Genomic DNA, 214,484 nt, shown 5'->3' with positions numbered 1-214,484 from the left:
CTGCTCTCCTCGCACAGCCGCCTGCACGGCTCGGACTCCTACCGGGTGCCGTGGGCGTTCGACGAGGAAGCCGTCGACGTCACCCGGCTGTTCACCCGCCTCAAGCTCTCGCTCATGCCCTACCTTGCGCGGCTGGGCCAGGACGCCCACGCCTCCGGGGTCCCCGTGATGCGGCCGATGGTGCTGGAGTTCCCCGACGACCCTGGCGCGGCGACGGTCGACACCCAGTACATGCTCGGCGAGACCCTGCTCGTCGCCCCGGTGTTCACGGCCGAGGGCGACGTCGACGTCTACCTCCCCGAAGGCACCTGGACGTCGCTGCTCACCGGCGACCGGGTGACCGGACCGCGCTGGGTCCGCGAGCGGCACGGCTACCTGTCGCTGCCGCTGTACGTCCGTCCGGACAGCGTGCTGCCCGTCGGCGCGCGCTCGGACCGGCCGGACTACGACTGGGCCGACGGTGTCACGCTGCACCTGGTGGAGCTCGCCGACGGGCACCGGTCGGTCACCACCGTGCCGGGCGCGGCCGGGGGCGAGCCCAGCGTGTTCGTGGTGCGGCGTGACGGGGCTGCGGTCCGCGTCGAGGCGCGCGGTGCGACCGGGCCGTGGCGCGTGCAGGTGGGCGTCGGTGGGACGGTCGTCGAGGCCGCCGCGCGCGACGAGGTCGTCGAGCTCACGCTCTGAGCGCAGTGCTTCCGCTGCCCACCGCGGGGTGGCGGGAGCGATCTCACGCCGTGTATCGTATCGATTCGATTCCCGCACGTCGGGTCTGACCGACCCGGCACAGCTGCCGACCCATGGTCACGGCCCGCCCGCCTGCACCCGCCGTCCCACCCCGTCCGTCCGACCGAAGGACCTGCACATGACGACCTCGCGCCCCTCCGGACGCCAGTTCCCCTCCGACTTCCTCTGGGGCTCGGCCACCGCCTCGTACCAGATCGAGGGGGCGTTCGACGAGGACGGCCGCGGTCCGTCCATCTGGGACACGTTCGCCCGCACGCCCGGCAAGGTGCTCGACGGCGATACCGGTGACGTCGCGGCGGACCACTACCACCGGGTGCCGCAGGACGTCGCCATCATGAAGGACCTCGGCCTGCAGGCCTACCGGTTCTCGATCGCGTGGCCCCGCGTCCAGCCGACCGGCTCGGGCGAGTTCAACCAGGCCGGTCTCGACTTCTACGTCGACCTCGCGGACCGCCTCATCTCCGCCGGCATCAAGCCCGTCGCGACGCTCTACCACTGGGACCTCCCGCAGCCGCTCGAGGACGAGGGCGGCTGGGCCAACCGCCAGACGGCCCTGCGGTTCGGTGAGTACGCGCGCAAGCTGGCCGAGGTCCTGGGCGACCGGATCCACGTCTGGACCACGCTCAACGAGCCGTGGTGCTCCGCGTTCCTCGGCTACGCGTCCGGCGTGCACGCCCCCGGGGTGACCGACGACTCCACCGCGCTCGCCGCGGTCCACCACCTGAACCTCGCGCACGGCCTCGCCGGCCGGGCGATCAAGGACGTGCTCGGCGAGGACACCCCGATCTCGGTGACCCTCAACCTGCACGTCACGCGCGCCGCGTCCGACGCCCCGCGGGACCTCGAGGCCAAGCGCCGCATCGACACCATCGCCAACGAGGTGTTCCTGGGCCCGATGCTGGACGGCGAGTACCCGAAGGAGGTCTTCGCGGACACCGAGCACATCACCGACTGGTCCTTCGTGCAGGAGGGAGACCTCGACGTCATCAAGGTCCCGCTCTCCCTGCTGGGCATCAACTACTACTCCACCGGCCGGGTCCAGCACGGCACGCCCGCCGGTGGCGACGGCACCCCCGGCCCCGACGGCCACCGGTCCTCGGAGAACAGCCCCTGGGTCGGCGCGACCACCGTCGAGTGGCTCCCGCAGCCCGGCCCGCACACCGCGATGGGCTGGAACATCGAGCCGCAGGGTCTCGTGGACCTGCTCCTCGAGATCCGCGACCGCTACCCGAGCCTGCCCATGGCCATCACGGAGAACGGTGCCGCCTTCTACGACGAGGTCAGCGCCGACGGCCGCGTGCACGACGCCGACCGCGTCGCGTACCTGCACGACCACATCGACGCCGTCGGCGAGGCGATCGAGCGCGGTGCCGACGTGCGCGGCTACTTCGTCTGGTCGCTCATGGACAACTTCGAGTGGTCCTACGGCTACGACCGCCGCTTCGGCGTGGTCCGCGTCGACTACGACACCCTCGAGCGCACGGTGAAGGACTCGGGCCTCTGGTACCGCGAGCTCCTGCGCACCAACACGATCCCGACGCCGGAGTCCGCGGCACTCTGACCCACCCACGACGTCCGAGGAACTGGGCCGCCCTGGCGCTCGTGTCCTCGGACGTCGTGGTGTCCCCGGCGGTGTGGGGGAGGATGAGGGAGTGGGACGACGATCGACCAAGCGGCCGTACGGGGCCGAGCACGTCGAGCTCGACGTCGACCGTGCGACCGGCGGCCGGCGCTCGGAGTCGGGTGCCGACGGCGAGTGGACTGTCCAGCAGGTCCGCGGCTCCGACCGCGAGTACCGGTGCCCCGGATGTGACCAGCTCGTGAGCGCCGGGACGGCCCACGTCGTCGCGTGGCGCACCGACGGACTGTTCGGCGAGGCGCTCGACGACCGCCGCCACTGGCACACCTCGTGCTGGCAGGCGCGCGCCCGCCGGGGACCGACGCGCCGATGACCAGCGCACCGACCCGCGCCCCGCGCCTCGTCGCCACGGACCTCGACGGCACGCTGCTCCGCCCCGACGGAACGGTGTCTTCCCGCACGGCCGACGCGCTCGTGCGCGCCGCGGAGGCCGGGATCGAGGTCGTGTTCGTGACCGCCCGGCCCCCGCGCTGGCTGCGCGAGCTCCGCTCCCACGTGGCCGGCCACGGCGTCGCCATCTGCGCGAACGGTGCGGCGGTGCTCGAGGTGGGCTCGGGTCGGGTCCTCGCCGAGCGAGGGATGCCCCCGGACCTGGTCGGCGGCATCGCGGACCGGATCCGGGACGCATGGGGCCTGGAGCATGTGCACCTGGCGGCGGAGAGCGCCGACGGCTTCGCGCACGAGACCGACTTCCGCTCCCTCCATCCGGTGCCCCCCGGAAGCCCGACGGCTGACCGCATCGAGGACGTCCTCGGCGCGTCGACGTTCAAGCTGCTGGTCCGGACCACGCGGCCGCCGAGCGACGCCTACGCGGACGAGCTGGCCGCTGTCGTCGGCGACCTGGCGATCGTGTCCGACTCGGGAGCGGAAGGCCTGGGGGAGATCTCCGGTCCGGGGATCACGAAGGCCTCGACGCTCGCGGACTGGGCGGCGGCGCGCGGCATCGACCCGGCGGACGTCTGGGCCGTCGGCGACGCCCGGAACGACCTGTCGATGCTCGGCTGGGCGGGCACGTCGTTCGCCGTCGCCAACGCGCACGCCACCGTCCTCGCAGCCGCGACCCGCCGGTGCGCCTCGAACGCCGACGACGGCGTCGCCGACGTGCTGGACCTCGCGCGTGCGCTGGCTGACGGCGTCCTAGGCTCGTCCCGATGACTACGCACACCTCCGACCCCAGCCTCATCCGGTCGCTCACCGTCCTGCCGGCGGTGCGCCAGGACGTGGAGCTGCACACCGCGGACGGGCTGACGCTCGTGGGCGAGCTGGCGCGACCTGCCGAGGCGGCGCCGGCGGCGACGCTCGTGACGCTGCACCCGCTGCCGACGCACGGCGGGTACATGGACTCGCACGTCTACCGGAAGGCGGCGTGGCGGTTGCCTGCGCTCGCGGACCTGGCGGTGCTCCGCTTCAACACGCGTGGCACGGCCAGTCCCCGGGGGACCAGCGGCGGAGCGTTCGACGGGGGTGCCGCCGAGCGGTTCGACGTGCACGCCGCGATCGAGTTCGCCGAGTTCCACGACCTGCCGAACCGCTGGCTGGTGGGCTGGTCGTTCGGCACGGAGCTGGTGCTCATGCACGGCCGTGACCCGTCGATCGAGGGCGCGATCCTGCTGTCGCCGCCCCTGCACCGGGCCACGGACGCGGATCTCGACGCGTGGGCGGCGTTCGGCAAGCCGCTCGTGGTGCTGGTCCCGGAGCTCGACGACTACCTGAGCCCGGACGAGGCGCGCCGGCGGTTCGCGCGGGTGCCGCAGGCCGAGGTCATCGGCGTCGACGGAGCGAAGCACCTGTGGGTCGGCGAGTCCGCCGTCCGGCGCGTGCTCGACGAGATCGTCGCCCACGTGCTGCCGGACCACCCGGTCCCGCTGCCCACCCACTGGTCCGGCCCGAGCACGACGGCGGAGGACGACGCATGAGCCTGCACACCTATACCGAAGGCGCAGCCGACGACGGGCTGCCGCTCGTCCTGCTGCACGGTTTCCCCCTGGACCACCGCATGTGGGACGAGGTCGCCCGGCTGTTCCCCGCCGGCCGCGCGGTGCACGCCGTCGACCTGCCCGGGACGCCCGGGCACGCCACCGACCTGCCCGAACCGGCGCTGGAGGCGTCGGCGGACGTGGTCGCGGAGGCGCTGCGTGGCGCGGGGGTCGAGCGGGCCGTCGTCGCGGGCCTCTCGATGGGCGGCTACGTCGCGCTCGCGCTCGTCGAACGTCACCCGGAGCTCGTCGCCGCCCTCGCGCTGGTGGACACCAAGTCGACCGCCGACGCCCCCGAGGCGCGCGCCAACCGGCTGCGCATCGCGGCGGAGGCGGAGCGAAGCGGCTCCGTCGACCCCGTCCGGCCCATGGCCTCGTCGCTGCTGGGGGAGTCGACCGTGTCGTCCCAGCCCGAGGTCGCCGACCAGGTCGCTGCGTGGATCGACCAGCAGGAGCCCGCCGGGATCGCCTGGTCGCAGCGTGCCATGGCCGCTCGGCCGGACCGGTCGGAGGTGCTGCGCGCGTTCGACGGGCCCGTCGTCGTCGTGGTCGGCGACGAGGACACCGTCACCCCCGTCGAGGCCGCGGAGCACCTGGTGGCGACGTCGGTCCAGGCGCGGCTCGTCGTCGTCCAGCGGGCCGGGCACCTGTCGTCGGTGGAGCAGCCCGCAGCCGTCGCGGCCGCCCTCGCCGACCTGGCGCAGGCAGCCGACGCGACCAGCCAGGACGGCTAGCCTCCGAGCACGCGCGCGAGTGCCTGCGACATGTCGATGGACTCGCCGTCCTTGCCGCCCGCACCGATCACGAGCGGGGGAGCGGATGGCTCCGGGGTCACGCCCCGGAACCGTGCCGCGAGGCTCGACGGCACCGTGAGGACGTAGAACTTCCCGTCGGTGTCGATCGCGACCGTCTCGTCACGCCGGAGGTACCAGCCGACCAGCGGCGTCTTGTAGCGCGCCCGGCCGTCGTAGCTGCGCGCCGCGAGGGGCTCGGGGCTCGGCCCGGACGTCAGCGCCCGGCGCAGGAACGCGTCGATCTGCTCCTGCGCCTGCGCGGACTCGGCCCGCTGCCGGCTGGCCAGCAGCTCGCCGTGCGCGGCGGCGGCCTCCCGCCGTTCCTCGCGCCAGCGAGCAGCCTTCTCGTCGGTCACGTGTGCCTCGGTGCCTGTGCCGGGAGCCTGTCAGCGGGTCGGCGCGGCGACGTCGGCAGCCTGGGGTGCGTCGTCGACCGGCTCGGGTGCGGAAGGGGCGTCGCCCGCCGACTCGTCCGAGGGCGTCTCGTCGACGGGAGCCTCCGCGACGACGGGGCTGGCGGCCGAGACCGGAGCCGGTCGCGACTTCGTGGGCCGCGCGGCCGGTCGCGCGGGCTTCCCGGCGGGCGCGACGAGGGCCTTGTCGCCCTTGGTGTCCTGCGCAGCTTCCCCTGCCGCCTGCGGAGCTGACTTCGAGGCCTCGTCGGATGCAGCCTTCGGCGAGCGTGCCGCCGGGGCCGACTTCTGCTCCTTCTCGAACGCGGCCTCCGCCCGGGTCGCGCGCTCGAGCGTCGCCCGGTCAGGGTTGTGCCCGAGGAGGTTGCGCAGCTCGTCGAGGTAGGACGTGATCGACTCCCGCTGGCGGTTGAGGTCCTCGACCTGACGCGTGGCGGTCGTCCGCTCACGCTCCGACTCGATCATCGAGTCGGAGATCTGCTTCTCGGCGTGCTCGCGGGCCTCGGCGACGACCCGGTCGGCGTTCCTGCGCGCGTTGGAGAGGAGCTCCTTGGCGTGCTGCTCGGCGTCGGTCCGCACCTTGTCGGCCTGCGCGAGCGCCTTGGCCACCCGCTGCTCGGCCTCAGAGGCGTGCGCCTCGGCGTCGCGCACGAGGCGTTCGGTCTCCGCCCGCGCGGTCTCGTGCCGGTCCGCGTCCTCGCGCTCGGCGGCCTCGCGGCGCGACGCGATGCTCAGCTCGGCGTCGGCCAGCTGCTGCTCGGCGTCTCGGATCAGCTCGTCGGCACGGGCCTTCGCGGAGGAGGTCACCTCGGCCGCCGCCCGGCGGGCCTCGGTGATCGCCCGCTCGACCTCGAGCCGTGCACGCTCGCGCAGCTCGGCGGTCTCCCGGTCGGCCGCGGCCCGCAGCTCGGTGGTCTCTCGCTCGGTGACCTCCTGCAGCTCCGCCGCCGCGCGCGTCGTGACGTCGCGCAGGTGGGACGTCTCCTGACCGGCACGCTCGCGCAGCTCGGCGGTCTCGCGGTCTGCCTGTGCGCGCAGGTCGGCGGCGTACCGCTCCGCCTCGCCGCGCATGGCGAGGATGGTCTGCTCGGCGTCGGCCCGCTGCGCGGAAAGCTCGTCTGCCGTCGTCGAGCGCAGCTCGCCGGTCTCGCGGTCGGCCTGTGCCCGGACGAACGCCGCGTACTGCTCGGCCTCCACCCGGAGCGCGGCGACCTCGGACGCGACCCGCTGCTGGAGCGCAGCGGCGTCCCGCTCGGCGGCGGCGCGCAGGCCGTCCGCGTACTCCTGGGTCTGCACCCGCAGAGAGGTGACGTCGTCGGCGGCCTGCTGGCGGAAGGCGGCGACCTCGGCCGCCGCGTCGCTGCGCTGCTGGGCCACGTACCGGTCGACCTCGACCCGCGCCGCAGCGAGCTCGCCCTCGACCCGCTGGCGCAGCTCGGTGGTGTCCGCGTCGGCGCTCTGGCGCAGATCCTGCGCGTACCGCTCGGCCTCCTCGCGCTGGGCGGTCGTCTCGGTCTCGGAGCGTGACCGGAGCTCGCTCGCGGTGCGTTCCGTCGCGATGCGCAGCTGCGTGGCCTCGTGCTCGACGCTCGCGCGCAGCGTGCCCAGCTCGCGCTCGAGCGAGCTCCGGCGCTCGCTCTCCTCGGTCGTGATCGCGCTCTGGATGCGTGCGGCCTCGCGCTCGGCGGAGCCGACCAGCTCCTCCGCGCGACGCTGCGCGGCGAGGAGCGTGCTCTCGGCCTCCGCGGTGGCCGTCGTCCTGACCTCGTCCGCCTCCCGACGTGCGGTGGCGACGACCTCGGCGACCTCGTTCTCCGCGCGAGCGCGCAGCTGCCCCGAGGCGAGCTTGGCGCGAGCCAGGGCGTCCGCCGCCTGGGCGTTGGCCTGGGAGACGACGTCCGACGACTGCTCCTCGGCGGACCGCAGGAGCTGCTCGATGCGCGAGCCCAGACCGGAGTAGGTGGGCCGTTCGGCCTCCCGCAGCTGGCGGTGCGCCTCGGACAGCTCGCCGGCGACCTGCATGGCCCGTCCGTCGAGGGACTCGACCTGGGCGCGGGCATCATCGAGAGCCTTCTCCAGCCCGGCGATTCGGGCGTCGACAGCCTCGCGTTCGTAGCCGCGGAAGTTGACGACGGGGAAGGGGGGCCGGGCGTCGGGCACGAGCAGTCCTCCTGGGCACTGGGGCTCCGCGGAGCGGCCTCGGACGAGGCGCTCATCGACTTCCGGAGCCCGCCGGTCAGGATACGCGCGTTCACGGTGCGGCGGACGTGTGCGGGCCCAGGACTGCACGCCGAGGAGGATCTGTCCATTCGATCCCGGTTCGGCTGTGACGAGCGTGTCTGCCTATCCTGAGGTCCCCGCCCTTGGAGGATCCTGCGTGCTCAAGCGACTGACCACCGCCGCCGTCGGCGTCGTCGGACTGGTCGTCATCGGTCTCGGCATCGCGTCCGCGACGGTCTGGCGAGCCGATGACGTGCTCGTCGCCACGACGTCCGGCGGTGCGCACACCCTTGTGACCGATCCGGGCGTCCTGGAGCTCGGTGGCGACCCCGTGACCGTCAAGGTGAGCGTCCCGGACGGCGGCACCGTCGTCCTTGCGGTCGGTCGGGACACGGACGTGGCGGGCTGGGTGGGCAGCGACGCGCACGCGAAGGTCACAGGTCTGTCGTCCTGGCACGCGCTGGCCGTCGACGACGTCGCAGCCCCGGCGCCCACGCCGACGCCCACGGACGCGGCAGCCGCGGAGCCTGCGCCGGCGGACGCGGCGAGCCCGACGCCGACCGCGGCGGCCACCGACGAGCCCGTGCCCGCGGCAGACCCCACCGGGTCGGACCTCTGGGTCGCCGAGGAGACCGGGACCGGCTCGGCCGAGCTGGTCTGGCCGGCACAGGAGGGCCGGTGGAGCCTGCTCGCCGTCAGCACGGGGGAGTCCGCCCCCACCTTGTCGCTGGCGTGGCCGCGTGTGGTGACGACGCCCTGGCTCTGGCCGTGCGTCGCCGTCGGGACGCTGCTGGTGCTCCTCGCGGTCTGGCTGCTGGTGCGCGACGTCCGTCGTCGACGTGCGGGGCTGGACGCGCCGAAGTGGCACCCGGTGACCACGGGTGCGACGCCCGCTGTGGTCGTCAGCGACGACATCGACGCCATCCCCGTGCTCACGCGGCGTCAGATCCGTGAGGCCGCGCAGTCGCACCCGACGAAGCCGCGGACCGGCGCCGTCCCGCAGGTCCCCGCAGCCGCACCCGAACCGGCGTCCTCCGATCCCGCGCCGCTCCCGGCGCCGACACCGGCGTCGGCGACCGTGCCGGCCGGGGCGGAGGCAAGTCGACGGGGGCTGCGCCCGCCCACGGGGGCGATCCCGGTGACACCGGCGAGCCCCGAGCCCGAGCAGAAGAACTCCGCGGGGGCATGGACCCCGACACCCCCGCCGAACGCGGTGCGCACCCCGGACGCAGGCACCCCGTCGCCGGCACCGGGCCGCCCGAGCGGTGCGACCGCTGGACCGAGCGCTGCGACCGCTGGACCTGGCGGTGCGACCGCTGGACCGGGCGGCTCGACCGCTGGGCCGGGCGGCTCGACCGCTGGGCCGGGCGGCTCGACCGCTGGACCGAGCGGACCTGCTGGTGCGCCGGTCGGCGCAGCCGCTGGTCCGACGCGTCCGACGGACCCGGCGACACCGCACGGCCGACCGTCCTGGGTCCGAGGGACAGCAGGACCGTCGCCGTCCGCGACCTCGACGACGGGCGAAGGACCCGCACCCGTCACGGAACCGGAGGGCAGCGGACCTGCCGGCTGGTCGGCGGTCCCGCCGCCTCCCGGCGATCGCGTGCAGCCCGGCTCGACGTCCGGACCCGACTCGTCGGTGCACGCCGGCCGTCCCACGTGGATGCGGCCCGCCGCCGACGAGGCACCGTCGACGGACGAGCCGGCGACCGCGGGCTCCCGGGCAGACGCCTGGCGCCGCGCATGGGGGCTGCCGCCGACCGAGGGCACCCCGGACGACTCGCAGAGCGACACGGACACGGGAGGGGAGCAGCGATGACGCGCACGCCACGGTCCCGCCGGCTGCTCGCGGCCACCGGTTGCGCGCTCGTGCTCGGGCTGTCCGCCTGCGCCGCGCCCCTCCCGCAGCCCGAGCCCGAGCCGGTACCGGCCGTCGCTCCGGCGGCGACGACGGTGTTCCAGTCCCAGGACGTGCTCACCGACGTCGGTGAGGTCCTCACCACCGCCGACGCGACGCTGGACGCGGCGCTGCTGCCGCCCCGGGTCGAAGGACCCGCGCTCGCGGTGCGGACGGCGGAGTACGCCCGGGCCACCGCGACGGCCGGCGCGAAGCCGCCGACCGCGCTCCCGACGGACGAGCAGGCGCTGATCGTGCCGCAGACCGACGCCTGGCCCCGCACGCAGCTCGTGGTCACCAAGCAGCCCGACGACCTGCAGGCGCCGCGCATCCTCGTGATGCAGCAGACCGCACCCCGGGACCCGTACAGGTTGTGGGGCTGGGGACGGATGGGCGCGGGTGTGCAGATGCCGGCGACGGCTGCCCCGGAGACCGGCAGCCCCGTGCTGGCGCCCGACGCGACCGGACTCCTGGTGACCCCGGCGGAGGCGCTGCAGCAGTACGCGGACGTCTTGGCGAACGGCACCGCGTCGGCGTACGCCGCGACGTTCCAGGAGGACACGTTCCGCACGAGCATCGAGGCCGCTCGAGCGGCAACCGTGGCGGGGGTCCAGGCAGCCGGTTCGGCGACGGAGACCTACACGCCCGAGGCCGCCCCGGTGGTCACGCTCCAGACGGTCGACGGCGGCGCCATCGTCGTCGGCCAGCTCACCACCGTGTCCACGGTGACGCTGACGGTGGCGGGTGGCACGATCCCGATCTCCGACCCGTTCTACGCCGCGCTCACCGGCAAGCAGAGCGCGGGCAGCAACTTCGTCCGCACGTTCACCGACGTGCTCGTCCTGTACGTGCCCCCCGCCGGCAGTGCTGCTCTCGTGCAGCTGCTCGCCGCGGAGCACGCCGTCACCTCGGCGACCGCCGAGTGAGTGCATCACTGACAGCACAGCAGACCCGCCGACCCTGACACAGGCCACGAAGGAAGAACGCCGCATGTCGCAGCCCACCGGACCCCGTCCCCCCCTCGACGTGCGGGGGGCGGTCGACCTGTCCACGCTGAATCGTCCTGCGACGCCCGCCCCGGGCACGCCGGGCGGGTTGCCCGCGCCCGGCGCGTACGTCGTGGACATCGACCAGACGACGTTCCCCGACCTGGTGCAGAGCTCGACGCAGCACCCGGTGGTCGTCGTCCTGTGGTCGCCCCGGAGCGAAGCCAGCGCCACGGTCGCTGCCGACCTGGCGTCCCTCGCGGACGAGGACGCCGGCCGATGGCTCCTGGCGCGTATCGACGCCGAGGCGAACCCGCAGATCGCTCAGGCGTTCCAGGCCCAGAGCGTGCCGACGGTCGTCGCGGTGCTCGCGGGCCAGCCGCTGCCCCTGTTCCAGGGGGCGTATCCCCGGGACCAGGTCCGCGCAGTCCTCGACCAGGTGCTCGCAGCCGCCGAGGCCAACGGGATCACCGGCCGCGCCGCACCGAACAACACTGACGCCCCGGACGAGCCTGAGCCCGAACCGGAGCTCCCGCCCTTGCACCAGGCGGCCTACGACGCGATCGAGCGCGACGACCTCACGGCGGCGACCGCCGCGTACGAGCAGGCGCTCAAGGAAAACCCGCGCGACGCTCTCGCACGCGCCGGGCTGGCGCAGGTCGGACTGCTCGACCGGACGCGTGACCTCGATCTGCAGGCGGCCCGCGCGGCGGCTGCGGCAAACCCGGCAGATGTCGACGCCCAGCTCGTGGTCGCGGACCTGGACATCCTCGGCGGCAAGGTCGACGACGCGTTCAGCCGGCTCGTCGACGTCCTGCGCACGACCTTCGGCCCGGACCGCGAGCGGGTGCGGGTGCGCCTGGTCGACCTGTTCGAGGTCATCGGCGGGGAGGACCCCCGCGTGATCGCGGCCCGCCGCGCGATGGCCAGCGCGCTGTACTGAGGAACGCGTATCTGCGCAGGTCGTGGCTCTGCCGAGGACGTGACCCGCGTCACCGGGCGCGGATTTGCCCTTCCGGCCCGGGCCTGCGTAATCTTCTCGATGTCGCCCGGCAGGGAGGAACGGACACCGCGGATCGAACCGCAGTGGCTGGTCCCCCGGAGCGACATCCTCGGACTCTTCGACCGGCGGCCAGATCGTCGGTCATCACGAGTGTCCGGACGCGGAACTGAGGTTCCTCTCCAGCTGAACCACCTCTGACCAGGCGGTTTGACGGGGAAGGGCAGCTCCGCTAAGTTAGAACGGTTGCCTCCGGACAGGTTGAAAGGCCTGGAGGGATGCGCGTCTGTTCCTTGAGAACTCAACAGTGTGCCAAATAGTCGATGCCATATGGCTCGTCATCTGGTGGTGTCTTGTCCCGTTTCGGGGTGGGGNGATGCGCGTCTGTTCCTTGAGAACTCAACAGTGTGCCAAATAGTCGATGCCATATGGCTCGTCATCTGGTGGTGTCTTGTCCCGTTTCGGGGTGGGGTGTTGCGGGGTGGTGGGTCTTGGTTGAGATGGGTGTCGTGTCTTCCACCTCCGTGGGGGTGCGGCATCAAAATTCAGCCGAATCTGAACGGTCCTTATCGGGACCATTTCGTTWGTCGGTTGCTCTGCTGCTTTGGTGGTGGGGTGCCATGTAGACATTAACGGAGAGTTTGATTCTGGCTCAGGACGAACGCTGGCGGCGTGCTTAACACATGCAAGTCGAACGGTGATGGCCAGCTTGCTGGTCTGATCAGTGGCGAACGGGTGAGTAACACGTGAGCAACCTACCCCAGACTCTGGAATAACCATGGGAAACGATGGCTAATACCGGATACGAGACACACGCGCATGTGTGGTGTCTGGAAAGATTTATCGGTCTGGGATGGGCTCGCGGCCTATCAGCTTGTTGGTGGGGTAGTGGCCTACCAAGGCGACGACGGGTAGCCGGCCTGAGAGGGCGACCGGCCACACTGGGACTGAGATACGGCCCAGACTCCTACGGGAGGCAGCAGTGGGGAATATTGCACAATGGGCGCAAGCCTGATGCAGCGACGCCGCGTGAGGGATGACGGCCTTCGGGTTGTAAACCTCTTTCAGCAGGGAAGAAGCGCAAGTGACGGTACCTGCAGAAGAAGCGCCGGCTAACTACGTGCCAGCAGCCGCGGTAATACGTAGGGCGCAAGCGTTGTCCGGAATTATTGGGCGTAAAGAGCTCGTAGGCGGTTTGTCGCGTCTGCTGTGAAAACCTAAGGCTCAACCTTGGGCTTGCAGTGGGTACGGGCAGACTAGAGTGCGGTAGGGGTGACTGGAATTCCTGGTGTAGCGGTGGAATGCGCAGATATCAGGAGGAACACCGATGGCGAAGGCAGGTCACTGGGCCGCAACTGACGCTGAGGAGCGAAAGCATGGGGAGCGAACAGGATTAGATACCCTGGTAGTCCATGCCGTAAACGTTGGGCACTAGGTGTGGGGCTCATTCCACGAGTTCCGTGCCGCAGCAAACGCATTAAGTGCCCCGCCTGGGGAGTACGGCCGCAAGGCTAAAACTCAAAGAAATTGACGGGGGCCCGCACAAGCGGCGGAGCATGCGGATTAATTCGATGCAACGCGAAGAACCTTACCAAGGCTTGACATACACCGGAAACTTCCAGAGATGGTTGCCCCGCAAGGTCGGTGTACAGGTGGTGCATGGTTGTCGTCAGCTCGTGTCGTGAGATGTTGGGTTAAGTCCCGCAACGAGCGCAACCCTCGTCCCATGTTGCCAGCGGGTTATGCCGGGGACTCATGGGAGACTGCCGGGGTCAACTCGGAGGAAGGTGGGGATGACGTCAAATCATCATGCCCCTTATGTCTTGGGCTTCACGCATGCTACAATGGCCGGTACAAAGGGCTGCGATACCGCGAGGTGGAGCGAATCCCAAAAAGCCGGTCTCAGTTCGGATTGGGGTCTGCAACTCGACCCCATGAAGTCGGAGTCGCTAGTAATCGCAGATCAGCAACGCTGCGGTGAATACGTTCCCGGGCCTTGTACACACCGCCCGTCAAGTCACGAAAGTCGGTAACACCCGAAGCCAGTGGCCCAACTCGTAAGAGGGGGAGCTGTCGAAGGTGGGACTGGCGATTGGGACTAAGTCGTAACAAGGTAGCCGTACCGGAAGGTGCGGCTGGATCACCTCCTTTCTAAGGAGCATCTGGCAGCCACATTCGCCTGTCATGGGTGGTGGAGGGTGTCCAGGCCCGTTGTCCCTGCCGAACGAGTGGGGGACGGTGCTCGAGGGTGGAACATCGACTGTGGCCGGCTTTCGAGCTGGTGGCGACCTAGTACGCCAGGCCYTCGGGTTCTGGGTGGGAACGGTTCGTTGCTGGGGAGGGGTCGGCTGGGCACGCTGTTGGGTCCTGAGGGAACAGCCGGAAGGTTGTTCGTTCAGGGTCGCTGCGCACGCGGTCTCACCTGTGGGTGGGGGTCGGGTGCGGGTGGCTGCGGGCTGGTACCGCTCAGACGAACCACCCATCGCACGGTCCCGTAAGGGGTTGGTGTGGTGGGTAGGCGCTGGGGTGAGGGTGCTKGTCCCGGTCGTAGCTTGAGAACTGCACAGTGGACGCGAGCATCTTTTTGAATGATCTTTGTGGTCAAGTTTATAAGGGCACAGGGTGGATGCCTTGGCACTAGGAGCCGAAGAAGGACGTTGTAGCCTGCGATAAGCCTCGGGGAGTTGGCAAACGAACCGTGATCCGAGGATGTCCGAATGGGGAAACCCCGCACGAGTCATGTCGTGTGACCCGCACCTGAATATATAGGGTGTGTGGAGGGAACGGCGGGAAGTGAAACATCTCAGTACCGCCAGGAAGAGATATTCCGTGAGTAGTGGCGAGCGAAAGCGGATCAGGCCAAACCGTGTACGTGTTCAAGCCGGCAGGCGTTGCGTGCACGGGGTTGTGGGACCTTTCAGCTGGTTCTGCCGAATCAGCAGGGAGTCAGAAAGTCGCGTCATAGTCGAAGGGCATTGAAAGGCCCGGCACAGAGGGTGTGACCCCCGTAGACGAAATGGCGTGGCCTCCCGAAGGGGATCCCAAGTAGCTCCGGGCCCGAGAAACCTGGAGTGAATCTGCACAGACCACTGTGTAAGCCTAAATACTACCTAGTGACCGATAGCGGACAAGTACCGTGAGGGAAAGGTGAAAAGTACCCCGGGAGGGGAGTGAAATAGTACCTGAAACCGTGTGCCTACAATCCGTTGGAGCCTCCCTAGCAGGGGTGACAGCGTGCCTTTTGAAGAATGAGCCTGCGAGTTAGTGGTACGTGGCGAGGTTAACCCGTGTGGGGAAGCCGTAGCGAAAGCGAGTCCGAATAGGGCGATTCAGTCGCGTGCTCTAGACCCGAAGCGGAGTGATCTAGCCATGGGCAGGTTGAAGCGCGGGTAAGACCGCGTGGAGGACCGAACCCACCAGGGTTGAAAACCTGGGGGATGACCTGTGGTTAGGGGTGAAAGGCCAATCAAACTCCGTGATAGCTGGTTCTCCCCGAAATGCATTTAGGTGCAGCGTCACGTGTTTCTTGCCGGAGGTAGAGCTACTGGATAGCCGATGGGCCCCACCAGGTTACTGACGTTAGCCAAACTCCGAATGCCGGTAAGCCAGAGCGTGGCAGTGAGACTGCGGGGGATAAGCTCCGTAGTCGAGAGGGAAACAGCCCAGACCACCAGCTAAGGCCCCTAAGCGTATGCTAAGTGGGAAAGGATGTGGAGTTGCACAGACAACCAGGAGGTTGGCTTAGAAGCAGCCACCCTTGAAAGAGTGCGTAATAGCTCACTGGTCAAGTGATTCCGCGCCGACAATGTAGCGGGGCTCAAGTATACCGCCGAAGCTGTGGCATTCACATATCAGCTCAGCGCACCTTCGGGTGTGTTCAGGCGTGTGGATGGGTAGGGGAGCGTCGTGTGGCGAGTGAAGTCGCGGGGGAACCCAGCGGTGGACGCCACACGAGTGAGAATGCAGGCATGAGTAGCGAATGACGGGTGAGAAACCCGTCCGCCGAATGATCAAGGGTTCCAGGGCCAGGCTAATCCGCCCTGGGTAAGTCGGGACCTAAGGCGAGGCCGACAGGCGTAGTCGATGGACAACGGGTTGATATTCCCGTACCGGCGAAGAACCGCCCATACCGAGCCCGGTGATGCTAAACGCCCGAGACGTCACATCGTCCCTTCGGGGACACCGTGGCGTGGAGCGCGTGACCCGAACCGGTAGTAGGTAAGCGTATTAACAGGGGTGACGCAGGAAGGTAGCCAAGCGTGGCGATGGTAGTCCACGTCCAAGGTCGTAGGGCGAGGTGTAGGCAAATCCGCACCTCACATAGCCTGAGAGCTGACGGTGACCGCGAATGCGGGAATCTGGTGATCCTATGCTGCCAAGAAAAGCCTCGACGCGAGGTTCTAGCCGCCCGTACCCCAAACCGACTCAGGTGATCAGGTAGAGAATACCAAGGCGATCGAGAGAATCGTGGTTAAGGAACTCGGCAAAATGCCCCCGTAACTTCGGGAGAAGGGGGGCCTGAAGCGTGAACCGACTTGCTCGGGGAGCGTGAAGGGCCGCAGAGACCAGGGAGAAGCGACTGTTTACTAAAAACACAGGTCCGTGCGAAGTCGCAAGACGATGTATACGGACTGACGCCTGCCCGGTGCTGGAAGGTTAAGAGGACGGGTCAGCCGCAAGGCGAAGCTCAGAATTTAAGCCCCAGTAAACGGCGGTGGTAACTATAACCATCCTAAGGTAGCGAAATTCCTTGTCGGGTAAGTTCCGACCTGCACGAATGGCGTAACGACTTCTCCGCTGTCTCAACCGCGAACTCGGCGAAATTGCACTACGAGTAAAGATGCTCGTTACGCGCAGCAGGACGGAAAGACCCCGGGACCTTTACTATAGTTTGGTATTGGTGTTCGGTGCGGCTTGTGTAGGATAGGTGGGAGACTGTGAAGCCGGCACGCCAGTGTCGGTGGAGTCAACGTTGAAATACCACTCTGGTCGCTCTGGATATCTAACCTCGGTCCGTGATCCGGATCAGGGACAGTGCCTGATGGGTAGTTTAACTGGGGCGGTTGCCTCCTAAAATGTAACGGAGGCGCTCAAAGGTTCCCTCAGCCTGGTTGGCAATCAGGTGGCGAGTGCAAGTGCACAAGGGAGCTTGACTGTGAGACTGACAGGTCGAGCAGGGACGAAAGTCGGAACTAGTGATCCGGCGGTGGCTTGTGGAAGCGCCGTCGCTCAACGGATAAAAGGTACCCCGGGGATAACAGGCTGATCTTGCCCAAGAGTCCATATCGACGGCATGGTTTGGCACCTCGATGTCGGCTCGTCGCATCCTGGGGCTGGAGTAGGTCCCAAGGGTTGGGCTGTTCGCCCATTAAAGCGGTACGCGAGCTGGGTTTAGAACGTCGTGAGACAGTTCGGTCCCTATCCGCTGCGCGCGCAGGAAACTTGAGAAGGGCTGTCCCTAGTACGAGAGGACCGGGACGGACGAACCTCTGGTGTGCCAGTTGTTCCGCCAGGAGCACGGCTGGTTAGCTACGTTCGGAAGGGATAACCGCTGAAAGCATCTAAGCGGGAAGCCTGCTTCAAGATGAGGTTTCCATGCCCCCTCGAGGGGTGAGAGGCTCCCAGCTAGACCACTGGGTAGATAGGCCGGATGTGGAAGAGGGGACTCAAGACCCTTGCAGCTGACCGGTACTAATAAGCCGACAACTTCACCACACCATTCAATGCGTGTACGCGTCCACTGTGCGGTTCCCGAGTAACGAACGGGAACCCGTTTGACAACTCGACAGCGTTACGGCGGTCATAGCGAAGGGGAAACGCCCGGTCCCATTCCGAACCCGGAAGCTAAGCCCTTCAGCGCCGATGGTACTGCACTCGCCAGGGTGTGGGAGAGTAGGACGCCGCCGGACATCATTCAGRAAGAGCCACCCCTACGGGGGTGGCTCTTTCTGTTTCCTGGACTATTCCTGGCTGTCGTCAGAGGGGTTTCATTCATCCGAGGATGAGTTCTTCGACGGCGTCCGCGAGCTCGGAGACTGGTCGTCGACCGTCCAGCTCGACCGTCGCGCTTCGGCGCAGGAGTGGCTCCACCGTGGCCAGGTAGCCGGCGATCTCCGCTCGATCCGCTGGAGACGACCCGTAGGGGTTGCCCGTGCGGTTCTGGACGCGTTGCAGGAGGACGCTGAGGGGCGCGCTGAGCAGGACTACGTGGTCGAAGCGGTCGTGGAACCGACCCTGGTTCTCGACCGTCCCGGAGACCACGACATGGGTGTTCTCGGCGAGCAGCCGGGACATGCGCGGCTCGTCCCAGGTCCCGTCGGGCAGCTCCCAGTGGCCGTAGTCGGTGTCGACGGCGTGATGTCCCCGGTCCCGCAGCGCGGCGAGGAGCGTGGACTTGCCGACGCCCGACATCCCGGTCACCAGCACGCGCGCCATGTGTCCGACCGTAGACGGAAAGGAGCCCGCACCGAGTGGTGCGGGCTCCTTGCGTCTTGCCGTCGTGTCCGAGGTCAGCCGGCCTCGAAGACGACGATGCCCAGCGGAGGGACGCGGATCGAGGCGGAGTACGGGCGGCCGTAGTGCGGCTCGGGGAGTGCCTCGATCTCGCCGAGGTTGCCGACGCCGGAGCCGCCGTACGCCTCGGAGTCGGAGTTGAAGACCTCGTGCCATCGACCACCGCGGGGGAGAGCGAGGCGGTAGCCCTCGTGCGGGATGCCGGCGAAGTTGACGACGACCGCGACGGGTGGGGCGTCGTAACCCTTCCGGAGGTACGCGAGGGTGTTGCGGAAGGCATCGTCGGAGTCGATCCACTCGAACCCGTCGGGGGAGTGGTCCAGCTGCCAGAGGGCGGGGGTGTCCTTGTAGACGCGGTTGAGGTCCGCCACGGAGCGCATGACGCCCTGGTGGGCGGGGTCGTCGAGCGCGTGCCAGTCGAGGGAGCGCGACTCGGCCCACTCGGTCTGCTGGGCGAACTCGGTGCCCATGAAGAGCAGCTGCTTGCCGGGATGGGTCCACTGATACCCGACCAGGAGGCGGACGCCCGCGAGCTTCTGCCAGTGGTCGCCGGGCATGCGCTCGTAGAGGGAGCCCTTGCCGTGCACGACCTCGTCGTGGCTGATGGGGAGCACGAAGCGCTCGGAGTAGGCGTAGACCATCGAGAAGGTGATCTCGTTGTGGTGGTAACGCCGGTGGACGGGTTCCTCGGCCAGGTAGCGCAGGGTGTCGTTCATCCAGCCCATGTTCCACTTCAGGCCGAACCCGAGGCCGTTGCCGTCGGTGGGGGCGGTCACGCCGGGCCACGCGGTGGACTCCTCGGCGATCATCATGATCCCCGGGGTGCGCCGGTAGGCCGTGGCGTTGGCCTCCTGGAGGAACGAGATGGCATCCAGGTTCTCGCGGCCGCCGTACTGGTTCGGCCGCCACTGGCCGGGCTTGCGGGAGTAGTCGAGGTACAGCATCGACGCGACGGCGTCGACGCGCAGGCCGTCGATGTGGAACTCCTCGAGCCAGTAGGTGGCGTTGGCGACGAGGAAGTTGCGGACCTCGGAGCGGCCGAAGTTGAAGACGTACGTGCCCCAGTCGGGGTGCTCACCGAGCAGCGGGTCCGGGTGCTCGTAGAGCGCGGTGCCGTCGAACTGGGCGAGGGACCACTCGTCCTTGGGGAAGTGGGCGGGGACCCAGTCGACGATGACGCCGACGCCGGCCTTGTGCAGCGTGTCGACGAGGTAGCGGAAGTCGTCAGGGTGCCCGAAGCGTGAGGTCGGGGCGAAGTAGGACGACACCTGGTAGCCCCAGGACCCACCGAAGGGGTGCTCGGCGACGGGCATCAGCTCGACGTGCGTGAAGCCGAGCGAGACGACGTGCTCGGTCAGCTGCTGGGCCAGCTCGCGGTAGGACAGCCCGATCCGCCACGAGCCGAGGTGGACCTCGTAGACGCTCATGGGTGCCGTGTGGGGGTCGCGGGCGGCGCGGGCGGTCAGCCATGCGTCGTCGGTCCACTGGTAGCGGGACTCGACCACCACGGAGGCCGTCGCGGGCGGCACCTCGGTGCCCTGCGCGAGCGGGTCGGCCTTCTGGCGCCACGAGCCGTCGTTGCCGAGGATCTCGAACTTGTAGCGGGCACCGGCGCCGATCCCGGGGGCGAAGACCTCCCAGATGCCGCTGTCGCCCAGCGAACGCATCGCGTGGGAGGCGCCCTGCCAGTAGTTGAAGTCGCCGACGACGCGCACGGCACGGGCGTTGGGCGCCCAGACGGCGAACGACGTGCCGCTGACCTCGCCCAGCTCCCCGCCGTAGCTGCGCACGTTGGCGCCCAGGACGGTCCACAGCTGTTCGTGCCGACCCTCGCGCACCAGGTGGCGGTCCAGCTCCTGCACCGTGGGCAGGAAGCGGTAGGGGTCGTCGACGGTGGTGGTGTACCCGTCGTACGTCACCTCGAGGCGGTAGTCGGGGACGTCAGCGCCCGGGAGGACCGCGACCCAGATCCCGTCCTGCTCGTGGCGCGCAGCGACACGTGACGAGGACGTCACGACCACCACCGACTCGGCGAGCGGGCGCAGGGTGCGGACGGTGACACCGCCACCCCCTACGTGGGGGCCGAGGACGTCGTGCGGTGCGTAGTACGCCCCGTGGGCGACGGTACGGAGGGTGTCGTTGTCGACGGGAACCGGAGAGGGGGCGGCCGGGCTCATGCCCCTACCCAACCACCCGCGGGGGTTCTGCGCAGGATTGTCCCTGTGGTGACCTGCACCTCAGGCGTCGGCGACGGGCGCGGTGGTCGTCGTTCCCCGCGCCACCAGCCGTGGCAGGGGCGCGGTGTAGGAGCGGACGGTGCCGGAGGCGAGCAGGTTGAGCACGCAGTCGGCCACCTGGACGCCCATCGCGTGCACGTCGAGGCTCATGGCCGACAGGGCGGGGTGGGACAGCCGGCAGAGCGCCGAGTCGTCCCAGGCGAGCAGGGACAGGCGCTCGGGCACGGCGACGTCCATCTCGTGCGCGACGCCGAGGCCTGCGACGGCCATGACGTCGTTGTCGTAGATGATCGCCGACGGCGGGTCGCCCCGGCCGAGGAGTGCGCGGGTGGTGCGGGTGCCGGACTCCTCGCCGTAGTCACCCTCGACGACCGCACCGTGCGCGCCGAGGCGAGCGCACTCACCCGTGAACGCGTCGGTCCGTGCCTGGGTGTGGGCCAGGTGGCGAGGACCGCTGACGCGGGCCAGGCGCCGGTGGCCGAGGCCGACGAGGTGGGTCACCGCGGTCCGCATGGCCTCGGCGTTGTCGATCCAGACGTTGGCGAACGGCAGGTCGGGGCGCGGGCCGCCGACGACGACGGTGGGGATGCCGAGCTCGCCCAGCACGTCCAGCCGCGAGTCCTCGAGCGCGATGTTGACCACCACGACGGCGTCGACGAGCTTGCCCTCGCCCCAGCGACGGTACGTGCGGATCTCCGCGTCGTGGTCAGGGACGACGTGCAGGAGCAGCGAGCGCCCCTCGGCAGCCAGGGACTCCTCGATGCCGCCGATGAGCTCCATGAAGAACGGCTCGAAGCCGAGCATGCGGGCGGGCCGAGCCAGAACCAGTCCCACCGCGTCGAGCCCATGTGCCATGGACGCGAGCGTACCTGCGGCAGGACGTGGTTCAGACGGGCGACTGGGTGAGGTCACGTGCGCCGGCCCGGGGGAGCACCACGTCGTTGGCGGAGCGCAGCACCGGGGTGCGCGTGAGGTCGGCGGGGTCGAACGCCCCTCGGGTGCGTACGTGGAACGAGGCGGTGGCACCCGCCGGGATGTCGACGAGGGCGGTGTCGACGACGGCGTCGGGGTCGAGCCGGTCGACGAGGAGCGTGACGTCGCGGGCGAACGAGGTCGCCTTCACGTCCACGCGGTAGCCGTCCTGGACGGGGGTCACCGAGGCGTTCAGGGCGTCCGGGACGAGGGCCAGGTCGACGTCCTCGACCCAGGTGTGGACCGTCTGGAGGTCGCCGAGGCGCGCGACGAGGACCTCCTGCGACGCGTCGGCGGGGGTCGCGACGGTGCCCGGGAGGGCGAACTGGCCGACGGACCAGGCCCCGACGGCGAGCGCGAGGTCCTCCTCGGCGAGAACGGAGCCGTCCAGGCGCTGGCGGGAGAGGCGGACGATCCCCTGCCAGAGGACGGGGGTCTCGTTCACGACCGCGAGCACCTCGCGACCCTCACGCGGCTGCACGGTGAGCAGGCGCGTCGCGTACGCGGACCTCAGCGCGTACCAGAGAGGCTTGGGACGCTCGTCGCCGTCGATCGCCGCCCACGACGTCACGGGCCAGCAGTCGTTGAGCTGCCAGACGATCGAGCCGGCGGTGCGCGGCCACCAGGAGCGGTAGTGCTCGATGGCGAACCGGACGGCCCGCGCCTGGTTCAGCTGGGCCGCCCAGTGCCAGTCCGCGAAGTCGTCAGGCACGCCGAGGTGCGGCTCCATACCGCGGTCGAGCTTGCCGTTGCCGTCCTCGGCCTTCTGGTGCAGGAGGAACACCGGGTCATCCTTGGTCAGCGGGCCGCCGTCGGCCGCGTGGACCGCGCGCGTGAGGGTGGCCCACGTCGGCGGGGCCTGGAAGCCGAACTCGGAGCAGAAGCGGGGGACGTCGTCGCCGTACACGCGGTAGTCGACGCGGTTCCACACCTCCCACTGGTGGAACGTGCCGTGGTCGGGGTCGTTGGGGTGCACCTCGGTGAGCGCGGCCCCGGGGGAGTACGGGCTCCCGTCGGAGTACGGGCGGGTGGGGTCGAGCTCGGCCACGATGCCCTTGAGCAGCTCCGTGGCGTAGCGGAAGCCCCAGGTGCGGCCCTGGAGGTCTTCCTGCCAGCCCCAGTCCATGAAGCCCCAGAGGTTCTCGTTGCCGCCGTTCCAGAGCACCAGGGACGGGTGGGGGGCCAGCCGGGCGACGTTCTCGCGGGCCTCGGCCTCGAGCTCGTCCCAGAGCGGCTGCTCCTCGGGGTACGCGGCGCAGGCCAGCAGGAAGTCCTGCCAGACCAGCAGACCGCGCTCGTCGCAGAGGTCGTAGAAGTCCTCCGACTCGTAGATCCCGCCACCCCAGATGCGCACCAGGTTCAGGTTGGCGTCCACGGCCTGGTCCAGCCGGTGCGCGAGCCGCTCGCGGGTGATGCGGGTGAGCAGGTGGTCGTCGGGGATCCAGTTGGCACCCTTGACGAAGATCGGGCGGCCGTTGATCCGGAACGTGAAGGTGGTCCCGTGGTCGTCGGCGCTGGTGTCCAGCTCGACGGTGCGGAAGCCGATCCGGCGCGTCCACGTGTCGAGGGGCTCCTCCGGGTCCGCCCCGACGAGGGCGACCGTGAGCTCCGACAGCGGCTGGGCGCCGTGGCCGACTGGCCACCACAGCGGGGCATGCGGAACCTCGAGGACGAGGACGGCCGAGCTCGCGTCCGCCGGCACCGTCACGGTGACGTCGGCGCCGGCGACCCGGGCGTGCACCGTGAGCGGGACGTCCCCGCCCGGCAGGCCAGAACGCTCGATCGTCGCGTGCACCTCGACGCGGCCGGTGCCGGCGGTGTCGACCGTGACGAGCGGTCGGACCCCGGCGAGGCGGGCCACCGTCCAGCGCTCCACCGTCACGGGGCGCCACAGGCCGGCGGTCTGCAGGTCCGGTCCCCAGTCCCAGCCGAACGAGCAGGCCATCTTGCGGACCATGTTGAACGGCTGCTGGTACGCCAGCGGACGCGGTCCGAGGCGGACGGCCTCGGCCTCGGCGTGGACCAGGGCCGAGTGCAGCAGGACGCGCAGGCGCTGCGTCGTCGGACGGAGCAGGTCGCGGACGTCGAAGCGGTAGGAGCGGTGCTGGTTGGCCGTCCGGCCGATCTCCTGCCCGTCGAACGTGAGCGTCGCGACGGTGTCGATGCCGTCGAAGACGAGGTCGACGCGCTCGTCAGGCGCGGCGGGCGCGAGGTCCAGGTCGCGCTCGTACGCCCAGTCGGTGCGTCGCATCCACGCCAGGACCTCTTCGTTGCGGTCGAGGTACGGGTCCGGGATGAGGCCCGCCTCGAGGAGAGCCGTGTGGCTGGTGCCGGGTACGCGGGCACGGACGCGACGGCCGTCGAGGTCGGTCGGGACGGGGCCGGCGACAGCGGTCAGCGACCAGCCGTCGTACAGGTCCTGGGTGTTCATCGTCGAGCTCCTGGGTCCGGGGGTCCGGCGTGCGTGCGCCGCATCCTCGCGACGAACATCGTCGGCTCCCGGGGAGGGGCCGATCATCTGGCAAGTACCCTGGAGCCATTCTTAGACAACTGAATAAAGTAAGTCAATGACGCGGGGACGTAGCGTTGCACCGATCCGTCCCGCCCGACCTGGAGACACCTCTCGTGACCGCTGACGCCACCGTTGCCGAGCTCGTGCACCTGCGCGCCGCGGGGGTGAGTCTCGTCGTCGACCTGAGCGGCGGGACCCTCCCGCGGATCCTGCACTGGGGCGGTGATCTGGGCCCCCTCGACGGCGCGGCGCTCGCCGCCGCGCGCCGCGCCTGGGACGTCGTCCCGCACGGGTTCCCGGTCGACGGCCAGGTCGAGGTCGCGGTGCTCCCGCAGGAGTCGGCGGGCTTCCTCGGCACGCCGGGGCTGGTCGGCAGCCGCGCCGGGCAGGACTTCTCGACGCTGTTCGCCGTCCGCTCCCACGAGGTCGTCACCACGGACGACGGGACGCAGCGACTGACCGTGGACGCGGCCGACGACGACGCTCGGCTCGCGCTGACCCTCGAGCTCGAGCTGACCGCGCAGGGGCTCGTCCGCCAGCGTGCAGTCCTCACCAACGAGGCGGACGACGTCTTCAGCCTCGACGCGCTGCTCCTCACGCTCCCCGTCCCCGCGGTGGCCACCGAGCTGCTCGACTTCACCGGGCGCTGGGCGCGGGAACGCAGCCCGCAGCGCACGGCCTTCACGCACGGCACGCGGCTGCGCGAGAACCGGCGCGGACGCACGGGCTACGACGCGGCGTTCGTCCTCGTCGCAGGGACGACGGGGTTCGCCAACCGCACCGGCGAGGTCTGGGGCGTCCACACGGCATGGTCCGGCAACCACCGCTCGCTCGCCGAGCGCAGCCACTACCACCCCGGGCTCCTCGGTGGTGGTGAGCTGCTCGGGTCTGGCGAGGTGCGGCTGGGCCGCGGGGAGTCCTACACCAGCCCGTGGGTCTACGGGTCGTGGGGAGTGGGGCTCGACGCTCTCGCGGGCCGGTTCCACGCCTGGATGCGTGCGCGGCCGCAGCACCCGCGCACACCTCGTCCCGTCACGCTCAACACGTGGGAGGCCGTCTACTTCCAGCACGACCTCGGACGGCTGACCGCGCTCGCAGACGCCGCGGCGGCTGTCGGGGCCGAGCGGTTCGTGCTCGACGACGGGTGGTTCGGCGACCGTCGCGACGACAGCCGGGCGCTGGGGGACTGGTACGTGTCGGCGGACGTGTGGCCCGACGGCCTGCACCCGCTGGTGGACCACGTCACCGCGCTCGGCCTGCAGTTCGGGCTCTGGGTGGAGCCCGAGATGGTGAACATCGACTCCGACCTGGCCCGGGCGCACCCCGACTGGATCCTGCGCGTGCCGTCCCGGCTGCCGCGGGAGGCCCGGCACCAGCAGGTGCTCGACCTCGCCGTGCCCGAGGCATATTCGTACATCCTCGAGCGCCTCGACGCCCTGCTCACCGAGTACCCGATCGGGTACCTCAAGTGGGACCACAACCGCGACCTCGTCGACGCCGGCCACGGGGGCGCCCCGGGTGTGCACGGGCAGACGCTCGCCGTCTACCGGCTGCTCGACGAGCTGCGGGAACGGCACCCCGTGGTCGAGATCGAGTCCTGCTCCTCGGGCGGGGCGCGCATCGACCTGGAGATCCTGCAGCGCACCGACCGGGTGTGGGCCAGCGACTGCATCGACGCGTACGAGCGGCAGCAGATCCAGCGGTGGACCAACCTGCTGATCCCGCTGGAGCTGATCGGCGCGCACATCGGCTCCGGCACGGCGCACAGCACCGGTCGACGGCACGCCCTGCCCTTCCGGGCGGCGACGGCCCTGTTCGGGCACCTGGGGATCGAGTGGGACCTCCAGGAGGCCGACGAGGCGCAGCTGGCCGACCTGACCGCCTGGATCGCGCTGTACAAGGACGTGCGCGCCTTGCTGCACTCGGGGACGGCCGTGCACGCGGACGTCGTCGACCCCGCCGTCGCCGTGCACGGCGTGGTCGCGCAGGACCGCGGCGACGCGCTGTTCGCGATCACGATGACGGACCGGTCGACGGCCACCGTCCTGCCGCGTGTCACGCTGCCGGGTCTGGACCCGGACGCGGTCTACCACGTCCGCCCGCAGGCACCGGGGGACGACGTGGACCACGCGCCGGCCTGGTGGACCCCCGAGGGTGTCCGGCTGCCCGGTCGGCTGCTGTCGGGCGCGGGCCTCGAGGCGCCCCTGCAGCTGCCCGAGCGCATCGCGCTGGTCCGGGCGACCCGGGTCTGAACGACGACGGGGGACGGCCGGCCGGCCGCCCCCCGTCCACAGACTCCGCCGGGCTACTTCGTCGCGCCCGAGGTGAAGCCGTTGTAGATGTACCGCTGGAGGAACAGGAACAGCACCAGGATCGGGATGATCGTGATCATCACGCCGGCCGAGATGACCTCCCACTGCGACCCGTACGGTCCCTTGAACGCGAACAGCGCGGTGGAGATCGGCTGCGTCGACGGGTCGTTGAGGTAGAGGAACGGCAGGAAGAACTCGTTGTAGATGCCGATGCCCTTGATGATGACGACGGTCGCGATCGCGGGCTTGAGGTTGGGCAGGATGATCTGGAAGAAGATCCGCAGGTGCCCTGCGCCCTCGATCGTCGCGGCCTCGTCCAACGACTTCGGGATGCTGCGCATGAACTGCACGAAGATGTAGATCGAGACGATGTCCGTGCCCATGAACAGCAGGATTAGCGCCCAGCGCGAGCCGTAGAGCCCGAGGGCGTTGATGATCTGGAACGTCGCGACCTGCGTCGTGACACCCGGTACGAGCGTCGCCAGCAGGAAGAGCCCCACCACGGCGGCGCGTCCCACGAACCTGAAGCGGTCCAGCGCGTACGCCGTGGCCGCACCGATGAAGATGGTGCCGATGATGGCCGCCCCGAAGATGAGCACGGTGTTGAAGAACGCCAGGCCCATCCCGCCGCGGGTGAAGGCGGTCGCGTAGTTCTCGAAGTTGAACCAGTCCTGCGGAGGCGTGAGCGGTCCCGTCGAGAGGAACTCCTGGTTCGTCTTGAACGAGCCGAACACGATGAGCCCGAGCGGCAGGAGCGTGCAGATCGAGGCGATGACGAGCGTGAGGTACTTCGCCGTGCTGGTGGCGGTCTTCACGTGAGGTCCACCTCCTCCTCGGGGACGAGCCTGCGCTGGAGCCAGGTGACGAGCAGGACGAAGATCAGCAGCACGACGGCCATCGCGGACGCGAGCCCGACCATGTTGCGCTCGAAGGCCATCCAGACGGTGCGGATGACGAACGTCTCCGTGCCGTTGGCACCGTTGGTCATCACGAACGGGATCTCGAAGACGGACAGCGAGCCGGAGATGCCGAGGATGAAGGCCAGACCGACGATGGGTCGGATCGACGGCAGGATGATGTGCCAGAACTCGTCCCAGCGGTTCGCGCCGTCGAGGGCGGCAGCTTCGTAGATCTCCGAGTTGATGGACTGGATCGCGCCGAGGAACATCACGAACGTCAGCCCGGTGTACCGCCAGACGGAGACGGCCGCGAGCGAGTAGTTGGCGATGTCCGGGTCACCCGTCCACTGGTGGATGAGGCTCTCGAGCCCCGTGTTCATCAGGACGGTGTCGAGCCCTCCGCCGGGCTTGAGGAAGTTGAGGAAGATGAGCCCGATCGCGACGCCGTTGATCAGGTAGGGGAAGAACAGGATGCCCTTCCACATGTTCTTGAACCGGATCTTGGCCGACAGGATGGTCGCGAAGTAGAGCGCGAGAGCCATCTGCACGAACGAGCCCACGACGTAGAACAGCGAGACGTAGAAGACCCGCAGGTTCTCCGGGTCGGTGAACACCTCGACGTAGTTCTCGGCGCCGATGAAGTTCTTGGTCTTGTCGAGCCCGTCCCAGTCGGTGACCGAGTACCAGAACATGTTGACGACGGGCGTGTACGTCAGGAGCAGCAGCAGCCCGACGGGGATGAGCAGGAACAGGTAGGGCGTGAGCCGGCGGTACCGCGCGGAGCCACGGCCCACCCCACCGGGGGTCTTCCCGGTGGGGTGGGCCAGGTCGGGCTCTGACGCGGCAGCGGCGGCCTGGCCGGTGAAGCTCGAGGCTGCAGTCGTCATGGTGGGTCTCAGGCGCCGGCGTCGGCGCGTCCCTCTGCCCACTTGGAGTTCAGGTCGTCGAAGATCTGCTCCTTCGTGCGGGCACCGGATCGGGCGTCGTCGATGAGCGACAAGCGGTACTTCGGGTCCGTCGTGACGATGCCCGACGCGGTGTCGATGTCCGCGAAGAGCGACTCCTTGCCCTCGGGGGCCGGGTTCATCGTGATGAGCTCGACCTCGGACATGAAGCCCTCGAGCGCGGCGGGCACCGGGCCGTCGATGAGCGGCGACAGGCCGACCTGCGCCTCGGAGAAGCCGGACTCGTGGTTGAACCAGTCGATCCACGCACGCGCGGTCGCCTTGTTCTTCGAGTTCACGTTGATGCCGAGGTTGTAGTCGCCACCGGCCACCGTGTGGAACTTGCCGTCGACCTGCGACGGGGTCGGCATGTACGCGATGTCCGACGGGTCGGCGCCCGCGGCCTCACCGGCCGCAGCCATCTGCGGGATGGCCCACGAGCCGAGCACCATCGTCGCGACCTCGCCGACGCCGATCATGCGCTTGCTGCCCTCCCAGTCGGTCGTGGTCGGGTCGGCCTCGGTGAGGCCCTGCGCGACGGCGTCGTAGATCGTGCCGTCGATGACGCCGGAGTCCGACTCCTCGGTCCACGGGGTGTCCGTCTGCGTCATCTCGTTGACGTAGTCCGGGTTCGCCGTGACGGCCCCGCGCCAGCCCTCCCACTGCGAGAGCGCCCAGGAGTCCTTGTAGTTGGTGTAGAGCGGCGCGACCGAGGCGGCTCCGCTGTCCTTGATGGCCTGCAGGTCGTCGAGGAACTCCTGCGGGTTGGTCGGGAACTCGGTGACCCCGGCCTCCTCCCAGATGCGCTTGTTGTAGAGGATGCCCTGGACGTTGCCGACGACGGGGATGCCGTAGGACTTGCCCTCGAAGGACTTGTCGTTGAGCCAGCGGTACTCCTTCTCCATCTCGGCCTGGTCGCCGAGCGGCTCGAAGAAGTCGGGCAGCTGGTCGGGGGTGACCGAGCCGGGGATCGCGAGGACGTCGCCGTAGTCGTCGGTGTTCATGCGGGTCTTGACCGTGCCCTCGTAGTCGGTCACGCCCTCGACGTTGACCTCGGTGACCTCGGGGTACTTGGCCTTGAACGTCTCGACGTACTCGTCGAACGTGCCGTCCTCCACGAGGTCGGTGCGCCAGGTCAGGACGGTGAGCTCCCCCGAGGGGGTGCCGTCGTCGTTGCCTTCGTCGTCACCGGCGCCGCCCGAGCACGCGGCGGTGAGGGCGAGGAGCGAGCTGGCGGCCGCGAACGCCATGAGGCGGGTGCGTCGCTTCTGAGGGAACATCGTTGATCCTCTCTTCGGGCCGGCACCTCCGCGTGCCGACCAGGGTCTGATGGGGCACCGCGGCTCGGGGGTCGAGTTCACTGTGCTTCGCGTGGCATTCTTAGGCAAGTGAACAAAGTTAGTCAACGGGCGTGTCCTAGAAGACTCACGACGTACCCAGATCGTTATGGTGTGCCACAAGGGGACGACCCCACGGAGGAGGACTGGTGAGCGGCTCCCAGCCGGGCCTCGGCGCCGCGCACGCGAGCAGCCGATCGGCGATCCTGGATCTCATCCGGGCCGCCGGGACGATCAGCCGCGTCGAGTTGACGCGCGCGACGGGACTCACCGCGGCGACCATCTCCACGGTCGTGCGGCGGCTCATCGACGACGGTCTCGTGCTCGAGGTCGGGCGCGCGGAGTCGACCGGCGGCAAGCCGCGCATGCTCCTGCAGCTCGACCCGTCCGCGCGCTACGCGGTCGGCGTCCACCTCGACCACGCCGGCATCACCTACGTCATCGCCAACCTCGGCGGCGCGATCGTCGCCCGCTGGCGGCGGCCTGGAGCCGGGTCCGACGACCCTGCCACCGTCGTCGCCCGCATCGCCGCGGAGGTCCGCACGACCATCACACGGGTCGGCGTCGACCCCGCGCGCATCCTCGGGCTGGGCGTCGTCTCGCCGGGACCGATCTCCGCGTCGACGGGGATGACGCTCACCCCGCCCGTCATGCAGCGCTGGGCCGAGTTCCCGCTCGGCGCCGCCCTCGAGGACGCCGTCGGGCTGTCCGTCCTGCTCGACAACGACGCGACCGCCGCCGCCATCGGCGAGTACTGGTCCGGCGGGATCGCCACCGGCTCGGCGTTCGCCGCGCTCTACATGGGCACCGGCATCGGCGCCGGGATCATCGTCGACGGCACCGTCTACCGCGGGTCCAGCTCGAACGCCGGCGAGGTCGGGCACATCTGCGTCGACCTCGACGGTCCCGTCTGCTGGTGCGGGAACGTCGGGTGCGTCGAGGTGCTCGCGGGACCGGCGGCGGTCGTCGCGGCCGCCCGTGACGCGGGCCTCGACCTGCCCGGCCGCAACGTCGCGGAGAACTTCGGCGCGCTCGCCCGCGCGGCCAGCCGGGGTGAGGACCTGCCGCTGCAGCTGCTCGAGCGGTCCTCGCGGTACCTCGGCGTCGCGGCGCAGACCCTGGCCAACGTGCTCGACCTCGAGCTCGTCATCCTCACCGGGCCGGCCTTCGCGCTCGCGGGGTCGCTGTACCTGCCCGAGATCGAGCGCCGGCTCGGCCAGTCGTTCTTCGCCCGGGGCAGCCACCCCGTGCGGGTGACCATCTCCTCGAACGCCCCTGAGGCGGCCGCGGTGGGTGCGGCGGCGCTGGTGCTCCAGAGCGAGCTGGCGCCGCGCCAGGCGGGCCTGCGGATGCCGCTGGAGCTGCCTCTCGAGGTCACCGCCGGCGCCTGAGCGCCCGTCCGGTCAGCCCGTCAGCCGCTCCAGTCCGGCGATCGGGATCGGCAGCCACGACGGGCGGTTGCGGGACTCGTACACGGCCTCGTAGAGCGTCTTGTCCAGCTCGAGGGCGCGCAGCAAGATCTGGTCCCCTCCTCCGTACCCGCGCAGCAGCCCGGCGCGGGCGTCAGCGGTCCAGGCTGCTGCGTCGGTACCCGTGAGCCCGCCGACGGCGGCGGCGTAGTCCACCGAGCGCAGCAGGCCGGCGAGGTCGCGCAGGGCGAGGTCGGGACGCGTGCGCTGCTCGAGGGGGGCAAGGGGCTCGCCCTCGAAGTCCATGATGAACCACGTGTCGTGCGACCGGAGCACCTGCCCGAGGTGCAGGTCGCCGTGCACACGCTGCCGCGGCGGTGCCGTCGCCAGGGTGCGGACCTCCTCCACGACCGCGGCGACACCGTCGGAGAAGCGCGCCAGGGCGGGCACGGCGGACAGCGCCCACGAGAAGCGGGCCGCGACCGCGCGGGCGACCTCCTGCGGCCCCTGGTCGATGACCTCCACGCCGTAGGCGGTCACGAGGGCGTCGTGCATCGTTGCCGTGACCGTGCCGAGGTCGGCGGCGAGAGAGGCGAAGGACTCGCCCCGGGCCGCGTACGCGCACGCCAGCTCGAACCCGTCCTCGGCAGCGTCGACGAACGACGCGAGCACGCCGAGATAACCGGTGACGAGCCCACCGTCGGGGCCGGGCCACTGTCCCTGGAGCCATGCGAGCGGTGCCGGGACGTACTTCCAGCCCACGGAGACCAGGTGGCGCGGGACGTCGACGTCGGGGTTCTCACCCGGCGCGACGGCGCGCAGCACCTTGAGGATGCCCGGTCGGGCGCCCGGCAGGATCACGGAGGTGTTGGACTGCTCGCCGGAGACCACGCGCGCCGACGACACGTCGACGTCGGCACCGGGTCCGTCCGCGACCGAGAGCCACGCGTGCAGGAACTCCGGACGGCCGGCCCCGTCCAGGACCGCCCGTCCGTCGAGCACGCCGATCGCGTCGTCGTGGACCCCGTCCGACAGCACGAGAGGCACCTGCAGGACGGCGTCGATGGACCCCGCGCGCGCCCGGACGAGCAGCACGGTCACGTCGGGCGCCAGCGGGAACGACCCGACGGCGGACAGCTCGACGGACTGCCCCTTGGCGGGGAACCAGCGGCGTGTCGGCAGCCAGTCCCGCAGGACGTCGAGCAGCCGCGCGTCGTCGGGGGAGGTGCGGGCGATCAGGCTCACGGGGCGGTCAGCTCCAGCCAGTAGAAGTCGCGGGAGCCGAGGGTGAACGACGCGGTCCCGTCGGCGCCGACCGCCGGGAACGGCGCGCCGCCGAACACGTCGTGCACCGACCAGCCCGCCCGGTTCCGCAGCGTCAGCGTCGCCGCGCGCGCCGTGGACGCCAGGTTGGCGACGACGAGGATGGTCTCGCCGGCCGTGTGCCGGCAGAACGCCAGCACCGAGTCGTTGTCGCAGGGCAGCACCTCGAAGGTGCCGGCGCCCAGAGCGGGGTGCTGCCGGCGCACGGTCAGCATGCCGCGGACCCAGTGCAGCAAGGACGTGGGCTGCGCCAGCTGTGCCTCGACGTTGGTGTGGCTGAAGTGGTGCACCAGCGACTGGACCAGCGGCAGGTAGAGCTTGCCCGGGTCGGCGGTGGAGAAGCCGGCGTTGCGGTCCGGAGTCCACTGCATCGGCGTGCGGACCGCGTCGCGGTCGGGCAGCCAGATGTTGTCACCCATGCCGATCTCGTCGCCGTAGTACAGGCACGGGCTGCCCGGCAGGGACAGCAGCAGGGCGTGCGCGAGCTCGATCTCCTTGCGGGAGTTGTCCAGCAGCGGGGCCAGCCGGCGGCGGATCCCGACGTTCGCGCGCATGCGGGAGTCGGGCGCGTACCACCCGTACATCGACGCGCGCTCCTCGGTGGAGACCATCTCGAGCGTGAGCTCGTCGTGGTTGCGCAGGAACGTGCTCCACTGGGCGCCGTTGTCCGGGATGGGCGGGGTGTCGGCCAGGATCTCCACGATGCTCGTGGCCTTCTGGTCCCGGATCGAGTAGTAGATCCGCGGCATCACCGGGAAGTGGAAGCACATGTGGCACTCGGGCTCGTGCTCGGTGCCGAAGTAGTGCACGACGTCCTCGGGCCACTGGTTCGCCTCGGCCAGCATGATCCGGCCCGGGAACTCCTCGTCGATCATCGCCCGGACCTTGCGCAGGAACGCGTGCGTCTCCGGGAGGTTCTCGCAGTTGGTGCCCTCGGCCTCGAACAGGTAGGGCACCGCGTCCAGCCGGAAGCCGTCCACGCCGAGGCCCAGCCAGAACCGGCCGACGTCCATCATGGCCTCGACCACGCGCGGGTTCTCGAAGTTCAGGTCCGGCTGGTGCCCGAAGAACCGGTGCCAGAAGAACTGCCGCCGCACGGGGTCGAAGGTCCAGTTGGACGTCTCGGTGTCGACGAAGATGATGCGCGCGTCCTGGTACCGCGTGTTGTCGTCGCTCCACACGTAGAAGTCCCCGTAGGGCCCCTCGGGGTCGGAGCGGGACGCCTGGAACCACGGGTGCTGGTCGCTGGTGTGGTTCATCACGAGGTCGACGACGATGCGCATCCCGCGGGAGTGCACCTGCTCGACGAGCTCGGTGAAGTCGGCCATGGTGCCGTACTGGCCGGCGATCGCGGTGTAGTCGGCGACGTCGTAGCCACCGTCGCGCAGGGGGCTCGGGTAGAACGGCGGCAGCCACAGGCAGTCGATGCCGAGCCACTGCAGGTAGTCGAGCCGGTCGATGAGGCCGCGCAGGTCGCCGCTGCCCGCTCCCGCGGAGTCGGAGAACGTGCGGAGCATGACCTCGTAGAAGACCGCGGTCCGGTACCACTCGCGGTCCTCCGCCACCTCTCCCGGTGGTTCGACGGGGTGCGGCATCGTGGGCTGGCGGCGCCCGGGCAGCATGATCTGCGCGGTCGTCGGTGCGGGCTCGCGCGCGTGCCGCCCGGTCCCGGGTGTCTCGGTCACGGCGCCACCAGGTTGACGACGTGCGCCGCCCGGATCATCGGGTCGAGCCGGACGAACACCGACGGGCCCCACTCGTACATCTCGTTGGACAGCACGTCGTGCGCGACGACGGGACGGCCCGGGTCCAGCCCGAACGCGTGCAGGTCCAGCGTGACGGTGCCGCTGCGCGCGTTCCACGGGTCGAGGTTCACGACGACGACGATCGTGTCGGCCCGGCCCGTCGGGGAGTGCTCGGCGTCGAGGTGCTTGGCGAAGGCCACCAGCGCGTCGTCCGACGTCGGGAGCACCCGCAGGTTGCGCAGCTGCTGCAGGGCCGGGTGCGCGTGCCGCAGCTCGTTGAGCCGACCGAGCAGGAGGTTCATGCCGATGGCGTCGGCCTTCGACCAGTCGCGGGGCTTGAACTCGTACTTCTCGTTGTCGATCTGCTCGTCGACACCCGGTCGCGGCACGTCCTCGACCAGCTCGTAGCCGGAGTAGATGCCCCACGTCGGTGCGCCGAGCGCGGCCAGCACGGCCCTGACCGCGAAGCCGCGCACGCCCGTGGCCTGCAGGTACGGGGGAAGGATGTCGTGCGTCGTCGGCCAGAAGCTGGGCCGCATCCACGCACCCTGCTCACCCGAGACCTCCTCGAGGTACTCGGTGATCTCGTCCTTCGTGTTCCGCCACGTGAAGTACGTGTACGACTGGTGGAACCCGATCTTGGCGAGCGTCGCCATCATGGCCGGCCGCGTGAACGCCTCGGACAGGAAGATGACCTCGGGGTGGTCGGCGCGCACCGACTCCAGGATCCGCGCCCAGAAGTTCAGCGGCTTGGTGTGGGGGTTGTCGACGCGGAACAACGTCACCCCGTGGTCGATCCACACCTGCAGGACCCGTCGGATCTCGGTGTAGATGCCCTCGGGGTCGTTGTCGAAATTCAGTGGGTAGATGTCCTGGTACTTCTTCGGAGGGTTCTCCGCGTACGCGATCGTGCCGTCGGCCCGCGTGGTGAACCACTCGGGGTGCTCGGTGACCCACGGATGGTCGGGGGAGCACTGCAGCGCGATGTCGAGCGCCACCTCCATCCCCAGGTCCCGCGCGGTCGTGACGAAGTCGTCGAAGTCCTCGAACGTGCCCAGGGTCGGCTCGATGGCGTCGTGCCCACCCGCGGGGGAGCCGATGGCGTACGGGGAGCCCGGGTCGCCGAGACCCGCGAAGAGCGAGTTGTTGGGGCCCTTGCGGTAGGTCTCGCCGATCGGGTGCACAGGCGTCAGGTAGACGACGTCGAACCCCATGCCGGCGATCCGGGGCAGGTCGAGGGCGGCGGTCCGCAGCGTCCCCGACTTCCACTTCCCGGCGGCCGGGTCGTACTGCGCGCCCTGCGAGCGCGGGAACAGCTCGTACCAGGAGCCCGCGAGCGCGAGCGGACGGTCGACGGTCAACGGGTAGGACGGTGAGCGGGTCACGCAGTCGCGCAGCGGGTGGGCCGACAGGGCGGCGTGCACCTTCCCCGAGAGCCCGGCCGACAGTCGCGCGTGCGGGCTGTCGCGGACGTCGCGCAGGCCCATGACCGCGTCCACCAGGACCCGGGCCGCGTCGCGCGGCATCGCGTCGGCACCCGTGCGCGCCGCCGCCCGCTCGAGCAGCAGGGCACCCTCGGCGAGCATCAGCTCCACGTCGATCCCGGCCTCGACCTTGATCGTGGCGTCGTGCACCCAGGTGCCGTACGGGTCCGACCAGCCCTCGACGCGGAACGTCCAGTCGCCGGTGCTGGTCGGCACCACGCGGCCCTCGAACCGGTCCAGCCCGGGGGCGATGTCGACCATCCGGTCACTCGCCCGGTCGACGCCGGTGGGGTCCGTCAGCACGACCGTGGCGGCCACCGCATCGTGCCCTTCGCGGAACACGGTCGCCTGGACAGGAACCGCCTCACCGACCACGGCCTTGGCGGGGAACCGTCCCGCCTCAGCGACGGGGGAGACATCGACGACGGGGATACGTCCGACAGAGGTGCCGAGGGGCACGGGGTGAAGCGTCACGCTCCCGAACCTATCCGTAGGTCCAGGCAGGGAGCATCCCGGAGCGCCGTCCGCGACGCTGTCACTCCCGTCACGCGCCCAGCGCGCGCCCCACGACCCGGCCCGTGAACAGGCAGCCGCCCAGGAACGTGCCCTCGAGCGCGCGGTGGCCGTGCACGCCGCCGCCGCCGAACCCGGAGGCCTCGCCGGCGGCCCACAGGCCTGGCAGCACCTCGCCGTCGGGTCGCAGCACGCGGCCCTCGAGGTCGGTGTGCAGGCCGCCGAGCGTCTTGCGGGTGAGCACGGAGAGGCGGACGGCGAGCAGGGGACCGTGCTCCGGGTCGAGGAGCCGGTGCGGCTTGGCCACGCGGATGAGCTTGTCGACGACGTAACGCCGCGCCATCGCCGTCGCGACGACCTGCGGGTCCTTGCCCAGACCGGTCTCCACCTGCCGGTCGCGCGCCACGATCGTGCGCTCCAGGGCGTCGGCGTCGATCCGCTCCGACCCGGAGAGCGCGTTCATCTTGGCGGCCAGCTCCGCCGGCGTGTCGGCCCAGAGGAACTCGTCGGACTTCTCCGCGAACGCCTCGACCGGCCCGACCGCGCCGGGCTTCACGCGCTCCAGCAGCAGCAACATGTCCTTGCCGGTCAGGTCCGGGTTCTGCTCCGAGCCGGACAGCGCGAACTCCGACCCGAGGATCGTCTTGTCGAGCACGAACCACGAGTGGTCGTCGCCACGCTCGGTGATGTGCCGCAGCGAGCCGAGGGAGTCGAAGCCGGGGAAGAGCGGGGGCGGCAGGCGGTGCCCGTCGGCGTCCAGCCACAGGCTGCTCGGTCCGGCCAGGATCCGGATGCCGTGCCGCGACCAGACCGGCGAGTGGTTGGTGATGCCCTCGGGGTAGTGCCACATCCGGTCCTCGTGGACCACCGCGGCGCCCGACTCCTTCGCGACGACGATGCCGGACCCGTCGACGTGGTCGGGCACGCCGGAGAGCATGCGGGCGGGGAGCAGGCCCGCGGAGGCCGGCCACGTCGAGCGGACCAGGTCGTGGTTGGCGCCGATCCCGCCGGTCGCGATGACGACGGCGCTCGCGGACAGCTCGAACGGTGCGACCACCTCGCGCGAGCTGGGCACGGCTCGTGCCGACCGGTCCGCCGCGAGGACGTCACCCCGGACGCCGGTCACGCGCCCGTCGGTGGTCACCAGGCCGGTCACGCGGTGCCGGAACCGCACGTCGACCAGGCCCCCGCGCCGGGCGTCGAGCAGGGCGCGGACGAACGGTTCGAGGATGCCGGGCCCCGTCCCCCACGTGACGTGGAACCGGGGCACGGAGTTGCCGTGGCCGTCGGCCAGGTAGCCGCCGCGCTCCGCCCACTGCACCAGCGGGAACCAGCGCACCCCCTGGGCGTACAGCCACGAGCGCAGGTCCCCGGCGGCGAACTCGACGAAACCCTCCGCCCACGCGCGCCCCCAGCGGTCGGAGCCGTCGTCCGCGAAGTCGGCGGACCCGAACCAGTCGGCGAGCGCCAGCTCCGCGGAGTCCTTGACCCCGAGGCGGCGTTGCTCGGGGGAGTCGACGAGGAACAGCCCGCCGAACGACCAGAAGGCCTGACCGCCCAGGCTCGCCGCGGGCTCCGCGTCGAGCAGGGTGACCCGGCGACCGGCGGCGACCAGCTCGGCGGTGGCGACGAGCCCGGCGAGGCCCGCGCCGACGACCACGACATCGGAGTGCGTCATGGTCCGCAACTCTACGATCCGTGCGGCCAGGTCAGTCGAGCACGTAGACCCGCATGCTCAGCGCCTCGACGACCGTCGCCTCACCCGGCTCGGCGTGCAGGCTGCCCTCGATCGCGGCGGCCCGCTCCTCGGCCGGGTTCTCCCAGACCGAGTCCCACGCGAGGCGCCACCGGCCGCCGTGGTCGTCGGCGAGGATCAGGTGCACCGCGTCGAGAGACCCGTTGATGACCAGCAGCACGGCGTCCTGCTCGGGCAGCGGCGCCGTCCGCACCATCTGGATCGTGCGGATCGACGGGTCGTGCCACCGGTCGTGGTCGAACGCGACGCCGAGCGCGTCGAACCAGGCGAGGTCCGGCCGTCTGCCCGGCACGGACGGGCGACCGGTGTAGAACCGCTCCGAGCGCAGCGCGGGGTGCTCCCGACGCAGCAGCAGGAGCCAGCGGGCGGTCGCGAGCAGGTCCGCGCGCCACGACGTCACGTCCCACCGGACCCAGGAGATCTCGTTGTCCTGGCAGTACGCGTTGTTGTTGCCCTGCTGGGTGCGGCCCATCTCGTCGCCGGCCGTGATCATCGGCGTGCCCGCGGCGAGCACCAGGGTGGCGAACAGGTTGCGGATAGAGCGCCGTCGCAGGGGCACGATGTCGACCGCGGGGGAGTCCGGCCCGACGTGGCCCTCGATCCCGTGGTTCCACGACCGGTTGTCGTCGCTCCCGTCGCGGTTCTGCTCGCCGTTGGCCGCGTTGTGCTTGTGGTCGTAGGCGACCAGGTCGGCCAGCGTGAAGCCGTCGTGCGCGGTGACGTAGTTGACCGACGCGCCCGGGCCCCGGACCAGCGGCGGGTCGCTGTGCCCGAAGAGGTCGACGGACCCCGCCAGCCGGGTGGCAAGGTCGCGGACGCGGTGGCCGGGCAGACCGTGCGCGGCGCGGCCGGGGTCGGCGAGCCAGAACGAGCGGGACGCGTTGCGGAAGCGGTCGTTCCACTCGCCGAACGGCACAGGGAACTGCCCGGTGCGCCATCCGCCGGGGCCGACGTCCCACGGTTCCGCGACGAGCTTGAGCCCGTGCAGCGACGGGTCGAGCGCCATCGCGACGAGCGCCGGGTGGTCGGGCGAGAATCCGCCCGGGTCGCGGCCGAGCGTCACGGCCAGGTCGAAGCGGAACCCGTCGACACCCACGACGTCCGCCCAGTACCGCAGCGAGTCGAGCGTCATCCGGACCACCTCGGCCCGGCGGAAGTCGAGCGTGTTCCCCGTGCCGGTGACGTCCGCGAGCGCGGCGGGCGCACCGCCGTCGTGCGCGTAGTACGTGGCGTTGTCGAGGCCGCGCCAGGACAGGTGCTGGCCGGGCAGCCCACCTTCGCAGGTGTGGTTGTAGACGACGTCGAGCAGCACCTCGAGGCCGGCCTCGTGCAGCGCGTGGACCGCGCCGCGCAGCTCGGCGAGAACCGCTGCCGGGCCCGCCGCCCGCGCGGCGGCGGTCGCGAAGGCCGCGTGGGGGGCGAAGAAGCCGAGCGTGCTGTAGCCCCAGTAGTTGGTGAGGCCCTTCTCGACGAGGTGCGGCTCTGACGAGAACGCGTGCACCGGGAGCAGCTCGACCGCGGTGACGCCCAGCCCCAGCAGGTGGTCGACCACGGCGGGGTGCGCCAGGCCCGCGTAGGTGCCGCGCAGCGTCTTCGGCATCCGGTCGTTCAGGGCGGTCAGGCCGCGGACGTGGGCCTCGTAGACGACCGTGCGGGACCACGGCGTCCACGGGCGGTTGGTGGTCGGGTCCGGCCCCGGCAGGTCGCGGGTGTCCACGACGACCGAGTACGGGACGTGACCCGCGGAGTCGCGAGGGTCTGCGGGGCCGTACGGGTCGCCCGCCAGGTCGGGGCCGACGAGGTGGCCGTACGTCTCGGGCGTGTGCGCGACGTCGCCGTCGAGCCCGCGGGCGTAGGGGTCGACCAGCAGCTTGGCGGGGTTGTACCGGTGACCGGCCGCGGGCTCCCACGGTCCGTGCGCGCGGAACCCGTACCGTTGGCCCGCCCTGACACCGGCGACGGAGGCGCTGAAGACCCCGTGCCCGCCGGCCGCGAGGGGAATCCGGGTCTCGCTGGGCTGGTCCGTCCCGTCGAACAGGCAGAGCTCGACGCCCGTGGCGTGCGAGGCGTAGACGGCGACGTCCACGCCCGCGTCGGTGACGTGCACTCCGAGGCGTGGCGTGCGCCGGTGGGGGGAAGGCGGGGTCACCGGGACATTGTGGGGGAACGAAGCCCACACGTGTCAGTCGTCTCCGCCCCTGGACCAGGTACTCGTGCGGTCCGGGGCGGGAGGTAACGTTCCGCGGGTGAGGATCGTCGTCTGCGTGAAGCATGTCCCTGACATCCAGTCCGAGCGGGCTCTGGGCCCCGACGGTCGCGTGGTTCGCGACGGCGGGGACGGCACCCTGAACGAGCTGGACGAGAACGCCCTCGAGGCGGCGCTGGCACTCGTGGAGGCTGCTGGGGGGTCGGTGGTGGCCCTGACCGTGGGCCCCGACGACGCCGTGGACGCGGTCCGCCGCGGCCTCCAGATGGGTGCCGAGGACGCGGTCCACGTGGTCGACGACGCGGTCGCCGGCTCGGACGTCGTCGGAACGGCCCGGGTGCTCGCCGCCGCGATCCGCCACCTGGACGCCCAGGAGCACGTCGACCTGGTCGTCCTGGGCATGGCCGGACTGGACGGTCTGACGTCGCTGCTGCCGACCGCGCTGGCGGAGCTGCTGGACCTGCCGGCGCTGCCGCTCGCCGCCGAGCTGACGGTCGACGGGTCCACGGTGCGGGTGCGTCGCAACCTCGACCACGCCTCGGAGGTGCTCGAGGCCACGCTGCCGGCCCTGGTGTCCGTGACGGACCAGGCGAACGAGCCGCGCTACCCCAACTTCAAGGGCATCATGGCGGCTCGCAAGAAGCCCGTCGCCACCCTGACGCTGGCGGACCTGGAGGTCGACGCCTCGCGCGTCGGGCTGCTCGGGGCCCGCACCGAGGTGCTCGAGGCCGCCGCCCGACCGCCTCGCGAGAACCGCGTGCTCGTGCAGGACACGGGCGACGCCGGGGTCCGCCTCGCCGCGTACCTCGTCGACAACCAGCTCGTCTGACGTCCCGAACCGAAGGATCGCCGCTGTGACCGCACCCGTGCTCGTGCTCGTCGACCACACCGTGGACGGAGCCGTCCGCGCCCCTGTCCGGGAGCTCCTCACGCTCAGTCGCGAGCTGTCGGGCGGTGCCGGTGTGCACGCCGCGTGGACCGTCGACGGTGTCGAGCCGTCGCCCGAGGTCGTCGCCGAGCTCGCCTCGCTCGGCGCCACCCACGTCCACCGCGTCGTCGTCGACGCGGACCCGCACCTGTCGGCCGTGCTCGCCGAGGCGCTCGCGTCGCTGCTGGACGCCACCGGTGCCGGGCTCCTGCTCGTGGTCTCCTCGTTCGAGAACAAGGAGGCCGCCGCGCGCCTCGCGATCAGCACCGGGGCCGGCGTCGTCACCGACGCGGACGGCCTCGCCCTCGTCGACGGCAGGTATGTCGCGGCGAAGACCGTGTTCGCCGGCACCTGGAACACCACCTGCGCGGTCACGGCCCCGCTGGCGATCGTCGCGCTCAAGCCGAACTCGGTGCAGCCGTCGGTGGTCGAGGGAGCTCCGCAGGCACAGATCGGCGAGCACGTCGTCGCCGTGAGCGACAAGGCGCGACGCGTCACGCTGGTCGAGCGCACGGAGCGGCCCGCGAGCGGTCGGCCCGACCTCGGGAGCGCGAGCGTCGTCGTCGCCGGCGGTCGTGGCACCGAGGGGGACTTCTCGGTGGTCGAGGAGCTGGCCGACGTGCTCGGCGCGGCCGTGGGCGCCACGCGTGTGGCCACCGACGAGGGCTGGATCGGGCACGACGCGCAGATCGGCCAGACGGGCGTCACCATCGCGCCGCGGCTGTACGTCGGCGTCGGTGTGTCCGGTGCCGTGCACCACCGTGGCGGCATGCAGGCCTCCGGCACGATCGTCGCGATCAACTCCGACCCCGACGCCCCGATCTTCGAGATCGCGGACTTCGGCGTCGTCGGCGACCTGTTCACCGTCGTGCCGCAGGCCGCCGCGGAGATCCGCCGCCTGAAGGGCTGATCGGCGGCGCAGGCTCTGGGGTGCGCGGGCTCGCGGGCGGATAATCCGGCCATGGGGCGTCGCGTGGGGATGGAGCCGGTCGAGCTCGTCGAGCGCGACGACCTGCCCCGGCGCCTCGGCGAACCCGGCGGACCCGGCGGACCCGGCGGACCCGGCGAGCCTGAGCCGGCTCAGCGGCGCAGGTCGCGACGGTGGCTGCTCGTCCCGGTGCTCGCCGTGACCGTCGCACTCGTCGGCGCGCAGGCCGTCGTGGAGCTGCGCGACCGCGCTGCCGTCGCGGCGCTCGCCCAGGTGCCCGGCGTCGTCCGACCCGTCGACGAGGACCTGCGGATCCGCTGGACGCTGGACGCCAGGACCGAGTGGGTGCCCTGGGCGGAGCTGACCGGCAGCATCCTGGTCGGCCTGCGGCGCGAGAGCGACGGGTCGCAGGCGCTCGTCGCGGTCGAGGAGCTGACCGGCGAGCGCCGCTGGACCACGCCCCTGGCCGACGCGCACGTCGTCGAGCGCACGGACGAGGGGTTCGACCACGTGGGTGGATGTGTCCTCGAGCCGGGGGAGGCCCGACGGGTCGTGTGCCTGGTCACGGACGCCTACCTCGGTTTCCGGCAGACGGAGACCGTGCTCGTCCCGTCCGCGCTGAGCCGGCTCGTGGTCGCGGACGTCGCGGACGGCTCCGTCGTGGCCGAGCGGGAGGTGCCCGGGGCAGTGGCGTTCACCGTGCTCCCGGGTGCCGTCGCAGTCGGGGTCCCCCGCTCCGACGGCGCGCTCGTCGTGACCGCGACCGACCTGCTGACCGACCGGCAGCAGTGGCAGTCGGTCGTGCCGTCCGCCGGCGACGAACCCGACGACGGTGGCTTCCTCGATCGGTCCACGGAGCTGATCCGGACGGCGGACGGGCTCGCTGTCGTGACGGCCGGTCGCCGGATCACCGTGCTCGATGGCGGGCCGGCACGCACCGTGATGCAGGCGAGCAACGGCTACACGGCGGACTCGCGCCTCGGCATCGTGGCCGCGTTCGGGCAGGACGACGAGGGTCGTGAGACGACGACGATCAGCGGCAGTGGTCCGGAGCTCGTGCTCCCGGGACGGCTGGTGCGCGTCTCGGCCGACGACGGCAGCCTCTCCGACCTCGTGCTCACGGTCGGCTCGAGGACCCGCGCGTACGACCGCTCCATCGGACGCGAACTGTGGGACGTCGGGCACGGTGTGTCGGGCGCGGCGGTCGTGGCGCGAGGGCGGGTGTACCTGAGCACCCCGGACGGGGTGGTGGCGATCGACGGCTCCACCGGTGCGGAGCTCTGGCAGGCCCCCGTTCTCGAGGGACGCACGATGGGCGACCTCGTGACCGACGGGCACCACGTCCTGAGCGGCCAGCAGCGGCCCGAGGAGCCGGGCGCCGCCACGGCTCTGAACGACTGGCCGGGTGTCGGGGAGCTCGTCGCGTACCGGTTCGAGGACGGCAGCGAGGACTGGCGCGTCGACCTGCCCGGAACCCTGCTCGGCGTGGCATCCGAGGGGCACACGCTCATCGGCTGGGGGAACAGCGCGGCTGTCCTCGGCTGACGCCCGCCGACCTCGTCAGGACAGCTCGCGCAGCCAGCGGACCGTCGCCACACCCTGTGCGGCCTGGAACCGTCGCAGGTTCGGGATGCCGAGGGGTGCGGGCTGGCGCGAGCTCCACGCGAAGTACCCGGACAGCCCGGCCAGGCCGGCCCGCAGGTCGTCGTCGTGCACCCCGTCCGAGACGGGGTGGTTCCGGAAGTTGGTCGCCGGGTCGCCGCCACCCTGCAGCGCCACGCTGGGCAGCATGAACGCCAGGTCGAGCCAGGGAGCACCGACGCTCGCGTGCGGCCAGTCGATGATCCAGACCTGGTGCTGGTGGTCGGGGTCGATCATGACGTTGTCGGCGCGCAGGTCACCGTGCACGAGGGAGTCGCCGGCGCACACGCGCAGCGACTCCTGCTCCCAGCGGACCAGCTGCTCCACGTTGGCCAGCGCCCAGCGGCCGATGTCACCGGCGAGGTCCGCGTACTCGCGCTTGGTCTCGTCGTCGAGCGCGTGCAGCTTGCGCCAGCCGGTGAAGTCCTCGGCCAGCTGGTCGTCGGTGCGCGGCAGGGTGTGCCCGGGCAGCGGCTCGGCGTCTGCGAGCGCTCCCACGGCGTCGGCCACGGCGCGCAGGTCCTCGGGCTTCCAGGGCAGCTCGGGGGAGCGGCCGTGCACCACGTCGAACCCGAGGATCACCCAGTCGCCGTCGTCGGAGGACCACAGGAGGTTCGGTGCGGGGACCTGCGGGGGCAGCGCGCGGGACACCCGGATCTCGGCGCGGGCGAGGTCGGGGGAGACGGGGTTCTGCTCGCCCGAGACGGCCTTCACGAACACGCCGCGGCCGTCCGCGAGCTCGAGCACGGCGGCGAACCCGGGGCTGAACCCGCTGGTGGCGCTGATCTCTGCCGTGACCTGAGCGCCCGCCAGCTCGGCGATCCGCGTCCGCACGTGCCGGGGGAGATCGCGCCAGTCCAGCCGCTGGCCGCTGAAGGCGCGCGGGAGGGCAATGACGTCGTCGGCACTCACGCCGCACATCCTGCCAGGTCGCGCGGTGTGCCCGGTGGGTGGTCCCACGGACTGTCGGGGCGGGCTGCGGTCGGAGAGATACCCGTCCCTTCGTAGACTGGAGCCGATGAGCGTGTATCTCGACCATGCGGCGACCACGCCCATGCTCCCGGAGGCCGCGCGGGTGCTCGCTGAGCAGCTCGTGCGCACCGGCAACCCCTCCTCCCTGCACGGGTCCGGTCGTGCGGCCCGTCGGGTGGTCGAGGAGGCCCGGGAGCGGCTCGCCGCGGCGCTCGGTGCGCGGCCGAGCGAGGTGGTCTGGACCTCGGGCGGCACGGAGGCGGACAACCTCGCGATCAAGGGGATGTTCTGGTCCCGACGGAACCAGGACGGCCGGCGTCGGCGGTTGCTGGTGTCCGCGGTGGAGCACCACGCCGTGCTGGACCCCGCGTTCTGGATGGCCGAGCACGCCGGGGCCGAGCTCGTGCTCCTGCCGGTCGACGGCGACGGGATGGTCGACGTCGACGCGCTGCGCGAGGAGCTGGAGCGCAGCGGCGACCAGGTTGCGCTGGTCTCCGTGATGTGGGCGAACAACGAGGTCGGCACGATCCAGCCGCTCGACGACGTGGTCGCGCTCGCGCGCCGGTACGGCGTGCCCGTGCACGCGGACGCGGTGCAGGCCGTCGGCCAGGTGCCGGTCGACTTCGCTGCGTCGGGGCTCGACGCCATGACCGTGAGCGGGCACAAGGTGGGCGGTCCCGGCGGCGCCGGTGCGCTCCTGGCGCGACGCGGCCTCGACCTGACTCCCGTGCTGCACGGGGGTGGGCAGGAGCGTGGCGTGCGGTCGGGCACCCTCGACGCCGCCCTGCTCTCGTCGTTCGGGCTGGCCGTCGAGCAGGCGGTCGGGAGCCGCGCGGAGTTCGCCGCCCGCGTGGGGACGCTCCGCGACACCCTGGTCGAAGGTGTCGAGGCCCTGGTCCCCGAGGCGGTGCTGCGCGGACCGCGGGACCCGTCGCGGCGGCTGCCCGCCAACGCCCACTTCACGTTCCCCGGCTGCGAGGGTGACTCGCTGCTCTACCTGCTCGACTCCGCAGGGATCGAGGCGTCGACCGGGTCCGCCTGCCAGGCCGGGGTGCCTCGGCCCAGCCACGTGCTGCTCGCGATGGGGGTCGACGAGGTGGCCGCGCGCGGGGCGCTGCGGTTCAGCCTGGGCCACCCGTCGACCGCGGCCGACGTCGACGCGCTGCTCGCGGCCCTGCCGGGCGTCGTCGACCGCGCCCGCGCCGCCGGTCTCGCGACCGTCGGGACGGTGACCTGATGCGCGTCCTGGCAGCCTTGTCCGGTGGTGTCGACTCCGCGGTCGCCGCGGCCCGCGCCGTCGACGCCGGGCACGACGTCGTCGGCGTGCACATGGCCCTGTCCCGCAGCCGCGACCAGTTCCGCACCGGCTCGCGCGGGTGCTGCTCGATCGAGGACGCCGGGGACGCCCGCCGTGCGGCCGACGTTCTGGGCATCCCGTACTACGTGTGGGACCTGTCCGAGCGGTTCGAGGAGACCGTCGTCGCGGACTTCGTCGCCGAGTACGAGGCCGGTCGCACCCCGAACCCGTGCGTGCGGTGCAACGAGCACATCAAGTTCGCCACGCTGCTGGACAAGGCCGTCGCCCTCGGGTTCGACGCCGTCTGCACCGGGCACTACGCGCGCATCGAGACCGGTCCCGACGGCACCCGCGAGCTGCACCGCGCGCGGGACCTGGCCAAGGACCAGTCCTACGTGCTGGCGGTGATGGGCCCCGAGCGCCTCGCGCGCTCGATGTTCCCGCTGGGGGACGTCGCCTCCAAGGAGGAGACCCGGGCCGAGGCGGCCGCGCGCGGGCTGTCCGTGTCCGCCAAGCCGGACTCCTACGACATCTGCTTCGTCGCCGACGGGGACACCCAGGGCTTCCTGCGCTCGCGGCTCGGGTCGCAGCCGGGCGAGATCGTCGACGGCTCCGGTGCGGTGCTCGGGCAGCACGACGGCGCGTACGCGTTCACCGTCGGGCAGCGCAAGGGCCTGTCGATCGGCCGCCCCGCCCCCGACGGCAAGCCGCGGTACGTGCTCTCCGTCGAGCCGGTGCACAACCGGGTGGTCGTCGGCTCCGTCGACGAGCTGGCGGTGCAGGCCGTCGAGGCGGACCGCGCGGTCTGGTTCGCCGACGCGGACGACGGCACGTTCGCGTGCGCGGTGCAGGTCCGCGCGCACGGAGACGCGGTGCCGGCCCGGGCCAGCGTGCGGGACGGCGCCGTCCAGATCGCGCTCGATATCCCCGGCGCCCTCCGCGGCGTCGCCCCGGGGCAGTCGGCCGTGCTGTACGACGACACCCGCGTGCTCGGCCAGGCCACCGTGACCGCCGCCCTCCGCTCACCGGGCGCCACCTCGGGTCTCGTCAGGTGAGCGGCGGACGGCCGGGCGTCACGGGCACCGGGCCGTGGCCGGGCCTGGACGTGCTGGAGGCGCAGACCGTCGTCGTGGGCGACCTCGTCGACACCCCGTCCGAGATCCTCGGCCTCCCGTTCACCGTGACCCTCGCCGAGCGTGGACCGTGGGGCGACCGGGTCGGCCGCGCTGCCGCGCTGCTCGCGGAGCTGCCCACCGAGCTCGGGCCGCACGGCTGGAAGCTCGCCGACCGGCCCAGCCGTGACCTGGCCCTCGCGCAGGCCTACCTGCGCGAGGACGTCGACGCGCTCGCGGTCGCCGGGCACGGATGGGCCGGACCGCTCGTCGTTCCGGTGCTGGGTCCGATGACGCTCGCCGCGTCCCTCTACCTCGCCCGCGGGGACCGGGTGGTGTCCGATGCCGGCGCCGTCCGTGAGCTCGCCGCGTCCCTGGCCGCCGGCCTGGCCGAGCACCTCGCCGCGATCCGCCGCTCGGTACCCGGCGCGGAGCCGACCGTGCTGCTCCACGAGCCCCTGCTCGCGCAGGTCATGGCCGGGGTGCTGCCGTCGTTCTCCGGCTACTCCGCGCTGCGCTCGGTCCCCGGTCCCGTGGCGGCCGAGCGGATCGGCGAGGTGGCGCGCGCCCAGGAGGATGCCCGCGTGATCGTGCACGGCGGCACCGCGTGGACCTCCCTCGGGGCGATCCGCGCGGCCGCCGTCGACGGGTTCGCGCTCGCCGTCCCGGCGCTCGACGAGCGCAGCTGGGAGAAGGTCGCCGAGGTGGTCGAGGGCGGGCTCGCGTTCTGGCCCGAGCTGGCGCCGCAGGCCTCCTCGCAGTGCGCCGGTCCCGACGTGGCCGGCCAGGCCGATACGCTCACCCGGCCGTGGCGGTCCGTGGGGCTGCCGATGGCGGGACTGCGCGACGTCGTGCTCCTCGCGGGCGACATCACCGGCACGGGCAGCCCGGACGACGCCCGGGCGGTGCTGGCCGGACTGGTCCGGGCCGCGCGGATCGTGGCCGAACGAGCGGAGGCATGACGGTGGCTGCACAGCCGAGCGTGAGGCGCGCGCTGGCGCTGCTCGTCGGGTCCGGGGCGGCGATCGTCGGGATGGTGCTGCTGGTCATCTGCTACACCGGCATCGGCGTGACCACCCTGACCGCCACGAAGGACGACCCCGACCCGTGCGTCGAGGCCTACGCCGCCGGGACCGACTCCGCCACCGTGCGCTACACCGTCGTCCCGCCGAAGGCCATCTGCACGTGGGACGTCGACGGCGAGCCGACGGAGGTCGTCGTGGCTGCCGCGTCGGTCCCGCTGTTCGCCACCGGGGCGGTGCTCGCCGTCGGTGGCGTCCTGGTGTGCGGGGTGCTGGTGGTCGGGCCGTGGCTCCAACGCCGGCGATCGCCCTCGCCCACCGCCTGAGCTCGTCGAGGGCCCGGCGGCGTGGACGGCGCGGGTGTGGGCGGTGCGCGAGAGGATGTGCGGGTGAGCGACGAAGCACCCGCGCCCGTGAGCGCGTCCGCCGAGACCGAGATCCCCACGCCGGCCCGCCATCGCTGGGCCGAGCTCGCCGCCCTGATCGAGGCGGACCAGTTCGCGTACTACATCCGGGACGCGCCGGTGTCGTCGGACAAGGAGTACGACGAGCGGCTGCGCGAGCTCCAGGCGCTGGAGGACGAGCACCCGGGGCTGCGGACGCCGGACTCGCCGACGCAGCGGGTGGGCGGCACGTTCTCGACGGAGTTCGCGTCGGTCCAGCACGTCGAGCGGATGCTCTCGCTGGACAACGCGTTCTCCGACGAGGACATCACTACCTGGGCGGGTCGGCTGCACCGGGACCTCGAGTCGGACGCGTCCATCCATTACCTGTGCGAGCTCAAGATCGACGGGCTGGCCATCGCGCTGCTGTACGAGAAGGGCCGGCTGGTCCGGGCGGCGACGCGAGGGGACGGGCGCACCGGCGAGGACGTGACCCTGAACGTCCGGACCATCTCGACGATCCCGGACGTGCTCGGAGGGGACCCCGCGACGCACCCGGAGCGCATCGAGATCCGCGGCGAGGTGTTCCTGCCCGTCGAGGCCTTCAAGGACCTCAACGCCGCCCAGGTCGAGGCGGGCAAGAGCCCGTTCGCCAACCCGCGCAACGCCGCGGCCGGCTCGCTGCGGCAGAAGGATCCCCGGGTCACCGCGTCGCGGGACCTGCGGATGTACGCGCACGGCATCGGTGCGCTGGTCTGGGGCGCCGGGCAGGGGACCGGGATCGAGCGGCAGTCGCAGGTCTACGACCTGCTCGCGGGCTGGGGCGTGCCGGTCTCGGGGCACACGCGCATCGTCGACGGGCTCGACGGGGTGCGGGAGATGATCGCGCACTACGGCGAGCACCGGCACGACGTCGAGCACGAGATCGACGGCATCGTGATGAAGGTCGACGAGATCGCGCTGCAACGCAGGCTGGGGTCCACCAGCCGGGCGCCCCGGTGGGCGATCGCGTACAAGTACCCGCCCGAAGAGGTGAACACCACGCTGCTCGACATCCGCGTCAACGTGGGGCGCACCGGGCGCGTGACGCCGTACGGCGTGATGGAGCCGGTGTTCGTGTCGGGGTCGACGGTCGAGATGGCGACCCTGCACAACGCGAGCGAGGTGGCGCGCAAGGGCGTGCTCATCGGCGACACCGTGGTGCTCCGCAAGGCCGGTGACGTGATCCCGGAGATCGTCGGCCCGGTGGTGGACCTGCGGGACGGGACCGAGCGCGCGTTCGTCATGCCGACGGAGTGCCCGTCGTGCGGCACGCCGCTTGCGCCCGCGAAGGAGGGCGACGTCGACATCCGCTGCCCCAACCAGCGGTCCTGCCCGTCGCAGCTGCGCGAGCGGCTGTTCCACGTCGCGTCGCGCGGGGCGTTCGACATCGAGGCGCTCGGCTGGGAGGCCGCCAGCGCGCTGCTGACCGCGGGGGTCGTCGCCGACGAGGGCGACCTGTTCGCGCTCGATGCTGATGCCCTGCGCAAGGTGCCGCTGTTCACGCTGTCGGCCCGGTCCAAGGTGGCCGGCGCCGTCCGCGAGGCGGGCGACCTCAACGCGACGGGTGCGGCGCTGCTGGGCAACCTGGAGAAGGCCAAGCAGGCCGCGCTGTGGCGGGTGATCGTGGCGCTGTCCATCCGGCACGTCGGACCGACCGCCGCGCGGGCGCTCGCGCAGCACTTCGCGTCGGTGCCGGCGATCGCGACCGCCTCCGAGGAGGAGATCGCCGCGGCCGAGGGCGTCGGGCCGACGATCGCGGCGGCCGTCGTGTCGTGGTTCGAGCAGCCCGGTGAGGACGACAAGTGGCACGCGGCGATCGTCGAGAAGTGGGCCGCCGCGGGCGTGCGGATGCAGGAGGAGCGGGACTCCTCGGCGCCGCGCACGCTCGAGGGGCTGACCGTCGTGGTCACGGGTGGGCTGGAGCGGTTCAGCCGCGACGGTGCCAAGGAGGCGATCCTCGCGCGCGGCGGCAAGTCGGCGGGCAGCGTCTCCAAGAAGACGGACTACGTGGTGGTCGGTGAGAACGCGGGATCGAAGGAGGCCAAGGCCCGCGAGCTCGGGCTGCCGATCCTGGACGAGGCGGGCTTCGAACGGCTGCTGGCGCAGGGGCCGTCAGGCGTCGGGGACAGCACGGGAGGCCTGGCGTGAGCGGTGCTGTGGTCCGGGTCGCCGCCGGTCCGCAGGTGGCCGACGCCGGGGCGCTGACCGCCGAGGCGTACCTCGCGGACCGACTGGTCGACGCAGGCGACTCCTACGCCGACGAGCTGCGGGACGCCGAACGGCGGGCACGGGAGGCGACGCTCCTCGTCGCGCTGGTCCCTCCGGGAGAGGGTGACGGCGCGAACGACCGCGACGACGACCTGGTGGTCGTCGGCACCGTGACGCTCGCCCCCTACGGCACGTCCTACGCCGAGGTCGCGGAGCCGGGGGAGCTCGAGGTCCGGATGCTCGCGGTCGCGCCCGAGGCCAGGCGTCGTGGCATCGCGGAGCTGCTGGTGTCCGCCGCGCTGCGCGAGGCGGTCGCCCGCGGGGCGACCCGGGTGGTGCTGTCGACGCTCGACTCGATGCAGGCCGCGCAGCGCCTGTACCAGCGGCTCGGTTTTCTGGCCGTCCCGGAGCGCGACTGGGGGCACGTCGAGGTGCACCTGCGGGTGCACACGTGGACCCCGCCGGACGCCCCCGGTGCGCTGGTCGAGTCGGCGACGTGGCCGCCGGCCCGGGTGGTCGACGTGGACGGCTGGAGGGTGGGGTTGTCGGGCGGGCTGACTCGCCGCGCCAACAGCGTCTTGCCGCTCGGCACCCCGCCCGACGTCACGGAGACGCTCGACCGGGTGGAGAAGCTCTACGCGCAGGAGGGGCAGCCCTCGATCGTGCGCGTCTGCCGGGCGGCACCTCGAGGCCTGGACGACCTGCTCGCGCTGCGCGACTACGAGGTGATGTCCCGGGCCGACGTGCTGGTGCGCGAGCTCGACGGGTTCGAGCCTCGCCACGGTGCCGTCCGCACGGCCGCCGGCCCGGTGCGGGTGTCGGTCGCCGACAAGCCGAGCGACGAGTGGCTCGCGGCGTGGTCCGGTTCCAAGGCTCGACTGCATGCCACCGGCGCCGCGGCGGAGACTGACGACACGAGCCTGCGACTGGCCCGCACCGTGCTCGGCGGGGCACCTGCCATCTATCTCACGGCGACGGACGCGACGGGACTCGTGGGCGTGATCCGTGCGGCGTTCGCCGAGGACTGGGTCGCGCTGTCCTGCCTCGTGGTGGCGCACGGCGCCCGTCGCCGCGGACTCGGGCGGTTCCTGACCCAGCGCGCGCTGGACGAGGGTGCGCAGCGGGGTGCAGGCCGGGCGTTCCTGCAGGTCGAGGCCGAGAACACTGCCGCCGGAGCGCTCTACACGGCGCTCGGTTTCCAGCCGGCCGAGCGGTACGTGTACCGCGAGCGGCGCTAGACCGGCGCGAAGTACGTGGCGAAGCGGTTCGCCGCATCCTCGTCGCCGTCGACGCTCGCCTCGCCGGTCGCGACCACGTCGCTCAGCGTGCGGTCGCCGGACACGATCGCGTCGAGCTGCCGGGGTGTGGTCGTGATGACGGCCTCCGGCCGCTCGGCGGAGCCGCGCGAGACGTCGACGCTCCCGTCGTGCAGCCGGACCGCGAACTGGTAGGCGCCGAGTCGCAGCTCGTAGGTGGCGGGCGGCTCGGTGTGGGTGAGCTGTGCCGCCAGCGACAGGATCACCGAGTCCACGCCGAGGTGGGCGTCGCGGGGCAGGGTGGGGGAGCGGATGCCCCAGGACCCGAGGGCGAGGACCACGGGTTCGAGCTCGGCCCCGCGGGGCCTCAGCGCGTACACGGCCACGCCGGCGGGAGGTGGCAGCGTGGTGCGTGCGACGATCCCGCCGGCCTCGAGCTCCCGCAGCCGCTGGCTCAGGATGTTCGCGCTGACCCCCGGCAGGCCCGCGCGCAGGTCGGTGAAGCGCTTGGGCCCGAGGAGCAGCTCCCGGACGACCAGCAGGGCCCAGCGTTCCCCGACGAGGTCGAGCGCGTGGGCGATCCCGCAGCCGTCGTCGTACGTGCGCGTCATGCAGACATACTAAGGGGTTGTTATTACTAACTATCCAGTCCTACTGTGCAACATGAATAGGCACTGGATCCTCGCGGTTCTCGGCACGGCGTTCTTCGTCGTCGTCCTCGACAGCACGATCGTCTACGTGGCGCTCCCGTCGATCGCCGACGAGCTCGCGTTCGCGCCCGGCGACGTGCAGTGGGTGCTCAGCGGCTACCTCGTGACGTTCGGTGGGCTCCTCCTGTTCGGCGGACGGGTCGCCGATCTGCTCGGCCGCCGCCGGGTGTTCCTGGCTGGCATCGCGATCTTCACGGTCGCGTCGGTCGTCTGCGGGTCGACGACCGACCCGGCGGTGCTGGTCGGCGCTCGCGTCCTGCAGGGTGCGGGTGCGGCGGTCATGGCCCCGACGGCGTTGTCGCTGGTGCTGACGACGTTCGAACCCGGACCCGAGCGCAACCGCGCGCTCGGCATCTGGGGCGGGATCGGTGGGGTCGGTGGCACGGCCGGGCTGCTGCTCGGTGCGCCGATCACGCAGCTGTGGGGGTGGCAGTGGATCTTCCTGGTGAACCTGCCGGTCGGAGTCGTGCTGCTCGCGGCGTCGGCGCGGTTGCTGCCCGACGGTCGCGCGATGAACCTGCCCCGCGCCTTCGACGTGGCCGGCGCGCTCACCGTGACCGGTTCACTCGTGCTCCTCGTCCTGGGGATCACCGAGGCGTCATGGTCCGCGCTGCTCGCCGCGGCGCTGCTCATGGCGACCTTCGTCCTCGTCGAGCGGCGCGCGGTCGCCCCGCTGGTCCCGTGGCGAGTCGTGCGGTCGCGGCGGCTGGTCGCCGGCAACCTCCTGCTGCTGGTGGCCGGGATGTGCGTAGATGGCGTCCTGCTGGTGCTGACGCTCGCCGCGCAGGAGTCCCAGGGCATCTCCCCGGTCCAGTTCGGACTGACGACCGCCGCCATGACCGGTGCATCGGTGGTCGGGTCCTTCGCCGGTCAGGCGGTCGTCACCCGGACCGGGGTGCGGGCCGTGGCCCGGGCCGGCATGGCGCTGCTCGCGGTCGGCAGCCTCGCGCTGACGACGCTGCCCCTCGTGGTCGGCCTGGTGGTGTTCGGTGCGGGCCTCGGTGCCGCCTTCGTGAGTGCCCAGATCGCTGCCGTGTCCGGGGTGGCGGCGGACGACTCGGGTCTGGCGGCCGGGATCGCGGACACCTCATTCGCGGTGGGCGGTGCGCTCGGCGTCGCCGTCCTGTCGACGATCGGGGGGACGCGCAACGCCCTGGTCGTGGCGGCTGTCGTCGCCGTGGTCGGCCTCGTCGGGGCGGCGGCCCTGCGCGCCGAGCGCACGACCGCCGCCGTCTGACGTCACGTCGACCCGTCGGACCTCCCCTGCGGGTCGAGCGCCCCGAGCAGCTCCCGGCGTGCCTCGTCCAGCCCGTCCCGCGGGACGGGCAGGTCGAGGACCACGCGCCCCGGTCGGTCCGAGAGCACGACCACCCGGTCCGCTAGCAGCAGCGCCTCGTCGACGTCGTGCGTCACGAGCACCACCGCGCGCCCGGCGCCGCCCTGACGGCCGTGGCCCGCCAGGTCGAGGCCCGCCAGCCAGCCATTCATGCGACGCCGGGTGATCGCGTCGAGCGCGCCGAACGGTTCGTCGAGGAGTAGCACCGGCCTCCCCGGCAGGCAGGTCCGCAGCAGTGCGAGGCGCTGGCGCATCCCGCCCGACAGCTCGTGCGGCCACGCTCGCTCGAACCCCGCCAGGCCGAACGCGTCGAACAACGCTCGAGCCCTCGCTTCCGCAACCACCCGGTCCTGGCCGGCGATCCGGGCCCCGACCAGCGCGTTCGGCAGCGCCCGCCGCCACGGGAGCAGCCCGTCGCGCTGGGGCATCCACGCCGTGTCTCGGCCGCGCGCCGGGTCCACGGGACGGCCCGTGACGGTCGCGCCACTCGGCGTCAGGCCCGCGAGGACGCGCAGCAGCGTCGACTTGCCGCAGCCGGACGGGCCGACGACCGCGACGAACTCCTCGACCTCGACCCGAAGGGCGACGTCGTGCAGCGCGACGACGTCGCCCACGCCGCGCGGGCCCGCGCCGGGGAACGTCACCGTCAGTCCGGCGACCTCGAGCGCCGGGGCGGAGGTCGTCGGCGCCTCAGTCGACAGGGAGGTAGTCATTTGTCCACGCGGCGCCCGTGTCGAACGCCGCGTCGGCGAGGTCGTGGTCCTGCAGGAACCCGACGAAGTCGTCCCAGACCTTCGCCTCCTGGACGCCCCAGTGCTGCGGGTCCTCGGTGTAGCGGGGTCCGAGCCACTGCGCGCTCAGCGCGAGCAGCGCCTCGTCGATCTCGGGTGCCGCCTCGTGGATCGCGTCGGCGGCGGCCTGCGGCTCGGCGATCGCGTCCTCGTAGCCGTGCGTGAGGGCCGCGAGGAAGTCGCGGACCAGCTCGGGGTCGTCGTCGAGGTGCTCCTGCGAGGTCGCGACCAGCGGCGTGTACCAGTCGGGGATGCAGTCGGTGTGGTCCATGAACGGGATCGTCGACACGTCCAGCCCGTCGATCTGGCCGAGGCGGATGGTGTCCCACGCGTCGAACACCCAGGCGGTGTCGAACTGGTGCTCCGTCAGACCGATCCGGAAGTCGTCGCTCGAGAGCGGCGTCAGCTCGACGGCGTCCGGGTCGCCGCCGTCGCACTCGACGAGCGTGCGGATGAGTGCCTCCTCGAGCTCGGAGCCGTACGACCCGTAGGAGTGGCCGGCCAGGTCGCGGGGCCGCGTCACGCCGGACTCGGTCAGGGAGATCAGGCTCGACGTGTTGTGCTGGATGACGGTCGCCACCGAGACGACCTCGGCTCCCTGCTCACGGGCAGGGACGAGCCCTTCGGCGACGGAGAAGGCGAAGTCGACCTTGCCGGCGGCGAGCAGCTGCAGGCCCGAGGTGTCACCGGGCTCGACGATCGTCAGGTCGATGCCGGCATCGGCGAAGTAGCCGCGCGACTGCGCGAGGTAGAGGCCCGAGTGGTTCGTGTTCGGCGTCCAGTCGAGGATGACCGAGACGGGTCGCGGCGCGGGGCCCGAGATCACGTCGTCGGTCGCGGAAGCGGAGCAGGCGGTCAGCAGGCAGAGGCCGGCTGCGGCGGCAGCGAGGAGGCGGGTACGGGAGGCGGTCATGCGGGGGTCCTTCCGGGACGGGAGGTGAGCGAGAGTGACGACGGCCGCTGCCACGGGGTGGCGAGCCGCGCGAGGCCGTCGACGAGCAGGAACAGCAGGCCGGTGAGCACGGCCACGAGGGCGACGGCGACGAGGATCTGGTCGACCTCGTAGCCCTTGCGCGAGCGTTGGACGAACACGCCCAGGCCGCTCTGACCGGCGAGGTACTCGGCGACGACGGCCGCGCCGATCGCGTACGTCGCGGCCACGCGCAGGCCGCCGAGCGCGCCCGGCACGGACGCCGGGAGCTGGACGAGCCAGAACTGGTGACGGCGGGTGCCGCCCAGCCCGGCGACCATCTCGGCGTGCTCCGCGTCCACGGCGGCCATCGCGGTCACGGCCGCGACGAGCACCGGGAAGAACGCCGTGAGGGCGACGAGCACCACCTTGGGCAGCAGCCCGAACCCGGCCCACAGGATGAGCAGGGGCGCGAGCACCACGGTCGGCACGGTCTGCGTGAGCGTGACCAGCGGGTAGACGGTGTCCGACACCCAGGGGAAGGCCGCGATGAGGACGGCGAGCAGCAGCCCGACCAGAGCACCGACGAGCAGCCCGAGGGCCGCCTCCGTCAGGGTGGTGACGACGTCGGTCCCGAGCAGGGGCGCCACCTCGACCGCGGTGACGGCGACCTGCGACGGCGGGGGCAGCACGAAGGCCGGGAGGTCCGACAGGCGCACCCCGACCTCCCAGCCGACGAGCAGCACCAGACCGGCCACCGTCGGCGCGACGAGTCGACGCCAGCGATGCCTGACGAGCATCGCGTCAGGCCCGGAACTTGCCCACGAGGTCCTGGATCGTGGGCCCGGCGTCGTTCTTGCCCTGCCCGACCTTGATGACGCTGGAGACGGCCGACGCGCCAGCCTGCACGGTCGCCTCGTGCACGGCGCGCAGCAGCGGCCAGATCTGGTCGGGCGTGCCCTGGATGGTGGTGCCCATGGCGCCGACCTCGTGAACGAGGCCGGACTCCTGGATGACGGCGATGGCAGCGTCGACGTAGGCGTATCGGTCGTCCTCGGTCCCGCTCGGGCGGGGAGAGACCTGGATCTGTGCGAGCACGGTGTTCCTCCGGTGGGTCGGACCGGGCATGCAGCACCCGAGGTCCGCCCGTACGGGGACGACGACGACGGAGGCCCGGCGACGGCCGGGTGACCGCCCACGCCGCGCTCGATGGCGCATCCCTCCGCTGGCATTACCCAGTTCAGGTTCTCGGGTCGACGTCCGCTGACACCCTGCGGTGTCGTGGAACGTCCTCTCAGCCCGACTGTCTCGAGCTCCCCGGCGTTGGCAGGACGAACCTACCCGGACCGGACGGGACGGACCGTCGCCTTCTCACGGACCGGACGGCTCAGCGTGCCGCCCAGAGCAGGCCGCGCTCGATGATCGTCCGCACCGCCGGCACCTCGAGATCGGCCAGCAGGTGTCCGGGCGCGCAGACGAACACGCGACCAGCGCCCCAGCGGCGCGTCCAGACGGCCGGTGACGTGACGGGCTCGTGCCACGGGTCGTCGGGGCCGGGCGTGATCGTGGTCGTCGCCAGCACGTCGTTGAGCGGGTCCGTGAGCAGCCAGTACTGCTCGGAGCGCAGCGTGAAGTCGTGCACGCCGTCGACGATCGGGTGGTCGCCGGTGACGGAGATCGTGTGCTCGACCAGAGCGCCTCCGGGGTGGGCGGCGAACTGCGCGCCGACGAGCTGGAGGTAGTCCGTCGCGATCCGGAACGAGTCGACGATCCCCCCGTGCCAGCCCGCGAGACCGGTGCCGGCGGCGACGGCGGTGCGCAGGCCGCGCAGCTCGTCGGCCAGGATGTCGCCCATCGTCCAGCACTGGACGACGAGGTCGGTGGCGGCCATGAGGTCGGCGTCCGCGTAGGCCTCGAGCGAGCCCTCGACGACGACCTCGAAGTCGTGCTCGCGCAGGAACGGCACGAACAGCTCGGCGGCCTCCTCGGGCGCATGCCCGTCCCACCCGCCCCGGACGACGAGAGCACGGCGTTGCTCGGTCACGCGAACCTCCGGTGGGTCAGCTGATCAGGGCGTCGATCGCGGCGGCGGACAGCACGTGCTCGGAGGCCATCGCCGACGCTCCGAGCACGCCGGCGCGTCCCTTGGTGCGGGACGCGACGATGCGCAGGTGCTGGGTGGCCAGCGGCAGCGAGCGGCGGTACACGACCTCGCGGATGCCCGCGAGCAGGTGCTCCCCGGCCTCGGCCACGACGCCGCCGATGACGATGACGGACGGGTTCAGCATGCTCACGCACGCGGCGAGGACTTCGCCGATGTGCCGCCCGGCGGCCCGCACCTCGCGGCTGGCGTCGACGTCCCCGGACCGCACGAGCGCCACGACGTCGTCGCTGGTCGTGGCGTTGGCCAGCGCGCTCGCGATGGCCGGCCCGCTGGCGACCGCCTCGAGGCAGCCCGTGTTGCCGCAGCGGCAGGGCCGGTCGAGCCCGCCCGGGACGGCGATGTGGCCGAGGTCGCCGGCGGCACCCTGGGCGCCACGGCGGATCTGGCCGTCGGAGATGATCCCGGCGCCGATGCCGGTCGCCACCTTGACGAACAGCAGGTGGTCGACCTCCGGCCACTGCGACGTGTGCTCGCCGAGGGCCATGACGTTGACGTCGTTGTCCACCAGCACCGGGACGCGCAGCTTGCGCGCGAGGAGGCCCGGCACGTCGGCGTCGTCCCAGCCCGGCATGATCGGCGGGTTGATGGGCCGCCCGGTCGAGTGCTCGACCGGTCCGGGCAGGCCCACACCGACGCTGACCAGGTCGCTGACCGGGCGCCCGGCGGTGCTGAGCAGGTCGAGGCCGAGCTCGACGACGCGGTCCAGCACGGGGCCGGGGCCCTCCGCGATCGCGATGGGCTCGTGGTGCTCGGCCAGGACCGTGCCCACCAGGTCCGTCAGGGCGAGGCGGGAGTGGGTGGCGCCGAGATCGACGGCCAGCACGACGCGCGCGGCGGGGTTGAAAGCGAAGGTGGCGGGCGGGCGGCCACCGGTCGAGCTGGCCTCGCCGGCAGGCGCGACGAACCCGGAGGAGAGCAGGAGGTCCACCCGCGCGGCGATCGTGGAACGCGCTTGCCCGGTGAGTGTGGCCAGGTCGGACCGGGTCCGGGGCTGGCGGTCACGGAGGAGCTGGAACATGTCCCCGGCGCCCGTCGGCCGGGGAGCGAACTTCACTAGCTCGTCCATGCGCACAGTGAACCATTCCGCCTTCTGTAGGTCACGTTCGTGTAACTGTGCCACACGAGTGGCGACTTTTGCTTGACCGGCGACAGAAGTGGGTCCTACGTTCCTGCCATGGTCAACGAAGACCCGCCGCTGTTGCAGATGCGCGGAATCGTGAAGCAGTTCCCGGGAGCCCGGGCGCTGGACGGAGTCGACCTGGAGATCCGGGCGGGCGAGGTCCACTGCCTGCTGGGCCAGAACGGTGCCGGCAAGTCCACGCTCATCAAGGTGCTCGCCGGCGCCCACCAGCCGACCGAGGGCGAGATCCTCCTGGACGGTCAGCCGGTCACCATCACCCACCCGGTCGCGGGCCTCAAGCTCGGCATCGCGACCATGTACCAGGAGCTCGACGTCGTCGACGGCCTGTCCGTCGCGGAGAACATCTACCTCGGTCACGAGCTGGCGACCGCGGGCTTCTCGCAGCGCCGCGCCGCCACCGCCAACACCCGGGCCCTGCTCAAGCGCCTCGGCCACGGCGACCTGTCCCCGCACCGCGAGGTCGGCCGGCTCTCGGCCGCCGGCAAGCAGATCGTCAGCATGGCGCGCGCCCTGTCGCACGACGCCCGCGTGATCGTCATGGACGAGCCGTCGGCCGTCCTCGACGCGGAGGAGGTCACCAACCTGTTCCGCGTGGTCCGCGAGCTCACCGCGTCGGGCGTGGCGGTCGTCTACATCTCGCACCGCCTCGACGAGATCCGGCAGATCGGCGACCGGATCACGGTGCTCAAGGACGGCCGGACGGTCGCGACGGGCCTGCCCGTGGCGGACACGCCCACCGCCGAGCTCATCAAGCTCATGACCGGCCGCAACGTCGAGTACGCCATCCCGGCGCGCGACACGATCGCGCCCGACGCCGCGACCGTGCTCACGGTCGACGGGCTCGCGCTGCGCGGGGCGTTCTCCGACGTCTCGTTCGAGGTGCGCGCCGGCGAGGTCGTCGGACTGGCGGGGCTGGTCGGCTCGGGCCGCACCGAGATCCTCGAGACCGTCTTCGGGGCGCGCAAGGCGACCGCCGGCACCGTGCAGGTCGGGGACCGCCGGCTGCGCGCGGGCTCGGTCACCGACGCGGTCACCGCCGGCATCGGCCTGTGCCCCGAGGAGCGCAAGAGCCAGGGCCTGATCCTCGACGAGCCGGTCTACCGCAACATCACGCTCTCGACCTTCGCGCGCAACGCCAACGCGTCGTTCCTCGACGAGGGTGCCGAGCGCAAGGTGGCGCGCGAGCAGATCGACGCGCTCGACGTCCGACCGTCGGACCCCGACCGCAGCGCCCGCACGCTGTCCGGCGGCAACCAGCAGAAGGTCCTGCTCGCGCGCTGGCTCGTGCACGGCTGCCGGGTGCTGCTGCTCGACGAGCCCACCCGCGGCGTCGACGTCGGCGCCCGCGCCGAGATCTACGGCCTGATCGCCGACCTGGCCGCGCAGGGTGCCGCGGTGGTGGTCGTCTCCAGCGACATCCCCGAGGTGATCGGCCTGGCCGATCGCGTCCTGGTCATCTCCGAAGGGCGCGTGGTCCACGACGGACCCGCGTCCGGCATCGACGAGCACCGCGTGCTCGACCTCGTCATGGAAGGAAGTGCCGCGTGAGCGAGCAGGACATGACAGTCCCGGCTGCCGACGAGTCGGCCCGGGTCGAGCAGGTCGCCAAGCCCGGTGAGAAGCGGGGTGGTGTGCTCAGCGGAGCCACCGGTCGCAACCTCGGCCTGGTGATCGCGCTGGTGGCGCTCTGCATCTTCGGCATCATCACCGCCGGCGAGAGGTTCGCCAGCATCGACAACGTGCTGACGATCCTCCGGCTCGCCTCGGTGGTCGGGGTGATCAGTATCGGGATGACCTTCGTCATCACCGGTGGCGGCATCGACCTGTCGGTCGGCTCCGTCATCGGGCTGGCATCGGTGTGGGCGTCCACGCTGGCCACGCAGACCATGGCCGAGGACTTCCACTGGATCGTGATCGTCCTGTGCGGGCTGGGCGTCGGGCTCGGGGCAGGCCTGATCAACGGCGTGCTCATCGCCTACGGGAAGGTGGTCGCGTTCATCGCGACGCTGGCCATGCTCGTGTCCGCCCGCGGGCTGGCGGAGATCATCGCCAACCGGCAGACCCAGATCGTCGAGGTCGACGGCTTCCTCGACTTCTCCCGCTCGTCGCCCCTCGGCGTGCCGATGCTCGTGTGGATCTTCCTCCTGGTGTCCGTGGCGGGGTGGATCCTGCTCAACCGCACCACGTTCGGCCGCCGGACCATCGCGGTCGGTGGCAACCCCGAGGCCGCGCGGCTGGCGGGCATCAAGGTCAAGCGCCACACGATGTACCTCTACGCCCTCTGCGGTCTCACCGCGGGCATCGGTGGCGTCATGATGCTCGGCCGCACCACCGCCGGCAGCTCCACCAACGGCCAGCTCTACGAGCTCGACGCGATCGCCGCCGTCGTCATCGGCGGCACGCTGCTCATCGGTGGCCGCGGCACCATCGTCGGCACCGTCCTGGGCGTCCTCATCTTCTCCACGCTCAGCAACGTGTTCACGCAGAACAACCTGTCCATCTCGGCGCAGGCCATCGCCAAGGGCGTGATCATCGTCGTCGCCGTGCTGCTCCAGCAGCGCATCGCCGAGCGCTCCCGCGCCGGAACCTGACTCTTCCCAGCTCCGCCTGACCTCACAGCTCCGCCCCTGCACCACACCCGTTCGATCAAGGAGGATCGTCATGTCCACAGCTCTGCGCCGTAAGTGGCTCGCCGCCGCCGGGACCGCCGCCGCCCTGGCGCTCGTCGTCGGCTGCACGTCCAACACCCCCGAGGCCGAGGACACCGCCGAGGCCCCGGCCCCCGCGGCCGCTGCCGGCAGCAACGACGAGGCCGGCGACAAGGTCGTCATCGGCTTCTCGGCCCCCGCCGCCGACCACGGCTGGATGGGTTCCATCACCAAGTCGGCCGTCGACGAGGCCGCCAAGTACGAGGACGTCGAGCTGGTGCAGGCCGAGGCCACCAACGACGTGAACCTGCAGATCAGCCAGATCGAGCAGTTCATCAACGACGGCGTCGACGCCATCGTCCTGCTGCCGTTCGACGGCGCCGCGCTCACCGAGGTGGCCATCAAGGCGATGCAGGCCGGGATCGTCGTCGTCAACGTCGACCGCGAGTTCGAGGACCCGGACGCCGCCCGCACCACGGTGCTGGGGGACAACTACGGCATGGGCGTCAGCGCCGGCACGTACATCTGCGGCGAGGTGGGCGGCAATCCCGACGCCAAGGTCGCCGAGATCGCCGGCATCGACAACCTGCCGCTGACGCAGCAGCGCAGCCAGGGCTTCGAGGACGCGCTCGGGGCCTGCGGCCTCGAGGTGAGCAACCGCGTGGCGGCCGACTTCACCGTCCAGGGCGGGGAGACCGCCGCGGCCAACCTGCTGCAGGCGGCGCCGCAGCTCGACGCCATCTGGAACCACGACGACGACCAGGGAGTCGGCATCATGGCGGCCATCGAGAACGCCGGTCGCGACGAGTTCATCATGGTCGGCGGCGCCGGCTCGAAGAACGTCATGGAGTCCATCAAGGCCGACGACACCGTCCTCAAGGCGACGGTCATCTACCCCTCCACGCAGGCCGCAGACGGCATCAAGCTGGCCCGCCTGCTGGTGCAGGGCAAGTCGATGAGCGACCTGGTCGAGGTCGAGGTGCCGCGCACGGTCCAGCTCTACGCACCCGTGGTGACCAAGGAGAACGTCGACCAGTACCTGCCGACGGCCTTCGAGAGCTGACGTCCAGCCGTCCATTGTCACCGAGCCGGGCGGGTTCCCCTCCGCAGGGAACCCGCCCGGAGCACGGGCCGCGAGGAGGAGCCGTGACAGAAGCAGTCCCACGCCTGGGCATCGGCATGGTCGGGTACGCGTTCATGGGCATCGCGCACTCGCAGGCCTGGCGCAACGCCCCCCGGTTCTTCGACCTGCCGCTGCGTCCTGACATGGCCGCGGTCGCCGGTCGCGACGAGGCTGCGGTGAGCGCGGCCGCGACGAAGCTGGGCTGGTCCAGCACGGAGACCGACTGGAAGGCCCTGGTCGCCCGCGACGACATCGACCTGGTCGACATCTGCACCCCGGGCGACACGCACGCCGAGATCGCGATCGCGGCGCTCGAGGCCGGCAAGCACGTGCTGTGCGAGAAGCCGCTGGCCAACTCCGTGCAGGAGGCCGAGGCGATGGTCCGCGCGGCCGAGGCGGCCCGATCGAGCGGCGCCCTGGCGATGGTCGGGTTCACGTACCGCCGCGTCCCCGCCATCCAGCTGGCCCGCACGCTCGTCGCCGACGGTCGGATCGGCACCGTCCGGCACGTGCGCGCGCAGTACCTGCAGGACTGGATCGCCGACCCGCAGGCGCCGCTGTCGTGGCGCCTGGACAAGCAGAAGGCCGGCTCCGGGGCGCTCGGGGACATCGGCGCGCACATCGTCGACCTGGCCCAGTTCGTCACCGGCGAGTCGGTCACGGGGGTCTCGGCGGTCCTGGAGACGTTCGTGAAGGAGCGTCCGGTCGCGGATTCCTTCGGCGGGCTGCACGGAACGGCATCGAGCACCGAGACCGGTCCCGTCACCGTGGACGACGCCGCCATCTTCCTCGGTCGGATGTCCGGCGGGGGACTGGCCACGTTCGAGGCCACCCGGTTCGCGTGGGGGCGCAAGAACGCGATCCGCCTGGAGATCAACGGGTCGCTCGGGTCGCTCGCGTTCGACTTCGAGGACATGAACGTCCTGCACTACTTCGACGCCACCCAGCCCGCGCCCGAGGCCGGGTTCCGGCGGATCGTCGTCACGGAGCCCGAGCACGCCTACGTGGCAGCCTGGTGGCCGCCGGGTCACGGACTCGGGTACGAGCACGCGTTCACGCACCAGGCGGTGGACCTCATCACCGCGATCGCCGAGCACAGCCAGCCGGTGCCCAGCTTCGCCGACGGGCTCGTCGTGCAACGGGTGCTGGCCGCGGTCGAGCAGTCGGCGGCGAACGACAGCACGTGGACCCCTGTCTTGGAGGAGAGCTGACCATGGCGCGACCGATCACCTTGTTCACGGGCCAGTGGGCCGACCTGCCGTTCGAGGAGGTCGCGCGGCTGGCCGCCGGGTGGGGCTACGACGGCCTCGAGATCGCCTGCTGGGGCGACCACCTGGACCCGTGGCGCTGGGACGACGAGGAGTACGTCGCCGGCAGGCTCGCCCTGCTGGAGAGGTACGACCTGAAGGTCTACGCGATCTCCAACCACCTCAAGGGCCAGGCCGTCTGCGACGACCCCATCGACCAGCGGCACCGTGACATCCTGTCCGACCGCGTCTGGGGCGACGGCGACCCCGAGGGCGTCCGGCAGCGGGCCGCCGAGGAGATGAAGCACACCGCACGGATCGCCGCGAAGCTGGGCGTGAAGACGGTCGTCGGGTTCACCGGGTCGAGCATCTGGAAGTACGTCGCGATGTTCCCCCCGGTCTCGCAGGAGGCCGTCGATGCCGGGTACCAGGACTTCGCCGACCGGTGGAACCCGATCCTCGACGTCTTCGACGAGGTCGGGGTGCGGTTCGCGCACGAGGTCCACCCGAGCGAGATCGCGTACGACTACTGGACGACGGTGCGCACCCTGGAGGCCATCGGGCACCGCGAGGCGTTCGGCCTGAACTGGGACCCCAGCCACTTCATCTGGCAGCAGCTGGACCCGGTCGACTTCATCCTCGAGTTCCATGACCGGATCTACCACGTGGACTGCAAGGACGTGAAGCTGCGCCTCGGCAACGGACGCAACGGCCGGCTGGGCTCGCACCTGGCGTGGGCCGACCTGCGCCGAGGGTGGGACTTCGTGTCCACCGGCCGCGGTGACGTGCCGTGGGAGGCGTCGTTCCGGGCGCTCAACTCCATCGGGTACGACGGCCCGATCTCGGTCGAGTGGGAGGACGCCGGGATGGACCGCCTGCTCGGGGCGCCCGAGGCCCTGGAGTTCGTGAAGCGCAACGCGTTCGACCCGCCGACGGCGGCGTTCGACGCGGCGTTCAGCACGCGCTGACCGAACGGTCGCCGGATACTGGACGGATGATCTCCCTGTCCCGGGCCCAACAGCTCCAGGAGGTCGGGGTGCGCTGGCACCCGCGACCCGGCGACCGGTTCGCGGTCCGGACGCTCGAGGACCAGGTGTTCACCATCTCGGACATGGTGGTCGAGCCGCACGACTACCCGACGGGCACGGTGCTGGGCTTCAACGGGACGACGGAGTGGGCGCTGGACTCCGTCGCCCAGGAGGACGCCCTCTGGCTGCCGCGCGAGGACCAGCTGCGCGAGCTCCTCGGCGGCACGTTCCGCAGCCTCGCGCGCTCGACCGACGGGCAGTACGGCGTGCTCATCGAGCACTCGGGTCGTCCGGAGCGCCTGTTCACCGCGGACTCCGCGGCGGACGCCTACGCCCAGGCCCTCCTCGCGCTGGTGGCCGCCGCGGTGGATCGAGCCTGACCTGCTCAGTCGTCGTAGCGCGGGTCGGGTTCGGTGACGGGGACGAACGTGCCCGCGTCTCCGGACACGGTCCACCCGGGATCGTCGTCGCTCGCGGTCTGCCGCGGCGGGATGCGGATCGGCTGGGTGTCGTCCGGCCGCACCTCGTGGATCGGCGGCCACGCGACGCCGGGGTCTGCTCCTCTGTCGACGTCTCGTCCGACGCCGCGGTCGGGGGCCACCGGTGCGGGTGCCGGGCGGCGGACGGCGACCGACGGCGGCCGGCCCGCAGGTGCCGGGAACACCTGGGTCGGGGTGAAGATGATCGCGCACAGCTCGCGGTACGTGGAGTCGGGGTTGGCCACCCAGGAGATGCGGCTCAGCGCCTGGTCCTGGCCCGCAGACTCCAGCAGGAACTCGCCGTAGCCGAGCACGCGACCGGCGATGGACCGCGAGTACCGCATGTCCGTGACCTTGACCAGCGGCATCATCGAGACCTTCTTGGTGATGAGGCCGTAGAGCATCAGGATGCGCTTGTCGGTGGCGACGAACCACTCGTGGCGCCAGTCGAGCACCCGCCAGACGAGCCGCACGACCAGCGCGACCCACAGCCACCACAGCCAGTCCGACCGCTCGCCGACGGCGGTGGCGGCGACCTCGACGAGCCACGCGACGACCACGAAACCGACGAACGCGGTGAGGCTAGGCTCCATGAGCTTGCCCCAGTGGGACCGACGCGTCAGGACGACGCGCTCGCCGGGCAGCACGTACTTCCGCAGGGTCCGGTGCCCCGCGAGGGTCCGCTCGACGGTGTCCATCGTCACTCGGTCAGGCTGCGGAAGAACGTCGCGAAGCTGGTGAACGCATTGACGATCAGGTCCCAGAGGGCCTTGACGAGGTCGGCGGCGCGGTCCGGGCTCGTGACGACGGCGTACACGAGGAAGATCGCGATGATCCAGAACAGGGCGGTCTTGATCTTCGGCGGCATAGAGGTCCTCGCAGGGCGTCGTCGGGTGCGCGTGACGCGGTCGGGGAGCGCGGACGAGCACGATCATGAACAAGACGGCGGATCGACCCGGGGGCAGGGCCGGCCAGCACCACCAGTCTCGGCAAAGCGTACTTTCCGGACCACGCCGGGTGCGGGAGCACACACCGTGCGGTGGTGCCTCAGCCGCCGTTCTGCTCGTAGGCGGCGCGCAGCAGGGGGAGCAGGCCGCCGACCTGGGACACGTCGGTGACGCCGACCTTGTGCGTCGCGGAGCCGGGTGCCGTGGCGGGCACGAGCGCCGGGTGCGCCGGTGGGTCGACGTACCGCAGGCCGACGTCGACGCGCGTGGACGTCGTCGCGGCGACCGCGGCGAACTGGCGGGCGCGGACGAACGGGACGTAGGTCGACCGGCCCTCCCGGTGCACGTCGTCGCCGAGGCCGAGGAGCGCGGTCTCGAGCGCGTCGTAGATCGGCCGCAGCCCGGCCTTGGGGCCCGAGTACTGGGCCAGGACGTAGCCGTCGACGTCGGGCCGGACCCAGCCCGCCCGCTCCGCGACCTCGAACGCGATCGTCCACCGCGTGTTCTGCGGGATGCCGTGCACGTCCTTGAGCCAGCGCCGCACGGCGTTCTGGTCGAGCGGGTCGACGCCGCTGGTGTCGTGCACGAGGGTGGCCCACTCGTCGAGCGAGCGCCCGGTGCGGTCGGCCATGCTGACGGTGACCGCGGCCCGCATGTCGTCGGGACTCGTCATGGTCACCAGGGTAGGCACGCGAGCCGGGCAGCACCCGGCCCACGTCTAGACTCGGGCCCATGTCCACCCTCTCTCGCGACGAGGTCGCGCGCGTGGCGGGCCTGGCACGGATCGACCTCACGTCGGCGGAGCTCGATCGCCTCGCGGGCGAGCTCGATGTCATCGTCGAGTCGGTCGCCCGCGTGAGCGAGATCGCCACGCCCGACGTGCCGGCCACCAGCCACCCCCTGCCGCTGACCAACGTGTTCCGCCCCGACGTGCCCGTGGAGCCGGTCGACCGCGCCCTGGTGCTCGCGTCCGCACCCGAGCACATCGACGGCAAGTTCGCGGTCCCGCAGATCCTGGGGGAGGACGCCTGATGGGCACCGACCTGACCCGGCTCTCGGCCGCGGCGCTCGCGGACAAGCTGACCGCCAAGGAGGTGTCCAGCGTCGAGGCGACGCAGGCGCACCTCGACCGCATCGCCGACGTGGACCACGCGGTGCACGCGTTCCTGCAGGTCAGCGGGGAGGCAGCGCTCGCCGCTGCGGCCGACGTCGACGCGCGCCGCGCTGCCGGGGAGTCGTTGCACGCTCTCGCCGGGGTGCCGATCGCCGTCAAGGACGTCGTCGTCACCAAGGGCCTGGAGACGACCGCAGGCTCGAAGATCCTGCAGGGATGGATCCCGCCCTACGACGCGACGCTCGTCGAGAAGCTCAAGGCGGCCGGGCTGCCGATCCTGGGCAAGACCAACATGGACGAGTTCGCCATGGGGTCGTCCACGGAGCACTCGGCGTACGGCAACACCCACAACCCGTGGGACCTCGACCGGATCCCCGGGGGCTCCGGCGGTGGGTCCGCTGCGGCGGTCGCCGCGTACGAGGCGCCGCTGGCCATCGGCACGGACACGGGCGGCTCGATCCGCCAGCCCGCGGCCGTCACCGGCACGGTCGGCGTCAAGCCCACCTACGGCGGGGTGTCCCGCTACGGGCTCATCGCTCTGGCGTCCTCGCTCGACCAGGCGGGGCCCGTCACGCGCACGGTCCTCGACTCCGCGCTCCTGCACGAGCTCATCGGCGGCCACGACCCGCGCGACTCGACGTCCATCGACGAGCCGCTGCCCGCGCTCGTCGCCGCCGCCCAGCAGGGCGCGACGGCGGACCTGACCGGCGTGCGCGTCGGCGTCATCCGCGAGCTGCAGGGCGAGGGCTACCAGCCCGGGGTGCTCGCGCGGTTCGAGGAGTCGCTCGAGCTGCTGCGCGGTGCGGGTGCCCAGATCGTCGAGGTCTCCTGCCCGCACTTCACGTACGCGCTCGCCGCGTACTACCTGATCCTCCCGGCCGAGGCGTCCAGCAACCTGGCCAAGTTCGACGGCATGCGCTTCGGCCTGCGCGTCGTGCCCGAGGACAACCCGACCGCCGAGCGCGTCATGTCCGCCACGCGCGGCCAGGGCTTCGGCGACGAGGTCAAGCGCCGGATCATCCTGGGCACCTACGCCCTGTCGGCGGGCTACTACGACGCCTATTACGGCTCGGCGCAGAAGGTCCGCACGCTCATCCAGCGCGACTTCACGGCGGCGTTCGAGTCGGCCGACGTGCTGGTCTCCCCGACGGCGCCGACCACCGCGTTCAAGCTGGGCGAGAAACTCGACGACCCGCTGGCGATGTACCTCAACGACGTCGCGACGATCCCCGCCAACCTCGCGGGCGTGCCGGGCCTGTCGCTGCCGAGCGGCCTGTCCGACGACGGCCTGCCGGTCGGGTTCCAGGTGCTGGCTCCCGCCAAGGCCGACGACCGGCTGTACCGGGTTGGTGCCGCGCTCGAGGCCCTGTTGGAGAACGAGTGGGGCGGGCCCTTGCTGCTCAAGGCTCCTGAGCTGGAGGTGGCCCGATGAGCACGCTGGTCGACTACGACGACGCGGTCGCGCGCTACGACACGGTCATCGGCATCGAGGTGCACGTCGAGCTGGGCACCAAGACCAAGATGTTCGACGGCGCTCCGGCCGGGTTCGGCGAGGAGCCGAACACCTCCGTCACGCCCGTCTCGCTGGGTCTGCCCGGGTCGCTGCCCGTCGTCAACGGGGTGGCGGTGGAGTACGCGATCCGCATCGGCCTCGCGCTCAACTGTTCGATCGCCGAGACGTGCCGGTTCGCCCGGAAGAACTACTTCTACCCGGACGTGCCCAAGAACTTCCAGACGTCGCAGTACGACGAGCCCATCGCGTACGAGGGCTGGGTCGACGTCGAGCTCGACGACGGCAGCATCTTCCGCGTCGAGATCGAGCGCGCGCACATGGAGGAGGACGCCGGTAAGAACACGCACGTGGGCGGCTCCGGCGGACGCATCCACGGCGCCGAGTACTCGCTGGTCGACTACAACCGCGCGGGCATCCCGCTGGTGGAGATCGTCACCAAGCCGATCACCGGTGCCGGCGCACGGGCGCCCGAGGTGGCCCGCGCGTACGTGCAGACGCTGCGTGACCTGTTCCGTGCGCTGGAGGTCTCCGAGGCCCGCATGGAGCGCGGCAACGTGCGCGCCGACGTCAACGTGTCGATCCGCCCGACGCCCGGCTCGCCGCTGGGCACCCGCACCGAGACCAAGAACGTGAACTCGTTCCGGTCGGTCGAGCGGGCCGTGCGCTACGAGGTCAGCCGCCAGGCGGGCGTGCTCGACGACGGCATCGCGATCATCCAGGAGACGCGCCACTGGCACGAGGACACCGGCACCACCGCGTCGGGCCGCGTGAAGTCGGACGCGGAGGACTACCGGTACTTCCCGGAGCCCGACCTGGTCCCGATCGCCCCCGACCGCGCGTGGGTCGAGGAGATCCGCGCGAGCCTGCCCGAGCTGCCCGCAGCCCGCCGCCGCAGGCTGCAGGCCGAGTGGGACTACGCGGACGCCGAGATGCGCGACGTCGTCAACGCGGGTGCCGTGGAGCTCATCGAGACCACGATCGCCGCGGGGGCCAGCCCGGCCGCCGCACGCAAGTGGTGGATGGGTGAGCTGGCCCGCACCGCCAAGCAGCAGGAGGTCGAGCTGGCCGAGCTGCCGGTGACGCCCACGCAGATCGGGCAGCTGCAGAAGCTGGTCGACGACGGCCGGATCAACGACAAGCTGGCCCGCCAGGTCCTCGAGGGCGTGCTCGCCGGCGAGGGTGACCCGGAGACGGTGCTCGTCGCGCGCGGCCTGGAGGTCGTGTCCGACGACGCCCCCCTGCTCGAGGCCATCGACGCCGCGCTGGCCGCCCAGCCGGACATCGCGGAGAAGATCCGCTCCGGCAACCTCGGTCCCGTCGGCGCGATCATCGGCGCGGTCATGAAGGCCACCCGCGGGCAGGCCGACGCCGGCCGCGTCCGTGAGCTGCTGCTGGAGCGCATCACGGAGTAGGACGGGGTCAGCGCTCTGTGCTCATGACGACGGCGGGGCGCTGACGGGTCACCGTGATCCGCCGGTAACGTCCCCGCCACACCCGAGCCGTACCGTTCGCCACGGCGACAGGAGGCAGCGATGGAGAAGCCCACCCTTCAGGGCGAGATGATCGTGCTCCGCCCGATCCGGGCACGCGACGCGGACGCGGTGTGGGAGTCGGTCAACGATGCCGAGGGCAACCGGTTGACCGGGACCACGGAGGTGTTCACGCGCCCGCAGATCGAGGAGTGGTGCGCGACGATATCGTCGCGGGACGGTCGGATCGACCTGGCGGTGACCGCGAACGGGTCCGACGAGTACCTGGGCGAGATCGTGCTCAACGAGATCGACGAGGTCGTCCGCTCGGCCAACCTGCGTCTCGCGATGCGCCCGGGCTACCGCGGGCGCGGGTACGGCACCGAGGCGATCCAGCTCATCCTGGGCCTCGCGTTCGACGGCCTGGGGCTGCACCGCGTCGAGCTCGACGTGCTGAGCATCAACGCCCGAGCCAAGTCGCTCTACGAGAACCTCGGCTTCCGGGTCGAGGGCCGCAAGCGCGACGCGTACCGGGACGGTCCGGGCTTCTGCGACGGCATCATCATGGCCCTGCTCGAGGACGAGTACCGGGCGAGCCAGATCCCGTCGTAGGGCTCAGCGGGGCAGGTACTTCTCCATGCTGGTCAGATAGGCCTCGGCATCGAACTCCGGCACGAGCGCCGACTGGACGACGAACCCCTGCACGGCGGAGATCAGCAGCGGCACCTGCTCGGCGGCGAGCACGTCGGCCTCGTCCGGCGGGACGCCGTGCGTGCGCTGGTGCCACAGGGACGTGTACTCCTCGAGGGCGGCGCGTAGCCGCACGACCACGCCGTGGGCCACGGCCCTCACCTGCGGGTCGGTGACGCCCTCGCCCCAGAGCTGAAGCATGATCGCGGGGTTGCCCAGCGCGCGGAGCATGCCCGCCACCAGCACCCGGGGCAGCGTCGGCGGCGGGGCCAGCGGCTCGGTCCGCGCGAGCCGTTCGATGTCGAGGATCCGGTTGCCGACGACCCGCGACGCGACGTCGACGATGATCGCGTCCTTGCTGGCGAAGTGGCCGTAGATCGCGCCGGCGGAGAGCCCGGACTCCGCGATGATCTCCGCCATCGACGTCGCCTGGAAGCCCTTGCGGCGGAAGGCGCGCAGGGCCGCCTCGGCAATCTCGTCCCGGCGGGCGACCCGGTACTCCTCGGTGACCTTGGGCACGCTCCACTATAGAACGAGAAAAACGAATGATCGTTCTTGACAACTCCGACTCGCGGGAGTTTTCCTATACAAGAACGAACGTTCGGTTTATGAGAGGACCTGCCATGCACCCGCACCCGCACTCCCCGTGGCGTCACCTGGTCGGCGTGGGCGCCGGACTGGCCGCCGTCCTGACCGTCCTGGTGCTCGCCTTCCTCTGGCCGGCGGCCACCTCCGAGCCGCGCGACCTGCCCGTCGCCGTCGCCGGTCCTGCCGCAGCCGTCGCGCCGGTCGTCCAGGGTCTCGACGACCGCGCCCCCGGTGCGTTCGAGGTGATCCCCGCCGCCGACCGCGCCGCCGCGGTCGACCTCGTCGGGACCCGTGAGGCGTACGGCGCGCTGGTGCTGGGGGAGCAGCCCGAGATCCTCGTCGCTTCCGGCGGCAGCCCGCTCGTCACGCAACAGCTCACGGCACTCGCCCCCACGCTGCAGGCGCAGGTGGGCGTCCCCGTCACGGTGACCGAGCTCGCCCCACTGCTCGAGGGCGACCCTCGCGGCGCCATCCTCGGCGCCGTCACGTTCCCGCTGGTCATCGGCGGGATGATCGGCGGCGTCGCCATCTCGGTCACGGTCGTCGGCGTCTGGCGCCGGGTCACCGCGGTCACGGCCTACTCGGCCCTCGGCGGGCTCGCGGTCGCGGGTGTCCTGCAGGGCTGGTTCGGCGCGCTCGCGGGCTCGTACTGGGTCAACGCGGGCATCATCGGCCTGGCGATCCTCGCGATCGGTGGCGTGATCGTGGGCGTCGTCTCGGTCGTCGGCCGGCCCGGCATCGCGATCGGTCCGGTGCTCTTCCTGCTCGTCGCCAACCCGATCGCGTCGGCCGCCCAGCCGTGGCAGATGCTGCCCGCACCGTGGGGCGCGATCGGCCAGTGGATGCCCCCGGGCGCCGCCGCCGCGCTCCTGCGCGACGAGTCGTACTTCCCGCAGGCCGACACCACGCAGCTCTGGGTCGCGCTGGCGTCGTGGGCGCTCCTCGGCCTGCTGCTCGCCGCGATCGGCCACTTCCGCGACACGGGTGCCGCGTCGCGGGCAGCGATCGAGGAGGCGACAGAGGAGTCGGGACGGGACCTCGTCCCGGCCTAGGACTCCCGGCCACGGTGGACGTCGTCGGGGGCGACTGACTCGTCGTGCACGGCCACGACGTGGTCGGGGTGCGCGGCGGCGAACCCGGCGACCGCGTCCGCGGCGAGCTGCTCGGGGTCGTTGACGAGACGCGTCATGTCAGTCTCCGAGCTTCGCGGTGAGGATCCGGCGGACGTACTCGCGGTTGGCGGCCGACACGCTCAGGCCGTCCCCGCCGTAGTGCTCGACGCACAGGGGGCCGTCGAACCCGGCCTCGATCGCCATGCCGATCGCCGTGCGGTAGTCGATGAATCCCGACTCCAGGGGAGCGGGCGCCGAGAAGTAGGCGCCGGTCGCCGGGTCGTGGTCGCGCAGGTAGTTCTTCACCTGCCAGTAGTTCGTGTACGGCAGCATGCGCTCGAGCATCGTCCGCCAGTCCTCGACGGGCCGGTGCAGGCGCACGATGTTGCCGATGTCAGGGCACAGGCCGACGTTCTCCAGGCCGATGTCGCGCACGAGGTCGACCGAGCTCTGTGACGTCCCCAGGTACGTGCCCTCGTACATCTCGAGCGAGATCTGCACGCCGGCCCCGGCGGCGTGCTCGCCGATGCGCCGGAACCGCTCGACGGCCTGGTGGCGGACCGCCGGGTCGTCCGGGTCCTCCGCCCCGGGCGCGAGCCAGAACCACTGGACCTGGAGCTGGGCGGGGGTGAGCGGCTGGTGCAGGCCGAGGCAGACACTCGTGACGCCCATCTCGGCTGCGGCGTCGACGCTGCGCAGCGCGTAGTCGAGGTTCGTCCGGGCGCGGTCGGGGTCTGGGTCGATGACGCTCTTGCGCGTCACGGACACGTTGCTGAACGCGAGCCCCAGCTCCCCTGCGACCTCCGTCAGCGCCGAACGCCGCTCCGGGGTCAGGTCCGCGACCCGGACCCAGGAGTCGGTGAGGTCGACGTGCTGGAAGCCCGCGAGCGCGACCTCGCGGAGCGCCGGACGCCAGCCGGACGGCGGCCCGTCGGTGAGCGACGTGCCGCCGGCGACGTCGCCGGGGAACTGGAGCAGCGCGGCGCCGATCGGCCACGTCTCGGCGGTCCAACGGGCCGGTGCGGGGGAGCCGGGTGTCATGGGACGCACTCCTCGTCGAGCGGGTGGTGGGCGGTGTGGCGACCCGTGCTGTCGGGGCGCGACGTCACGCCCGGGGTGCCGGGAGCGGCGCCGGCCCGAGCTCCTGCAGCAGGCGGGCCATGCGGCTGTACGCCTCGCTCCGGTAGGCGACGAGCGCGTGAACCTCCTCGGGCGAGTAGTCGCGGAGCAGGCCGGCACCGTTCTTCGTGCCGTGCCGACCGGCGGCGACGGCCTCGGTGAGCAGGGCGGGCGGCGCCAGGCGCGAGCCGAAGGCCTCGGTGAAGGTCTCGAAGCCGTTGACGTACACGTCGAGTCCGGCCATGTCCGCAATGGCGAACGGTCCGAAGAACGGCAGCCGGAACCCGAAGGTCGACCGGACGATGGTGTCGACATCGTCGGCGGTCGCCACGCCGTCCTCGACGATGGACATCGCCTCCTTGAGCAGCACGAACTGCAGGCGGTTGAGCACGAACCCGGCGACGTCTGCCACCAGGGCGCTCGACCGCCCAGCCCGCGCCAGCATGTCCTGCACGACCGGCAGCACGGCGGGGTCGGTGTGCTGCCCGACGACGAGCTCGACGCCGGGGATGAACGGCGCCGGGTTGCTCCAGTGCACGGTGAGGAACCGCTCCGGTCCCGACACCGCCGTCTCGAGCACGTGGACGGGAATGGTCGACGTGTTGCTCCCGATGATCGCGTCCGGACGCGCCGCCGCCGAGACCCGGCGGAGCACGTCGTGCTTGACGCCCGGGATCTCGCTGACGGCCTCCTCGACGAAGTCGACGCCCGCGACGGCCTCCTCGATGCTGGGTGCCGACCGCAGGTTGCGATGTACCAGCTCGGCGCTGCCCGCAGGGAACAGGCCCTGAGCCTCGAGCTGCTCGGCCTCGCCGTGGATACGGGCAAGGTGCGCGGCCGCCGCGTCGGCCGACGCATCCGCGATGACGACCTCGAACCCGGTCTGGGCGAGCGACTGGGCGATCCCGCCGCCCATGTATCCCGCGCCGACCACGGCGACGGTCTGGATCGTCTCGATCATGGGAAGTGCCTCTCTGCCGGGACGTGCTCGGTGGCCGCGGGCCGGACCGTGCACGCCAGAGTGCGACGTCCGGGCGGTGCCGGGCGAGGTCAGTGCATGCAGAGGCCGCCGTCGACGTCGAGCGTATGCCCGCTGATGCATCGGGACTCCGGTGAGCGGCGGCGACCCGGTCGGCCCGGATCGCCCTCGAGAAGCACATGACCGGGACCTGCTCGCGCCTGCGCCAGCTCGAGCTGCCGGCGGGCGGGGCCTAGGCGTCGCGGCCGCGCTGGAAGTCGTCGAGGGCGACCTTGCGCTCCACCGCATGGTCGACGATCGGCAGCGGGTAGTCCTCGGGCGCGTCGAGGCCCAGCCTCCAGGGCTGGTGCACGGCGCGCCCGGGGATGCCGCGCAGCTCGGGCACCCACTGCCGCACGTAGGAACCGTCGGGGTCGAACCGTTCGCCCTGCGTCACGGGGTTGAACACCCGGAAGTACGGTGCCGCGTCCCGCCCGGTGCCGGCCACCCACTGCCAGTTGAGCTGGTTCTGCGAGACGTCCCCGTCGACCAGTCGGTCCATGAAGTGCGCGGCACCCCGCTGCCAGCGCACGTGCAGGTCCTTGACCAGGAACGACGCCACGACCATGCGGACGCGGTTGTGCATCCAGCCGAGAGCACGCAGCTGCCGCATGCCGGCGTCGACGAAGGGGTAGCCCGTCCGGCCTCCCGCCCAGGCCTCGAAGGCGGCGTCACCGTCGTCCCACGAGTCCTCCGGCACGACTACCCGCAGCGATCGCCGGGCGGCGTCGGGGTGGTGCCAGAGGACGTCGGCGTGGAACTCGCGCCAGGCCAGCTCGGACCGGAACGTGCCGACGTCGAACGGCGCCTGCGCCAGGTCCGCGAGCAGGGTGCGCGGGTGCAGCTCGCCGTACTTGAGCGGGATCGACAGCATGGAGGTGCCGTCGAGGTCGGGACGGTCGCGGAGGGTGCGGTACTCGGCGAGCCCGTCGTGCAGGTACTCCGTCCAGCGCCCCTGCGCGGCGCGCTCCCCGGCCGGCGGGAGCCGCACGTCCGTGGCGGGCACCTCGGGGAGGGCGTCGGAGCGGGCGTGCGCCCAGGGCGTCCGCTGGGGTCGGCGCGCGGGCGCGGACCAGCCGTGGTCGAGCCAGGCGCCGCGGAAGGGCGTGAACACCTGGAACGGTGTCCCCGCCTGCGTGGTCAGGCGGCCGGGCGCGACGGCGTAGGGCGAGCCGGTGCGGACCAACGGCACCTCGAGCGCGCGCTCGACGGCGTCGTCCCGGCGCCGCCCGTAGGGCTCGGTCGCCGCGGTGACGTGCACGGCCGGCGCCTCGACCTCCCGCGCGACCGCCGGCACCACGTCGGACGGATGCCCCGCACGGATCACGAGCCGCCCGTCGAGCGCCTCGTCGAGCGCGTGCAGGCTCCGCGCGAGGTAGGTCAGGCGGGGCGCGCCGGCCGAGCGCCAGAGCACCGGATCGACGACGAACAGCGGGACGACCTCGTCGTCGGCGGCGAGCGCCTGGTCCACGGCCGCGAGCAGCGCGGGGTTGTCCGCGAGCCGCAGGTCGCGGCGGAACCAGTGAATCGTCGGCACCGGGCGACGGTAACCGCGGACCGGTCGCGTCGCCCGTCGGGGTGGTGCGCGGCACGATCCGCGTGGACTCGGACGACGGCGCGACGGTGCACCGCTGACGCCGCGGTGGCAGTGTGGACGGCATGGCTGACACCACGCTTCTGCGGCACTCCGACGTCACGGCTGCGGTGGACTCGCGGCACTGGCGCGTGCTCCTCCAGTCGCTGCGGGCGACCTTCTCGACGCCCGACTTCAGCACCGCCGCCGCGTTCGTCTCGCGGATCGCGGCCGCTGCCGACGAGGCGAACCACCACCCCGACGTCGTGCTGCGCTGGGGTCAGGTCACCGTGACCACCACGAGCCACGACGCCGGGGGCCTGACCCAGCGCGACGTCGACCTCGCCGCCACGGTGAGCGCGCTGGCCGACGAGCTTGGCCTGGAGGGCGACGTCCCTCGCAGCGAGATCCTCGAGATCGCGATCGACGCCCTCGACATCCCTGCGGTGGTGCCGTTCTGGGCGGCCGTCATGGGATACGACGCCAGCGACGACGAGGTGACCGACCCGGCGGGGATCGGTCCTGCCATCTGGTTCCAGCAGATGGACGAGCCCCGTCCGCAGCGCAACCGGATCCACGTCGACATCACCGTCCCGCACGACCAGGCCGAGGCGCGCATCGCTGCGGCGATCGCCGCGGGCGGGCGCCTGGTCAGCGACGACCGGGCGCCGGCTTTCACGATCCTGGCCGACGTCGAGGGCAATGAGGTGTGCGTCTGCACCTGGCAGTCGCGCCGGAACAGCTGAGCACGCTCGAGCACAGGGCAAGCGAGGGCTGGTCGCACGAGCGTTAGTAAAACGTTATCGATAACGATTGACCCGTCGGGGTGGTCGGTGCCACAGTGGCGATCGCGGGCCCCTGTCAGCGGTGACCGGGGCGCGTGAAGGAACCGCACCACTGTCCAGGTGGTGCCGCCCTTGCGAGGCGGACGCGGGACCGGCGGAGATGCCGATCTGCGGCGGTGACGGACGGTGCGGGCAGCACGGCTGACGCTCCGGTGGCAGTAGCGGTTCGCCAAGCAAGGGGCAGCTTTCCACTCTGTGCAACTCGACGAAGAGGACAGATCTCATGATTGCTCGCAAGCTCCTGGCGGTCTCAGCCGCCATGGTGATGGGTGCCGCGGGGCTCACCGCCTGTAGCGGTGGTGGCGACGACGGGGACAGCGGCGACAGCGGCGACACCCAGATGACCTTCTGGCACAACTCGACCACCGGTGAGGGCAAGGCCTACTGGGACGCCACCGTGGCGGACTTCAAGGCCGCGAACCCCGGTGTGACGATCGCGATCCAGTCCATCCAGAACGAGGACATGGACGGCAAGCTCCAGACCGCGCTGAACTCGGGCGACGCGCCCGACATCTTCATGGCGCGCGGCGGGGGCAAGCTGGCCGACGTCGTCGAAGCCGGTCAGGCGCAGGAGATCACGGTGGACGACGCGACGAGGACCGCAGTCGGCGACGCGGCGTTCAACGCCTTCACCATCGACGACAAGGTCTACGGCATGCCGATGTCGATCCTCCCGGGCGGCATCTACTACAGCAAAGACCTGTTCGCGCAGGCCGGGATCACCGACACCCCCAAGACGATCGAGGACCTCGAGGGCGCGGTGGACAAGCTCAAGGCCGCCGGGATCGCCCCGATCGCTCTCGGCGCGAAGGACGCCTGGCCCGCTGCGCACTGGTACTACTTCTTCGCGCTGCGCGCGTGCTCGCAGGAGACGCTGGACAAGGCTGCCGCGGACATGACGTTCGACGACCCGTGCTGGGAGAAGGCGGGCGACGAGCTCGCGGCGTTCTCCGCGACCGAGCCGTTCAACCAGGGCTTCCTGACGACCTCCGCCCAGCAGGGCGCCGGTTCGTCGGCCGGCCTGGTGGCCAACCACCAGGCGGCGATGGAGCTCATGGGTGCGTGGGACCCGGGCGTGATCGCGTCCCTGACGCCGGACAAGAAGCCGCTGCCCGACCTGGCCTGGTTCCCCTTCCCGTCCATCGAGGGCGGTGACGGTGCCGAGGGCGCCATGATGGGTGGCCTCGACGGCTTCTCCTGCTCCACGGACGCCCCGCCGGAGTGCTCGGAGTTCCTCAACTTCGCGATGGAGAAGAAGTACCAGGAGGGCTACGCCAACGCGTTCCACACCCTCCCTGCCAGCCAGGAGGCGCAGGGCGTCGTCACGGAGCCGGCCCTGCTGGACGTCCTCGCCTCGTACAACGAGGCGCCGTACGTCTCGCTGTGGCTGGACACGCTGTACGGCCAGAACGTCGGGAACGCCCTCAACACCGGCGTGGTGAACCTGCTCGCCGGCCAGGGTGACTCGGCCGCGATCGTCCAGGGCGTCGTCGACGCTGCGGCGAAGGAGTAGTCGGCACCATGAGTGACTCCTTGGGCGAGGGCAAGCTCGCCGTGGTCCCCTCGCCCGAGGACTCCTCGGTGGACGGGGACGGCGCCGACACGGCGTCGTCCCCGGTCTACCGGGTCGGGACGTCTCCGTGGCGGCAACGCCTCGAGATCGCCCTGCTGGCCGGCCCTGCCGTCCTGATGTTCGCCGCGTTCGTCATCTTCCCGGTGGTCCTGGCGGGGTACTACGGGTTCTTCAAGTGGAAGGGCTTCGGCCCGCCCACCGACTTCGTGGGTCTGCAGAACTACGTCGTGATCTTCCAGGACAGCACGTTCATCGACGCGGTGCGGCACAACTTCGTCATCGTGATCCTGTCCCTCGTCCTGCAAGGCCCCGCCGCGGTGCTGCTCGCGCTCCTGCTGAACCAGAAGATGCGCGGGCGGTCGATCGTGCGGGTGCTGATCTTCGTGCCCTACGTGATCTCCGAGGTGATCGTCGGCACGGGCTGGAGCCTCATGCTCCAGACCAACGGCGCGGTCAACGACGTGCTCATCAAGATCGGGCTACCGGACTGGACCGTCGACTGGTTGTCCGACCCGCAGGTGGCCATGGCGACCCTGATGATGATCATCACGTGGAAGTACATCGGCTTCGCCGTCATCCTGTTCCTGGCCGGCCTGCAGAGCATCCCGGAGGAGCTCTTCGAGGCTGCGGCGATCGACGGGGCGTCCTACTGGCAGACCCAGCGGCGCATCACCCTGCCGCTGCTCGGTCCGACGATCCGGATCTGGGCGTTCCTGTCGATCATCGGGGCCCTGCAGCTGTTCGACCTCGTCTACATCATCTGGGGCCAGTACGTCGCCGCGACGGCCGGGACCTCGACCATGGCCACCTACATGGTGGTCAACGGCCGCAACGCCGCGAACTACGGCTACGGCAGCGCCGTCGCGGTGGTCCTGTTCCTCATCTCGCTCGTCGTCGCCCTGACCTACCAGCGGTTCGTGCTCAGGCGCGACACCGAGGGTGCGCTCACGGAAGGAAAGAAGTGATGGCGACGACTACCGCGCCCCCGCTGAGCCCGACGGCCCCGCGACCGGTGGCCGGCCGCAAGCGGCCGAGCCTGAGCCGGGCGGGCTGGGCGACCTACGTCATCGCGTGGGCCCTGGTCGGGCTGTGCATCGTCCCGGTGCTCTACATCATCATCGGCGGCTTTCGCACGAACGCCGAGATCACGGTGGACCCGTCGGGCTTCCCGTCGACGTGGCAGTTCGTCAACTATGCCGAGGTGCTGCAGAGCTCGATCTTCTGGCGCCAGGTCCTCAACTCGGTGATCTGCGGTCTCTTCACCACCCTCGGCGTCGTCGTCCTGGGCGTGGCGGCCAGCTTCGTGCTGGCCCGGTACAACTTCTCGGGCCGAGCCGCTCTGTACGCGCTCTTCGCGGCGGGCCTGATGTTCCCGATGACGGTCGCCATCACGCCGCTCTACATCATGATCCGCGGCCTGGGCCTGAGCGACAGCCTCGCCGGCATCATCCTGCCGCAGATCGCCTTCGCCCTGCCGACGACCATCATCATCCTGGTGCCGTTCCTGCGGGCCATCCCCAAGGAGCTGGAGGAGGCCGCCTCGATCGACGGCGCGAGCCGGCTGGGGTTCTTCTTCCGCATGGTGATCCCGCTCTCGATCCCGGGCGTGGTGACCGTCGGGATCCTGGCCTTCATCGCCAGCTGGAACAGCTACCTGCTCCCGCTGTTCATCCTCAACAACGAGAACAGCTACACGCTCCCGCTGGGGGTCCAGGCGTTCGCGTCGCAGTACTCCGTGGACACCGCCCGGGTGCTCGCGTTCACGTCGCTGTCGATGATCCCCGCGCTCCTGTTCTTCACGATCTTCGAGCGTCGCATCGTCGGTGGCCTCACCGGTGCGGTCAAGGGCTGACACCAGCCGGAGCGATGGCGGCGGGCCGCGCGTGCGTGCGGCTGCCCGACCGCCGACCGGCGCACCCCCCATGTCATGACTAAGGAGAAGGACCCCGTGGTCGACGCCCTACCCGCCATGCCCCAGGTGACCGAGCGCGTGCGCGCGCTGCACGCGCAGATGACTCTCGAGGAGAAGCTGGCCCAGCTCGTGGGCTACTGGCTCGACCAGGACGGCACGGTCGCGCCGATGCAGTCGGAGATGTCGGCCGGCCAGCAGGTCTCCGGCAGGCTCAGCGAGCTGACGCGCCACGGTCTCGGCCACTACACGCGGGTCTACGGCACCCGTCCGGTGGACCCGGTCGAGCGCGCGGCCTGGCTGTGGGCCGAGCAGCGCCGGCTCAAGCGCGAGACGCGCCTGGGGATCCCTGCCCTCGTCCACGAGGAGTGCCTCACGGGCCTCGCGGCGTGGCAGGCCGCCACGTACCCGACGCCGCTCGCCTGGGGCGCGTCGTTCGACCCCGAGCTCGTGCACGACGCGGCACGCGCGATCGGTGACTCGATGAGCGAGCTGGGCATCCACCAGGGCCTCGCCCCGGTGCTCGACGTCGTCCGCGACCCGCGATGGGGGCGCGTCGACGAGTGCATCGGCGAGGATCCGTACCTCGTCGGCACCATCGGCACGGCCTACGTCCGCGGCCTGCAGGAAGCGGGCGTGCACGCCACGCTCAAGCACTTCGTCGGCTACTCCGGCTCGAGGTCGGGCCGCAACCACGCTCCTGTGAGCGCGGGTCCGCGCGAGATCGCCGACGTCTTCCTGCCGCCGTTCGAGATGGCGATCCTCGAGGGCGGTGCCAGGTCGGTGATGAACTCGTACGCCGACATCGACGGCGTCCCGGTCGCGTCGAACGCGGAGTACCTCACGACCGTCCTGCGCGAGCGGTGGGGCTTCGACGGTGTCGTCGTCGCCGACTACTTCGCGATCGCGTTCCTCCAGGTCATGCACGGCATCGCCGCCGACAGGGGTGAGGCCGCCGCGCTCGCGCTCGAGGCCGGCATCGACATCGAGCTGCCCGCCGGCGACGCGTACCTGCAGCCGCTGGTCGACCGCGTCCGCGCGGGCGCGGTCGACGAGCGACTCGTCGACCGGGCGGTCCTGCGGGCGCTGTCCCAGAAGGAGGAGCTGGGCCTGCTCGACCCGGACGCGTTCGAGGGCGAGCCGCCGACCGCGATCGACCTCAACTCCTCGCGGCACCAGGAGCTGGCCCGCCGCCTCGCCGAGGAGTCGGTCGTCCTGCTGTCGAACGACGGCGTGCTGCCGCTGAACAGCTGGGCCGAGCCACCGGCGCGCGTCGCTGTCGTGGGCCCCAACGCCCACCGCGCCCAGGCCCTCATGGGCTGCTACTCGTTCGCCAACCACGTCCTGGCCCACCACCCTGAGCTGCCGCTCGGCTTCGAGATCCCGACGGTCCTCGAGGGCTTTGGCTCGGCGTTCGACCGGGTCGGCATGGCGCTCCCGGAGCTGGTCTTCGCCGAGGGCTGCGCGGTCGAGGGTGAGGACACCTCGGGCTTCGCCGACGCCGTCGCTGCCGCCGAGGGCGCCGACGTCGCCGTCGTGGTGGTGGGTGACCAGGCGGGCCTGTTCGGCCGTGGCACCGTGGGGGAGGGCAACGACTCCGAGTCCCTCGACCTGCCCGGCGTCCAGCGTCAGCTCGTCGAGGCTCTGGTGGCCACCGGTACACCGGTCGTGATGGTGCTCCTGACCGGCCGCCCCTACGCGATCGGCTGGGCCCTCGACGGCGCCGGCGCGCGACCGGGTGCGGTGCTGCAGGCGTTCTTCCCCGGCGAGGGCGGCGGGCTCGCTGTCGCCGAGGTCGTCACGGGTGCCGTGAACCCGTCCGGTCGACTTCCGGTCTCGATGCCGCGCTCGGCCGGTGCGCAGCCGTACTCCTACCTGCACCCGGTCCTCGGCGGGCCGTCCGACGTGACGTCGACCGACTCCACACCGCTGCGTCCGTTCGGCTTCGGCCTGTCGTACACCCGGTTCGCGTACTCCGACCTGGTCGTCGACGCATCGGTCGCCTCGGACGGGACGTTCGCGGCCGCGGTGACGGTGACCAACACGGGGTCCGTCGCGGGCGCCGACACCGTCCAGCTCTACGGGCACGACGTCCAGGGCACGATCGCACGCCCCGTGGCGGCGCTGCTCGGCTACACGCGGGTCGAGCTCGAGCCCGGAGCGTCCAGCCGGGTGACCTTCTCGGTCCCCACCACGCGGTTCGCGTTCTCCGACCGTCGCATGGTGCGGGTCGTCGAGCCTGGCGACGTCGAGGTGTGGATCGGCTCGCACGCCGCGGCCTCCCATGTCGGCGCCAGCACCAAGGAGTCCACCGGCGGCGTGATCTCCAACGGCAGGCCTGCCGAGGCGCGCGAGATCCCCGGCACGGCGACCGCCCGTGCGGTCGTCGCGATCACGGGCGACGTCCACCCGGTCACGACGGCCGATGCGCGTTCGGTGGAGGTCAAGGTCGTCGTGTCGTGACCCTGGTGCGCAACCCGGTGCTGCCGGGGTGCTACCCCGACCCGACGATCTGCCGGGTCGGGCAGGACTTCTACCTCGTCACGTCGACTTTCGAGTACTTCCCCGGGCTGCCGATCTTCCGCAGCGACGACCTGGCGAGCTGGCAGCAGATCGGGCACGTCGTCGACCGGTCGAGCCAGCTCGACCTCGACGGGATCGCGTCGTCCGGTGGCCTGTACGCGCCGACGCTCCGGCACCACGACGGCACGTTCTGGCTGGTCTGCACGCTGGTCGACCAGCAGGACTCCACCCGGGGCGGCAACTTCGTGATGACCGCGACCGACCCTGCCGGTCCGTGGTCCGACCCGACGTGGCTCGACGCCGACGGCATCGACCCGTCGATCTTCTTCGACGACGACGGCCGGGTCTGGGTGCACGGCACCCGGTTGGCCCGGGATCCCCAGTGGCACGACCAGACCGAGATCTGGGTGCGGGAGCTCGACCCCGGGACCCTGCAGCTCGTCGGGCCCGAGCACGTCGTCTGGAACGGGGCGCTCCGGGACGTCGTGTGGGCCGAGGCGCCGCACCTCTACAAGGTCGACGGCACCTACTACCTCCTGGCCGCCGAGGGCGGCACCGAGTTCCACCATGCCGTCTCCGTCGCGCGTGCGGACTCGGTGACCGGACCCTACGTGGGGAACAAGGGCAATCCGGTCCTCACCCACCGGCACCTCGGTCGCCGGTCGGACGTGGCCGCCGTCGGGCACGCGGACCTCGTCGAGGCGGCGGACGGGACGTGGTGGGCGGTCGTGCTGGGAACGCGCCCCTACGGCGGCTATCACGACAACCTCGGCCGCGAGACGTTCCTCGTCCCTGTCGCCTGGGAGGACGGGTGGCCGGTGTTCGCCCCAGGTGTCGGGCGGGTGACGAGCGAGGTGGAGGTGCCGTTCGCCGGGCAGTGGCGCCCCGGCGTGGCGCAGGGGCGCGCCTCGGGCACCGTCCGGCCGGACGACCCGCGGTGGACGTCGCTGCGCCGTCCGGCGGCCGAGTTCGCGTCGGCACGCGGCGACGGCTGGGACCTGCGCCTGGGGCCGAGCACCCTGAGCGACCCTCTCACCCCGGCGTTCCTCGGGGTCCGGCAGCAGCACGCGGAGGTCGACGTGCGCGCGACCGTCCGCGCCGCGCTCCGTGCGGAGGAGGAGGTCGGGCTCGCCGTGCGCCAGTCGGAGGACGACCACGTGCGCCTGGTCGTGACCGGCGGTGACGGCGGGTCGGGTCGGAAGGTCGTCGCCGTGCACCGACGCCGCGGGGTCGAGTCGACCCTGGGCGAGCTCTCGCTGGGGCAGGGCGACGACGCCGTAGAGCTGACCATGCGCGCCCGAGGGCAGGACTACTCCTTGCTGGCGCACGGGTCAGGGGCCGGACCGGTGACGGTCGCCGTCGTCGACGGGCGGGCGCTCGACTCGGTCACGACAGGCGGGTTCGTCGGGTTGTGGATCGGCGCGTACGCCTCGAGCAACGGGCGCCCGACCCGGACCATCGCGCACCTCGAGCGGTTCGACTACGTGCCGACGGAGTGACGACGTCCCAGCGCGCGCCTCGCTGGTCAGCAGCGAGAGCGGGTCGTTACCATGGTCTCGTCGCCCGGCGCGACGCACGTGGGATTTCGCGGTAATAAACGTTATCGATAACGATTTCGTTGCAGTACGCTCAGCGCATGGGTCCCCGGGTGACGATCACCGATGTCGCGCGCAAGGCAGGCGTGTCCACAGCGACCGTCTCCAAGGTGATCAACGAGCGCTACGGCGTCGCGAGCGGGACGACCTCGCACGTGCAGGCCGTGATCGCGGAGCTCGGCTACGAGTCCAGCCTCGTGGCTCGCAGCCTGCGGTCCCACAAGACGAACGTGATCGGCATCCTCGTCGCCGAGTTCGAGCCCTTCAGCGCCGAGATCCTCAAGGGGGCCTCGCTCGGGCTCGGTGACTCCGGCTACGCGCTGCTCGCCTACACGGGCGGCCAGCTGACGGGTGGGGTGGGCTGGGAACGCCGCTATCTCTCCCGGCTCAGCGGCACGCTGATCGACGGTGCCGTGCTCGTCACCCCCACCGTCCTGGAGGCGGACGCCGGTGTCCCCGTCGTCGCCATCGACCCGCACGCGGGTCCGTCGGGCCTCCCGACCGTCGACTCGGACAACCTCACCGGGGCCGTGCAGGCTGTCGAGCACCTGCTCGGTCTCGGCCACCGCCGGATCGGTTTCATCGGCGGGCGGTCGGACCTCGAGTCCTCCCGGCTGCGGGAGGCCGGCTACCGCAAGGCCCTCACCGACGCGGGCATCGCGGTCGACCCCGGCTTGATGCGCGAGGGGGACTACCGCAAGGACTCGACGCACGAGCCCGCCCGCGAGCTGCTGACCCTGCCCGAGCGCCCGACCGCCATCTTCGCGGCCAACGACCTCTCGGCGATCGGCACGCTCGAGATCGCCCAGGAGCTGGGTCTGCAGGTCCCGGGCGAGATCTCGATCATCGGGTTCGACGACATCCCGGAGTCGACCCTGACGACCCCGGCGCTCAGCACCGTGCACCAGCCGATCCAGCAGATGGGTGCCGCGGCCATCGCGCTCCTCATCACGCTCATGGACGGCGGGCCGGTCGAGCAGACCCACATCCAGCTCGTGACGTCGCTGGTCGAGCGAGGATCGACGGCCCCGCCCCGCTGAGGGCCGCCGGGTTGACGACGTCGGGCGCTGCCGTCCGCAGGGTGGCCCTCCCGCCGTGTGTGCCGACGGCAGTCCTACACTCGCGAGCATGACCGTGACGTCCGACAACGCCCCCAGCAGCACCGCCGCCTCTCCCCGCGGAGACGTCGACATCAAGCCCCGTTCGCGCACCGTCACAGACGGTCTCGAGGCCACCGCCTCGCGCGGGATGCTCCGTGCGGTGGGGCTCGGTGACGACGACTTCGCCAAGCCGCAGATCGGCGTCGCCAGCTCGTGGAACGAGATCACGCCCTGCAACCTGTCGTTGCAGCGGCTGGCCCAGGCGGCCAAGGCGGGCGTGCACGCGGCGGGCGGGTACCCGCTCGAGTTCGGCACCATCTCGGTCTCTGACGGGATCTCGATGGGCCACGAGGGCATGCACTTTTCGCTGGTGAGCCGCGACATCATCGCCGACTCGGTGGAGACCGTCATGCAGGCCGAGCGCCTCGACGGCTCGGTGCTGCTGGCCGGGTGCGACAAGTCCCTGCCGGGCATGCTCATGGCCGCCGCGCGCCTCGACCTGGCGAGCGTGTTCCTGTACGCCGGGTCGATCGCGCCGGGCTGGGTCAAGCTCGAGGACGGGACCGAGAAGGACGTCACGATCATCGACGCGTTCGAGGCCGTCGGCGCGTGCGCGCGCGGGCTCATGAGCCGCGAGGACGTCGACCGCATCGAGCGCGCCATCTGTCCGGGCGAGGGTGCCTGCGGCGGCATGTACACCGCCAACACGATGGCGTCGGTGGCCGAGGCGATCGGCATGTCGATCCCCGGCTCCGCGGCCCCGCCGTCCGCAGACCGTCGCCGCGACGCGTTCGCGCACAAGTCCGGCGAGGCCGTCGTGGAGCTGCTCCGCCAGGGCATCACGGCGCGCCAGATCATGACCAAGGAGGCGTTCGAGAACGCCATCGCCGTCGTCATGGCGTTCGGCGGCTCGACCAACGCGGTCCTGCACCTGCTGGCCATCGCGCACGAGGCCGAGGTCGACCTGACGCTGGCCGACTTCTCCCGGGTCGCCGCGAAGGTGCCGCACCTGGGTGACCTGAAGCCCTTCGGCCGCTACGTCATGAACGACGTGGACCGCATCGGCGGCGTCCCGGTCGTGATGAAGGCGCTGCTCGACGCGGGCCTGCTGCACGGGGACTGCCTCACGGTCACCGGCAAGACGGTCGCGGAGAACCTGGCGGACGTGAACCCGCCGGACCCCGACGGCAAGATCCTGCGCGCCCTGGACAACCCGATCCACAAGACCGGCGGCATCACGATCCTGCACGGTTCGCTGGCTCCCGAGGGTGCCGTGGTGAAGTCCGCAGGCTTCGACTCCGACGTGTTCGAGGGCACCGCCCGCGTGTTCGAGCGGGAGCGTGCCGCGATGGACGCGCTCGAGGACGGCACGATCGTCGCGGGCGACGTCGTCGTCATCCGCTACGAGGGGCCCAAGGGCGGTCCCGGCATGCGCGAGATGCTCGCCATCACCGGCGCGATCAAGGGCGCCGGTCTGGGCAAGGACGTGCTGCTGCTCACCGACGGCCGCTTCTCCGGGGGCACCACCGGGCTGTGCGTCGGGCACGTGGCGCCCGAAGCCGTCGACGGCGGACCGATCGCGTTCATCGAGGACGGCGACCGGATCCAGCTGGACGTGGCGAACGGGAAGCTCGACGTGCTGGTCAGCGCCGAGGAGCTCGAGGCCCGCAAGGTCGGCTGGGCACCGCTGCCTCCGACGTACACGCGCGGCGTGCTGGCCAAGTACGCGAAGCTGGTGCAGTCGGCGTCGAAGGGCGCGGTGCTGATCTGAGCGACGTCGAACGGCCCGGTCCTTCGAGGACCGGGCCGTTCGCGCGCTGACGTGCGCTACTTGATCGACCCCCGCGTGACGCCGGAGATGACCCAGCGCTGGCTGAAGATGTAGACCACCAGCAGGGGCGCCATGGCCATGAGGTAGGACGCGAACGCCACCGTGTAGTCGGTGTTGAACTGCCCCTGGAACACGTACTGCGCGAGCGGCAGGGTCCGCGCCCCGGGGTCGGTCAGCACCACGAGCGGCATGATGAAGTCGTTCCACGCCCACACGCAGGTGAGGATGCCGACCGTCGCGTTCATCGGGGTCAGCAGCGGGAAGATGATCTGCCGGAACACCCGCCAGGTCGACGCGCCGTCCACCCGCGCCGCCTCCTCGAGCTCGATCGGGATCGAGCGGATGTAGGCGGTGTAGATGAAGATGTTCAGCGACAACCCGTAGATCGTGTAGAGCACGATCATGCCCGCCTGGTTGTCGAGGCCCAGGAGCGAGGTCTGCTTCACCAGCGGCAGCATGATGATCGGGAACGGGATGAACAGGGCCGCCAGCAGGTAGAAGAAGACGCCCTTGAAGAACGGTCGGTGGATGTTGCGCGCGATGCCGTACGCGACGACCGAGCTGGTCAGCAGCGTGAGGACGACCGCCCCGACGGTGATCATCGCGGTGTTCATGAGCGCCTGGGGGAAGCTCGTCCGCTCCCACGCCTCGGCGAAGTTCTCCCAGCGGACGGGGTTCGGCCACTCGAAGCCGGTCCCGGCGGCGAGCTGGTCGGGAGTCTTCAGGGCCACGACGACTGCCAGGTACAGCGGGATCAGGATCGTCAGCGAGCACACTGCGATCAGAGCGGTCACCCACCAGTTGATCTTGCGGGAGTCGTCGTCGGCGACGTTCTTCGTGCGCCTGCGCCGGGGCTCCGGGAGCACTGCCTCGGCCTGGCCGAGCGCGGTTCCTGCGGTGGTCATCAGAAGTCCGCCTCTCTGCGCTGAAGGACCTTGAACTGGAACAGCGAGACGATCGTGATGACGATGAAGAAGATCACCGCGTTCGCCGACTGGTAGGCGAACTCCCCGCCGGAGAAACCGCCTCGGAAGATGAGCAGGGTCACGGACTCGGTCGCCGTGCCCGGACCGCCGTTCGTCAGGGCGACGATCTGGTCGAAGACCTGCAGGAAGCCCTTGAGGCTCAGCACGACGTTGATCGTGAAGAACGCGCTGATCAGCGGGAAGGTGATCGACGAGAACTGTCGCCAGGGCTTGGCCCCGTCCAGGGACGCGGCCTCGTAGAGCTCGCGCGGGATCGTCTGCAGCCCGGACAGGTAGATGATGATCGTGAAGGCGCAGGCCTGCCAGACGGCGAGCGCGACGATCGCGGTCCACGCCCAGGTCTCGTTCGTGAGGATGTTGTCCGCGAAGAGCGGGATGCCCGACAGGATCTTCGGCAGCGAGCTCGAGAAGAGGAACTGGAAGACGTAGCCGATGACCAGTGCCGCCAGGACGTAGGGCACGAAGTACACGCCACGGAAGAGGTTGCGCGCCATGATCTTGGCGTTCAGGCCCATCGCGATGGCCAGCGAGATCGCGTTCGTCAGCACGGTCGCGGCGATCGCGAACAGGAACGAGAACCCGTAGGCCGCCAGGATGCGGTCGTCCTTGAACAGGTTCACGTAGTTGGACAGGCCGACGAAGTTCCACGCACCGTAGCCGGCGTAGTTGGTGAAGCTGTAGAAGATGCCGACGAGCACCGGGACGGTGTGGAACAGGAAGAACGCGATGACCGCCGGCCAGACCATCCAGTAGAACGTGGACTGCGCGCGGTCCTTGGTGCCGCGCCGCACCGGGGGTGCGTCGGCACCGCCTGCGCCGCGTGCCGCGGGCAGGGCTTGCGTGGAGGACGTCATCGTCATTCTCCCGTCACGGGGATGGTGCGAGCGGCGACCTTGCTCCACTCGCTGTCGAGGGTGGCGAGCGCGGCCTCCGCGTCGCCGCTGAACAGGAACTGCTGGTCGATCGCCGCGAGCGGGATGCTGGGCGGGATCTGGTGGTCGATGAAGCCCGCGATGCGGCCCTCGTCGAAGTACGGCGCGACCGACTGGATCGCCGGCTCGTCGCTCAGCTCGGCACCCTTCACGGAAGGCACCATGTTCTGCGAGGCGGCGAACTCCTCGATCACGTCCTTCTCGAACAGGTAGTCGATGAACCGCAGGGCCTCCTCCTGGCGCGGCGAGTCCTTCCCCATCGTCACGACGACGTCGACACCGGAGACGAGCACCCGGTCGGCGGGGTCGTCCGCGGCCGGGTACGGGAAGATCCCGGCCTGGATGTCCGGGTTGATGCCCTTGATCGGGCTCAACGCCCAGATGCCCTGCAGGAGCATGGCGACCTCGCCGTTGGCGAACGCAGCGTTGCCGTCGTCGTAGGTCGCGCCGCGGTAGCCGTCCTGCATGTACCCGAACAGCTCGTACTGCTGGTCCATCGCCTCGACGAAGTCCTTCTGGAACGACACCTCCGAGTCCGGGCCCGTGTCCTCGCCCTGCTCGCGCATCTTGTCGAAGAAGTCGTCCATCGCGGGGTAGGCGCCGAGGGCGTTGAAGGACGGCAGCCCGGTCCACGAGTCGGCCAGGGTGCCGTAGAACGGAGTGATGCCGGCGGCCTCGAGCGCGTCGCAGACGGCGACGAGCTCGTCCCACGTCTCGGGGACCTCCAGGCCCTGGGCGTCGAAGATCTCCTGGTTGTAGATGACCCCGTTGGCGTTGTTGACGTAGCCCAGGCCGTTGACCTCGTCCCCGTACGTGCCGAGGTCCGCCAGGATCTCCTGCACCGCCGGGTTGATCGTGTCGAGCACCGGCTCGTCGGAGAAGTCGTAGAAGACCCCGGCCTGGGCGAGGCGGCCGAAGTTCCCGCTGGCGTTCAGCGTGATGACGTCGGGCGTCTTGTCCTTCACCAGCAACGTCCGGATGGCCGTGTCCGCGTCGGCGACCTGGTTCTGCACGACGCGGATGTCGGGGTTCTCCGCCTCGAAGTCGGCGATGATCTCGTCGAAGTCCTCGAGCGCCTCGCCCTTGAACTGGAAGAAGTTCAGGGTGGTCACGCCGTCGTCGGACGGGTCGTCCGCGCAGCCGCCGACGACGGCCAGCAGGGCGATCGCCCCCGCCGCCGCTGCCGCGCGACCTCGCCGCGTCAGTCGTTGTCTCATCGTGCGCCTCCTTGCGCCTGTCGCCACGATCAGTTCTCGGCTGTCAGCTCGATGACCGTGGACCTCTGGGGGTACTGCACCGGGGGTCGCAGCCCGACGGCGTCGAGCTCTCGGCCGGTCAGCGTGATGTCGTGCTCCTGCCATGAGAGCCCCGACTGAGCCGCGGCGCTCGTCGAGCCGCCCACCGTCCGGAGCCGGTAGCGCCGGGCGGGGTCGAGCCCGGGGATCCGGACCCGTCCCGGCGGGTAGGCGGCGGTCGTGTCGGTCTGCGTGAGGGTGAACACCGCCGACGCGCCGTCGTTCGCGACGATGCCGCGGACGTCGATGCCCGGCTCGGTGCCGTCGACGTCGACGGTGCGGCCCGTCGCGACCAGCGGGCGGATGCTCTTGGCGTACTCGACCCACGCGGCGATGCGCCGGCGGGTCTCGTCGTCGGTCGCGGTGAGGTCCCACTCGATCCCGACGTGGCCGAACAGCGCGACCGCGGCACTGAAGTCGAGGTCGACGGTCCGCCCGGTCGAGTGCACGACGGGGCTGGTCAGGTGCATGCCCATCAGCTCGGGGGGAACCACCAGCGCCGTGTACCGCTGGTTCACCAGGCGCTCCAGCGGGTCGAGGGTGTCGCTGGTCCAGATCCGGTCCGTGCGGGCCAGGATGCCCAGGTCGACGCGCGCACCTCCCGAGGCGCAGCTCTCGATCTCCAGCCCGGGGTGCGCGGCCTTGAGCTCGTCCAGCAGGCGGTAGAGGGCGAGCGTGTGCTCGCGCACCCGGGCCACCCCCTCCGGACCGCTCCCGGCGTCGAGCAGGTCGCGGTTGTGGTCCCACTTCAGGTAGGCGATCGGGTACTCGTCGAGCAGCGCGTGCAAGCGGGCCGCGACATAGGCATAGGCGTCCTCGTGCGCGAGGTCGAGCACCTGCTGCTGGCGTGCCGACGGCGGCAGCGACCTGCGTGCGCGCAGGATCCAGTCCGGGTTCCGACGCGCGAGGTCGCTGTCCGGGTTGACCATCTCGGGCTCCACCCACAGCCCGAACTCCATGCCGCAGGCCAGGACGTGGTCCACCAGGGGATGCAGCCCCTCGGGCCAGACCGTCGCGTCGACGTACCAGTCGCCCAGGCCCGCGGTGTCGTCGCGACGGCCCACGAACCAGCCGTCGTCGAGCACGTACCGCTCGACCCCGACGGACGCGGCGGCGTCGGCGAGGGCCGTCAACCGCTCGAGGGAGTGGTCGAAGTAGACCGCCTCCCACGTGTTGAGGGTGATCGGCCGTGCCCGGCGGGGATGGGCGGGGCGCCGGCGCCACTCGTCGTGGAAGCGGTGGGCGAGCTCGCTGAGCCCGTCCCCCCACGACCCGACCACGTCCGGCGACGTGAGCGACGCGCCCGGTGCGAGGACGACCTCGCCGGGCGCCAGCAGCTCGCCGCCGGCCAGGACGGCCTCACCGGAGACGGACCGCTCCGCGAGGAGCCGGTGGTTGCCGCTCCACGCGACGTGCACCCCGTGGACGCGTCCGCGCTCGAAGCCGAACCCGGGCCGCCCGGCGGCCAGCACGAGGGTGGCGTCCGCGCCGGGCCGGCCTCGGCGGCTCTCGCGCAGGTGCGTCCCGTAGCCGAAGGGGTGTCGCTGCGGCGACCGCTCCCGCAGGTGACGTCCCGTGGTGTCGAGGATCTCGGTGGCGTCCCACGGCACGGGGAACGTGAGGTGCAGTGCCTGGACGGTGTAGGGGGAGTCGCCGTCGTTGCGCAGCGTGAGCTGCTGGTGGAACAGCCCGGCCGAGCCCAGGCGCAGCTCGAGCCGCGCGCTGAGCCGCGCGTCGCGGTCGACCAGGGACAGCGCCGCCCGGTGGTCGTCGGCCTGGAGGTCGACGAGCTCCAGCCGGACGCTGAACGAGGCGCCGTCGCGGTGGCCCTCGAGCCCAGGTGTGCCGAGCCACCCGCCGGCTTGCGTGGCGACGAGCGTGGCCCGCGCCGGCTCGTCCAGGCCGCCCGAGACGCGCTGCGGTCGTGCGGCGACGGCGAGGTTGCGCAGCGTCTCGTCGCTCGAGTCGGCGAGCTCCTCGCCCCAGTGCACGATGGCGGGGTGCGGGACGGCGTCGAGGTCGATCACGACGCTGGTGCCGCCGCGACGCAGGTGCAGCACGCCGCCGGGGTGTCCGGGCAGGGGGGCTGCCGGGCGTTCGTCGGCGGTCACCTCGCTGTGAGAGAGCATGGGTTAGTTCTAACACGGAAGAAACGAGACCCACAAGAGGGGCGCATGACTGATTTCTCCGGCAGAACACTGGACTTCATGCCATGATGGAACCAATGAACGGGCCGAGTGCATGCTGAGCGACAGCGAGAGCGCCCTCGCGCGCGCGGTGCTGATCCATGGGCCCATCTCGCGCAGCGAGCTGACGAGCCGGCTCGGGCTGTCGCCCCCCAGCCTGACGCGCCTGGCCAAGCCGTTCCTCGACGCCGGTCTGCTGGTCGAGCTCGACGACCGGACCGACGGCTCGGTCGGTCGCCCCGTCCGCCCGCTCGACGTGCGGCCCGGCCTGGCGCACTTCGCGGGGGTCAAGGTCACCGGGGACTCCCTGCACGTCGCCGGGACGGACGTGCGCGCCAGGCTGGTCGCCTACGAGGAGCGCCCCCTGCACGGCCGGGACCCGGCGGGGGTCGCCGCCGAGATCGCTCGCGCGGTCCGTGACCTGGGCCTCGACCGCATCGCGGGCGTCGGCGTGGCGATCGGCGGTGCCGTGCGGGACGGCCGGGTGGTGGAGTTCGCCCCGTTCCTCGACTGGACGGACGTCCCGTTCGCCGAGCTCGTCGAGGCCGAGCTGGGCGTGCCTGCGTCGCTCGAGAACGACCTCGTCGCCCTCGCCGAGGCCGAGCTCTGGTTCGGGCTGGGTCGCGACATCCCCGGGTTCGTTGTCATCACCATCGGGGCCGGCATCGGGTACGCCCTCGTCGTGAACGGTCAGGTCGTGCACTCGCGCGAGGCGGGCGTCGGTCTCGGGGGCCACATCCCGCTCAGCACGACCGGACCCGTGTGCCACTCGGGCCACCGCGGCTGCGCGGAGGCGATGCTGGCCTCCGGGTCCATCGCGGCCCAGGTGTCGGCGGCGCACCGCAGGCCGCTCGACTACGCCGAGGCGCTGCGGCTCGCGCACGACGGCGACCCGGCGGCGTCAACCGTGGTCGACGAGGCTGCGACCGCCCTCGGACGTCTCGTCGCCCTCTCGGTCAACCTCACGCTGCAGCCCGCGGCCGTGCTCGCCGGCGAGGGCATCGGGCTCTTCGCCGTCGCCGAGGCGCGGGTGCGGGCCGCCATCGCCGCCGACCGCGACCCGCGCGCCGAGCCCGTCCGGCTCTATGTCGACGAGTCCGGATTCTCCGCGTGGGCCCGCGGCGCGGCGACGATCGCGATCCAGGACGCCGTCGAGCGCATCCGCCTCGACCAGCCCGTGCAGGACCTGATGACCGCCCCGGCCGGCTCCGGGGAGACGAGAGGAGCAACCCCGTGACCTTCACCGTCGACGACGCCCCCTGGTGGACCCGAGCCGTCGTGTACCAGGTGTACCCGCGCTCGTTCGCGGACTCCGACGGCGACGGGATCGGTGACCTGCCGGGCATCATCGGCCGGCTCGACCACCTGGCGGAGCTGGGGGTCGACGTCGTCTGGCTGTCACCGATCTACGCCTCACCGCAGGACGACAACGGGTACGACATCAGCGACTACCAGGCGGTCGACCCGGTGTTCGGCACCCTCGAGGACCTCGACAAGCTGGTCGCGGGGCTGCACGCGCGTGGCATGAAGCTGGTCATGGACCTCGTGGTCAACCACACGTCCGACGAGCACCCGTGGTTCGTCGAGTCCCGGGACCCGTCGAGCCCGATGCGGGACTGGTACTGGTGGCGACCACCGCGCGACGGGATGGCGGCGGGTGCGCCGGGGGCGGAGCCGACCAACTGGGGCTCGTTCTTCGGCGGGTCCGTGTGGGAGCTCGACGAGACCTCCGGTGAGTACTTCCTGCACCTGTTCAGCCGCAAGCAGCCGGACCTGAACTGGGAGAACCGCGCTGTCCGAGACGCGGTCTACACGATGATGCGCTGGTGGCTGGACCGGGGTGTCGACGGCTTCCGCATGGACGTCATCAACCTGATCTCGAAGGACCCGGCCCTGCCTGACGGGGTGGTCACGGGCGGTCTGCTCGCCGACGGCTCCGCGTCGTACGTCTGCGGCCCACGCATCCACGAGTTTCTCGCGGAGATGCACAAGGAGGTCTTCGCCGACCGTCCCGAGCGGCTGCTGACGGTGGGAGAGATGCCCGGTGTCACCGTCGAGCAGGCGCGCGACTTCACGGACCCGGCCCGGGAGGAGGTCGACATGGTGTTCCAGTTCGAGCACGTCGGCCTGGACCACGGCCCCGGCGGCAAGTTCGACGTCCGCCCGCTGCGCCTCCTCGACCTGAAGGCGTCGTTCGGTCGGTGGCAGGCGGGCCTGGCCGACGTCGGCTGGAACAGCCTCTACTGGGACAACCACGACCAGCCGCGGATCGTCTCGCGCTTCGGTGACGACGGAGCGTCCCGACGGGAGTCGGCCACGATGCTCGCCACCGTCCTGCACCTGCACCGCGGCACGCCGTACGTGTACCAGGGCGAGGAGCTCGGGATGACGAACGCGCACTTCACGCGGTTCGACCAGTACCGGGACATCGAGACGCTGAACCATGTGGCGATCGCGCGGACGGTCGGGACCGGGTCCGACGAGGACCTGCTGGCCGGCATCGGCGCGATGGGCCGGGACAACGCCCGGACCCCGATGCAGTGGGACGACTCGCCGCACGCCGGGTTCACCACCGGCACCCCGTGGATCGAGGTGAACGCCAACTACCCGTCGGTGAACGCCGCGGCGGACCGGGCGGACCCGGGCTCGGTCTTCCACCACTACCGCGCGCTGATCGCCCTGCGGCACGACGACCCCGTGGTCGGGCTCGGCGACTTCACGATGCTGCTGCCCGAGGACGAGCACGTCTACGCGTTCGTCCGCCGGCTCGGTGCCGACGCGCTGCTCGTCCTGGGGAACTTCAGCGGGGAGCCGCAGGGGTTCGACGTGGGTGACGCCTGGACGTTCGACGACCGCAGCACGCTGGTGCTCGGCAACTACGACGGCACCGACGTCCCGGCGTCGGAGCTCCGCCCGTGGGAGGCGCGGGTCTACCGCCGCTCCGCCTGAGCGGTCCCGGCGCGCGGGTCGGGTGTCGTCGGGTCGACGATCCGCAGTGTCGGCAGCCCACGCCGCCGGACCATCCACTCGGCGATCAGGAGGTTCGGCACCCACGCCAGGAGGGTCACCGCGTTGTACGCGTTCTCGAAGGCGGCGTCGAAGTCAAAGGCGTCTCCAGCGGCGTAGACCTGCGCGGCGACCAGAACCCCTGTCCACGTGCGCAGCGTGACCGCCGCGAACGTGAGGGAGAAGTTGCGGATCATCCACGCCTGGTGCGACCGGACGTCCCCGGTCCGGATCGCCCGGTACGCGCGCCACCCGGTCCAGACCCACAGCACGCCCAGGGTCCCGAACCCGAGGAACCCGATCATGCCCGCCGTGTTGTACGGCGCCATGACGAGCGCCGCGACGCCGCCCACCCACACCCCGACGAGGTAGGTGCGGCCCAGCCACCGGTGCAGCCCCGGGAACCGCCGGCGGGATGCCGCCCAGAACTGGAAGGGGCCGACGACCAGGGCGACGGCTGCTCCGACGACGTGGACGACGAGCGCGACCTGCACGACGGTCGGGGTCTGCGAGTACGCGGCTGCGAGCGGCGCTCGGTCCGGGTCGAGCTGCCCGAGCGAGCCCATGAGGTAGGGCACGGCCGAGTAGGTGACGATCGCGAGCGACGTCAGCAGCACCGCGACCCAGCCCACGCGGCGGCCTGCAGCCCGCCGCTGCCGGCGGGCAGGCGCAGCCAGACGCGGCGGACGCGCGGGCCCGGTGGGTGGGGCGTCGGTGGAGGTGGTCGCCATGTCCGACAACGGTAGGTATGTCCCCGGCCCGTGTCGGTGGGGCACCCCCACGCGTCCGCACGGTGGCCAGCCCCCGGCGTTGCCGGCGCGGTGGCTAAGGTCGACGAGACCCGTGCGCCGAGGAAGAGGTGGTCGACGATGGGCAAGGTCCACGAAGGGATCGACGAGAAGCTCCGCGCGTTCATCGACGCACAGCCGATGTTCTTCGTCGCGACCGCACCGAGCGGGCCTGACGGGCACGTGAACGTCTCGCCGAAGGGCATCGCCGGGTCGTTCGTGGTGCTCGACGAGCACACGGTGGCGTACCTCGACCTGACCGCGAGCGGCGCCGAGACCATCGCCCACCTGCGCGACGACGGCCGGATCACGCTCATGTTCTGCGCGTTCCAGGGGCCGCCCAACATCGTCCGGCTGTACGGCCGCGGCCGGTTCGTGACGCTGTACGACGAGGGATTCGACCAGCTCGCCGCGCTGTTCCCGGAGACCCGTGGCGCCCGCGCGGTCATCGTCGTCGACGTCGACCGGGTCTCGGACTCCTGCGGGTACGGCGTGCCGCTCATGACCCTGGAGGGGGAGCGTGACCTGCTGCCGCCGCACATGGAGCGCAAGGGCGTCGAGGGTCAGGCGGCCTACCGGCGGCTCAAGAACCGGACGAGCATCGACGGCCTCCCGGCGTTCGACATGGACCCTGTGCCCGACTCGGAGTCCGTCCACACTGTCCACTAGGTGATCCCGTAAACCACCATGTGAGATTGGCGTCCGGCGGCGTGACACATCGGAAACCTGGGCGTAGTCTCCACCGGGTGCAGACGATCCTTCTCGTAGTACTTCCTGAGCGCGCCGGCTAGAGGCCTCCCGCACAGGCCCCGTCAGCGCGCTCGCCCCTCGTCCAGCCCGTACGTGGCTCGAGGGGTTTTTTCATGCTCAGGCAGCAACCACGCACGACCAGAAGCTCGACCCAGGGAGACATCGATGGTCCAGGGCCCTCACCCGGCACCGCCGCGAACGCCCACGCCCACCGCCGCACGCGTCTCGGTTCCCGCCGCGACGGCGAGCGCGATCGGGCCCGAGCAGGTCACCGGCGCGCAGTCGATCGTCCGCTCGCTCGAGGAGGCCGGCGTCGACGTCGTCTTCGGCATCCCCGGTGGCGCGATCCTGCCCACCTACGACCCGCTGATGGACTCCACCCGCGTCCGCCACATCCTGGTCCGGCACGAGCAGGGCGGTGGCCACGCGGCCGCCGGCTACGCCGCCGCGACCGGGCGGGTGGGCGTCTGCATGGCGACGTCCGGTCCGGGCGCGACGAACCTCGTCACCCCGATCGCCGACGCGCACATGGACTCGGTGCCCCTGGTCGCGATCACCGGCCAGGTGGCCGCGTCCATGATCGGCACGGACGCGTTCCAGGAGGCCGACATCGTCGGCATCACGCTGCCGGTGACCAAGCACAACTACCTGGTGACCGACCCCGACGACATCCCGCGCGTCATCGCCGAGGCGTTCCACATCGCCTCGACCGGCCGGCCCGGCCCGGTGCTCGTCGACATCGCCAAGTCCGCGATGGTCTCCCGCACGACGTTCTCGTGGCCGCAGGAGCTCGACCTGCCCGGCTACCACCCGGTGACCAAGCCGCACGCCAAGCAGATCCGCGAGGCCGCCCGGCTCATCGCGACGTCGCGCCGTCCGGTGTTCTACGTGGGCGGCGGAGTCATCCGTGCCCGCGCGGCGGCCGAGCTGCGGGCGCTGACCGAGGCGGCCGGGGCGCCCGTCGTGACCACCCTGATGGCCCGCGGCGCGCTGCCCGACTCGCACCCGCAGAACCTCGGGATGCCCGGCATGCACGGCACCGTGGCCGCCGTCGCCGCCCTGCAGAAGGCCGACCTGGTGGTCGCCCTCGGCGCCCGGTTCGACGACCGCGTGACGGGTCAGCTGTCGAGCTTCGCGCCCAACGCGACGATCGTGCACGCGGACATCGACCCGGCCGAGATCGGCAAGAACCGCACGGTCGACGTGCCGATCGTCGGTGACCTCAAGGAGGTCATGGCGGACCTGCTGCCCGAGCTCGCCCGCGAGCACACGCAGCACGGCAAGCCGGACCTCGAGGAGTGGTGGCGCCAGCTGGACGACTGGCGCTCGACGTTCCCGCTCGGGTTCGACGAGCCGGCCGACGGCCACCTGGCACCGCAGCACGTCATCCAGCGGATCGGCGAGCTGTCCGGGCCGGAGTCGATCTTCGCCGCGGGCGTGGGCCAGCACCAGATGTGGGCCGCGCAGTTCATCAAGTACCAGCGGCCCAACTCCTGGCTGAACTCCGGGGGCCTGGGCACCATGGGCTACGCGGTGCCTGCCGCGATGGGCGCCAAGGTCGGTGACCCGTCGCGGACCGTGTGGGCGATCGACGGCGACGGCTGCTTCCAGATGACCAACCAGGAGCTGGCCACCTGCACGATCAACGAGATCCCGATCAAGGTCGCGATCATCAACAACTCGTCGCTCGGCATGGTGCGCCAGTGGCAGACCCTGTTCTACGAGTCCCGCTACTCCAACACCGACCTCAACACCGGCCACGGCACGGTGCGCATCCCCGACTTCGTGAAGATGGCGGACGCGTACGGCTGTGCCGGGCTGCGCTGCGAGACCGTCGGTGACGTCGACGCCACCATCAAGCGGGCGCTCGAGATCAACGACCAGCCCGTGGTCATCGACTTCACCGTGTCGCGCGACGCCATGGTGTGGCCGATGGTCGCCGCCGGCGTCTCCAACGACGACATCCAGTACGCGCGCGGGATCAGCCCCGCGTGGGACCGGGAGGACTGAGCCATGTCCCGTCACACCTTGTCGGTCCTCGTCGAGAACAAGCCCGGCGTGCTCACGCGCGTCGCCGGCCTGTTCGCGCGGCGGTCGTTCAACATCCACTCGCTCGCGGTCGGTCCCACCGAGCACGACGAGATCTCCCGCATCACGGTCGTCGTCGACGTCGACGCCCTGCCGCTGGAGCAGGTCACCAAGCAGCTGAACAAGCTGATCAACGTCATCAAGATCGTCGAGCTGGAGGACGCCGCGTCCGTCCAGCGCGAGCTGCTGCTGGTGAAGGTCAAGGCCGACGCCACGCAGCGCACCGGTGTCCTCGAGGTGGTGCACCTGTTCCGTGCGCACGTCGTCGACGTCGTGCCGGACACCGTCGTCATCGAGGCGACCGGCGGACCGGGCAAGCTCGACGCCCTGCTCGCCGCCCTGGAGCCGTTCGGCATCCGGGAGATCGTGCAGTCCGGCACCGTGGCCATCGGCCGCGGGTCGCGCTCGATCACCGACCGCGCCCTCGAGCGCGTCAACCGCAGCGCCTGAACTCCCTGTTTCCACCCTTTTCGCACGCAGAACCACACACCGAGGAGACCCATCGTGGCCGAGCTGTTCTACGACGACGACGCCGACCTGTCGATCATCGCCAACAAGAAGGTCGCCGTCGTCGGCTACGGCAGCCAGGGGCACGCGCACAGCCTCAACCTGCGCGACTCCGGCGTCGACGTGACCGTCGGCCTGCGCGAGGGCTCCGCGTCCCGTGCCAAGGCCGAGAACCAGGGCCTCAAGGTCGCCTCGGTGGCCGACGCGGTCCGCGAGGCCGACGTCGTCGTCATCCTGGCCCCCGACCAGGTGCAGCGCATCGTCTACCGCGACGAGATCGAGCCCAACCTCAAGGACGGCGCCGCGCTCGTCTTCGGCCACGGCTTCAACATCCGCTTCGGCTACATCAAGCCCGCCGCGGGTCACGACGTGCTCATGGTCGCCCCCAAGGGCCCGGGTCACCTGGTCCGTCGCGAGTACGTCGACGGGCGCGGCGTACCCGTCATCGTCGCCGTCGAGCAGGACGCGTCGGGCTCCGCGTGGGACCTCGCGCTGTCCTACGCCAAGGCGATCGGTGGCCTGCGCGCCGCCGGCATCAAGACGACGTTCACCGAGGAGACCGAGACCGACCTGTTCGGTGAGCAGGCCGTCCTGTGCGGTGGCGTCTCGCAGCTCATCCAGTACGGCTTCGAGACCCTGACCGAGGCCGGCTACCAGCCCGAGGTCGCGTACTTCGAGGTCTTGCACGAGCTCAAACTGATCGTCGACCTCATCTTCGAGGGCGGCATCACCAAGCAGCGCTGGTCCGTGTCGGACACCGCCGAGTACGGCGACTACGTGTCCGGCCCGCGCGTCATCACGCCCGACGTGAAGGCGAACATGCAGGCGGTCCTCGCAGACATCCAGAACGGTGCCTTCGCCGAGCGCTTCATCAACGACCAGGACGCCGGCGCGCCGGAGTTCAAGGAGCTGCGCGAGAAGGGCCAGAACCACCCGATCGAGCCCGTGGGCCGCGAGCTGCGCAAGCTGTTCGCCTGGGTCAAGCCCTCGGAGACCGACTACGTCGAGGGCTCGGCGGCGCGCTGACACACCCTCACCACCGAACGGCACCGCCGGGCATCCCGCCCGCGGTGCCGTTCGTTCGTCCGGCGAACCCGACACCGGCGCACAGCGATACCTGGGTTCTGCGGTCCGTCGTGCCGCCCACCTGGACGTACGCAAGGATGGGCCGACGACGACGGAAGGACGACGATGACCGACCAGCAGGTGGAACCGCCGGAGCACGGCGTCGAGGGCGCGGTCGAGGACGAGCGGATCGCGGCGTTCTGGCAGGCCGCCCGCGGGCACGTCGGGATGGGCAAGCTGGACAGCGTCGTCGGTGGGACGCCCGAGGACGTGGTTCCCCCGCCGTCGTGGTCCTACGGGGACGACGCCGAGGCGGAGGAGCTGCTGGCCCGGGTGCTCGACGGGCGCAAGACGGCCACGGCGCTGGCGGTCGCCGAGCTGGCGCAGGTGGGGCTCGAGGTCCCGCGGGTGGGGGACCTGTCGATCGTCGTCGACAGCGCCGGTGACCCCCGGGCGCTGCTGCGCGCGACCGAGGTCGAGGTGGTCCCGTTCGACCAGGTGACCGCGGAGCACGCGTCGGCAGAGGCCGAGGGCGACGGCTCCCTGGGGTCCTGGCGGGCCCAGCACGAGCAGTCCTGGCGGCGGGTGCTGGGGGAGGCGTTCTCACCGTCGCTCGACGTGATGCTCGAGCGGTTCGAGCTGATCTACCCGACGGTCGGTCCGACCCCCGCGGTCGACTGACCTCTCGTTCCGCAGGGTGAGACATCCGTCCCGACCGGTGGGACGGGGTTTACGCTCGTCCCATGGTCGACACCACCGCTGCCCGGGACATCCGCCTCGCCGTCGTCGCCGGTGACGGCATCGGTACGGAGGTCGTCGAGCAGGGTCTGCTGGCACTGGACACGGTGCTCGACACCGCGACCGGTGGCGCGGTCACCATCTCCACGACGGACTTCGACCTGGGCGCCCGCCGCTGGCACGCGACCGGCGAGACCCTCACGGACACGGACCTCGAGGCCATCCGCGCGCACGACGCCATCCTGCTCGGCGCCATCGGGGACCCGAGCGTGCCGTCCGGGGTGCTCGAGCGCGGGCTGCTGCTCAAGCTGCGCTTCGCGCTGGACCACTACGTCAACCTGCGCCCCAGCCGGCTCTACCCGGGCGTGGCCTCGCCGCTGGGCAACCCGGGCGAGATCGACTTCGTGGTCGTCCGCGAGGGCACCGAGGGCCCGTACGTGGGCAACGGCGGCGCCATCCGCGTGGGCACCCCGCACGAGGTGGCCAACGAGGTCAGCGTGAACACGGCGTTCGGCGTCGAGCGCGTGGTCCGCGACGCCTTCGCGCGTGCCGCGGTCCGTCCGCGCAAGAAGCTCACGCTCGTGCACAAGCACAACGTGCTCGTGCACGCCGGCCACCTGTGGCGCCGCACGGTCGAGGCCGTGAACGCCGAGTTCCCCGACGTGACGGTCGACTACCTGCACGTGGACGCGGCGACCATCTTCCTGGTCACCAACCCGGCACGGTTCGACGTCATCGTCACCGACAACCTGTTCGGCGACATCCTCACGGACCTCGCCGCCGCCATCACCGGCGGCATCGGGCTCGCGGCGTCGGCCAACATCAACCCGGACCGCACGGCGCCCAGCATGTTCGAGCCGGTGCACGGCTCCGCGCCGGACATCGCCGGTCAGGGCAAGGCGGACCCCACCGCGACCGTGCTGTCGGTCGCGCTGCTGCTGGAGCACCTGGGCCTGACGGCCGAGGCCGCCCGCGTCGAGAAGGCCGTCGCCGACGACATCGCCGACCGGGGCGCGACCGAGCGAGTACGGTCGACGGCCGAGGTGGGCAAGGACCTCGCCGCGCGCATCGCCGGCTGATCCATCTCCTGCGCGTGCCCCTGCGCCCGCCCCGGATACCACCCGGCCGTCCTCACCGGTACCGTCAAACCTGACTCTGGTGAAAGGCCCCGCACATGAGCACCACGACCCACCCCACGTCTGTCGACACCTTCGAGATCACTAGGACCGACACCCCCGTGCCCGACGCGCAGCGCGAGGCAGCGCTGGCGTCGCCGAAGTTCGGCACCGTGTTCACCGAGCACATGGCTCGCATCTCGTACTCGAACGAGGACGGCTGGACGGGCCGGCGCGTCGAGAAGTACGGACCGCTGCTCATGGACCCGGCGACGGCCGTCCTGCACTACGGCCAGGAGATCTTCGAGGGCATGAAGGCGTACCGCCACGCCGACGGCTCGGTGTGGACGTTCCGTCCGCGGGACAACGCGGCCCGGTTCACGCGCTCGGCCCGACGACTGGCGCTGCCCGAGCTGCCGGAGGCGGACTTCCTCGGCGCCATCGAGGCGCTCGTCGCGACGGACATCGCCTGGGTGCCGTCGGGCGAGGAGACGAGCCTCTACCTGCGCCCGTTCATGTACGCCTCCGAGACGTTCCTGGGCGTGCGGCCCACGCTTGAGGCGGAGTTCCTCGTCATCGCGTCGCCGGTCGGGCCGTACTTCGCCGGTGGCGTGCGACCGGTGTCCATCTGGGTGGACCAGGAGTACCACCGCGCGGGTGCCGGCGGCACGGGTGCCGCCAAGTGCGGTGGCAACTACGCCGCGAGCCTCCTCCCGCAGCAGCTGGCCTACGCCAAGGGCTTCGAGCAGGTCTGCTTCCTCGACGCGTCGACCAACACGCAGATCGAGGAGCTCGGCGGGATGAACGTGTTCATCGTGCACGCCGACGGCAGCGTGGCCACGCCGCCGGTGTCCGGCTCGATCCTCGAGGGCGTGACGCGCTCGTCGATCCTGCGGCTCCTGACGGACGCGGGCCACGAGGTGTCCGAGCGCCAGATCCCGTTGACGGAGCTCCGCCAGGGTCTCGCCGACGGGTCGGTGCGCGAGGTGTTCGCCTGCGGCACGGCCGCTGTCATGACGCCCATCGGTCGGCTGGCCAGCGACGACTTCGACCTCACGGTCGGCGACGGGAACGCCGGCCCGGTGACCACCCGCATCCGCGCGGAGCTCACCGACATCCAGTACGGCCGCGCGACCGACCGCCACGGCTGGCTCCACCGGCTCGTGTGATGTCTCGCGCTGCGGACGCCCACCTGCTCGCGGACGTGGACCGCGTCGCGGCCGAGAACCACTTCGCGGGGGTGGTGCGGGTGGACCGCGCCGGGACGACGGAGCTCTCGGCCGCGTACGGCCTGGCCGACCGGCGCCACGGCATCCCCATGACGCCGGACTCGCAGCTGGGCATCGCGAGCGGGTCCAAGGGCATGACCGCGCTCGCCGTGATGAGCCTGGTCGAGGAGGGGACGCTCTCGCTCGGCACCACCGCCCGGTCGCTGCTAGGGACGGACCTGCCGCTGATCGCCGACGACGTGACGGTCGAGCACCTCCTGGCGCACACGGCGGGCATCGGTGACTACCTCGACGAGGACGACGACACCCCGATCAGCGCGTACGCCATGACCGTCCCGGTGCACGAGCTGGACAGCACCGAGCAGTTCCTGCGCGTCCTCGACGGGTTCCCGACGGCGTTCCCGGCGGGGGACCGGTTCTTCTACTGCAACGGCGGGTTCGTGGTGCTGGCGCTGCTGGCGGAGCGCGCGTCCGGGGTGGCGTTCCACGACCTGGTCCGCGACCGGGTGTGCCGCCCGGCGGGCCTCGTCGACACCGACTTCCTGCGGTCGGACGCCCTCCCCGGCCGCGCCGCGCTGGGGTACGTCGAGATGGACGGGCAGTGGCGCACCAACGTGTTCCACCTGCCGGTGCTCGGCAACGGCGACGGCGGCATCTACACGACCGGTGCCGACGTGCACCGGTTCTGGACCGCGCTGTTCGCCGGCGCGATCGTCAGCGCGGACAGCGTCGCCCAGATGGTGCGGCCGCGCAGCACAGCGCCGGAGGACCCGCGGCGGTACGGGCTGGGGTTCTGGGTGCACCCCACCCGCGACGTCGTCGAGCTCGAGGGCTACGACGCGGGTGCGTCGTTCCTGAGCCTGCACGACCCGGCCGACGGGCTGACCGTGACGGTCGCGGGGACGACCGCGGAGGCCGCGTGGCCGCTGGCTCGTCTGCTCCAGGAGCGGCTGGTCGACTGAGCAGGCTCAGTCGATCGGCGTCCCGGGGCGCAGCGTGCGGCTCAGCACGCCGACCAGGAGCGACCAGATCGCGATGCCGATGAGCGCGTTCACGATGCCCGCGGAGATCGCCGACTCGAGCTCGTCGGTCCAGGTGAGCGGCAGGAGCGCGGCCGTGAGGGTGCCGAGGAACATGATCCAGCCGAAGAACGCCTTGGGCTTCGGGGTGGTGAGCACGAGCAGGTGCAGCAGCCCGCCCGCGAGCACCGCGAGGACCGCGGCGCCGATCACGTAGGCGGCCCCGGTCGAGTCGGTGCCGAAGATGTCCTGGACGGCGAGCTCGATGTTGAGGATCTGGTCGATGATCACGACACCGACCAGACCGACGAGGGCCGCCACCAGGGCCGTCGCGACGACCCCGGCCCAGAAGCGTCCGGGGTCCACCGACGGGTCCGCCGGGCGGGTGGGTGCGGGTGCCGGTGCGGGCTGGACCGGCACCGCGGCGGGCTGCAGGGCTGCCGGGTAGACGGCGGTGGGCTCCGGCACAGGGACCGGCGGCGGGGGCGGCGTGGAGTGTGGGTAGGCGGACTGGCGCTCGGGAGGGGGAGTGGGGGTGGTCATGGCTGCCTCCTGGTAGGTCGACCGACCTGCGCGCCGCCGGTGACGACACGCAGCAACGCTAGCGAACAGGACATCAGCCCGCGCGGACTCGCCCTGACCGGCCCGTCCAAGGGGTGGAATGCGTGACCTCGGATGGTGACGTGTGCCACCATGCACGGGTGACCCGCTCCTCCCTCATTATCGAGTAGCGCGTCGGCCCACCAGCTGACGCGCAGACCTCCCGTACCCCGGGGGGTCTTTTTGTTGGTCGGAGCACCACCCCCGCCCCGACTACCGTCGACTGCACCGGCACACCCCCGCCGGCGGATCGTTCTCCGCAGTAAGACGTTGCCCGTCCCAGCACCGAAGAGAGCTCATCGTGCCCGTCCCCGTCAGCACGCCGTTCCAGGTCTACGACACGACCCTGCGCGACGGCGCCCAGCAGGAGGGGATGAACCTCTCCGTCGCCGACAAGCTGGCCATCGCGCCGCTGCTCGACGAGCTCGGCGTCGGCTTCATCGAGGGGGGCTGGCCGGGCGCGGTGCCCAAGGACACCGAGTTCTTCAAGCGGGCCGCCAAGGAGCTCGACTTCCGCAACGCGGAGCTGGCCGCGTTCGGCAGCACCCGCAAGGCGGGGACGCGCGCGGTCGACGACCCGCAGGTCCGCGCACTCGTCGACTCCGAGGCGCCCGTCGTCGCGATCGTCGCCAAGCACGACCTGCGGCACGCGGAGCGCGCGCTGCGGACCACGGGCGAGGAGAACATCGCGATGATCGCGGACACCGTCGCGTTCCTGGTGCGTGAGGGGCGCCGGGTGGTGGTCGACGCGGAGCACTTCTTCGACGGCTACCGGTTCGATCCCGCGTACTCCCGGGCCGCGGTGCTCGCCGGGTTCGAGGCGGGCGCCGAGGTGGTCGCCCTCTGCGACACCAACGGCGGCATGGTCCCCGCCTGGATCGCGGACATCGTGCACGAGATCCGCGGAGCGGTCGGTACCGACGCCGTCCTCGGCATCCACACGCACAACGACTCCGGCTGCGCGGTCGCCAACACGCTCGCCGCCGTCGAGGCGGGGTGCTCGCACGTCCAGGGCACGGTCAACGGGTACGGCGAGCGCACCGGGAACGCCGATCTGCTGTCCATCGTCGCCAACCTCCAGCTCAAGTACGGGCTGCCGGTGCTCAAGGTGAGCGACGGGCTGCCCGGTGGTCTGCCGGAGCTGACCCGGATCGCCCACGCCATCAGCGAGATCACGAACATCTCGCCGTTCGCCCGCTCGCCGTACGTGGGCGGCAGCGCGTTCGCGCACAAGGCGGGAATCCACGCCTCCGCCATCAAGGTGGATCCCGACCTCTACCAGCACATCGACCCCGCCGCCGTGGGCAACGACATGCGGATGCTGATCTCCGACATGGCCGGCCGCGCGTCGATCGAGCTGAAGGGCCGGGAGCTGGGATTCGACCTGGCCGGTCGCCCCGAGCTGCTGGGCCGGGTCACGGACCGCGTCAAGGACGCCGAGGCCAACGGGTACACGTACGAGGCGGCGGACGCGTCGTTCGAGCTCCTCCTGCTCGAGGAGATCGACGGCCATCGGCCGCAGTACTTCCGGGTCGAGTCGTGGCGGACCATCGTCGAGCGCAGCGGCGGGCGGGGCACTCCCGCGACGGCCGAGGCGACCGTCAAGCTGCACGCCGGCGGGGAGCGCGTCGTCAGCACGGGGGAGGGCAACGGTCCGGTCAACGCCCTCGACCATGCCCTGCGGCAGGCGCTGGTCCGGGTGTACCCCGAGCTCGAGACGTTCGAGCTCATCGACTTCAAGGTGCGCATCCTCGACTCCATGCACGGCACCGACGCCGTCACGCGTGTGCTGATCGAGATGACCGACGGTCAGCGCTCCTGGAGCACCGTCGGCGTCGGCCCCAACCTGCTCGAGGCATCGTGGGAGGCCCTCACGGACTCCGCGATCTGGGGCCTGCGCCACAACGGTGTGACGCCTCGCTGAACTTCATCCCTGCGGGCTCGACCGTCGCGGCTTAGCCTCGGGGTACCCGGCCGCCCCAGCGCGGCCGCCGACGTGCGGAGGGAGCGGTCGTGTCCGGCAGTGCGCCGTCGCCCGGCCCGGGCCCGGGTCGGTCTCGTGCCGGCTGGTGGTGGCTGCTCGTCGCGGTCCTCGCGATCGCCCTGGTCACCGCCCTCGTCGCGCAGCCGTGGGCACCGGTGGAGACCGAGCCGACGCCGACAGTCACCGTCGTCCAGCCGACCGCGGCGCCGAGCACGGCGCCCAGCACGGCGTCGCCGTCGGTCCCGCCCCCCGGGTCGGACGCGATGTTCGACGCGACGACGGCACCCACCCTGTTCGTCTCGTCGGCGGAGCTGCTCACGGACGTCCCGGCTGCCGAGCCCGAGGTGCAGCAGCGGATCACCTCCGGACAGCTGCCCTGGGGACTGCCGACGGGCTCGACGGTCGATCCGCCGCAGTGCACGGTCGCGGTCACCGTCGTCGCCACCCCGCCACCGTGGTTCGACGCACTGATGTGGGGCAACGACGCGATGTCCTTCGAGCAGGAGGTCGTCCTCCTGGCGGACCCGGCTGCGGCGCGCGAGGCGTTCCGTGCCCTGGTGACCGCCGTCGACGCCTGCCCCGAGTACAGCCAGGTGAACCCGGACATCGACGGGGCCACCTGGACGGCCGAGCCCGCGATCGAGGGGCAGGGCGTCTACCCGTCGATCGTGCAGGAGATCACGCACTCCGCCGAGGGGAGCGAGGTCCCGGGGTACCGAGGACACATGCTCGTCGGCAACACCATCGTGACGTGGACGGCGGAGGCGCTCGGTGCCCGTGACCGGGAGGCGGCGCTGGCGACCCTGGGCGACGCCGCCAGCCTGTCCGCGATGGTCCAGGACCGCGCGCAGTCGGCGGTGCAGTCGCTCGGCTGACGCAGCCGCCTACGCTTGCGGCGTGCACGGTGAGTACAAGGTCCCCGGCGGCAAGCTCGTCGCGGTCGACCTCGACGTGGTGGACGGGCTGCTGACGGGCGTGAGCGTCAGCGGCGACTTCTTCCTCGAGCCCGACGAGGCGCTCGCGGTGCTGTCGTCGGCCCTCGACGGGCTGCCCCGGGACACCCCGGTCAGCCGGCTCGCCGACGCCGTGACCGCGGCGCTCGTCCACGAGGACCAACCGGTGACGATGGTCGGGTTCGACGCTCACGCGGTGGCGGTCGCGGTGCGGCGCGCCCTCGGGTACTCCACGGGCTGGGGGGACCACACGTTCGAGCTGATCCACCCCGGGCCGCTGCCTCCCGCCGTGCACACCGCGCTCGACCAGGTGCTCACCGAGGAGCTGGGGGCAGGGCGCCGCGGTCCCACCCTGCGGTTCTGGGAGTGGGTCGAGCCCGCGGTGATCATCGGGTCGTTCCAGTCGCTGCGCAACGAGGTGGACCTCGAAGCGGCGGAGCGCCACGGCATCACGGTGGTCCGGCGGATCTCCGGCGGCGGCGCGATGTTCATGGAGGCCGGCAACTGCATCACGTTCTCGCTGGTGGTACCCGCGTCGTTGGTGGACGGGATGACGTTCGAGGCCTCCTACGCGTTCCTCAACCAGTGGGTGCTGGGCGCGCTCGCGGACGTCGGGGTCCACGCGTTCACCAGCGGGCTCAACGACATCGCGTCCCCGGCGGGCAAGCTGGCGGGCTCGGCACAGAAGCGGATGGTCGGCGGTGCCGTGCTGCACCACGTGACCATGTCCTACGACATCGACGCGGACAAGATGCTCGATGTCCTGCGCATCGGCCGCGAGAAGCTGTCGGACAAGGGGACGGCGAGCGCGAACAAGCGGGTCGACCCGGTGCGCTCGCAGACCCAGCTGCCACGCGAGGCCGTCATCGCTGCGTTCGCCGCCCACTTCCGCGACCGGTACCCGACGGTCGACGGCGAGCTGCGACCCGAGGAGCTCGCCCGCGCGACCGAGTTGATGCGGACCAAGTTCACCGACCCGGCGTGGACCGCGCGGGTGCCCTGACCTCAGGGCCCGTGCAGCACCACGAACGCGACGGCGGCGACGCCGATCACGAGCATGCCCGCGGTGCTGGCCGCCACGAGCCGCCCGCCCGGGGGGAGCGCACCGTCGACCAGGTGCCTCCGGTGCGAGACGGTCGCCAGCGCGACGGACACGATCAGGGCGGTCACCGCGAGGCTCCACGCGGCCGGGCCGACGAACTCCTGCAGCAGGTGCGCAGCCGCGACGCCGCCACCGGTGAGACCGATGGCCGTGCGCCGCCACGCCAGGTGCGTGCGCTCGGCCGCGAGCGTGGGCGGCGGCTCGGTCACGCCACGGCCAGACCGACGAGGAGCAGGCCACCGGCGACGCAGACGCCGACGACCAGCAGGCCGAACGCCGACGGCGCCGGGAGCGACGTGCCCTGCCGGACGGCCCGTTCGGCCCGGGCCCAGCTGATCCAGGCCAGGGCGGGGGCCAGCACGCCTAGCGCGACGAGCACCACCGCGGCGGCGAACCGCAGGTCCGACTGCACCGGCAGGTTGAGCGCCTCCAGCGCGACGCCGCCGGCCAGCAGGGCCAGCGAGGTCCGGATCCACGCGAGGAACGTCCGCTCGTTGGCCAGCGAGAACCGCGCGTCCGGGTTGGTCCCCGTGCCGTAGACCCACCGGGGGAACCGGCGCTCGTCGCTCATGGGCTCATCCTGCCGTGCGAGGGGTCAGGTCCGCCGCGACAGCAGGATGAACGCTCCGACGAGCACCGCGATGAGGACGGCCTCGATGGCGCCGATGACGACGAAGCCGTCGGCGCCGAGCGCCACCGCCGCGAGCCCGATCGCGTGGGCGCCGAACGCGACCAAACCCACCCAGGCCAAGGACGCGGTGAGGATCGTGTTGTCCCGCTCGTCGGCGGTGCCCAGGAGCACGCGGCTGAACCCGCCGTCGACGGACGGGCCTCGACGCTTGGCGCGCCAGCGGACGACGATCGCGAGCGCGGTCACGGCGAGCCCGCCGACGAGGGCGCCTGCGGCGGTGTCCGGCTCACCCGCCAGCGTGAACACGAGCCACATGATGCCGACGGCGACGAGACCGCAGCCGACGGCGACGAGGAAGCGGCGGTCGGACAGCCCGCGTCGGGGCTCAGACGTCGTCATGGAAGATCTCCTCGATCGTCGTGCGGAAGTAGCGGGCCACCGCGAACGCCAGCGGCAGCGAGGGGTCGTATCGGCCGTTCTCCAGGGAGTTCACGGTCTGGCGCGATACGCCGAGGGCCTCGGCGAGGGCTGCCTGCGAGAGTCCGGCCTCCTCGCGCAGCAGGCGGATGTCGTTCCTCATCGGGCATCGGCGAGGGCGGGCGCCCGGGCGGGTGCCGGCCGGTCGAGCAGGAGCCGGAGGTCGATGAGCACGTGCACCACCATCGGGAGGAGAAGGCTGCCCGTCGTCAGGTACAGCTGGGTCAGGACGGCGCCGACAGCACCGGTGGTGAGCATGCCGAGCCGGCCCTGGTACCAGTGCGCGATGCCGAAGAGCACCGCGGCCACGGCGACGACGGCGCCGTGCGCGAGGTCGGGGACCGCCAGCGTCAGGGCGAGGACGAGCAGGCCACGGTAGGTGATCTCCTCGGTGACGCCGGCCGAGAGGGACAACCCTGCCCACCCGCGGCGAGCGCCCGGGGTCGTGGGCATCAGGATGTCGATCGCGCTGCTCTGCAGCGGGGACCTGCCGGGCAACCAGCGCCGGACGAGAGCGAGCGCGCCGCCGGCGAGGGCGAGTCCGACGATGGCGCCGACGACCATCCCGGCGGCGTCGTCACGTCCGGCGTCCGGCAGCAGCTCGCCCACGTCGGGCAGACGCAGGCCGAGGTCCGCGAGCCCGGTCCCGGGCAGGACCATCACCACCGCGACGGCGAGGGCGCCGATGAGCCAGCCCTGCCACGTCCAGCTGCGGTAGAAGCGGCGTCGGACCGCGTCCTGCTCCGCGTCGTCCGCGGCCGCTGCCAGGTCGGTGACCAGCTCGGAGTACTGGCGGCGACCGAGCACCGGCTCGACGACGACGAGCGCAGCGACCGCGAGGACGATCATCAGCGTCGTGATGGTGGGGACCTGCAGGTCCCGCAAGGAGTCGAGGGTGTTCACGGGAACCTCCGATGACAAGCGTGCTTGACGTGACAAGGATGCTTGACAGGGAAACCCGGTGTCAAGCGACCTTGTCATGGAGGCGTGTATCAGCGCGTGCTCGCGACGCTCCTGATGCACATGGACCTCGACCTGGACCGCCAGCTGCGCCGACTCACCGTCCTGCGCGCCCGCGAGCTCGCCGTCGTGCGCCACCGCACCCCCGGTGCCGTCGCGCGCACCGCCCAGGTGGTGCTGCTGCGCGGCGGCTACCTAGGGCGAGCCCCGAAGACCGCGCTGCCGACGCGTACCAGCGTCGCGCCCTCCGCGACGGCCAGCTCCAGGTCGCCGCTCATGCCCATGGACAGCTCGGTCGCGGTCTGAGTGCCCGCTGCGACGAGCTCGTCCCGCAGCGACCGCAGGAGGGCGTAGCCGGACCGTACGACGGAGGTGTCGTCGGAACGCGCACCGATCGTCATCAGGCCGGCCACCCGCAGGCCGGGGAGCGCTGCGACCGCTCCCGCGAGGGCGACCGCCTCGTCCGGTGCGACCCCGTGCTTGGTCTCCTCGCCGGACACGTTCACCTGCACGTAGACGTCCAGAGGCTCGGTCGCCCGCGCCGAGAGCCGATCCGCCAGGTCCAGCGACTCCACCGACTCGATGCACGACGCCCAGCGCAGGGCGGCGTTGACCTTGTTGGACTGCAGCGGCCCGATCAGGTGCACCGTCGCCAGCCCGGCGAGCTCGGGTCCCTTGGCGACGAGCTCCTGCACGCGGTTCTCACCGACGAGCACGGCGGTAAGTGTCGGGTCGTCGGCCCTGGCCCGGGCGTCGGCCGCGAGCGCCTCGCGGACCAGGTCGACCGACTGCGTCTTGGTCGCCAGGAGCAGTCGGACGTCCGCGGGGTCCCGACCGGCGTCGAGCGCGGCCTGGGCGACGCGGCGGCGGACGTCGGCCAGGCGCTCGGCGATCACGGGTCGGACCGGGCGATGTTCGCGACGGTCGCCGACGTGAGCCGGACCAGGTCGTCGGGGGAGAGCTCGACGTCGAGCCCGCGTCGACCGCCGGAGACCAGGACCGTGTCGAAGAGCCACGCCGTCTCGTCCACCACCGTGGGGTGCGGGGACCGCTGACCGAGCGGGGAGATGCCCCCGACGACGTACCCCGTGGCGCGCTCCGCGTCCGGCTTGGGCGCCATCGAGGCGCGCTTGCCCCCGACCGCCTGCGCGAGCGCCTTGAGGTCCAGCTGCCCGGTCACCGGCACGACCGCGACGGTGAGCGTGCCGTCCACCACCGTCATCAGCGTCTTGAACACCTGCTCCGGGGGGACGCCCAGGGCGGCGGCCGCCTCGAGCCCGTACCCGAGGGTGCCCGCCGGGTCGTGCGCGTACGCGTGCGCGGTGTGCGGGACACCGGCGACGGACAGCGCGACCAGCGCCGGGGTGCCGGCAGGCGCGTGCTCCTTCTTCACCACGGAGCAACGATAGGGCGGGATCAGGGTCCTCCCGGATACCGTCCGCGACCGCCCGGGGTGCAGGCTGGGCGGGTGAAGACCCTGCTCAACATCATCTGGCTCGTGCTCGCCGGCTTCTGGCTCGCCCTGGGGTACGTGCTCGCCGGCATCATCTGCTGCATCCTCATCATCACGATCCCGTTCGGGATCGCGTCGTTCCGGATGGCCAGCTACGCGTTGTGGCCGTTCGGGCGGACCGTCGTGGACAAGCCGACGGCGGGCGCGTTCTCGGTCATCGGCAACATCATCTGGGTGATCGTCGCCGGGTGGTGGCTGGCGCTCGCGCACATCATCACGGGCATCCTCGAGGCGATCACGATCATCGGCATCCCGCTGGCCCTGGCCAACTGGAAGATGGTGCCCATCTCGCTGTTCCCGCTGGGCAAGCAGATCGTCCCGGCCGACCGGATGATGGCGGCGTACGGGCAATAACCTTCGGCCCTCCGGGCAGCGACCCGCTACTGACCGGTGATCAGGACGATCAGCAGGTAGATCAGCGTCCCGGCGGCGACCCCCGTGCTGGCCGCGAACCAGGTGGCCGGGTTCTTGCCCCGCGCCTGGAGCACCATCGCGATGACCACCAGGATCACCGCCGCGGCGATCGTGAGGATGCCGAGAACCCAGATCGCGGAGACCAGCGCCGCGACCAGGCAGATCAGGAACACGAACTTCGGCGACCTCGTGCGGCGGACGGGCGCGTCTACAGGCTCGGTGCTCATGCGCGAACGGTAACCCGAGACACGCGTCTCAGTCGGGTCCGTCCGGGTGGCTCGCCAGCCAGGCCTTCGCCACCCGCTTCGGTGCCTGCGCGAGCCACGCCTCCACCACCAGGTCCTGGAGCTCGTCGGTGTCCATCGCGTCGAGCCGCGCGAGGACCGCGGGGTAGCCGTCGAAGTGGGGAGTCACGAAGTAGACGTCCGGGAGGCGCGCGAGCAGCTCCTCCTTGGCGTCGAGGTCGGGCACGCGGGCGCCGAGGATCGGTCCGTCGGGGGCCGACGCGCCCAGCGCCTGGTGGTCGGCCGCGCGCAGCGGCCGGTCCCAGACGAGCGGCTTCTTCCCGACCCGCCAGCTGCGCTCGGGCTGCTCGGAGGTCTCGGGCAGCGCCGCCACCGCAGCCCGCACGTCGTCCCACGTGGCCATACCGCCAACTTACGTGAGGTGTCCCAGGGGTCCCACGGCCACGATCCGCAGCTGCACCTCGCCGGTCTCGTCGGAGCCGGCCAGGTCGACGGCCGCGTCGATCCGCCAGTCGTGGTCGCCCTCGGGGTCGTCGAGCAGCTGTCGGACCTGCCACGTCCCTCGGCCGGGCGTCACCTGGAACAGCGCCGGGCCGCGGGCGGGCGCTCCCGTGAGGATCTCGTCGTGGTCGTCGTAGAACGGGTCCAGCGCGGTCCGCCAGCGGTCGGCATCCCACGGGTCGCCGTCGGCGTCGAGGTCACCCAGCTGTGCGAGGCCCCCGTAGAACTCCCGCGCGGCCAGCTCCACCCGGCGGAAGAGCGCACCGCGGACCAGCGCCCGGAAGACGCGGGGGTTGGCGGTGATCGGCTCGGGCACGTCCTCGTCGATCCCGCCGGGGGCGTCGGCGCCGTGCTCGTCGAGCGGGTTGCTCAGCCGCTCCCACTCGTCGAGCAGGCTGGAGTCCGTGCGCCGGACCAGGTCGCCCAGCCACTCGATGATCTCCCACAGCTCCTCGGTGCGGGCCTCCTCGGGGACCGTCTGGCGCAGGGCGCGGTAGGCGTCGGCGAGGTAGCGCAGCAGGACGCCCTCGGTGCGGTCCAGCTGGTAGTAGGCGACGTACTCCGCGAAGCTCATCGCCCGCTCGTGCATGTCCCGGACCACGGACTTGGGGGACAGTGCCAGGTCCGCGACCCACGGGTTGGTCTGCCGGTAGGTGACGAACATGGCCTCCAGCAGCTCCGCGAGCGGCTTGGGGTAGCCGACGTCCTCGAGGAGGGCCATGCGCTGGTCGTACTCCAGACCGTCGGACTTCATCTGGGCGACGGCCTCGCCGCGGGCCTTGTTCTCCTGCGCGGACAGGACCTGGCGGGGGTCGTCGAGCGTGGCCTCGATGACCGAGACGACGTCGTGCGCGTAGGCAGGGTCCTCACGGTCGAGCAGGTCGAGCGCCGCGTACGCGAACGGGGACAGCGCCTGGTTGAGCGCGAAGTTCGGGGCAAGCTCCGCCGTGAGCTGCACCGCCCGCCGTCGGCCGTGCGGGGCGGTCGGGTCCTCGACCCAGGGACGCTCGACCACGCCGGCGGCGCGCAGCGAGCGGTACACCGCGATCGCGCGCCGGACGTGCTTGCCCTGGGCCCCGACGGGCTCGTGGTTGTCGGTCAGGAGCTTCGTCATCGCCGCGACCGGATCGGTGCCGTTGGCCTGACGCGCGAGCACGTGCAGCACCATGGCGTGCGACACGGCGAAGCTGCTGGTCAGCGGCTCGGGCGGGGCGTCCCTCAGACGCTCGAACGTGGAGTCGGTCCAGTTGACCTGCCCCTCGGGCGCCTTCTTGCGGATGATCTTCTTCAGCTTGCGCGGGTCGTCGCCCGCCTTCTCCAGCAGCTTGCGGTTCTCGATCACGTGCTCCGGCGCCAGGATGATGACCTCGCCCACGGTGTCGAACCCCGCCCGCCCGGCACGCCCGGAGATCTGGTGGAACTCGCGCGCGGACAGGTGCCGCATGCGGACGCCGTCGTACTTCACGAGGCTGGTCAGCAGCACCGTGCGGATGGGTACGTTGATGCCGACGCCGAGCGTGTCCGTGCCGCACACCACCGGCAGCAGCCCCCGCTGCGTCAGCCGCTCGACGACGCGGCGGTACTTGGGCAGCATGCCCGCGTGGTGCACGCCGACCCCGTGCCGCAGCAGCCGGTTGAGCGTGCGCCCGAAGCCCGGACCGAAGCGGAACCCCGCGATCTCGTCGGCGATCCGGTCCCGCTGCTCGCGGCTGGCCAGGGGCGTCGACATGAGCGACTGCGCCCGCTCGACGGCCTCCTTCTGCGTGAAGTGCACGACGTAGACCGGGGCGCGACGGGTCTTCACCAGCTCGTCGAGGAGCTCGTGCAGCGGCTCGATCGCGTAGGAGAACGTCAGCGGAACCGGCCGCTCGGCATTGGCGATGACCGCGACGGGCTCGTGCGTCCGCCGGGTCAGATCCTCCGCGAAGAAGCCGACGTCGCCGAGCGTGGCTGACATGAGCACGAACTGGACCTTCGTGAGCTCGAGCAGCGGCACCTGCCACGCCCAGCCGCGCTGCGGGTCGGCGTAGAAGTGGAACTCGTCCATGACCACCTGGCCCACGTCGGCGTCGTCGCCGTCGCGCAGGGCCACGTTGGCCAGGATCTCCGCAGTGCAGCAGATGATCGGGGCGCCCGGGTTGACCGCCGAGTCGCCCGTCATCATCCCGACGTTGGCTGAGCCGAACGCCTCGACGAGCGCGAAGAACTTCTCGCTGACCAGCGCCTTGAGCGGGGCCGTGTAGTAGGTCCGTCGACCCTGCGCGAGCGCCACGAAGTGCGCAGCCACGGCGACGAGCGACTTCCCGGAACCGGTCGGCGTCGACAGGATCACGTGCGCCCCCGTGACCAGCTCGAGCAGCGCCTCGTCCTGGTGGGGGTACAGCGCGAGCCCCTGGTCGGTCGCCCAGTCGGTGAACGCCTCGTACAGCGCGTCGGGGTCGGTGGGATCTGCGGGGATGCGGTCGGCCAGGGTGAGGGTGCTCATCGTGCGTCGATGGTCCCACGGGCCTCGCGTCTAGGGTGTGGGCCGTGAGCGAGCGACCGACGGTGGAGATGTGGACCGACGGGGCCTGCAAGGGCAACCCGGGGATCGGGGGCTGGGGCGCCTGGATGCGGTACGGCGCGCACGAGAGGGAGCTGTTCGGCGGCGAGATCCTCACCACCAACAACCGCATGGAGCTCACCGCCGTCATCGAAGGGCTGCGGGCGCTGACCAAGCCGTGCGACGTCGTCCTGCACGTCGACTCGACCTACGTGATGAACGGTGTCACGAAGTGGGTCGCCGGCTGGAAGCGCAACGGCTGGCGCACGGGCGACAAGAAGCCCGTGAAGAACCAGGAGCTCTGGGAGGCGCTCGACGCCGAGGTCGCCCGGCACACGGTCAAGTGGGTGTGGGTCAAGGGCCACGCGGGGGATCCCGGCAACGAGCGGGCCGACCAGCTGGCCAACCGCGGCGTCGAGCAGGTGCGCGCCCGGGCCTGACGGCCGCAGGATGGGGACGTGAGCACTGTCTCGTCGTTGCGCAACCGTGCCGGCACGTCCCTCTTCCTGCGAGTAGCAGGACCCGACGGGCTGGCCAGCCGCGAGCGGATCCACGGGACGCCGGGACCGCGCTGGTACCCGCCCGGATCCGCCATCCGGACCGTGCACGGCGACGCCTCCATGTTCGTCGGCGGCATGCGCGCCCTGCTCCTGCAGTCCCTGCACCCGGCGGCGATGGCGGCGGTCGCGGCGCACTCGGGCTACCGCGGCGACCCGTGGGGCAGGCTGGCCCGGACGAGCACGTTCATCGCCACGACGACGTTCGCCACCATCGACGACGCGACGGCCGCCATCGACCAGGTCCGCCGGGTGCACGACCGCATCCGCGGCGTCACGCCGGAGGGCATCGAGTACGCCGCGAGCGACTCGACGCTGCTGCGCTGGGTGCACGTCGCCGAGGTCGACAGCTTCCTGCGCGCGCACCGGGTGTACGGGCAACGGCCCCTCGATACCGACGGTGCCGACGAGTACGTCGCGCAGGCGTCCCGCGTGGCCGTCGCGCTCGGGGCGGAGCGGGTACCGGAGTCCACGGCCGAGCTGGCGAAGGCGCTGGAGGAGTTCCGGCCCGTCCTCGGTCCGTCCACGGCGGCGCGGGACGCGGCCGACTTCCTCCTGCACGAGCCGCCGGTGCCGCGCTCGCTGCGGCCGGGTTACACGCTGCTGGCCCGGGCGGCGGTCGCGTCGATGCCGGCGTGGACCTTCGAGATGCTCGGGCTGGAGCGCCCCGGACCGTTCGGTCTCAGCGCCGCCAGGGACGCGGGCGCGGTGGCCACCCGGTCGATCCGGTGGATGCTCGGACCCGACGACGCCAGCCGGGTGGCGGGTGTCGGATGACCTGCTTCCTGCTGCTCAGCTCCCGGGCGGAAGAGATCGCCGCCGACGGGGAGTACGCGGCGTTCCTGAGGTTCGGCGGGCTGCGCGCCGACGAGCTGGAACGGGTCCGCATGGAGCAGGCGTCGTTCCTGCCCGTGTCGCTGGACGACTACGACGGGGTGCTGGTCGGGGGCAGCCCGTACGACGCGAGCACCCCCGAGGACGACAAGTCGCCCGCCCAGCGCCGGGTCGAGGCGGAGATGTCGACGCTCCTCGACGAGATCGTCGCGCGGGACCTGCCCTTTCTCGGCGCCTGCTACGGCGTCGGCACGCTCGGGGTGCACCAGGGCGCAGTGATCGACCGCACGTACGCCGAGCCGATCGGCGCCGTCACGATCACGCTGACGGAGGCCGGCCGGCGCGACCCGTTGCTCGCGGACCTGCCGGAGTCGTTCGACGCGTTCGTCGGGCACAAGGAGGCGTGCAGCGTGCTGCCACCGGACGCCGTCCTGCTCGCGTCGTCGCCGACATGCCCCGTGCAGATGTTCCGGGTGCGCGAGAACCTCTACGCCACCCAGTTCCACCCCGAGCTCGACCTCCCGGGCATCATCACGCGCATCGGCGTTTACCGGGACTACGGCTACTTCCAGCCGAAGGAGCACGACGAGGTGGTCGCCGGGGTGCGCAGCGCCGACGTGTGGGCGCCCCCGCGCATCCTGGAGGCGTTCGTGCGTCGGTACCGCCGGGATTGAGCAGGCGCCCTAACTTGGCGACGAGAGGACCGGTGGGTCGCTCGCAGGTGGAGGGCCGATGACAGCTCGGTGCCGGTACACGATCGGCATGGTCGCCGTCAGCGGGTCCCTGCTGCTCTCGTCGTGCGCGGGCGAGGATCCAGAGACACCCTCGTCCGGCTCGCCGACGAGCTCGCCCGCCCCGACGGTCGCGACGAGCACCGTGACGACACCCGTCCCACCACGCTCGACATCGCGGGCGACGGCACCCTCCAGGTGGTCCTGCTCGGGGTCCGGCTGCCGTACGAGACCGGCATCGAGGAGTGGAACGGCACGAACCCGGTCCTCACGCCGGACTACGCCGCGCTGCGTGAGGTGAACGTGCGCGGCCAGTTCGAGGGGCAGGAGCTCGCGTTCCTCGGCGTCGACGCGACCGACCGCCCGGTCCGGGTGTTCGGACTGACGGACCCGACGCGCGTGGTCGTGGACATCCAGCACGGAGGCTGAGGGCTGGGCCGTCAGGACGTGAGGACGGCCGGGCGCAGCACCCGCTCGCACACCTCCACCAGCCGCGCGCGCAGAAGGTTCCCGCGCTCGGCGAACCCGCGCTGCCGCGCGACGTACTCGGCCTTGCCCTCGGGCGTCTCGATGGTGACGGGGTCGAGGCCGTAGGACGTCACGTCGTACGGGGACGCCTGCATGTCGAGCGTCCGGATGTCGCGGGCGAGCTCGAAGCAGTCGAGGAGCAGGTCGCCGGGGACGGCGGGGCCCAGCTTGGTGGCCCACTTGTAGACGTCCATCCCGGCGTGCAGGCAGCCGGGCTGCTCCATCGCCGTCATCGAGCCGCGCGTCGGTCGCAGCGTGTTGAGCTCCACCGCGTCGGGCGTGAAGAACCGGTACGCGTCGAAGTGCGTGCAGCGGATCTTGTGGGTCTCGACGACGGCGTCGGTGCCGTCCGGTCCGAGCCGCAGGGGGAGCGGATGCCGGTGCTCGTCGGTCTCCCGGTAGACCATCGCCCACTCGTGCAGTCCGAAGCAGCCGGTCAGTGCGGGGCGGCCGAGGGTCGCGCTCAGCAGGCCGTGGATGAACCGCAGGGCGTCGCCGCGGTCTGCGAGGAAGGCGTCGACGTCGAGCGTCACGGTGCCATCAGCGGTCCGGTACCAGCGCCACTCCGTGTGCGGGGCGGGGGTGTCCAGCGCCACCCCGACGCCCGGGTGCCAGCGGCGCAGCGCGGCGGGCGTCACCGGGTAGTACTCGAACAGGAAGTCCTCGATCGCGTGCTTCTGCTGCCGCGACCGGCGCTCGCGTCGGCCGGCGGTGAAGGCGTCAGCGCGTTCCGCGTGCGCGGCGGCGAGCGACTGCCAGGTCGCGACGTCGAGCACGGGAGAAGGAGCGGTGACGGTCACGCCTCCAGGGTAGGCGAGGCTGACAGACTGCCCTCGTGGTCATCCTCGCGTCGGTCTTCGCCGTCCTCGCAGCCCTGCTGCACGTCCTCTTCTTCGCCTACGAGTCGCTGTTGTTCGAACGCCCCGAGGTGCACGCCCGGTTCCGGACACGCACCGAGGACGTCCCCGCGGTGAAGCCGTGGGCCTACAACCAGGGCTTCTACAACCTGTTCCTCGCGGTCGGTGCGCTGGTCGGCGTCGTCCTCGCGCTCGCGGGGCAGGAGGCGGTCGGTCTCGCGCTCGTCCTGCTGGCGTGCGGGTCGATGCTCGCGGCCGCCGTCGTGCTCGTCACGACCGACCGCGCGATGGCACGTGCGGCCGCGACGCAGGGCACCTTCCCGCTGCTCGCGGTCGTGTTCTCGGTGGTCGCCCTCCTCGCCTAGACCACCTCACCCCAACGCCGCGACGGGTGACAGGCGTTATGGGTTCAGGACGTCGAGGTCGAAGGGTGCGTGCCGTGAGCAGACGGTGGGAAGTCCTGCTTGAGCAGGTCGCCCGTGAGCGCTACCAGCGCCTCGTCGCCCACGCCACGCTCGTGTCGGCCTCGCCGTCGGACGCCCAGGACCTGGTGCAGGAGTCGTTGATCGCCGCGTTCTCCGGGCGCGCACGGTTCGGCTCGGTCGAGCAGGCCGAGGCGTACGTCCGTCGGGCCATCGCGTCGCGGGCGATCGACGCGGGCCGACGCAGGACGCGCGAGGCTCGGCTGCTGGCCCGAGCGGCCGCGCAGACCCCGGGGGTCGTCGTCCAGGACGACCGGCTCCCCGGCGCGGACGTCGTCCGCGCGCTCGCCGCGCTCAGCCCGCGGGAACGCGCGTGCGTGGTGCTGCGGCAGATGGAGGACCTGTCCGTCGCGGAGACCGCCTCCGCCCTCGGTCTGTCCGAGGGTGCGGTCAAGCGGTACACGTCCGACGGGCTCACGCGACTGAACGCGCAGCTCGGGACCACGACGGACACCGGTGAACGGATCGCGGTACGGACGCTGAACCCGACGGAGGTGCGCCATGAGCGATGAGCTGCACGCCCTGCTGGCCCGGGCGTCGAACGAGATCGAGGTCTCCGCCCCGGCGCTGGAGGGCGGCCGTCTGGGCGTCGTCCGGTCCGAGGTCCGTCGTCGCCGGATCGTCCGACGGGCGGCGGAGTCGTTCGCCGGCGTCGGGGTGGTCGGCGTGCTCGGGGTCGGCTTGTGGTTCGGGCTGGACCCGTGGGCGCCGGAGCCCGTGGCGCCCGTCGTCACGCCGACCATCGCCCCGACCCCGACACCGACGACCCCGACACCGACGACACCGACCCGGGACGCGGCACCGACGGGACCGGTGACGCGGGAGGAGTCGATCGACGACGCCACGGTGCTCGCGCGGCTCGGCGCCCCGCGCACCGGTGAGGTGTGGCACGCGCCGACCCTGGTGCCGGACGTCCCTGCGCTGCGACGCGTCGACGGTGAACCCGCCCCCGCGTACCTCGTCGGGACGCGCGGCGAGGCGTCGATCTACCTCACCGCGTGGGAGCTCGGTGACGAGTGGCACGTCGACGGCCTGTTCGAGGTGGGGCCACAGGGTGCGCGCCTGATCGCGTGCCCGAGCGCCCGGACGGCCGACGCGTGCGCCGACGAGGTGAACTACCAGCCGCCCCCGGGCGTGGTGCGGGACGTGGACACGTTCTACGACACGCTCACCCTGCCCGCGACGGTCGACCTGGGCGACGGCTTCACCGTGACCACCACGAACACCGCTCAGACGCCCGTGCTCGGGTTCAGGCTCTACGGCGACGCCGCCCCGATCGTGGACGGGGACGTCGAGCAGCGCGTGCTGCGGGACCTCGGCCCGGTCGCCGTCGTCGCCCAGGTGGCGGAGTCGCCCGTCACCGGGCTGACCAACCTCACCTACGGGTTCACCACACCGTTCGGGACGTTCGTGCGGCTCGACCCGAGCGACGTGCCCGGAGGCGAGTTCGCCGCCATCTCGTGGGACGACGGCGTCGTCCGCACGACGGAGGGCTCACCCCCCGTGTCGACCGTGGCACCGGGATCGCCCGCCTGCCGCTGGACCTCGTACTCCCAGGAGAGTGCCCACGTCCCCGGCGACTGGCGGCCGGCGGGCACGACGCCGAGCGGTCATCGGGTCTACGTGCCGGTCGCGGGCGGGAACTCGATGTCGCGAGAGCTGCGCGCGTGGCACGAGGAGAACTCGTCGACGCTCGCGCCCGAGGGTGTGCAGGGCGACGAGTACGGCACGGTGCACGGCGCCGCTGCCGGCTACCCGTACACGACCGACGAGGCCTTCCTCCAGGCGAATGCACTCTTCGCGATGCAGGGGCCGGCGGGCGAGTGGCTGCTCGGGATGAGGTCCGACGCCGCCAACATCGTCTACGAGTGCGCGTGACCGGCGGTGTCGGACACGGGCGGCGGCGTCGGCAGCTCGTCGGGGGCGATGTCCGCGGCCTTCGTCGACACCCGGTGCAGCACCCACTCGAACGGCCCGCGCCCGACGGAGACCACCCAGAGCCAGCACAGCCCGATCGTCGTGAGGATGAACGCGAGCCACACCTCGACGGTCGCGTCGTAGACGACGCCCTTCCCGAGGCTCGCGATGACCACGATGTGCAGGGTGTAGGCGGTCAGCGCGAGCGACCCGACGGCCGCCAGCGGTGCGAGCGGTCGTGGCCACCGGTCGGCCACGGCGAGGCATCCGGCGATCACCAGCAGCGCGACGCCGACGTTGCCGGCGACCTCGAACGTGGTCGACGAGTGGGGCTCCGTGGTCGCCAGCGCGGCGGGCCAGCCGAGCACGTGCAGCGCGACCCAGGAGCCACCGTGCCCCAGGATCACGAGCCCGACGCCGGCCAGCGCGCCGAGGCCGCGCAGCCGGGTGGATCGCAGGTCGCTGCGGCCGATCGCGAGCCCGACCAGGAGGTAGGCCGTCCAGACGATCGCCGGGTAGTAGTGGCCGACCGTGATCTCGGTGAGCACCGTCGGTCGCGCGCCCTCGAGAGCGGCCGCGATGCCCTGACCCACAGGGGGACCGGCGACGGCGACGATCCCCGCGGCGGTGAGGAGTGCCGCCCGCGACCAGCGCAGGGCGATGCACCCGAGCGCGAACAGCAGCCCGTACGTCGGCAGGATCACGACGACCGGCGTCGCCAGGATCACGAGGAGCTCCCCGAGGGCGAACAGGAGCAGCGCCCGGACCAGGATGCGCACGCGCGCCTGGACGAGCCGGGTGCCCGTCACGGGGTTCGCGCTGCCGGACAGCAGCGCCAGCGACAGACCGGCCAGGACCACGAACAATGCCGCCGGCCGACCGTCCGCCAGCTGCGCGAAGCCGCCCGGAGGGATCGGACCGCGGTCGTCGGGACCGACGTGCGCGGTCATCATGCCGAGCACGGCGAGGCCCCGGGCGACGTCGATCCCCACAATGCGGCGCATGGTCGGATGCTAGCGAGCCGCGGGACCGGCGTGATCTCGCATGTCGAAACGGTTCGTCCCGTTTATTGAACTAACGGCCTCTCGGATGATTACAGTTCGATGTGAACTCCCCGACGCACCCCGACGTGTACACCCACGGACACCACGAGTCGGTGCTGCGCTCGCACCGCTGGCGCACCGCCGAGAACTCCGCGGCCTACCTGCTGCCGGCCCTGGTCCCGGGGACCCGGCTGCTCGACGTGGGCTGCGGTCCGGGCTCGGTGACGATCGACCTGGCGGCCCGCCTCGAGCCCGGTGAGGTCGTCGGCGTCGACACCTCGGCCGCCGTCGTGGAGATCGCGCAGAAGGCCGCCGCCGACGCGGGTGCGGACAACGTGACGTTCCAGGTGGCCGACGCCTACCAGCTTCCTTTCGACGACGACGCGTTCGACGTCGTGCACGCCCACCAGGTGCTCCAGCACCTCACGGACCCGATCGCGGCCCTGCGCGAGATGCGCCGCGTCACGCGGCCGGGCGGCGTGGTCGCGCTGCGCGACGCCGACTACTCGGGCATGACCTGGTACCCGCAGTCCGACGGGCTGGACGAGTGGCTCGCGCTGTACCACGAGGTCACGCAGGCCAACGACGCCGACGCGAACGCCGGCCGCAAGCTGCTGTCGTGGGTGCGCGAGGCGGGCTTCGAGCCGAACGGCATCGTGCCCAGCGCCGGCGTCTGGTGCTACGCCACTCCCGAGGACCGCGCCTGGTGGGCGGGGCTGTGGGCGGACCGCTCGGTCGCGTCGAACTTCGCCGCGCAGGCCATCGCGCACGGTCTCGCCGACGAGGTCGGGCTCGAGCTGCTGGCGGACGCGTGGCGCGAGTGGGGCAAGCAGCCCGACGGCTGGTTCGCGGTGCTGCACGGCGAGGTGCTGGCTCGCGCCTGAACTGGGCTCAACTACGCTTCGACCGTGCGCATCGCGAGATTCACCACCGGGGGAGACCCCCGCTACGCCCTGGTCGACGGAGCTCCCGGTTCCGAGGAGCTGGTGGTCATCACCGGTGACCCGCTCTACACGCCGGTCCAGCCGACGGGCGAGCAGATCCGTCTGGACGACGACAGCGTCCGCCTGCTGGCGCCGGTCATCCCGCGCTCCAAGATCATCGGCGTCGGCCGCAACTACGCCGCGCACGCTGCCGAGATGGGCAACGAGCTTCCGCCCGCGCCGCTGCTGTTCCTCAAGCCGAACACGTCCGTCATCGGCCCGGACGACCCGATCGTGCTGCCCGACTGGACAGAGCACGTCGAGCACGAGGCCGAGCTGGCCATCGTGATCGGCAAGGTCACCAAGGACGTCCCGCCGGACCGCGCCCTCGACTACGTGTTCGGGTACACCGTCGCCAACGACGTCACCGCACGCGACGCCCAGCGGGCCGACGCCCAGTGGACCCGCGCGAAGGGCTTCGACGGCTCCTGCCCGGTCGGGCCGTGGATCGTGCCGGGGCTCGACGTCGACGACCTGTACGTCCGCGCTCGCGTGAACGGCCAGACGAAGCAGGACGGCCGCACGTCGCAGATGATCTTCGACTCGGCGTACCTCGTCTCGTACGTGTCCGAGGTGTTCACGCTGCTGCCCGGCGACCTCATCCTCACGGGCACCCCCGCAGGGGTGAGCCCGATCGTGGACCGGGACGTCGTGGAGGTCGAGGTCGAGGACATCGGGACTCTGCGCAACCCCGTCCTGCGCCGCCACTGACCCCCTGTCCACCCGAACGAAAGTAGATCCGTGCAACTCGGCGATGTCACTGTGGAGACCACCCCCATCGACGGCCTGCTCGTCATCCGACTGAAGCAGGTCGAGGAGCCGCGGGGCGCCGTGCGCGAGTTCTACCGAGCCTCCGTGTGGGAGCACGACGAGCTCCGGTCGCGGGTCGACGGCCCGTGGGCGCAGGTCAACATCACCGAGAGCCGACGCGGTGCGATCCGCGGTCTGCACGGCGAGGCGATGAACAAGCTGGTCGGCATCGTCTCCGGGCAGGCGCTGGGCGCGTACCTCGACGCCCGGGAGGGCTCGCCGACCTACGGCGCGGTCCACACGGTGCCGCTGGTGAAGGGCACGCAGGTGTTCGTGCCGAAGGGTGTCTGCAACGGCTTCCAGTCGGTGTCCGAGGAGACGCAGTACCTCTACTGCTTCGACACCGAGTGGCGTCCCGGGATGCCCGGCGTCGCCTACAACCCGCTGAGCCCGGACCTCGGCATCGAGTGGCCCGTCCCCGTGGACGTCGACGACCCGGCGCAGGTCTCGGTCAAGGACCGCAGCGCCGCCGTCTGGACCGCGGCCAAGGGCTGATCGCGCGCCAGTAACCTGGAGCCCGTGACCTCCTCTGCTGCGGGCCCTGCTGTTCGCGTTCGCTTCTGCCCCTCGCCCACCGGCACGCCGCACGTCGGCCTGATCCGGACCGCCCTGTTCAACTGGGCGTACGCGCGCCACACGGGCGGAACGTTCGTCTTCCGCATCGAGGACACGGACGCGGCGCGCGACTCGCAGGAGTCCTACCTCCAGCTGCTCGACGCGCTGCGCTGGCTGGGCCTGGACTGGGACGAGGGCGTCGAGGTGGGCGGCCCGCACGAGCCCTACCGGCAGTCGCAGCGGATGGACCTCTACGCGGACGTGGTGCGTCGCCTGGTCGAGGGCGGGCACGCGTACGAGTCGTTCTCCAGCCCGGAGGAGATCGAGGCCCGCCACAAGGCCGCCGGCCGGGACCCGAAGCTGGGCTACGACGGCGTCGACCGGGCGCTGACCGACGAGCAGAAGGCGGCGTTCCGCGCCGAGGGCCGCGAGCCGGTCCTGCGCCTGCGGATGCCGGACGAGGACCTCACGTTCACGGACCTGGTGCGCGGCGAGGTGACGTTCAAGGCCGGCTCGGTGCCGGACTTCGTCATCGTGCGCGCCAACGGTCAGCCTCTGTACACGCTGGTCAACCCGGTGGACGACGCCCTCATGGGGATCACGCACGTGCTTCGGGGCGAGGACCTGCTCTCGTCCACCCCCCGGCAGATCGCGCTCTACCGGGCGCTCTCCGCGATCGGCGTCGGCTCGGGCGAGCCCGTGTTCGGGCACCTGCCGTCCGTGCTCGGCGAGGGCAACAAGAAGCTCTCCAAGCGGGACCCCGAGTCCAACCTCTTCCTGCACCGGGACAACGGGTTCACGCCCGAGGGCCTGCTCAACTACCTCGCGCTGCTCGGCTGGTCGATCGGTCCGGACCGGGACATCTTCTCGATGGCGGAGATGACGGCCGCGTTCGACGCGGCCGACGTCAACCCGAACCCGGCGCGCTTCGACGTGAAGAAGGCCGAGGCGATCAACTCGGCCCACATCCGGCTGCTGGCGCCCGAGGACTTCCGGGACCGGCTGGTCCCGTACCTGCACCGCGGGGGCCTGGTCCCCACCGACTCGTACGCGGACCTCGAGCCGGCCCACCGCGCGCTCCTCGACGCGGGCGCGCCGCTGATCCAGGAGCGCATCACGCTGCTGGGTGAGGCGGTCGGCATGCTCGGCTTCCTGTTCGTCGCGGACGACGCGCTCGAGGTCGCCGACGACGCCCGAGGTGCGCTGCGCGAGGAGTCCGGGTCGGTCCTCGACGCCGCTTCCGCCGCCCTGGGAGGGCTGTCCGACTTCACGACGGCTGCGACGCAGGAGGCGCTCCAGGCCGCGCTCGTGGAGGGCCTCGGGATCAAGCCGCGGTTCGCGTTCACCCCGCTGCGGGTCGCCCTGAGCGGCCGCCGCATCTCGCCGCCGCTCTTCGAGTCGATGGAGATCCTGGGCAAGGAGTCCACCCTCGCGCGGATCGCCGCCCTGCGCGCGTCCCTGTGATGCGCGTCGACGGCGTCCTCTTCGACATCGACGACACCCTCGTCGACACCCGCGGTGCGTTCGGCCACGCGCTGTCCGACGTCGCCGCTCGGTACCTGCCGGACCTCCCGAGGGAGCGCCACCCGGAGCTCGTGACGGTCTGGCGTGCGGACGTCGGCGGCCACTACGCCGCCTACACGCGCGGGGAGGTCGGCTTCGTCGAGCAACGGATGACGCGCGCCAACGAGCTGCACGAGCAGTTCGGCGGGCAGGCGCTGGACGCCGACGCGTTCGCGGTCTGGGACGAGTCGTTCCAGGAGGCGTTCGCGGAGGCGTGGGCGGCCCACCCGGAGGTCGACGCGGTCGTCGACAAGCTCCTCGCGGCCGGTCTTGCGGTCGGCGCACTGTCCAACGCGTCGGTCGCGCTGCAGGCCACCAAGCTCGAGCGGGTGTCCCTGCTCGACCGCGTGCCGATGCTCGTGGGCGTCGACACCCTCGGGTTCGGCAAGCCCGATCCGCGGGTGTTCCTCGAGGCGTGCCGGCGGCTGGGCACGGCTCCCGAGCGCACCGCGTACGTGGGCGACGAGCTGGACGTCGACGCCGTCGCCGCCCGTGCGGCGGGGCTGCTCGGCGTCTGGGTGGACCGGCCCGGCGCGCGCCGGCTGCCCGTGACGGATGCGGAGATCGCGGCAGCCGACGTCGTGGTCATCGACTCCCTGGACCAGCTCCCGGAGACCCTGGGTCTCTAGCCCTCGCGGAGCCGCGCCCGGTAGCACTCCGTCCGGTACGGCACGTCGACCCACTCCCGCCCGCGCAGGTCGGGGTGGGTGTCGACGAGCTGGTCGATCTCGTCGAGCAGCGCGTCGCGCTCGTCGGGCGGCAGCAGGATCAGGTGACTGCGGCTCGCTGCGAGCGTGCGCAGGTCGGCAGTCCGCAGGCGCTGCGCCCAGCGGAACATGGCGTGCTCGGGCGCGGTGAACACGTCGCCGAGCTCGGGATCGCGGTAGCTCGTCTCCAGGCTGTCGCCCCGGTGCACGATCTCCGTCCACCGTGCGACCCAGTCGGTCGCCTGGTCGCGCACGTTCCAGAGCGCGGCGACCTGGCCGCCGGGACGCAGGACACGGGCGATCTCGGCGGAGGCGGCCGGCGGATCGACCCAGTGCCACGCCTGCGCGATGGTGACGGCGTCGACCGACGCGTCCGGCAGGCCGGTGCGCTCGGCGGTCCCGGGGAACGCCTCGACGGCCGGCAGGACGGCGGCCAGCTCGGCGCGCATCGCGTCCGACGGCTCCACCGCTACCACGTGCCAGCCGAGCGCGGCGAGGCGCTCCGTGAGCTTGCCCGTCCCGGCGGCCAGGTCGAGGACGTCACGAGCCTGCGCGGGCACCGACCAGCGGACGGCGTCGTCGGGATAGCTCGGGCGGGTGGCCTGGTAGAGCGCCGCGGCACGGTCGAACGAGGCGGCGCGGTCGTCACGGTCGTCGGTGCTCATGGCACCGATCGTGCCGCGGTCCGGGCCGTCACGCCTCGGGGAGCGGGTCCAGGTACTCCAGGGCGGCCTGGTGCAGCTTTCCGTTGGACACCAGCGCCGACCCGCCGAACGGGCCTGGCACCCCCCGGATCGACGTGAACGTCCCACCGGCCTCCGTGACGATGGGCACCAGCGCCGCCATGTCGTGCAGCGCGAGCTCCGGTTCCGCGGACAGGTCCACGGCGCCCTCCGCGACCAGCACGTGCGACCAGAAGTCGCCGTACGCCCGGGTGCGCCACGTGCGACGGGTGAGGCCGAGGAAGGCGTCCAGCTGCCCGCGCTCCTCCCAGCCGCTCAGCGACGAGTACGACAGCGAGGCGTCCTCCAGGCGGTCGACCCCGGACACGTGCAGCTGGCTCGCGGCGGCGAGCGACTTGCCGGTCCACGCGCCTGAGCCCTGCGCCGCCCACCACCGCCGGCCGAGCGCGGGGGCGCTGACCACGCCCAGAACCACCTGGTCGCCGTCCAGCAGCCCGATGAGCGTGGCCCACACGGGCACGCCACGGACGAAGTTCTTGGTCCCGTCGATCGGGTCGATGACCCAGCGGCGCGGCCCGTGGCCGGTGTCGCCCATCTCCTCGCCGTGCACCGCGTCGCGCGGTCGCGCCCGGGACAGCTGACCGCGCACGATCTCCTCCGCCGTCCTGTCGGCGTCGGACACGGGGGTCAGGTCGGGCTTGGTCTCCACGCGCAGGTCCTGCGACTTGAACCGGGACATGGTCAACCCGTCGACCTGGTCCGCGATCACGTGGGCGAGGCGCAGGTCGTCGTCGTACCCGGGGCGCAGACTCATGCCCGACACCGTAGTGGTTCGAGTTCGCACGTCAGGGACGTGCGGGCTCCCGGTTGTCCGGTTCGCCGCTGCCGAGCCGGCTGGCCAGGAGGCGGCGGAAGGACTCGATCCGCGCCGCCCGCGCCGCTCGGGTCACGTCGTCGGGGGACGCCTCGACCCACTCGTCGAGGGCGCAGTCCGGGGCGTCGTCGGCGTGCGTGCAGCCGCGCGGGCACTCCTCGGCGACCGCGGCGAGGTCCGCGAAGGCACCCAGGAGGTGCTGCGGGTCGACGTGCGCGAGCCCGAATGACCGCACGCCCGGGGTGTCGATGACCCAGGTGGGCCTGGCGGTGCCCGGTACGCGCAGCGCGACCGCGGAGCTCGACGTGTGCCGCCCGCGGCCGGTCACGTCGTTGACGACGCCCACCGCGCGGTACGTGCCGGGCACGAGCGCGTTCACGAGCGTCGACTTGCCGACGCCCGAGTGCCCGACCAGAACCGACGTCTTGCCCTCCAGCGCGGCCCGCACGTCGTCGAGCCCGCGGATGATCCTGCCTCCCACCGACTTCTCGGCGCTGGTGACCACGACCTCCACGCCGATCGGCGCATACATCCCGACGAGCTCTGCCGGGTCCGCCAGGTCCGCCTTCGTCAGCGCCAGCAGCGCGTCCATGCGGGCGTCGTAGGCGGCGGCGACGCACCGGTCGATCATGCGGGTGCGCGGCTCCGGGTCGGCCAGGGCGGTCACGATCACCAGCTGGTCGGCGTTCGCGACGATGATCCGCTCGACCGGGTCCGTGTCGTCGGCCGTCCGCCGCAGGACGGTCCGGCGCTCGCCGATCCGCACGATCCGCGACAGGGAGCCCTCGTCGCCGGACGTGTCGCCGACGATGTCCACGCGGTCGCCCGGGACGACGCGGTCACGGCCCAGCTCGCGAGCCTTCATCGCGATGCCGACGCGCTCGTCGGGACCGTCCGGGTCGACGAGGATCGCGTAGCGGCCTCGGTCCACGGCCGTGACCAGCGCGGTCTCGGCGTCGGCGTGCTCCGGGCGCTGCTTGGTCCGGGGGCGCGAGCCACGACCAGGACGGATGCGGACGTCCCGCTCGTCGTAGCGCCGTGCCTGTGCCATCAGGCCAGCACGGCCGATCCGGCCAGCATGCCGCCCCAGAGCCCCACGAAGTCCGGGATCGTCTTGGCGGTCGTCTCGACGTCCTCCACGTCCACCCCCGGCACCCGCAACCCGACGAGCGCGCCCGCGGTGGCCATCCGGTGGTCTTCGTACGTGTGCCAGGTGCCTCCGGTCAGCGGCCGCGGCGTGATGACCAGCCCGTCCGACGTCTGCTCCGCCTGCCCACCCAGCCGGGTGATCTCCGCGGCCAGCGCGGCGAGCCGGTCGGTCTCGTGGCCGCGCAGGTGCGCGATGCCGCGCAGCCGGGTGGGGGAGTCCGCCAGAGCCGCCACGGCGGCGATCGTCGGCGCGATCTCCCCGGCGGCGTGCAGGTCCAGGTCGACCCCGTGCACGGCCCCGGTCCCGGTCACGCTCAGCACGTCACCGTCCAGCCGCGTGGTGGCGCCCATGCGCTCGAGGATCCCGGGCAGGAGGCCACCGGGCTGCGTCGTGCTCGTGGGCCAGCCGGGCACGCGGACCGTGCCGCCGGCGACCAGCGCCGCGCACAGGAACGGCGCCGCGTTGGAGAGGTCGGGCTCGACGCGCACGTCCCGACCGGCGATCGGGCCCGGTGCCACCTGCCAGATCGCGGGCCGGGAGTCGTCGACCTCGACGCCCGCCTCCCGCAGCAGGGCGACCGTCATCTCGATGTGCGGCAGGCTCGGCAGCGTCCGCCCGGTGTGCCGCAGCATCAGCCCACGCTCGAACCGCGCCGCGGCGAGCAGCAGACCCGACACGAACTGGCTCGACGCCGACGCGTCGACGTCGACCTGACCGCCGCGCACGGACCCACGGCCGTGCACCGTGAACGGCAGGTGCCCGGGCTCGCCGTGCTCCTCGACACGCACACCGAGGGTGCGCAGCGCCGTGAGCACGGGACCCATCGGCCGGGCCAGGGCAGAGTCGTCCCCGTCGAACCGGACGGGTCCGTCCGCGATCGCGGCAACCGCGGGCAGGAAACGCATGACGGTCCCGGCAAGACCGCAGTGGACGCTCGTCGCGCCCTGGACCGGCCCCGGCGTGACCACCCAGTCGCTGCCGTCCTCGTCGATCCGCGCGCCCAGGCCGGTCAGCGCAGCCGCCATCAGACGGGTGTCACGGGAGCGCAGCGCACCGCGGAGGCGGCCCGGAGCGTCCGCGAGCGCGGCAAGGACGAGGTACCGGTTGGTCAGGGACTTCGATCCGGGTACGTCCACGAGCGCGTCGAGCGGGCCACCGGCGAGCGGCGCGGTCCAGAGATCCATGGCACCCAGGTTAGTGGCGGTGCCGACGAGCCCGGCGAACGTCTCAGTCGGAGGCCTTCGCGGCCGCGTGATCGCTGCGAGCCTTCTGGACGCGCCAGCCGATCCCCGGCCTGCCCTCGAGGTCGACGCCCGCGATCAGGGCGCCGCCCGTGAACGCGAGAGCGCGCACGAAGCGGTCGCGGCGGGCCCGACGCAGGATCGGGTCCTCGCCCTTGACGCGCCTGAACGGGAGGTTGACCACGATCAGCGGCGCCGTCAGGAGCGCCAGCGCCAGCGCGGCCGTGCGCGGCGCCTTCCCGAGGGCCATCAGCGCCCCGGCGCCGGCGAGGGCGACGCCGTGCACCTGGACGATGGTCGTGAGCTGGCGGTCGCTGAGCTCGTGGCCCAGCGCCTCACCGGCCGGCCCGTCGCGGACGGGCTCGGGGAGCCGGGCCCGCAGCGTGGTCAGCGCGCCACGGGCATCGGCGGCATGCGCGGCGGGATGCCGGACGACGTCGAGGCCCTCGGTCACGAACCACGAGGCGAACAGGGGACGCGCGAGACGACGCAGCAGCACGGCAGCTCCTCCTACAGGGCGCCACCGGCGGCGGAGGGTGCGTCGGCGGACTCGCCACCGTCACCGATCTGCTCGCGGGCGACATAGTTCTCGAGGTCGAACAGGTTGTCGCCGGCACGCGTGGCGACGGTGAGCAGGGTGGTCGCCGACGCGACCTCCTCCACCTGCTCCTTGAGGAACCACAGCAGGAACTGCTCGCCCAGGGCGTCACCCTCGGCGCGGGCCGCGGCGAAGATGGCTTCGATCTGCGCGGTGACCTGCTTCTCCTGCTGGAGCGCCAGGCCGATCGGCTCGGTGACCTCGGTGAAGTCGTTGCGCACCGAGCTGCCGCCGGGGATGGCGACCGGCAGGTCCCGGTCGAGCAGGTACTGCACGATCATCAGCGCGTGGTTGCGCTCCTCGATCGCCTGGCGGTAGTAGTGCCGCGCGAGCTGGGGGAGGTCCTGCCCGTCGAACCAGACGGCGATCGCCACGTACTGCTGGTGGGCGTCGAACTCGTGGCCGATCTGCTCGCGGAGCAGGCGCAGGAACGTCGAATGGTCGGCAGTGCTCGTCATGCCCGCCACGCTAGTGCCGCTCCGGGTGGATGGCGACGGATGACCACGCTGGGGAATGGCTCGCGGCCCGGTGCCGTTGTGCTGGCCATGAGCTGCACCACCGAGGCGCGACCCGGCACGCCGTCCGTGACGGGTTGGGCGCTCGGTATCCCCGTGGACACTCTTCCGCCTCAGATGCCCGCGCAGATGCAGGTACAGATACCGGCACCAGGGGTGGATGTGGGATGGCCCACGCCGGTCGGTGGTCCCCAGCCTGCGGGACTAGGCTCGACCGCGATGAGCGAGGACACCAACCGCGCGCCAGCGGCCGAGGACGACGCGGCACGGACCGAGAGGTTCGAAGCCGAGGCGCTGGTCTACCTGGACCAGCTGTACGGCGCTGCCCTGCGCATGACGCGCAACCCGGCCGACGCCGAGGACCTGGTGCAGGAGACGTTCGCCAAGGCCTTCGCCGCGTTCCACCAGTACCGCCCGGGCACCAACCTCAAGGCGTGGCTCTACCGCATCCTCACCAACACGTACATCAACTCGTACCGCAAGAAGCAGCGCGAGCCCCAGCAGTCCCGGTCGGAAGAGATCGAGGACTGGCAGCTGGCCCGCGCCGAGTCGCACACGTCGAGAGGCCTTCGGTCTGCCGAGGCCGAGGCGCTCGACCACCTCCCGGACTCCGACATCAAGGACGCGCTGCAGCGTCTCCCGGAGGAGTTCCGGATCGCGGTGTACCTCGCCGACGTCGAGGGCTTCGCGTACAAGGAGATCGCCGAGATCATGGGGACGCCGATCGGGACGGTGATGTCCCGGTTGCACCGCGGCCGTGCGCAGCTGCGCGAGCTGCTGTCCGACTACGCCCGAGGGCGTGGTCTGGTCGGGGTGGCCCCCACCGCACCGGAGGGCGAACGATGAGTGAGCTGCACGACGCAGACCCGCTGACTCCTTCAGCCGGCAGCTGCGGCAACAACTGCGCGGACGCGCTCGACCGGTTGTGGGAGTACCTGGACTCCGAGCTGGGCGCGGTCGACGCCGCGACGGTCCGCGAGCACCTCGCCGAGTGCCAGGGCTGTCTCGAGGAGTACGACGTCGACGTCGTCGTGAAGACGCTGGTGCGTCGGGGCTGCCAGGAGGCTGCTCCGGACGGTCTGCGGCTGAGGATCCACGAGCAGCTGACGGTCATGCGCATCCAGGACTGAGCGCAGACCCTGAGCACATGACGAAGGCCCGGTGCAGCGATCGCTGCTCCGGGCCTTCGTGTCTTTCGGGAACCCTGTCCGGAACGCTCAGGCGTTGGGACGGTTGCCGTGGTTCGCTGCGCTGCCCTTGCGGGAGCGGCGCTTGCGGCCTCGCTTGCTCATGGGATCTTCCTTCGTCGACGTACGGGGGGTCGGCGCCCGTGCTGCTCGCCGGACTCGCTCCATGGTCCCACATATCGCGTGCCCTCAAGTGCGGGGCCTCGGCGTCCGATATCCAGAGCGTGAGCCAGCCGACACAGTCCGTGATCCCGTTCCTGCACGCCCTCGCGAGCACGGGCGGCTCCGACCTGCACTGCAAGGTCGGTGCTGCGCCCCGCGTGCGTGTCGACGGGCGGCTGCGCAAGCTCCAGGTGCCCGACCTCAAGCCGGCGGACACCGAGCGGATGCTCGAGGAGGTCCTGCCCGACGACCTGGTCGACACGTTCCGGGAGCAGCATGAGGCGGACTTCGCCTTCTCGGTCTCCGGTGTCGGTCGGTTCCGCGTCAACGCCTACCAGGCGCGCGGCGCGTACGGCATGGTCTTCCGTCGGGTCGCCGTGGGTGCGCAGTCGCTGGCCGAGCTGTCGCTCCCGGAAGTCATCGGCGAGCTGGCCCTGGAGCCTCGCGGGCTGGTCCTGGTGACCGGGCCCACCGGATCGGGCAAGACGACGACGCTGGCGTCGATGGTCGACCTGATCAACACGCTGCGTGAGGTCAACATCGTCACGATCGAGGACCCGATCGAGATCCTGCACCAGGACAAGAAGTCGATCGTGTCCCAGCGCGAGGTGCGCCAGGACACCGCCGACTTCACGGTCGCCCTGCGTGCCGCGATGCGCCAGGACCCCGACGTGATCATGGTGGGCGAGATGCGCGACGTCGAGACGGTGCGTGCGGCACTGTCCGCCGCCGAGACCGGCCACCTCGTGCTGTCGACGCTGCACACGATCGACGCGGCCGAGACGATCAACCGGATCATCGACTTCTTCCCGCCGCACGAGCAGAAGCAGGTCCGGATCGCGCTGGCGCACTCGCTGCGCGGCATCGTGTCGCAGCGGCTGGTCCGGCTGGCCGACGGGACGGGCCGACGGCCGGCGATCGAGGTCATGGTCAACACGGGCCGGACGCGTGAGGCGATCCTGGACCCGGAGGACGCCCCGCTCCTGATCGACCTGATCAGGGAGGGCGACTTCTACAAGATGCAGACGTTCGACCAGCACCTGTTCCAGCTGGTCCGCGACGACGTCATCACCTACGACGAGGCGCTCGCCGCCTCGACCAGCCCCCACGACCTCACGGTCGAGCTGCGGCAGGCCGGCCTCGTGTCCTGAGACCCGACGAGAAGAGCCCGCGACCGCCCGGTCGCGGGCTCTTCTCGTTCAGGAGACGCGATATGACTCGAGATCTTGCCTCCCGACCGAACGAGATATATCGTGTGGGCGAAACGAGATATATCGCGAATGGAGAGCATCATGGCAAGCGAGTCCTGGGTCGTCGCCGGCCCGCAGATCATCGAGATCGAGGCGATCACCAGCCTGCGCGTCCAGCTTGCCGGCGGGCGCGTCGACGTCGTCGCGCACGACGGGCCCGGCGCCCGGATCGAGGTGCACGCCGTCGACGGGCGCCCCCTGGAGGTCAGCCTCTCCGGAGAGGGCGAGCTCCGGGTGGGCTACCAGTTCACGCTGGGCGGCTGGGACGGGTTCCTGGAGAAGTTCCGCAACTTCAGCGGCAAGGACCGGGCCGACGTCCATCTCGCGGTGCCGCGCGAGGTGCACGCCAAGGTGGGCACCGTGTCGGCCGACGGGCTGCTGGCCGGGATCGAGCAGGACGCGTCGGTGTCCACCGTCTCGGGCACGCTGATCACGGACGGCACCCGCGGACGGCTCGGCGCCAACACGGTCTCCGGCGAGATCGTGGTCCGCGACCACCGTGGCGACCTCAAGCTCAACTCGGTCTCGGGCGAGCTCGCCGCGTCGGGGGAGCTGAGCCTGGTGCAGGCCAACTCGGTCTCGGGCTCGCTGACCTTCGACGTGACCTCCGGGACGTCGAGGGTGACCGCGACGACCGTGTCCGGCGACGTCACGGTCCGGCTGCCGGAGGGCAAGGGCGTGCAGGTCAAGGGCCAGTCGGTGTCGGGTCGGCTCGTCGTGGACGGTGAGGAGTACAAGGGCACGACGCCCGGTCACCGCAAGGTCGACCTGCGCACCGGCGACGGCGCCTGCTTCGTGTCGGCCAGCACGGTCTCCGGGCACGTGACGGTGCTGCGCGGTGCAGGGACCGGGGTCGCGTGATGATGGCGCCCGTCTTCGCGCACGGCCAGCTGCGTCTGTACCTGCTGTCGCTCCTGGAGAGCGGCCCCAAGCACGGCTACGAGCTGATCACCGCGCTGTCGGACCGGTTCGGTGGCACGTACCGCCCGAGCGCGGGCACGGTCTACCCGCGTCTGGCCCGCCTCGAGGAGGAAGGGCTCGTCCAGCGGGTCGACGAGGAGCGCAAGAGCACCTACGCGCTCACGGAAGCCGGCTACGCGGAGCTCCAGGCGCGCCGCGGCGAGCTGAGCCAGCTCGAGGAGGGCATCGCCGAGTCCGTCCGGGCGCGTGCCGCGCAGGTGCGCGAGGACGTCCGCGGGTCGATGCGCGGGCTGCGCGCCGATCTGGCTGCGGCCGCCCAGCAGGCTCGGGCGTCGGCGGTCCCGCACGCCACTGTGCCGCCGGACGACCCGCGCCTGGCATCGCACGTGCGGTACATGGACGCCGAGGCGATGATCCACCGGTTCCGCGACGAGATCCGGGCGGACCTGCGCGGCGCCGACGCAGGCGGACGTGTCGAGCAGCTCACGCTCGACACGCTGCGCACCGTCCTGGACTCGGCTCTGACCGCGGTGCGCGGCACCCTGCGCTGACGCGGGTCTGAGGTCAGGCGCCGTCGTCGGGCAGGCCGAGCCACGCGTGCCAGCCGGTGTGCAGCACCAGCCAGGCCATCAGGCCGTACCCGGCCTGGCCGGGCAGCACCCCGTCGCCGGCCGCGAGGTCGCCCAGCCACTGGTCGTGCGCGGCCAGCGGCGTGTAGGTGTCCACGAACGGCACGCGTCGCCGAGCCGCCACGTCCGCGAACGCGGCGGACAGGTCGGCGAGCTTCTCGCTGTCGGCCGTCGGCCCCGGCGGCGGGCCGACGACGAACGCGGGGATCCGACGCTGGTCCGCGACGTCGAGGATGTTGGCGAGGTTGAGCCGGCTGCGGGCCAGGGAGAGGCCGGCGGCGACGTCGGCGCGGCCGAGGGCGACCACCAGGCGGTTGTCGGTGTCGGGCGACCAGCGGCGCGAGGCCTCGTCGTCCCACCGCGCACCGAGCTCCGTGGTGGTCTCGCCGGGCACCGCGAGCGTCAGGACGGTGAGCGGGTCCGGTGTCGGCGTCCGAGCCGTCACACGGCCTACCCAGCCGAGACCCTTGGGGTCGCCCGCGCCGGCGACGAGCTCGTCACCGACCACCGCCAGTCGCAGCGGCAGCTCTCCCACGCGCGTCACCTCTCGCCGTCCGACCCCGACGAGCCGTCCGGTGACGGCCGTCGCCCACCAGTCTCTCAGGGTGCGGCGACGTCCGCGGGTTCATCGGCGGGCCTGTCGTGGGGGAACGTGTGAAGCGACCGTGTGGTAGGTCCGGTACGTCAGGCGCTGCGGTACGGGTGGCTCGGCAGGCCGGACGCGGTGTCGGACCAGTCGGCGTGGGACGACGGCGGCTCAGCGCTGCCGAGCCCGTCGTGGCGGAGCGTGACGACCAGCCGGGCGACGAGCCAGGCGGCTGCGACGATCACGAGAACGATCCAGAAGGTGGTCATGGCAGAAAGTCTGCGCTCGACGACAACGCGCCACGAGTGGCAGAACTGACGATGACCGTTGACATTCCGCCAGGACCTTTGGATGCTGGCAGCATGCTCCGATCCGTCGCGGTCATCGTCCTGCCGAACGTGGCGCCCTTCGAGCTGGGGGTCGCGTGCGAGGTCTTCGGCATCGACCGCAGCGACACGGGCGGACCCTCGTTCGACTTCACGATCTGTGGCATCGAGCCCGGGATCGTGAAGACCAAGGAAGCCGGCTACTTCTCGATCGTCGTCGAGCACGGGCTCGAGGCCACGCGGGACGTCGACCTCGTCATCGTGCCTGCGTACAGCAGCTCGGGGCCGGTGCCCGAGGTCGTGCTCGACGCCCTGCGCGACGCGCACGCCCGCGGGGCGTGGGTGCTGAGCATCTGCAGCGGCTCGTTCGCGCTCGGCCAGGCGGGCCTGCTCGACGGCCGCCAGTGCACCACGCACTGGATGTACACCGACGAGCTGAGCCGGACCTTCCCGCTGGCGCGCGTGAACCCCGCCGTCCTCTACGTCGACGACGACCGCGTGATCACGAGCGCCGGCACGGCGGCAGGCATCGACGCCTGCCTGCACCTCGTGCGTCGCGAGCTCGGTGCCACCACCGCGTCGGCCATCGCCCGCCGGATGGTCGTGCCGCCGCACCGGGACGGCGGCCAGGCGCAGTACGTCGACACACCGCTGCCGTGCGACGCCGACACGCTCGCCCCGCTGCTCGCCTGGATGGTCGAGAACCTCGAGGAGGAGCTGAGCGTCCCGGACCTGGCGGCCCGCGCGTTCGTGTCGGAGCGGACGTTCGCCCGCCGGTTCCGCGCCGAGACCGGGACCACGCCCGCCGCGTGGGTCACCCGGCAGCGACTGGTGCGCGCCCAGGAGATGCTCGAACGGTCCGACGCGAGCATCGAGGAGATCGCACGGCTGTGCGGCTTCGGCACCGCCGGGGTCCTGCGGCACCACTTCGCCCGGACGCTCGGCACCAGCCCGCAGGCCTACCGGCGGACGTTCGCGCCGGCACCCGTCTCCTGACGCACCGAGAGCCGCACCCCCGTCGGGTGCGGCTCTCGGTCAGCGTGCCGTCAGCGCGCGAACGCGGTCTCGACGAGAGTCGCCTGCTGTGCCTGGTGCTTCTTCGCGGACCCCGCCGCCGGCGACGCCGACTCCTTGCGCGAGACCACACGCAGCGTGCGGCTCAGCAGCTGCGGCAGGTGCATCGACAGGAACGTCCACGGGCCCTGGTTGCGCGGCTCGTCCTGCACCCACACGAGCTCGGCACCGTCGAACGGCGCCACGGCGGCACGGAGCGCCTCCGCGTCGAGCGGGTAGAGCTGCTCCAGCCGGACGATCGCCGTCTGCTCGTCGCCCGTCTTCACGCGGTGCGCGAGCAGGTCCCAGTAGACCTTGCCCGAGCAGAGCAGCACACGGGTGACCTGCCCGGCCTTGGCGGCGGCGAGGTCGTCGGTGATGACCGTGCGGAACGTTCCCGACGTGAAGTCCTCCACGTCGGACGACGCCGACTTCAGGCGCAGCATCGACTTCGGGGTGAACACCACGAGCGGGCGACGCGGGCGGGCGTAGGCCTGCCGACGCAGCAGGTGGAAGTGCGACGCCGGCGTCGACGGCTGCGCGATGGTCATGTTGTCCTCGGCCGCGAGCTGCAGGAACCGCTCGATGCGCGCCGACGAGTGGTCCGGGCCCTGGCCCTCGTACCCGTGGGGGAGCAGGAGGACGACCGACGACCGCTGCGCCCATTTCTGCTCGGCGGACGAGATGAACTCGTCGATGATCGTCTGGGCGCCGTTGACGAAGTCGCCGAACTGCGCCTCCCAGAGCACCAGCGCGTCCGGGCGCTCGACCGAGTACCCGTACTCGAACCCGAGGGCCGCGTACTCCGACAGCGACGAGTCGTAGACCCAGAACTTCGCCTGGTCGGCGGACAGGTACAGCAGGGGAGTCCACTCGGCGCCTGTGTCGCGGTCGTGCATCACCGCGTGCCGCTGCACGAAGGTGCCGCGACGGGAGTCCTGCCCGGCGAGCCGGACCGGCGTCCCCTCGACCAGCAGCGAGCCGAACGCCAGCAGCTCGCCGTAGCCCCAGTCGATGCCGCCCTCGCGGGACATCGCCTCGCGCTTGGCCAACAGCTGCGCCAGCTTCGGGTGGACCGTGAAGCCCTCGGGCGGGCGAACGTGGGCGCGGCCGATGCGCTCCAGCGTGCCGGCGTCGACGGCGGTCTTCCAGCCGACCATGACGCCCGCGTCCTCGAGCTGGGACTCGGGGCGTTCCAGGCCCTTGACGGCCTCGGCCTCCGGCGGGGCCGCCGTGTAGCCGTCCTCGCGCGTCTCCGTGAACACCCGCTCGAGCTGCTGCTGGTAGTCCTGCAGCGCCTGCTCGGCGTCGGAGATGGTGAGGTCGCCGCGGGCGACCAGGGTCTCGGTGTAGAGCTTGCGCACCGAGCGCTTCGCCTCGATGAGGTTGTACATGAGCGGCTGCGTCATCGACGGGTCGTCGCCCTCGTTGTGACCACGGCGGCGGTAGCAGACCATGTCGATGATGACGTCGCGGTCGAACTGCTCGCGGTACTCGAACGCCAGCCCGGCCACCCGCACGCACGCCTCGGGGTCGTCCCCGTTGACGTGGAAGATCGGCACCTGGAGGCCCTTGGCCACGTCGGTCGCGTACTGCGACGAGCGCGACGAGGACGGACCCGTGGTGAAGCCGACCTGGTTGTTGATGATGACGTGGATGGTGCCGCCGGTGCGGTACCCGCGCAGCTGCGCCAGGTTGAGCGTCTCGAACACGACGCCCTGGCCCGCGAAGGCCGCGTCGCCGTGGATCAGGATCGGCAGCACGGAGAACCCGTCGCCACCCAGGTCGATGCGGTCCTGCTTGGCGCGCACGATGCCCTCGAGCACCGGGTCCACCGCCTCGAGGTGCGACGGGTTCGCGGCCAGGTAGACCGCCGTCGTCGCGCCGGACTCCGCGGTGAACGTGCCCTCGGTGCCCAGGTGGTACTTCACGTCGCCCGAGCCCTGGACCGACTTGGGGTCCTGGTTGCCCTCGAACTCGCTGAAGATCTGCGCGTAGGACTTGCCGGCGATGTTCGCCAGGATGTTCAGCCGGCCACGGTGGGCCATGCCGATGCCGACCTCGTCGAGACCGCTGTTCGCCGCCTTGGACAAGATCGCGTCGAGGAGTGCGATGACCGACTCGCCGCCCTCGAGCGAGAACCGCTTCTGGCCGACGTACTTGGTCTGCAGAAAGGTCTCGAAGGCCTCCGCCGCGTTGAGCCGGCGCAGGATGCGCAGCTGGTCCTCGCGCGGCGTGCGGGCGTACCCGGACTCGAGCCGCTCCTGGAGCCACTTGCGCTGGCGCGGGTCCTGCAGGTGCATGTACTCGCTGCCCACGGTGCGGCAGTACGAGTCGCGCAGCAGGCCGAGCACCTCGCGGAGCTTGGCGCGGGGCTTGCCGCCGAAGCCGCCCGTCGGGAACACCCGGTCGAGGTCCCACAGGGTCAGACCGTGCGTCTGCACGTCCAGGTCGGGGTGCTTGCGCTGACGGTAGGCCAGGGGGTCGGTGTCGGCCATGAGGTGGCCGCGCGACCGGTAGGAGTGGATGAGCTCCGCGATCCGGGCCGGCTTGATGGCGTCGGCGTCGGGGTCGGCGGTCTCGCGCACCCACCGGACCGGCTCGTACGGGACCCGCAGCGATGCGAAGACGCGGTCGTAGAAGCCGTCCTCGCCCAGCAGCTTGCGGCCGATGATCCGCAGGAAGTCACCGGACTGCGCACCCTGGATGATCCGGTGGTCGTAGGTCGAGGTGAGCGTCAGCACCTTCGAGACGCCCATCTTGTTCAGCGCGTCCTCGGAGGTGCCCGCGAACTCGGCGGGGTAGTCCATCGCACCGACACCGATGATCGTGCCCTGCCCCTGCATGAGGCGGGGGACCGAGTGGACGGTGCCGATGGTGCCGGGGTTGGTCAGCGAGATCGTCGTCCCGGCGAAGTCGTCGACCGTGAGCTTGTTGCCGCGCGCGCGGCGCACCACGTCCTCGTAGGCCGACCAGAAGCCGGCGAAGTCGAGCGTCTCGCACTTCTTGATCGACGGGACCAGCAGCTGACGCGTGCCGTCCGGCTTGGCCAGGTCGATCGCGATGCCGACGTTGACGTGGGCCGGCGTCAGGACGCTCGGCTTGTCGTCGACGAACGTGTACGAGGTGTTCATCGCCGGCATCTCCGCCAGCGCCTCCACCATCGCGAAGCCGATGAGGTGCGTGAACGAGATCTTGCCGCCGCGGCCACGGGCCAGGTGGTTGTTGATGACGATGCGGTTGTCGACCATCAGCTTGGCCGCGACGGCGCGCACCGACGTGGCCGTCGGGACCTCGAGCGAGGCCTCCATGTTCGTCACGACCCGCGCCGCCGGACCGCGCAGCTTCTGCACGTCGTCCGTGGACTCGGCCTCGTCGGCGGTCGAGGGACGCTGGGCGACCTGCGCGTACGGGGCGGTCGCCGGCTGGGCGGTCGCGATCGGCGACGTCACCGGCGGCGGCTCCACGAACGTGGCTGCCTTGGCGGGCGCGGGTGCGGCGGCAGGGGCCGGTGGCGCGGCTGGAGCCGCGTGTGCGCCGCGAGGTGCGGCGGCGGGTGTCAGGCTGCCGTTCGCAGGTGACACCGCCGGCGCCGCGGCGGCAGGCGTCGCCGAGGCCGTGCCGTTCGTGGAGGCCTCCTCGGGCTTGTAGCCCTCGAAGAAGTCCCACCACGCCGGGTCGACCGAGTTCTTGTCCTTCTGGTACTGCTCGAACAGCTCGTCCACGAGCCACTCGTTGGCGCCGAAAACGGCACGCGTCGAGTCAGGATCCGCCATCTGGGTCACGCTGGGATCGCCCACTTCCGCTGCGGTTCGTGACCGCGCCTCTGCTAGTCCGACTGCTACTTCTGTTGATGACAACACTACGGCCTGCGCGCACTCCGGCCTGCCTCAGGACGGCCGTTCGAGACGGATCCGCAGTCGTCTTCACCTCGTCAGCACACGCGGGTCAACAGGGGGCAACGTGCCCGTTCGCCGCCCCTCAAGGCGAGGTTGTCGTCACCCCTTCGAGGTCATGGTTGTGCTCGGGCTTCCAGACGTGCGGGCGGGGCTCAGGTGATGTCGCGTCGGAACGTCGTCACGCGGCCGATCGCTGCCAGGCCGACCCCGTATGCGAGCAGCACCAAGGCGCCCTGCCACCACTCGAGCAGGGACCCCACGCCGGTCTCGGAATAGAAGCTGCCACCCGAGACCGCCTCTCCGGCGGCGCCGGGCAGGTACGCGGCGACGTCCGGCCCCCACGTGGTCAGCGCCAGGACGAACCGCAGGACCGGCTCGACGAACTGCGTGAACGCGAGGACCACCACGATCACCGCGACCTGGTTGGTCAGCACCGAACCGAACCCCACGCCGACGATCGCCCAGAGCCCGAGCGCGAGCGCGGACAGAGCGATGGTCTGCCACGTCGAGGCCTGGTCGAGGAACGTCGGCTGGCCCAGCAGCAGCAGCACCGCGGCGCCTGCGCCGACGGCGGCGAGCGTGCCGACGACGCCGTACACCAGGCCCAGGACGCCGGCGGAGAGGAGCTTGGCGGACACGAGGACCGTGCGACGCGGCTCGGCCAGGAGGGTCGGGGTGATGGTCTGGTGCCGGAACTCGGAGGCGACCGCGAGCGCACCGACCAGCAGCGGGAACACGTAGCCGAACGTCACGGCGATCGTGTAGACGGCCCGCACCACGGCGTCAGGCGCCAGCACGAGGTCGTCCTGCCCTCCGGTGCTCGCCATCCCGCCCCCCTGCGAGATGCCCCAGCCCAGGACGGCGGACAGGAAACCCATGTAGACGACCATGCAGAGCAGGAGGATCCACCACAGCCGCGTCGTGACCAGCTTGCGGTACTCGGTGACCAGGGCGGCGCGCATCAGGCGGCCACCGTGTTCGTGGCGTCGGCCGGGCCGACCGCGGCGACGAGCTGGAGGAACAACCCTTCGAGCCCGGGGTCTCGGCTGGTCAGCTCGTGCAGCTCGACGCCCGCGGCGAACGCCGCAGCACCGACTGTGGCGACGTCCACGTCCCAGAGCTCGGCCACCCGCGGGTCGCCCGCGTCGGTGCGGGTCCACGCCGAGCGCTCGACGAGCGCGGCGAGCCCGGCGGCGTCGGGGGAGACCACGCGGACCTGGACGCGGGCCATGCGGGCCAGATCGGGCAGCGTCGAGGCGTGCGCGAGACGGCCGCGGGCGATGATGACGACGTCGTCGACCGTCTGCTCGACCTCCGACAGGACGTGGCTGGACACCAGCACGGTGCGCCCCTCTGCAGCCAGCATGCGCAGGAAACCGCGCAGCCAGCGGATGCCCTCGGGGTCGAGGCCGTTGGCGGGCTCGTCGAGCAGCAGGACCCGGGGGTCGCCCAGGAGGGTCGTCGCCAGGGCGAGGCGCTGGCGCATGCCGAGCGAGAAGCCGCCGACGCGACGGTCCGCGGCGGCCGACAGACCGACGAGCTCGAGCACCTCGCCGGCGCGCGCGTCGGGGACCCCGACCTGAGGGGTGTAAAGCCGCAGGTGATCGAGCGCCGAGCGGCCGGGGTGGAAGCTTGCCGCCTCGAGAGCGGCCCCGACGGTGCGCAGCGGTCGGCGGATCTGGTCGTAGGTCTGCCCGCCGATCGTCGCGGTGCCTGACGTCGGCCGCACGAGCCCGAGCAGCATCCGCAGGGTGGTGGTCTTTCCGGCGCCGTTGGGTCCGAGGAAGCCGGTGACGCGGCCGGGGCTGACCTGGAAGGAGAGGTCGTCCACCGCGCGGACCGGGCCGAAGGACTTGGAGAGGTGCTCGACGAGGATCGTGCCGTCGGTCGTCATGCCCCCAGAGCCTAGTGTTCTAGCGCGACTAGAACACAAGGTCAGACGACGGCCTGGTGGACCGCGGGCAGGGTCACGCGCATCGTGCAGCCGACCTCGGTGTCCGCGACCTCGATCCGCCCACCGTGTAGCTCGACGGCCCACCGGACGATCGCCAGGCCCAGGCCGGTGCCACCCGTCGAGACCTGACCCGTGACCGCCGGGTTGTTGCCTCGGACGAACCGCTCGAACACGTGCGGGCGCTGCTCGGGGGAGATCCCGGGGCCGTGGTCGACCACGTCGATGCGCACGTCGGCACCCACCAGCCGCGCCTCGAGCCGCACCTCGTCGTCGTCGGGGGAGTGCCGCACCGCGTTGTGCAGGAGGTTCGCCACGACCTGGTGCAGCCGGTCCGGGTCGGCCGGGACCGAGAGGTCCGCCGGCTCGACGACGACCGGGAAGGTCAGCCGCTTGGCGGAGCCGACGAGCATCGCGCCCTCGGCTGCCTCCTCCAGGAAGTCCTGCAGCCGCACGTCGGCGATCTCGAGCGGGACGTCGCCCGCCTCCAGCCGCGACAGGTCCAGCAGGTAGGTCACCAGCCGGCCCAGGCGCTCGGTCTGCGCCAGCGCGGCCTGCATCGTCGCCGGGTCCGCCTCCGTGACGCCGTCGACGATGTTCTCGAGCTGGGCCTGCAGCGCGGTCACCGGGGTGCGCAGCTCGTGGGAGACGTTGGCGATGAGCTCGCGCCGGAACACGTCCGCCTGCTCGAGGTCGTCGGCCATCATGTTGAACGCCTCCGCCAGCTGGCCCACCTCGTCGAGGCTGGTCGCCTGGACGCGGCGGCTGTAGTCGCCGGCGGCCATCCGCCGTGCCGCGTGCGTCATCTCCCGCAGCGGCGACGTCATGCCCCGCGCCAAGAGCTGTGTCACGACGAGCGATCCGGCGATCGCGATCGGCAGCGTCCGCGACGGACCCAGGTGGTTGTAGAGCCCCAGCCAGGTGATGAACGCGGCCGCGGTGACGGTGGCCGCGACGAGCACGCCCAGCTTGATCTTGATCGAGCTCAGGCGGTCCAGCGGCCGGATGTCCGGGAGCCGCGAGCGGGCGAACTCGCCGCGGACGTGCCGGGGTGCGTTCACGCGCCCTCGGGGATGCTCGCCCCGCTGGGCCGATCGGCACCAGGGGTGGCGTCGCTCGGCTCGAACGCGTACCCGACCCCGTGCACCGTGCGGATCAGGTCGGGGCCGAGCTTGCGGCGCAGGGCCTTGATGTGGGAGTCCACCGTGCGGGTGCCGCTGGCGTCGACCCAGTCCCACACCTCCGCGAGCAGCCGCTCACGGGTCAGTACGGTGCGCGGTGTCGCCGCCAGTGCGAGCAGGAGGTCGAACTCCGTCGGGGTCAGATGCACCTCGCTGTCCCCGCGCAGCACGCGTCGCTGGGCACGGTCCACGGTCACGTCACCCAGGACGAGCGGGGGGTCGGGCTGCTCGGCGGACGCCATCTCGGCGGCCCGCGTGGCGCGCTCGGTGCGGCGCAGCAGCGCCTTGGTCCGAGCCACCAGCTCGCGCATCGAGAACGGCTTCGTCATGTAGTCGTCGGCGCCGACGCCGAGGCCGATCAGCATGTCGGTCTCGTCGTCGCGGGCGGTGAGCATCAGCACCGGGACCGGCCGCTCGGCCTGGATCCGCCGGCACACCTCGAGCCCGTCGATGCCGGGCAGCATCACGTCGAGCACGACGACGTCAGGTCGCAGCCGCGACGCCGCACTGACCCCGGCGAGCCCGTCGCCGACAGCCTCGACCGTCCAGCCCTCGGCCGAGAGCCGGTGCACTATCGCCTGGGCAATGGCCGGTTCGTCCTCCACCACCAGGACCGTTGTGCCGGCAGCTCCGCCGGCCGCCGTCGTCGGCCCACCGCTCACGTTCGCCATGTCGCCAGGGTGGCACAGGGACGCCAAGAAAAACCTCTGATGACGCTCCCGTGCGTCCACCGGCCGTGTGCAGACGCGCAGCCGCCCGTATGATCGAGCCCACCATGAGCAGCTCAAGTCGCTGCCGGCGTCCCGCCCGGGCCGATGCGCCCGGGGGAGATCTTGCCGGCCACCTCTGCCCTTACTCATCTTTCTCTTCTGCCCTCACCAGCGCCGACCTCCGGGTCGGCGTTCGTCGTGACCCTCGACGTCCGAACGGCGGCACGGCGTGCTGATCGAGTGGCTCCTGGTCGGGCTGGGCATCCTGCTCACGCTCGGCACCGCGGTGTTCGTCGCCAGCGAGTTCTCGCTCGTGACGCTCGACCCCGGGCTGGTCGAGAGCCAGGCCTCGCCCGACGACCGCCGCAGCCAGTCGGTCATCAAGGCCCTGCGCCGCCTCTCGACCGAGCTCTCCGGCGCTCAGCTCGGCATCACGCTGACCACGATCCTGCTCGGGTACACCACCCAGCCGGCGGTCGTGCGACTGCTGCAGCTCCCGCTCGAGGAGTCCGTGCTCGGTCAGGTGGTGGGCGGCATCGTCGCGGGCATCCTGGCGATCATCCTGGTCAACGGCTTCTCGATGGTCGTCGGTGAGCTCATCCCGAAGAACCTCGCGATCAGCCGGCCTCTGCCCACGGCCCGCATGGTCGCGCCGCTGCAGCGCGGCTTCACCAGCGCCTTGCGCCCGCTCATCGTCGCGTTCAACGGCAGCGCGAACACGCTGCTCCGAAGCTTCGGGGTCGAACCGCGCGAGGAGCTGTCCGGCGGCCGGTCGCCCCAGGAGCTCGCCGCTCTGGTGCGACGCTCGGCAGAGGTCGGCACGCTGGACGAGTCCACCGCGACGCTGCTCACCAACTCGATCGAGTTCACCGAGCTCACCGCGGTCGACGTGATGACGGACCGCCTGCGGCTCGTCGTCGTGCGGCGCGAGGAGTCGGCGGCCGACGTCATCGACCTGGCCCGCCGCACCGGGCACTCCCGCTTCCCCGTCATCGGTGACTCGAGCGATGACATCGTCGGCCTGGTGCACCTGCGCCGCGCCATCGGGGTCCCCTACGAGCGCAGGTCCGACGTGCCGTCGGCCGCCCTCATGGTGGAGGCACCGCGGGTGCCGGAGACCGTGCACCTGGGACCCCTGCTCGTCGAGCTGCGCGAGCTGGGCCTGCAGATGGCCGTCGTCGTCGACGAGTACGGCGGGACGTCCGGGGTGGTCACGCTCGAGGACGTCGTGGAGGAGCTCGTCGGGGACGTCGCCGACGAGCACGACCGTCGACGCACCTCCACCACGCGCTCGGCCGACGGCTCGTGGCTGCTGCCGGGCGTGCTGCGCCCCGACGAGCTGGCGGAGGTCACCGGCCTGCGCGTTCCCGCGGACGGCCCCTACGAGACCCTCGGCGGGCTCCTCATGTCCGAGCTGGGCCGGATCCCGAGCACCGGCGACGAGATCGTCGTCGACCGGGTCCTGCTCCAGGTCGAGGCCATGGCCGGACGGCGGGTCGAGAGGGTGCGCGTGCGCGCAGTCGAGACCGACGACGACGAGGACGAGTCATGAGCTCGTCGCTGGCGCTGGTCCTCGGCGCTCTCCTGCTCGCCGCGAACGCGTTCTTCGTCGGCGCCGAGTTCGCCATCATCTCCGCCCGCCGCAGTGCCATCGAGCCCCTCGCGCGCGAGGGCGACCGCCGCGCCACGACGGTCCTGTGGGCGATGGAGAACGTCTCCTTGATGCTCGCGTGCGCCCAGCTGGGCATCACGGTGTGCTCGACGAGCCTCGGGGTGGTGGCGGAACCGGCGATCGCGCACCTCATCGAAGCGCCGCTGCACGCGCTCGGCGTCAGCGATAGCCTCACCCACCCGATCTCGTTCGTCCTCTCGCTCGCGATCGTGGTCTACCTGCACGTCGTGCTCGGCGAGATGGTGCCCAAGAACCTCGCCGTCGCCGGACCCGATCGCGCGGTCCTGCTCTTCGGCCCTCCGCTCGTCTGGGTCGCCCGCGTCGTGCGGCCCCTCATCTGGGCGTTGAACTGGATCGCGAACCACACGCTGCGGCTGTTCGGGGTCGAGCCCAAGGACGAGGTGGCCTCCGCGTTCACCGCGCAGGAGGTCCAGTCGATCGTCGAGCGGTCGCAGGCGGAGGGTCTCCTCGACGACGAGCAAGGGCTGCTGGCCGGTGCGCTGGAGTTCTCGGACCGCACCGCCGCCGACGTCATGATCAGGACCGGCTCGCTGGTGACCGTCGGCGACGGCAGCACGCCCGAGGACGTCGAGCGGCTCGTCGCCCGGACCGGGTTCAGCCGGTTCCCGGTCGTCGACGACGCGGGCGTGCCGACGGGGTACCTGCACCTGAAGGACGTCCTGTACGCCGACGAGCCCGCGCGAACCGTCCCCGTGCCGCCGTGGCGGGTGCGGGCGCTCGCGGTCGTCGGGCCGCAGGACGAGGTGGAGGACGCGCTCGCGGCCATGCAGCGGTCGGGGGCGCACCTGGCGCGGGTCGACGAGGACGGGCGCACCGTGGGTGTCGTGTTCCTCGAGGACATCCTCGAGGAGCTCGTGGGCGAGGTGCGCGATGCGATGCAGCGAGGCCAGCTGTCGTGACCGGTCGTGTGCGGTGCTTCCGCGCCGTCGGAGAGGTCACGGGCCCGGACCGGGCGGTCCGCTAGCGTCGTCGGATTGCTGCCGCCCGTCCCGACGGCGGAGCGCGACGCCGACGCGCGAGCCGTCGCGGACGCTCTCGCGCGGTCGTACGGGGTGACGCGGTTGAGCCCGAGCGCGTCGGCTGAGGCGGTCCGGGCGCGTCGTCGCTCACGACTCCTCCGTGTGCGGTAGCTCCGAGCGGGGAGCGTCTGGGAACTCGCCGGAAGGTGGTTCGGCGTGTCGCGCCGCGTGTCGCCCCGAAGGTCCGGTCTCTGGACTGGACGAGCGTCCAGAGGGTTGGAAGCGCGTCTACGAGCCGTTATGGTTTCGTGACCGCAGGTCGCCGGGGTCGCCTATAGCGCGCCCGACGACGACGTCGCGGCAGATCAGAGACGCGTGAAGGACTGGAGGTGTCGTGGGGTCGCACAGCGAGGAGCCAGTGACGACGCCCCCCACCCGTCGCAGCCTCCGTGAGGCCCAGCGGCGGTCCGAGTCCGGGTCCATCCCCGTGACCGGCACGCGCCCGGGTCCCCACTCCCCGGCCGCGCACCACGTGCCGTCCTGGGCGCACCACGGACCCGCCGCACCGCCTCGGTCCACGCCCGGCACCGAAGCGATCGCGCGATCCGCGCCCGCGCAGCAGTCCCGCTCCGCCTGGTCGGCCGGACCACAGACGCGCGCCGCCGCGCCGGCAACCCCGGCGCAGGTCCGAGCCGCCGCTCCAGTCACCCCTGCGGCCAGCGCGGCCGCGCCGGCGGCCCCGCCGCAGACCCGCGCAGCGGCACCCGCAGCGCCCTCCCCGCACTGGTCCGCGACCCCGGCGCCCTTCAGCGCCGCGCCGACTCCCACGCCCCTCCCGACCTTGCCTGCGCAGGTCCAGGCGCCGGTCGCGCCGACCGTCCCGACGGTGGTCCGGGCAGTGGCGCCCACCGCGGCCATCCGGATCGACGCGCCTGAGCCGGTCGCCCCGGAGCCGGTCGTGCTCACGCCTGCTGCCCCGGCGGGTGGGGTCGAGGACGTGCCCGAGCTCGAGGTCACCGCGCACGGGACCGTCCCTCGCCGCTCCCGCAAGTCAACCCGCGTCGCCGCGCGGCTCAGTGTCCTCGGTGTCCTGGCGGGCATCACGGTCGTCATCCCGGTCAGCCAGGGGCTCGTGCCCAGCCCCGTGGCGTTCGGCTCTGACGCCCTCGCGGACTCCACCCTTCCCACCACCGTCTCGGCGCTGGCGGGGGCGCCGCTCTCCGCGCTGCCCCCGACGTCGCTGATGCCGACCGACGGTGCCCTGCAGGCGCGGGACCTGGCCACCGCCAGCCGGACCGAGGAACGTTCCGCGCTCCCCGGCTGCGACGGGTCGATGCGCCCCGCCGGCCAGAACGGGCTGCTCAAGACCGCCGACCTGTGCAACCTCTGGGACAACCACACGAAGCTGCGCGCGGATGCGGCGGTCTCCCTCGCGGAGCTCAACCAGGCGTTTGCCGCACGGTTCGGCGGCGACCTGTGCATCAGCGGCGGGTACCGCACGCTGGCCGAGCAGCGGTCGGTGAAGGCGCAGAAGGGCGGCCTCGCCGCCGTTCCCGGCAAGAGCAACCACGGCTGGGGCCTCGCCGTCGACCTCTGCCAGGACCAGACGTCGGGCGCGAAGTGGCGCTGGATCACTGAGAACGCACCGACGTACGGCTGGGAGAACCCCGCCTGGGCGCAGCCCGGCGGCAGCGGCCCGTACGAGCGCTGGCACTGGGAGTTCACGAAGGGCGTCCAGGCCGACGGCGAGTACTACGACGGCTGAGCCGGCTGCGTTCGTGCAGGGTCCGTCCCCGCTCAGAGGAGCGCGAGACCCCAGGTGATCGTGTGGCTGGCGCCCGGCGCCAGGTGCACCAGGTCGTTGCCGGTCCGGAACGCGTCGGCGATGCAGGTCATCGGCTCCGCGGCCATCCCCCGACGTGCGATCTGAGCCACCGCGTCGCCCGTACACACCTGCCAGGCCATCGTCGCGGCGTCCGCCCACATCGCGACCGTCCGCCCGTCCGGGCAGCCCAGCCGGATCCAGGACAGTCCGTCGGGGTCACGGACGACGTCGATCCACGCGTCGTCCAGGTCGAGACCTCGCAGCGACCGCGGGGACCGCAGCTCGGTGTCGCCGGACGTGCGCTCCGTCCCCGTCGGCAGCAGCCGGTCGTCGACAGTCACGTGCCGCGCAGCGTCGACCTGCAACGTGCAGTCGTCGAGGTCACCGTCGCCGGGTGACAGCCACGGGTGGAACCCGATGCCGTACGGCGCCGTCGTCGCGCCGAGATTCGTCCCCTCCGCCGTCACGTGCAGGCCGGTGCTGGTCAGCGTGTACGTGAGCCGCACGCGTACCGGCCACGGGTACCCGTGGGTCGGGACGATGACGTGCTCGAGCGTCACGGACGTCGCCGTGGCGGCGGTCGTCTCGAAGGTGGCGTGATCGACCAGCCCGTGCAGCGCGGTGTGCCGGAGGTGCTCCGTGAGCGGGACCTCGAACGTCTTCCCGTCGTAGGAGTACACGCCGTCGCGCAGACGGTTGGGCCACGGGGCGAGGACGGCACCGGAGAACGCCGGCGGGATCTCCGACTCGTCGAAGGGCAGGACGACGTCGCGGCCGTCGACCGTGTACTCGCGCAGGCTCGCGCCGACGGCGGTGACGACAGCGCGCTGACCCCCGAGCTCGAGGACGTGCTGGCGGCCGGTCGGCAGGGGGGTGGTGAGAGTCGTGGACACGCTCACACGCTAGCGGGCGCGGTGCGCTCAGCGCGGGACCGTCCGCACGCGGTTCAGCTCGCGGTCTCCTGGTCGTCCCGCCGACGGACCATCACCAGGAGGGCCGTGCCGGCGACGAGTGCGGCGAGCCCAGCCATGACCAGGGGGCCCGTCGCGACGCCCGTCGACGCGAGTTGGCCCGTCGAGTCCGCGAGGACCTCGCTCCGGAAGGAGCTGTCCGCGGCGAGCACCTGGGTGTCCGGCGACGCGGGCTCGACCGGACTGCCAGGCACCGTCGGGCCGCTCACGTCGGTCGAGTCGGGCGCGGTGATCGTTTCGGTGGTGTCCGTCGCGCCTTCGAGCTCTCCCGAATCCGTCGATCCGGCCGGCGTGCCGCCGTCAGTGCAGACGGGGCGCTGGCCGCCCTCGCCGAAGTGCTCGTCGTACAGGCTGACCTGCACCCAGGCAACGCAGTACCCCTCGGGGAACGCCGCCGCGAACTGAGGGTGGGCCGTCCAGGGGTAGTAGCTCTTCCCGACATATGCCGCCTCGGGCCAGATGCCATTGTGCGGGACTGCCTGGTGGACGTTGAAGGTCTGCGCACCCGTGCCGTCGGGTGCCGTCACGCGGTAGTTGATGTGGCCGTCCGCCTCGAACGTCGTGCCGGAGGGCAGCGTGAGCCCGTCGGCCGCGACCGTGTAAGGGGTCGGGCTGTCGGAGCCGGCGTGCGCGGCGGTGGGCAGGAGGACGAGTGCGGCCGTGATCACGGCAGCAGCGAGCGTGCGGGCATGCATGGGGTGTGTCCTCAGGGGTGTTGGTGCGCGTGACGAGACTCGTCCCGGCGCTCGATCAAGGTGGTCGGTGGGGCGCTCCAGCCCCGACACACGGCCTGACCTGGATGGCGGCGGGACTCGGCCGCCTGGACGGCACCCGTCCTCGCCCGGTGTCGCCACAAGTCTCGTCGGATCGGTTGCCTCGGGCATGGGTCCAAGGTCCTGTGCTCGCCCGCGCCCGCCGAGGCGTTCTGTCTGTGGACAGCGGGATGTGTCACCCCCGCGATGTCCCCTAAGGTTCCCGCCAGCGTGAAACCCGGACATGACGGATGTACCGGGCACCTGTGACGCGAATCGAGGAGGAGCACCGTGGATGGTGTGGCGATCCTCGAGACCGAGGTCCGCGAGCTCATCCGGCGGCGGGGCCTCGACCCTGTCAGGGACCGGCCCGGCGTCGTCGCCCTCGTCACCGACGCCATCGCCGACTACGACGAGCGTTCGGTCGTCGGTGCGGTCCCACCCCTGGTCGACGCCGTGGCTGCGCACAAGTCGGTGGTCGACGCGGTCGCCGGGCTCGGCCCGCTGCAGAAGTACCTCGACGACCCGGAGGTCGAGGAGATATGGATCAACTCGCCGACGCAGGTGTTCGTCGCACGGCGCGGTGAGGCGGAGCTGACGACGACGATCCTCACGGACGCGTCGGTCCGCGACCTCGTCGAGAAGATGCTGAAGGTGTCGGGGCGCCGTCTCGACTTGTCCAGCCCGTTCGTGGACGCCAGCCTCCCGGGCGGGGAGCGGCTGCACGCGGTGATCCCGGACGTCACGCGACGGCACTGGTCGGTGAACATCCGCAAGTACGTGGTGCGCGCGACGACGCTCGACGAGCTTGTCGGGCTCAGCACGCTGACGCCGTACGCGGCGGCGTTTCTGCAGGCGTCCGTCCGCGCCGGGCTCAACGTGCTCGTCTCCGGCGGGACGCAGGCGGGCAAGACGACCCTGCTGAACGCCCTCGCCGGGGCGATCCCGGCCCGGGAGCGGGTCATCACGTGCGAGGAGGTCTTCGAGCTGCGGCTCGTCGCGCGGGACTGGGTGGCCATGCAGTGCCGGCAGCCCAGCCTGGAGGGCACCGGGGAGATCCCGTTGCGCCGGCTGGTGAAGGAGGCCCTGCGCATGCGGCCGAACCGGCTGCTCGTCGGCGAGGTGCGGGAGGCCGAAGCGCTCGACCTGCTGATCGCGCTCAACGCGGGCGTGCCGGCGATGTGTACGATCCACGCGAACTCCGCGCGCGAGGCGTTGACCAAGCTCTGCACGCTGCCGCTGCTCGCCGGGGAGAACGTGTCGGACCGGTTCGTGGTCCCCACCGTCGCGTCAGCCGTCGACCTCGTCGTGCACCTCGACCTGGATGCCGGGGGACGGCGCGCAGTCCGCGAGATCGTGGCCGTTCCCGGCCGGGTCGAGCAGGGGATCGTGGAGACCGCCGACGTCTTCCACGCCCGCGGCGGCCACCTGGTCCGGGCCGACGGCTACCCGCCGCACCCCGAGCGGTTCGCCCGTGCGGGGATCGACCTGTCCACGCTGCTGCGAGGGCGGGCCTGATGGGGGTCGTCGTCGGGCTGGTGCTCGGTGCCGGGATCGCCTGCATCTGGTGGTCGTTCTGGGCCGAGCCGGCGGGACCCCCGTCGACGCGGGCCACCGGCTGGCGTGCCCGGACCGAGGACGCGCTGGTCCAGGCGGGAGTAGCGGGGGTGACGCCTGGGGGGCTGGTGGCCGCGAGCGTGGCGCTCGGCCTGGTCGTCATGCTCCTGGGCACGGTGGTGACGCGGATCCCGTCCATCGCGCTGTGCTTCGCGGTGTTCGCCGCCATGGCGCCGTGGGCGGTGGTCCGAGGGCGTGCTCGCCGACGCCGCGCGAGGCTGCGACAGCTGTGGCCCGAGGTCGTCGACCACCTGGGGTCCGGGATCCGCGCCGGGCTGGCGTTGCCGGAGGCCGTCGCCCAGATCGGGGAACGCGGTCCCGTCGAGCTGCGCGAGGCGTTCACGGCGTTCGCCGAGGACTACCGGGCGACCGGGCGCTTCGGCGAGAGCCTCGACGCCCTCAAGGCGCGGCTCGCGGACCCGGTCGCGGACCGGATCGTCGAGGCGCTGCGCCTGACCCGCGACGTCGGCGGCACGGACCTCGGCCGGCTCCTGCGGACCTTGTCGACGTTCCTGCGTGAGGACGTTCGCACGCGCGGCGAGCTGGAGGCGCGGCAGAGCTGGACCGTGTACGCGGCGCGGCTCGCCGTCGCCGCGCCATGGATCGTCCTGGCCCTGCTGGCCACCCGCTCCGAGGCTGCGGCCGCGTTCGACACCCCCGCGGGATTCGCCGTCCTGGCCATCGGCGGCGCGTGCACGATCGTCGCCTACCTCGTCATGCTGCGCATCGCCCGGCTCCCCGACGACCCGCGGGTGCTGCGGTGAGCCCGGGAGTGGTCGGCGCTCTCGTGGGTCTGCTCGGAGGGCTCGGCCTGACGATCGTGGTGCTGCGGCTGCGGTCCCGGCGGATCAGCCTCGACCAGCGGCTCGCCCCGTACCTGCGACCACAGGGCACCGCGTCCGGGTTGCTGCGCGCGCCCAGCGTGCGGGGACCGTTCGTGACCATCGAGCGGCTGGTCGCCCCGGTGATGACGGATGCCGTGCGACTGGTGACGCGACTCGGCTCACCGACGACCGAGCTGCGACGTCGGCTCAGCCGGGCGGGACGCGCCGAGACGGTGGAGCAGTTCCGTGCCGGACAGGTGGTCTGGGGTGTCCTCGGTCTGGCCGCCGGGCTCGCTTTCGCGCTGGTACTCGCTGCGACGCGCGGCGGCGGGGTGCTCGCCCTCGCGGTGCTGGTCGCAGTCTCTGGGCTGGTCGGGGTGCTGGCACGCGACTGGGCGTTGACGGGGTCGTTGCGCGCCCGCGAGGCGCGCATGCTCACCGAGCTCCCGACGATCGCCGAGCTGCTGGCCCTCGCGGTCGGCGCGGGGGAGGGTGCGGTCGGCGCCCTGGAGCGCGTCGTGCGCTCGACGCACGGTGAGCTGACCGCGGAGCTCGCCCGGACCCTGGCGGACGCGCGCGCCGGTGCCCCGCTGACCGTGGCGCTGGACAACCTCGCGGCGCGGACCGGGCTACCTGCGCTCGCGAGGTTCGCCGAGGGGGTCGCCGTGGCGGTCGAACGAGGCACGCCGCTGGCTGACGTCCTGCGCGCGCAGGCGCAGGACGTGCGTGAGGAGGGCCGTCGCGCCCTCATGGAGACCGGTGGGCGCAAGGAGGTGCTGATGATGGTCCCGGTGGTCTTCCTGATCCTTCCGGTGACCGTCGTCTTCGCCGTCTTCCCCTCGATGGTGGTCCTGCGGGTCGGCCTGTGACCGACGCAGGAATCGTGCATGGCGCCGCGATGGCGCCCGATGAAGGGAGTACCGATGACGGGCAGGATCGAGAGCCGGTCGGGAACCACGGGGAACGGGCCGACGTCACGCATCGGCGTGGCGCTGTGGGGCTCGCTGGTGTGGGGAGCGACGGCGTGGCGCGGCGTGCGGAGCCGGGTCGGCCACGGTGGACCCGAGCGAGGCGACGTGCCCGGCTGGGTCCTGGTGACCCTGATGACCGCGGGCTTGGTGACCGCACTGTGGGTCATCGCCGGGGACGCCCTCGGCACGGTGTTCGAGGACGCCATCACGAGCGTCAAGGCGCCCTGACGGGGGAGGCTGGGTCGGCGATCATCGACTTCGCCCTCGTCGGCGGCCTGGTCACGGTGCTGTTCGTCGCCGTGCTGCAGCTGACGATCGTGCTGCACGTGCGCAACACGCTCGTCGACTCCGCCGGGGAGGGTGCCCGCTACGGCGCGCTGGCAGGGCGCGATCCTGCCGACGGTGCGCAGAGGTCGAGGGATCTCATCGCGCAGTCGCTGTCCTCGGCGTACGCCCAGGGAGTGAGCGCCGGGCGGACCACGCTCGACGGGCTCGAGGTGGTCGAGATCGAGGTGGAGGCGCCGCTGCCGCTGGTGGGCCTGGTCGGTCTGGCGGGCACGCTCACCGTCCGGGGGCACGCGCTGGTCGAGGAGCCGTGAGGGCGTGGTGGGCCGCGTGCCGGGCACGGCTGACCGGGGAGGAGGGGAGCTCGGTCATCGAGTTCCTGGGGCTCTCGATCGTGCTGCTGATCCCGCTCGTCTACCTGGTGCTGACGCTCGGGCGTCTTGAGGCCGCGACGTTCGCGACGGAGGGCGCGGCGCGTGAGGCGGCACGGACGTATGTCGCGGCGGACGGTGCGAAGGAGGGCGCCGAGCGGGCGGTCGCTGCTGTCGGGATCGCATTGCGGGACCAGGGTTTCGACGACGACCCCGCGACGGCGCTCACGCTCACCTGCTCGGAGGTGCCGTGCCTGGCACCGGGCAGTGACGTGTCCGCGCTGATCGAGGTGCGGGTGCCGCTGCCGTTCGTGCCCAGCTTCGTCCGTGACGTCATCCCCCTGGAGGTTCCGGTCAGCGTCGAGCGCGTGGCACCGGTGGACACGTACCGGACGAGCGGTGAGTAGCGCGTGCCGGACGGCCCCTATGAGCCTCGGTCCAGGGGCATTCGCGAGCCGGTGGCCGAGAGCGCCACGCCGACCGGCGGGCGACGACGGACAGGTGATGATCCTGACCATCGGGTTCGTGGTCGTCGCGCTGCTCCTGCTGACCGTCGTCGTGTCCGCCGCCGGAGTGCACCTGGAGCGCAAGCGCCTGCTCGCGCTCGCGGACCTGCTTGCGCTCGAGGCAGCCGATGCGGTCGGCGACGACCGGTACTTCGCCCCCGACGCAGGCGAGGAGAACCCGGGCACCGGCGGGCTCCCGCTCACCGACGACTCGGTCCGCGCTTCAATCGACCGCTACCTGCACGACAACCCCCGGGCCGCCACGGCCTGGGACGAGTTCGCGGTGCTCGACGCGACGACGCCCGACGGGCAGTCCGCGCGGGTGCGTCTGGGAGCGGTGGTCCGGCCGGTGCTCCTGAGCTGGGTGCTGGCCCCGTGGTCCGACGGGATCGCGCTGGAGGCCGAGTCGGTCGCGCGCGGGACGTGAGCAGCCTGCCGGCGCCGATCCCGCGGGCTCGTGGAGCAAGCGCACTCCGGTAGCCTGGACGGTTGTGGCCACCACTGACTTCCCCGTCGCGATCCGTGATCTGCGCACCACCTTGGGCACCATCCAGGCGGTGAGCGACCCGACCGCGCTCCAGGCGAAGGTCGCGCGGCTGTCGGAGCAGGCCTCGGCCCCCGACCTGTGGGACGACCCGGACGCCGCCCAGAAGATCACGAGCGCGCTGTCGTCGACTCAGGCCGAGCTGGACCGTATGAGCACGCTCGGCGGGCGGATCGACGACCTCGAGACCCTCGTCGAGATGGCTCTCGAGGAGGACGACGAGGACACCCTCGCCGAGGCCGAGGCAGATCTGCTGAAGATCAAGAAGGACCTGGGCGAGCTCGAGGTCCGCACGCTGCTGTCGGGGGAGTACGACCAGCGCGAGGCCGTCGTCACCATCCGCTCCGGCGCTGGAGGCGTCGACGCCGCGGACTTCGCGGAGATGTTGCTGCGCATGTACCTGCGCTGGGCGGAGCGGCACGGGTACCCGACCACGGTGCTCGACACCTCCTACGCGGAAGAGGCCGGGCTGAAGTCGGCGACGTTCGAGGTCAAGGTGCCGTACGCCTTCGGCAACCTGTCCGTCGAGGCCGGCACCCACCGCCTGGTCCGCATCTCGCCCTTCGACAACCAGGGCCGGCGCCAGACGAGCTTCGCGGCCGTCGAGGTGATCCCGCTGATCGAGTCGAACGACTCCATCGACATCCCCGAGTCCGAGATCAAGGTCGACGTCTTCCGCTCCTCGGGGCCTGGCGGGCAGTCGGTCAACACCACCGACTCGGCGGTGCGCATGACGCACATCCCCACGGGCATCGTCGTGTCGATGCAGAACGAGAAGTCGCAGATCCAGAACCGCGCCGCCGCGCTCCGCGTGCTGCAGTCCCGCCTGCTGCTGGTCCGCAAGGCCGAGGATGACGCGAAGAAGAAGGCGCTCGCCGGGGACGTGAAGGCGAGCTGGGGCGACCAGATGCGCTCGTACGTCCTGCAGCCGTACCAGATGGTCAAGGACCTGCGGACCGAGCATGAGGTGGGCAATCCGGCCGCGGTGTTCGACGGCGACATCGACGACTTCATCGAGGCGGGCATCCGCTGGCGACGCTCGGCGGAGAACGCGACCAACTGACCTCCGCACAGGCCCGGCATCCTCCGCGATGCCGGGCCTTCGTCGCGTCCGCAGAAGGACGTCCCGATCCGGTGATGTCCCCACTGCGTCGGGGTTCCGGAGCCGCTGCGTCCGCACTCCGGCGAGTTTGGACGCGCTCGAGGCGCGGACGTCCGGGGGAGAGGGCTTTGTTGCCGGGGGGAACATGATTCATCCAGGTGGGCGAATCGGACACCCAGAAAGCGCTTGCTCACCCCCGGAAGGTCACGGTTTGACCACGGAAAGTAGTTCTGACCTTGTGAGACACCACCCCCGGTCATATGTTGTCGCCCGCAACATAGTCCGAGCGTCCGAAAAGCGCCGGGTGGAGACGAGCGCAATGGGGCGTCGTCGAGAGAGGGAGCACGATGCGACGAAGCATGATGCTGGCTACGGCGGCCGTCATGGCCTCCGGCTTGCTGCTGGCCGGTTGTGGCAGCAACGACACGCCGAGCGGGACGGACACGGAGAGCAGCGGCGACGGCGAGGGCACGACGGCCAAGGTCGGCGTGATCCTCCCCGACACCAAGTCCTCGGCCCGGTGGGAGACGGCCGACGCCAAGTACCTGAAGGAGGCCTTCGAGGCCGCGGGTGTGGAGTACGACATCCAGAACGCCCAGGGCGACAAGACCCAGTTCCAGACGATCGCGGACCAGATGATCACGAGCGGCGTCAACGTCCTCATGATCGTCAACCTGGACTCCGGGTCCGGCAAGGCGGTGCTCCAGAAGGCGCAGGCCCAGGGCATCGCGACGATCGACTACGACCGGCTCACCCTGGGTGGCGGCGCGGACTTCTACGTGTCGTTCGACAACACCAAGGTCGGCCAGCTCCAGGGCGAGGGCCTGCAGAAGTGCCTGGACGACGCCGGCAAGACGACGGCGAACATCGCGATGCTCAACGGCTCGCCGACGGACAACAACGCCACGCTCTTCAAGGCAGGTGCGGTGGCGGCTCTGCAGAAGAAGACGACGAGCGCCGAGTACACGGTGGTCGCGGACCAGGCTGTGCCCGACTGGGACAACCAGCAGGCCGGCACGATCTTCGAGCAGATGTACACCGAGAACGCCGGCAAGATCGACGGCGTCCTCGCGGCCAACGACGGTCTCGGCAACGCCGCGATCGCCATCCTGAAGAAGAACGGCGTGAACGGCACCGTCCCGGTGACCGGTCAGGACGCGACGGACCAGGGCCTGCAGAACATCCTTGCGGGCGACCAGTGCATGACCGTCTACAAGGCCGTCAAGAAGGAGGCCGACGCCGCTGCGGCGCTCGCCATCGCGGCAGCCAAGGGCGACGACACCGCCGACCTGGCCACGGGCGAGGTCGAGGACACCGAGTCCGGCGGGATGGTCGCGGCCGTCCTGCTCGACCCGCAGCCGATCTACTTCGACAGCGTCAAGGACGTCATCGCCGACGGCTACACCACGAAGGACGCCATCTGCACGGCCGACTACGCGGACAAGTGCGCTGAGGCCGGCATCTCCTGACGCACGACACCGCCGGTGGTCGACCGACCACCGGCGGTGACCAGGCGGGGCCGGTCCGCGCGAGCGGCCGGCCCCGACCTGGCGCGCGGGAGCGCGACGACGACGTCGCCGAAGAACCTGCACAGACCCGCGACGACGCGGGGTGAACCGACAGACCCCCACGAGGTGGACGATGACACAAGCAGCGCATGCCGCACCCGACCTGGCCCCGCCACCGACGCTCGAGGTCCGGGGTGGTCGCAAGAACTTCGGCGCGGTGCACGCGCTGCGCGGCGTAGACCTGGTCGCCCGCGCGGGTGAGGTGACGGCCCTGGTCGGCGACAACGGCGCCGGCAAGTCGACGATGATCAAGTGCGTCGCCGGGATCTACCCGTTCGACGCGGGCGACGTGCTGTTCGAGGGCGAGCAGACCCACATCAGCTCCCCGGCGGACGCCAACGCGCTGGGCGTCGAGGTCGTCTACCAGGACCTCGCCCTCTGCGACAACCTCGACATCGTCCACAACATGTTCCTGGGCCGGGAGCTGAAGAAGGGCTTCCGCCTCGACGAGTCCGCGATGGAGACCCGCGCCGCGGAGGTGCTGGCCAGCCTGTCGGTGCGGACCGTGCGGTCCATCCGGCAGCACGTCGCCAGCCTCTCCGGCGGCCAGCGCCAGACGGTCGCCATCGCGCGCGCCGTGCTGTGGAACTCCAAGCTCGTGATCCTCGACGAGCCGACCGCCGCCCTGGGCGTGGCGCAGACCGAGCAGGTGCTGCAGCTCGTCAGGAGGCTGGCCGACGCCGGCTTGGCGGTCGTCCTGGTCTCGCACAACATGAACGACGTCTTCGAGGTCGCGGACTCCATCAACGTCCTCTACCTGGGCCAGACGGCCGCTCAGGTGCGCACCACGGACACGTCGCGCACCGAGGTCATCGAGCTCATCACCAGCGGTTCCGCCGGCATGGCACCGGGTGCCGTCGCGCCGAGGATCTCGCCGGACGCACCCGAACGTGCGACGAGCGGGACAGCGACGACGAGCGACGCGACGACCACGAACGGGAGCACCTCCGCATGACCACGTCCACGGTTCCTCCGGCATCCTCGACCCCCGCGTCGCCGTCCCTCCTGGCCGGCTCGGTCGAGCAGCCCACGTTCGCCGAGGCGGTCGGCAACTACGTCAGCAAGGTGCGCGGCGGCGACATGGGCTCGCTGCCGGCCATCCTGGCGCTCGCGGTGCTGACGCTCGTCTTCGTCATCATGAAGCCCAACACATTCCCGTCGACGCTGAACATCGCGAACCTGTTCCAGCAGGGCGCCGTCGTCGTGACCATCGCGATGGGGCTGGTCTTCGTCCTCCTGCTGGGCGAGATCGACCTGTCGGCGGGCTTCGCCAGCGGAGTCTGCGGTGCCGTCCTGGCCACGGGCCTGTCGGTCTACCACTGGTCCTGGTACGTCTCGCTGCTCGCCGCGCTCGGCACCGGCATCGTGATCGGCCTGCTCATCGGCACCCTGGTCGCCCGCGTCGGCATCCCGTCGTTCGTCACGACGCTCGCGGCGTTCCTGGCGTTCCAGGGCGTCGTGCTGCTCATCATCGGGGCGGGCGGCAACATCTCGATCACCGACCCGGTGATCATCGCGCTGCAGAACAAGAACGTGCCGCCCCTGCTGGGCTGGGCGCTGGCGATCATCGCCGTGCTGGCGTACGCCGGATCGAGCATCTGGACCTGGCGCCAGCGTCGCCAGCGCGGGCTGCTCGCAGCTCCGTTGGGGCTCGTCGTGCTCAAGGTCGTGGCGCTCGGTGCGGTGGTCATCGCGATGGTGGCCATCCTCAACCAGGAGCGCAGCCTCAACCCGCTGCGGACGTCGATCATCGGCGTCCCGATCGTCGTTCCCCTCATCGTCGTGCTGGCGCTGGTGCTCGGGTTCGTCCTCACGCGGACGGCGTTCGGCCGGCACATCTACGCGGTCGGCGGTAACGCCGAGGCCACGCGTCGTGCCGGTATCAACGTCAAGGCCGTGAAGATGGCGTGCTTCATGATCTGCTCGTTCATGGCGGCCATCGCCGGCGTGCTGGCGGCGTCGCGGGCAACGTCGGTGGACCCGAACGCGGGCGGCTCGAACGTGCTGCTGTACGCCGTCGGTGCCGCGGTCATCGGTGGCACGTCGCTGTTCGGTGGCAAGGGCCGGATCATCGACGCCCTGATCGGTGGTGCGGTGATCGCGGTCATCGACAACGGGATGGCTCTGCTCGGGTACTCCTCAGGTGTCAAGTACGTTGTCACCGGAACGGTGCTGGCGGCAGCTGCGGCCGTCGACGCGATCTCTCGTCGGCGCGCCCGAGCCACCGGACGCGGCTAGACACGAAAACACCTGAGGGAGGCTGCTGGTGCGGCTCGGCGCTGGTCCGCCGGTCCGGCGAGCCGACGCGGCTGCGCAGGACGACGTGCGACGGGCCAACCTGTCGGCGGTCCTCCGACTGCTGCACTTCCACGGGCCCGCCACGCGGTCGGACCTCGTAGTCTCCACGGGCTTCAACCGGTCGACCGTCGGGTCGCTCACCTCCGAGCTGGTCAAGCTTGGGCTGGTGCGTGAGCGACCCGGCGTCGTCTCCGGCAAGGGTCGGCCGTCGAACGTGGTGGAGCCGGTCAGCACGAGCGTGCACGTCCTCGCGTTCGACGTGACGCCGTCGAGCGTGGGAGCTGCCCGGGTGGGTCTGGGCGGCTACATGCTGCAGGTGCGTCGTCGGCTGTACAGCACGTCGCCGCACGACGTCCCGGCAGTGGTCGAGCTCATCGCGACCCTCGCCCGGGAGATGCAGGCCAAGTCGGTGCCCGGGTCGGTGTGCCTGGGCCTCGTGGTCTCGGTGCCGGGCAGCGTGCGGCAACCGGACGGGATGGTGCGGCGCTCGCCCCCGCTGGGCTGGCACGAGGTGCCGTTCGCGGAGCTGCTCCGCGAGGCCACGGGTCATGAGTACCCCGTCGCCGTCGGCAACGACGGCGACCTCGGCGTGGTCGCCGAGTACCTGCGCGGTGCCGCGCGGGGCAAGCAGGACGTGCTGTACGTCCGCGGCGAGGCCGGGGTCGGCGGTGGGGTCGTCGTCGACGGCGAGCTGCTCAAGGGCGCCGGGGGGTACGCGGGCGAGGTCGGGCACATCGTCGTCAAGCCGGGCGGGCGGGTGTGCTCGTGCGGCGCGCGCGGGTGCTGGGAGGCGGAGATCGGCGACGCCGCGATCATCCGTGCCGTCGGTCGGGACCCGCGCGAGTCCGACATCGAGGACGTGCTGAGCGACGTCGCCATCGGCAACCGCCGCAGCATCGCCGGGGTGCGCAAGACGGGGGAGTGGGTGGGGCTCGGACTGGCCAGCCTGGTCAACCTGTTCAACCCGCACGTGGTCGTCCTCGGCGGGTCGCTCGGGGCGCTCTACCCGACGATGGAGCCGACGCTCGCCGCCTCGTACTCGCGGGCGCTCGGGCCGATCCGGGAGCAGGCGCTGCTGGTGCGCTCCGACTTGGGCTCGGACGCGCAGCTGGTGGGGGCCGCCGAGGTGGCGTTCGCGGACGTGCTGGAGGACCCCGCCGGCACGCTCGAGGGCCGGCTGGACCAGGGACCGGAGCTGCTCTCCGGGAGCTGACGACCCGACATTCTGCACCAATCACCCCATCGGGCCGTTCTCACTGGCGGTGGTCGGCGTGTCACCACCGTCCCTGAACCGGGCCGCTGCCTACGCTCGTTGAGGCCAGCCGTAGTACCCCCGTCCCCGAACCTGGCCACCGCGAGCAACGTGATCAGATTCGAGAACGTCACCAAGGTCTACGCGCGCGGCGCCCGGCCGGCGCTGGACCGCGTGTCCCTGGATGTCGAGCGGGGCGAGTTCGTGTTCCTCGTCGGCGCCTCCGGCTCCGGCAAGTCCACCTTCCTGCGTCTGGTCCTGCGCGAGGAGCGGGCGTCGGCGGGTCGCGTGTTCGTCGCGGGCAAGGAGCTGGGCACCCTGTCGTCGTGGAAGGTGCCGCAGCTGCGCCGTCACATCGGCGCCGTGTTCCAGGACTTCCGCCTGCTGCCCAACAAGACGGTGTTCGAGAACGTGGCGTTCGCGCTGCAGGTCATCGGCAAGCCGCGGCACCACATCCTCACCACGGTCCCGGACACGCTCGAGATGGTCGGCCTGGCCGGCAAGGAGAAGCGTCGCCCGCACGAGCTGTCCGGCGGCGAGCAGCAGCGCGTCGCCATCGCGCGCGCGTTCGTGAACCGGCCGAACATCCTGCTGTGCGACGAGCCCACGGGAAACCTGGACCCGACGACGTCCCTGGGGATCATGCGCCTGCTCGACCGGATCAACCGCACGGGCACCACGGTCGTCATGGCGACGCACGACGACGAGATCGTCGACCAGATGCGCAAGCGCGTCATCGAGCTGTCCACCGGCGCCCTGGTCCGTGACCAGTCGCGCGGTGTGTACGGATCGGACCGCTGATGCGTCTCCAGTTCATCCTGTCCGAGATCGGTCTGGGTCTTCGTCGCAACCTGTCGATGACGATCTCCGTCATCCTCGTGACCTTCGTGTCGCTCACCTTCGTCGGCGCCGCAGCCCTGCTGCAGACGCAGATCGGCAAGATGAAGGACGACTGGTACGACAAGGTCGAGGTCTCCGTCTTCCTCTGCCCGCAGAACTCCACGGCGCCGACGTGCGCCAGCGGTGAGGTCAGCGACGACCAGAAGGCCGACATCCAGGCGGCGCTCGCGTCGCCCGAGGTGAAGCCGTACGTGGAGAAGGTCTACACGGAGACCAAGGAGCAGGCGTACGAGGCGTTCCAGGAGCAGTTCCAGGACCAGTTCTGGGCGTCGGCCGCGACGGTCGACGACATGAACTCCTCTTACCGCATCAAGCTCACGGACCCGGAGAAGTACTCGGTGGTCTCCGAGGTGATCTCCGGCCGGGCCGGCGTGGAGGAGGTCAAGGACCAGCAGCGCCTGTTCGACCGGTTGTTCTCCGTGCTGAACAACGCGACCCTGCTGGCCGGCGGGCTGGCCCTGGTGATGCTGCTGGCGGCCGTCCTGCTGATCACGACGACCATCCGGCTGTCGGCCCTGAGCCGCAAGCGCGAGACCGGGATCATGCGCCTGGTCGGCGCGTCGACGGTGTTCATCCAGCTGCCGTTCATGCTGGAGGGGGCGATCGCCGCGACGATCGGCGCGCTGCTGGCGGTCGGCGGGCTCTGGGTGGGCGTCACGTACCTGGTCGACGACTGGCTGGGGGAGTCCGCGGGCTGGATCCCCTACGTGAGCACCGCCGACGTCCTCACCATCGCCCCCGCGCTCATCGCGGTCGCCATCCTGCTCGCGGGGATCTCCTCCCTGGTCACCCTCAGCCGGTACACGAAGGTCTGATCGTGAACCGGCTGAACCCTCTTCGCATCTCCGCCGTCCTGGCCGTGCTGGTCCTCCTGGTCACGGCCTTCGTCGCCGTGCCGGCCAGCGCCGACCCCATCGACGACCGCCGCAAGGCTGCCGAGGCGCAGAAGGAGGCGATCGCCAAGGCGCGTGAGCAGACCGAGGCGGCCATGGAGGGCGTCAGCGCCGAGATCCAGGCGCTCGCCGTACAGCTGGCTGACACCCAGGCGAAGATCCCCGGCGCCCAGGCGACCCTCGACGCCGCGAAGGCCGCGCTGGAGAAGGCGCAGCGGGAGGCGGCGATCATCGCGGCCCGGCTGGTCGACGCGGAGGAGCAGCAGGCGACGATCACGACGACGATCGCCCAGGACACCGAGCACGCCACGCAGATGCGCGCCGCGATCGGGCAGATGGCCCGCGAGGCGTACAAGGGTGGCGGCGGGGTGTCGAGCGTGGACGTCATCCTCGACTCGCAGAGCACCGACGACTTCGTGCAGCGGTACGGCCTCATGGCCACGGCGCTGCGCACGCAGGCGCAGATCCTCGACGAGCTCAAGGCGGCCGAGTCCGCCAATCGCAACGCGGAGGCCCGGCTCACCGCGGTGAAGGGCAAGATCACCGAGCTGAAGGCCGAGGCCGACCAGAAGGTCGTCGAGGCCGACGCAGCCAAGGCCGCCGCCGCGTCGGCCAAGCAGGCTCTCGACGACCTGCTCGCGCAGCAGGTGCAGCAGCAGGCTGCGCTCGATGCGACGAAGGCGGCCCTCGAGGCGCAGCTGGCCCAGGCTGACGCCGAGGCCGCGCAGGTGCAGCGCGAGCTGGAGCAGGCGATCGCGGAGCAGCGTGCGCGCGACGCCGCGGCGGGCCGGCCCCAGGGTCCGCCCGGGGCGATCGGCGGCGGGCTGTACGGCAACCCGACCAGCATCAGCCCGATGTACGTGACCTCCGAGTTCGGGATGCGGTTGCACCCGACGCTCGGGTACGTGCGGCTGCACGCCGGCATCGACCTGCGGACCTACTGCAACACCCCGGTTTACGCCGGGCGCTCGGGCACGGTCACGTGGGCGAGGTCGCGGTTCGGGTTCGGCAACCAGGTGATGATCGACAGCGGGTTCGTCAACGGCAACGCGGTGTCCGCCAGCTACAACCACCTGACCAGCTTCGCGGTGAGCTCGGGCCAGCAGGTGGAGCGCGGACAGCTCATCGGGCGTTCCGGCAACACGGGCACGTCGGCGGCCTGTCACCTGCACTTCGAGATCTACGTGAACGGCGCGACGACGAACCCGCGGCCGCTGCTCGGCCTCTGATTCCGCTGGCGCGTGGAAGGTAGTCTCGACCCCGCACACATCCCCTGTGCAGGAAACGAGGTTCGACCACCGTGGCCAAGGACGTCGGGCGCAAGGTCGTCGCCTCGAACCGCAAGGCCCGGCACGACTACGTCATCGAGGACGTGTTCGAGGCCGGCATGGTGCTCAGCGGCACCGAGGTCAAGGCGCTGCGCATGGGCCGGGCGTCGCTGGTCGACGGCTGGTGCGAGGTGACCAACCACGAGCTGTGGCTCGAAGGCGTGCACATCCCCGAGTACTCGCAGGGCACCTGGACCAACCACGCGCCCCGCCGCAAGCGCAAGCTGCTGCTGCACCGCCACGAGATCGACCGCCTGGAGTCCCGCACGCGGGAGAAGGGGCAGACGATCATCCCGCTGTCCCTGTACTTCCTCGACGGGCGCGCCAAGGTGGAGATCGCGCTGGCCCGAGGCAAGCGTGAGTGGGACAAGCGGCAGGCGCTGCGTGAGCGGCAGGACAACCTCGAGGCGACGCGCGCCATCCGCGAGAAGCGCGACCTGTGAAGGCTGTGCGGGCGCTCATCGCCGCGCTCGTCCTGCTCGTCGCCTGTGCTGTTCCCGCTGCCGCCGCTCCCGACCAGTCGAGCGGGCGGGAGATCACGCGGTACGACGTCACCGCGTCGCTCGAAACCGACGGCGTCATGCGGGTCGTGCTCGACTTCGACTTCGACTTCGGCGACGAACCCGGGCACGGGCCGTACCTGACCTTGCCGACGAGGGTGTCGTACGACGACGAGCTGGACCGCGCGTTCCGGTACACCGACATCTCCGCGTCGTCGTCGACGGGTGCTCCCGCTCAGGTGAACGAGGAGTCCACCGACAGCGCGCTGATCCTGCGCATCGGCGACGAGGACATCGACGACGTCTCCGGCGTGCAGACGTACCGCGTCGAGTACACGGCCGACGGGCTGCTGAACCCAGCGAACGCCCAGCACTCCGGCGACGAGCTGTACTGGAACGTCATCGGCGCCGGCTGGGAGATTCCGCTGGGCGACCTGGCTGTCTCCGTCACCGGCCCGGCTGCCGTCGAGGGTGCTGTCTGCTTTGCCGGACCGTACGGCTCCGCCACGCCGTGCACGTCGGCGAGCTTCGCCGGGTCGTCCTCGTCGTTCACGCAGGACCTCGTCCCCGTCGGCGACGAGCTCACCACCGTCACCGGCTGGCCCGCGGGCACGTTCCCCGGGGTGGAGCCGATCCTCGTCGACAAGCCCGACCCGCTGGCACCGGTCCGACCGGTCTCGGTGTTCGGCGTCCTCGCCCTGCTGGTGCTCGTCGGCGGCGGCGTCTTCGCGTTCGTTCGGCTGCGACGCGTCGGCCGCGACAAGGCCTACCTCGGACTGACCCCGGGGCTGCGACCGGCCGACAACCAGCCGGGCGGCGCCACGGTCGGGTTTCGGGACAAGCGCGGTGCCGTCTCCGTGCAGTTCCAGCCGCCGCAGGGCGTGCGACCGGGCGAGGTAGGCACGCTCGTCGACGAGAAGGCCGACCCCGTGGACGTCACCGCGACCCTCGTGGACCTTGCCGTGCGCGGCTGGCTGCGCATCGAGGAGGTGCCGCGGTCCAACCCGAAGAAGAAGGCCAAGGACTGGACCCTGGTGCAGCTGAAGGACAAGGACGGCTCGCTGCTGCCGTACGAGGACGAGCTGCTGGCCTCGATCTTCGCGTCGTCGACCACGGTCAGGCTCTCCGACCTGAAGACCACGTTCGCAGCCTCGATGGCCAAGGTGCAGAACGGCCTCTACGACCACGTGACGGACTCCGGCTGGTTCCGGTCCAACCCGAAGTCGGTCCGCACCGCCTGGCACGCCACCGGCATCGTGCTCACCGTCGTCGGCTTGGGGTTGACGTTCGTCGCGTTCGGCGGCGGCACGTCCGTCGCGGGGATCGCGCTCGTGCCGATCGCGCTGGCCCTCGTCGGCATCGTCGTCACGATCATGGGCAACGCCGCACCGGCCCGCACCGCCGACGGCACCGCCGTGCTGGCGCAGTCCCTCGGGTTCCGCCGCTACCTGGCCACCGCCGAGGCCAACCAGCTGCGGTTCGAGGAGGGCGAGGACATCTTCAGCCGGTACCTCCCCTACGCGATCGTCTTCGGGCTCGCCGACCGGTGGGCCCGGGTGTTCTCCGAGCTCGCCGCGCAGGGTCGGTTCGTCAACGAGCCGTCGTGGTACGTCGGTGGGTACTACCCGGGGGCCAACATCTACTGGGCGACCGCGTTCGCGTCGTCGCTGGACCGGTTCGCTGCCGTGGCCACCGAGTCCATCTCCGCACCCACGCCCGGGACGTCCGGCGGATCCGGGCTCTCGGGTGGCGGCTTCTCCGGAGGGGGCGTCGGCGGCGGTGGTGGCGGGGGCTGGTAAGACTGGTGTCCATGACGCTGCCGGTGATGCCGCCTGTGGACCCCATGCTCTCCAAGTCAGCCGCGTCCATCCCCAAGGGCAAGCTGTACGAGCCCAAGTGGGACGGGTTCCGGGCGATCGTATTCCGCGACGGGGACTGGGTGGAGATCGGCTCGCGGAACACCAAGCCGATGCAGCGGTACTTCCCGGAGGTCGTCGACGCGGTCCTGTCGTCTCTGCCTGAACGGTGCGTGGTCGACGGCGAGATCATCGTGCCGTCGTCATCTCATAGTGGGCTGGACTTCGAAGCCCTGCTCCAGCGGGTGCACCCGGCGGAGTCGCGAGTGCGGCTGCTGTCCGTAGAGACGCCCGCGTTGCTGGTGCTCTTCGACGTGCTGGCTCTGGGGGACGACGACCTGACGGGGTTGCCGTTCTCCGAGCGGCGGGCTGTCCTCGAGTCACTCGTCTCCGGTTCCGGTCCGGTCTCGATAACCGCGCAGACCTCCTCGCTCGACGTCGCCGAGCGCTGGTTCTCGCAGTTCGAGGGTGCCGGGCTCGACGGGATCGTCGCCAAGGATCCTGCTGGGCTGTACGAGCCCGGCAAGCGGACGATGCAGAAGATCAAGCACGAGCGGACGGCCGACTGCGTGGTGGCCGGGTACCGGCCGCACAAGTCCGGGGACGACGCCGTCGGGTCGTTGCTGCTGGGGCTGTACGACGAGTCCGGGACGCTGGCGTCGGTCGGTGTGGCGGCGTCGTTCCCGATGGCGCGTCGGAGGTCGCTGGTGACCGAGCTCGCGCCTCTGGTGGTGCCGCTCGAGGGCCATCCGTGGGATTACTCCGCCTCCGGCCGGACGCCTCGCGAGGCCGAGGGCAGCCGCTGGTCGCGCGGGAAGGACCTCTCGTTCGTGCCGTTGGAGCCGTCGCTCGTCGTGGAGGTCGCGTACGACCACATGGAGGGCGTGCGGTTCCGGCACACCGCGCAGTTCCGCCGGTGGCGCCCGGACCGCACGCCGGAGTCGTGCACCTTCGCGCAGCTGGAGGAGCCGGTGTCGTACTCGCTCGCGGACGTCCTCGCGACGAGCTGACCGGTCCACAGGCTGCGCATGGGTTCGCTCCAGTGACCTCCCGGGTCCGAGCTGTTGTCTCTTCCTTGACGGCGCCACACGGGGGCTGTCGGGGAGGACAGAACTATGGACGAGCAGCAGGTTTCTGGAGCGTCGGGCGCAGCTGACGTCGCTCCCGCGGTGCTGTCGGCTTCGTCTGCGCCAGGCGGTGTCGCACTCGCGACGAAGCCGGTCATCCGTCGCGGGCTGGCGTTCGGTGCCGCGGGTGGGGCGCTCGCGCTCGGCCTGCTGGCCGGCGGTGTGAGCGGTGGCCTGATCGCGGCGGCGCAGGCTCCGTCGGACACCGACGACGCGGCGACGTCGACCATCGAGGGTGCCGCGTACGCGCCGCCGACGACCGAGCAGCGCGTCCCGCCGTCGTGGGGGACCGCTCCGTCGACCTCGGACCAGGCCGACGCCACTGCGGCGTCCGCGGACCAGCAGGTGGGCGTCGTGACGATCACGAGCACGCTCGGCTACCAGGACGCGCAGTCCGCCGGCACGGGCATGGTGCTGACGTCCGACGGCCTGGTGCTCACCAACAACCACGTGATCGAGGGGTCGACGTCCATCGAGGTGACGATCGAGGCGACGGGTGTCTCATACACAGCCGTCGTGGTCGGCACGGATGCCTCGTCGGACGTCGCCCTGCTGCAGCTGCAGGACGCGTCCGGGCTGGCCACGGTCGCGCTCGACGACGACTACGGCGTGGCGGTCGGCGACACGGTGACGGCCGTCGGCAACGCGGAGGGCGGCGGCGACCTGCTCGCGGCCCTCGGCAGCGTGACGGCTCTCGACCCAGACGATGACGGCGTCGTCGAACGGGTCCTCGGCGGAGACGCTCGACGGGCTCATCCAGTTCTCCGCCGCAGTGGTAGCGGGGGACTCGGGCGGCCCCGTGTTCGACGACGAGGGCGAGGTGATCGGCATGACGACCGCCGCGTCGAGCGGCACGGTGGACACGGTCGCCTACGCGATCGACATCGAGGACGCCCTCGTGATTGCGCACCAGATCGAGTCCGGGGTCTCCTCCGACACCGTGACCATCGGGTACCCGGCGTTCCTCGGGATCTCTCTCGGCTCCGCAGGTGAGGTGGCGGGGGTGCTGGAGGGCACGCCGGCCGCGTGGTCCGGCCTGGTGGCCGGTGACGTGATCACGGCGGTGGACGGGGTTCCGGTCACCTCGTCCACCTCGCTGTCCGAGCTGCTCGAGGCCTACTCACCCGGCGACACCGTGACGCTGACCTGGACCGTGGGCTCTTCCGGGGCCTCCACCTCCGCGCCCGTGACCCTGATCGCCGGACCGGCCGACTGAGGGAATGAGCACGACCAGCCTGCCGTTGAGAGGTAGGCTAGTTGGGCTGGCTGTGCTTCGGCTCGGCCGGTGCTTGAAAACTGAACATGGGGGTGATCGGTTTCGACGGTGATCGTCGAACCAGGAGAAGCGGGTCGAGGACGCACGGTTATCTCGTCAACGCTCCGTGCAAACCAATAGGTGCCAATACAAACCGCACCGACTTCGCCCTCGCCGCCTGAGCGAGTCCCGAAGTCCGTTGGCCTGAGTACGCTCTCGACTCAGTAACCAGCGTCATCTAGAGAGCCACTGCTGGTAATCCTCGTCAGTGGGGTTGCCGGGACTTTTAGCTGACTGAGCCCGTCCACGGCTTGCCTGTGTGACCGTGGGGGCCGAGAAAATCACAGCAGGCTGCACCCGGAGAATCCCTGGTACTTCGTCATCGGACGCGGGTTCGATTCCCGCCACCTCCACACGTCTGACCTGCGGAAACGCATCGTCATGTTGACAGAAAGTAGCCTCTCGTTGACACGGGGGGCTATTTTCGTGTTCATGGCCTCCATCAGGGAGCGGGTACGGGCCGACGGCACGCGGTCGTTCGCGGTGCTGTGGCGGGACCCTGAGACGAAGCGGCAGAGCTCGCTGACGTACGACGACGAGAACGACGCCCGAGTCGCGAAGCACCTCCTCGAGGTGACCGGTGGGCACACCGACGAGGCTGCGCAGATCGCCGACGCCGTGCGGCACCACGGCCCTTCGGTCGTTGAGGCCGTCTCGGAGCACATCGACCTGCTGACCGCGGTGGGACCGGACACCCGTGCGGGCTACCGCACGCAGCTTCGCCGCCACATCGCGCCGACGCTTGGGTCGTACCCGGTTGCCGTGATTTCCTACCGGCACGTCGCTGGGTGGATCCGCTCGATGAGCGACAGCGGTCTGTCTCCAAAGACAATCGCGAACATCCACGGACTGCTCTCTGCGTCGATGTCGACGGCGGTCCGACTCGGATACCGCACGGACAATCCTTGCGTCGGCGTGCAGCTCCCCAAGTCGCAGCTGACGCAGGACGAGATGACCGTGCTGACACGCGGCGAATTCGCACTCCTGCTCTCGCACGTCCAGCCTCACTACCAGCCGTTGGTCCTGCTGCTCGTCGCGACCGGCCTGCGGTGGGGCGAAGCAACCGCGCTGACCCCCGGCGACCTCGACCTTTTCGCCAGTCCGCCGACGTTGCGCGTCACGAAGGCATGGAAGCGGGACGGCGAGCGTCATTGGTACGTGGGGCCGCCAAAGACAAAGCGAGCACGGCGGACGGTGTCACTGCCTGACGAGCTGGTCGACGTGTTGCTGCCACTAGCTGCAGGCAAGGCTCCGAACGCATTGCTCTTCACCAACACCGTCGGCCAACAGATCTCGTCGTCCCGATTCTGGACGACGACTTGGACTCCAGCCCTCGATGCCGCGACCGGGCCGCGCCGAGGCGACGGTTTGCCCGACCCGGATGCTCCGCGGCTCACGAGGCGTCCCCGCGTACACGACCTTCGGCACACGCACGCATCTTGGATGATCGCGGCCGGCACCGACCTGTTCGTCCTGCAGCGCCGACTGGGTCATGAGTCGATTACCACAACCACGGAGACCTACGCCCACCTCTTGCCGGATCAGCAGGCAGCCGCGGCGGCGGCCGCGGGACGCGCGCTCGGCGGCCTCGGACTTGCTCCTCGGACTTGATATGCGTCCTGGGCGGGTGGGCGAATCGCCTCATGAAGCGACATAGGGCTCTGCTGCGACTCCGAGACAGGGTTCTCGGGTCGAGACCCAATGCATGTCACTCAAGGGCGTCCGTCGAGCACGACGATCGCCGGGGAGGTGCCACGCTGGCTACGGTGAGCGAGACGCCGGCGAAGACTGACGACGAGACGGCTGACGATTTTCCAAGTCGATTGCTCACGACGTTGTTGTGGAGGACTAGCCGACCCGAGGCGAGGCAGCTTCTGTAAAGGCGCCGTGGACCGCAGCATGGATGCGCACGGCACAACTTGCGGGGTCGTCGTGCTCCCAGAAGCGCAGAACCGTCCATCCGGCTGCGCATAGCTTCAAAGTCGTGTCGACGTCTCGAGAGCGGTTCCGCTCTATCTTGGGACCCCAGTATTCCGTGTGGGTCGCGGGTGGCCTGAAGTGCTCCGGGCACCCGTGCCAGTAGCAGCCGTCCACGAACACGGCGACGCGGGCGCGGGGAAAGACCATGTCCGCCGTTCGTCGCAAGCTCGGGATCGGACGCGACGACACGCGGTAGCGCAGGCCGAGCGCGTGGGCGGCACGGCGCACGGCCAATTCCGGCACGGAGTCCCGCGAACGGTTCCCCAGCATCGAGCGACGGATCGCAGGAGTGCTCGCCCACGACTTCTGAGACACCACCACGAACCGAGGATACGAGATAGAAATTGCAATGGCACCTGAGTTCGCGCCGGTAACGTCTCGGCTCCACCGTTGACGTGCTAGGGGCCGTCGAGTGCTCTGCGTCTAAGCAGCTTCACGGCGCAGACCGCAGTTCTGGAAGCCCCAAGGTCTCCGCGTCTCGGTAGGCCTGGGTCATGCGGACCAGCCGCGGTGCCTCGCCTGCGAAGCTGACGAACGCTTCGCCCTTGCCCAGGGTGCGAATCTGTTCGGACAGCCGTGGATTATCCGGCTGGAGCTTCCGCGCGGCCATCGTGGCGATGGTCGCATCGGGCAGACCGAAGCAGATTTTGGTCTGTGCGTTGGCAGCGACCACGTCGGGCAGATCGAGCGGCCCCTGTGTGGCGAGGATGACCGCGAGACCCTTGGACCGCCCTTCGCGGATCATGGTGTGAATTGCGCGGAATGGCGCCACTCTGTGCGCTTCGTCGACGACCATGACGTAGCGGATGGTGTTTGGCACGGGCGGCAGACTTTGTACGCGCAATAGGAGCGAGGAGAATATGAAGCCGGCCGCGAGGACGGTCGTCTGTCCGTTGCCGGGGATCTTTGACAGTCCGAAAACTACATTCGAGTTGATGACGTTGCCGAGTGGTTCGCCGGATCTGAACAGATCGTTGTGGGTTAGATCGCCGATGACGCCAGAGAGATCGGCGTCCAGGTGGTCGTCAAGAGTTCGGAGCGTGGGCCAGCGGCGTTCACTCTCGCGGACGGCGTAGGCGTCCTTTAGCGCCTGTTCAAGCTTGGCGCGCTGCCGGACCCCAAGCTTGGCGCCCACTGACCTAACTGCCTCGTCGACCGCGTCGCGCAGTTCGATAATTGCGCTCTGAACGGAACGTGGTGCGTCGTTATCGAGTGCGAGCGGATTGTAGGGTGCGCCTTCGTTCCACAAGTCGATGAACTGGGCATTTGCGAAGGCGGGGAACCCGGTGTCATTGCTGTAGTCGTTCTTAAAGTCTGCAATGCCGAAATGGCTGCCGCTGAACTGTGAGAGCTGGCCGAGCAGGCTCATTACAAACTGAGTTTTTCCCATTCCGGAAGAACCCCACACTTCTGTGTGGCCGTTCTGCAGAGTGGACTGGTCGGGCCCGGCCGGATGCCAGCGCACCTCCTCTCCCGTGACCGCATCGAATCCGAAGAGCGGCGCCACGAAGTTTCCGGGCGTGGCCGGCGGACCGCCCCCAAAGTCGGTCGGCTGCGGTTCCGGGGGCGACTGGGCTGCAATAGCTTCAGTGGCGTCGTCGGGATCCTGCTCGTTTGGGGTTTCAAGTGTTTGATTGGCCGGCTCCAAACTCGCGCCGGAAGTGTCGTCGGCCGAGGCGAGAGCGGGCTTCGGCGTTCGTAGTCCACCGCCAATGCCCTCGGGTCGGCGACGAGTTCGAGTGCTCTGTAGTGGCGGTCGGTCGGTCTCAACCGTGCGCAACGTCGTCAGGCTGGTGGAGGTAGCCGTTCGCAGCAGTTCCTCGGTGAGGGGGACACTGTGCAGTACAACCGGCACGATGTCGTTGGCGACGTCAGTCCGGTACGTGCGATGCATGGACTCGACCTTGGGGCCGAAGACAAGACCCACGCCCGCCCATTCGAGGGTGCCGGTGCCGAGGCGGAAGGACTCGAGCGCGGCCAACTCATCCGCGTCGAGCTTGAATCTGGACTCCCGGGCGACGGCGTAGGCAGCCTCAGCGATGCGGTTGAGCCAAAGGCGGCTGTGGACGCTGCCCGCTTCGGGATACGCCGCCCACTTGGTGGCTGCGAGACTTTGGTTCAATTGGTCCAGGGCACCGGCGGCTGCGTCGTTCTCGTCGCTTCGTCGGGCCTTCACCTCGATCGTGGCGATGTGTACCCCCTGGTCTTGGGGGTCCAGGGCGATCGCGAGAAGGTCAGCTCGCTTCTTCGGGAACCAATGGCGGTACTCATCGAGGCTGACGAGGAGAACTCGACATCCCGGAGGAAGAGGCCACGGAGTGGTGGTGGTCGCAAGGAGGCTGAAAGCAACGACATGCCCGACCAGCTCGTTTATACCGGCACCGCTGGTCGCAGCTTGCAGCGCGAGGATCCCATAGCCTTGGCTCGCGACTTGCCGCAATTGCGTGCCGATAGACAGGGCAACGTCGGGTTCCTTAATGATGCCGGCGGCGCGCAGGCTGCGGCCGATGGCGCGATCAGCCGGCCCGCCTGATTTCTGGCTGAGGACCAGCGAGAGCGGACTATCGCCACCGAGACGACGTTCCTGATGGAGTATTGCGACGTTGTCGCTTCCGAGCGCGTGCTCGAGGCTGTCTCTGGTCGCGTACCGATCCAGAGTGGCAACCCAGAGGGCAAGCTCGTGAACGTCTCGCAGCTTGGCGGCGATGTCGAGTGCGCCCGTTCGCACCTCGGGAACTTGGAGAGGTTGTCCAGCCTCCGGCCACGCATCGTCGACGGCATTCTGGACACGGAGCCACGCCTGGCCGGCAGGCGAGGCCGCCGGGGGCATGAGAAGGATGCGGCGATCCTGCTTTGGCCGCTGCCACACGCGGGGTGCAAACAGGACCTCGTCGTCCTCAGCAGGAGCGGGTACCTCGCGGGTCTCGATCTGAAGTGCGTCGGGGCTATCGGTCAAGCCCGTGACCAGTGCAAGATGCACGGCCGGTGCTTCGCTGCCGGGGCGGAGGAGTTGCCGGGCACGTGCCAGGTCGTCGACGTAACGGAGCTCGAGTACATCTCTTTCATTGCGTAGCTGATCGTCCGCCATCGCGAGCGTCTCGGCTCGTGGCTTGTCGTCGTCGCCTGTGCCGACGCAGAACACCTCGATCTTGCGGATGGTTGCCAGGCCGGCTCGTCGGCCGATCAACTTGACTGCTTCGCCGACCATAAGGTCGGCGGCGCCGGCGCCCCATGTGAGGCATCGGAGGTGCCCCGCCGCTTCGGGCTGAAGCGTTAGCAGCTGCATGATGACTGAGCTCAGCGCGTCACCGGCATAGCCGCTTTCGTCTCTGGCCGAGTTGCCGCCGTACAGGCTCCAAACGCGGCCTTCGGTGGTGGGGAGCAGGACGCGGTCCTGAGTCGACAGGCGCAGGTGTGCTGGATGGTGCGCGGCAGTGGTGCGCGCGATGCCACCCGATGTGGCGACTGCATCGCCCCTGTCGAGGTTGGTCTTGGGTTCTTCGGCGCGGTTGACCAAGTTCCACAATGCGTCGAGGTACTGGGCCATCCACTCAGCCTTCATGGGGGCGAAAGCCGTGAGCGCGGCTGATCGGTCGCCGCGGACGGCTCCTGCGAGAGCAAGGGCCTCTGCGGTATCCGTGTCGTTGTTGGCCTCGCGTGCGGCGCAGGCATCCGTCCAGACACCCACCCATGACTCGAGCGCGGACGGTTCAAGTCCTCTGTCGAGCGAGCTGCGCGCCGCCCTTTGCAGGGCTCTCGCGATGGGCAGCAGGGCTGCCGGCACAGACTGCACCGGGCTAGCGTTTATCGCCCCGCAGAAGGTGTGCAGACTGGGCTCGCCAGGAAGCGCGAGGGTTAGGACCGGCGCCTCCGCGAACAAGATCGCGGCTCGTAGCGTTGCTGCGTCGTCGAGGTCGGGCCTCCAGTCCACCTGGACGGTGCTTCCGTCCCGGGCGTGAAGTCGCAGTTGCAGCGGGGGCAGTTGGCCGCCGGAAGAGAGTCCGGCGTCTCCGAATGCCGCGAGGACGTCACCGAGGTCGCTGTCGTCCGCGGCGCGTAGGAGGAGGCCGTCGACTTCGCCGCCGTAGGTCTCCCACGTCCGCATCAGGGCGCCGAGCCGGAGGCGCGCGCAGGCAAGCGTGAGGATGCGGCCGGCTCCTGTCCGGTTGGACGCCGCAGCGGGGCTGGCTGGCGGTTGGGGGGAGAGAACCTGGACCCTCTCTACCATGCCGCCGAGCTGTTGGGCAGCCCGGACGATTGCCGCTTCCGGGCAGGAGGGGCTGCTGCCGTTGACCGCCCTGTCGCGCAGGAGCCGCTCGAGTTTGCGTCGGGTGGGGCGAGTGAATACCTGCTGCTGCTGAGCGTCGTCAAGGTCGCACAGCTCCTGGGCGGCGTCGCGCTGGCTGCTTCCCCTGCGTAGCTCTTCTGCGCGCCGTTCGTAGGTATCCCAGGGCAGGCTGGCCGCCTGGCTTCCGGCGTCAAGCCCGCTGCGGAAGACGTCCATCTCTTGCCGGACGGTTTCGGCCAGGTTCTGCGGGCGCTGTTCGAAGATTTCGCGTGCCTCGTCGAACCGCAACATCCGGAGCAGGTCGGCGCTCCCGGTCTGCAGCTGCGCCATCACCGCGTCCGCCACCGTCGCTGCGCCCGACGCGCCGACGTCAGGCCTGCGGCCTAGAACTGATTCGGCGCGCTTTCGAAGGTCGGCGTACGCCATTGGTTTCAGTAGGTCGTCGCTTGTCCGGCGGGCGGCGAGGGCAAGGTTGTCAGATATCCGCTCGGCGTCCACTCGGGCGCCGGGGGGCATCCTGTCGGCGAAGGCGCCGAGAGTGGGCAGTGCACCGAGCGGGTCGTCGCCCGCCGCGAGCCGGTCGAGATAAGCCGCGACGGCCGGGGCGCTCGGCCTGGTCGCCACCGGAGCCTGGTTGATCGCCTCGCGCACCGCGCGGGGCACGCCGTCCAAGACAACTCTTGGAGCCTGCTGGGACAGGATTCCCATGCCCTCGGCGGACTCGAGAAGCACACTTGGGGAGACCGATTCGAACAGGTTGAGGGACTGCCGATCGGGCACCTGCTCGCCGTCGCAGAGGACCAGGACGACGCCGGCCGAACTCTGGTTTCGAAGCTGGGTTCCGGAGACATCGCGCATTGCATGGGGCCCGAAGCGAGCGGGTGTCGCCGATACGACGGCCAGTTGTGGAAGGTCTCCGTCCCACGCGGCCGCCATGCCCTCGGCGACGGACGTAGGTACGCCTTCGACCAGAACAAAGTTTCGCGCTCCCGGCGCAAGGTTGCGGCGCAAGTGCTCTGCAAGTGCACCGCCCAGCCGCGCGCTCACCGGTGGCCCCTCTGCGTGCGCTCTCCGACCATGGTTGTGCGGTCTGAGAGCCCAACCGCAAGCCCGGCATCGCTCATGAGGCGCTCGGCGGCTCGTGCGTTCTGCGCGAGCCGAGCCCCATCGATCTGGCTCGCCAGCGCTGTCTCGGCGGCTGACTCCTGGTTGATCACAAGGCCCCACTCTTCTCGGGCTGCGGAGATAAAGTCGCGGCTTGACATGGGCATCCGGGCCGAAAGGGCGCCGACCATCGCAGCCAGGAGATCGGGGCTCGCCGTCAAGTAGCGGTACGAACCGGTGCCGACCAACATGCCCACGGACTCCAGCAACACCCGGAACCCGTCTTCGGATCCTCGGCTGTAATTCGACGTCTCTACCGCGAGACGTGCGAGCCGGAGGTAGTCCTGGTCTGTGGCTGGTAGTCGCAGCCGAGCCAGTTGGCTGCTAACGCTGTCGGGGTCGCTCGCGGCCAAGGTTCGGTCGCGGAACTCACCGGAGAACGCGACCACCTTCTCGTCTTCCCTGAGTTCGCGCATACGCTTCGCCAGGGTGCGCACTGTGGCCTCAGCAAGTCGGATGCGGGCTCGACGGTAGGACTCCTCGGAACGCTGGCGGACTGGGTCTTGTGCGCGGGAGGAGCCGCCGAAGCTCAACAGCAGGAATCGGTCCTCGGACGGTGTATCTGTCGCGTCCCACGCAGTGCGCAGGACGTGGAGGGCAAGGTCGAGGCCCAGGATGCTGCGCAGTTGCCACAGTTTGGCAGGGCCGCTGGCGTGACCCTGGAGCATCACTCCTTCTGCGTGCCTGCACAAGCTCTTGGCTAGACCCGCCAAACGCGCGTCAGTGCCACGGATCCAAGCCGACCTCTCGTCGTCCTCCACGTCGATGCGCCGGTCGGTCCAGGTCTCGTTGCGCGGGAGCGCATCTTCGAGCGTGGATCCAATCTCGGCAAGCGGGCTGGTGGCGTTCAGCGCCTCCCGCACTTGCTCGACAGCCGCACGTCCCAAGCTGGCGTCGGTGGGGTCGGCCGGATCTGCTAGAAGCCGTGCGAGGGTGATCCCGCTGCCGCGCATGTAAACCTTGCGGACGGTGTACTCGCTGCTACGGGGACTCGGCTTTCGCGCGTCGTACCACAGCAGTGACTCGTGAAACGGGCGGAGGAGCCAGGCTCCGGCCTGGCCACGCTGTGTCTCCGGATCGACGAGGCCCTGCAGGGTGAGCTGAGCTAGCTGGAGGTTGGCAGAGCCCCGGATCTGGCTTCCTGCCGCTAGGCGCGCGCCGTACTCCTCGGGGGAAGTGTCGGCGTCACCAACGCCTCCCTGCGTGCGACCACCGAGAAAGTTCTCCCCGAGGGCCAGGCTCCGCACGGCGAAGAGCTGCCGCTTGGGTGACCGGAGTTTGTCGACAGAGCTGGGTGCGCGGTAGTCGTTCTGGCGAAGCGTTAGCAACGTTTCGGCGCACAGCTGTGGGGCGCGTTCGTCGCGGTCAGGCGCGAGTCCGAACAAGTCTTCCGCGACCGGCCCCGGGCTCAGCCGGTATTGGTTGCTGCGCTGGGCGGGCATCAGCGGTTCCGCTTCGCGAAGTGCGGTAGAGAAATCGTTACCAGGGCCGGCGGATTGGAGTCGGGATCCGCGACGCGCAGAGAACGATCGGTGTGGAGGTGGGCGGCAAGGCGCCCGTAGAAGCCTCGCAGGTCGTTCATCTCGGCAACGCCCTGTCCAACTGGGCCCTGGAAGGCTGCAGCCTCCCGAATTGCTTCGTACATGCGGGGCGTGATTCGCAGGGCTAGGTCGTGCGCCTGGTCGACTTGGAGCTCGACGTCCACGTGGTCGACGTCCAACAGCTTTTCGACCAGGCCAGAGTCGGGGACTCTCAAATTGAGAGCGTCCAACTGGACTTGGCTGTGTACGAGAGACGGCCGGGCTGGTCGGAAGGAGCCGGGGTCCCGGGCGAACAGGCACGCAGGGTCGGGCACGATGAGGCCCTCGTTTGGGCTAGAGAACCCGGTGACGAGGAAGTTCAGCCCGCGGACAATCTCATTGAGCTCGATGACGGTGTCACCACCAGCCGCCGTCTTCCTGGCGAGCTCGACTAGTTCGACGACATGGCGGTAGTCGAGCAGCCGCCGAGCAGTGGCGTCCGCTCCTCCGAGGTCACCGGATGCCTCGAAGAAGACGCGCTGCCTCCAGAGGCGCTCCGCTGGGGCATTGGATACACCGTCGCCACGGACCAATGCCTCCAGACCGTCCTCGACCCGCGTCAAGTCCTCGTCGGTGCTGACCATCTCGCCCAGCGCGTAGAAGGTCATCTCGCCCTGCGCAGTGCGCACCCGGTCAAGAGGCGACTCCGAGCCTGCGAGTCCGGAATGGCGACCAGCGCTGGCAGATTCCGGCCGCGTGACAGCTGGGTCACCGGCGATTCGCCGCACTCCTTCGGATGCCCCGCTGGCGTCGCGGAGCCATCCGTCCACCTCCAGGTCGCTGACGCCACCCAAGCCGGAGCGCCTCATGCCCGTGAGCAGAGAGGAACGCTCAGCGACACTGGTCGGGAGGCCCCCGCCCAAGGCGCGTCCGAAGTAGCCATCCGTCGCGGTGAAGGCCCCGCTGCCACGGTCGCGGTTGTCATCCTTGACGCGCGTGCAGCTATGCGGGCCGACGATCGCCCAGGAAAGGATGGCCAAGACCTCGCGCAGCGTCGGGACCGCTTCGCCCGATCCGAGTCGGATCAGGGTCCGCAGCTGCTCGCGCACGTCGGGCCGGCGCAGCTGTGCGGCATTGCTGCGCATGGGGCAGCCGCCGGTCTCGAACGGGCAGTCGGCGCACCCGCCCCAGATGTCTTCGCGAGTGACGTAGTCCACCAGCTGACCCCACAGCCGGTCTCCCGTCGGGCGTTGCCGGTTCACATTGACGATGGTCAACCGATCGCTCGTGGCAGCGCCGTGCCGGAGCGCCTGGTCGAGTACCTCGGCAACGTCCCGCGCGTCGAGGTCATCGAGTGCATCTCGCAGAACTCCCTCGTTAGCACACAGCAGTGTCTGGGCTTCGCCAGGTTCGAGCGCTTTGCGCAAGGCCGAGGCCCTGGACGTCGCGTCGGGCAGGCCAGAGAGGTCTTTGACAACTCTCTTCCCGGGCGCGATTTCCACGAGGGCGTCCTCGATGGGGAGTGCGACGCCGGCGGCTCGGCAGTAGGCCTCCGCGACAGCGGTCTTGCCGGTCCCCGCGTTGCCGGTGAGCACCACGACCCCAGGCGTGCCTTGCGTAGCCCAGTCGGCGACGAAGCCGCCTAGCTTGGTCTCGACGTCCTCGCCGAGCGCGTCGGCGAGCGCAGCGAAGTGCTCACGGTAGGCGCCGGCTTGGTCCGCACTGAAGACGGAGAGCAGCCTCAGTGCCACGACTGCGGGCAGCTCTCTTGGCGGTGCAGAAGTGGAGATGTCGTTCATTGGCCTACGGCCCTTTGCTCGCGGGAGGAAGTTCCTGGGAAGTTGGGCACCGTGAGCAGCGAGCGCTGGCCACGACGGGCGGCGAGGAGTTCGCCGCCCGTGCGGGCTGGAACACCTGCGTCCTGTAGGACGTCCGCGAGCGCGCTCACTATCAGCTCGGCCGCCGGAGGCGGCACGGCATTGCCGACTTGTCGCCTGACTCGAGGGTAGGCGGACCGCCGGTCGCGGAGGTCCGTGCCGAACTCGAACACGAAATCGTCGGGAAAGCCTTGCAGGCGCGCCTTTTCACGGTTGGAAAGCCGACGCGGCTCGATATGGTGGTAGCCGTGCGTGCCGCCTCCGCCACCGGCGATAACCGTGTAGGACGGCTTCTCCGGGTCTAGTCGCCGGTACACATGGCTGATAAGTCCCTTCACGGCCAGTGGGTGGCCTGCCGGGATGACCTCGAAGTTCGAGCCCGGCGGAATCAGCTTGAGGCGCTCTACGACATCGGGAGAGTCCATGCCGCGCTCGTGGTTAGGGGCATCTTCCGGAAGCGGGTGCGCATCCAGGACATCTCCCACCGTGCGGGGGAAGCCTTGGAAAGGAGTGGGAATGATCGGCGGCCGGACCCCCAGGTCACGGCGTACGCCGAGGACGATGAGCCGCTCGCGGTGCTGCGGGACGCCCAGGTCCGCCATGTCCACCACCTGGGCGCTGATGTCGTAGTGGACGCCACGACGCCTTCCCCGCCTCGGGCGGTTGTCGACGAAGCTGCTCGGCGACTTCAGGGCGTGCCGGACCAGCGTCCAGGCGACTCCTCTGTTCGCCGACAGGAGACCTGGGACGTTCTCGAGCACAAAGGCAGCGGGTTGGAGGGCGTCGAGATATCGAGCGACTTGTCGGAACAGGTTCCCGCGGGCCGTGATTAGACCGTCGTGGTTCCACAGCGTGGAGTAATCCTGGCAAGGCGGTCCGGCCAGCAGAATGTCACAGGGAACATCGGGGACGGGCGTCTCGGTGATATCACCCTCGACAATGTGCTTTCCGAGGTTCCGACGGTAGGTCTCGACAGCCCAGTGCTCGTTGTCTATTGCCCAGACGACGCGGGCTCGGTCTGACCGCTCGGCGCCAAGGTCCATGCCGCCGCAGCCAGAGAACAGCGAGACCGCGGCGTAGCGCTTCGGGCGCGGGGCCATCAAGCTGTCCGCCACTCGCGGATAGCCAACTCCGCCTTGCGGCCTAGCGTCTCAGCGGGCCAGCGCGGGGTCCGTAGGGTGATTCGTCGCATGCAAGTGTCCATGTGTGCGAGTACTGATTGCGCGGTGCGAAGACGTGGGGCCGGGTTGACCTGGGTGGTGGCTCCGGCACGCTGGCGGAGACCCAGCAGCCGGGCAGCTACGGCCGGGACTTCGCAGTCGGTCCGTCTCTCAGACGCGGTCGTGGTGCTCATGCGCGCGACGCTATCTGGCTGCTCCGACATCCACGCGGTCGGCGCGCCGCCCGCTTGGCCCAACTGGGAGTGGTACTGCCCCCAGCTCCGCTGACGGATTGGAGGTGGTCAGTGTCGAGAGGTTCAGCGGACGACTGGCCGGGGCCACAGGTACGACCGCCCTTCCGCGCACGCGCACACTCCCAGCGTCCACCAAGGCAATGACCAGCACGTGCACTGCACAGCGCTGCTGCCGCGCTCCGTCCATCGTCGATCACCAACCCCGATGCCCCCTCGCGCGAAGTTAGGGTCCCACAGCCGCGATGTCGCCGCCGATGGCGTTGCTTCCCCCGACACATCCTGCGGCGACTGGCGCGGCAGTGGCGTCATGGTCATGGGAGGCTGTCTGCAGACGTGAGCCGGGTTGGGTCACGTGTCTCGTCGCCCGGTGGCGGTCGAACGTCGAGCTCCCGGCTGACGTGCAGGGTGCGCACCTGCCGCGGCTATGCCCGATCGAGCGCTGGACGTTGCGGGACGAGAGGCGGTAGGGCGCGCGGAGTCGCTGGGATCCTGGCCTTGGCATCGACGACGGCCATATACAGCGCAACTGTGTTAGCGGTCGTGGCGGACGGGACTTCGACTCGACTGGCTGGCGGAAGTCTCAGCTTCGCGCTGCGAGATCCGGGTTGTCGGCTATCTCGTCGCGTGTGAGGTCGGTGACGCGGACCTGCACCGTTCCGGACCCGACCATCGCCGAGAAGGTCGTGGCGTTCCATTCGGCGACCCGGGCCATGCTCTCGACGGCACCGTTCACGAGGGCCGCCAGTCGACGCGTGACTGCGTCGTGGAGGCCGGTCAGTCGGATAGGTCTTTGCAAGGGGACGAGGTCGTTGAGCAGCTGGCGTACTTCGATGTGCTTGTCCGACTTGAGCGTGTCGATGGAAATGATGACCCGCTTGAAGGACGCGAACGGATTGCGGTTGGCCGGGAGCTTCTGCCGGATGCGCTGGATGCCGGTTGAGTCCAGCCGGACGAACGGCAGCGCGAACCGGGTCCAAAGCTCGAACTGCATCTGCTCGAGGACGTGCTTGGGCGTGACGACCAGGATCCGCTCACCACGGCCTCGGCGAGCCAGCTCGGACAGGATCATGCCGATCTCGAGCGTCTTGCCCAGGCCGACCGCGTCGGCCAACAGGATGCGAGGGCGAAGGTTGTCAGGGTCCAGAGCCTTCTCGACCGCACGGAACTGGTACGGCAGTGGGTCGGCCAGGGCGCGGTGCGCGGTCGTAAGCGCCGTCTCGGTGATCGGGATTGGTGTTTTCCGCAGCATTGCCTCCAACCACAGGCGGGACTCTCGGTACCTGGGGGAGTCATCGGCCACGACGGTGGTGCTTGCTGGGTAGCCATCTCGATGTAGTCGATCGCAGTCGAGAAGGTGGCCTCCGTGTCGCGGACGAGCTCGGAGAGACCGAAGACGTGCACGAAGTTGCCGTCGGTCGTCGGTTCGACCTGCGTGACGAGCCACTCCTCGTCACGGATAACAACCACGGAGCCGGGGGCTGCGTTGAATTCGTTCTGGACGTCTTGGCCCGCCGTGGTCGTCACGCTGAGTACCCCTCGCTCCGGTTCTCCACTTCCATGTGCCAACTCGCTCGTGAAGGCCTATAGCCACGCGCGCACACCTGGACTCTATTCACCGAACTGGCCCGGGCGACCGCGCGAGGTCGTGGGCATGAACCGGCTGGAGCGCCCGAAGCCGTCACCCGCTGCGCCCTCGCGACTACGACGAGCTGGTGCAGTTCACGAACTTCGTTGTGACTGAGACGCTTGGGCAGGCACTACGTCCTGGACGTCCTCGACGGCGCGCGGCGGGAATGCAGGCCAACCCGCGTCGGGACAGGCTTTCGGAACTCGCGGTCTGACGGCACCCTCACGCGGCCGGTCTGCGATACCGGGTTGACGCGAGGCCGCTGCTCGGAGTCTCGGCACCGCTGTGGTGCCAAGGGTCGAGTGCTCGGAGGCTACCGCCACTCGGGGTTTGTCCGCCCACATCGCCGAATACGTCTTTGCGTCAGGCGGCGAAAGCTCTGAAGCCCCCATCGCAGAACCAGTCGCTGTGGGAGAGCGCTGCCCACGTCGCTGCGCCCCAATCATTCAAACGGTATTCTCGAAGATCCGACTCGCGCTCCAGACAAACCTCCCGCACTGCACGCCTACCACCTGTCACATGGACCCGTGTGAGCATTCTTTGTGACTGGGCAATTAATCGGGCCGCTTCGGTCCTGTACATCCTGTCAAGCTTGAATCGAGTGATGTGGTTCTCGATTCGAGCGCGCTGCGCGGCAGACCATGGAGACGCTGCACACGCAAACGACAGGTGGGGCTCCGGAGTGCGAACGACACGTGCAAGCAGCCAAATCGCCGACTCGTAATCCTCATAATACGGATGCACGAAAACTTCCTCGGCACAGGTTGCTATCCGAGTTGATTTGGCCTGGTTGCACGCCTGGCACATGGGCGTGAGATTGACCGGCGTCAAGGCTAATGCCGGGAAACGTGACTTCGGGAGATAGTGGTCTAGCGTATTCACCCGCTGATGGCCGCACGCAAGACACCACGGCGTTGAAAGTCGAATAGTATCGTACATCGCCCGACCAGCAGAGGCCTGATCGACGAAGTGTTTGGAATATACCGTCGAAATCTGCTTATGCGTCAGTCCGGGGATCTGATACTCGCTTCCGCGCTCGGTGTGAATAGTTTCGCCTGCAACAGCGGCCACAAAGGCGGCGGTCCGTTGTTGTACCACGTCGACGCTGCTGACCAGTGCCGTGGCGACGGTGAGATCGCCGATGGCCCGAGCGCAAGTCGCCACGACGGTGCTCGCATCTAGCGTTGGAGGATCCACTTTCCACATCTGTGCAGCGCCTACTCTTGGATTGACGTCAGGGCGCGAGCGATCGAGCGACCCTCCGTCCCAAGCTGCCCACGAAAACTGGCAACCACCGAGCCGTAGATTCCGTACTCCAGGGCAGCTTCCGACACCCTTGAGTGATAGCCGGACTCCGTGACCTCGAGGCCGAAGACTTCGTGCGTAAGTTCGCTGACGTTTTCCGCAAATGTCTCGATCCGGGGTCGGCGTGCCTTCGTCCTGCCGACGCCGCGGTCAATTACCCAAACACACGAGCGCGGGATCTCCTGGAGGACGACCGGGGAGTGCGTTGCGGCGATGGCGACGCCGTTAGTTTCCGCTAGCAGGCTTGACAGAGCATGGATGAACGCGCTGAGGAGCGGCGGATGGAGGTGCGTCTCGGGTTCGTCGAGGAAGACAAGTGTTCTTTCTTCGAGCACTTCCACAAGGCGCGTCAAGGTTAGGAGTACGACCTTGTGTCCGGAGCTCATCTCGTGGAAGGCCGTTCGTGCATAGTTCATCGAAGATGAACTGTCGCCACTTTGAAAAAGCCTCGATAAATCCAGCGCGCCGAGGAGCGGATCGGTTCGTAGGATGGATATCGCGCGGAGCCAGCGCTCTTCGCGTTTCGAAGCCACGCATCGAGCTAGGCTTTGCGCAAACTCGTCGCTAAGTTCGCTTGATGACTTGGTCGTTCCTTCAGATCCGGGCGCCGATGTCTTCAAGCCCACGGCCGTCAGAGGGATGCCACTGAGGCTGCGAATGGACTCGTGATCAAGGGTGCGCAGTTCATCAAAAGCACTAAATGAAACACTAACCTGGCCGGCGAAGTCAGTGCTCCCATCGGCTAAGGTCAAGGACCCAAAATCGACCCTATGTAAAGGGGCGATCGATGCGGCCCTGCTCATTTGGTTCAGAATCCAGGTCTTGCCCGCGCCATTACTCCCGATCAGGGCGTGGATGTTCGTGGGCGGGCTGGCGTCTGGCACGACATTGAAGGTAAGGCCGAGTGGCGAGCCGTCGGCCTCCAGGTTCTGCCAGTTGTACGAGAAGTTGTACTGAATTGTGCGCGCTTCTCCCCTTGCGAGACGACGGAACTGGCCCTCGACTGTGACCGGTGAGATGAAGCGGAAGAGGCTCGTTAGTGCAACCTCCTCGCCGGCGGCACGCTGGAAGAGCTCCGCATCGGCGGCTATATCGCGCAAGGAGCGAAAAAGTTGAGATAACCGACTTCCGGCCGCTTTGCGCAATTTCTCGTAGTACTCGACGTCTTGACCAACCGAGAAGTAATTGTCGTCGAGGGTGTTGAATCTCTTTGGAATGCTCGTCCGGGTGCGCTCCGGCATTCCGAATGTCCCGATCTTCAACGAGCCTACCGCGTGAACGCGACCCTTCGCATCTGCGACGTGCAGTTGGAAGAGTGTCTTGAATGTCCGGTCGTCCCAAAGGTCATCGACAAGGAACCCGGTGAAGGGTGCCGCGGTCTTCGGCACCTTCCACGGCTCGACCGTCTCGAACTTCCAGCTGCGATTGGCGGGCACGGGCACAGGGTAGGCGTGGTGAACGTCCGAGTCGAGGTCCGATCGCTCACACGGGCTGGCCAGGTTCGGGCGACTCGCGCCGCATGCCTTCATCGCGCAAGGCGGCGAGAGTGCGCACGACTTCTGTCGGGCTCAGGCCATGTCACGCACCTGCGCCCGCTCTCTTGCGGGGTAACGCCCATGGTCGCAGCCGGGGTGAGGCGGCTGCGGGGCACTGGTCGCGTCCCAGAACATGTGGGCGCGGCAGTGGGGGCCTGGCCTCCGGTGTCGGACGGACGAGATCAGCTTCCGAGCAAGAGCTCTCGCAGTTTCTCTGGGCGAAGCCACGGGCCCATATGAATCATTCGGTGGCAGTTGGCACATATCAGCACAAGATCCTCGAGCCGAACCTTGCGACGACCGGTGACGTGCAGGGGAACGACGTGGTGGCACTCGACATACCCGCTTCCGCGGGCGCCGTACGTGGCTGCGAAGTCGAACCCACAAACTTCGCACCCCAGACCTCGCCCCGATTGCCGGGCTCGTTCGACCTTCGCGTCGCGGAGTTTCGGGTCCCTCTCACGCATGGCGTGAAGCCGCATCAGCAGCCCGCCTTCCTCACTCTCTGGATCGTCGACGCTGCCTACCCTCGCCTCCACGATCTCGTCGAACTGCCCTTCTTCCAGCCCTCCTCGCAGCGCGGCCGCGACGTCAAGCATGTGGGTGGGGTTGGCCAAGAACTGCGCGATCACCTGCTCGTCCGTCTTGCCACCTCGCGTACGCTTGCCCGGGTAGTCGGGATGGGCGGTGGCCAGGTCCGACGTCTTGCGCGACACGGCGTCGGGGCTTCGGAAGTTCGCTGGCCGCTCTGCCATGGGGTGGACAGGTAGTCCCCGGAGCACTTGAGAGAGTTCCTGCACGCGCGGGTCGGCAGTTCGTAGTTCGCGCCAGCCGTTTGCATACACAAGCGCGCACGCGAGCACGACTTCTTGCCAGTCCCAGTCGAGCCTCTTGGTCGATGCGACGGTGAAGCCGAGCGCTCGAAGCCGACGCGCCACCGTTGCTTCGCCTCCACTGAACTGGGCAGGCGCGAGAGGCTCGCCAGTCGCGTATCCGTGAGCGGCGCCCACGATCGCCTTGGAGTCGTACTGTCGCCCCTCATGCACGAGGAAGTAGCTCCGGGCCGGCCCGAATCGGTACTTGTCGAGGAACGCCTCGCGACCCAGTGCATCAAACTCCCCAAGGGCTGCGGACACCGCGTCGACGGTGATGTTCTCCAAGGCCATGAACCCGACGGTAGCGGCCGATCGCCCGGTCTCTCCGGCGCCACTCGACGGTCTCGGTTCGATCATCGCTGGACCGCAGTGGGCCGAACGAGGCCCCCCGCCGACAGTCCGACGACTGGGAGCCACGGGTGCCGCTCGCAAGTCGTGAGTCACGATGTGCGCGAGCTGTCGGCTTGAAGCGCCTCGCGGTTGAGCCAAAGCTCGCTCGCCTGGCCGGCCAGGGCGAATCAGGCGCTTCCGCTGGCTACGGACCCGTGAGTCCGCTCTAGAGAAGATCGTGCGTCGGTCGTAACCGAAACTTGCAGTTCGGCGGGAGCTTTCGGGCGCGGTCGGGTGTCGTGGTACTGAGTGAGGATGGCGTCGCGGATCACGTCGGGCACAGTGACTACGGCACCGTTTAGTTTGGCGCGCACGAGTTCGGGGGAGTTGGTGACCTGGTCGCCGGTTAGCTCGCGGGCGCGGACGTGAATCTGACCGGATGCAGCCATGGTCCGAAAGCTCGTGGCATTCCAGACGGCGATTTCGGCGCTGACGGCGACGGCACACTGGATCGTCGCGTGGGGAGCGCGGAGTTCGAACGCCTCGCGAGCATTAGCAGTTCCTGGCTCGGGCCTGGCGACATCGGCCAAGAGTCGCCGCAGTTGAGGGACCGCGGCGTGTACCACCGGGTTGGGAAGCCCGGGCGCGAGGAGGTGCCGCATGCTAATGATCAGCGACTGCCACTGTCTTGCCGCGCGGACGAATCGCCGCGGGTCGGTGTTCGCGTGGAGCTCGGCGGCCGCGGCGTTGGCGACTAGTCCGACCAGGGCGAAGTCGCGCAGCGTCACGATGGAGCGATCGGGCTCACGTGCGTTCGTCCATGCGGCGCTGCGCACCTGCCGCAGCCGGTCGGAGATCTCAGCCAGATGGTCGTGCGTGCGGATCGGCGCGTTAGCAAGCGTGATCTCGTCCAAAGGGCTCACACCGCCGCGCCCGTTTGCCGCGGCGGTTGCTTGAGAGGCCCAGGCCCGTGCCTCTTCCATCCCCGGAAGCCAGCGACGCAGCCGCCACCACGTGAGTCCTGCCTGTCCGGCGCGCAGGGTCAACGTCGTCTCGCCGGAGAGCAGTGCGCCGGCCAGGTCGGCGATCCGAGCCAAGCTGACTCGTCGGGCATCGAAGTCGGTCACCACGCCGGCATCGGGGGTGCGGGGGAACCCGTCAGGGTCCAGGTGGGTAGCGAGCAGGTCGGTGCCGGCGCGCAGAAGGCGCGCAGCGTGAGCCCAGGGGTGGCCGTTTGGTCCCGGGAGGTAGGGGAGCCGACGATCCTTGTCCTCGAGCACCGGGATCGAGTCGACCATCTGCACAGCGGCGTACTCAACGGGGTCGCCGGTGACGAGCCCGGGTGGCACACCGTACACAGTGCCGACGCGGTGGGGGTCAGCCAACGAGCGCACGTGGCGCTCGATCGCGTCAAGCACCGCGTGGTAGCCGATGAGCGCCTCGTACGCATCGTCTATCGAGTCGAAGCGCTGATGCTGGGTTCGGGCGCTGCCTTCGTGGATGCACTGCGCCGCCTTGGTGACGAGCTCGCCGTACGTGGTCACGGCACACGCCCGAGGATCGCGGTCCGAGCGGTGAAGAGCTTGTTGGTGACCCGGGTCAGGCAGGCGAACTCCTCGACCTCACTCGCCCCGTCGGCGAGGCGGCTGGCTCGGTCGAGCGCCGTCGCGAGGAGTCGGTCCAGGACGAGTCGCGCTGCGTTGACGTCGTCGGTGGGTCGGAGGACGCCGAGGTCGACAGGGGCGCCTCGTTCGACGAGCCCGTCATCGAGCCACTCGAGTTCGTCGCGGGCTTCGCGGATGTCCATCGCCGCAAACGTCAGGTCCACGCCAGGGGCGAGCGGAACGCCGATGCTCAGCCTCAGCGTGGCGTGGCTGGCCGCGTAGAGCAGCGACCACAGCCCTTCCCAATCAGCTGCGGCCTGCTCGATGAGCACCCTCGCCGGCGCTTCCCATGCTGCGCTCATTCCCGCCGCCTCCCTCGTCGTCTCGCGGTCCGTCCACCGTGATCCGCGCCCCGCAGCCGATGTGATCGATCGACTGGATGTGTGGATGACGCCGGCTCACACAAGTAGGTGCGCCGACGAGTGCGTAAGACGCGAGGTCCACCAGCGGCGCGCTCGATGGGGGTCGTGAGGAAGGAAGTGGGCCATGACACCTCTGGCACCAAAGGTCGATCACACGAGCTCGGGCTCGCGTGTTACGCGTGACCGGGCGCACTACACGGCATGGAACCCACACCTCGAGTGCCGATCGGTGCCGCGTCATGGTGATGACGCTGCACCGCCTGACGGCCGGCGCCGGATACCAGTACTTGTTGCGGCACACCGCCTCCGGGGACTGCGACCGCGCCGGTGCGACGTCGCTGACGGCCTACTACACCGCGTCCGGGAATCCGCCCGGCCGGTGGCTAGGGCGGGGCCTCCGGGGCGTCGGGGGGGCGGAAGCCAACGGGATCGAGCGCGGTGAAGTTGTGGACGAGCAACCGATGGCGCGGCTCTATGGACAAGGGTGCGACCCGGCCACGGGCGGGCCGCTCGGTCGCGCGTACGTGACAGGCGACCCGGTGGCCAAGCGAGTTGAGGCCCGGGTGAAGGCGCTCCCCGAAGGCCTGGATGCCGGGGCGCGGCGAGCAGCGGTCGACGCGATGACACGGGTCGAGCTCGCGCGCGGTGCACCGAAGGCCGTCGCGGGGTTCGATCTGACGTTCACGCCACCGAAGTCGGTTTCCACGCTGTGGGCGGTCGCCGACGACCGCACGCAGGCCACCGTCCTTGCGGCGCACCGGGCTGCGGTCGACCAGGCATTGGCGTTTCTCGAGGACCGGGCTCTGTACACGCGGACCGGTCACGGAGGGTGCCGGCAAGAGCCGACGCAGGGCGCGATCGCGGTTGCGTTCGATCACTGGGACTCCCGTGCTGGGGACCCCAACCTGCACACGCACCTGGTCGTCGCGAACAAGGTGCAGGGCCCGGACGGGGCGTGGAGGTCGCTGGACTCCCGGGCGCTGCACCACGCGACGGTCGCGATCTCGGAGGTGTACGACGCTCTGATGGCCGACGAGCTGGCGCGGCGGTTGCCCGTGCGGTGGGGGTGGCGACACCGCGGGGCGCGACGCAGCCCACGGCTCGAGGTCGACGGTGTCGCCGATGCGCTGATGGGGGAGTTCTCGGCCCGGTCGACCCGCATCGACGAGGCGATGACGGACGAGGTCGCCCGGTTCGCCGCCACGCACGGGCGAACACCGAACCGGATCGAGATCACCCGGCTCCGCCAACAGGTCACCCGTGCCACGCGGCCGAGCAAGCATGTCCGCCCCCTGGGCGAGCTGCTGGCTGCGTGGCGCATCCGTGCGGCCGCTCTGACCGGGCGGAGCCCGGAGCAGCTCACGGCCGCCGCCCTTGGGCGAGAGCAGAGCGTCCCGATAGGTGCCGCGGCGGTGCCGGCGGAGGTGGTCGAGCGGGTGGCACAGGTGGTGCTGGCCGGGGTGATGGAGCGCCGCTCGACCTGGACCCGGTGGAACGTGCTCGCCGAAGCAGCGCGGGTGACTCGCGGGTTCGCGATGGCCAGCGTGACCGACCGACTCTCGCTGCTCGACTCGGTGACGAGCGCCGCCCTGCGCGACGGAATCTCGACGGCAGCACCCGCGCTGTTCGAGACCGGACCGGGGTATCAGCGGCCGGACGGGGCCTCGGTCTTCGACCGCCCGGACGAGGAGCGGTTCACCGACCGGCGAGTCCTCGACGCCGAAGCCCGCCTGCTCACAGCGGCATTCGCCGATGATGGTCCGGCGACGTCCATGGCGGCGTTGGTCGTTGCCGCCTCAGACGGCCACACACGGCTCGCGCCGGACCAGGTGGACGTCGTGCGGCAGGTCGCGACCTCCGCGCGCTGCCTCGATGTGCTCGTTGGGCCGGCCGGGTCGGGCAAGACCACCACCCTGCGCGGGGTGCGTCGGGCATGGGAACACTCGTACGGGCGCGGTGCGGTCATCGGGCTGGCGCCGTCGTCGTCGGCCGCCGCGGAGTTGGCCCGGGCGCTGGGGATCGCGTGTGAGAACACGGCCAAGTGGACCTTCGAGTCCACCGGCCAGGGCGCCGGACGGCGCGCCGCCCTCACCGCCCGGCTGACCGTCGCTCGCGATCGGGCGGCGTGTGACGGGGATGTGCGAGCGTTGCGGACGATCGAGACGGCCTTGGCAGCGCAAGCCCGCGAGAGCGTCCGATGGTCCCTGCGGGCGGGCCAGCTCGTGATCGTCGACGAAGCATCCCTGGCGGGGACGCTCACCCTGGACACGATTGTCACCCAAGCGGGGACGGCGGGGGCGAAGGTGCTGCTGGTCGGGGACCACGGACAACTGTCCGCGGTCGACGCCGGTGGCGCGTTCGCGCTATTGGCCGACCGCACCCGCCCCACACGGCTCACGTCCTTGTGGCGGTTCAGCCACCCGTGGGAAGCCGCGGCCAGTCTCGGCCTGCGCGATGGGGATCCCAGGGTGGTCGAGGCCTACGTCGAGCACGACCGGGTGCACGCCGGAGCCGCCGAGGCGATGCTCGAGGACGCCTACACGGCGTGGGCGACCGACGTCGAGGACGGCGTCGACGCGATCCTGATCGCACCCGACGCCCGGACCGTCGCCGCGCTGAACGCCCGAGCCCACCGCGACCGCGTCGCCGACGGCCTCGTGACCGGCGCCGGTGTGGCCTCGGCATCCGGCGAACGGATCGGCCTGGGGGACCGGATAGTCACCCGCCGCAACGAGCGCACCCTCCGGCTGGCGGGCGCCGGCCCCCACTCCTACGTGCGCAACGGGGACCTCTGGACCGTCACGCACACCCACCCCGACGGATCACTGACCGCCTCGCGGACCAGATCCGCCACCGGCGTGGGGGCGGCATCGGTGCTTCTCCCTGCTAACTACGTCGCGCAGGACGTCGAGCTCGGGTACGCCAGCACCACCCACCGCGCGCAGGGCATCACCGTCGACCACACGCATGTGCTGGCCCACCCCGGCATGGCTCGCGAGAACCTTTACGTCGCGATCACACGCGGACGGCACGCCAACGACGTCTACGTCGCGCTGGACGCCGTCGACCCGGAGTGCGACGACCTGCCCGACGCCCCCACCAGCAGCGCCGGCCATGACGTGCTGGCCGCGATCATCGCGACGCCCAGCGCCGAGCAGTCCGCCACGGCGCAGATCGCCGCCGAGCAGCACGCCGCCGGCTCGATGCACCGCCTGGAACCCATCCGGCGCACTCTGCTCGCCGAAGCCTCCCGCAACCGATGGACCCAGGCACTGGACCGGGCAGGACTTCGCGCCGAGACAATCGGCGACCTGCAGACGGCACCCGAGGCAGGAACGCTGTTCACGACACTCGATCGGGCCGCCACCCTCGCCCCCGATCCCGCCACCGTCGTCAGCGAACTGGTCGACGCCGCGACCGCCGACGCCTCCGTCGAGGCACTGAGCAGCGAGGCGAACCGTTGGCTGCGGGCACACGCCGAGAACCCTCAGGAGGTCCGCGCGGCGAGCAGCAGCGTGGGCCTCGACGACGCCGGCCGCACCATGCTCACCACCATCGAGCACCTGATCGCCCAACGGGCCGCCGCACTGACCGACGCCGTGCTCGCCGAGCAGCCAGGCTGGCTCGACCGACTCGGCCCCGAACCGCGCGACCCACGTGCACGAGCCGCATGGCTCGCTGAGATCACCGCCACCGTCGCCCATCTGGACGAACAACGGCCACAGCTGAATGGGCCAGCCCGCGCACCGACTGACTCGACTGAGAGCGCCCCGACCCGAGGAGTGTCGATCCGATGACCCGCACGAGGCGCCGCGCACCAGCCTCCCGGGAGGGTTTCTTCCCGCAGCGCACCTTTCTGGCGCCGATCGGGCCACCCACCCCGATCATCTGGGCCGCGTTCACCACGGCCGAGCAAGAACTGCTGCTCGAAGACCTCGACCTTTGGGTGACCTGGCTCGCCGAGCGCTACCGGCTCGACCACCGCGTCGTGCCGGCGTGCTGGACTCAACACCCAGAACTCATCGAGGAGCTTTCCGCTCTACAACTTGCGTGGCAGGGCGCGTACTCCACGAGCGCGGTCCCCGATGCACCCCTGAACTGGCATGAGCGCTTCGCCGTCGCCCGCCTACGCATCACTGACTGGGTCGCTCGGACCGGATGCCGGCCCGACGCGCACCGTTCGCTCTAGACGGTATGACCTGACCGCTCGTCGTTCAGTGGTTGATCTCCCAGTAGCTTCACGCGTAGGTATCGGTCGTTGTCGGGCCGTGCCGTGCCGAGGCCGGCTCTTTGCCAGGCTGCGATCTCAGCCGGGCTTGAGCGGACATCAGCGTTCGTGCGATTGATGTAGATGCTCCGCTCGCCGTCGAGGTGGACCACCTTGCCGTAACCGGGCCACGCGGCTTCTGGGGCTATGAGTTTGAGCCCGAGCGCATCACAAACGCGGACGAGCGGCGAGACCTGCGACTGCGGCGTTCCGGCGGGAATGGTGTCAGCCTTGAGGCGCTTCCGCCGCGCCTCAACCTCGCCCTGTTCGGCGGTCGTTCGAGTCTGTCCAGCCGTTTCTTGAGGGCCCGGGGTGGGAGCGCCCGATGCCGGACCGCGGCCGGTGAGGAAGTCCTGTGCCGCGTTCCAAGGCCCTGAAGTCAGCTGAGGTGAGATCGGTGCCGGATCGACGATCACGCCGATGGCCGTCCTCACCTCTGGCGGGAGCCGCCAGAGTCCCGGGCGTTTGACGACGACAAGGCGTTCTCCGCTGGCGGCGAGAGGCACGACGGCATCGATGAGCCAGCGCCGAATGAAAGCTGACGAGGGAAGCGACCTGACCAGGCGCTGGTTGTCGGGCTCCGCGCTGATTCTGGGGCTCCGATAGGGCGAAGCGTTGATCCAGACCGCGTCACCGCGGTAGACGAGCGGTCCGTAGTTCACGCGGTCGTAGTATGGGGAGACGTTCGACCAGTCCGCGCTCTCTGGGTCGCGAATGCGTCCCAGATAGCGCTCGAACGCCTCGGCATCGGGGAACTCGTCGGGCGTCGCAGTCGGGCTGTAGCCGCCGTTGGCGCCGAGGATGACGACCTTCGCCGATGTCACCGGGCCAAGGTATGGACAGGTTGGGTAGTCGAGGTTGAACGAGTGCTGCCCCGCCAGAACGGCCCGGTCGTCCGGATGGGTCCATTGGCCCGTGGCTTCATCCCGTCCGAATCGCGCCCAGTACTCGACAATGTCGCTCACGTGCACGGCTGGCCTCCTCGCTCGACAGAGAGGCTATCGCCCGTGGATCGCTCCGACGTCACTCCTGCGCGTCATTCCGCTGCTGAGCGCGCGCGAAGAGAGCACCACCGAACGGGGTGAACGCGGCTATGGCGGCGAAGGTGCAGAGCGAGCCTCACCTCAGATATGGGAGACGCGCCCTAGCTGCTAGGTCGCATCATCGCCCTCAGCCGGAAGATCGAGCCGGGCTTGCTCGATAGGGACGGCGAACCAGGTTCCTCCGTCATGATCAACGAGCACTCGTCGAGTGGGTCCATCTGAAATGACGCGCATCATCGTCCACTCCCGAAGCTTTGGGATGATGCCGTAAGTGACTCGTGCCGCACCGGCCAGGTCACCTTCTTCTATGAGTTGCCTTGAAAGATCCTCCGCCATTTCGATTCGCTCCTCTGGCCAGAGACACCGGTCGATGCGAACCTTGAGAAGGTGGTTGAGGTCGGCAGCTTCCTCGGCACGACGGCGTGCCCCGGATTCCCGGTCGGCTTGGGCTTCCCGTTGGGAGGCGATCCATTCCGCAGCATTAGACAGAGAGAATCCCAGGATGTAGGCATCGGCGCGCATCTCAGATTTCGGCCGAACTTGAATGACGAGACCGGACCATTTCGAATTTTGGTCGGCTTGGTCGTAGGCGAGCGCAAGCGCAGATACCAGCGGATCGCCGCTTTTGCCGATGTACTCATCACATTTTGAGCACTTGCCACTAAAGCTCACCTTGGGCTTGTGGCCCGTCTGAAACTCGTGACTCAGTGAGTCTGAAGAGGCTGTCGATCTGGACGCGACTAGGTCGAGGATCTCGTCGAGGCGACGTTGCGTCCAGTACGGATGCGATCCACGCTCAATCGCCGCCGGGACCGCATTGCCCATCTGCGCCATTACAAACCTCCGAGCACTTTTCGTTGACAGTAGTGCAAGGGCCGAGTGGCACCGCCGGTCCGCCTCGACGGAGCGAGAGGTTGGTCGCCCGCGAGAAGAGGGTCCGACGCCTCCGGCTCCGTTGCGGTCACATTGCGAACTAGTCCCGCGACGCGGAAAGGCCAGTCGTGCTCGAGCCAGCGACGAGGGCGCGGCTCAGCAGGTCAGACCCCTTCCGGGAACCACCTAGTCGGTTGCGCCGGCTCGCCTCGTCACCGGGGGCACAGCCACAAGGGCGACGCCGCGACGGAGGCACGGACGAGTTCGCGGGGTTGCTGACCTCGAACTGCCGGACTTACTTCGCGACCGCACCGTCGATGGCGGTCACGATCGCCTTGGCCATCTCCTGGTACTCGCCGCGCCACCGCTTGGACTTCTCGTACTCCTCGTTGTCCACGAACTCGCGCAGCGTGTCGAGCTGGTTCTTGCTCATGAAGCCGGAGACGACGTATCCGGAGATGCTCCCGTCGACCTCGACGGGTTGGACGGCGAACGTAACACCGCTGTACTTGGGCATTGCGATCCTCCTTGAAGGCACTTCTAGCTGTCAGTGACCCACACGACGTGATCTCCTCTTTGCCAGGACTCAATGATCCGCCGCTCATCGTTCGGCGGAAGTGGACCTAGGTCCCATCATCCGAAGGGGGGGACGGCCGATCATTACAAGGCACGGGCATTCCACCGCGGTGCCGCCGACAGCGCTGGAGTACGCACCATGAGCAGGACCCTGCCCGCCGAGGCCCTCGCCGCAATCGAGCACGACAGAATGCATGCTGACGGGACGAGAACTGCGAGCGTCAGGTTCGAGATGCCCGACGCCGGTACGAGCCTGGCCCGGCGCGCAGGACTGACCGCCGAGGCCATCGAGGTCCACTGGGATGTCGTATCGCAGGAGTCGTGGACCGCCGAGAGCGTCGAGCGCTGCTGGAACGCCCCATTGCTGGTGCAGGCACGCATGGGAGAAGCACTCTCGGTTGGCCTTCGTCTCCACGAGGTCAGCGGGCGCGAAGGTGCCCGGATGAGACGCCAGGAACTGTTCTCGCTCGCTGCCGAGCTAGGCCAGACGCCCAGCCGCGATGCGCTCGTCGACTTCGTCGTCAACGTCAACGCATGGGGCTATGGGTCGGCCGGATACGCCGTGGCGCGGACGCGAGACGTAGTGGCACACCACGGCAACGGCTTCAACGAGTCGGCCCGCCGTGCATTGGAGATCCTTCGGATGGAAGGTGCAGCCCCCGCGTACTACTTCCTCAACAACCGGTCAGCAGGGCATGTCTACCGCTGGGGGCCCGCGTTCTTCACCAAGTTCCTGTACTTCGCCGACCCGCGGAACCAACCCGGCGGTCCGGGGCGGAGCCCTGATCTTGGACCAGATCATGGACGGGCAGGTGCACCGTCTCGTCGGGGACCCCGCGAACCGCGACGGGCTCGGCAAGTTTCGGATAGGCGTCTGGACGACCGCGGAGTACGCCTTCTACCTGCGGCTGATGCGCCGTGTAGGCGACGATCCGCGGGTGCAGCACCGTGCTGACGAGGTGGAAGCAGTCCTGTTCCGCCGAGGCCAGGACGGCAAGTAGCGGAATCGAACCCCTCACGACGGGCGCCGCGCCGTGTCGACCGAGCCTGACCGCATCGTCAATCGGTATCAACGCCAGGGCACGCGGCCCCCGGTACAGCCCGTGCCCATGCGCTTCCCTCTGATTGGGAGTCGCCCCGGTCGGCAGTACGCGCACCTCGGGACGAACGCATTGCTCGGCAGCTCGATCACGGCCGGGCGCCAGACCGCGCTCAGTACCGCTGCGATCGACCGTTCGGGGTGCCTTTACAGCCCCGCCGCCGTCGTTCGGCCCCGGTTCGGATAGCTCGCGCGCCGGGCTAAGAGCCTGCGGCCCCACCGGGTTCTGCGGCGGCGGCTGAACCACCCGGTATCGAGGCGCGACATCCGCGGGCTTGCGTGCGTCGAGGAGGTACGCGGCCTCGCGGCGATGCCGCCATGGTCCGGGTTTGTCTCGTGCGTGCCATCTGCACTTCGAGGTCTACATGGAGGGTTCGACCGTGAACCCGCGTCCTCTGCTGGGCCGCTGAGTGACGGGCGGAACGGGAAAGTAGTTCTCGGTTCGTCGACAGAGCAAATCTGGTCTGGGCGGGGACGGGTGGCCCGCCCCGCGCCGGACATCGCAGGCTTCTTTCCGCGCCCCGGTCCGAGCTACTCGTGATCGAGACCGCCGGAGCTCGCCGGGTCGAAGTCGCGGAAGTCGCGCAGCAGGTCAGCAACTCGCAGTCCGGCGCTGCTGCTTGGGACGTCGGGAGCCCCGATCGAACGGGCCGCGACAAGGACTTGGGTGGCCGATTCCCGGAGACGTTCGGGGTAGCCATCACTCCAGCCGGCAATGTAGGGCAGCGAGTACTCCGTGGTATCGAGGCCGGCCGTGGCGGCTACGAGGTAGGCGATCGATTCGGCTTCGACCTCGGCGCGTCCGCGGCACTGCGCATTGCTGGAGTAGTCGGGGAAGCGGTGCTCGTGGTCGGCGCGGATGTGCCCGAGCTCGTGGGCGAGAGTCTTCGTTGCCTGTGCCGGGTCGACATCGTCGCGGATCCGCACGGTGCTTGAGTGGTAGGCGGTGTAGCCGTTGGCCCCCGGTGGGCATGGACCGCGCTCGAGGGTGAACCCGTCGTCGGCGACCAGAGCCGCGAGGTGCGCCCAGAGGTGTTGCGGTGCGTCTCCTGTCAGCAAGTGCGGCTCGACGGTGGGGAGCGGAGCACCGTCGGTCTGGCTGACGTCGAAGACGTGCACCACGCGGAAGCCGCGCAGCTCACGCATGGAGACCGGATCGGGATCCGCCGGGCGTGCCGCGATCGGTTCTCCATCGCGGGTTGGCGCCTCGGCGTCGGTGGTTGCGGATCGGTAGGTGCAGGGGGCGAGGATCGCGATGCCGTGTTCACCTTTGTTGACACGGCGTCCAAGGCTGTTCCAGGTGCGGATGCCTGCGATGCGGGAGGCGTCGGGGCGTTGTGCGGCGATGAGCAGCACGTTGGACGGGGAGTATGTGGGGAACCGGGCGGCGGCGGTGAGCATCTGCCGCCAACGGTCCGAGTGCACGAGGTCGGCCACCGCGGTGATGAGCTTGTCGTGTAGCGCGGCGAGGCGTTCATCGCTTGACGGTGAGGTGCGAGCGGTCATCGCTAGCGGCCCGAGGGTGCGGGGTGCGTGGTCCCGGCGGGGAGCATTGCTCCTTTGCAGATGGGGTTGGACCAGCCGAGGTAGCCGGTGCCGTGCAGGTACATCGCGGACAGGCGGGCGAAGCTGATCAGGTAGACGCCGCCGTGGTTGCCGGTGGCGGAGTCGAAGACCTCGTTGGCGGTGAGCAGGATCTTGGCCGGGTCGCAGCCGGGGTCGGTTTGCACGACCAGGGAGGCGTGGCCGAAGGGGCGGCCGGTGTTCCAGAACGTGAACGCGCCCAGCGGTGGGCAGGTGTCGTCGGCGTGGGCGTGCCCGGTGGCGACCATCTCGGTCCAATGCGCCTTCGCCGATGGAAACCCGGACCCGACGTACCCGTAGGCGCGGCAGGCGAGCCGGTCGCACAGCTGGCGCCAGCCGGTGGTAACCCCGACGTAGGCCAGGCCATTGCGGACAGCATTGGCCACGTCGACCGGGGTGCCGGGCGGAACCGCGATTTGGCCGCCGCCGATCGGGACAGCGCATCCGGTCGCTGGTGCTCCGGCGGGCGGGGTGACCGCTGCGGTGAGGTCGGGGTTGGCGACCTCGGGGACGGCGCCGGACACGGCGTCGGCGGACCACGCGGTCATGCGCTCGTTCACGTTAGCGATGAACTGAGCGGTGATCGCAGGGATGGTGGGGTAAGGGCGCAGGCGGGACTCTCCCGCGTTGTGCGCGATGACGAGGGCGTCGAGGGTCGGGATGCTCGAGGAGGCCCAGTCGGGGTGGTCGGCGCGGATCTGCCGGACGCCGGCCAGGCGGGCGCACAGGTAGATGCCGCCGACGCGGGCGTGGGTGGCGGGGTCCTCGATGTCCGGTGTGCCGTTGTGATCGAGATCGGCGTTCCAGGGGTGGCCGTAGTGCGCGCGCCAGATGGAGGCGTTCATCTGCAGCAGCCCCCAGGTACCACCGTTGGAGTCATCGGCGTGCGCGTCGGGTCGGAACCCGGACTCTTGGGCCATCACGGCGGCGATCCAGGTCTCGGGCAGGTCGGGGCAGGTCGCCGTCGTCTCGGCGATCCACTCTTGAGCGATCGCGGGGATGGGTGCGTCGTCGGCGAGCGGTCCTCCGGCGGAGCTGGCAATGCACGCACTGGCCGTGCCACCCACGGCGACGGCAGTGACGATCGCGATGGTCGGGACGGCGAGGAACCCGAGCGCGCCGAGTGCGAGCTTGATCATGCGGGGACCGCGGTTCCGGTGGCGGTGGCGTGCTCGACCGCCTTCTGGTCGGCCTGGAGGTGCGCTGCGTCGCGTCGAGCGGTCCAGGCGGCCAGGTCGATGATGGTGGGTTTGGTCTGGCGGAGCAGGAGCACACCGGTGCCGAAAGGCAGGGTCCGCAGCACGGAGGCCGGCATGACCGGGACGGTGCGCACGGAGGTGGACGAGGAGTGTTCGCCGGCGCGGCCGCGGGAGCGGGTCTCGGTGAGCTCGTCGACTTCCCCGACGAGTCGGGCGACGTCGTCCAGGTCGCGGTACTTGGCCAGCCCGCCCAGGACGATCTTGACGGTGGCGGCGTCCCAGATGGCGTCCGCGGCGTGCTCGCCCCAGCGGGCGCGGGCCTGGGCAAGGGATTGCAGGACGGCCAGGGTGGTGATGCCGGAGCCGCCGCCTTCGGCCATCAGCGAGGGCAGTGAGGGCAGCGGGGTGAGGTTGGCGATCTCGTCGAGGGCGAGGAGCAGGGGTGGGTCGAGACGGGCGCCGGGGGAGCGGGCGGCCAGGGCGCGGGCAGTCTCGGTGATGTCCTCGACGAACGCCGCGACCAGCGGTGCGCAGGATCCGGAGGCGACCGCGGAGGCCAGCAGGTAGAGGGTGCCGGACTCGCGCAGGAACGTCGTGGGGTCGAAGGACTCGTCGCGTTTGGGGTCGACGGCGGCCAGGACGTCGGGGTCGGCGAGGGCAGCCAGGGATTGGCGGACGCCGAGCCAGATGGAGTCGCGGGTGCGGGGGTCGGAGTGGATGGAGGCTTCGAGGGCGTCGGCCCATCCGTCCGCGGCCGCGGTGTTGCGGTTGAGGATGGTGACGGCGTCCTCGGCCAGGGCCGGGTTCAGGGACCACCGGTACAGGTCGACGGCACGCCGGCCGTCCAGCGCGGCGGCATGTAGGAGGCAGCGCAGGGCGGTCTCGGTCTGCCCGGCCCAGAAGTCGGAGTCGGACACGGTGCGGCCGAACCCGGCGCCGGCGGCCAGCCCGCGCGCTCGGACCAGGGCGGTGCGGGGTGTCTCGCAGCCGCGTACGGGTGACCAGGCCAGCCCGCCGGGGAGGCCGGCGAGGCGTTGCGGGTCGAAGATCGCTACCGGCCCTCTGGTTCGACGACCTCGCAGCGTGACGGCGAGGGTGTCCGGGCGGGTGGACGTGGCCACGACCGGTCCGGGGGCGTCGAGGACCCAGGGGATGACCACGTGCAGGCCCTTGCCCATGCGCGGTGGTCCGACGAGCAGGGCAGAGTCCTCCACGGTGCACCACAGGTCGCATCCGCGCAGCCGCCCAAGTCGGAACCCCACCTCCTGCGGTGTGGCGGACCGGTCCAGGGACGGTCGCACGACCGACGCACGGGCCCGCAGGCTCCGCTGACCCGCGACGGCGTGCACGTCATGGGGAGACGCCATCCCCGGCAGGTCCCGCAGCGCACCGGCACGCCCGCCGTTCGGTGTCGCGAGGCGTCGCCATACCCACCAGATGCCCCACGCGGCACCAACCCAGGCCGTTGCGGCCAGAGCGGTCCCGGTCCAATACGCCACCGGGCCGGGCAGCGCGGACGGCCGAGGCCACACCGAGGCCGGGTCGCCGGGCTGGGTGATCGCGCTGAGCGCGGTGAGCAGTCCCGCGGTCGGGGGCGGGCGGCTGGTCAGGATGCAGGCGAGGGCTGCTCCGGACCACAGGACCGCGGCCAGGACGAGGACGGCGGCGCCGGCAGTCATCGCCCACGTCGTCATGTCGGGGCCGCCGGCGGTGCCGGGCCGCGGTCCCTGGTGCGTCGGCCTCATCGGGAGACCGACTCGATCTTTTGGGTGCGTAGCTCGGGGGCGGCCGCGGGGGTGTAGGCCGGTTGGATCGGCATGGCCGCGGCTGTGCGGCGCAGGGCAGCGGTCAGCAGGTGCCCGGTGTCGACCAGGTCGGTGACGAGCACGCCGGGGTTCGCGGCGCCGGCGACGAGCTGCGCGGCGCCGGCATCGGCGAGGTGCCGTACCTGGTCGCCGGCGACGGCTTGGATCGCCGGATCGAGCTGCCGGGACCAGCCGTCGTCGACGGCGGCCCGCAGCTCGGATAGTCCGGGGACGCACTGCTCGTGGTGGGCGTGTGCGCGGGTTGCCCAGGCGACGGTGACGATGTCGACGTGCTGTCCGAGCTCGGCGAGCTCGAGCAGGGTGCCGTAGACGGCGCGCCACCCGGGATCGGGGACCCGGTTGGGTGCCAGCCAGGCGGCGACGCCCGGGATGTGGTCGGGCTGGGCGATGAGAGCGCCGATCAGAGCGACGAGGTTGCGGCGCTCGGAGCCGGCGTCGCGGCCGGGGTGCCCGGACAGGTACTTGTCGGCACCCATCCGCGCCTCGGTGTTCCGCATGACGGCACGCAGGGCGAGCGGGACGACGACCTCGTCGTGTGGTTGGCCGGTGGCCTTGGCCCATCGCGCCTCGGCGCAGTCCATCGCGGCGTCCACGACGTTGCAGGTCGCGTAGATCGGGCGTGACATGCGATCCGATGCGCACCGCACGGCAGCCGCGCGCAGGAGCACTCCGGTGCCGGCGATCTCTCGACGTAGTCCGCCGTCCAGCACCATCCGCGCGTAGGTGACGGCGTGCGGGTGCGGTGGTGTCACGTGCAGCAGGTCCGCGAGCCGCGGCAGGTTCGCCCGTCGGGTGCCGAGCCGCTCGACGAGCGCGTCGGCCATCCGTTGGGGGTCGATCGCCTCGTCGGCGGCGCGCCGCTCGAGCATGGTGGTGAAGACCTGCGCGTGCCAGGTGTCGGCGAAGTCCCCTGCCCGAAGCCAGCGCTGAGTCTCGTCCAGCGCGGCGGGGTGCAGGAGGACTGAGCCGAGCGTGGCTTGCTCGGACAGCCGGATGATGGCGTCGTCGTTCATGGTGATCACCGGTCCTCGTGTTCGGTGTCGTCGCGCATGGCGGAGTCGGTGTCGACGACGTTGACCTCGACGGGGTGCAAGACGTGGTGCACGACGTGGGTGCGGCGCGGCATCTTCCACAGCCCGGTTCCCCGCGGCAGCACGGGCAGCAGGTCCCGTTCCGGCCGCGTCAGACCCAGCGCGGCGGCGGCGCCGTCGAGCTGGTCGGACTCCTGCCGATAGATGACGCGCGTCGAGCAGTCCGCCAGCAGTCCCTGCGCCAGAGAGCGGGCCTCGGAGCCTTGCTCGCCGATGGCGTCCCGGTCGGACAGGCGGTGCAGGACCATGAGGTTGGCGATGCCGTGGGCGCGCGAGAGCTTCCATTGCGACTGCATCCGGCGCACCAGTGCGGCGTGCCGTAGTACCCGCCACGCCTCGTCGTAGATGACCCACCGCTTCGCGGTCGACACCAGCAGTGCGCCTTCGAGCCACGCTGACGCGCATGTCATCGCCAGTGCCAGCGCGTCCTCGTCGGAGCCCAGCCGTGACAGGTCGAGCACCACCATGGGTGCACGCGGATCGAGGCGTTCGCTCGAGGGCCCGTCGAACAGGCCCGCCAGGTCGCCGCGCACGATGCGGCGCAAGCCATGGGCGACATCGCGGCCGTCCGCCGAGCGATCTGCGACAGGGACACCGTCTGCACGTGCCGCCGAGGCGTCGGGGGAGGTGAGTGTCTCGAGGACGCCGCCGATCGTGGGTGCGCTGTGACGGCGTTCGGCCAAGGTGAGGGCCGCGTCCAGCGCGCCGAGCTCAGCGGCCCCGAGCTCCCGACGGATCGTCAGGGCTGCGACAGCCGCAAGGAGGCGGATCCGCGGTCCGTGGGGTTCTGTGCCCTCTGGGGCGTCCAGGGGGTTGAGCCGGGCCGGCAGTCCTGACCCGAGCCGCACCACCGTGCCGCCCATCGCCTCGGCGACCGGGGCCCACTCGCCCTTCGGGTCGCCCGGCACGTAGACGGACCGTCCGGCGGTGATGCTGCGCATCGCGAGCGACTTGGCGAGCGCGGACTTGCCCTGCCCGATCACCCCGGCCAGGAGCACGTTGGGGTTCGTCAGGTGGCCCGCGCCGTACAGCGCCCACGGGTCGAAGCAGAACGGCCCGCCGGTCAGCGCGTCCTGCCCCACAGGGACGCCGACGTCACACGAGGGCGACGCGAGGAACGGGTACGCACCGGCCAGGGTCGCCGACGAGGCCCGGTGTGGCGGCAGCCGCAGCCGCGGACCGCTGCGGTACCGCCCGATGGTCACCCGGAACGTCGGCGTTCTCATCGCGGTCACAACACACCCCTGGCCAACGGCAGAGCTGCGGCCAGGTGGGCCTGCCCTTGCTGGCCGAACAGGCGCCGCACCTCGCACATCGCCTGAGCTGCGGCGGTCTCGAGTGCGGCACAGCGCTCCTCGAGCTCGGACTCGCTGGTCGCGGACACGGTGACCAGCCCGGTGAACCGCAGGTCACCGTGGCCGGCCACGAGCTCGGCCTCGCGGCGCTCGAGATCGGCGACCTCCGCGCGCGTGCTCTCGGCTTCGACCTGGCCGATGCGCGTTCGCTGAGCCGCGTCGGCCATGTGCTCGGCCTTGCTCCGTCGGATCTCCCGCAATGCCCGGGCGATGGAGAGCGGCTCGGCAATCACGGTCAGGGTCCTGGGGGTCGCCTCCCCGAGGAGCAAGGGCTGCAGGAAGCTGGGGTGGACGTCGCTGCGCGGCCACTCGGTCACCCAGTACGTGGCGTGCACGGCACCGTCGGCTCGCAGAAACGACCACTGCTCGTCGACGCCCATCGGAGCGCGGATCGGCCCCGGTCCTCCCTCGGCCCGAGCAGCGGCCTGCGGGTCGTAGGCGCTGAGTACCACGGCAGCCAGATCCTCGCGCCCGAGCCACCCCTGCGGCGTGAGGTCCGCGCCGACCAGCGATGTCGCGACTGCGTCCAGGTGCTTGGCCACGACGGCGACGTCAGCTGCCGTCGGAGCGGGGCGACCGCGCGGTGCGCGAAGCGCCACGGCCAGCAGGGTGTCCCGCGCATGGGGTGCCACGAACCCGCCGTCGAGCAGTCCGGCTAGGGCGATGGATAGCTCGGTCGTGGGGGAGACGCAGCGATCCCGCCACCACTGACGCGCAGGAGCCAAGCCACCAGGGACCGTGCGCGCCAGCAGCTGCACACGCACGATGGCCGGCTGCTGGCACAGCCCGGCCAGCACACGGCCCCATCCGGCCACCTTGTGCTCCTGCCCTGTGGGGTCGTCCAGGACGAATCCCGCACCCGCGACCCGCAGCACCCCGCAGATCACGCCAGCGCGCCGATCAAGGATGAGGGTCGCCCCCAGCGCGTCGCAGGGGACCAGCTCCAGCTGACCGGTCAGGCCCGGCAGGACGAGCACGTCGCGAGCGACCCTCGTCCCCCTGGTCGTGCTGATCGCCGTGGTCGCCCGCGTCAGCCTGCGCGCCTGCCAGTGCGCCAGCAGCGGCACCCACCCGACAACCGGCCGACCGGCAACTGACACGGTGCCCGCGACGAGCAGCGTCAACCACACCGGCGCCGTGACCGCGAAGCCGCCCGCGCCCGCGGAGAACACCGCAGCCACCGCCACGAGCAACGCGACACCCACCAAGGCGAGCTGGGACGTGGACAGCCCCAGCAACACGCCGCGGCTCTCCAGGCGACCGAACCGGACTGTTGACGTGCCGGCGGTGTCTTCCGGCGAGCTCATCGCGCACCACCTCGGTCAGGCACCGGCACCGGCGGAGCAGGGGTGGGCTTAGGCCCGCCCGCCGCGAGGCCACCGGATGCCCCCTTCGCCGCGCCCGCAGCGCGCACCGCCGTGCCGATGCCTCCGGTCACCGTCGACATCGCGACCTGTTGCGCGGCGTAACGGGTGGTCGTCGCCGCACCGCGCGCTGCCTTGCTGATGGGGTTGGCCGCGACGTTGGCGTGCATGACCCCAGCGGCCTCCATGCCGGACCAGTGCACGAACCGCCAAGTCAGCCACGGCGCCCACACCGCGATCGCGAGCAACAGGATCCCGACCAGCGTGTCCGACAGCCCGGCGACGCCGCCGGCCGGCTGTGTGGGTGCGACTCCGGGCTCGGTGGGGCCGGCGCCGGTGAATGCGGAGGCGCCGACGACGAACGCCACGACGATGACGATCTTGGAGAACACCAACGCGGCGACGATCTCGAGCCAGCGCCGCGTCCACACCCGGGTCTGGTCCCACGTCGACCCCGCGAAGGCGATCGGCGCGAAGACCGCCACGAGAATCAGCGCGGCCTTGCGGAACAGCAGGACGCCCCACAGCAGGACGAACCCGAGCATGAGGGCCAGCCCGATCAGGATCTGCAACGCGGGGGAGAGCGCAAGGAGGGCGGTGAAGTCGAAGAACTGCGATGCCGCCTGCGTGACGGTCAGACCCGCTGCGGACGCGATGTACTCGCAGATCCCGTCGACCGCGCTCAACGCCAGCTGCGTCACGCCCAGGGCGAGAGCGGCGCCGAGCATCGCCTTCGCGACCCCGACGACGGCGCGCACCAAGCCGCCAGCCTCGTGGCGCAGGACGGACGTCAGCACCTGAACGACGAAGAGTCCAACGACGACCGGGAGGGCGATGGCGGCGATGACCGCGACGTTCGCGCGGAACCAGCCGACGCTCAGATCGACCGACGTGCTCGAGCTGAGCGCACCAAGGGCGAGCTGACCGACCTGCTCGGCACCACCGACGAACGAGCCGCCGAGCCCGCCGAGCACGTAGTCGGACGCGGCGCCCTGCGCGGAATCGCAGACGGCCGCCGCAGGTCCGATGCAGGCGTCGAGTGCCGGGACCGGCATCTCAGATCATCCCGCCAAGACCGGAGAAGAACGCCACGATCGCGTTCGCTCCGCCGATCAGTAACGCTCCGCCGGCGGCGATGAGGACGCCCGTCTTGCCGCCCGAGGCGTACCCGTAGTTGCCTTGCTGGCGGGCCACGGCCCACACGATCACCGAGATCACCAAGCCGGCTACGCATGCCACCAGGCCCCAGGTCAGCAGCGCCCCGACCAGCCGCTTGACGACTGCCAGGCCCGGCAGGCCGTCCTCGTTCGGGCTGATGCCCGGATCGGCAGCGATGATCCTGCTGACGACGATCGACGCGTGTTCCATTGCGCACCCCGCGGATCCACGGGCACCGACCGGTCGTCAGCACCGCCTGGTCCTAGGTGCGCCAGTGCGTGCGCAACCCGCGAGATAGCAAGAACCCCGACTCATGGTGCACCGACTGCCGCAACGAACCCGGCGCGACCTCCGCTGCTAGGAGCCCGCCCGACTCGGGCGGACGTGCCGGTGTCGGGCGGCACGTAAGCGGCAGCTCGGACGGTGTGTTTCGGTGCGCTACCGCCATTGAGTCCGGCGGACTCAGCCGCCTCCAGGATCTCGACCGACGTCGGGGTGTAGACGGGTAGGGGCGTCCAGGCCGTCCAGTGCTGAGGCCCGTTGAGCCCCGGCGACCCCGGCCCGGATCGCACCGGGCGCTGCTCGTGGACGTCGACCATGCTCTGACGCCGCAGCACCTCCAGCCGGTCACGCCACAGCCGGCGGCGCTCCGGGGTGTTCTCAAGGTCGGGCAGGCGCTCGAAGTAGCGCTGTATGCCCTGGATGGCTGAGGGCTTGTGCCGGCCGCCAGCCACGCCCGCCACTTGGTCCCAGGTGGCACCTACACCCGGGCAGCCCATGCGCGCTGTGCCCGCTGGGCGGCGTCGGCGTGGGTCATCACCCGGGCTATTCGCATCTCGTTCGCACCCATGCGCCTCATGGACGGCGAGCGTGAGGGGATCGCAGCGCGGATCGAAAGGTGGTCGAATCTCTGGCGAGTCTGGAGGCCGCTGTCGGCCTCGGGGCGCGGTGTGCCACCGCGCCTGGGACGTAGGTCCCGGCAACGCCCGCTGCTCGCGCCATAGCCTGACTAGACGGATTCGCGGACGACCTGGAGAGGGAATCGCATGGCTATGCGCACGCTCGAGGAGATCAAGGACGTCAAGGGCGGGAAGCTCACAGCGGGGATGTCGCTCGAGACCAATGCACTGCTCGCCACGCTCATCGAGGAGCAGCGCGAGACGAACCGGCTGCTGACGATCCTCGCAGAACGCTGAGGGTCGCACTCGTGAGCACCGAATCGAAGTCGACGATCCCCACGCTGGCGCTCATCCCGCCGTACTCGAAGCGCAAGGTCCCGGCGAATGCCGCGCCTGGCTCGCCGGTGCGCAAGAAGCGTCGCTCGTCGCGCAGCCGTTTCGCGCCGCCTGGCACCGCCTGGCGCGCCCGCTCGATCGCCAAGACAGGCATGTGATGGGCACCATCACGGTGACCACCACGGTCGAGCTGCCCGACCCGGTCGCGGAGCGCTACGGCAAGAACGGCTACGTCTACCAAGGCTTGTCTTGCCCGCCAAGGTAACTGGGGGCGCCAGCAGCGCGGTTGCGGCGTCGTCCCACGCCGCTTGTGCGCGATTCCGCGGAACGGACCCTCTGATCACGGGTGTCACGAGGCGCAATCTCGCCCAGCAGGTTGGGTACTCCAAGGGTCCGCAGAGCACGATCCCGTTGCTCCGCTGGATGCGTGCGATGGCGTTCGAGCGACTGATCCGCGACAAGCGATTTTCGTCAGAGGTCGTCACCGTCTCGGTCGGCGCTCTCGGGCTCGAGCGCCCGAAGGCGGTCGTCGTTGCCGACGCCCACGTGGACGCCGCCAAGACCGCCCTCATCCTTGAGCAGGCGCACAACGCCGCCGTCACGCACGGCAACGCCACGCTGATCCATCAGCTGGCTGTGCCGTTCCTCGGGCTCGAAGGTGAGAACGCCACCGACACCCGCCCCGACTTCGCCGTAGTCGCGCCGAAGGCCCCGAACAAGTTCGGCGAGGTCGACGGCTCTTGGCTGATCGTGGGGGATGCTAAGGACTACCAGCGGATTCGCTCCAGGATCGACGACGGTCGCCTCCTCAAAGGGTTCCTCCAGGTCGCACTCGGGGCCGAGTCCGCGGCCGCGTGGACGAAGCTGCCGGTCGGGATGGACGTCCACGGGTTCGGCGTCCTCGCCGTTCCCCGCAATGCCTCCCTGTCGCCGACAGCCGTCATCGAGGACCTCACCGACCACCGCGAGGAAGTCCGCATGCGCGTCGAGGAACGCGCCGCCGAAGTGGCCGGATTCCCGCCGGGCGTCGACGCTGACCTCTCGGCGCATCTTGCTCACCTCCAGGCGACCTATTCGCCAGATGGTTGCCCAGCCTGCGACATGTTCGTCTATTGCCGCGCCGAGCTTCAGACGTCCACCGATCCGAACGACCTGCTGATCGAGCTCGGCGTCCGGCCGGATGTTCGGCCTCACGCTGTTGGTCTGATCGACGGGGTCACACCCGTCGGCAAGGTTGCCAATTCGATCCGGCAGCAAATCGAAGCCACTCTGAGAGGGACGGGTGTCCGGTCAGGCCAGCGACGGCTCGACCCGATCGGCGAGCCCGGCACGGTCCACGTCGTGCTCGCCAAGTCGGACGGCGCGGCGCTCGGTGTCTATGGCATCGCCGTTCAGCGCCTCACGAAAGTCGGCGCCGAACCGTGGACCGTCGAGGTGTTCGACAACCCAGACAGTGACGACACGCGCCGGTCGATCATCAAGACCCTCGGTCGTGAGCTCAACAGGGCCATCACGGAACAGTTCAAGGCGAGTGCCGACGACCCGGCTCCCGTCCACCTCGTCGTCCCCGACGGCTCGACGGCCGACATCCTCGTCTCGATCGCCGACAGCGTCGCTGGCAAAGAGCTCTCGCGTCTGCGCTGGGAGCGAGACAAGAAGGAGGGGCGGCCCGCACTCACCTTCAACGGTGAACTGGCCGTCATCCCACCTCGCCTCCCCGAGAAGGACCGGGTGGCCGCGTCGCTCCTGTTGGAGCAAGACCGCACTCGCACAATGAAGGCCCGGTCAACCGTCGTTGATCTGCGCGCCGCTCTCGCGTCCCTGGTGACCGTTGGCGGGCCCGCCGTCAACTCCCTACGTCTCGACTACCTCGTTCCCTGGGCTGATCCGAGCGAACCGCTTATCGATCACCGCGCTCTCGCAGAGCTGGTCGAGAAGGCCGACCACGCGGTCGGCGCGCAACTCACACCCCTTCAGTCAAACGCGATCCACGAGGCGTTCACCGGCGATGCGCCCGGAGTGCCGCGGCCCGCCAGGCCGAGCGTGTACGACGACCTGATCCGCGCGGAACTCGCCTACAAGATAGACATCTTCGACAAGGCCTTCGCCGTCCTTGCATCCGGCTTCGGAACGTCAACGTTGCAGCCCATCGTTCGCGCGGTCGAGGGCGACGCGCAACGGGTGTGGCGGCGTCGGCTCGACCTGCACGCGTTCGACCTGGTCCGTTTCGGTCGTACCACCGCTTGGTGGCGCAACGACTCGGTGCCGCTGCTCGAAGCGGACGACAAGTTCAAGGGGCAAGTCACGGTCATGACGAACCCGCGTGCCGCCCACGACGTCGCGAAGGACGCGGGCAACAGGCAACTCGCGCTCGCACGCGTCGTCGACATCGCGCCGCTCACCATTGAAGTGGACTCGCGTCGGATCGGTGACGAGTCGCGCATCGTCGCACTTCACCTCAATGGAGAGGCGCTTGTCGAATGCGACGACGTGACAGTCCAGACGTTGAAGGGGAGTTTCAAGATCTCCCACATGCCGATCGGTGAGCTCACTGCGACGGGTGCACGGCCGAGCCAGTACACATGGGCGCC

General features: G+C 70.7%; 187 protein-coding genes, 3 rRNA genes, 1 other RNA gene and 3 pseudogenes (1 of these 194 running past the window's edge). 108 read left to right on the top strand and 86 right to left on the bottom strand.

Annotated features, from left to right (window positions below; all coding sequences use genetic code 11):
- From ASG23_RS07800 to ASG23_RS07775, 6 genes are all read left to right on the top strand, one after another.
- On the top strand, positions 1–684 hold a 684-nt coding region (locus ASG23_RS07800; RefSeq protein WP_327019462.1), incomplete at its 5' end, for a TIM-barrel domain-containing protein.
- A 178-nt stretch (positions 685–862) separates the two neighbouring features.
- Positions 863–2,305 carry a GH1 family beta-glucosidase gene (locus ASG23_RS07795; protein ID WP_056022528.1) on the top strand — a complete coding sequence of 481 codons (1,443 nt, stop codon included), beginning with the start codon at positions 863–865 and terminating at the stop codon, positions 2,303–2,305.
- A gap of 91 nt (positions 2,306–2,396) precedes the next feature.
- Positions 2,397–2,696, top strand: coding sequence for a hypothetical protein (locus ASG23_RS07790; protein WP_056022526.1), 300 nt, complete (start codon positions 2,397–2,399; stop codon positions 2,694–2,696).
- On the top strand, positions 2,693–3,538 hold the full coding sequence (locus tag ASG23_RS07785; protein ID WP_056022825.1) for an HAD family hydrolase: 846 nt from the start codon (positions 2,693–2,695) through the stop codon (positions 3,536–3,538). Before ASG23_RS07790 ends, ASG23_RS07785 begins: the two co-directional genes overlap by 4 nt.
- Entirely contained in the window at positions 3,535–4,299 is a 765-nt protein-coding gene (locus ASG23_RS07780; protein WP_056022524.1) for an alpha/beta hydrolase, read from the top strand. Before ASG23_RS07785 ends, ASG23_RS07780 begins: the two co-directional genes overlap by 4 nt.
- Positions 4,296–5,093 carry an alpha/beta fold hydrolase gene (locus tag ASG23_RS07775; protein WP_056022523.1) on the top strand — a complete coding sequence of 266 codons (798 nt, stop codon included), beginning with the start codon at positions 4,296–4,298 and terminating at the stop codon, positions 5,091–5,093. The genes ASG23_RS07780 and ASG23_RS07775 overlap by 4 nt, the downstream gene beginning before the upstream one ends.
- Here the strand turns inward: ASG23_RS07775 and ASG23_RS07770 are convergent.
- Both ASG23_RS07770 and ASG23_RS07765 read right to left on the bottom strand, forming a co-directional pair.
- Positions 5,090–5,509 carry a hypothetical protein gene (locus ASG23_RS07770; RefSeq protein ID WP_056022520.1) on the bottom strand — a complete coding sequence of 140 codons (420 nt, stop codon included), beginning with the start codon at positions 5,507–5,509 and terminating at the stop codon, positions 5,090–5,092. The genes ASG23_RS07775 and ASG23_RS07770 overlap by 4 nt on opposite strands.
- A gap of 30 nt (positions 5,510–5,539) precedes the next feature.
- Positions 5,540–7,726: a hypothetical protein gene (locus tag ASG23_RS07765; protein ID WP_056022517.1), complete on the bottom strand. Its 2,187-nt coding sequence runs from the start codon at positions 7,724–7,726 to the stop codon at positions 5,540–5,542.
- 217 nt (positions 7,727–7,943) lie between these two features.
- Here ASG23_RS07765 and ASG23_RS07760 point away from each other — a divergent pair, with 217 nt between their 5' ends.
- From ASG23_RS07760 to rrf, 6 genes are all read left to right on the top strand, one after another.
- Positions 7,944–9,605, top strand: a complete 1,662-nt coding sequence (locus ASG23_RS07760; RefSeq protein ID WP_056022514.1) for a hypothetical protein — start codon at positions 7,944–7,946, stop codon at positions 9,603–9,605.
- On the top strand, positions 9,602–10,609 hold the full coding sequence (locus ASG23_RS07755; RefSeq protein ID WP_056022511.1) for a hypothetical protein: 1,008 nt from the start codon (positions 9,602–9,604) through the stop codon (positions 10,607–10,609). The genes ASG23_RS07760 and ASG23_RS07755 overlap by 4 nt, the downstream gene beginning before the upstream one ends.
- Before the next feature lie 64 nt (positions 10,610–10,673).
- A complete protein-coding gene (locus ASG23_RS07750) occupies positions 10,674–11,612 on the top strand; it encodes a tetratricopeptide repeat protein (RefSeq protein WP_056022508.1) in 939 nt (312 codons plus the stop codon).
- Positions 11,613–12,298: 686 nt separating this feature from the next.
- Positions 12,299–13,820 (top strand): 16S ribosomal RNA (locus ASG23_RS07745).
- A 448-nt stretch (positions 13,821–14,268) separates the two neighbouring features.
- Positions 14,269–17,384 (top strand): 23S ribosomal RNA (locus tag ASG23_RS07740).
- A gap of 77 nt (positions 17,385–17,461) precedes the next feature.
- Positions 17,462–17,578 (top strand): 5S ribosomal RNA (rrf, locus tag ASG23_RS07735).
- Together the 16S, 23S and 5S rRNA genes form the textbook arrangement of a ribosomal RNA operon.
- Positions 17,579–17,660: 82 nt before the next feature.
- Here the strand turns inward: rrf and ASG23_RS07730 are convergent.
- From ASG23_RS07730 to ASG23_RS07715, 4 genes are all read right to left on the bottom strand, one after another.
- Positions 17,661–18,104: an AAA family ATPase gene (locus ASG23_RS07730; RefSeq protein WP_056022505.1), complete on the bottom strand. Its 444-nt coding sequence runs from the start codon at positions 18,102–18,104 to the stop codon at positions 17,661–17,663.
- A gap of 74 nt (positions 18,105–18,178) precedes the next feature.
- The gene (gene glgB / locus ASG23_RS07725; protein ID WP_056022504.1) at positions 18,179–20,359 is read right to left on the bottom strand and encodes a 1,4-alpha-glucan branching protein GlgB; all 2,181 of its coding nucleotides are present in this window, start codon (positions 20,357–20,359) and stop codon (positions 18,179–18,181) included.
- 60 nt (positions 20,360–20,419) lie between these two features.
- Positions 20,420–21,274 carry a LacI family DNA-binding transcriptional regulator gene (locus tag ASG23_RS07720; RefSeq protein WP_056022501.1) on the bottom strand — a complete coding sequence of 285 codons (855 nt, stop codon included), beginning with the start codon at positions 21,272–21,274 and terminating at the stop codon, positions 20,420–20,422.
- Between the two features lie 31 nt (positions 21,275–21,305).
- Positions 21,306–23,822 carry a glycoside hydrolase family 2 protein gene (locus tag ASG23_RS07715; RefSeq protein WP_056022497.1) on the bottom strand — a complete coding sequence of 839 codons (2,517 nt, stop codon included), beginning with the start codon at positions 23,820–23,822 and terminating at the stop codon, positions 21,306–21,308.
- Between the two features lie 194 nt (positions 23,823–24,016).
- Between ASG23_RS07715 and ASG23_RS07710 the strand changes: the two genes are divergently transcribed.
- Entirely contained in the window at positions 24,017–26,155 is a 2,139-nt protein-coding gene (locus tag ASG23_RS07710) for an alpha-galactosidase (RefSeq protein WP_056022821.1), read from the top strand.
- A 53-nt stretch (positions 26,156–26,208) separates the two neighbouring features.
- On the opposite strand, the gene ASG23_RS07705 is transcribed toward ASG23_RS07710, so the two are convergent.
- From ASG23_RS07705 to ASG23_RS07695, 3 genes are read right to left on the bottom strand one after another with little or no spacing between them, the layout of a single operon-like run.
- Positions 26,209–27,030, bottom strand: a complete 822-nt coding sequence (locus ASG23_RS07705; RefSeq protein WP_056022494.1) for a carbohydrate ABC transporter permease — start codon at positions 27,028–27,030, stop codon at positions 26,209–26,211.
- On the bottom strand, positions 27,027–28,001 hold the full coding sequence (locus ASG23_RS07700; protein ID WP_056022491.1) for a carbohydrate ABC transporter permease: 975 nt from the start codon (positions 27,999–28,001) through the stop codon (positions 27,027–27,029). Before ASG23_RS07700 ends, ASG23_RS07705 begins: the two co-directional genes overlap by 4 nt.
- 8 nt (positions 28,002–28,009) lie before the next feature.
- Entirely contained in the window at positions 28,010–29,338 is a 1,329-nt protein-coding gene (locus tag ASG23_RS07695) for an ABC transporter substrate-binding protein (RefSeq protein ID WP_056022488.1), read from the bottom strand.
- A gap of 206 nt (positions 29,339–29,544) precedes the next feature.
- Between ASG23_RS07695 and ASG23_RS07690 the strand changes: the two genes are divergently transcribed.
- Positions 29,545–30,786: an ROK family transcriptional regulator gene (locus ASG23_RS07690; RefSeq protein ID WP_056022483.1), complete on the top strand. Its 1,242-nt coding sequence runs from the start codon at positions 29,545–29,547 to the stop codon at positions 30,784–30,786.
- 12 nt (positions 30,787–30,798) lie between these two features.
- Here the strand turns inward: ASG23_RS07690 and ASG23_RS07685 are convergent, their stop codons facing one another.
- From ASG23_RS07685 to glgX, 5 genes are all read right to left on the bottom strand, one after another.
- Positions 30,799–32,049 (bottom strand): maltokinase N-terminal cap-like domain-containing protein, encoded by a 1,251-nt coding sequence (locus tag ASG23_RS07685; RefSeq protein ID WP_056022480.1) that lies wholly within the window; start codon positions 32,047–32,049, stop codon positions 30,799–30,801.
- A complete protein-coding gene (gene treS, locus ASG23_RS07680) occupies positions 32,046–33,722 on the bottom strand; it encodes a maltose alpha-D-glucosyltransferase (protein WP_235520950.1) in 1,677 nt (558 codons plus the stop codon). The genes ASG23_RS07685 and treS overlap by 4 nt, the downstream gene beginning before the upstream one ends.
- 86 nt (positions 33,723–33,808) lie before the next feature.
- Positions 33,809–35,830, bottom strand: coding sequence for an alpha-1,4-glucan--maltose-1-phosphate maltosyltransferase (locus ASG23_RS07675; RefSeq protein WP_056022477.1), 2,022 nt, complete (start codon positions 35,828–35,830; stop codon positions 33,809–33,811).
- Between the two features lie 70 nt (positions 35,831–35,900).
- Positions 35,901–37,547 (bottom strand): FAD-binding dehydrogenase, encoded by a 1,647-nt coding sequence (locus ASG23_RS07670; protein ID WP_056022474.1) that lies wholly within the window; start codon positions 37,545–37,547, stop codon positions 35,901–35,903.
- Between the two features lie 31 nt (positions 37,548–37,578).
- Positions 37,579–39,774, bottom strand: coding sequence for a glycogen debranching protein GlgX (gene glgX, locus ASG23_RS07665; protein WP_056022471.1), 2,196 nt, complete (start codon positions 39,772–39,774; stop codon positions 37,579–37,581).
- A gap of 97 nt (positions 39,775–39,871) precedes the next feature.
- On the opposite strand from glgX, the gene ASG23_RS07660 reads away from it, so the two are divergent.
- Genes ASG23_RS07660 through ASG23_RS07650 form a run of 3 tightly spaced genes read left to right on the top strand, consistent with a single transcriptional unit; the run spans position 39,872 to position 43,232 of the window.
- Positions 39,872–40,660: an electron transfer flavoprotein subunit beta/FixA family protein gene (locus tag ASG23_RS07660; RefSeq protein ID WP_056022469.1), complete on the top strand. Its 789-nt coding sequence runs from the start codon at positions 39,872–39,874 to the stop codon at positions 40,658–40,660.
- Positions 40,661–40,685: 25 nt separating this feature from the next.
- Entirely contained in the window at positions 40,686–41,669 is a 984-nt protein-coding gene (locus ASG23_RS07655) for an electron transfer flavoprotein subunit alpha/FixB family protein (RefSeq protein ID WP_056022464.1), read from the top strand.
- Between the two features lie 51 nt (positions 41,670–41,720).
- Positions 41,721–43,232 (top strand): outer membrane protein assembly factor BamB family protein, encoded by a 1,512-nt coding sequence (locus ASG23_RS07650; protein ID WP_082515941.1) that lies wholly within the window; start codon positions 41,721–41,723, stop codon positions 43,230–43,232.
- Positions 43,233–43,247: 15 nt separating this feature from the next.
- Here ASG23_RS07650 and ASG23_RS07645 read toward each other — a convergent pair whose 3' ends face one another.
- Positions 43,248–44,249, bottom strand: coding sequence for a phosphotransferase family protein (locus tag ASG23_RS07645; protein ID WP_235520932.1), 1,002 nt, complete (start codon positions 44,247–44,249; stop codon positions 43,248–43,250).
- Positions 44,250–44,346: 97 nt separating this feature from the next.
- On the opposite strand from ASG23_RS07645, the gene ASG23_RS07640 reads away from it, so the two are divergent.
- The 6 genes from ASG23_RS07640 to ASG23_RS07615 all read left to right on the top strand — a co-directional run bounded on the left by ASG23_RS07640 (position 44,347) and on the right by ASG23_RS07615 (position 51,602).
- Complete coding sequence (locus ASG23_RS07640) at positions 44,347–45,537, top strand: cysteine desulfurase family protein (protein ID WP_056022457.1); 1,191 nt, start codon at positions 44,347–44,349, stop codon at positions 45,535–45,537.
- A complete protein-coding gene (mnmA, locus tag ASG23_RS07635) occupies positions 45,537–46,652 on the top strand; it encodes a tRNA 2-thiouridine(34) synthase MnmA (RefSeq protein WP_056022455.1) in 1,116 nt (371 codons plus the stop codon). The genes ASG23_RS07640 and mnmA overlap by 1 nt, the downstream gene beginning before the upstream one ends.
- Positions 46,649–47,671, top strand: coding sequence for a hypothetical protein (locus ASG23_RS07630; RefSeq protein ID WP_056022452.1), 1,023 nt, complete (start codon positions 46,649–46,651; stop codon positions 47,669–47,671). The genes mnmA and ASG23_RS07630 overlap by 4 nt, the downstream gene beginning before the upstream one ends.
- Positions 47,668–48,057: a hypothetical protein gene (locus ASG23_RS07625; RefSeq protein WP_056022449.1), complete on the top strand. Its 390-nt coding sequence runs from the start codon at positions 47,668–47,670 to the stop codon at positions 48,055–48,057. The genes ASG23_RS07630 and ASG23_RS07625 overlap by 4 nt, the downstream gene beginning before the upstream one ends.
- 63 nt (positions 48,058–48,120) lie before the next feature.
- Entirely contained in the window at positions 48,121–50,304 is a 2,184-nt protein-coding gene (ligA, locus tag ASG23_RS07620; protein WP_082515939.1) for an NAD-dependent DNA ligase LigA, read from the top strand.
- Positions 50,301–51,602 (top strand): GNAT family N-acetyltransferase, encoded by a 1,302-nt coding sequence (locus ASG23_RS07615; RefSeq protein ID WP_056022447.1) that lies wholly within the window; start codon positions 50,301–50,303, stop codon positions 51,600–51,602. The genes ligA and ASG23_RS07615 overlap by 4 nt, the downstream gene beginning before the upstream one ends.
- Here the strand turns inward: ASG23_RS07615 and ASG23_RS07610 are convergent.
- Positions 51,599–52,231, bottom strand: coding sequence for a winged helix-turn-helix transcriptional regulator (locus ASG23_RS07610; RefSeq protein WP_056022443.1), 633 nt, complete (start codon positions 52,229–52,231; stop codon positions 51,599–51,601). The genes ASG23_RS07615 and ASG23_RS07610 overlap by 4 nt on opposite strands.
- Before the next feature lie 52 nt (positions 52,232–52,283).
- On the opposite strand from ASG23_RS07610, the gene ASG23_RS07605 reads away from it, so the two are divergent.
- Positions 52,284–53,567: an MFS transporter gene (locus tag ASG23_RS07605; RefSeq protein ID WP_056022440.1), complete on the top strand. Its 1,284-nt coding sequence runs from the start codon at positions 52,284–52,286 to the stop codon at positions 53,565–53,567.
- Positions 53,568–53,569: 2 nt separating this feature from the next.
- Here ASG23_RS07605 and ASG23_RS07600 read toward each other — a convergent pair whose 3' ends face one another.
- The 6 genes from ASG23_RS07600 to ASG23_RS07575 form a co-directional block, all read right to left on the bottom strand.
- Positions 53,570–54,379, bottom strand: a complete 810-nt coding sequence (locus ASG23_RS07600; protein ID WP_082515938.1) for an ABC transporter ATP-binding protein — start codon at positions 54,377–54,379, stop codon at positions 53,570–53,572.
- Positions 54,357–55,370 (bottom strand): ABC transporter substrate-binding protein, encoded by a 1,014-nt coding sequence (locus ASG23_RS07595; protein ID WP_056022438.1) that lies wholly within the window; start codon positions 55,368–55,370, stop codon positions 54,357–54,359. Before ASG23_RS07595 ends, ASG23_RS07600 begins: the two co-directional genes overlap by 23 nt.
- Entirely contained in the window at positions 55,367–56,167 is an 801-nt protein-coding gene (locus ASG23_RS07590) for an ABC transporter permease (protein WP_056022436.1), read from the bottom strand. Before ASG23_RS07590 ends, ASG23_RS07595 begins: the two co-directional genes overlap by 4 nt.
- Positions 56,168–56,171: 4 nt before the next feature.
- Entirely contained in the window at positions 56,172–56,495 is a 324-nt protein-coding gene (locus tag ASG23_RS07585) for a thiamine-binding protein (RefSeq protein WP_157465576.1), read from the bottom strand.
- Between the two features lie 259 nt (positions 56,496–56,754).
- The gene (locus ASG23_RS07580; protein WP_056022433.1) at positions 56,755–57,411 is read right to left on the bottom strand and encodes a ThuA domain-containing protein; all 657 of its coding nucleotides are present in this window, start codon (positions 57,409–57,411) and stop codon (positions 56,755–56,757) included.
- 16 nt (positions 57,412–57,427) lie between these two features.
- Positions 57,428–58,597, bottom strand: a complete 1,170-nt coding sequence (locus ASG23_RS07575; RefSeq protein ID WP_056022429.1) for an ROK family protein — start codon at positions 58,595–58,597, stop codon at positions 57,428–57,430.
- A 108-nt stretch (positions 58,598–58,705) separates the two neighbouring features.
- Between ASG23_RS07575 and ASG23_RS07570 the strand changes: the two genes are divergently transcribed.
- The 6 genes from ASG23_RS07570 to ASG23_RS07545 all read left to right on the top strand — a co-directional run bounded on the left by ASG23_RS07570 (position 58,706) and on the right by ASG23_RS07545 (position 65,098).
- Positions 58,706–60,220: a sugar ABC transporter ATP-binding protein gene (locus ASG23_RS07570; protein WP_056022426.1), complete on the top strand. Its 1,515-nt coding sequence runs from the start codon at positions 58,706–58,708 to the stop codon at positions 60,218–60,220.
- Complete coding sequence (locus tag ASG23_RS07565; protein WP_235520930.1) at positions 60,217–61,263, top strand: ABC transporter permease; 1,047 nt, start codon at positions 60,217–60,219, stop codon at positions 61,261–61,263. The genes ASG23_RS07570 and ASG23_RS07565 overlap by 4 nt, the downstream gene beginning before the upstream one ends.
- A gap of 70 nt (positions 61,264–61,333) precedes the next feature.
- The gene (locus ASG23_RS07560) at positions 61,334–62,383 is read left to right on the top strand and encodes a substrate-binding domain-containing protein (protein WP_056022421.1); all 1,050 of its coding nucleotides are present in this window, start codon (positions 61,334–61,336) and stop codon (positions 62,381–62,383) included.
- Positions 62,384–62,499: 116 nt separating this feature from the next.
- Entirely contained in the window at positions 62,500–63,654 is a 1,155-nt protein-coding gene (locus tag ASG23_RS07555) for a Gfo/Idh/MocA family protein (RefSeq protein ID WP_056022417.1), read from the top strand.
- Positions 63,655–63,656: 2 nt separating this feature from the next.
- The gene (locus ASG23_RS07550) at positions 63,657–64,658 is read left to right on the top strand and encodes a sugar phosphate isomerase/epimerase family protein (protein ID WP_056022414.1); all 1,002 of its coding nucleotides are present in this window, start codon (positions 63,657–63,659) and stop codon (positions 64,656–64,658) included.
- 26 nt (positions 64,659–64,684) lie between these two features.
- Positions 64,685–65,098 carry a hypothetical protein gene (locus ASG23_RS07545; RefSeq protein WP_056022411.1) on the top strand — a complete coding sequence of 138 codons (414 nt, stop codon included), beginning with the start codon at positions 64,685–64,687 and terminating at the stop codon, positions 65,096–65,098.
- 5 nt (positions 65,099–65,103) lie between these two features.
- On the opposite strand, the gene ASG23_RS07540 is transcribed toward ASG23_RS07545, so the two are convergent.
- The 3 genes from ASG23_RS07540 to ASG23_RS07535 form a co-directional block, all read right to left on the bottom strand.
- Positions 65,104–65,895, bottom strand: a complete 792-nt coding sequence (locus tag ASG23_RS07540; protein ID WP_056022408.1) for a PH domain-containing protein — start codon at positions 65,893–65,895, stop codon at positions 65,104–65,106.
- Positions 65,896–65,897: 2 nt separating this feature from the next.
- Positions 65,898–66,065, bottom strand: a complete 168-nt coding sequence (locus ASG23_RS20255) for a hypothetical protein (protein WP_200941533.1) — start codon at positions 66,063–66,065, stop codon at positions 65,898–65,900.
- A 179-nt stretch (positions 66,066–66,244) separates the two neighbouring features.
- A complete protein-coding gene (locus tag ASG23_RS07535) occupies positions 66,245–66,817 on the bottom strand; it encodes a DUF5655 domain-containing protein (RefSeq protein ID WP_056022803.1) in 573 nt (190 codons plus the stop codon).
- Between the two features lie 59 nt (positions 66,818–66,876).
- Here ASG23_RS07535 and gatC point away from each other — a divergent pair, with 59 nt between their 5' ends.
- The 4 genes from gatC to ASG23_RS07515 all read left to right on the top strand — a co-directional run bounded on the left by gatC (position 66,877) and on the right by ASG23_RS07515 (position 70,852).
- A complete protein-coding gene (gene gatC / locus ASG23_RS07530) occupies positions 66,877–67,176 on the top strand; it encodes an Asp-tRNA(Asn)/Glu-tRNA(Gln) amidotransferase subunit GatC (RefSeq protein WP_056022405.1) in 300 nt (99 codons plus the stop codon).
- Positions 67,176–68,690, top strand: a complete 1,515-nt coding sequence (gene gatA / locus ASG23_RS07525; RefSeq protein WP_056022401.1) for an Asp-tRNA(Asn)/Glu-tRNA(Gln) amidotransferase subunit GatA — start codon at positions 67,176–67,178, stop codon at positions 68,688–68,690. The genes gatC and gatA overlap by 1 nt, the downstream gene beginning before the upstream one ends.
- Positions 68,687–70,183 carry an Asp-tRNA(Asn)/Glu-tRNA(Gln) amidotransferase subunit GatB gene (gene gatB, locus ASG23_RS07520; RefSeq protein ID WP_056022398.1) on the top strand — a complete coding sequence of 499 codons (1,497 nt, stop codon included), beginning with the start codon at positions 68,687–68,689 and terminating at the stop codon, positions 70,181–70,183. The genes gatA and gatB overlap by 4 nt, the downstream gene beginning before the upstream one ends.
- 120 nt (positions 70,184–70,303) lie before the next feature.
- Positions 70,304–70,852, top strand: a complete 549-nt coding sequence (locus tag ASG23_RS07515) for a GNAT family N-acetyltransferase (protein WP_056022395.1) — start codon at positions 70,304–70,306, stop codon at positions 70,850–70,852.
- Positions 70,853–70,855: 3 nt separating this feature from the next.
- On the opposite strand, the gene ASG23_RS07510 is transcribed toward ASG23_RS07515, so the two are convergent.
- The gene (locus tag ASG23_RS07510; RefSeq protein ID WP_056022391.1) at positions 70,856–71,449 is read right to left on the bottom strand and encodes a TetR/AcrR family transcriptional regulator; all 594 of its coding nucleotides are present in this window, start codon (positions 71,447–71,449) and stop codon (positions 70,856–70,858) included.
- A 104-nt stretch (positions 71,450–71,553) separates the two neighbouring features.
- On the opposite strand from ASG23_RS07510, the gene ASG23_RS07505 reads away from it, so the two are divergent.
- Positions 71,554–72,570, top strand: coding sequence for a hypothetical protein (locus tag ASG23_RS07505; RefSeq protein WP_056022389.1), 1,017 nt, complete (start codon positions 71,554–71,556; stop codon positions 72,568–72,570).
- Here the strand turns inward: ASG23_RS07505 and ASG23_RS19835 are convergent.
- From ASG23_RS19835 to ASG23_RS07490, 4 genes are all read right to left on the bottom strand, one after another.
- Positions 72,567–72,707, bottom strand: a complete 141-nt coding sequence (locus ASG23_RS19835) for a hypothetical protein (protein ID WP_157465574.1) — start codon at positions 72,705–72,707, stop codon at positions 72,567–72,569. The two genes, ASG23_RS07505 and ASG23_RS19835, sit on opposite strands and share 4 nt — an antisense overlap.
- A gap of 1 nt (position 72,708) precedes the next feature.
- A complete protein-coding gene (locus ASG23_RS07500; RefSeq protein WP_056022386.1) occupies positions 72,709–73,671 on the bottom strand; it encodes a sugar phosphate isomerase/epimerase family protein in 963 nt (320 codons plus the stop codon).
- A 64-nt stretch (positions 73,672–73,735) separates the two neighbouring features.
- On the bottom strand, positions 73,736–74,710 hold the full coding sequence (locus tag ASG23_RS07495) for a 3-hydroxyacyl-CoA dehydrogenase family protein (RefSeq protein ID WP_056022383.1): 975 nt from the start codon (positions 74,708–74,710) through the stop codon (positions 73,736–73,738).
- A gap of 250 nt (positions 74,711–74,960) precedes the next feature.
- On the bottom strand, positions 74,961–76,304 hold the full coding sequence (locus tag ASG23_RS07490; protein WP_056022379.1) for a cryptochrome/photolyase family protein: 1,344 nt from the start codon (positions 76,302–76,304) through the stop codon (positions 74,961–74,963).
- Between the two features lie 122 nt (positions 76,305–76,426).
- Here ASG23_RS07490 and ASG23_RS07485 point away from each other — a divergent pair, with 122 nt between their 5' ends.
- The 8 genes from ASG23_RS07485 to ilvD all read left to right on the top strand — a co-directional run bounded on the left by ASG23_RS07485 (position 76,427) and on the right by ilvD (position 87,656).
- The gene (locus tag ASG23_RS07485) at positions 76,427–77,086 is read left to right on the top strand and encodes a 4a-hydroxytetrahydrobiopterin dehydratase (protein WP_056022376.1); all 660 of its coding nucleotides are present in this window, start codon (positions 76,427–76,429) and stop codon (positions 77,084–77,086) included.
- Between the two features lie 322 nt (positions 77,087–77,408).
- Complete coding sequence (locus ASG23_RS07480) at positions 77,409–78,698, top strand: extracellular solute-binding protein (protein ID WP_056022373.1); 1,290 nt, start codon at positions 77,409–77,411, stop codon at positions 78,696–78,698.
- An 8-nt stretch (positions 78,699–78,706) separates the two neighbouring features.
- The gene (locus ASG23_RS07475) at positions 78,707–79,723 is read left to right on the top strand and encodes a carbohydrate ABC transporter permease (protein WP_082515936.1); all 1,017 of its coding nucleotides are present in this window, start codon (positions 78,707–78,709) and stop codon (positions 79,721–79,723) included.
- Positions 79,723–80,610 (top strand): carbohydrate ABC transporter permease, encoded by an 888-nt coding sequence (locus ASG23_RS07470; RefSeq protein ID WP_082515935.1) that lies wholly within the window; start codon positions 79,723–79,725, stop codon positions 80,608–80,610. The genes ASG23_RS07475 and ASG23_RS07470 overlap by 1 nt, the downstream gene beginning before the upstream one ends.
- A 75-nt stretch (positions 80,611–80,685) precedes the next feature.
- Positions 80,686–83,130, top strand: a complete 2,445-nt coding sequence (locus ASG23_RS07465; RefSeq protein ID WP_056022370.1) for a glycoside hydrolase family 3 N-terminal domain-containing protein — start codon at positions 80,686–80,688, stop codon at positions 83,128–83,130.
- The gene (locus ASG23_RS07460) at positions 83,127–84,689 is read left to right on the top strand and encodes a glycoside hydrolase family 43 protein (protein WP_056022367.1); all 1,563 of its coding nucleotides are present in this window, start codon (positions 83,127–83,129) and stop codon (positions 84,687–84,689) included. The genes ASG23_RS07465 and ASG23_RS07460 overlap by 4 nt, the downstream gene beginning before the upstream one ends.
- Positions 84,690–84,826: 137 nt before the next feature.
- Entirely contained in the window at positions 84,827–85,825 is a 999-nt protein-coding gene (locus tag ASG23_RS07455; protein WP_056022365.1) for a LacI family DNA-binding transcriptional regulator, read from the top strand.
- Positions 85,826–85,913: 88 nt separating this feature from the next.
- Positions 85,914–87,656 carry a dihydroxy-acid dehydratase gene (ilvD, locus tag ASG23_RS07450; protein ID WP_056022362.1) on the top strand — a complete coding sequence of 581 codons (1,743 nt, stop codon included), beginning with the start codon at positions 85,914–85,916 and terminating at the stop codon, positions 87,654–87,656.
- A gap of 56 nt (positions 87,657–87,712) precedes the next feature.
- On the opposite strand, the gene ASG23_RS07445 is transcribed toward ilvD, so the two are convergent.
- From ASG23_RS07445 to ASG23_RS07430, 4 genes are read right to left on the bottom strand one after another with little or no spacing between them, the layout of a single operon-like run.
- Positions 87,713–88,621 (bottom strand): carbohydrate ABC transporter permease, encoded by a 909-nt coding sequence (locus tag ASG23_RS07445; protein ID WP_055922676.1) that lies wholly within the window; start codon positions 88,619–88,621, stop codon positions 87,713–87,715.
- Positions 88,621–89,556 (bottom strand): carbohydrate ABC transporter permease, encoded by a 936-nt coding sequence (locus tag ASG23_RS07440; RefSeq protein ID WP_056022359.1) that lies wholly within the window; start codon positions 89,554–89,556, stop codon positions 88,621–88,623. The genes ASG23_RS07445 and ASG23_RS07440 overlap by 1 nt, the downstream gene beginning before the upstream one ends.
- A 2-nt stretch (positions 89,557–89,558) precedes the next feature.
- The gene (locus ASG23_RS07435; RefSeq protein ID WP_056022357.1) at positions 89,559–90,851 is read right to left on the bottom strand and encodes an ABC transporter substrate-binding protein; all 1,293 of its coding nucleotides are present in this window, start codon (positions 90,849–90,851) and stop codon (positions 89,559–89,561) included.
- 29 nt (positions 90,852–90,880) lie between these two features.
- On the bottom strand, positions 90,881–93,058 hold the full coding sequence (locus ASG23_RS07430; protein WP_082515932.1) for an alpha-galactosidase: 2,178 nt from the start codon (positions 93,056–93,058) through the stop codon (positions 90,881–90,883).
- Between the two features lie 112 nt (positions 93,059–93,170).
- On the opposite strand from ASG23_RS07430, the gene ASG23_RS07425 reads away from it, so the two are divergent.
- Positions 93,171–94,352, top strand: coding sequence for an ROK family transcriptional regulator (locus ASG23_RS07425; protein WP_082515930.1), 1,182 nt, complete (start codon positions 93,171–93,173; stop codon positions 94,350–94,352).
- On the top strand, positions 94,349–96,064 hold the full coding sequence (locus ASG23_RS07420; protein WP_056022354.1) for a glycoside hydrolase family 13 protein: 1,716 nt from the start codon (positions 94,349–94,351) through the stop codon (positions 96,062–96,064). Before ASG23_RS07425 ends, ASG23_RS07420 begins: the two co-directional genes overlap by 4 nt.
- On the opposite strand, the gene ASG23_RS07415 is transcribed toward ASG23_RS07420, so the two are convergent.
- Positions 96,046–96,852: a DUF2306 domain-containing protein gene (locus ASG23_RS07415; protein ID WP_056022351.1), complete on the bottom strand. Its 807-nt coding sequence runs from the start codon at positions 96,850–96,852 to the stop codon at positions 96,046–96,048. The two genes, ASG23_RS07420 and ASG23_RS07415, sit on opposite strands and share 19 nt — an antisense overlap.
- 138 nt (positions 96,853–96,990) lie before the next feature.
- Here ASG23_RS07415 and ASG23_RS07410 point away from each other — a divergent pair, with 138 nt between their 5' ends.
- The 8 genes from ASG23_RS07410 (at position 96,991) to ASG23_RS07375 (ending at position 105,363) form a co-directional block, all read left to right on the top strand.
- On the top strand, positions 96,991–97,578 hold the full coding sequence (locus ASG23_RS07410; RefSeq protein WP_056022348.1) for a pyridoxamine 5'-phosphate oxidase family protein: 588 nt from the start codon (positions 96,991–96,993) through the stop codon (positions 97,576–97,578).
- Positions 97,579–97,824: 246 nt separating this feature from the next.
- Complete coding sequence (locus tag ASG23_RS07405) at positions 97,825–99,669, top strand: acetolactate synthase large subunit (protein ID WP_056022345.1); 1,845 nt, start codon at positions 97,825–97,827, stop codon at positions 99,667–99,669.
- Positions 99,670–99,672: 3 nt separating this feature from the next.
- Positions 99,673–100,197, top strand: a complete 525-nt coding sequence (ilvN, locus tag ASG23_RS07400) for an acetolactate synthase small subunit (protein WP_056022342.1) — start codon at positions 99,673–99,675, stop codon at positions 100,195–100,197.
- 54 nt (positions 100,198–100,251) lie between these two features.
- The gene (gene ilvC / locus ASG23_RS07395; protein ID WP_056022339.1) at positions 100,252–101,280 is read left to right on the top strand and encodes a ketol-acid reductoisomerase; all 1,029 of its coding nucleotides are present in this window, start codon (positions 100,252–100,254) and stop codon (positions 101,278–101,280) included.
- Positions 101,281–101,445: 165 nt separating this feature from the next.
- Complete coding sequence (locus ASG23_RS07390) at positions 101,446–102,000, top strand: ASCH domain-containing protein (protein ID WP_056022336.1); 555 nt, start codon at positions 101,446–101,448, stop codon at positions 101,998–102,000.
- A gap of 62 nt (positions 102,001–102,062) precedes the next feature.
- Positions 102,063–103,136, top strand: a complete 1,074-nt coding sequence (locus ASG23_RS07385) for a 3-isopropylmalate dehydrogenase (protein ID WP_056022333.1) — start codon at positions 102,063–102,065, stop codon at positions 103,134–103,136.
- A gap of 95 nt (positions 103,137–103,231) precedes the next feature.
- A complete protein-coding gene (locus ASG23_RS07380) occupies positions 103,232–104,341 on the top strand; it encodes a branched-chain amino acid aminotransferase (protein WP_056022326.1) in 1,110 nt (369 codons plus the stop codon).
- On the top strand, positions 104,341–105,363 hold the full coding sequence (locus ASG23_RS07375; RefSeq protein WP_056022323.1) for a serine hydrolase domain-containing protein: 1,023 nt from the start codon (positions 104,341–104,343) through the stop codon (positions 105,361–105,363). The genes ASG23_RS07380 and ASG23_RS07375 overlap by 1 nt, the downstream gene beginning before the upstream one ends.
- A 6-nt stretch (positions 105,364–105,369) precedes the next feature.
- On the opposite strand, the gene ASG23_RS07370 is transcribed toward ASG23_RS07375, so the two are convergent.
- Positions 105,370–105,963, bottom strand: coding sequence for a hypothetical protein (locus ASG23_RS07370; protein WP_235520928.1), 594 nt, complete (start codon positions 105,961–105,963; stop codon positions 105,370–105,372).
- Between the two features lie 358 nt (positions 105,964–106,321).
- On the opposite strand from ASG23_RS07370, the gene cimA reads away from it, so the two are divergent.
- From cimA to ASG23_RS07355, 3 genes are all read left to right on the top strand, one after another.
- Positions 106,322–107,944, top strand: a complete 1,623-nt coding sequence (cimA, locus tag ASG23_RS07365) for a citramalate synthase (RefSeq protein WP_056022317.1) — start codon at positions 106,322–106,324, stop codon at positions 107,942–107,944.
- 89 nt (positions 107,945–108,033) lie between these two features.
- Positions 108,034–108,879 carry a sensor domain-containing protein gene (locus ASG23_RS07360; RefSeq protein WP_056022314.1) on the top strand — a complete coding sequence of 282 codons (846 nt, stop codon included), beginning with the start codon at positions 108,034–108,036 and terminating at the stop codon, positions 108,877–108,879.
- A gap of 22 nt (positions 108,880–108,901) precedes the next feature.
- Positions 108,902–109,960 carry a lipoate--protein ligase family protein gene (locus tag ASG23_RS07355; RefSeq protein WP_056022311.1) on the top strand — a complete coding sequence of 353 codons (1,059 nt, stop codon included), beginning with the start codon at positions 108,902–108,904 and terminating at the stop codon, positions 109,958–109,960.
- 2 nt (positions 109,961–109,962) lie between these two features.
- On the opposite strand, the gene ASG23_RS07350 is transcribed toward ASG23_RS07355, so the two are convergent.
- The 7 genes from ASG23_RS07350 to ybaK form a co-directional block, all read right to left on the bottom strand.
- The gene (locus ASG23_RS07350) at positions 109,963–110,268 is read right to left on the bottom strand and encodes a YidH family protein (RefSeq protein ID WP_056022309.1); all 306 of its coding nucleotides are present in this window, start codon (positions 110,266–110,268) and stop codon (positions 109,963–109,965) included.
- Positions 110,265–110,630: a YidH family protein gene (locus ASG23_RS07345; protein WP_056022305.1), complete on the bottom strand. Its 366-nt coding sequence runs from the start codon at positions 110,628–110,630 to the stop codon at positions 110,265–110,267. The genes ASG23_RS07350 and ASG23_RS07345 overlap by 4 nt, the downstream gene beginning before the upstream one ends.
- Before the next feature lie 24 nt (positions 110,631–110,654).
- Positions 110,655–111,089 carry a hypothetical protein gene (locus ASG23_RS07340; RefSeq protein WP_056022302.1) on the bottom strand — a complete coding sequence of 145 codons (435 nt, stop codon included), beginning with the start codon at positions 111,087–111,089 and terminating at the stop codon, positions 110,655–110,657.
- Positions 111,076–111,270, bottom strand: a complete 195-nt coding sequence (locus ASG23_RS07335; protein WP_056022299.1) for a helix-turn-helix transcriptional regulator — start codon at positions 111,268–111,270, stop codon at positions 111,076–111,078. Before ASG23_RS07335 ends, ASG23_RS07340 begins: the two co-directional genes overlap by 14 nt.
- A complete protein-coding gene (locus ASG23_RS07330; protein ID WP_056022296.1) occupies positions 111,267–112,070 on the bottom strand; it encodes a CPBP family intramembrane glutamic endopeptidase in 804 nt (267 codons plus the stop codon). Before ASG23_RS07330 ends, ASG23_RS07335 begins: the two co-directional genes overlap by 4 nt.
- Positions 112,071–112,318: 248 nt before the next feature.
- Complete coding sequence (locus ASG23_RS07325; RefSeq protein ID WP_056022293.1) at positions 112,319–113,023, bottom strand: YggS family pyridoxal phosphate-dependent enzyme; 705 nt, start codon at positions 113,021–113,023, stop codon at positions 112,319–112,321.
- Positions 113,020–113,520 carry a Cys-tRNA(Pro) deacylase gene (gene ybaK, locus ASG23_RS07320; RefSeq protein ID WP_056022290.1) on the bottom strand — a complete coding sequence of 167 codons (501 nt, stop codon included), beginning with the start codon at positions 113,518–113,520 and terminating at the stop codon, positions 113,020–113,022. The genes ASG23_RS07325 and ybaK overlap by 4 nt, the downstream gene beginning before the upstream one ends.
- A gap of 75 nt (positions 113,521–113,595) precedes the next feature.
- Here ybaK and ASG23_RS07315 point away from each other — a divergent pair, with 75 nt between their 5' ends.
- Positions 113,596–113,994: a YccF domain-containing protein gene (locus ASG23_RS07315; RefSeq protein WP_056022287.1), complete on the top strand. Its 399-nt coding sequence runs from the start codon at positions 113,596–113,598 to the stop codon at positions 113,992–113,994.
- A 26-nt stretch (positions 113,995–114,020) separates the two neighbouring features.
- Here ASG23_RS07315 and ASG23_RS07310 read toward each other — a convergent pair whose 3' ends face one another.
- Genes ASG23_RS07310 through ASG23_RS07300 form a run of 3 tightly spaced genes read right to left on the bottom strand, consistent with a single transcriptional unit; the run spans position 114,021 to position 117,285 of the window.
- A complete protein-coding gene (locus ASG23_RS07310; protein ID WP_056022284.1) occupies positions 114,021–114,281 on the bottom strand; it encodes a hypothetical protein in 261 nt (86 codons plus the stop codon).
- Positions 114,282–114,309: 28 nt separating this feature from the next.
- Positions 114,310–114,702 (bottom strand): MmcQ/YjbR family DNA-binding protein, encoded by a 393-nt coding sequence (locus ASG23_RS07305; protein WP_056022281.1) that lies wholly within the window; start codon positions 114,700–114,702, stop codon positions 114,310–114,312.
- Between the two features lie 9 nt (positions 114,703–114,711).
- Positions 114,712–117,285, bottom strand: coding sequence for a DEAD/DEAH box helicase (locus tag ASG23_RS07300; RefSeq protein WP_056022278.1), 2,574 nt, complete (start codon positions 117,283–117,285; stop codon positions 114,712–114,714).
- A 68-nt stretch (positions 117,286–117,353) separates the two neighbouring features.
- On the opposite strand from ASG23_RS07300, the gene rnhA reads away from it, so the two are divergent.
- From rnhA to ASG23_RS07280, 4 genes are all read left to right on the top strand, one after another.
- Positions 117,354–117,782 (top strand): ribonuclease HI, encoded by a 429-nt coding sequence (rnhA, locus tag ASG23_RS07295; protein WP_056022792.1) that lies wholly within the window; start codon positions 117,354–117,356, stop codon positions 117,780–117,782.
- An 18-nt stretch (positions 117,783–117,800) separates the two neighbouring features.
- The gene (locus ASG23_RS07290) at positions 117,801–118,676 is read left to right on the top strand and encodes an oxygenase MpaB family protein (protein ID WP_056022275.1); all 876 of its coding nucleotides are present in this window, start codon (positions 117,801–117,803) and stop codon (positions 118,674–118,676) included.
- Positions 118,673–119,407 carry a glutamine amidotransferase gene (locus ASG23_RS07285; RefSeq protein ID WP_056022272.1) on the top strand — a complete coding sequence of 245 codons (735 nt, stop codon included), beginning with the start codon at positions 118,673–118,675 and terminating at the stop codon, positions 119,405–119,407. Before ASG23_RS07290 ends, ASG23_RS07285 begins: the two co-directional genes overlap by 4 nt.
- A 123-nt stretch (positions 119,408–119,530) precedes the next feature.
- Positions 119,531–119,893 carry an AMIN-like domain-containing (lipo)protein gene (locus tag ASG23_RS07280; protein WP_056022268.1) on the top strand — a complete coding sequence of 121 codons (363 nt, stop codon included), beginning with the start codon at positions 119,531–119,533 and terminating at the stop codon, positions 119,891–119,893.
- 11 nt (positions 119,894–119,904) lie between these two features.
- On the opposite strand, the gene ASG23_RS07275 is transcribed toward ASG23_RS07280, so the two are convergent.
- On the bottom strand, positions 119,905–120,792 hold the full coding sequence (locus ASG23_RS07275; RefSeq protein ID WP_056022265.1) for a hypothetical protein: 888 nt from the start codon (positions 120,790–120,792) through the stop codon (positions 119,905–119,907).
- Between the two features lie 35 nt (positions 120,793–120,827).
- Here ASG23_RS07275 and ASG23_RS07270 point away from each other — a divergent pair, with 35 nt between their 5' ends.
- The 3 genes from ASG23_RS07270 to ASG23_RS07260 all read left to right on the top strand — a co-directional run bounded on the left by ASG23_RS07270 (position 120,828) and on the right by ASG23_RS07260 (position 123,209).
- Complete coding sequence (locus tag ASG23_RS07270; protein ID WP_056022262.1) at positions 120,828–121,214, top strand: DUF1304 domain-containing protein; 387 nt, start codon at positions 120,828–120,830, stop codon at positions 121,212–121,214.
- Between the two features lie 74 nt (positions 121,215–121,288).
- A complete protein-coding gene (locus ASG23_RS07265) occupies positions 121,289–121,843 on the top strand; it encodes an RNA polymerase sigma factor (protein WP_082515973.1) in 555 nt (184 codons plus the stop codon).
- Positions 121,833–123,209: a hypothetical protein gene (locus tag ASG23_RS07260; protein WP_056022256.1), complete on the top strand. Its 1,377-nt coding sequence runs from the start codon at positions 121,833–121,835 to the stop codon at positions 123,207–123,209. Before ASG23_RS07265 ends, ASG23_RS07260 begins: the two co-directional genes overlap by 11 nt.
- Here the strand turns inward: ASG23_RS07260 and ASG23_RS07255 are convergent.
- The gene (locus ASG23_RS07255; protein ID WP_082515928.1) at positions 123,194–124,252 is read right to left on the bottom strand and encodes a heparan-alpha-glucosaminide N-acetyltransferase domain-containing protein; all 1,059 of its coding nucleotides are present in this window, start codon (positions 124,250–124,252) and stop codon (positions 123,194–123,196) included. The genes ASG23_RS07260 and ASG23_RS07255 overlap by 16 nt on opposite strands.
- Positions 124,253–124,353: 101 nt before the next feature.
- On the opposite strand from ASG23_RS07255, the gene ASG23_RS07250 reads away from it, so the two are divergent.
- From ASG23_RS07250 to ASG23_RS07230, 5 genes are read left to right on the top strand one after another with little or no spacing between them, the layout of a single operon-like run.
- Positions 124,354–125,175: a methyltransferase domain-containing protein gene (locus ASG23_RS07250; protein ID WP_056022250.1), complete on the top strand. Its 822-nt coding sequence runs from the start codon at positions 124,354–124,356 to the stop codon at positions 125,173–125,175.
- A gap of 24 nt (positions 125,176–125,199) precedes the next feature.
- Positions 125,200–125,985: a fumarylacetoacetate hydrolase family protein gene (locus tag ASG23_RS07245; protein WP_056022247.1), complete on the top strand. Its 786-nt coding sequence runs from the start codon at positions 125,200–125,202 to the stop codon at positions 125,983–125,985.
- Positions 125,986–126,036: 51 nt separating this feature from the next.
- Positions 126,037–126,579 carry a dTDP-4-dehydrorhamnose 3,5-epimerase family protein gene (locus tag ASG23_RS07240; protein WP_235520924.1) on the top strand — a complete coding sequence of 181 codons (543 nt, stop codon included), beginning with the start codon at positions 126,037–126,039 and terminating at the stop codon, positions 126,577–126,579.
- A gap of 24 nt (positions 126,580–126,603) precedes the next feature.
- Positions 126,604–128,103 carry a glutamate--tRNA ligase gene (gene gltX, locus ASG23_RS07235; RefSeq protein WP_056022239.1) on the top strand — a complete coding sequence of 500 codons (1,500 nt, stop codon included), beginning with the start codon at positions 126,604–126,606 and terminating at the stop codon, positions 128,101–128,103.
- Positions 128,103–128,831, top strand: coding sequence for an HAD family hydrolase (locus ASG23_RS07230; RefSeq protein ID WP_056022237.1), 729 nt, complete (start codon positions 128,103–128,105; stop codon positions 128,829–128,831). The genes gltX and ASG23_RS07230 overlap by 1 nt, the downstream gene beginning before the upstream one ends.
- On the opposite strand, the gene ASG23_RS07225 is transcribed toward ASG23_RS07230, so the two are convergent.
- Genes ASG23_RS07225 through ASG23_RS07200 form a run of 6 tightly spaced genes read right to left on the bottom strand, consistent with a single transcriptional unit; the run spans position 128,828 to position 133,913 of the window.
- Entirely contained in the window at positions 128,828–129,574 is a 747-nt protein-coding gene (locus tag ASG23_RS07225) for a class I SAM-dependent methyltransferase (RefSeq protein WP_056022235.1), read from the bottom strand. The two genes, ASG23_RS07230 and ASG23_RS07225, sit on opposite strands and share 4 nt — an antisense overlap.
- 28 nt (positions 129,575–129,602) lie before the next feature.
- Entirely contained in the window at positions 129,603–130,406 is an 804-nt protein-coding gene (gene hisN / locus ASG23_RS07220) for a histidinol-phosphatase (RefSeq protein ID WP_056022233.1), read from the bottom strand.
- Positions 130,407–130,437: 31 nt separating this feature from the next.
- On the bottom strand, positions 130,438–131,517 hold the full coding sequence (gene rsgA, locus ASG23_RS07215) for a ribosome small subunit-dependent GTPase A (protein WP_056022228.1): 1,080 nt from the start codon (positions 131,515–131,517) through the stop codon (positions 130,438–130,440).
- Positions 131,517–132,800 carry a 3-phosphoshikimate 1-carboxyvinyltransferase gene (gene aroA, locus ASG23_RS07210; RefSeq protein ID WP_056022225.1) on the bottom strand — a complete coding sequence of 428 codons (1,284 nt, stop codon included), beginning with the start codon at positions 132,798–132,800 and terminating at the stop codon, positions 131,517–131,519. The genes rsgA and aroA overlap by 1 nt, the downstream gene beginning before the upstream one ends.
- Positions 132,801–132,843: 43 nt before the next feature.
- A complete protein-coding gene (locus tag ASG23_RS07205; protein WP_056022223.1) occupies positions 132,844–133,356 on the bottom strand; it encodes a hypothetical protein in 513 nt (170 codons plus the stop codon).
- A gap of 11 nt (positions 133,357–133,367) precedes the next feature.
- Entirely contained in the window at positions 133,368–133,913 is a 546-nt protein-coding gene (locus ASG23_RS07200; protein WP_056022221.1) for a ferritin, read from the bottom strand.
- Positions 133,914–134,000: 87 nt separating this feature from the next.
- On the opposite strand from ASG23_RS07200, the gene ASG23_RS07195 reads away from it, so the two are divergent.
- Both ASG23_RS07195 and rsrA read left to right on the top strand, forming a co-directional pair.
- The gene (locus ASG23_RS07195; RefSeq protein WP_442856811.1) at positions 134,001–134,816 is read left to right on the top strand and encodes a sigma-70 family RNA polymerase sigma factor; all 816 of its coding nucleotides are present in this window, start codon (positions 134,001–134,003) and stop codon (positions 134,814–134,816) included.
- Positions 134,813–135,100, top strand: a complete 288-nt coding sequence (gene rsrA / locus ASG23_RS07190) for a mycothiol system anti-sigma-R factor (protein WP_056022216.1) — start codon at positions 134,813–134,815, stop codon at positions 135,098–135,100. Before ASG23_RS07195 ends, rsrA begins: the two co-directional genes overlap by 4 nt.
- A gap of 87 nt (positions 135,101–135,187) precedes the next feature.
- Here rsrA and ASG23_RS20875 read toward each other — a convergent pair whose 3' ends face one another.
- On the bottom strand, positions 135,188–135,262 hold the full coding sequence (locus tag ASG23_RS20875; protein WP_155859599.1) for a 50S ribosomal protein bL37: 75 nt from the start codon (positions 135,260–135,262) through the stop codon (positions 135,188–135,190).
- Positions 135,263–135,381: 119 nt separating this feature from the next.
- Here ASG23_RS20875 and ASG23_RS07185 point away from each other — a divergent pair, with 119 nt between their 5' ends.
- From ASG23_RS07185 to ASG23_RS07175, 3 genes are all read left to right on the top strand, one after another.
- Positions 135,382–136,470, top strand: coding sequence for a type IV pilus twitching motility protein PilT (locus ASG23_RS07185; RefSeq protein WP_056022212.1), 1,089 nt, complete (start codon positions 135,382–135,384; stop codon positions 136,468–136,470).
- A 141-nt stretch (positions 136,471–136,611) separates the two neighbouring features.
- Positions 136,612–137,430 (top strand): DUF4097 family beta strand repeat-containing protein, encoded by an 819-nt coding sequence (locus ASG23_RS07180; RefSeq protein ID WP_056022789.1) that lies wholly within the window; start codon positions 136,612–136,614, stop codon positions 137,428–137,430.
- A gap of 2 nt (positions 137,431–137,432) precedes the next feature.
- A complete protein-coding gene (locus ASG23_RS07175; protein WP_056022785.1) occupies positions 137,433–138,041 on the top strand; it encodes a PadR family transcriptional regulator in 609 nt (202 codons plus the stop codon).
- A gap of 13 nt (positions 138,042–138,054) precedes the next feature.
- Here the strand turns inward: ASG23_RS07175 and ASG23_RS07170 are convergent, their stop codons facing one another.
- Positions 138,055–138,654 (bottom strand): GDSL-type esterase/lipase family protein, encoded by a 600-nt coding sequence (locus ASG23_RS07170; protein WP_056022209.1) that lies wholly within the window; start codon positions 138,652–138,654, stop codon positions 138,055–138,057.
- A gap of 149 nt (positions 138,655–138,803) precedes the next feature.
- Positions 138,804–138,974: a hypothetical protein gene (locus ASG23_RS19830; RefSeq protein ID WP_157465571.1), complete on the bottom strand. Its 171-nt coding sequence runs from the start codon at positions 138,972–138,974 to the stop codon at positions 138,804–138,806.
- A 93-nt stretch (positions 138,975–139,067) separates the two neighbouring features.
- Here ASG23_RS19830 and ASG23_RS07165 point away from each other — a divergent pair, with 93 nt between their 5' ends.
- On the top strand, positions 139,068–140,027 hold the full coding sequence (locus ASG23_RS07165; RefSeq protein ID WP_056022206.1) for a GlxA family transcriptional regulator: 960 nt from the start codon (positions 139,068–139,070) through the stop codon (positions 140,025–140,027).
- Between the two features lie 50 nt (positions 140,028–140,077).
- On the opposite strand, the gene ASG23_RS07160 is transcribed toward ASG23_RS07165, so the two are convergent.
- From ASG23_RS07160 to ASG23_RS07140, 5 genes are all read right to left on the bottom strand, one after another.
- Positions 140,078–143,860, bottom strand: a complete 3,783-nt coding sequence (locus ASG23_RS07160) for a multifunctional oxoglutarate decarboxylase/oxoglutarate dehydrogenase thiamine pyrophosphate-binding subunit/dihydrolipoyllysine-residue succinyltransferase subunit (RefSeq protein ID WP_056022782.1) — start codon at positions 143,858–143,860, stop codon at positions 140,078–140,080.
- Between the two features lie 275 nt (positions 143,861–144,135).
- Positions 144,136–144,945, bottom strand: a complete 810-nt coding sequence (locus ASG23_RS07155) for an ABC transporter permease (protein WP_056022203.1) — start codon at positions 144,943–144,945, stop codon at positions 144,136–144,138.
- Complete coding sequence (locus ASG23_RS07150) at positions 144,945–145,877, bottom strand: ATP-binding cassette domain-containing protein (protein ID WP_056022200.1); 933 nt, start codon at positions 145,875–145,877, stop codon at positions 144,945–144,947. Before ASG23_RS07150 ends, ASG23_RS07155 begins: the two co-directional genes overlap by 1 nt.
- 41 nt (positions 145,878–145,918) lie before the next feature.
- Positions 145,919–146,995 carry a sensor histidine kinase gene (locus ASG23_RS07145; RefSeq protein WP_056022197.1) on the bottom strand — a complete coding sequence of 359 codons (1,077 nt, stop codon included), beginning with the start codon at positions 146,993–146,995 and terminating at the stop codon, positions 145,919–145,921.
- Positions 146,992–147,786: a response regulator transcription factor gene (locus tag ASG23_RS07140; RefSeq protein WP_056022194.1), complete on the bottom strand. Its 795-nt coding sequence runs from the start codon at positions 147,784–147,786 to the stop codon at positions 146,992–146,994. Before ASG23_RS07140 ends, ASG23_RS07145 begins: the two co-directional genes overlap by 4 nt.
- A 268-nt stretch (positions 147,787–148,054) precedes the next feature.
- On the opposite strand from ASG23_RS07140, the gene ASG23_RS07135 reads away from it, so the two are divergent.
- The 3 genes from ASG23_RS07135 (at position 148,055) to ASG23_RS19825 (ending at position 152,242) form a co-directional block, all read left to right on the top strand.
- Positions 148,055–149,377: a hemolysin family protein gene (locus ASG23_RS07135; RefSeq protein ID WP_056022191.1), complete on the top strand. Its 1,323-nt coding sequence runs from the start codon at positions 148,055–148,057 to the stop codon at positions 149,375–149,377.
- On the top strand, positions 149,374–150,417 hold the full coding sequence (locus ASG23_RS07130; protein ID WP_056022188.1) for a hemolysin family protein: 1,044 nt from the start codon (positions 149,374–149,376) through the stop codon (positions 150,415–150,417). The genes ASG23_RS07135 and ASG23_RS07130 overlap by 4 nt, the downstream gene beginning before the upstream one ends.
- 478 nt (positions 150,418–150,895) lie before the next feature.
- Positions 150,896–152,242, top strand: coding sequence for a D-alanyl-D-alanine carboxypeptidase family protein (locus ASG23_RS19825; RefSeq protein WP_157465570.1), 1,347 nt, complete (start codon positions 150,896–150,898; stop codon positions 152,240–152,242).
- 32 nt (positions 152,243–152,274) lie between these two features.
- On the opposite strand, the gene ASG23_RS07115 is transcribed toward ASG23_RS19825, so the two are convergent.
- Together ASG23_RS07115 and ASG23_RS07110 are read right to left on the bottom strand one after the other, a co-directional pair.
- A complete protein-coding gene (locus ASG23_RS07115) occupies positions 152,275–153,195 on the bottom strand; it encodes an aldose 1-epimerase family protein (protein WP_056022779.1) in 921 nt (306 codons plus the stop codon).
- A 53-nt stretch (positions 153,196–153,248) separates the two neighbouring features.
- Entirely contained in the window at positions 153,249–153,968 is a 720-nt protein-coding gene (locus ASG23_RS07110; RefSeq protein WP_056022179.1) for a hypothetical protein, read from the bottom strand.
- Between the two features lie 348 nt (positions 153,969–154,316).
- Between ASG23_RS07110 and ASG23_RS07105 the strand changes: the two genes are divergently transcribed.
- The 23 genes and pseudogenes from ASG23_RS07105 (at position 154,317) to ASG23_RS07005 (ending at position 174,893) form a co-directional block, all read left to right on the top strand.
- Entirely contained in the window at positions 154,317–155,543 is a 1,227-nt protein-coding gene (locus tag ASG23_RS07105) for a CpaF family protein (RefSeq protein WP_056022177.1), read from the top strand.
- Positions 155,543–156,406: a type II secretion system F family protein gene (locus tag ASG23_RS07100; protein ID WP_056022174.1), complete on the top strand. Its 864-nt coding sequence runs from the start codon at positions 155,543–155,545 to the stop codon at positions 156,404–156,406. The genes ASG23_RS07105 and ASG23_RS07100 overlap by 1 nt, the downstream gene beginning before the upstream one ends.
- Entirely contained in the window at positions 156,403–157,335 is a 933-nt protein-coding gene (locus ASG23_RS07095) for a type II secretion system F family protein (RefSeq protein WP_056022171.1), read from the top strand. The genes ASG23_RS07100 and ASG23_RS07095 overlap by 4 nt, the downstream gene beginning before the upstream one ends.
- Before the next feature lie 54 nt (positions 157,336–157,389).
- Complete coding sequence (locus tag ASG23_RS20510; protein WP_442856812.1) at positions 157,390–157,665, top strand: hypothetical protein; 276 nt, start codon at positions 157,390–157,392, stop codon at positions 157,663–157,665.
- Positions 157,666–157,721: 56 nt separating this feature from the next.
- A complete protein-coding gene (locus ASG23_RS20505) occupies positions 157,722–158,036 on the top strand; it encodes a pilus assembly protein (RefSeq protein WP_442856810.1) in 315 nt (104 codons plus the stop codon).
- Positions 158,033–158,500: a TadE/TadG family type IV pilus assembly protein gene (locus ASG23_RS07080; RefSeq protein WP_056022168.1), complete on the top strand. Its 468-nt coding sequence runs from the start codon at positions 158,033–158,035 to the stop codon at positions 158,498–158,500. Before ASG23_RS20505 ends, ASG23_RS07080 begins: the two co-directional genes overlap by 4 nt.
- Positions 158,501–158,597: 97 nt before the next feature.
- Positions 158,598–159,026, top strand: coding sequence for a hypothetical protein (locus tag ASG23_RS07075; RefSeq protein ID WP_056022765.1), 429 nt, complete (start codon positions 158,598–158,600; stop codon positions 159,024–159,026).
- Positions 159,027–159,090: 64 nt separating this feature from the next.
- Entirely contained in the window at positions 159,091–160,206 is a 1,116-nt protein-coding gene (gene prfB, locus ASG23_RS07070) for a peptide chain release factor 2 (RefSeq protein WP_056022165.1), read from the top strand.
- Positions 160,207–160,592: 386 nt separating this feature from the next.
- The gene (locus ASG23_RS07065; protein ID WP_056022163.1) at positions 160,593–161,714 is read left to right on the top strand and encodes a sugar ABC transporter substrate-binding protein; all 1,122 of its coding nucleotides are present in this window, start codon (positions 160,593–160,595) and stop codon (positions 161,712–161,714) included.
- Between the two features lie 172 nt (positions 161,715–161,886).
- A complete protein-coding gene (locus ASG23_RS07060) occupies positions 161,887–162,768 on the top strand; it encodes an ATP-binding cassette domain-containing protein (RefSeq protein ID WP_200941531.1) in 882 nt (293 codons plus the stop codon).
- On the top strand, positions 162,765–164,051 hold the full coding sequence (locus ASG23_RS07055; protein ID WP_056022160.1) for a sugar ABC transporter permease: 1,287 nt from the start codon (positions 162,765–162,767) through the stop codon (positions 164,049–164,051). Before ASG23_RS07060 ends, ASG23_RS07055 begins: the two co-directional genes overlap by 4 nt.
- A 28-nt stretch (positions 164,052–164,079) precedes the next feature.
- Complete coding sequence (locus ASG23_RS07050; protein WP_056022156.1) at positions 164,080–165,324, top strand: ROK family transcriptional regulator; 1,245 nt, start codon at positions 164,080–164,082, stop codon at positions 165,322–165,324.
- Between the two features lie 150 nt (positions 165,325–165,474).
- Positions 165,475–166,164 (top strand): cell division ATP-binding protein FtsE, encoded by a 690-nt coding sequence (ftsE, locus tag ASG23_RS07045; protein ID WP_056022154.1) that lies wholly within the window; start codon positions 165,475–165,477, stop codon positions 166,162–166,164.
- On the top strand, positions 166,164–167,078 hold the full coding sequence (gene ftsX / locus ASG23_RS07040; protein ID WP_056022150.1) for a permease-like cell division protein FtsX: 915 nt from the start codon (positions 166,164–166,166) through the stop codon (positions 167,076–167,078). The genes ftsE and ftsX overlap by 1 nt, the downstream gene beginning before the upstream one ends.
- 2 nt (positions 167,079–167,080) lie before the next feature.
- Positions 167,081–168,385 carry a M23 family metallopeptidase gene (locus ASG23_RS07035; protein ID WP_235520923.1) on the top strand — a complete coding sequence of 435 codons (1,305 nt, stop codon included), beginning with the start codon at positions 167,081–167,083 and terminating at the stop codon, positions 168,383–168,385.
- Positions 168,386–168,456: 71 nt separating this feature from the next.
- Positions 168,457–168,927 (top strand): SsrA-binding protein SmpB, encoded by a 471-nt coding sequence (gene smpB / locus ASG23_RS07030; protein ID WP_056022147.1) that lies wholly within the window; start codon positions 168,457–168,459, stop codon positions 168,925–168,927.
- Positions 168,924–170,783 carry a DUF2207 domain-containing protein gene (locus ASG23_RS07025; RefSeq protein WP_056022144.1) on the top strand — a complete coding sequence of 620 codons (1,860 nt, stop codon included), beginning with the start codon at positions 168,924–168,926 and terminating at the stop codon, positions 170,781–170,783. The genes smpB and ASG23_RS07025 overlap by 4 nt, the downstream gene beginning before the upstream one ends.
- 11 nt (positions 170,784–170,794) lie before the next feature.
- Positions 170,795–171,850 carry an ATP-dependent DNA ligase gene (locus ASG23_RS07020; RefSeq protein ID WP_056022141.1) on the top strand — a complete coding sequence of 352 codons (1,056 nt, stop codon included), beginning with the start codon at positions 170,795–170,797 and terminating at the stop codon, positions 171,848–171,850.
- A 105-nt stretch (positions 171,851–171,955) separates the two neighbouring features.
- A pseudogene (locus ASG23_RS20870) lies at positions 171,956–172,621 on the top strand (S1C family serine protease); the annotation flags it as partial.
- Positions 172,622–172,673: 52 nt separating this feature from the next.
- Positions 172,674–172,763, top strand: a pseudogene (locus ASG23_RS20865) (hypothetical protein); the annotation flags it as partial.
- 33 nt (positions 172,764–172,796) lie between these two features.
- Complete coding sequence (locus ASG23_RS20120) at positions 172,797–173,183, top strand: PDZ domain-containing protein (RefSeq protein WP_235520921.1); 387 nt, start codon at positions 172,797–172,799, stop codon at positions 173,181–173,183.
- 88 nt (positions 173,184–173,271) lie between these two features.
- Positions 173,272–173,638, top strand: a transfer-messenger RNA (tmRNA) gene (gene ssrA / locus ASG23_RS19480).
- A gap of 76 nt (positions 173,639–173,714) precedes the next feature.
- Positions 173,715–174,893, top strand: coding sequence for a tyrosine-type recombinase/integrase (locus ASG23_RS07005; protein ID WP_162242672.1), 1,179 nt, complete (start codon positions 173,715–173,717; stop codon positions 174,891–174,893).
- A 237-nt stretch (positions 174,894–175,130) separates the two neighbouring features.
- Here ASG23_RS07005 and ASG23_RS19475 read toward each other — a convergent pair whose 3' ends face one another.
- The 11 genes from ASG23_RS19475 to ASG23_RS06960 all read right to left on the bottom strand — a co-directional run bounded on the left by ASG23_RS19475 (position 175,131) and on the right by ASG23_RS06960 (position 193,163).
- Complete coding sequence (locus tag ASG23_RS19475; protein ID WP_327019463.1) at positions 175,131–175,577, bottom strand: very short patch repair endonuclease; 447 nt, start codon at positions 175,575–175,577, stop codon at positions 175,131–175,133.
- Positions 175,578–175,695: 118 nt separating this feature from the next.
- Positions 175,696–180,597 carry a helicase HerA-like domain-containing protein gene (locus ASG23_RS07000; RefSeq protein WP_056022130.1) on the bottom strand — a complete coding sequence of 1,634 codons (4,902 nt, stop codon included), beginning with the start codon at positions 180,595–180,597 and terminating at the stop codon, positions 175,696–175,698.
- Positions 180,594–182,156, bottom strand: coding sequence for a hypothetical protein (locus tag ASG23_RS06995; protein ID WP_056022127.1), 1,563 nt, complete (start codon positions 182,154–182,156; stop codon positions 180,594–180,596). Before ASG23_RS06995 ends, ASG23_RS07000 begins: the two co-directional genes overlap by 4 nt.
- Positions 182,156–184,033: an ATP-binding protein gene (locus ASG23_RS06990; protein ID WP_056022124.1), complete on the bottom strand. Its 1,878-nt coding sequence runs from the start codon at positions 184,031–184,033 to the stop codon at positions 182,156–182,158. The genes ASG23_RS06995 and ASG23_RS06990 overlap by 1 nt, the downstream gene beginning before the upstream one ends.
- Positions 184,030–185,211 (bottom strand): DNA cytosine methyltransferase, encoded by a 1,182-nt coding sequence (locus tag ASG23_RS06985; RefSeq protein ID WP_082515967.1) that lies wholly within the window; start codon positions 185,209–185,211, stop codon positions 184,030–184,032. The genes ASG23_RS06990 and ASG23_RS06985 overlap by 4 nt, the downstream gene beginning before the upstream one ends.
- Before the next feature lie 894 nt (positions 185,212–186,105).
- Positions 186,106–186,825, bottom strand: coding sequence for an SNF2-related protein (locus ASG23_RS19470; RefSeq protein WP_200941530.1), 720 nt, complete (start codon positions 186,823–186,825; stop codon positions 186,106–186,108).
- Positions 186,826–187,515: 690 nt separating this feature from the next.
- Positions 187,516–188,349 carry an HNH endonuclease gene (locus ASG23_RS19815; RefSeq protein WP_157465568.1) on the bottom strand — a complete coding sequence of 278 codons (834 nt, stop codon included), beginning with the start codon at positions 188,347–188,349 and terminating at the stop codon, positions 187,516–187,518.
- A 20-nt stretch (positions 188,350–188,369) separates the two neighbouring features.
- Positions 188,370–189,893 (bottom strand): AAA family ATPase, encoded by a 1,524-nt coding sequence (locus ASG23_RS06975; RefSeq protein ID WP_162242671.1) that lies wholly within the window; start codon positions 189,891–189,893, stop codon positions 188,370–188,372.
- Positions 189,894–190,174: 281 nt separating this feature from the next.
- Positions 190,175–191,158, bottom strand: a complete 984-nt coding sequence (locus tag ASG23_RS20790; RefSeq protein WP_056022117.1) for an HNH endonuclease — start codon at positions 191,156–191,158, stop codon at positions 190,175–190,177.
- Between the two features lie 227 nt (positions 191,159–191,385).
- Positions 191,386–192,741 carry a hypothetical protein gene (locus ASG23_RS06965; protein ID WP_056022115.1) on the bottom strand — a complete coding sequence of 452 codons (1,356 nt, stop codon included), beginning with the start codon at positions 192,739–192,741 and terminating at the stop codon, positions 191,386–191,388.
- Entirely contained in the window at positions 192,738–193,163 is a 426-nt protein-coding gene (locus ASG23_RS06960) for a hypothetical protein (RefSeq protein WP_157465567.1), read from the bottom strand. Before ASG23_RS06960 ends, ASG23_RS06965 begins: the two co-directional genes overlap by 4 nt.
- Before the next feature lie 305 nt (positions 193,164–193,468).
- Between ASG23_RS06960 and mobF the strand changes: the two genes are divergently transcribed.
- A complete protein-coding gene (mobF, locus tag ASG23_RS06955) occupies positions 193,469–197,020 on the top strand; it encodes a MobF family relaxase (RefSeq protein WP_162242670.1) in 3,552 nt (1,183 codons plus the stop codon).
- Positions 197,017–197,412: a hypothetical protein gene (locus ASG23_RS06950; protein WP_056022107.1), complete on the top strand. Its 396-nt coding sequence runs from the start codon at positions 197,017–197,019 to the stop codon at positions 197,410–197,412. Before mobF ends, ASG23_RS06950 begins: the two co-directional genes overlap by 4 nt.
- Here the strand turns inward: ASG23_RS06950 and ASG23_RS06945 are convergent.
- From ASG23_RS06945 to ASG23_RS06940, 3 genes are all read right to left on the bottom strand, one after another.
- Positions 197,409–198,455 carry a hypothetical protein gene (locus ASG23_RS06945; protein WP_157465566.1) on the bottom strand — a complete coding sequence of 349 codons (1,047 nt, stop codon included), beginning with the start codon at positions 198,453–198,455 and terminating at the stop codon, positions 197,409–197,411. The two genes, ASG23_RS06950 and ASG23_RS06945, sit on opposite strands and share 4 nt — an antisense overlap.
- A gap of 186 nt (positions 198,456–198,641) precedes the next feature.
- A complete protein-coding gene (locus ASG23_RS19810) occupies positions 198,642–199,358 on the bottom strand; it encodes a hypothetical protein (RefSeq protein ID WP_157465565.1) in 717 nt (238 codons plus the stop codon).
- 343 nt (positions 199,359–199,701) lie between these two features.
- Positions 199,702–199,923, bottom strand: a complete 222-nt coding sequence (locus ASG23_RS06940; protein WP_056022100.1) for a hypothetical protein — start codon at positions 199,921–199,923, stop codon at positions 199,702–199,704.
- Positions 199,924–199,995: 72 nt separating this feature from the next.
- On the opposite strand from ASG23_RS06940, the pseudogene ASG23_RS20860 reads away from it, so the two are divergent.
- Together ASG23_RS20860 and ASG23_RS06935 are read left to right on the top strand one after the other, a co-directional pair.
- Positions 199,996–200,733, top strand: a pseudogene (locus ASG23_RS20860) (8-oxoguanine DNA glycosylase OGG fold protein); the annotation flags it as partial.
- 37 nt (positions 200,734–200,770) lie between these two features.
- A complete protein-coding gene (locus tag ASG23_RS06935; protein WP_056022098.1) occupies positions 200,771–200,983 on the top strand; it encodes a hypothetical protein in 213 nt (70 codons plus the stop codon).
- 629 nt (positions 200,984–201,612) lie between these two features.
- Here the strand turns inward: ASG23_RS06935 and ASG23_RS06930 are convergent.
- Genes ASG23_RS06930 through ASG23_RS06895 form a run of 8 tightly spaced genes read right to left on the bottom strand, consistent with a single transcriptional unit; the run spans position 201,613 to position 210,868 of the window.
- On the bottom strand, positions 201,613–202,587 hold the full coding sequence (locus ASG23_RS06930; protein WP_157465564.1) for an ArdC-like ssDNA-binding domain-containing protein: 975 nt from the start codon (positions 202,585–202,587) through the stop codon (positions 201,613–201,615).
- 2 nt (positions 202,588–202,589) lie between these two features.
- The gene (locus ASG23_RS06925) at positions 202,590–203,804 is read right to left on the bottom strand and encodes a transglycosylase SLT domain-containing protein (RefSeq protein ID WP_056022092.1); all 1,215 of its coding nucleotides are present in this window, start codon (positions 203,802–203,804) and stop codon (positions 202,590–202,592) included.
- The gene (locus ASG23_RS06920) at positions 203,801–205,609 is read right to left on the bottom strand and encodes a type IV secretory system conjugative DNA transfer family protein (protein ID WP_056022089.1); all 1,809 of its coding nucleotides are present in this window, start codon (positions 205,607–205,609) and stop codon (positions 203,801–203,803) included. The genes ASG23_RS06925 and ASG23_RS06920 overlap by 4 nt, the downstream gene beginning before the upstream one ends.
- A complete protein-coding gene (locus tag ASG23_RS06915; RefSeq protein ID WP_157465563.1) occupies positions 205,606–206,703 on the bottom strand; it encodes a DnaB-like helicase N-terminal domain-containing protein in 1,098 nt (365 codons plus the stop codon). Before ASG23_RS06915 ends, ASG23_RS06920 begins: the two co-directional genes overlap by 4 nt.
- 5 nt (positions 206,704–206,708) lie before the next feature.
- The gene (locus ASG23_RS06910; RefSeq protein WP_056022751.1) at positions 206,709–208,007 is read right to left on the bottom strand and encodes an ATP-binding protein; all 1,299 of its coding nucleotides are present in this window, start codon (positions 208,005–208,007) and stop codon (positions 206,709–206,711) included.
- Between the two features lie 5 nt (positions 208,008–208,012).
- Positions 208,013–209,443: an SCO6880 family protein gene (locus ASG23_RS06905; RefSeq protein WP_056022083.1), complete on the bottom strand. Its 1,431-nt coding sequence runs from the start codon at positions 209,441–209,443 to the stop codon at positions 208,013–208,015.
- Positions 209,440–210,555 carry a hypothetical protein gene (locus ASG23_RS06900; protein ID WP_056022080.1) on the bottom strand — a complete coding sequence of 372 codons (1,116 nt, stop codon included), beginning with the start codon at positions 210,553–210,555 and terminating at the stop codon, positions 209,440–209,442. The genes ASG23_RS06905 and ASG23_RS06900 overlap by 4 nt, the downstream gene beginning before the upstream one ends.
- 1 nt (position 210,556) lies before the next feature.
- Complete coding sequence (locus ASG23_RS06895; RefSeq protein ID WP_056022077.1) at positions 210,557–210,868, bottom strand: DUF6112 family protein; 312 nt, start codon at positions 210,866–210,868, stop codon at positions 210,557–210,559.
- A gap of 836 nt (positions 210,869–211,704) precedes the next feature.
- On the opposite strand from ASG23_RS06895, the gene ASG23_RS19805 reads away from it, so the two are divergent.
- The 3 genes from ASG23_RS19805 to ASG23_RS06885 form a co-directional block, all read left to right on the top strand.
- Positions 211,705–211,854 (top strand): hypothetical protein, encoded by a 150-nt coding sequence (locus tag ASG23_RS19805; protein ID WP_157465562.1) that lies wholly within the window; start codon positions 211,705–211,707, stop codon positions 211,852–211,854.
- An 11-nt stretch (positions 211,855–211,865) separates the two neighbouring features.
- A complete protein-coding gene (locus tag ASG23_RS06890; RefSeq protein WP_056022074.1) occupies positions 211,866–212,051 on the top strand; it encodes a hypothetical protein in 186 nt (61 codons plus the stop codon).
- Between the two features lie 274 nt (positions 212,052–212,325).
- Positions 212,326–214,484, top strand: partial view of a hypothetical protein gene (locus tag ASG23_RS06885; RefSeq protein ID WP_056022748.1) — the 5' portion only. 391 nt of this gene lie beyond the right edge of the window; only the first 2,159 of its 2,550 coding nucleotides appear in the window; its start codon is at positions 212,326–212,328; its stop codon lies beyond the right edge, outside the window.

It is taken from the genome of Cellulomonas sp. Leaf395 (assembly GCF_001424125.1).
Taxonomy (GTDB): domain Bacteria; phylum Actinomycetota; class Actinomycetes; order Actinomycetales; family Cellulomonadaceae; genus Cellulomonas.
Note: the sequence above shows the minus strand (reverse complement) of the source record. Positions and strands in the feature narration are given on the sequence as shown.

What these genes read in the sequence shown, in the direction of transcription:
- ASG23_RS07795 (WP_056022528.1), top strand. Translation starts at nt 863, where the DNA reads ATGACGACCTCGCGCCCCTCCGGACGCCAGTTCCCCTCCGACTTCCTC.
- ASG23_RS07785 (WP_056022825.1), top strand. Translation starts at nt 2,693, where the DNA reads ATGACCAGCGCACCGACCCGCGCCCCGCGCCTCGTCGCCACGGACCTC.
- ASG23_RS07780 (WP_056022524.1), top strand. Translation starts at nt 3,535, where the DNA reads ATGACTACGCACACCTCCGACCCCAGCCTCATCCGGTCGCTCACCGTC.
- ASG23_RS07775 (WP_056022523.1), top strand. Translation starts at nt 4,296, where the DNA reads ATGAGCCTGCACACCTATACCGAAGGCGCAGCCGACGACGGGCTGCCG.
- ASG23_RS07755 (WP_056022511.1), top strand. Translation starts at nt 9,602, where the DNA reads ATGACGCGCACGCCACGGTCCCGCCGGCTGCTCGCGGCCACCGGTTGC.
- ASG23_RS07750 (WP_056022508.1), top strand. Translation starts at nt 10,674, where the DNA reads ATGTCGCAGCCCACCGGACCCCGTCCCCCCCTCGACGTGCGGGGGGCG.
- ASG23_RS07730 (WP_056022505.1), bottom strand. Translation starts at nt 18,104, where the DNA reads ATGGCGCGCGTGCTGGTGACCGGGATGTCGGGCGTCGGCAAGTCCACG.
- glgB (WP_056022504.1), bottom strand. Translation starts at nt 20,359, where the DNA reads ATGAGCCCGGCCGCCCCCTCTCCGGTTCCCGTCGACAACGACACCCTC.
- ASG23_RS07720 (WP_056022501.1), bottom strand. Translation starts at nt 21,274, where the DNA reads ATGGCACATGGGCTCGACGCGGTGGGACTGGTTCTGGCTCGGCCCGCC.
- ASG23_RS07715 (WP_056022497.1), bottom strand. Translation starts at nt 23,822, where the DNA reads ATGAACACCCAGGACCTGTACGACGGCTGGTCGCTGACCGCTGTCGCC.
- ASG23_RS07700 (WP_056022491.1), bottom strand. Translation starts at nt 28,001, where the DNA reads ATGACGACTGCAGCCTCGAGCTTCACCGGCCAGGCCGCCGCTGCCGCG.
- ASG23_RS07695 (WP_056022488.1), bottom strand. Translation starts at nt 29,338, where the DNA reads ATGTTCCCTCAGAAGCGACGCACCCGCCTCATGGCGTTCGCGGCCGCC.
- treS (WP_235520950.1), bottom strand. Translation starts at nt 33,722, where the DNA reads ATGCCGCACCCCGTCGAACCACCGGGAGAGGTGGCGGAGGACCGCGAG.
- ASG23_RS07670 (WP_056022474.1), bottom strand. Translation starts at nt 37,547, where the DNA reads ATGACGCACTCCGATGTCGTGGTCGTCGGCGCGGGCCTCGCCGGGCTC.
- ASG23_RS07650 (WP_082515941.1), top strand. Translation starts at nt 41,721, where the DNA reads ATGGGGCGTCGCGTGGGGATGGAGCCGGTCGAGCTCGTCGAGCGCGAC.
- ASG23_RS07645 (WP_235520932.1), bottom strand. Translation starts at nt 44,249, where the DNA reads ATGTGCGGCGTGAGTGCCGACGACGTCATTGCCCTCCCGCGCGCCTTC.
- ASG23_RS07640 (WP_056022457.1), top strand. Translation starts at nt 44,347, where the DNA reads ATGAGCGTGTATCTCGACCATGCGGCGACCACGCCCATGCTCCCGGAG.
- mnmA (WP_056022455.1), top strand. Translation starts at nt 45,537, where the DNA reads ATGCGCGTCCTGGCAGCCTTGTCCGGTGGTGTCGACTCCGCGGTCGCC.
- ASG23_RS07625 (WP_056022449.1), top strand. Translation starts at nt 47,668, where the DNA reads ATGACGGTGGCTGCACAGCCGAGCGTGAGGCGCGCGCTGGCGCTGCTC.
- ASG23_RS07610 (WP_056022443.1), bottom strand. Translation starts at nt 52,231, where the DNA reads ATGACGCGCACGTACGACGACGGCTGCGGGATCGCCCACGCGCTCGAC.
- ASG23_RS07605 (WP_056022440.1), top strand. Translation starts at nt 52,284, where the DNA reads ATGAATAGGCACTGGATCCTCGCGGTTCTCGGCACGGCGTTCTTCGTC.
- ASG23_RS07600 (WP_082515938.1), bottom strand. Translation starts at nt 54,379, where the DNA reads ATGACTACCTCCCTGTCGACTGAGGCGCCGACGACCTCCGCCCCGGCG.
- ASG23_RS07595 (WP_056022438.1), bottom strand. Translation starts at nt 55,370, where the DNA reads ATGACCGCCTCCCGTACCCGCCTCCTCGCTGCCGCCGCAGCCGGCCTC.
- ASG23_RS07590 (WP_056022436.1), bottom strand. Translation starts at nt 56,167, where the DNA reads ATGCTCGTCAGGCATCGCTGGCGTCGACTCGTCGCGCCGACGGTGGCC.
- ASG23_RS07585 (WP_157465576.1), bottom strand. Translation starts at nt 56,495, where the DNA reads ATGCCCGGTCCGACCCACCGGAGGAACACCGTGCTCGCACAGATCCAG.
- ASG23_RS07575 (WP_056022429.1), bottom strand. Translation starts at nt 58,597, where the DNA reads ATGGACGAGCTAGTGAAGTTCGCTCCCCGGCCGACGGGCGCCGGGGAC.
- ASG23_RS07570 (WP_056022426.1), top strand. Translation starts at nt 58,706, where the DNA reads ATGGTCAACGAAGACCCGCCGCTGTTGCAGATGCGCGGAATCGTGAAG.
- ASG23_RS07560 (WP_056022421.1), top strand. Translation starts at nt 61,334, where the DNA reads ATGTCCACAGCTCTGCGCCGTAAGTGGCTCGCCGCCGCCGGGACCGCC.
- ASG23_RS07555 (WP_056022417.1), top strand. Translation starts at nt 62,500, where the DNA reads ATGGTCGGGTACGCGTTCATGGGCATCGCGCACTCGCAGGCCTGGCGC.
- ASG23_RS07550 (WP_056022414.1), top strand. Translation starts at nt 63,657, where the DNA reads ATGGCGCGACCGATCACCTTGTTCACGGGCCAGTGGGCCGACCTGCCG.
- ASG23_RS07545 (WP_056022411.1), top strand. Translation starts at nt 64,685, where the DNA reads ATGATCTCCCTGTCCCGGGCCCAACAGCTCCAGGAGGTCGGGGTGCGC.
- ASG23_RS07540 (WP_056022408.1), bottom strand. Translation starts at nt 65,895, where the DNA reads ATGGACACCGTCGAGCGGACCCTCGCGGGGCACCGGACCCTGCGGAAG.
- ASG23_RS20255 (WP_200941533.1), bottom strand. Translation starts at nt 66,065, where the DNA reads ATGCCGCCGAAGATCAAGACCGCCCTGTTCTGGATCATCGCGATCTTC.
- ASG23_RS07535 (WP_056022803.1), bottom strand. Translation starts at nt 66,817, where the DNA reads ATGACGAGTCCCGACGACATGCGGGCCGCGGTCACCGTCAGCATGGCC.
- gatC (WP_056022405.1), top strand. Translation starts at nt 66,877, where the DNA reads ATGTCCACCCTCTCTCGCGACGAGGTCGCGCGCGTGGCGGGCCTGGCA.
- gatA (WP_056022401.1), top strand. Translation starts at nt 67,176, where the DNA reads ATGGGCACCGACCTGACCCGGCTCTCGGCCGCGGCGCTCGCGGACAAG.
- gatB (WP_056022398.1), top strand. Translation starts at nt 68,687, where the DNA reads ATGAGCACGCTGGTCGACTACGACGACGCGGTCGCGCGCTACGACACG.
- ASG23_RS07515 (WP_056022395.1), top strand. Translation starts at nt 70,304, where the DNA reads ATGGAGAAGCCCACCCTTCAGGGCGAGATGATCGTGCTCCGCCCGATC.
- ASG23_RS07505 (WP_056022389.1), top strand. Translation starts at nt 71,554, where the DNA reads ATGCACCCGCACCCGCACTCCCCGTGGCGTCACCTGGTCGGCGTGGGC.
- ASG23_RS19835 (WP_157465574.1), bottom strand. Translation starts at nt 72,707, where the DNA reads ATGACGCGTCTCGTCAACGACCCCGAGCAGCTCGCCGCGGACGCGGTC.
- ASG23_RS07500 (WP_056022386.1), bottom strand. Translation starts at nt 73,671, where the DNA reads ATGACACCCGGCTCCCCCGCACCGGCCCGTTGGACCGCCGAGACGTGG.
- ASG23_RS07495 (WP_056022383.1), bottom strand. Translation starts at nt 74,710, where the DNA reads ATGATCGAGACGATCCAGACCGTCGCCGTGGTCGGCGCGGGATACATG.
- ASG23_RS07485 (WP_056022376.1), top strand. Translation starts at nt 76,427, where the DNA reads ATGGCTGACACCACGCTTCTGCGGCACTCCGACGTCACGGCTGCGGTG.
- ASG23_RS07480 (WP_056022373.1), top strand. Translation starts at nt 77,409, where the DNA reads ATGATTGCTCGCAAGCTCCTGGCGGTCTCAGCCGCCATGGTGATGGGT.
- ASG23_RS07475 (WP_082515936.1), top strand. Translation starts at nt 78,707, where the DNA reads ATGAGTGACTCCTTGGGCGAGGGCAAGCTCGCCGTGGTCCCCTCGCCC.
- ASG23_RS07470 (WP_082515935.1), top strand. Translation starts at nt 79,723, where the DNA reads ATGGCGACGACTACCGCGCCCCCGCTGAGCCCGACGGCCCCGCGACCG.
- ASG23_RS07465 (WP_056022370.1), top strand. Translation starts at nt 80,686, where the DNA reads ATGACTAAGGAGAAGGACCCCGTGGTCGACGCCCTACCCGCCATGCCC.
- ASG23_RS07455 (WP_056022365.1), top strand. Translation starts at nt 84,827, where the DNA reads ATGGGTCCCCGGGTGACGATCACCGATGTCGCGCGCAAGGCAGGCGTG.
- ilvD (WP_056022362.1), top strand. Translation starts at nt 85,914, where the DNA reads ATGACCGTGACGTCCGACAACGCCCCCAGCAGCACCGCCGCCTCTCCC.
- ASG23_RS07445 (WP_055922676.1), bottom strand. Translation starts at nt 88,621, where the DNA reads ATGACCACCGCAGGAACCGCGCTCGGCCAGGCCGAGGCAGTGCTCCCG.
- ASG23_RS07440 (WP_056022359.1), bottom strand. Translation starts at nt 89,556, where the DNA reads ATGACGTCCTCCACGCAAGCCCTGCCCGCGGCACGCGGCGCAGGCGGT.
- ASG23_RS07435 (WP_056022357.1), bottom strand. Translation starts at nt 90,851, where the DNA reads ATGAGACAACGACTGACGCGGCGAGGTCGCGCGGCAGCGGCGGCGGGG.
- ASG23_RS07430 (WP_082515932.1), bottom strand. Translation starts at nt 93,058, where the DNA reads ATGCTCTCTCACAGCGAGGTGACCGCCGACGAACGCCCGGCAGCCCCC.
- ASG23_RS07425 (WP_082515930.1), top strand. Translation starts at nt 93,171, where the DNA reads ATGCTGAGCGACAGCGAGAGCGCCCTCGCGCGCGCGGTGCTGATCCAT.
- ASG23_RS07415 (WP_056022351.1), bottom strand. Translation starts at nt 96,852, where the DNA reads ATGGCGACCACCTCCACCGACGCCCCACCCACCGGGCCCGCGCGTCCG.
- ASG23_RS07410 (WP_056022348.1), top strand. Translation starts at nt 96,991, where the DNA reads ATGGGCAAGGTCCACGAAGGGATCGACGAGAAGCTCCGCGCGTTCATC.
- ASG23_RS07405 (WP_056022345.1), top strand. Translation starts at nt 97,825, where the DNA reads ATGGTCCAGGGCCCTCACCCGGCACCGCCGCGAACGCCCACGCCCACC.
- ilvN (WP_056022342.1), top strand. Translation starts at nt 99,673, where the DNA reads ATGTCCCGTCACACCTTGTCGGTCCTCGTCGAGAACAAGCCCGGCGTG.
- ASG23_RS07390 (WP_056022336.1), top strand. Translation starts at nt 101,446, where the DNA reads ATGACCGACCAGCAGGTGGAACCGCCGGAGCACGGCGTCGAGGGCGCG.
- ASG23_RS07385 (WP_056022333.1), top strand. Translation starts at nt 102,063, where the DNA reads ATGGTCGACACCACCGCTGCCCGGGACATCCGCCTCGCCGTCGTCGCC.
- ASG23_RS07380 (WP_056022326.1), top strand. Translation starts at nt 103,232, where the DNA reads ATGAGCACCACGACCCACCCCACGTCTGTCGACACCTTCGAGATCACT.
- ASG23_RS07375 (WP_056022323.1), top strand. Translation starts at nt 104,341, where the DNA reads ATGTCTCGCGCTGCGGACGCCCACCTGCTCGCGGACGTGGACCGCGTC.
- ASG23_RS07370 (WP_235520928.1), bottom strand. Translation starts at nt 105,963, where the DNA reads ATGACCACCCCCACTCCCCCTCCCGAGCGCCAGTCCGCCTACCCACAC.
- ASG23_RS07345 (WP_056022305.1), bottom strand. Translation starts at nt 110,630, where the DNA reads ATGAGCGACGAGCGCCGGTTCCCCCGGTGGGTCTACGGCACGGGGACC.
- ASG23_RS07340 (WP_056022302.1), bottom strand. Translation starts at nt 111,089, where the DNA reads ATGACGACGTCTGAGCCCCGACGCGGGCTGTCCGACCGCCGCTTCCTC.
- ASG23_RS07335 (WP_056022299.1), bottom strand. Translation starts at nt 111,270, where the DNA reads ATGAGGAACGACATCCGCCTGCTGCGCGAGGAGGCCGGACTCTCGCAG.
- ASG23_RS07310 (WP_056022284.1), bottom strand. Translation starts at nt 114,281, where the DNA reads ATGAGCACCGAGCCTGTAGACGCGCCCGTCCGCCGCACGAGGTCGCCG.
- ASG23_RS07305 (WP_056022281.1), bottom strand. Translation starts at nt 114,702, where the DNA reads ATGGCCACGTGGGACGACGTGCGGGCTGCGGTGGCGGCGCTGCCCGAG.
- ASG23_RS07300 (WP_056022278.1), bottom strand. Translation starts at nt 117,285, where the DNA reads ATGAGCACCCTCACCCTGGCCGACCGCATCCCCGCAGATCCCACCGAC.
- rnhA (WP_056022792.1), top strand. Translation starts at nt 117,354, where the DNA reads ATGTGGACCGACGGGGCCTGCAAGGGCAACCCGGGGATCGGGGGCTGG.
- ASG23_RS07285 (WP_056022272.1), top strand. Translation starts at nt 118,673, where the DNA reads ATGACCTGCTTCCTGCTGCTCAGCTCCCGGGCGGAAGAGATCGCCGCC.
- ASG23_RS07260 (WP_056022256.1), top strand. Translation starts at nt 121,833, where the DNA reads ATGAGCGATGAGCTGCACGCCCTGCTGGCCCGGGCGTCGAACGAGATC.
- ASG23_RS07255 (WP_082515928.1), bottom strand. Translation starts at nt 124,252, where the DNA reads ATGCGCCGCATTGTGGGGATCGACGTCGCCCGGGGCCTCGCCGTGCTC.
- ASG23_RS07230 (WP_056022237.1), top strand. Translation starts at nt 128,103, where the DNA reads ATGCGCGTCGACGGCGTCCTCTTCGACATCGACGACACCCTCGTCGAC.
- ASG23_RS07225 (WP_056022235.1), bottom strand. Translation starts at nt 129,574, where the DNA reads ATGAGCACCGACGACCGTGACGACCGCGCCGCCTCGTTCGACCGTGCC.
- hisN (WP_056022233.1), bottom strand. Translation starts at nt 130,406, where the DNA reads ATGAGTCTGCGCCCCGGGTACGACGACGACCTGCGCCTCGCCCACGTG.
- rsgA (WP_056022228.1), bottom strand. Translation starts at nt 131,517, where the DNA reads ATGGCACAGGCACGGCGCTACGACGAGCGGGACGTCCGCATCCGTCCT.
- aroA (WP_056022225.1), bottom strand. Translation starts at nt 132,800, where the DNA reads ATGGATCTCTGGACCGCGCCGCTCGCCGGTGGCCCGCTCGACGCGCTC.
- ASG23_RS07200 (WP_056022221.1), bottom strand. Translation starts at nt 133,913, where the DNA reads ATGACGAGCACTGCCGACCATTCGACGTTCCTGCGCCTGCTCCGCGAG.
- ASG23_RS07195 (WP_442856811.1), top strand. Translation starts at nt 134,001, where the DNA reads ATGAGCTGCACCACCGAGGCGCGACCCGGCACGCCGTCCGTGACGGGT.
- rsrA (WP_056022216.1), top strand. Translation starts at nt 134,813, where the DNA reads ATGAGTGAGCTGCACGACGCAGACCCGCTGACTCCTTCAGCCGGCAGC.
- ASG23_RS07180 (WP_056022789.1), top strand. Translation starts at nt 136,612, where the DNA reads ATGGCAAGCGAGTCCTGGGTCGTCGCCGGCCCGCAGATCATCGAGATC.
- ASG23_RS07175 (WP_056022785.1), top strand. Translation starts at nt 137,433, where the DNA reads ATGGCGCCCGTCTTCGCGCACGGCCAGCTGCGTCTGTACCTGCTGTCG.
- ASG23_RS19830 (WP_157465571.1), bottom strand. Translation starts at nt 138,974, where the DNA reads ATGACCACCTTCTGGATCGTTCTCGTGATCGTCGCAGCCGCCTGGCTC.
- ASG23_RS07165 (WP_056022206.1), top strand. Translation starts at nt 139,068, where the DNA reads ATGCTCCGATCCGTCGCGGTCATCGTCCTGCCGAACGTGGCGCCCTTC.
- ASG23_RS07160 (WP_056022782.1), bottom strand. Translation starts at nt 143,860, where the DNA reads ATGGCGGATCCTGACTCGACGCGTGCCGTTTTCGGCGCCAACGAGTGG.
- ASG23_RS07155 (WP_056022203.1), bottom strand. Translation starts at nt 144,945, where the DNA reads ATGCGCGCCGCCCTGGTCACCGAGTACCGCAAGCTGGTCACGACGCGG.
- ASG23_RS07150 (WP_056022200.1), bottom strand. Translation starts at nt 145,877, where the DNA reads ATGACGACCGACGGCACGATCCTCGTCGAGCACCTCTCCAAGTCCTTC.
- ASG23_RS07140 (WP_056022194.1), bottom strand. Translation starts at nt 147,786, where the DNA reads ATGGCGAACGTGAGCGGTGGGCCGACGACGGCGGCCGGCGGAGCTGCC.
- ASG23_RS07130 (WP_056022188.1), top strand. Translation starts at nt 149,374, where the DNA reads ATGAGCTCGTCGCTGGCGCTGGTCCTCGGCGCTCTCCTGCTCGCCGCG.
- ASG23_RS07110 (WP_056022179.1), bottom strand. Translation starts at nt 153,968, where the DNA reads ATGCATGCCCGCACGCTCGCTGCTGCCGTGATCACGGCCGCACTCGTC.
- ASG23_RS07100 (WP_056022174.1), top strand. Translation starts at nt 155,543, where the DNA reads ATGGGGGTCGTCGTCGGGCTGGTGCTCGGTGCCGGGATCGCCTGCATC.
- ASG23_RS20510 (WP_442856812.1), top strand. Translation starts at nt 157,390, where the DNA reads ATGACGGGCAGGATCGAGAGCCGGTCGGGAACCACGGGGAACGGGCCG.
- ASG23_RS07075 (WP_056022765.1), top strand. Translation starts at nt 158,598, where the DNA reads ATGATCCTGACCATCGGGTTCGTGGTCGTCGCGCTGCTCCTGCTGACC.
- ASG23_RS07065 (WP_056022163.1), top strand. Translation starts at nt 160,593, where the DNA reads ATGCGACGAAGCATGATGCTGGCTACGGCGGCCGTCATGGCCTCCGGC.
- ASG23_RS07060 (WP_200941531.1), top strand. Translation starts at nt 161,887, where the DNA reads ATGACACAAGCAGCGCATGCCGCACCCGACCTGGCCCCGCCACCGACG.
- ASG23_RS07055 (WP_056022160.1), top strand. Translation starts at nt 162,765, where the DNA reads ATGACCACGTCCACGGTTCCTCCGGCATCCTCGACCCCCGCGTCGCCG.
- ftsX (WP_056022150.1), top strand. Translation starts at nt 166,164, where the DNA reads ATGCGTCTCCAGTTCATCCTGTCCGAGATCGGTCTGGGTCTTCGTCGC.
- ASG23_RS07020 (WP_056022141.1), top strand. Translation starts at nt 170,795, where the DNA reads ATGACGCTGCCGGTGATGCCGCCTGTGGACCCCATGCTCTCCAAGTCA.
- ASG23_RS20120 (WP_235520921.1), top strand. Translation starts at nt 172,797, where the DNA reads ATGACGACCGCCGCGTCGAGCGGCACGGTGGACACGGTCGCCTACGCG.
- ASG23_RS07005 (WP_162242672.1), top strand. Translation starts at nt 173,715, where the DNA reads ATGGCCTCCATCAGGGAGCGGGTACGGGCCGACGGCACGCGGTCGTTC.
- ASG23_RS06995 (WP_056022127.1), bottom strand. Translation starts at nt 182,156, where the DNA reads ATGCCCGCCCAGCGCAGCAACCAATACCGGCTGAGCCCGGGGCCGGTC.
- ASG23_RS06990 (WP_056022124.1), bottom strand. Translation starts at nt 184,033, where the DNA reads ATGAACGACATCTCCACTTCTGCACCGCCAAGAGAGCTGCCCGCAGTC.
- ASG23_RS06985 (WP_082515967.1), bottom strand. Translation starts at nt 185,211, where the DNA reads ATGGCCCCGCGCCCGAAGCGCTACGCCGCGGTCTCGCTGTTCTCTGGC.
- ASG23_RS20790 (WP_056022117.1), bottom strand. Translation starts at nt 191,158, where the DNA reads ATGGCCTTGGAGAACATCACCGTCGACGCGGTGTCCGCAGCCCTTGGG.
- ASG23_RS06960 (WP_157465567.1), bottom strand. Translation starts at nt 193,163, where the DNA reads ATGAGCGCAGCATGGGAAGCGCCGGCGAGGGTGCTCATCGAGCAGGCC.
- mobF (WP_162242670.1), top strand. Translation starts at nt 193,469, where the DNA reads ATGACGCTGCACCGCCTGACGGCCGGCGCCGGATACCAGTACTTGTTG.
- ASG23_RS06950 (WP_056022107.1), top strand. Translation starts at nt 197,017, where the DNA reads ATGACCCGCACGAGGCGCCGCGCACCAGCCTCCCGGGAGGGTTTCTTC.
- ASG23_RS19810 (WP_157465565.1), bottom strand. Translation starts at nt 199,358, where the DNA reads ATGGGCAATGCGGTCCCGGCGGCGATTGAGCGTGGATCGCATCCGTAC.
- ASG23_RS06940 (WP_056022100.1), bottom strand. Translation starts at nt 199,923, where the DNA reads ATGCCCAAGTACAGCGGTGTTACGTTCGCCGTCCAACCCGTCGAGGTC.
- ASG23_RS06930 (WP_157465564.1), bottom strand. Translation starts at nt 202,587, where the DNA reads ATGACCGCTCGCACCTCACCGTCAAGCGATGAACGCCTCGCCGCGCTA.
- ASG23_RS06925 (WP_056022092.1), bottom strand. Translation starts at nt 203,804, where the DNA reads ATGATCAAGCTCGCACTCGGCGCGCTCGGGTTCCTCGCCGTCCCGACC.
- ASG23_RS06920 (WP_056022089.1), bottom strand. Translation starts at nt 205,609, where the DNA reads ATGAGGCCGACGCACCAGGGACCGCGGCCCGGCACCGCCGGCGGCCCC.
- ASG23_RS06915 (WP_157465563.1), bottom strand. Translation starts at nt 206,703, where the DNA reads ATGAACGACGACGCCATCATCCGGCTGTCCGAGCAAGCCACGCTCGGC.
- ASG23_RS06910 (WP_056022751.1), bottom strand. Translation starts at nt 208,007, where the DNA reads ATGAGAACGCCGACGTTCCGGGTGACCATCGGGCGGTACCGCAGCGGT.
- ASG23_RS06905 (WP_056022083.1), bottom strand. Translation starts at nt 209,443, where the DNA reads ATGAGCTCGCCGGAAGACACCGCCGGCACGTCAACAGTCCGGTTCGGT.
- ASG23_RS06900 (WP_056022080.1), bottom strand. Translation starts at nt 210,555, where the DNA reads ATGCCGGTCCCGGCACTCGACGCCTGCATCGGACCTGCGGCGGCCGTC.
- ASG23_RS06895 (WP_056022077.1), bottom strand. Translation starts at nt 210,868, where the DNA reads ATGGAACACGCGTCGATCGTCGTCAGCAGGATCATCGCTGCCGATCCG.
- ASG23_RS19805 (WP_157465562.1), top strand. Translation starts at nt 211,705, where the DNA reads ATGGCTATGCGCACGCTCGAGGAGATCAAGGACGTCAAGGGCGGGAAG.